The sequence below is a fragment of the Brevibacillus sp. FSL L8-0520 genome (genome assembly GCF_037963895.1).
GTDB classification, from domain to species: domain Bacteria; phylum Bacillota; class Bacilli; order Brevibacillales; family Brevibacillaceae; genus Brevibacillus; species Brevibacillus borstelensis.
This window is the reverse complement of record NZ_CP150171.1, coordinates 3,123,208-3,353,893: the sequence shown is the minus strand read 5'-3', so window position 1 is coordinate 3,353,893 and position 230,686 is coordinate 3,123,208. Positions and strand designations below refer to the sequence as shown.

At 51.9% G+C, this 230,686-nt stretch carries 236 protein-coding genes, 1 other RNA gene and 2 riboswitches (2 of these 239 running past the window's edge); of the genes, 199 read left to right on the top strand and 38 right to left on the bottom strand.

The annotated features are described in order from the left end of the window. The 5 genes from pyrF to NSQ24_RS16710 all read left to right on the top strand — a co-directional run. A protein-coding gene (gene pyrF, locus NSQ24_RS16730; RefSeq protein WP_031932966.1) for an orotidine-5'-phosphate decarboxylase crosses the window boundary here: on the top strand, nt 1-527 show its 3' portion. It extends 178 nt beyond the left edge of the window; 527 of the gene's 705 nt are visible here — the last part of the coding sequence; its start codon lies off the left edge, out of view; it ends in the stop codon at nt 525-527. 25 nt (nt 528-552) lie between these two features. Beyond that, on the top strand, nt 553-1,197 hold the full coding sequence (gene pyrE / locus NSQ24_RS16725) for an orotate phosphoribosyltransferase (protein WP_003386189.1): 645 nt from the start codon (nt 553-555) through the stop codon (nt 1,195-1,197). Between the two features lie 211 nt (nt 1,198-1,408). After that, nucleotides 1,409-2,149 carry an oxygen-insensitive NADPH nitroreductase gene (nfsA, locus tag NSQ24_RS16720; protein ID WP_339166256.1) on the top strand — a complete coding sequence of 247 codons (741 nt, stop codon included), beginning with the start codon at nt 1,409-1,411 and terminating at the stop codon, nt 2,147-2,149. A gap of 150 nt (nt 2,150-2,299) precedes the next feature. Next, nucleotides 2,300-2,752, top strand: coding sequence for a hypothetical protein (locus tag NSQ24_RS16715; protein WP_141334163.1), 453 nt, complete (start codon nt 2,300-2,302; stop codon nt 2,750-2,752). Continuing rightward, nucleotides 2,733-3,620, top strand: coding sequence for a tetratricopeptide repeat protein (locus NSQ24_RS16710; RefSeq protein ID WP_122958675.1), 888 nt, complete (start codon nt 2,733-2,735; stop codon nt 3,618-3,620). The genes NSQ24_RS16715 and NSQ24_RS16710 overlap by 20 nt, the downstream gene beginning before the upstream one ends. Here NSQ24_RS16710 and NSQ24_RS16705 read toward each other — a convergent pair. Next, nucleotides 3,611-4,231 (bottom strand): YdcF family protein, encoded by a 621-nt coding sequence (locus NSQ24_RS16705; RefSeq protein WP_031932965.1) that lies wholly within the window; start codon nt 4,229-4,231, stop codon nt 3,611-3,613. The genes NSQ24_RS16710 and NSQ24_RS16705 overlap by 10 nt on opposite strands. Nucleotides 4,232-4,344: 113 nt before the next feature. After that, a complete protein-coding gene (locus tag NSQ24_RS16700) occupies nt 4,345-4,962 on the bottom strand; it encodes a TetR/AcrR family transcriptional regulator (RefSeq protein ID WP_003386184.1) in 618 nt (205 codons plus the stop codon). Nucleotides 4,963-5,111: 149 nt separating this feature from the next. Here NSQ24_RS16700 and kynU point away from each other — a divergent pair, with 149 nt between their 5' ends. The 5 genes from kynU to dapF all read left to right on the top strand — a co-directional run bounded on the left by kynU (nt 5,112) and on the right by dapF (nt 10,162). Continuing rightward, nucleotides 5,112-6,398 carry a kynureninase gene (gene kynU, locus NSQ24_RS16695; protein ID WP_024982935.1) on the top strand — a complete coding sequence of 429 codons (1,287 nt, stop codon included), beginning with the start codon at nt 5,112-5,114 and terminating at the stop codon, nt 6,396-6,398. A gap of 46 nt (nt 6,399-6,444) precedes the next feature. After that, complete coding sequence (gene kynB / locus NSQ24_RS16690) at nt 6,445-7,080, top strand: arylformamidase (protein ID WP_003386182.1); 636 nt, start codon at nt 6,445-6,447, stop codon at nt 7,078-7,080. A gap of 68 nt (nt 7,081-7,148) precedes the next feature. After that, nucleotides 7,149-7,844 carry a tryptophan 2,3-dioxygenase family protein gene (locus NSQ24_RS16685; RefSeq protein WP_003386180.1) on the top strand — a complete coding sequence of 232 codons (696 nt, stop codon included), beginning with the start codon at nt 7,149-7,151 and terminating at the stop codon, nt 7,842-7,844. Nucleotides 7,845-8,063: 219 nt separating this feature from the next. Further along, nucleotides 8,064-9,299, top strand: a complete 1,236-nt coding sequence (locus NSQ24_RS16680) for a dicarboxylate/amino acid:cation symporter (RefSeq protein ID WP_003386179.1) — start codon at nt 8,064-8,066, stop codon at nt 9,297-9,299. Continuing rightward, nucleotides 9,296-10,162, top strand: coding sequence for a diaminopimelate epimerase (dapF, locus tag NSQ24_RS16675; RefSeq protein WP_003386178.1), 867 nt, complete (start codon nt 9,296-9,298; stop codon nt 10,160-10,162). Before NSQ24_RS16680 ends, dapF begins: the two co-directional genes overlap by 4 nt. 203 nt (nt 10,163-10,365) lie before the next feature. On the opposite strand, the gene NSQ24_RS16670 is transcribed toward dapF, so the two are convergent. From NSQ24_RS16670 to NSQ24_RS16660, 3 genes are all read right to left on the bottom strand, one after another. Further along, on the bottom strand, nt 10,366-12,102 hold the full coding sequence (locus NSQ24_RS16670) for an amidohydrolase (protein WP_339166252.1): 1,737 nt from the start codon (nt 12,100-12,102) through the stop codon (nt 10,366-10,368). A 15-nt stretch (nt 12,103-12,117) separates the two neighbouring features. Further along, nucleotides 12,118-13,263: a spermidine/putrescine ABC transporter substrate-binding protein gene (locus NSQ24_RS16665; protein ID WP_003386176.1), complete on the bottom strand. Its 1,146-nt coding sequence runs from the start codon at nt 13,261-13,263 to the stop codon at nt 12,118-12,120. A gap of 130 nt (nt 13,264-13,393) precedes the next feature. Beyond that, on the bottom strand, nt 13,394-14,596 hold the full coding sequence (locus tag NSQ24_RS16660; RefSeq protein WP_003386175.1) for a saccharopine dehydrogenase C-terminal domain-containing protein: 1,203 nt from the start codon (nt 14,594-14,596) through the stop codon (nt 13,394-13,396). A 628-nt stretch (nt 14,597-15,224) separates the two neighbouring features. Continuing rightward, a riboswitch (SAM riboswitch) is annotated at nt 15,225-15,336 on the top strand. A gap of 103 nt (nt 15,337-15,439) precedes the next feature. Further along, nucleotides 15,440-15,554: riboswitch (SAM riboswitch) on the top strand. Between the two features lie 85 nt (nt 15,555-15,639). On the opposite strand from NSQ24_RS16660, the gene NSQ24_RS16655 reads away from it, so the two are divergent. From NSQ24_RS16655 to NSQ24_RS16615, 9 genes are all read left to right on the top strand, one after another. After that, nucleotides 15,640-16,890, top strand: a complete 1,251-nt coding sequence (locus NSQ24_RS16655; protein WP_031932960.1) for a homoserine dehydrogenase — start codon at nt 15,640-15,642, stop codon at nt 16,888-16,890. A 101-nt stretch (nt 16,891-16,991) separates the two neighbouring features. Further along, the gene (gene glpK, locus NSQ24_RS16650) at nt 16,992-18,485 is read left to right on the top strand and encodes a glycerol kinase GlpK (RefSeq protein ID WP_339166250.1); all 1,494 of its coding nucleotides are present in this window, start codon (nt 16,992-16,994) and stop codon (nt 18,483-18,485) included. 239 nt (nt 18,486-18,724) lie between these two features. Next, the gene (locus tag NSQ24_RS16645) at nt 18,725-19,801 is read left to right on the top strand and encodes an extracellular solute-binding protein (RefSeq protein ID WP_003386172.1); all 1,077 of its coding nucleotides are present in this window, start codon (nt 18,725-18,727) and stop codon (nt 19,799-19,801) included. A gap of 12 nt (nt 19,802-19,813) precedes the next feature. After that, a complete protein-coding gene (locus NSQ24_RS16640; RefSeq protein WP_339166248.1) occupies nt 19,814-20,941 on the top strand; it encodes an ABC transporter ATP-binding protein in 1,128 nt (375 codons plus the stop codon). Then, nucleotides 20,938-22,644 (top strand): iron ABC transporter permease, encoded by a 1,707-nt coding sequence (locus tag NSQ24_RS16635; RefSeq protein ID WP_003386169.1) that lies wholly within the window; start codon nt 20,938-20,940, stop codon nt 22,642-22,644. Before NSQ24_RS16640 ends, NSQ24_RS16635 begins: the two co-directional genes overlap by 4 nt. Before the next feature lie 12 nt (nt 22,645-22,656). After that, entirely contained in the window at nt 22,657-23,427 is a 771-nt protein-coding gene (locus NSQ24_RS16630; RefSeq protein ID WP_003386167.1) for an HAD-IIA family hydrolase, read from the top strand. Nucleotides 23,428-23,476: 49 nt separating this feature from the next. Further along, complete coding sequence (locus NSQ24_RS16625) at nt 23,477-24,043, top strand: glycerol-3-phosphate responsive antiterminator (RefSeq protein ID WP_003386166.1); 567 nt, start codon at nt 23,477-23,479, stop codon at nt 24,041-24,043. A gap of 128 nt (nt 24,044-24,171) precedes the next feature. Continuing rightward, entirely contained in the window at nt 24,172-25,887 is a 1,716-nt protein-coding gene (locus NSQ24_RS16620; protein WP_339166246.1) for a glycerol-3-phosphate dehydrogenase/oxidase, read from the top strand. Between the two features lie 42 nt (nt 25,888-25,929). Further along, entirely contained in the window at nt 25,930-26,745 is an 816-nt protein-coding gene (locus tag NSQ24_RS16615) for a VOC family protein (protein WP_339166244.1), read from the top strand. A 69-nt stretch (nt 26,746-26,814) separates the two neighbouring features. Here NSQ24_RS16615 and NSQ24_RS16610 read toward each other — a convergent pair whose 3' ends face one another. Next, complete coding sequence (locus tag NSQ24_RS16610) at nt 26,815-27,297, bottom strand: cytochrome c biogenesis protein CcdC (RefSeq protein ID WP_003386163.1); 483 nt, start codon at nt 27,295-27,297, stop codon at nt 26,815-26,817. A 105-nt stretch (nt 27,298-27,402) separates the two neighbouring features. Then, nucleotides 27,403-28,605 (bottom strand): MFS transporter, encoded by a 1,203-nt coding sequence (locus NSQ24_RS16605; protein WP_003386162.1) that lies wholly within the window; start codon nt 28,603-28,605, stop codon nt 27,403-27,405. A gap of 157 nt (nt 28,606-28,762) precedes the next feature. On the opposite strand from NSQ24_RS16605, the gene NSQ24_RS16600 reads away from it, so the two are divergent. After that, complete coding sequence (locus NSQ24_RS16600) at nt 28,763-29,446, top strand: type II CAAX endopeptidase family protein (protein WP_339166242.1); 684 nt, start codon at nt 28,763-28,765, stop codon at nt 29,444-29,446. Nucleotides 29,447-29,468: 22 nt separating this feature from the next. Then, complete coding sequence (locus tag NSQ24_RS16595; protein ID WP_024982924.1) at nt 29,469-30,029, top strand: RNA 2'-phosphotransferase; 561 nt, start codon at nt 29,469-29,471, stop codon at nt 30,027-30,029. On the opposite strand, the gene NSQ24_RS16590 is transcribed toward NSQ24_RS16595, so the two are convergent. Beyond that, nucleotides 29,993-30,538 carry a DUF309 domain-containing protein gene (locus NSQ24_RS16590; protein ID WP_003386159.1) on the bottom strand — a complete coding sequence of 182 codons (546 nt, stop codon included), beginning with the start codon at nt 30,536-30,538 and terminating at the stop codon, nt 29,993-29,995. The two genes, NSQ24_RS16595 and NSQ24_RS16590, sit on opposite strands and share 37 nt — an antisense overlap. Before the next feature lie 88 nt (nt 30,539-30,626). Between NSQ24_RS16590 and NSQ24_RS16585 the strand changes: the two genes are divergently transcribed. Next, entirely contained in the window at nt 30,627-30,866 is a 240-nt protein-coding gene (locus NSQ24_RS16585) for a hypothetical protein (RefSeq protein ID WP_003386158.1), read from the top strand. 52 nt (nt 30,867-30,918) lie between these two features. Here NSQ24_RS16585 and NSQ24_RS16580 read toward each other — a convergent pair whose 3' ends face one another. Continuing rightward, nucleotides 30,919-31,089 (bottom strand): YjzC family protein, encoded by a 171-nt coding sequence (locus NSQ24_RS16580; protein WP_003386157.1) that lies wholly within the window; start codon nt 31,087-31,089, stop codon nt 30,919-30,921. Nucleotides 31,090-31,232: 143 nt separating this feature from the next. Here NSQ24_RS16580 and NSQ24_RS16575 point away from each other — a divergent pair, with 143 nt between their 5' ends. The 5 genes from NSQ24_RS16575 (at nt 31,233) to ssrS (ending at nt 35,939) form a co-directional block, all read left to right on the top strand. Continuing rightward, nucleotides 31,233-32,177, top strand: coding sequence for a GntR family transcriptional regulator (locus NSQ24_RS16575; RefSeq protein WP_024982922.1), 945 nt, complete (start codon nt 31,233-31,235; stop codon nt 32,175-32,177). A gap of 23 nt (nt 32,178-32,200) precedes the next feature. After that, nucleotides 32,201-33,136, top strand: coding sequence for an EamA family transporter (locus tag NSQ24_RS16570; RefSeq protein WP_003386153.1), 936 nt, complete (start codon nt 32,201-32,203; stop codon nt 33,134-33,136). Between the two features lie 546 nt (nt 33,137-33,682). After that, complete coding sequence (locus NSQ24_RS16565) at nt 33,683-34,855, top strand: CoA transferase (protein ID WP_339166239.1); 1,173 nt, start codon at nt 33,683-33,685, stop codon at nt 34,853-34,855. 27 nt (nt 34,856-34,882) lie between these two features. Next, entirely contained in the window at nt 34,883-35,653 is a 771-nt protein-coding gene (locus NSQ24_RS16560; protein WP_024982920.1) for an enoyl-CoA hydratase-related protein, read from the top strand. A gap of 92 nt (nt 35,654-35,745) precedes the next feature. Then, a non-coding RNA gene (gene ssrS / locus NSQ24_RS16555) (6S RNA) lies at nt 35,746-35,939 on the top strand. Nucleotides 35,940-36,048: 109 nt separating this feature from the next. On the opposite strand, the gene NSQ24_RS16550 is transcribed toward ssrS, so the two are convergent. The 3 genes from NSQ24_RS16550 to NSQ24_RS16540 are packed head-to-tail and all read right to left on the bottom strand — an operon-like array spanning nt 36,049 to nt 38,673. Continuing rightward, on the bottom strand, nt 36,049-36,522 hold the full coding sequence (locus NSQ24_RS16550) for a hypothetical protein (protein WP_003386150.1): 474 nt from the start codon (nt 36,520-36,522) through the stop codon (nt 36,049-36,051). Nucleotides 36,523-36,553: 31 nt separating this feature from the next. Further along, complete coding sequence (locus NSQ24_RS16545; protein ID WP_003386149.1) at nt 36,554-36,898, bottom strand: DUF2512 family protein; 345 nt, start codon at nt 36,896-36,898, stop codon at nt 36,554-36,556. Nucleotides 36,899-36,933: 35 nt separating this feature from the next. Continuing rightward, complete coding sequence (locus NSQ24_RS16540) at nt 36,934-38,673, bottom strand: NFACT RNA binding domain-containing protein (protein ID WP_279041955.1); 1,740 nt, start codon at nt 38,671-38,673, stop codon at nt 36,934-36,936. 214 nt (nt 38,674-38,887) lie between these two features. On the opposite strand from NSQ24_RS16540, the gene NSQ24_RS16535 reads away from it, so the two are divergent. The 14 genes from NSQ24_RS16535 (at nt 38,888) to rpe (ending at nt 53,010) form a co-directional block, all read left to right on the top strand. After that, a complete protein-coding gene (locus NSQ24_RS16535; protein WP_243014279.1) occupies nt 38,888-39,775 on the top strand; it encodes a YicC/YloC family endoribonuclease in 888 nt (295 codons plus the stop codon). A 25-nt stretch (nt 39,776-39,800) separates the two neighbouring features. Further along, a complete protein-coding gene (locus NSQ24_RS16530; RefSeq protein ID WP_003386147.1) occupies nt 39,801-40,061 on the top strand; it encodes a DUF370 domain-containing protein in 261 nt (86 codons plus the stop codon). A gap of 20 nt (nt 40,062-40,081) precedes the next feature. Further along, the gene (gene gmk, locus NSQ24_RS16525; protein WP_003386146.1) at nt 40,082-40,696 is read left to right on the top strand and encodes a guanylate kinase; all 615 of its coding nucleotides are present in this window, start codon (nt 40,082-40,084) and stop codon (nt 40,694-40,696) included. A gap of 3 nt (nt 40,697-40,699) precedes the next feature. Then, entirely contained in the window at nt 40,700-40,906 is a 207-nt protein-coding gene (gene rpoZ / locus NSQ24_RS16520) for a DNA-directed RNA polymerase subunit omega (RefSeq protein WP_003386145.1), read from the top strand. Nucleotides 40,907-41,000: 94 nt separating this feature from the next. After that, nucleotides 41,001-42,236, top strand: a complete 1,236-nt coding sequence (gene coaBC / locus NSQ24_RS16515) for a bifunctional phosphopantothenoylcysteine decarboxylase/phosphopantothenate--cysteine ligase CoaBC (RefSeq protein ID WP_339166236.1) — start codon at nt 41,001-41,003, stop codon at nt 42,234-42,236. After that, nucleotides 42,233-44,665 carry a primosomal protein N' gene (gene priA / locus NSQ24_RS16510; protein ID WP_031932953.1) on the top strand — a complete coding sequence of 811 codons (2,433 nt, stop codon included), beginning with the start codon at nt 42,233-42,235 and terminating at the stop codon, nt 44,663-44,665. The genes coaBC and priA overlap by 4 nt, the downstream gene beginning before the upstream one ends. A gap of 16 nt (nt 44,666-44,681) precedes the next feature. Beyond that, nucleotides 44,682-45,158, top strand: a complete 477-nt coding sequence (gene def / locus NSQ24_RS16505; protein WP_003386140.1) for a peptide deformylase — start codon at nt 44,682-44,684, stop codon at nt 45,156-45,158. A gap of 30 nt (nt 45,159-45,188) precedes the next feature. After that, nucleotides 45,189-46,115 (top strand): methionyl-tRNA formyltransferase, encoded by a 927-nt coding sequence (gene fmt, locus NSQ24_RS16500; protein WP_172921162.1) that lies wholly within the window; start codon nt 45,189-45,191, stop codon nt 46,113-46,115. Between the two features lie 3 nt (nt 46,116-46,118). Then, on the top strand, nt 46,119-47,465 hold the full coding sequence (rsmB, locus tag NSQ24_RS16495; RefSeq protein WP_024982917.1) for a 16S rRNA (cytosine(967)-C(5))-methyltransferase RsmB: 1,347 nt from the start codon (nt 46,119-46,121) through the stop codon (nt 47,463-47,465). A gap of 200 nt (nt 47,466-47,665) precedes the next feature. Further along, on the top strand, nt 47,666-48,736 hold the full coding sequence (gene rlmN / locus NSQ24_RS16490) for a 23S rRNA (adenine(2503)-C(2))-methyltransferase RlmN (RefSeq protein ID WP_024982916.1): 1,071 nt from the start codon (nt 47,666-47,668) through the stop codon (nt 48,734-48,736). Between the two features lie 4 nt (nt 48,737-48,740). Next, nucleotides 48,741-49,502, top strand: coding sequence for a Stp1/IreP family PP2C-type Ser/Thr phosphatase (locus tag NSQ24_RS16485; RefSeq protein WP_251237718.1), 762 nt, complete (start codon nt 48,741-48,743; stop codon nt 49,500-49,502). A gap of 5 nt (nt 49,503-49,507) precedes the next feature. Then, nucleotides 49,508-51,460, top strand: a complete 1,953-nt coding sequence (gene pknB / locus NSQ24_RS16480) for a Stk1 family PASTA domain-containing Ser/Thr kinase (RefSeq protein WP_339166233.1) — start codon at nt 49,508-49,510, stop codon at nt 51,458-51,460. An 18-nt stretch (nt 51,461-51,478) separates the two neighbouring features. Beyond that, nucleotides 51,479-52,369, top strand: coding sequence for a ribosome small subunit-dependent GTPase A (gene rsgA / locus NSQ24_RS16475; RefSeq protein ID WP_003386133.1), 891 nt, complete (start codon nt 51,479-51,481; stop codon nt 52,367-52,369). Continuing rightward, the gene (gene rpe / locus NSQ24_RS16470; protein ID WP_003386132.1) at nt 52,363-53,010 is read left to right on the top strand and encodes a ribulose-phosphate 3-epimerase; all 648 of its coding nucleotides are present in this window, start codon (nt 52,363-52,365) and stop codon (nt 53,008-53,010) included. The genes rsgA and rpe overlap by 7 nt, the downstream gene beginning before the upstream one ends. 65 nt (nt 53,011-53,075) lie before the next feature. Here rpe and NSQ24_RS16465 read toward each other — a convergent pair whose 3' ends face one another. Together NSQ24_RS16465 and NSQ24_RS16460 are read right to left on the bottom strand one after the other, a co-directional pair. Beyond that, entirely contained in the window at nt 53,076-53,501 is a 426-nt protein-coding gene (locus NSQ24_RS16465) for an RDD family protein (RefSeq protein WP_003386131.1), read from the bottom strand. A gap of 50 nt (nt 53,502-53,551) precedes the next feature. After that, nucleotides 53,552-54,682 (bottom strand): M20 family metallopeptidase, encoded by a 1,131-nt coding sequence (locus NSQ24_RS16460; protein WP_338463417.1) that lies wholly within the window; start codon nt 54,680-54,682, stop codon nt 53,552-53,554. A gap of 392 nt (nt 54,683-55,074) precedes the next feature. On the opposite strand from NSQ24_RS16460, the gene NSQ24_RS16455 reads away from it, so the two are divergent. The 6 genes from NSQ24_RS16455 (at nt 55,075) to spoVM (ending at nt 58,530) form a co-directional block, all read left to right on the top strand. After that, nucleotides 55,075-55,896 carry a transporter substrate-binding domain-containing protein gene (locus tag NSQ24_RS16455; RefSeq protein WP_003386129.1) on the top strand — a complete coding sequence of 274 codons (822 nt, stop codon included), beginning with the start codon at nt 55,075-55,077 and terminating at the stop codon, nt 55,894-55,896. 69 nt (nt 55,897-55,965) lie between these two features. Beyond that, nucleotides 55,966-56,625, top strand: a complete 660-nt coding sequence (locus NSQ24_RS16450; RefSeq protein ID WP_003386128.1) for an amino acid ABC transporter permease — start codon at nt 55,966-55,968, stop codon at nt 56,623-56,625. Beyond that, complete coding sequence (locus NSQ24_RS16445) at nt 56,618-57,340, top strand: amino acid ABC transporter ATP-binding protein (RefSeq protein WP_172921146.1); 723 nt, start codon at nt 56,618-56,620, stop codon at nt 57,338-57,340. Before NSQ24_RS16450 ends, NSQ24_RS16445 begins: the two co-directional genes overlap by 8 nt. 168 nt (nt 57,341-57,508) lie before the next feature. Beyond that, nucleotides 57,509-58,069 carry an energy-coupled thiamine transporter ThiT gene (gene thiT, locus NSQ24_RS16440; protein WP_171505986.1) on the top strand — a complete coding sequence of 187 codons (561 nt, stop codon included), beginning with the start codon at nt 57,509-57,511 and terminating at the stop codon, nt 58,067-58,069. A gap of 179 nt (nt 58,070-58,248) precedes the next feature. Next, nucleotides 58,249-58,425: a hypothetical protein gene (locus tag NSQ24_RS16435; protein WP_024982910.1), complete on the top strand. Its 177-nt coding sequence runs from the start codon at nt 58,249-58,251 to the stop codon at nt 58,423-58,425. Nucleotides 58,426-58,446: 21 nt separating this feature from the next. After that, a complete protein-coding gene (spoVM, locus tag NSQ24_RS16430) occupies nt 58,447-58,530 on the top strand; it encodes a stage V sporulation protein SpoVM (RefSeq protein WP_003386125.1) in 84 nt (27 codons plus the stop codon). Nucleotides 58,531-58,629: 99 nt separating this feature from the next. On the opposite strand, the gene rpmB is transcribed toward spoVM, so the two are convergent. Further along, nucleotides 58,630-58,818: a 50S ribosomal protein L28 gene (rpmB, locus tag NSQ24_RS16425; RefSeq protein WP_003386124.1), complete on the bottom strand. Its 189-nt coding sequence runs from the start codon at nt 58,816-58,818 to the stop codon at nt 58,630-58,632. A 401-nt stretch (nt 58,819-59,219) separates the two neighbouring features. On the opposite strand from rpmB, the gene NSQ24_RS16420 reads away from it, so the two are divergent. From NSQ24_RS16420 to NSQ24_RS16405, 4 genes are all read left to right on the top strand, one after another. Beyond that, a complete protein-coding gene (locus NSQ24_RS16420) occupies nt 59,220-59,585 on the top strand; it encodes an Asp23/Gls24 family envelope stress response protein (protein WP_003386122.1) in 366 nt (121 codons plus the stop codon). Between the two features lie 13 nt (nt 59,586-59,598). Then, a complete protein-coding gene (locus NSQ24_RS16415) occupies nt 59,599-61,302 on the top strand; it encodes a DAK2 domain-containing protein (RefSeq protein ID WP_339166228.1) in 1,704 nt (567 codons plus the stop codon). 50 nt (nt 61,303-61,352) lie between these two features. Beyond that, nucleotides 61,353-62,207, top strand: a complete 855-nt coding sequence (locus tag NSQ24_RS16410; RefSeq protein ID WP_003386119.1) for a DegV family protein — start codon at nt 61,353-61,355, stop codon at nt 62,205-62,207. 179 nt (nt 62,208-62,386) lie between these two features. Beyond that, nucleotides 62,387-62,896, top strand: coding sequence for a GNAT family N-acetyltransferase (locus NSQ24_RS16405; protein WP_339166225.1), 510 nt, complete (start codon nt 62,387-62,389; stop codon nt 62,894-62,896). A gap of 25 nt (nt 62,897-62,921) precedes the next feature. Here the strand turns inward: NSQ24_RS16405 and NSQ24_RS16400 are convergent, their stop codons facing one another. The 3 genes from NSQ24_RS16400 to NSQ24_RS16390 all read right to left on the bottom strand — a co-directional run bounded on the left by NSQ24_RS16400 (nt 62,922) and on the right by NSQ24_RS16390 (nt 65,441). Then, nucleotides 62,922-63,050, bottom strand: coding sequence for a hypothetical protein (locus tag NSQ24_RS16400; protein WP_255320315.1), 129 nt, complete (start codon nt 63,048-63,050; stop codon nt 62,922-62,924). 76 nt (nt 63,051-63,126) lie between these two features. Beyond that, the gene (locus NSQ24_RS16395; RefSeq protein WP_339166223.1) at nt 63,127-64,362 is read right to left on the bottom strand and encodes an amidohydrolase family protein; all 1,236 of its coding nucleotides are present in this window, start codon (nt 64,360-64,362) and stop codon (nt 63,127-63,129) included. Nucleotides 64,363-64,364: 2 nt separating this feature from the next. Then, nucleotides 64,365-65,441, bottom strand: coding sequence for a hypothetical protein (locus tag NSQ24_RS16390; RefSeq protein WP_327985783.1), 1,077 nt, complete (start codon nt 65,439-65,441; stop codon nt 64,365-64,367). A 193-nt stretch (nt 65,442-65,634) separates the two neighbouring features. Here NSQ24_RS16390 and sdaAB point away from each other — a divergent pair, with 193 nt between their 5' ends. From sdaAB to NSQ24_RS16370, 4 genes are all read left to right on the top strand, one after another. Next, nucleotides 65,635-66,300: an L-serine ammonia-lyase, iron-sulfur-dependent subunit beta gene (gene sdaAB, locus NSQ24_RS16385; protein ID WP_024982905.1), complete on the top strand. Its 666-nt coding sequence runs from the start codon at nt 65,635-65,637 to the stop codon at nt 66,298-66,300. A gap of 26 nt (nt 66,301-66,326) precedes the next feature. Then, nucleotides 66,327-67,214 carry an L-serine ammonia-lyase, iron-sulfur-dependent, subunit alpha gene (gene sdaAA / locus NSQ24_RS16380; protein ID WP_122958697.1) on the top strand — a complete coding sequence of 296 codons (888 nt, stop codon included), beginning with the start codon at nt 66,327-66,329 and terminating at the stop codon, nt 67,212-67,214. Beyond that, complete coding sequence (recG, locus tag NSQ24_RS16375; protein ID WP_339166219.1) at nt 67,215-69,269, top strand: ATP-dependent DNA helicase RecG; 2,055 nt, start codon at nt 67,215-67,217, stop codon at nt 69,267-69,269. A gap of 284 nt (nt 69,270-69,553) precedes the next feature. After that, nucleotides 69,554-71,149 (top strand): hypothetical protein, encoded by a 1,596-nt coding sequence (locus NSQ24_RS16370; protein ID WP_003386112.1) that lies wholly within the window; start codon nt 69,554-69,556, stop codon nt 71,147-71,149. Nucleotides 71,150-71,407: 258 nt separating this feature from the next. Here NSQ24_RS16370 and NSQ24_RS16365 read toward each other — a convergent pair whose 3' ends face one another. Then, on the bottom strand, nt 71,408-71,905 hold the full coding sequence (locus NSQ24_RS16365; protein WP_024982903.1) for a GNAT family protein: 498 nt from the start codon (nt 71,903-71,905) through the stop codon (nt 71,408-71,410). Between the two features lie 241 nt (nt 71,906-72,146). Here NSQ24_RS16365 and NSQ24_RS16360 point away from each other — a divergent pair, with 241 nt between their 5' ends. The 14 genes from NSQ24_RS16360 to NSQ24_RS16295 all read left to right on the top strand — a co-directional run bounded on the left by NSQ24_RS16360 (nt 72,147) and on the right by NSQ24_RS16295 (nt 84,341). Then, a complete protein-coding gene (locus NSQ24_RS16360; protein WP_122958698.1) occupies nt 72,147-73,388 on the top strand; it encodes a DNA polymerase IV in 1,242 nt (413 codons plus the stop codon). Then, nucleotides 73,385-73,825 carry a hypothetical protein gene (locus NSQ24_RS16355; protein ID WP_003386107.1) on the top strand — a complete coding sequence of 147 codons (441 nt, stop codon included), beginning with the start codon at nt 73,385-73,387 and terminating at the stop codon, nt 73,823-73,825. Before NSQ24_RS16360 ends, NSQ24_RS16355 begins: the two co-directional genes overlap by 4 nt. After that, the gene (locus NSQ24_RS16350) at nt 73,822-74,172 is read left to right on the top strand and encodes a YolD-like family protein (protein WP_003386106.1); all 351 of its coding nucleotides are present in this window, start codon (nt 73,822-73,824) and stop codon (nt 74,170-74,172) included. The genes NSQ24_RS16355 and NSQ24_RS16350 overlap by 4 nt, the downstream gene beginning before the upstream one ends. A gap of 67 nt (nt 74,173-74,239) precedes the next feature. Continuing rightward, nucleotides 74,240-75,022: a C39 family peptidase gene (locus tag NSQ24_RS16345; RefSeq protein ID WP_227277745.1), complete on the top strand. Its 783-nt coding sequence runs from the start codon at nt 74,240-74,242 to the stop codon at nt 75,020-75,022. A gap of 217 nt (nt 75,023-75,239) precedes the next feature. Continuing rightward, nucleotides 75,240-75,524, top strand: coding sequence for a hypothetical protein (locus NSQ24_RS16340; protein ID WP_003386104.1), 285 nt, complete (start codon nt 75,240-75,242; stop codon nt 75,522-75,524). A 346-nt stretch (nt 75,525-75,870) separates the two neighbouring features. Beyond that, nucleotides 75,871-76,599, top strand: a complete 729-nt coding sequence (locus tag NSQ24_RS16335) for an EAL domain-containing protein (RefSeq protein ID WP_251246859.1) — start codon at nt 75,871-75,873, stop codon at nt 76,597-76,599. Nucleotides 76,600-76,627: 28 nt separating this feature from the next. Beyond that, nucleotides 76,628-76,981: a hypothetical protein gene (locus NSQ24_RS16330; RefSeq protein ID WP_003386102.1), complete on the top strand. Its 354-nt coding sequence runs from the start codon at nt 76,628-76,630 to the stop codon at nt 76,979-76,981. After that, a complete protein-coding gene (locus tag NSQ24_RS16325) occupies nt 76,978-77,796 on the top strand; it encodes a GGDEF domain-containing protein (RefSeq protein ID WP_003386101.1) in 819 nt (272 codons plus the stop codon). The genes NSQ24_RS16330 and NSQ24_RS16325 overlap by 4 nt, the downstream gene beginning before the upstream one ends. Nucleotides 77,797-78,107: 311 nt before the next feature. Next, nucleotides 78,108-79,184 carry a hypothetical protein gene (locus NSQ24_RS16320; protein WP_031932941.1) on the top strand — a complete coding sequence of 359 codons (1,077 nt, stop codon included), beginning with the start codon at nt 78,108-78,110 and terminating at the stop codon, nt 79,182-79,184. A gap of 171 nt (nt 79,185-79,355) precedes the next feature. Next, entirely contained in the window at nt 79,356-80,348 is a 993-nt protein-coding gene (locus tag NSQ24_RS16315; protein WP_003386097.1) for a hypothetical protein, read from the top strand. Continuing rightward, nucleotides 80,345-80,980: a DUF4129 domain-containing protein gene (locus NSQ24_RS16310; protein ID WP_003386095.1), complete on the top strand. Its 636-nt coding sequence runs from the start codon at nt 80,345-80,347 to the stop codon at nt 80,978-80,980. The genes NSQ24_RS16315 and NSQ24_RS16310 overlap by 4 nt, the downstream gene beginning before the upstream one ends. Further along, complete coding sequence (locus tag NSQ24_RS16305) at nt 80,964-82,091, top strand: DUF4350 domain-containing protein (protein ID WP_003386094.1); 1,128 nt, start codon at nt 80,964-80,966, stop codon at nt 82,089-82,091. The genes NSQ24_RS16310 and NSQ24_RS16305 overlap by 17 nt, the downstream gene beginning before the upstream one ends. Nucleotides 82,092-82,099: 8 nt before the next feature. Beyond that, on the top strand, nt 82,100-83,020 hold the full coding sequence (locus NSQ24_RS16300; RefSeq protein WP_003386093.1) for a MoxR family ATPase: 921 nt from the start codon (nt 82,100-82,102) through the stop codon (nt 83,018-83,020). Further along, nucleotides 82,971-84,341 carry a DUF58 domain-containing protein gene (locus tag NSQ24_RS16295; RefSeq protein WP_024982964.1) on the top strand — a complete coding sequence of 457 codons (1,371 nt, stop codon included), beginning with the start codon at nt 82,971-82,973 and terminating at the stop codon, nt 84,339-84,341. Before NSQ24_RS16300 ends, NSQ24_RS16295 begins: the two co-directional genes overlap by 50 nt. Here the strand turns inward: NSQ24_RS16295 and NSQ24_RS16290 are convergent. Further along, entirely contained in the window at nt 84,308-85,300 is a 993-nt protein-coding gene (locus NSQ24_RS16290) for a stage II sporulation protein M (RefSeq protein WP_031932938.1), read from the bottom strand. The genes NSQ24_RS16295 and NSQ24_RS16290 overlap by 34 nt on opposite strands. A 64-nt stretch (nt 85,301-85,364) precedes the next feature. Between NSQ24_RS16290 and NSQ24_RS16285 the strand changes: the two genes are divergently transcribed. The 7 genes from NSQ24_RS16285 to ltrA (NSQ24_RS16255) all read left to right on the top strand — a co-directional run bounded on the left by NSQ24_RS16285 (nt 85,365) and on the right by ltrA (NSQ24_RS16255) (nt 94,197). Next, a complete protein-coding gene (locus NSQ24_RS16285) occupies nt 85,365-86,189 on the top strand; it encodes an RDD family protein (protein ID WP_003386090.1) in 825 nt (274 codons plus the stop codon). 103 nt (nt 86,190-86,292) lie between these two features. Further along, nucleotides 86,293-86,805: a hypothetical protein gene (locus NSQ24_RS16280; RefSeq protein ID WP_003386089.1), complete on the top strand. Its 513-nt coding sequence runs from the start codon at nt 86,293-86,295 to the stop codon at nt 86,803-86,805. Next, nucleotides 86,786-87,862: a phosphodiester glycosidase family protein gene (locus NSQ24_RS16275; protein ID WP_122958701.1), complete on the top strand. Its 1,077-nt coding sequence runs from the start codon at nt 86,786-86,788 to the stop codon at nt 87,860-87,862. Before NSQ24_RS16280 ends, NSQ24_RS16275 begins: the two co-directional genes overlap by 20 nt. A 281-nt stretch (nt 87,863-88,143) precedes the next feature. Then, a complete protein-coding gene (gene ggt / locus NSQ24_RS16270; protein ID WP_152562243.1) occupies nt 88,144-90,111 on the top strand; it encodes a gamma-glutamyltransferase in 1,968 nt (655 codons plus the stop codon). A 159-nt stretch (nt 90,112-90,270) separates the two neighbouring features. Next, complete coding sequence (locus NSQ24_RS16265) at nt 90,271-91,146, top strand: NAD-dependent epimerase/dehydratase family protein (RefSeq protein WP_243014285.1); 876 nt, start codon at nt 90,271-90,273, stop codon at nt 91,144-91,146. Between the two features lie 123 nt (nt 91,147-91,269). Further along, on the top strand, nt 91,270-92,310 hold the full coding sequence (locus NSQ24_RS16260; protein ID WP_024982968.1) for a M15 family metallopeptidase: 1,041 nt from the start codon (nt 91,270-91,272) through the stop codon (nt 92,308-92,310). Between the two features lie 621 nt (nt 92,311-92,931). Beyond that, complete coding sequence (gene ltrA, locus NSQ24_RS16255; protein WP_024985202.1) at nt 92,932-94,197, top strand: group II intron reverse transcriptase/maturase; 1,266 nt, start codon at nt 92,932-92,934, stop codon at nt 94,195-94,197. 205 nt (nt 94,198-94,402) lie between these two features. On the opposite strand, the gene NSQ24_RS16250 is transcribed toward ltrA (NSQ24_RS16255), so the two are convergent. Both NSQ24_RS16250 and lepB (NSQ24_RS16245) read right to left on the bottom strand, forming a co-directional pair. Continuing rightward, nucleotides 94,403-94,738, bottom strand: a complete 336-nt coding sequence (locus tag NSQ24_RS16250; RefSeq protein WP_003386081.1) for a hypothetical protein — start codon at nt 94,736-94,738, stop codon at nt 94,403-94,405. A 79-nt stretch (nt 94,739-94,817) separates the two neighbouring features. Then, nucleotides 94,818-95,378 (bottom strand): signal peptidase I, encoded by a 561-nt coding sequence (gene lepB, locus NSQ24_RS16245; RefSeq protein ID WP_003386080.1) that lies wholly within the window; start codon nt 95,376-95,378, stop codon nt 94,818-94,820. 411 nt (nt 95,379-95,789) lie between these two features. Here lepB (NSQ24_RS16245) and NSQ24_RS16240 point away from each other — a divergent pair, with 411 nt between their 5' ends. From NSQ24_RS16240 to NSQ24_RS16230, 3 genes are all read left to right on the top strand, one after another. Continuing rightward, complete coding sequence (locus NSQ24_RS16240) at nt 95,790-96,218, top strand: MarR family transcriptional regulator (RefSeq protein WP_003386079.1); 429 nt, start codon at nt 95,790-95,792, stop codon at nt 96,216-96,218. Between the two features lie 92 nt (nt 96,219-96,310). After that, on the top strand, nt 96,311-96,856 hold the full coding sequence (locus tag NSQ24_RS16235; RefSeq protein ID WP_024982970.1) for a hypothetical protein: 546 nt from the start codon (nt 96,311-96,313) through the stop codon (nt 96,854-96,856). Between the two features lie 183 nt (nt 96,857-97,039). After that, a complete protein-coding gene (locus tag NSQ24_RS16230) occupies nt 97,040-98,155 on the top strand; it encodes an aminopeptidase (RefSeq protein ID WP_251237483.1) in 1,116 nt (371 codons plus the stop codon). A gap of 10 nt (nt 98,156-98,165) precedes the next feature. Here NSQ24_RS16230 and NSQ24_RS16225 read toward each other — a convergent pair whose 3' ends face one another. The 4 genes from NSQ24_RS16225 to NSQ24_RS16210 all read right to left on the bottom strand — a co-directional run bounded on the left by NSQ24_RS16225 (nt 98,166) and on the right by NSQ24_RS16210 (nt 101,649). After that, nucleotides 98,166-98,486, bottom strand: coding sequence for a hypothetical protein (locus tag NSQ24_RS16225; RefSeq protein WP_003386074.1), 321 nt, complete (start codon nt 98,484-98,486; stop codon nt 98,166-98,168). 125 nt (nt 98,487-98,611) lie between these two features. After that, a complete protein-coding gene (locus NSQ24_RS16220; protein WP_003386073.1) occupies nt 98,612-99,121 on the bottom strand; it encodes an isoprenylcysteine carboxylmethyltransferase family protein in 510 nt (169 codons plus the stop codon). Nucleotides 99,122-99,125: 4 nt separating this feature from the next. Next, on the bottom strand, nt 99,126-100,196 hold the full coding sequence (locus NSQ24_RS16215) for a 3-oxoacyl-[acyl-carrier-protein] synthase III C-terminal domain-containing protein (RefSeq protein ID WP_024982973.1): 1,071 nt from the start codon (nt 100,194-100,196) through the stop codon (nt 99,126-99,128). A gap of 193 nt (nt 100,197-100,389) precedes the next feature. Beyond that, entirely contained in the window at nt 100,390-101,649 is a 1,260-nt protein-coding gene (locus tag NSQ24_RS16210; protein ID WP_003386071.1) for an MFS transporter, read from the bottom strand. A gap of 223 nt (nt 101,650-101,872) precedes the next feature. Here NSQ24_RS16210 and NSQ24_RS16205 point away from each other — a divergent pair, with 223 nt between their 5' ends. The 4 genes from NSQ24_RS16205 (at nt 101,873) to NSQ24_RS16190 (ending at nt 104,888) form a co-directional block, all read left to right on the top strand. Further along, nucleotides 101,873-102,304, top strand: a complete 432-nt coding sequence (locus tag NSQ24_RS16205) for a MarR family transcriptional regulator (protein ID WP_031932932.1) — start codon at nt 101,873-101,875, stop codon at nt 102,302-102,304. Nucleotides 102,305-102,371: 67 nt separating this feature from the next. After that, nucleotides 102,372-102,938, top strand: coding sequence for a DUF167 family protein (locus NSQ24_RS16200; RefSeq protein WP_024982974.1), 567 nt, complete (start codon nt 102,372-102,374; stop codon nt 102,936-102,938). Between the two features lie 320 nt (nt 102,939-103,258). Beyond that, nucleotides 103,259-103,876, top strand: coding sequence for a DUF47 domain-containing protein (locus tag NSQ24_RS16195; protein WP_003386068.1), 618 nt, complete (start codon nt 103,259-103,261; stop codon nt 103,874-103,876). Further along, nucleotides 103,869-104,888: an inorganic phosphate transporter gene (locus tag NSQ24_RS16190; protein WP_003386067.1), complete on the top strand. Its 1,020-nt coding sequence runs from the start codon at nt 103,869-103,871 to the stop codon at nt 104,886-104,888. The genes NSQ24_RS16195 and NSQ24_RS16190 overlap by 8 nt, the downstream gene beginning before the upstream one ends. A gap of 86 nt (nt 104,889-104,974) precedes the next feature. Here NSQ24_RS16190 and NSQ24_RS16185 read toward each other — a convergent pair whose 3' ends face one another. From NSQ24_RS16185 to ligD, 3 genes are all read right to left on the bottom strand, one after another. Continuing rightward, the gene (locus NSQ24_RS16185; protein WP_003386066.1) at nt 104,975-105,214 is read right to left on the bottom strand and encodes a hypothetical protein; all 240 of its coding nucleotides are present in this window, start codon (nt 105,212-105,214) and stop codon (nt 104,975-104,977) included. A 116-nt stretch (nt 105,215-105,330) separates the two neighbouring features. Then, nucleotides 105,331-106,128, bottom strand: a complete 798-nt coding sequence (gene lgt / locus NSQ24_RS16180; protein ID WP_003386064.1) for a prolipoprotein diacylglyceryl transferase — start codon at nt 106,126-106,128, stop codon at nt 105,331-105,333. 108 nt (nt 106,129-106,236) lie between these two features. Next, nucleotides 106,237-107,139 (bottom strand): non-homologous end-joining DNA ligase, encoded by a 903-nt coding sequence (gene ligD / locus NSQ24_RS16175; RefSeq protein WP_003386062.1) that lies wholly within the window; start codon nt 107,137-107,139, stop codon nt 106,237-106,239. 136 nt (nt 107,140-107,275) lie between these two features. Between ligD and NSQ24_RS16170 the strand changes: the two genes are divergently transcribed. The 7 genes from NSQ24_RS16170 (at nt 107,276) to NSQ24_RS16140 (ending at nt 115,963) form a co-directional block, all read left to right on the top strand. Then, nucleotides 107,276-108,832, top strand: a complete 1,557-nt coding sequence (locus tag NSQ24_RS16170) for a spore germination protein (RefSeq protein ID WP_172921135.1) — start codon at nt 107,276-107,278, stop codon at nt 108,830-108,832. Nucleotides 108,833-108,872: 40 nt separating this feature from the next. Next, nucleotides 108,873-110,048 (top strand): Ger(x)C family spore germination protein, encoded by a 1,176-nt coding sequence (locus NSQ24_RS16165; RefSeq protein WP_003386059.1) that lies wholly within the window; start codon nt 108,873-108,875, stop codon nt 110,046-110,048. 1 nt (nt 110,049) lies between these two features. Then, nucleotides 110,050-110,286 (top strand): hypothetical protein, encoded by a 237-nt coding sequence (locus NSQ24_RS16160; RefSeq protein WP_003386058.1) that lies wholly within the window; start codon nt 110,050-110,052, stop codon nt 110,284-110,286. 14 nt (nt 110,287-110,300) lie between these two features. Then, entirely contained in the window at nt 110,301-111,644 is a 1,344-nt protein-coding gene (locus NSQ24_RS16155; protein ID WP_003386057.1) for an endospore germination permease, read from the top strand. A gap of 372 nt (nt 111,645-112,016) precedes the next feature. Continuing rightward, nucleotides 112,017-113,264, top strand: coding sequence for an MFS transporter (locus NSQ24_RS16150; RefSeq protein WP_194247226.1), 1,248 nt, complete (start codon nt 112,017-112,019; stop codon nt 113,262-113,264). Between the two features lie 746 nt (nt 113,265-114,010). Beyond that, nucleotides 114,011-114,949: an RNA ligase family protein gene (locus NSQ24_RS16145; RefSeq protein WP_003386055.1), complete on the top strand. Its 939-nt coding sequence runs from the start codon at nt 114,011-114,013 to the stop codon at nt 114,947-114,949. Nucleotides 114,950-115,084: 135 nt separating this feature from the next. Next, on the top strand, nt 115,085-115,963 hold the full coding sequence (locus tag NSQ24_RS16140) for a cation diffusion facilitator family transporter (RefSeq protein WP_024982980.1): 879 nt from the start codon (nt 115,085-115,087) through the stop codon (nt 115,961-115,963). Between the two features lie 17 nt (nt 115,964-115,980). On the opposite strand, the gene NSQ24_RS16135 is transcribed toward NSQ24_RS16140, so the two are convergent. Next, entirely contained in the window at nt 115,981-116,913 is a 933-nt protein-coding gene (locus tag NSQ24_RS16135) for a Ku protein (RefSeq protein WP_003386053.1), read from the bottom strand. A 149-nt stretch (nt 116,914-117,062) separates the two neighbouring features. Beyond that, nucleotides 117,063-117,206, bottom strand: a complete 144-nt coding sequence (locus NSQ24_RS16130; protein ID WP_170208356.1) for a hypothetical protein — start codon at nt 117,204-117,206, stop codon at nt 117,063-117,065. Between the two features lie 402 nt (nt 117,207-117,608). On the opposite strand from NSQ24_RS16130, the gene rsmD reads away from it, so the two are divergent. Both rsmD and coaD read left to right on the top strand, forming a co-directional pair. Then, a complete protein-coding gene (gene rsmD, locus NSQ24_RS16125; protein WP_024982981.1) occupies nt 117,609-118,250 on the top strand; it encodes a 16S rRNA (guanine(966)-N(2))-methyltransferase RsmD in 642 nt (213 codons plus the stop codon). Between the two features lie 31 nt (nt 118,251-118,281). Beyond that, complete coding sequence (gene coaD, locus NSQ24_RS16120) at nt 118,282-118,764, top strand: pantetheine-phosphate adenylyltransferase (protein ID WP_003386050.1); 483 nt, start codon at nt 118,282-118,284, stop codon at nt 118,762-118,764. Nucleotides 118,765-118,794: 30 nt separating this feature from the next. Here coaD and ylbJ read toward each other — a convergent pair whose 3' ends face one another. Beyond that, nucleotides 118,795-120,027: a sporulation integral membrane protein YlbJ gene (ylbJ, locus tag NSQ24_RS16115; RefSeq protein WP_003386048.1), complete on the bottom strand. Its 1,233-nt coding sequence runs from the start codon at nt 120,025-120,027 to the stop codon at nt 118,795-118,797. Between the two features lie 126 nt (nt 120,028-120,153). Between ylbJ and NSQ24_RS16110 the strand changes: the two genes are divergently transcribed. From NSQ24_RS16110 to NSQ24_RS15970, 29 genes are all read left to right on the top strand, one after another. Continuing rightward, nucleotides 120,154-120,951, top strand: a complete 798-nt coding sequence (locus NSQ24_RS16110; RefSeq protein WP_003386047.1) for a patatin-like phospholipase family protein — start codon at nt 120,154-120,156, stop codon at nt 120,949-120,951. Continuing rightward, nucleotides 120,944-122,011, top strand: coding sequence for a SepM family pheromone-processing serine protease (locus tag NSQ24_RS16105; protein WP_003386045.1), 1,068 nt, complete (start codon nt 120,944-120,946; stop codon nt 122,009-122,011). The genes NSQ24_RS16110 and NSQ24_RS16105 overlap by 8 nt, the downstream gene beginning before the upstream one ends. 84 nt (nt 122,012-122,095) lie before the next feature. Continuing rightward, the gene (locus NSQ24_RS16100; protein ID WP_003386043.1) at nt 122,096-122,611 is read left to right on the top strand and encodes a YceD family protein; all 516 of its coding nucleotides are present in this window, start codon (nt 122,096-122,098) and stop codon (nt 122,609-122,611) included. Between the two features lie 138 nt (nt 122,612-122,749). Further along, nucleotides 122,750-122,920 carry a 50S ribosomal protein L32 gene (gene rpmF, locus NSQ24_RS16095; RefSeq protein ID WP_003386041.1) on the top strand — a complete coding sequence of 57 codons (171 nt, stop codon included), beginning with the start codon at nt 122,750-122,752 and terminating at the stop codon, nt 122,918-122,920. A gap of 218 nt (nt 122,921-123,138) precedes the next feature. Next, complete coding sequence (locus NSQ24_RS16090; RefSeq protein WP_031932925.1) at nt 123,139-123,927, top strand: DeoR/GlpR family DNA-binding transcription regulator; 789 nt, start codon at nt 123,139-123,141, stop codon at nt 123,925-123,927. Nucleotides 123,928-124,269: 342 nt separating this feature from the next. Further along, nucleotides 124,270-124,854: a transcription factor FapR gene (gene fapR / locus NSQ24_RS16085; protein ID WP_024982983.1), complete on the top strand. Its 585-nt coding sequence runs from the start codon at nt 124,270-124,272 to the stop codon at nt 124,852-124,854. After that, nucleotides 124,755-125,882, top strand: coding sequence for a phosphate acyltransferase PlsX (plsX, locus tag NSQ24_RS16080; protein ID WP_322630262.1), 1,128 nt, complete (start codon nt 124,755-124,757; stop codon nt 125,880-125,882). The genes fapR and plsX overlap by 100 nt, the downstream gene beginning before the upstream one ends. 6 nt (nt 125,883-125,888) lie before the next feature. Further along, nucleotides 125,889-126,908, top strand: a complete 1,020-nt coding sequence (locus NSQ24_RS16075) for a beta-ketoacyl-ACP synthase III (protein WP_003386037.1) — start codon at nt 125,889-125,891, stop codon at nt 126,906-126,908. Further along, nucleotides 126,908-127,855, top strand: a complete 948-nt coding sequence (fabD, locus tag NSQ24_RS16070; RefSeq protein WP_003386036.1) for an ACP S-malonyltransferase — start codon at nt 126,908-126,910, stop codon at nt 127,853-127,855. The genes NSQ24_RS16075 and fabD overlap by 1 nt, the downstream gene beginning before the upstream one ends. Next, the gene (gene fabG, locus NSQ24_RS16065; RefSeq protein ID WP_003386035.1) at nt 127,852-128,592 is read left to right on the top strand and encodes a 3-oxoacyl-[acyl-carrier-protein] reductase; all 741 of its coding nucleotides are present in this window, start codon (nt 127,852-127,854) and stop codon (nt 128,590-128,592) included. The genes fabD and fabG overlap by 4 nt, the downstream gene beginning before the upstream one ends. 65 nt (nt 128,593-128,657) lie before the next feature. Then, on the top strand, nt 128,658-128,891 hold the full coding sequence (gene acpP / locus NSQ24_RS16060; protein WP_003386034.1) for an acyl carrier protein: 234 nt from the start codon (nt 128,658-128,660) through the stop codon (nt 128,889-128,891). Between the two features lie 126 nt (nt 128,892-129,017). Further along, entirely contained in the window at nt 129,018-130,259 is a 1,242-nt protein-coding gene (gene fabF / locus NSQ24_RS16055; RefSeq protein WP_003386033.1) for a beta-ketoacyl-ACP synthase II, read from the top strand. Nucleotides 130,260-130,313: 54 nt separating this feature from the next. Then, a complete protein-coding gene (rnc, locus tag NSQ24_RS16050; RefSeq protein WP_277614074.1) occupies nt 130,314-131,000 on the top strand; it encodes a ribonuclease III in 687 nt (228 codons plus the stop codon). Nucleotides 131,001-131,279: 279 nt separating this feature from the next. After that, entirely contained in the window at nt 131,280-134,849 is a 3,570-nt protein-coding gene (gene smc / locus NSQ24_RS16045; RefSeq protein ID WP_339166207.1) for a chromosome segregation protein SMC, read from the top strand. 66 nt (nt 134,850-134,915) lie between these two features. Next, a complete protein-coding gene (gene ftsY, locus NSQ24_RS16040; protein WP_003386029.1) occupies nt 134,916-135,926 on the top strand; it encodes a signal recognition particle-docking protein FtsY in 1,011 nt (336 codons plus the stop codon). A 155-nt stretch (nt 135,927-136,081) separates the two neighbouring features. Then, nucleotides 136,082-136,420, top strand: a complete 339-nt coding sequence (locus NSQ24_RS16035; protein WP_003386028.1) for a putative DNA-binding protein — start codon at nt 136,082-136,084, stop codon at nt 136,418-136,420. A 10-nt stretch (nt 136,421-136,430) separates the two neighbouring features. Continuing rightward, the gene (gene ffh, locus NSQ24_RS16030; RefSeq protein ID WP_122958709.1) at nt 136,431-137,837 is read left to right on the top strand and encodes a signal recognition particle protein; all 1,407 of its coding nucleotides are present in this window, start codon (nt 136,431-136,433) and stop codon (nt 137,835-137,837) included. 108 nt (nt 137,838-137,945) lie between these two features. Continuing rightward, nucleotides 137,946-138,218 carry a 30S ribosomal protein S16 gene (gene rpsP / locus NSQ24_RS16025; protein ID WP_003386026.1) on the top strand — a complete coding sequence of 91 codons (273 nt, stop codon included), beginning with the start codon at nt 137,946-137,948 and terminating at the stop codon, nt 138,216-138,218. A 23-nt stretch (nt 138,219-138,241) separates the two neighbouring features. Then, nucleotides 138,242-138,469 (top strand): KH domain-containing protein, encoded by a 228-nt coding sequence (locus NSQ24_RS16020; RefSeq protein WP_003386025.1) that lies wholly within the window; start codon nt 138,242-138,244, stop codon nt 138,467-138,469. A 68-nt stretch (nt 138,470-138,537) separates the two neighbouring features. Continuing rightward, the gene (locus NSQ24_RS16015; protein ID WP_003386024.1) at nt 138,538-138,969 is read left to right on the top strand and encodes a YlqD family protein; all 432 of its coding nucleotides are present in this window, start codon (nt 138,538-138,540) and stop codon (nt 138,967-138,969) included. Between the two features lie 66 nt (nt 138,970-139,035). Continuing rightward, complete coding sequence (gene rimM, locus NSQ24_RS16010) at nt 139,036-139,554, top strand: ribosome maturation factor RimM (protein ID WP_024982988.1); 519 nt, start codon at nt 139,036-139,038, stop codon at nt 139,552-139,554. A gap of 13 nt (nt 139,555-139,567) precedes the next feature. Beyond that, nucleotides 139,568-140,320: a tRNA (guanosine(37)-N1)-methyltransferase TrmD gene (gene trmD / locus NSQ24_RS16005; RefSeq protein WP_003386022.1), complete on the top strand. Its 753-nt coding sequence runs from the start codon at nt 139,568-139,570 to the stop codon at nt 140,318-140,320. Nucleotides 140,321-140,467: 147 nt separating this feature from the next. Then, complete coding sequence (gene rplS, locus NSQ24_RS16000; protein ID WP_003386021.1) at nt 140,468-140,815, top strand: 50S ribosomal protein L19; 348 nt, start codon at nt 140,468-140,470, stop codon at nt 140,813-140,815. A gap of 118 nt (nt 140,816-140,933) precedes the next feature. Then, complete coding sequence (lepB, locus tag NSQ24_RS15995; protein ID WP_243014895.1) at nt 140,934-141,491, top strand: signal peptidase I; 558 nt, start codon at nt 140,934-140,936, stop codon at nt 141,489-141,491. A gap of 39 nt (nt 141,492-141,530) precedes the next feature. Beyond that, a complete protein-coding gene (ylqF, locus tag NSQ24_RS15990; protein WP_339166204.1) occupies nt 141,531-142,421 on the top strand; it encodes a ribosome biogenesis GTPase YlqF in 891 nt (296 codons plus the stop codon). Nucleotides 142,422-142,501: 80 nt separating this feature from the next. Then, a complete protein-coding gene (locus NSQ24_RS15985) occupies nt 142,502-143,278 on the top strand; it encodes a ribonuclease HII (protein ID WP_339166202.1) in 777 nt (258 codons plus the stop codon). A gap of 37 nt (nt 143,279-143,315) precedes the next feature. Continuing rightward, nucleotides 143,316-144,980 carry a hypothetical protein gene (locus NSQ24_RS15980; RefSeq protein WP_339166201.1) on the top strand — a complete coding sequence of 555 codons (1,665 nt, stop codon included), beginning with the start codon at nt 143,316-143,318 and terminating at the stop codon, nt 144,978-144,980. After that, entirely contained in the window at nt 144,977-145,270 is a 294-nt protein-coding gene (locus NSQ24_RS15975) for an EscU/YscU/HrcU family type III secretion system export apparatus switch protein (protein WP_024982994.1), read from the top strand. The genes NSQ24_RS15980 and NSQ24_RS15975 overlap by 4 nt, the downstream gene beginning before the upstream one ends. Next, complete coding sequence (locus NSQ24_RS15970; protein WP_003386015.1) at nt 145,267-145,662, top strand: YraN family protein; 396 nt, start codon at nt 145,267-145,269, stop codon at nt 145,660-145,662. The genes NSQ24_RS15975 and NSQ24_RS15970 overlap by 4 nt, the downstream gene beginning before the upstream one ends. Nucleotides 145,663-145,947: 285 nt before the next feature. Here NSQ24_RS15970 and NSQ24_RS15965 read toward each other — a convergent pair whose 3' ends face one another. Beyond that, nucleotides 145,948-146,763, bottom strand: coding sequence for a hypothetical protein (locus NSQ24_RS15965; protein ID WP_031932920.1), 816 nt, complete (start codon nt 146,761-146,763; stop codon nt 145,948-145,950). A 367-nt stretch (nt 146,764-147,130) separates the two neighbouring features. Here NSQ24_RS15965 and NSQ24_RS15960 point away from each other — a divergent pair, with 367 nt between their 5' ends. Together NSQ24_RS15960 and NSQ24_RS15955 are read left to right on the top strand one after the other, a co-directional pair. Beyond that, nucleotides 147,131-147,901: a nucleotidyltransferase domain-containing protein gene (locus NSQ24_RS15960; protein WP_243014897.1), complete on the top strand. Its 771-nt coding sequence runs from the start codon at nt 147,131-147,133 to the stop codon at nt 147,899-147,901. A 70-nt stretch (nt 147,902-147,971) separates the two neighbouring features. Continuing rightward, the gene (locus tag NSQ24_RS15955; RefSeq protein WP_327927363.1) at nt 147,972-148,664 is read left to right on the top strand and encodes a 3'-5' exonuclease; all 693 of its coding nucleotides are present in this window, start codon (nt 147,972-147,974) and stop codon (nt 148,662-148,664) included. A gap of 215 nt (nt 148,665-148,879) precedes the next feature. Here NSQ24_RS15955 and NSQ24_RS15950 read toward each other — a convergent pair whose 3' ends face one another. Both NSQ24_RS15950 and NSQ24_RS15945 read right to left on the bottom strand, forming a co-directional pair. Further along, on the bottom strand, nt 148,880-149,608 hold the full coding sequence (locus tag NSQ24_RS15950) for a polysaccharide deacetylase family protein (RefSeq protein ID WP_339166199.1): 729 nt from the start codon (nt 149,606-149,608) through the stop codon (nt 148,880-148,882). Nucleotides 149,609-149,646: 38 nt separating this feature from the next. Beyond that, nucleotides 149,647-149,958: a hypothetical protein gene (locus NSQ24_RS15945; protein WP_003386010.1), complete on the bottom strand. Its 312-nt coding sequence runs from the start codon at nt 149,956-149,958 to the stop codon at nt 149,647-149,649. Between the two features lie 123 nt (nt 149,959-150,081). On the opposite strand from NSQ24_RS15945, the gene NSQ24_RS15940 reads away from it, so the two are divergent. Next, nucleotides 150,082-151,614: a YifB family Mg chelatase-like AAA ATPase gene (locus tag NSQ24_RS15940; RefSeq protein ID WP_339166198.1), complete on the top strand. Its 1,533-nt coding sequence runs from the start codon at nt 150,082-150,084 to the stop codon at nt 151,612-151,614. 138 nt (nt 151,615-151,752) lie between these two features. Here the strand turns inward: NSQ24_RS15940 and NSQ24_RS15935 are convergent, their stop codons facing one another. The 3 genes from NSQ24_RS15935 to NSQ24_RS15925 form a co-directional block, all read right to left on the bottom strand. Further along, nucleotides 151,753-153,132, bottom strand: a complete 1,380-nt coding sequence (locus NSQ24_RS15935) for a TrkH family potassium uptake protein (RefSeq protein WP_051567323.1) — start codon at nt 153,130-153,132, stop codon at nt 151,753-151,755. 45 nt (nt 153,133-153,177) lie between these two features. Beyond that, nucleotides 153,178-155,382: a YhgE/Pip domain-containing protein gene (locus tag NSQ24_RS15930; RefSeq protein ID WP_122958711.1), complete on the bottom strand. Its 2,205-nt coding sequence runs from the start codon at nt 155,380-155,382 to the stop codon at nt 153,178-153,180. A gap of 126 nt (nt 155,383-155,508) precedes the next feature. Further along, nucleotides 155,509-155,685, bottom strand: coding sequence for a hypothetical protein (locus NSQ24_RS15925; RefSeq protein WP_170208357.1), 177 nt, complete (start codon nt 155,683-155,685; stop codon nt 155,509-155,511). Between the two features lie 367 nt (nt 155,686-156,052). Here NSQ24_RS15925 and NSQ24_RS15920 point away from each other — a divergent pair, with 367 nt between their 5' ends. The 75 genes from NSQ24_RS15920 to NSQ24_RS15550 form a co-directional block, all read left to right on the top strand. Next, nucleotides 156,053-156,367, top strand: a complete 315-nt coding sequence (locus NSQ24_RS15920; protein WP_003385915.1) for a YbjQ family protein — start codon at nt 156,053-156,055, stop codon at nt 156,365-156,367. Between the two features lie 199 nt (nt 156,368-156,566). Next, complete coding sequence (locus NSQ24_RS15915) at nt 156,567-156,890, top strand: SCP2 sterol-binding domain-containing protein (protein WP_003385914.1); 324 nt, start codon at nt 156,567-156,569, stop codon at nt 156,888-156,890. Between the two features lie 163 nt (nt 156,891-157,053). Then, complete coding sequence (locus tag NSQ24_RS15910) at nt 157,054-157,947, top strand: ATP-binding protein (protein ID WP_024983000.1); 894 nt, start codon at nt 157,054-157,056, stop codon at nt 157,945-157,947. 41 nt (nt 157,948-157,988) lie between these two features. Next, the gene (locus NSQ24_RS15905; RefSeq protein WP_024983001.1) at nt 157,989-159,044 is read left to right on the top strand and encodes a hypothetical protein; all 1,056 of its coding nucleotides are present in this window, start codon (nt 157,989-157,991) and stop codon (nt 159,042-159,044) included. A 190-nt stretch (nt 159,045-159,234) separates the two neighbouring features. Further along, nucleotides 159,235-160,395: an ADP-forming succinate--CoA ligase subunit beta gene (gene sucC / locus NSQ24_RS15900; RefSeq protein ID WP_003385911.1), complete on the top strand. Its 1,161-nt coding sequence runs from the start codon at nt 159,235-159,237 to the stop codon at nt 160,393-160,395. Nucleotides 160,396-160,479: 84 nt separating this feature from the next. Continuing rightward, nucleotides 160,480-161,382 carry a succinate--CoA ligase subunit alpha gene (sucD, locus tag NSQ24_RS15895; RefSeq protein WP_003385910.1) on the top strand — a complete coding sequence of 301 codons (903 nt, stop codon included), beginning with the start codon at nt 160,480-160,482 and terminating at the stop codon, nt 161,380-161,382. A gap of 615 nt (nt 161,383-161,997) precedes the next feature. Further along, nucleotides 161,998-163,263 (top strand): group II intron reverse transcriptase/maturase, encoded by a 1,266-nt coding sequence (ltrA, locus tag NSQ24_RS15890; RefSeq protein WP_024985202.1) that lies wholly within the window; start codon nt 161,998-162,000, stop codon nt 163,261-163,263. A 227-nt stretch (nt 163,264-163,490) separates the two neighbouring features. Beyond that, entirely contained in the window at nt 163,491-164,615 is a 1,125-nt protein-coding gene (gene dprA, locus NSQ24_RS15885; RefSeq protein WP_122957625.1) for a DNA-processing protein DprA, read from the top strand. Between the two features lie 118 nt (nt 164,616-164,733). After that, nucleotides 164,734-166,812 carry a type I DNA topoisomerase gene (topA, locus tag NSQ24_RS15880; RefSeq protein ID WP_003385908.1) on the top strand — a complete coding sequence of 693 codons (2,079 nt, stop codon included), beginning with the start codon at nt 164,734-164,736 and terminating at the stop codon, nt 166,810-166,812. Between the two features lie 33 nt (nt 166,813-166,845). Further along, the gene (gene trmFO / locus NSQ24_RS15875; RefSeq protein ID WP_003385907.1) at nt 166,846-168,168 is read left to right on the top strand and encodes an FADH(2)-oxidizing methylenetetrahydrofolate--tRNA-(uracil(54)-C(5))-methyltransferase TrmFO; all 1,323 of its coding nucleotides are present in this window, start codon (nt 166,846-166,848) and stop codon (nt 168,166-168,168) included. Between the two features lie 55 nt (nt 168,169-168,223). Beyond that, nucleotides 168,224-169,165: a tyrosine recombinase XerC gene (gene xerC / locus NSQ24_RS15870; RefSeq protein ID WP_003385906.1), complete on the top strand. Its 942-nt coding sequence runs from the start codon at nt 168,224-168,226 to the stop codon at nt 169,163-169,165. A 16-nt stretch (nt 169,166-169,181) separates the two neighbouring features. Further along, complete coding sequence (gene hslV, locus NSQ24_RS15865; protein WP_003385905.1) at nt 169,182-169,724, top strand: ATP-dependent protease subunit HslV; 543 nt, start codon at nt 169,182-169,184, stop codon at nt 169,722-169,724. Between the two features lie 19 nt (nt 169,725-169,743). Continuing rightward, complete coding sequence (gene hslU, locus NSQ24_RS15860; protein WP_003385904.1) at nt 169,744-171,138, top strand: ATP-dependent protease ATPase subunit HslU; 1,395 nt, start codon at nt 169,744-169,746, stop codon at nt 171,136-171,138. Nucleotides 171,139-171,177: 39 nt separating this feature from the next. Further along, the gene (codY, locus tag NSQ24_RS15855; RefSeq protein ID WP_003385901.1) at nt 171,178-171,957 is read left to right on the top strand and encodes a GTP-sensing pleiotropic transcriptional regulator CodY; all 780 of its coding nucleotides are present in this window, start codon (nt 171,178-171,180) and stop codon (nt 171,955-171,957) included. A 416-nt stretch (nt 171,958-172,373) separates the two neighbouring features. Next, the gene (flgB, locus tag NSQ24_RS15850; protein ID WP_003385900.1) at nt 172,374-172,787 is read left to right on the top strand and encodes a flagellar basal body rod protein FlgB; all 414 of its coding nucleotides are present in this window, start codon (nt 172,374-172,376) and stop codon (nt 172,785-172,787) included. Nucleotides 172,788-172,789: 2 nt separating this feature from the next. Further along, a complete protein-coding gene (gene flgC, locus NSQ24_RS15845; RefSeq protein ID WP_003385899.1) occupies nt 172,790-173,248 on the top strand; it encodes a flagellar basal body rod protein FlgC in 459 nt (152 codons plus the stop codon). Between the two features lie 18 nt (nt 173,249-173,266). Next, nucleotides 173,267-173,566: a flagellar hook-basal body complex protein FliE gene (gene fliE / locus NSQ24_RS15840; protein ID WP_039070085.1), complete on the top strand. Its 300-nt coding sequence runs from the start codon at nt 173,267-173,269 to the stop codon at nt 173,564-173,566. Nucleotides 173,567-173,597: 31 nt separating this feature from the next. Beyond that, complete coding sequence (fliF, locus tag NSQ24_RS15835; protein WP_339166192.1) at nt 173,598-175,178, top strand: flagellar basal-body MS-ring/collar protein FliF; 1,581 nt, start codon at nt 173,598-173,600, stop codon at nt 175,176-175,178. Between the two features lie 13 nt (nt 175,179-175,191). Continuing rightward, nucleotides 175,192-176,205 carry a flagellar motor switch protein FliG gene (fliG, locus tag NSQ24_RS15830; RefSeq protein ID WP_003385895.1) on the top strand — a complete coding sequence of 338 codons (1,014 nt, stop codon included), beginning with the start codon at nt 175,192-175,194 and terminating at the stop codon, nt 176,203-176,205. Then, nucleotides 176,189-177,007: a flagellar assembly protein FliH gene (fliH, locus tag NSQ24_RS15825; RefSeq protein ID WP_031932912.1), complete on the top strand. Its 819-nt coding sequence runs from the start codon at nt 176,189-176,191 to the stop codon at nt 177,005-177,007. The genes fliG and fliH overlap by 17 nt, the downstream gene beginning before the upstream one ends. Then, complete coding sequence (gene fliI / locus NSQ24_RS15820; RefSeq protein WP_003385893.1) at nt 177,004-178,323, top strand: flagellar protein export ATPase FliI; 1,320 nt, start codon at nt 177,004-177,006, stop codon at nt 178,321-178,323. The genes fliH and fliI overlap by 4 nt, the downstream gene beginning before the upstream one ends. A 1-nt stretch (nt 178,324) precedes the next feature. After that, the gene (gene fliJ / locus NSQ24_RS15815) at nt 178,325-178,771 is read left to right on the top strand and encodes a flagellar export protein FliJ (protein WP_003385892.1); all 447 of its coding nucleotides are present in this window, start codon (nt 178,325-178,327) and stop codon (nt 178,769-178,771) included. A 12-nt stretch (nt 178,772-178,783) separates the two neighbouring features. After that, the gene (locus tag NSQ24_RS15810; RefSeq protein WP_003385891.1) at nt 178,784-179,683 is read left to right on the top strand and encodes a hypothetical protein; all 900 of its coding nucleotides are present in this window, start codon (nt 178,784-178,786) and stop codon (nt 179,681-179,683) included. 72 nt (nt 179,684-179,755) lie between these two features. After that, complete coding sequence (locus tag NSQ24_RS15805; protein WP_003385890.1) at nt 179,756-180,958, top strand: flagellar hook-length control protein FliK; 1,203 nt, start codon at nt 179,756-179,758, stop codon at nt 180,956-180,958. 24 nt (nt 180,959-180,982) lie between these two features. Beyond that, the gene (locus tag NSQ24_RS15800) at nt 180,983-181,378 is read left to right on the top strand and encodes a TIGR02530 family flagellar biosynthesis protein (protein ID WP_003385889.1); all 396 of its coding nucleotides are present in this window, start codon (nt 180,983-180,985) and stop codon (nt 181,376-181,378) included. A 93-nt stretch (nt 181,379-181,471) separates the two neighbouring features. Further along, complete coding sequence (gene flgG / locus NSQ24_RS15795) at nt 181,472-182,290, top strand: flagellar basal body rod protein FlgG (protein ID WP_003385887.1); 819 nt, start codon at nt 181,472-181,474, stop codon at nt 182,288-182,290. Nucleotides 182,291-182,357: 67 nt separating this feature from the next. Then, nucleotides 182,358-182,582, top strand: a complete 225-nt coding sequence (locus tag NSQ24_RS15790) for a flagellar FlbD family protein (protein WP_003385886.1) — start codon at nt 182,358-182,360, stop codon at nt 182,580-182,582. Nucleotides 182,583-182,597: 15 nt separating this feature from the next. After that, a complete protein-coding gene (locus tag NSQ24_RS15785) occupies nt 182,598-183,056 on the top strand; it encodes a flagellar basal body-associated FliL family protein (RefSeq protein WP_003385884.1) in 459 nt (152 codons plus the stop codon). A gap of 39 nt (nt 183,057-183,095) precedes the next feature. Continuing rightward, on the top strand, nt 183,096-184,091 hold the full coding sequence (gene fliM / locus NSQ24_RS15780; protein ID WP_003385883.1) for a flagellar motor switch protein FliM: 996 nt from the start codon (nt 183,096-183,098) through the stop codon (nt 184,089-184,091). Beyond that, nucleotides 184,084-185,433, top strand: a complete 1,350-nt coding sequence (gene fliY / locus NSQ24_RS15775; RefSeq protein WP_003385882.1) for a flagellar motor switch phosphatase FliY — start codon at nt 184,084-184,086, stop codon at nt 185,431-185,433. Before fliM ends, fliY begins: the two co-directional genes overlap by 8 nt. A 29-nt stretch (nt 185,434-185,462) precedes the next feature. After that, complete coding sequence (locus NSQ24_RS15770; protein ID WP_003385881.1) at nt 185,463-185,825, top strand: response regulator; 363 nt, start codon at nt 185,463-185,465, stop codon at nt 185,823-185,825. Further along, nucleotides 185,825-186,499: a flagellar biosynthetic protein FliO gene (locus tag NSQ24_RS15765; protein WP_024983837.1), complete on the top strand. Its 675-nt coding sequence runs from the start codon at nt 185,825-185,827 to the stop codon at nt 186,497-186,499. The genes NSQ24_RS15770 and NSQ24_RS15765 overlap by 1 nt, the downstream gene beginning before the upstream one ends. Then, nucleotides 186,496-187,257: a flagellar type III secretion system pore protein FliP gene (gene fliP, locus NSQ24_RS15760; RefSeq protein WP_003385879.1), complete on the top strand. Its 762-nt coding sequence runs from the start codon at nt 186,496-186,498 to the stop codon at nt 187,255-187,257. Before NSQ24_RS15765 ends, fliP begins: the two co-directional genes overlap by 4 nt. A 34-nt stretch (nt 187,258-187,291) precedes the next feature. Continuing rightward, entirely contained in the window at nt 187,292-187,561 is a 270-nt protein-coding gene (gene fliQ, locus NSQ24_RS15755; RefSeq protein ID WP_003385878.1) for a flagellar biosynthesis protein FliQ, read from the top strand. 3 nt (nt 187,562-187,564) lie between these two features. Then, entirely contained in the window at nt 187,565-188,347 is a 783-nt protein-coding gene (gene fliR / locus NSQ24_RS15750) for a flagellar biosynthetic protein FliR (protein WP_003385877.1), read from the top strand. Further along, nucleotides 188,344-189,441 carry a flagellar biosynthesis protein FlhB gene (gene flhB / locus NSQ24_RS15745; protein ID WP_003385876.1) on the top strand — a complete coding sequence of 366 codons (1,098 nt, stop codon included), beginning with the start codon at nt 188,344-188,346 and terminating at the stop codon, nt 189,439-189,441. Before fliR ends, flhB begins: the two co-directional genes overlap by 4 nt. A 25-nt stretch (nt 189,442-189,466) precedes the next feature. Next, nucleotides 189,467-191,509 carry a flagellar biosynthesis protein FlhA gene (flhA, locus tag NSQ24_RS15740; RefSeq protein WP_003385875.1) on the top strand — a complete coding sequence of 681 codons (2,043 nt, stop codon included), beginning with the start codon at nt 189,467-189,469 and terminating at the stop codon, nt 191,507-191,509. Beyond that, nucleotides 191,506-192,930 carry a flagellar biosynthesis protein FlhF gene (gene flhF, locus NSQ24_RS15735; protein ID WP_339166185.1) on the top strand — a complete coding sequence of 475 codons (1,425 nt, stop codon included), beginning with the start codon at nt 191,506-191,508 and terminating at the stop codon, nt 192,928-192,930. The genes flhA and flhF overlap by 4 nt, the downstream gene beginning before the upstream one ends. Nucleotides 192,931-192,935: 5 nt before the next feature. Then, on the top strand, nt 192,936-193,802 hold the full coding sequence (locus tag NSQ24_RS15730; RefSeq protein WP_003385872.1) for a MinD/ParA family protein: 867 nt from the start codon (nt 192,936-192,938) through the stop codon (nt 193,800-193,802). Nucleotides 193,803-193,834: 32 nt separating this feature from the next. Then, nucleotides 193,835-194,947 (top strand): chemotaxis response regulator protein-glutamate methylesterase, encoded by a 1,113-nt coding sequence (locus NSQ24_RS15725; RefSeq protein WP_003385871.1) that lies wholly within the window; start codon nt 193,835-193,837, stop codon nt 194,945-194,947. Between the two features lie 20 nt (nt 194,948-194,967). Continuing rightward, nucleotides 194,968-197,028, top strand: a complete 2,061-nt coding sequence (locus NSQ24_RS15720) for a chemotaxis protein CheA (protein WP_003385870.1) — start codon at nt 194,968-194,970, stop codon at nt 197,026-197,028. Between the two features lie 15 nt (nt 197,029-197,043). After that, entirely contained in the window at nt 197,044-197,520 is a 477-nt protein-coding gene (locus NSQ24_RS15715; protein WP_003385869.1) for a chemotaxis protein CheW, read from the top strand. Nucleotides 197,521-197,523: 3 nt separating this feature from the next. Beyond that, nucleotides 197,524-198,150, top strand: coding sequence for a chemotaxis protein CheC (locus NSQ24_RS15710; protein ID WP_003385868.1), 627 nt, complete (start codon nt 197,524-197,526; stop codon nt 198,148-198,150). Further along, nucleotides 198,137-198,622: a chemotaxis protein CheD gene (locus tag NSQ24_RS15705; RefSeq protein ID WP_003385867.1), complete on the top strand. Its 486-nt coding sequence runs from the start codon at nt 198,137-198,139 to the stop codon at nt 198,620-198,622. Before NSQ24_RS15710 ends, NSQ24_RS15705 begins: the two co-directional genes overlap by 14 nt. Before the next feature lie 2 nt (nt 198,623-198,624). Then, nucleotides 198,625-198,996 (top strand): hypothetical protein, encoded by a 372-nt coding sequence (locus NSQ24_RS15700; protein WP_003385866.1) that lies wholly within the window; start codon nt 198,625-198,627, stop codon nt 198,994-198,996. 17 nt (nt 198,997-199,013) lie between these two features. Continuing rightward, nucleotides 199,014-199,802 carry a FliA/WhiG family RNA polymerase sigma factor gene (locus NSQ24_RS15695; RefSeq protein ID WP_003385865.1) on the top strand — a complete coding sequence of 263 codons (789 nt, stop codon included), beginning with the start codon at nt 199,014-199,016 and terminating at the stop codon, nt 199,800-199,802. Between the two features lie 72 nt (nt 199,803-199,874). Further along, complete coding sequence (locus tag NSQ24_RS15690; protein WP_003385864.1) at nt 199,875-201,293, top strand: FapA family protein; 1,419 nt, start codon at nt 199,875-199,877, stop codon at nt 201,291-201,293. Nucleotides 201,294-201,325: 32 nt separating this feature from the next. Further along, the gene (locus NSQ24_RS15685) at nt 201,326-201,670 is read left to right on the top strand and encodes a hypothetical protein (protein ID WP_003385863.1); all 345 of its coding nucleotides are present in this window, start codon (nt 201,326-201,328) and stop codon (nt 201,668-201,670) included. 43 nt (nt 201,671-201,713) lie between these two features. Beyond that, nucleotides 201,714-202,214 carry a hypothetical protein gene (locus tag NSQ24_RS15680; protein WP_003385861.1) on the top strand — a complete coding sequence of 167 codons (501 nt, stop codon included), beginning with the start codon at nt 201,714-201,716 and terminating at the stop codon, nt 202,212-202,214. Further along, a complete protein-coding gene (locus NSQ24_RS15675; protein ID WP_024983831.1) occupies nt 202,207-202,872 on the top strand; it encodes a hypothetical protein in 666 nt (221 codons plus the stop codon). Before NSQ24_RS15680 ends, NSQ24_RS15675 begins: the two co-directional genes overlap by 8 nt. 193 nt (nt 202,873-203,065) lie before the next feature. After that, the gene (gene rpsB / locus NSQ24_RS15670) at nt 203,066-203,773 is read left to right on the top strand and encodes a 30S ribosomal protein S2 (protein ID WP_003385859.1); all 708 of its coding nucleotides are present in this window, start codon (nt 203,066-203,068) and stop codon (nt 203,771-203,773) included. Between the two features lie 95 nt (nt 203,774-203,868). Then, entirely contained in the window at nt 203,869-204,756 is an 888-nt protein-coding gene (gene tsf, locus NSQ24_RS15665) for a translation elongation factor Ts (protein WP_003385858.1), read from the top strand. 159 nt (nt 204,757-204,915) lie between these two features. Further along, nucleotides 204,916-205,638, top strand: a complete 723-nt coding sequence (gene pyrH / locus NSQ24_RS15660; RefSeq protein ID WP_003385857.1) for a UMP kinase — start codon at nt 204,916-204,918, stop codon at nt 205,636-205,638. A 3-nt stretch (nt 205,639-205,641) separates the two neighbouring features. Continuing rightward, nucleotides 205,642-206,199 (top strand): ribosome recycling factor, encoded by a 558-nt coding sequence (gene frr / locus NSQ24_RS15655; RefSeq protein ID WP_003385856.1) that lies wholly within the window; start codon nt 205,642-205,644, stop codon nt 206,197-206,199. A 63-nt stretch (nt 206,200-206,262) separates the two neighbouring features. Further along, a complete protein-coding gene (locus NSQ24_RS15650) occupies nt 206,263-207,033 on the top strand; it encodes an isoprenyl transferase (RefSeq protein WP_339166180.1) in 771 nt (256 codons plus the stop codon). Nucleotides 207,034-207,051: 18 nt separating this feature from the next. Further along, the gene (locus NSQ24_RS15645; RefSeq protein ID WP_003385854.1) at nt 207,052-207,840 is read left to right on the top strand and encodes a phosphatidate cytidylyltransferase; all 789 of its coding nucleotides are present in this window, start codon (nt 207,052-207,054) and stop codon (nt 207,838-207,840) included. A gap of 40 nt (nt 207,841-207,880) precedes the next feature. Continuing rightward, nucleotides 207,881-209,041: a 1-deoxy-D-xylulose-5-phosphate reductoisomerase gene (locus NSQ24_RS15640; RefSeq protein WP_122957627.1), complete on the top strand. Its 1,161-nt coding sequence runs from the start codon at nt 207,881-207,883 to the stop codon at nt 209,039-209,041. Nucleotides 209,042-209,067: 26 nt separating this feature from the next. After that, entirely contained in the window at nt 209,068-210,336 is a 1,269-nt protein-coding gene (rseP, locus tag NSQ24_RS15635) for an RIP metalloprotease RseP (protein WP_039071274.1), read from the top strand. 45 nt (nt 210,337-210,381) lie between these two features. Continuing rightward, a complete protein-coding gene (gene ispG, locus NSQ24_RS15630) occupies nt 210,382-211,464 on the top strand; it encodes a flavodoxin-dependent (E)-4-hydroxy-3-methylbut-2-enyl-diphosphate synthase (protein WP_003385851.1) in 1,083 nt (360 codons plus the stop codon). Between the two features lie 30 nt (nt 211,465-211,494). Further along, nucleotides 211,495-213,237, top strand: a complete 1,743-nt coding sequence (locus NSQ24_RS15625; RefSeq protein WP_024983829.1) for a proline--tRNA ligase — start codon at nt 211,495-211,497, stop codon at nt 213,235-213,237. Nucleotides 213,238-213,396: 159 nt separating this feature from the next. Continuing rightward, a complete protein-coding gene (locus NSQ24_RS15620) occupies nt 213,397-217,707 on the top strand; it encodes a PolC-type DNA polymerase III (protein WP_031932904.1) in 4,311 nt (1,436 codons plus the stop codon). 192 nt (nt 217,708-217,899) lie between these two features. Beyond that, nucleotides 217,900-218,358, top strand: a complete 459-nt coding sequence (gene rimP, locus NSQ24_RS15615) for a ribosome maturation factor RimP (protein WP_003385847.1) — start codon at nt 217,900-217,902, stop codon at nt 218,356-218,358. A 39-nt stretch (nt 218,359-218,397) separates the two neighbouring features. After that, nucleotides 218,398-219,489, top strand: coding sequence for a transcription termination factor NusA (gene nusA / locus NSQ24_RS15610; RefSeq protein ID WP_003385846.1), 1,092 nt, complete (start codon nt 218,398-218,400; stop codon nt 219,487-219,489). Between the two features lie 2 nt (nt 219,490-219,491). Next, nucleotides 219,492-219,782 (top strand): YlxR family protein, encoded by a 291-nt coding sequence (locus tag NSQ24_RS15605; protein ID WP_003385845.1) that lies wholly within the window; start codon nt 219,492-219,494, stop codon nt 219,780-219,782. Beyond that, nucleotides 219,779-220,078, top strand: a complete 300-nt coding sequence (locus NSQ24_RS15600) for a YlxQ family RNA-binding protein (RefSeq protein WP_003385844.1) — start codon at nt 219,779-219,781, stop codon at nt 220,076-220,078. The genes NSQ24_RS15605 and NSQ24_RS15600 overlap by 4 nt, the downstream gene beginning before the upstream one ends. 18 nt (nt 220,079-220,096) lie before the next feature. Further along, nucleotides 220,097-222,559 carry a translation initiation factor IF-2 gene (gene infB / locus NSQ24_RS15595; RefSeq protein WP_003385843.1) on the top strand — a complete coding sequence of 821 codons (2,463 nt, stop codon included), beginning with the start codon at nt 220,097-220,099 and terminating at the stop codon, nt 222,557-222,559. Beyond that, on the top strand, nt 222,559-222,840 hold the full coding sequence (locus tag NSQ24_RS15590; protein ID WP_003385842.1) for a DUF503 domain-containing protein: 282 nt from the start codon (nt 222,559-222,561) through the stop codon (nt 222,838-222,840). Before infB ends, NSQ24_RS15590 begins: the two co-directional genes overlap by 1 nt. A gap of 22 nt (nt 222,841-222,862) precedes the next feature. Continuing rightward, nucleotides 222,863-223,234: a 30S ribosome-binding factor RbfA gene (gene rbfA / locus NSQ24_RS15585; RefSeq protein WP_003385841.1), complete on the top strand. Its 372-nt coding sequence runs from the start codon at nt 222,863-222,865 to the stop codon at nt 223,232-223,234. Further along, the gene (locus NSQ24_RS15580; RefSeq protein WP_031932903.1) at nt 223,227-224,222 is read left to right on the top strand and encodes a bifunctional oligoribonuclease/PAP phosphatase NrnA; all 996 of its coding nucleotides are present in this window, start codon (nt 223,227-223,229) and stop codon (nt 224,220-224,222) included. Before rbfA ends, NSQ24_RS15580 begins: the two co-directional genes overlap by 8 nt. Next, nucleotides 224,215-225,141 carry a tRNA pseudouridine(55) synthase TruB gene (truB, locus tag NSQ24_RS15575; RefSeq protein ID WP_003385838.1) on the top strand — a complete coding sequence of 309 codons (927 nt, stop codon included), beginning with the start codon at nt 224,215-224,217 and terminating at the stop codon, nt 225,139-225,141. Before NSQ24_RS15580 ends, truB begins: the two co-directional genes overlap by 8 nt. Nucleotides 225,142-225,143: 2 nt before the next feature. Then, nucleotides 225,144-226,085, top strand: coding sequence for a bifunctional riboflavin kinase/FAD synthetase (locus tag NSQ24_RS15570; RefSeq protein WP_339166172.1), 942 nt, complete (start codon nt 225,144-225,146; stop codon nt 226,083-226,085). Between the two features lie 129 nt (nt 226,086-226,214). Then, nucleotides 226,215-226,484: a 30S ribosomal protein S15 gene (gene rpsO / locus NSQ24_RS15565; protein ID WP_003385834.1), complete on the top strand. Its 270-nt coding sequence runs from the start codon at nt 226,215-226,217 to the stop codon at nt 226,482-226,484. 161 nt (nt 226,485-226,645) lie between these two features. After that, the gene (gene pnp / locus NSQ24_RS15560; protein ID WP_339166170.1) at nt 226,646-228,781 is read left to right on the top strand and encodes a polyribonucleotide nucleotidyltransferase; all 2,136 of its coding nucleotides are present in this window, start codon (nt 226,646-226,648) and stop codon (nt 228,779-228,781) included. Nucleotides 228,782-228,955: 174 nt separating this feature from the next. Then, nucleotides 228,956-229,933, top strand: coding sequence for a polysaccharide deacetylase family protein (locus NSQ24_RS15555; protein WP_338463430.1), 978 nt, complete (start codon nt 228,956-228,958; stop codon nt 229,931-229,933). Between the two features lie 101 nt (nt 229,934-230,034). Continuing rightward, nucleotides 230,035-230,686, top strand: partial view of a pitrilysin family protein gene (locus tag NSQ24_RS15550; protein ID WP_251255738.1) — the 5' portion only. It continues 602 nt past the right edge of the window; 652 of the gene's 1,254 nt are visible here — the first part of the coding sequence; the start codon lies at nt 230,035-230,037; its stop codon lies off the right edge, out of view.

The following is a 230,686-nucleotide window of genomic DNA, read 5'->3' as shown; positions in this document are numbered from 1 at the left end:
ACATTCCCAACACGGCCAAAGGAGCGATGCGAAGCCTGGCCCGCCACGGGGTAGACATGGTCAACGTCCACGCAGCAGGCGGCACACAGATGATGGCCGCTGCACGGGAAGGCCTGGAGCAAGGAACGCCGGCGGGCGCTGCACGCCCGCTCCTGATCGCAGTCACGATGCTGACATCTACGGGGAAAACGACGATGAACCAGGAGCTGGCTATTCCCGGGAATGTCGAGGATGTAGTCGTACACTACACGATGATGACGAAGCAAGCGGGCCTCGATGGGGTCGTTGCCTCTCCTCTGGAGGTCCCCGTGATCAAACAGGCAGCGGGCAGCTCGTTTATTACCGTGACTCCGGGGATACGGCCGCTCGGTTCGGACAAGGGAGACCAGACCCGTATCACGACACCGGAGAAGGCTTTTCAGCTAGGCAGCGATTATCTGGTCATCGGCCGGGCGATCACGGGTGCGCCGGACCCGGCGGAAGCATGGGAAAAAATCGTGCAAGAGGCAGAAGCGGCACGCATCTAGCGCGCATGGGGGAGGAAAAGCAATGATGACAAATACAAAAACTACTGCCAAGGAAATCGCGGGCAAATTGCTGGAGATCGGGGCCGTGCATCTGCGGCCGGATCAACCGTTCACCTGGACGTCGGGGATCAAGTCTCCGATTTATTGCGACAACCGGATCACGATGTCCTACCCGACTGTTCGCCGCCAGATCGCGCAAGCATTTGCGAAAGCGATCCGCGAAAAGTACCCGCAAGCGGAAGTGATCGCGGGCACGGCGACAGCTGGCATTCCGCATGCGGCTTGGGTGGCGGAAATTCTCGATTTGCCGATGATCTATGTTCGTGACAAGGCAAAAGGCCACGGGCGTCAAAATCAAATTGAAGGCGCCCTCCACAAAGGCCAAAAAGTAGTCGTCATCGAAGACTTGATCTCGACAGGCGGAAGCTCGCTGAAGGCGGCCCAGGCTGTAGCGGAGGAAGGAGCCGAAGTGCTTGGCGTGATCGCGATCTTCAGCTACCAATTCCCCGACGCTTCGGGGCTGTTCGCGGAAGCCGGCATTGAGGCAAGCACCTTGTCCAACTATACGGCATTGCTGGAAGCTGCCAAAGAGAACGGAGTTATCACTGCTGATCAGGAATCCATTCTCGCCGACTGGCGCAAATCGCCCAGAACCTTTTTTTCTTCCTGATCGCGTGTAGCACGAAGCAGAGGGACAACAGATCATCACGCTTGTGCAAAAAGCTGCGGATTTTCCCGCAGCTTTTTGCTGTTCAGACGAAAGAGGGGCAGACAAGCTATAATAGTGGTATCAGGCTTACGGGGGAAAAACCGAATCGGCAAACCATAAGGAAGAATAAGCTTGATCAAATATTCGTTCAGTTACCGACAGGAGGCATACGATGCAGACAGATGTAACCAGGTTGATCCAATCGCACCGCTCCATCCGCAAGTACACGGACAGACCGATCCCGGACGACGTGCTTGCGGATATTTTGGCAAGCGCCCAGTGGGCTCCTTCCTCGCACAACGTTCAAGCCTACAGCATTGTCGTCGTGCGTTCAGCGGAAAAGAAAAAACAGCTGGCCCAGCTATGCGGGGGACAGAAATGGGTGGAGACATGTCCCGTCTTTCTTGTGTTTTGCGCTGATTTCTACAAGTTGAAGCTGGCGAGCGACATGCACGGAAGCGAATTTTTGGCTGACGAGGTGGAAAATATGCTGGTGGCCGCCGTAGATACGGCATTGGCAGCGGAAAACGCGCTAGTCGCCGCTCGTTCTCACGGTCTGGGCGGAGTAATGATCGGCGGAATACGCAATCAGCCGGAGGATGTCGCCCGCCTGCTTAAGCTTCCTGTGCTAACCGCTCCGATCATGGGCATGTGCCTGGGCTATCCCGATCAAGACATGGAGCAAAAGCCAAGACTGCACAAGCGTGCGGTCATCCATGAAGAGGAATACCGGACGGAGCATTTGCCGGAAGCGCTGGAGGAGTACGAAGCGGTTTCCGCCGAATATTATGCCCGCAGAACAAGGAAAGATCATGCGGAAGGCTGGACCAAACAGATGGCCGATTATTTGCAAAAACCAAGGCGTCCGCATCTTGGCGACTTTTTAAGGAAGCAGGGATTTCCTTTGAAGTAGGAGCCGAGATCAGCCAGGGGGAACGGAAAAAAGTGCCCAAAGTTTCGCAGTAGGAAACCGGGCACTTTTTGTTTGTCAATTCTTGACAATGCTTGGTATGCTAGTAAGATTAATGGTGTTTGCATTATCGGGATTGGAGATGACAGTTTGTTGAACCGGGAGCTTTTACAGCCTTCTTTGGCGAATGGAGAGATACGTGTAACCAAATCTTACGACATTGATCGTTTTTTTTATCTCGGCTTTTTCGGCGGCGTGCTGCCGGTCATGATTTTGGGTACGAGAAATGCGATATGGCTGCGGTGCAGCAAGAAGATGATCGCGATGCTGCTTGGAACCAGCTTGCTTCTTTGCGGATTGAAGCTCGCTTACGTCGCCTGGACGGGAGCCGACAGCGTAGCGCTTCTGTCACGGATCATGGGCGTCGCCCTGGCAGTTGTCTATCGATACGCCCAACGAAAGCGCTACAAGCTGCATTCCGTCATCATCGGTGAGGATCAGCCGATTTTTTGGTGGGGACTGCTTGCCGTGGTGGCCGGAATCGTATTCGACAGTTGGCTGGTGACGATGGGGAAGGGGATTCACGATGTATTTGATCAGGGATGACAATAACGTAGCCTGGCAGGAAGCCATGCATTTGTACCACATGGGGCGCTATGAACAGGCAAAAGAAAAATTCATGCCGTTTTTGGCAACCAGTCAGGAGGACGGTCAGCTGCTGTTCTTCGTAGCCTATTGCTCTTTCAAGCTGGACCAGCTGGACGAAGCCGAGACGTTTGCCCGCGAAGCTTTGCGCGTCGGCTACTTCGGGGAAGAGGTATACTCGCTGCTTGGTATTATTTGCAAGGCAAAGGGCGCTTACGCTGAGGCGGAAGAATTTTTTTTGGCCGGCCTTGCCAAAAATCCGCAGGACGGCGATTTGCTCGCCCAATACGGGTATTTGATGCTGGTCACCGGTTACGAGGAAAAGGCGAAGCTGTTGATGGCTGAAGCGATGCGAGTCGACCCGGAAAGCGAAGTCGTCCTGCACTACCATTACCATTTTTTGCGGGCGTACGATGAGGTCGAAGCCCAGCAGGAAACGATCCGAAAATACAACGAAATCGCCGGAAGTGATGTTGACAAGCTGCTGAAAATGGGGCTGGCCGCACTGGATCGGGGAAATTATCGGGAAGCCCGGGAGTGTTACCGGCAGGCCTATTTGCTGGATCCCGGCAATGAACCGCTCTTGTATGCGATCGAAGAAATCGACGAGATCATCCATCCGGTCTTTTTCCCGAATCGCTTGATGCAGAAAACGGGCGGGCCGGTCGTCTGGTGGATTTGTTTTATCGGGGCCGTTTTTCTTTTCGGCAAGCTAGACTGGGAGGGGGCTGCGGGAGTCCTCGCCATGGTCTACGTCCCTTTCTGCATATATACATGGATCTCCCCTTTCATTTACCGGGCAGTGCGAAAATGGGGGCGCTATCGGTAAAGGCCCAGCCACCTGAGCGGCTTGCTGGCTTGATAGCCGAGGTAATAGAACAGCTCGCGAAGAAAAAAAGGAGCTTTTGTCTTCAGGCTTTGATAGGCTGAGGTGGGCGTCGGCGAGGAGTATGCCTCCATCCCCAGGTCGTGGGCCATGGCCAGAGAGCGTTTCATGTGCAGCGGATCGCTGACAATCGTAAAGCTGCGCCAGTTTGCGGTACGGGCAACCTCGAGTGCGAATGAAAGGTTTTCTTCCGTAATAGTAGAGCGGTTTTCCAACAAAATATCGGCAGGGTGCACCCCATGCTTGATGGCGTAATCGCGAGCCACCTCGGATTCGGCTTCGGCGCTGTCTGCGCTTTTGCCGCCTGTAAACAGGATTCCTTGGACATACCCGTTCTGGTACAGCCAGATAGCGTGGTCGATCCGTTCCCGAAACACCGGGGAAGGCTGCGAATCCCAGACGGCTGCTCCGAGGACGATGGCCGCATCTGTCTTTCCCCAATAGCGGACGGAGGCAAAGGACCAAATGCTGTAGGCTGCGTGAGACACCGTCAGTAGAACAAGCAGCGACAACAGCAATAAAACGCGGGTAGATCGCTTTTTTTTCATTTTCATGAAGAACCCCCAAGTGGAAACCGAAATTCCGTGAAAAGGAATGAAATTGTACAAATGCCGGAAAAAAGAGACTTGTCCGTCAACAAGCGGGCTGCAAGTCTCTTTTTTGCTGCTTATGAATACAATCCACCCGTATAGATGGCTGCCAATGTTTTCGCGATCTCGTCCAGTTGAGCTTGATGTTCTCCCCGAACGATTTCCCAGAGGTACATTTCATGCGAGTAAAACCAGCCGCGTGCGACCAGCTCCGGATCAAGTCCGGTCCGTGCCAAGCCGTTCTGCTGGGAATAGGCGATGTCCTGGGCAATTCTGTTGATGAAGCGCTCGCGGATCTCGGCCCATTTTTGCGAAGCAGAGGCCGAGACGCCAATCGCCTCTCCAAATACCTGCAGCATCTTGCGCTCAGACTCAGCCATTCGTAAAAAGGCAGTCGTCTGGTACAGAATAAGCTCTTCAGCTTCGGCGCGGGAAGCGGGTGTAAAGGGAAGCTCTGCAATACTGTAGAATGCCGTCATGACATCTTCCATCAAAACGATCAGGAGGTCATCCTTGCCTGTAAAGTGGACATAGGCGGTACCGTATCCTGTTTTTGCCCGCTTGATGATCTGGGAGATCGTCGCTTTGTGGAAGCCTTCCTCGCGAAATACTTCTTTGGCTGCTTCCAACAGCTTGTGCCGGGTGTGCAGCGAACGCAAATGGCGTCCATCCGTTACGCTCTTTGTCTCTTCCACAGCACCGCCCTCCTTTACCAACTAGAATACAGGGAAATAAGGGAAAAAGGAAGAGAGGCGGACTCCAAAGCAAACTAATTCAAAATATTGACACTATGTCAACTTTTCTGTAATCTTGTGCTAACAACCGATACGAAGGAGGTTTTCCCTTGAAGGAATCTGCGTTTTCGCCCACGGAAGAATTTGCTCTGGAGCAGGACAATCGCGATGCTCTGGGTCCTTTTCGCGAAGAGTACTACCTTCCGCAAGGTATTGTCTACCTGGATGGAAACTCGCTTGGGATGTTGTCAAAAAGGGCCGAGCGTACCCTCATGGACTCGCTGAACGATTGGAAACGGATGGGGATTGATGGGTGGACACAAGGGGAGCGACCGTGGTTTTACCAGGCGGAGAGGCTGGGGGCTTGTCTGGCGCCGCTTGTCGGAGCGGATCCCGATGAAGTGATTGCAAGCGGTTCCACAACGGTCAATCTCCACCAGTTGGCGTCCACCTTTTATCAGCCTGAGGGGAAACGGACCAAAATTCTCGCCGATGAGCTTACCTTTCCCTCGGATATTTATGCCTTGCAAAGCCAGATCAGGCTGCGTGGACTCGATCCGCATGAGCATCTGGTCTTGGCAGCCAGCCGCGATGGCCGCTTTCTGGAGGAGGACGACATCATCGCTTGCATGACTGAAGAGATCGCCCTGATCGTCCTCCCCACTGTTTTGTATCGAAGCGGACAGCTCCTCGATATCCCGCGATTGACGGAGGAAGCGCACAAGCGGGGAATCATGATCGGCTTTGACGGCTGTCATTCGGTCGGTGCGATTCCGCATCGATTCAGCGAATGGGATGTCGACTTTGCCTACTGGTGCAACTACAAGTACCTCAATGGCGGGCCTGGCAGTGTTGGCGCGCTGTACGTAAACCGGAAGCACTTCGGGCGGTTGCCAGGACTGGCCGGTTGGTTCGGATCGGACAAAGAGAAACAGTTTGATATGGAGCTGAGCTTTTCGCCCGCGCAGACGGCTGGAGCGTACCAGATCGGGACGCCGCATATTTTGAGCATGGCCCCCTTATTCGGAGCGCTGTCCATGTTCGAGGAGGCGGGAATAGACCAGATTCGCCAGAAGTCCTTGCAGCAGACTGCCTATTTGATGGATCTGCTTGATGAGGAGCTTGCGGATCACGGCTTTGTCATCGGAAATCCGCGAGAGGATGCGAGGAGAGGGGGACATGTCAGCCTGGAGCATCCGGAAGCGGCCCGCATCTGCAAGGCTTTGAAAGATAGCGGGGTGATTCCGGATTTTCGGGCGCCAAACGTGATACGCCTGGCACCAGTAGCCCTGTATACCTCATACCATGATGTATGGCGTGCCGTCCAAATCCTGAAGCGGATTATGGAGGAGCGGACGTATGAACGTTACGAGAACAAACGCGGCGTGGTCGCTTGAAGCACAATAAATCTGCCGGAAACGCAGGAGAGGAGCTGCCAGGAATATGAACTGGATTGACATATCGCGTCCGCTCGCGCCCGGTGCCCCTACATGGCCTGGCGATACGCCGTTTCACTACGAGGTGAGCTGGCCGAAATCCGAGAGCGGCTCTGTCAATGTAGGCAAGCTGACGATGAGCCTGCATACGGGTACACATGTAGACGCTCCTTATCACTTTGACGATGACGGGAATAAAATTCTTGATTTGCCGATCGAGATTTACATCGGTCCGGCTATAGTTCTGGATGTGTCCGGGAAACAGAGCGTCGGAGCCGCCGATCTGGACGGTATCGATCTGACAGGGGTGGAACGGCTTTTGCTCCGTACCGGCTCGTGGCCCGATCCTGGGCGTTTTCCTTCTGATATCTGTTATCTCCGCTCTGATCTGGCTCCTTTTTTAGCGGAGCAGGGCATTCGCCTGATCGGTGTCGACGTCCCGTCGGTCGATCCGCTGGACAGCAAGGAGCTGCCGGCTCATCACAGTCTGCACGCCTGCCATATTCACATTTTGGAGGGGCTGCTGCTGGATCATGTAGAGCCGGGACAGTACGAGCTGATAGCCCTGCCGCTGCCGCTCGTCCAGGCGGACGGAAGTCCTGTTCGTGCCGTATTGCGCCGTTTAGCACAGGGAAATGAATAAGACATCGCGGAGCCGGATGCTTTCGGCCATGCTGCTCGCTGTTACTTGAAAAAGGGGAGGAAAAGCCGTTGACCAGAGAGCTGTCGGATTACGAGAAATACATTCGGACAGAGGAACTGCTCGGGTTGCAAAAGCGTGAGGATGAGTTGGCGTGCGCGGATGAACTGACCTTTCAGGTGATTCATCAGATCGCGGAGCTGCATTTCAAACTCGTCATGCAATATCTGCAAATGGCCAAATCGGCGATGGTCGCAGGGGAGCCTGACAAGGCAAAGGAACATCTGCACCGCGTCAATCTCCACATGAAGCATCTGCCGGAAGTATTTACGATGGTCAAAGTGATCAGTCCGTTGGATTACCATACCATACGGCTCGCGCTCGGGAGGGGCAGCGGACAGGATTCGCCGGGGTTCAATCAGATCCTCCAGTTTGGCCCGACCCTTTGGGAGCCATTTGAAAAGCTCCTGGGCGAAAAGGGACTGTCTCCTCTCGACGTGCACAAAGAGCCCACGGCACATCTCGCCTTGTATCAGCTGATGCAGGAGCTGATCCAGTTTGACGAGGGCTTCCAAAGCTTTCGCTATCAGCATCTGCAGCTAGTGCGCCGGATGATCGGCCTGGAGACAAACAGCCTCAAGGGGATACCGGCCCAAGCGCTGCAGAAAGGGGTCCGACACGAGTTTTATCCGGTGTTATGGAAGGCGATCAGCGAGTTGACCGACTGGACCGGCTCCAGCTACAATCCGCGGCCGCTCGGCGAGTAATCAGCTTCTCTCGAATGGAAAAATGTCTCCATTCGAGAGAAGTTTTTTTGTCAGTGGAGAAGCTTCAAGTCTTAAAGCGGGTGATAGTGCTACACTTTCCCCTGTTCTCGTACTTTGAACCAACAGGCATTATTTTAGTGAATTTTCAGAAATGTATCGAGCGTTCCTCCATATATTTAAGTAGACAACTCCACACAAGTCCAAAAAGGGGTGAAAATAATGGGGGAATCCGGGAAAAGCCGGGCATGGGAAGCGTATCGGTATCCCATCCTTTTGTTGGTTGCGATCCTCATCGGCGGCGTGATAGGGTGGGTGGCCGGACCGAAGGCAGATGTGCTCAAACCGTTTGGCGACATTTTTATCAATCTGATGTTCACCATTGTCGTGCCGCTGGTCTTTGTCAACATCAGCAGCGCGGTAGCCAGCATCGCAAACTTGAAGCGGCTGGGAAAAATCCTGGGCGTGATGCTGGCAGTCTTTGTCGCTACGGGTATCGTTTCATCTGTGCTGATGATCGTCGGAGTTTCGCTTGTTCCGCCGGCTGATGGTGTTCAAATCGAACTCAAAGCACCGGACGAGCTGAAGCCGCTGCAAACGGGAGAGCAGTTCGTAAACGCCTTTACCGTGCCCAATTTTAGCGATCTGCTGTCGCGGAAAAACATGCTGGCACTCATTGTCTTTTCGATCTTGTTCGGCCTTGCGGTAAGTCTTACCGGAGAAAAAGGGAGGAGGGTAGCAGACGGCCTCTCTCTTTTGTCCGAGGTAATGATCAAGCTGATCAAGCTGCTGATGTACTATGCTCCGATTGGGCTGGGTGCCTACTTTGCCACGCTCGTCGGGGTATTCGGGCCGGAGCTGTTAGGTTCGTACGCCCGGGCGATGTCGGTGTACTATCCGATTGCAATTTTGTATTTCTTCCTGTTCTTCACGTTGTATGCGTATATGGCAGCAGGCAGGGGAGGTCCGGGAAAGTTTTGGCGGGCAGCCGTCTCTCCTGCCGTCACTTCGCTTGCGACATCGAGCAGCGTAGCGACCATTCCAGTCAATCTGGAAGCGACGGCCCGGCTCGGTGTGCCAAAGGACATCCGCGAGATCGTCATCCCGCTCGGAGCCACTGCCCATATGGATGGTTCCTGTCTGAGCGCCATTCTGAAAATTTCATTTCTGTTTGGCTTGTTTCAAATGCCGTTTCACGGGTTTGAGACATACGTGACAGCCATTGTCATCGCTGTTCTGAGCGGTGTGGTCATGTCTGGCGTCCCGGGCGGCGGCTTTATCGGGGAAATGCTGATCGTTACGATGTACGGTTTTCCGCCGGAAGCACTGCCGATCGTCGCGATGATCGGAACGCTGGTCGATCCCCCTGCGACGATGGTGAACGCTACCGGGGATACTGCCGCCAGCATGCTCGTTTCTCGCATCCTCGAGGGCAAAGGGTGGATGAACAAAGCATGAATCCCGGAAATTCCATTGAGATCATGAAAAGGTGCATCCCTTTTGCGAAGATGCATGGCTGCGGCAACGACTTTTTGATTATGGACAATCGGCAGGAAGAATGGGAGGGCAAGGAGCTCGGAGCAATCGCCCGTCGGCTGTGCAATCGGGAAACGGCATTGGGAGCTGACGGATGCATGTGGGTGGAGAAGTCCGACGTTGCCGATTTTTCCATGCGTTACTTCAACGCAGATGGCAGCGAAGGGGAAATGTGCGGGAACGGGGCCAGATGTATTGCCCGTTACGCCTTTGAAAAAGGGATTGCGCCTGCAGCGATGCGGTTTGCTGCCAAAGACGGCCTGTATCATTCTCTTGTGGAAGGTCGATGGGTAGACGTGTACTTTCCGGCAATGGACAGGGCTGACTTTTTCCTGAATCGCCGTTATGAAGCCATGGATGGAGCTCGTCAATACCATTTTGCCGTGGTCGGTGTGCCGCATACGGTCTGGTTTGTCGCGGATACAGAAGAGATGAGTGACGAGCAGGTATCAGCCTGGGGAAAAGCGATCCGGTACGATCACTCGATCTTTCCTGACGGCGTCAATGTGAACTTTGTGCAAATAGCTGACGAAAACAAGCTCAAGATCCGGACGTATGAGAGGGGAGTAGAGCGAGAGACGCTCGCCTGCGGCTCGGGTGCGACGGCCAGCGCAATCACGTCGTCGTTGCTCGGTCTGGTCGCGTCGCCGGTAACAGTCTTGACCAGGGGAGGAGAGCTTAGGGTTTCCTTTCGCCTTGAAAACAATCTGGTCAGAGACATCGTTCTCGGAGGACCGACGAGGTGGGTAGCTTCCGGGTACCTCTTGCCGGAAATGTGGATGTAAGAGGAAGAGCGGTTTATAGATCGAGTTGGGATAACGAACAGGCTGTGACGGTTAAAAAGTTGTTAGAATGACAAACAGACTGCGAAGGTGAAACGAAAAGAAGCATGCTTTCCACCAAGCCGCCAAGCTCTGCTCAGGAAAGAATTTTGCAGAGCGCTCCCGGTCGGCTGCCTGAGGAAAACATGCTTCTTGTTTATCAAACGCTATTTGCCTGCCGGTCCAAATGAGCTGTCGCGATAAACCGGCTTGCCTTCAAATAAGGTGAGCAGAACCTTTGTCTCATTGATCTGGGTCGCCGGGATCTCAAACAGATTTTTCTCCAGGACGACCAGGTCGGCCTTTTTGCCGATCTCGATGGAGCCAGTCTCGTTTTCGAGGAAATTGGCATACGCTCCTTCGATCGTAAAGCTGGCGATCATGTCAGCCAGCGTGGCTCTCTCCTCCGGCCAGAGAATGTCGCCGGGATCGGTAGAACCGTGCTCCGCCCGAGTGACGCCGCGCTCGATGCCATCCAGGGGAGAGAACTCCTGCGTCACCGGATAGTCGCTCGAGGAGGCCATGTGTACCCCGGCGGCAATAAAGCTCTTCATCGGGTATTCGCGGTCAGCCCGTTCCTGACCGAGGTACGGTACCTGGATGTCTTCGTAATAGCCCGGTTCTTTAAAGAACCAGAACGGCTGAGGAACTCCGATCACTCCCAGAGCCTTGAAGCGGCTGATATCCTCCGGCTTGACAAGCTGGAGATGGGTGATGAGATGGCGGGAGTCGCGTTTGCCGTTGCTTTTTTGCACCGCTTCCAGTCCGTCCAGCGCAATCGAAGTGGCCGCATCTCCGATGGAGTGAACATGAACCTGAAAGCCTGATTTGTCGATGGCCGCTGCCATTTGCTTGTAGCTGTCCGGCCTCCAGACAAGCTCGCCAAGTGAATCAATATGTTCGTAAGGCTCGGACAAATAACCTGTGCTGCCTTCGATTACGCCATCCATAAAGATTTTGACACTGTTTGTCTGGTAGAGCGGTCCTTTGTTTTTCTCCCGTTCCTTAATGAACTCCTGGAGCTGTTCCGGCCCTTTTCCGGGATCAGCCAGGAAGGAATTGCGGAAACGCATGGTCAGCTTGTTGTTTTCCTCGGCTTTTTTGTAGGCGGCCAGAACGTTGGGACCGCCGATCATTGGCTCGTGGGCTGTCGTGACACCGCGTTCTGCTGCCATTTCCTGATAGGCCAGGATGCCATCCATATACTGGTCGACAGTAAATTCGGGAACCACGTCGGCGATCAGATCAACGGCTTTTTCGCGGAGCGTCCCCCATGGTTCGCCCGTGGCGTCATCCCGTTCGATTACGCCGCCCTCGGGATTTTTCGTATCCTTGGTAATGCCGGCGAGCTCGAGTGCTTTTGAATTTGCCCATACAGAGTGAACGTCTTCCGAAGTGAGCACGACGGGAATGTCCGAAATGACATCATCGAGCATTTTTTTGCTCGGCCCTTTGCCCGGGATCAGCGGGTTGCTCCAGCCCATACCGGTAATGACTTTGGCATCGGGATGCTTTTTGGCGAATTCGCGCACGGCCTGCAAATATTCATCCACCGATTGCTTGCCGTACAGATCGACAGAATGAATTTGCTTGACCGTTTCGCTGGCGTGAGTGTGACTGTCGAAGAAGCCGGGCAGCACCATTTTTCCTTTCAAATCGACGACTTCGGTCTTGGGGCCGGCATATTTTTTCGCATCGGCATCGGTTCCGACAAAAAGGATGCGCCCGTCTTTGACCGCGACGGCTTCCGCCCAGTTGCGGTTTTTGTCCACCGTGTAAACGGCTCCATTTTGCAAAATCAGATCGGCCTGCTTGTCCGCAGGCAGAGGTGCAGCATTTGCGCCATAGCTGACCAGGGAACCGAGCAGCAGCAGGCTTGCCAGAAAACAGGTTGTCCGTTTCACGCGTCATCCACCTTTTTACTCAAGTTTAATTTCCGACCAAATCCGGTCATACTGCTTGGCGGCATCCCCGATGTCCACCATGTATTCCCCTTTTGCCAAGTCCTCCTTCGGCGGATAGACGGCGGGGTCTTCCAAAACGGCCTTGTCGATCAGCTCGTGGGCGGCCAGGTTCGGATTCGCATACGGGTAATGTTTGGAGATTTCGGCGCTGATGTCCGGGCGAAGAATGAAGTTGATGAATGTCTCTGCCGTTTTTTTGTTTGGACTGCCCTTGGGAATGACGAAATTATCCTGCCAAAGCTCCATGCCTTCCTGGGGCAGTATCGTTTTGATCGCCGGATTTTCCTGACGGGCTAGCGAAGCCTCGGCACCGTAGACGATGCCGGCCGCCACCTCGCCGGATACGAGCAGCGTCTTCGGGCTGTCGCTGTCAAAAGCCTTTACGTTGGGCATCAATTGGCTGAGCAGCTCTTTCGATTTTTCCAGTACGGCGGGGTCCGTCTCATTCAGTGACTTGCCCTGCATTTGATTGGCGATGCCGATCATCGAGCGGGCGTCATCGAGTACGACCAGCGATCCCTTCAACTTTGGGTTAAGCAGATCCCGGTAACCGGAAATGGGGATGGAAACCTTGTCCGCATTGACCGCAATCACGACATTTCCCCACATGTACGGCACAGAGAAAGCCCCCTCGGGATCAGAGGAGCGTTTCAAAAACTCCGGACCGACGTTTTTGATGTTGCTGATGCTGGAGTAGTCCAACTTTTCCATCAATTGCTGTTTGCGCATCAAGTCTACCATGTAGTCGCTCGCGACGGCAAGATCATAGCCCGAAGAATTGACAGACAGTTTGGCGAACATTTCCTCGTTCGAGGAGTAGGTACTGATATTCACCTTTACGCCGTACTCTTTTTCAAATGCCTCCAGAACACTTGGCGGGATGTACTCCGACCAGATAAAGAGGTTGAGCGATTTGGACAATCCTGCCTGGCTGTCTCCGCCCGCTTTGGCAGCTTCATTTCCCGACGAGGGAGCGCCATTCCCCTGGACCTGCTGACCCGGCTGGACAGAGCTGCTTCCGCAACCAGTCAATCCGGTCAACAGAACCAGAGCAGCGACTAAGATGAGCATGAACAGGCTTGTCCGCTTTTTCTCCATCATGAGAGGTTTCACCTTCGTTTCATGTAGGATTGATGAATCGGAAGAAACGTACCCGATCTGTATTTAACAAAGATCGGGACAGCGGCAACAGCTGCCAATCCCGATCTTTTTCTATATCTCAAGTTACGTACTACGATATTTGCCTGAGAGGGGCAGTCTTCTCAATCACATCCCAAGTCATGCCGCGAGCCTTTAACCGCTCTAAAAAGGGGAGCGGGTCGATCAGCTCGGGCGGAATGCAGCCGGTCGTGGTCAACAATCCTTCAGCGATCATGTCGACAGCGACGACCGGCGGGATGCCTGTCTGCCAGATCGTTGCTTGAAATTCCGTCTTGTAGTAAACCTCATCGTGATTGGCGATCGTGTAGACGTAAACTTCTTTTCGCTTGTTGTTCTTCTTGCCTTTGACGAGTGCGCCGACGGAGGAGTATCCGTGGATTTTTCCGGCGAGATCGGCCGGTTTCGGCATGGTCGTCACGACTACATCGCGCGGCGCTACCTTGACGCCTTTGACCTCGATCTCTTCGTCGCTGTCCAGTCCCAGATAGCTCAGCACCTTGAGGGTATTCACAAAGTCGGGATGGAGGGCGTACTTGAAGTCCACGTATTTGCACCCTTTTGCGCGGCCAATCGTCTCGCCAAGAGTGGTCGCTTCTTCGTGCTCCACGTTGTAGCAGTCCAGCCAGCCGATCGGCTCGGGGAATTCGAACTCCTCTTTGTTGGCAAAGGGAGTAGGCAAGTATTGTTCACCCTTGTCAGCCGTCCAGAAGTTCGGTTTGGCCAAACACTCCTGAATGGCTGTCTGCGGACTGAAGAAGGAGCAGAAGCCGTCGTAGTCGACGACGGAATTGTCGCCGTCGCGAATCAAAATCTCATCGACTTCGTCCAACTGATCCACAGCGTACCGCGCCGCGATGTTGGAGAAGCCGGGATCGCACCCAAGCCCCATGATTCCGAGAATGCCTGCCGCTTTGAATTTATCGGTCCAGGCTAGCTGCTTGCGGAGCCATTGCGGGCCGCTGGAAGCCGTGTCGATATAATGGGTTTTCGTGTTCAGGCACGCTTTCATCACTTCAAAGTTGTTTTCCGGCAAGCCGATATGCAGCAGTACGTCAATGTCAGTCAAAATAGATTGGACGCTCGATACATCGCGTGCGTCGACACGTTTTACCTGGATTTCCACATCCGTCTCCCGGCGCAGCTCGGCAGCCAGCTCTTCAGCCGGGCCGATCGATATATCTGCCAGCACCAGTTTTTGCAAATACTTCGATTTCACGATTTCACACGCGCTTACTTGTCCTACACCGCCAACTCCTAAAATAGCGACTCGCATAGAGTCCTCCTTCCATTTTTGGAAAACGTTCTATCTTCGCATTCGAAACAGCCATTTTTGCAAATGCAGATCGATCGTAGCAGGAAATACCGCGACTTGTGTCGCAACATCGATTGGTTCACGCGGACGAAGTCTCATCCAAACACCCTCCTTCTGCACACGGGCAGATCATAGTAGAAACCGAAGCTAAGTGGGACGATCGTGGATCAAAACAGGCAGCAGCCTACTCAAAAAAAAGCACCTCCTTCCTGCTGAAAAAGTCAGAGTGGAGCGTCTTTTATTCATGTATATTCGACGCACCCGACGTCCCATGCGAATGGAAAAAGGGAATTATACTCTGACTTTTCTGAAAATATATGCAAGAATGATACCAAATGACCGGCTGCTTCCTGTGCAGTATGAAGGAGCATCGGCAGTACCATTATTCTCACTATTGAGAAAGCAAAAACCAAAACAAAGTGCTGGAAATGTCTGTTGGTGCGCCATCACCTGCATGAGAACACCTTATTAAAAATGAGAAACCTTTCTTTTCAAAAATGAAAGGAATTGTCCGAAGATGAAATGTCGGAAATATCTGGTTGACGGCTCAAACCGAATTCCTTACAATGTTGCCAACAGGAAAATACTGTTCTTATCCAGAGAGGCGGAGGGACTGGCCCGATGAAGCCCGGCAACCGTCACGCAGTTTGTGACAAGGTGCCAATTCCTGCAGGACTGATGACAGTCTTGACAGATAAGAAGCGGGAGTACGTCCATTCCGGATGCCAACCTTCTTCTTAACGGGAGAAGGTTTTTTATTTGTATGATCAAATGTTTTTGAGTTATCGCAACTTCATAACTTCTTTCTTATCCAGAGAGGTGGAGGGACTGGCCCGATGAAGCCCGGCAACCGTCACGCAGTTTGTGGCAAGGTGCCAATTCCTGCAAGACAGCAGCAGTATGTCTTGGCAGATGAGAAGGAGGCCCCCTGTAGCTCGCGAGCCTTCTTCTTAAACGGAAGAAGGCCTTTTTTATGTTTGAAATGAGAAAAAGAGGTGGAGTACATGAGTGCAAGTGTGGTAAAAGTAGGATTGCTTGGCGTAGGGACGGTGGGGGGCGGCGTCTTGAAAACGATCCGCTCTCAGCAGCAAAAGCTGTCGGACAGGTTGGGCAGACGTGTCGAGGTGGTCAAGGCGCTGGTCCGCAATGCGGAAAAGCAGCGGTCTGTACCGATTGAGAACAATCTGATCACGACCCGGTTTGAAGAAGTGCTGGCGTCGGACGTGGACATCGTCGTCGAGGTGATGGGCGGCGTCGAGCCGACATACGGCTATGTCCGTGCACTGATTGAAAAGGGCTGTCACATCGTCACCGCGAACAAGGAGCTGCTTGCCAAGCACGGAACGGAGCTGGTGCGGCTAGCCAATCGGCACGGCGTTCAGCTCGCGTACGAGGCCAGCGTAGCCGGAGGGATTCCGATTCTCGGCGTGCTGCGCCAGTTTCTCCGGACTAATGACATCGTATCGGTCAGCGGCATTTTAAACGGGACGACGAATTACATCCTGACGCGGATGGAACAGGAAAAGCTTCCCTACGCCGAAGTGCTGAAGCAGGCGCAGGAGCTGGGCTACGCCGAAGCGGACCCCGCCTCGGACGTAGAGGGCTGGGATGCCTTGTACAAAACGTACATCCTCGCCCAGCTCGTATTTGGTGAATCGCTGCCGCTGCATGCAGCCGAGAGGCAGGGGATTGAAAAGCTGCATCTCGGACAGATCGGCCTCGCCCGCGAATTGGGGTACCGGATCAAGCTGCTGGCCAAGGCTTCCAAGGCCGGGGGCGGTCTACAGCTTTCCGTCCGTCCAACGCTTCTGCCGCTGGATCACCCACTCGCGCAGGTGCAGGATGCCTACAACGCCGTGCAGGTGTCGGGCAATATCGTCGGCGACCTTTTGTTCATGGGCAAAGGGGCAGGCGAGCTTCCGACAGCAAGCGCTGTGGTGGAGGATCTGGCCTATTTGCTGACCCAGCGCTTCACTCCTCAGCCGGTCTGGCAGGAAAGCGAGCCGGCAGGCAATCGGGAAGCCGGGGAGAAGCGGTGCTTTTGCTATCTGGAAAGTAAAGCGTTGCGGGGAACGCCTGATCAAGTCACGCATTTTTTGGATCGGGCAGGAGTTCTCGTGGAAAAACAGCGAATACAATATGACTGGGCGAGCGTCTTGCGCATCGGCATGATTGCCAGCGGTTTTGCAGAGGAGCACAAGAAGGCGCTGCACCGCGATTTCGGCATCAGGGCGGAAGAGTTTCCCGTGTTGTGAGCGGAGACGGCCCAATGCTTCGGGATATAGACCGCATCCGGTTTCACCCCTAATAGAGGAGAAAAAGGGTGCCCGTATCCCGCGGTAGAAGGAGGAAGCTCATGGATACAAAGTATGTGCTCGCAATCGATCAGGGGACGACCAGTTCCCGGGCCATCTTGTTCGACAAGCAAGGAAGCATCGTCGGGATGGCCCAGAAAGAATTTCCCCAGCTCTTTCCCCAGCCAGGATGGGTAGAGCACAATGCCCTGGACATCTGGTCATCGGTCGTCGGCGTAATCGGCGAGGTTTTGGCCAGCCACAATGTTTCGGCGCAGGAAGTGGCAGCCATCGGGATCACCAATCAACGCGAGACGACCGTGGTGTGGAACAAGCATACCGGAGTGCCCATCTATCACGCAATTGTCTGGCAGTCGAGACAGACAGCGGGAATTTGCGAAGAGCTCAAAAGCAAGGGATACGACCCATTGTTTCGGGATACGACCGGTCTGCTGATCGATGCTTACTTTTCGGGCACAAAAGTAAAATGGATTCTCGACCATGTGGAAGGCGCCCGCGCTTTGGCGGAGCAGGGCGACCTCCTGTTCGGAACGATTGACACGTGGCTGATCTGGAAGCTGTCCGGCGGCCGGGCGCATGTGACCGACTATACCAACGCGTCGCGCACACTCATGTACAATATTTTTGATTTGAAGTGGGACGATGAGCTGCTGGCTCTGCTCGATGTCCCGCGTGCGATGCTGCCTGAGGTGAGAAGCAGCTCGGAGGTGTATGCGGTAACCGACAAGGATTTGTTCTTTGGCGTCGAGGTTCCGATCTCGGGGGCGGCAGGAGACCAGCAGGCCGCTTTGTTCGGGCAAGCCTGCTTCGAGCGGGGCATGGCCAAAAATACATACGGCACCGGCTGTTTTTTGCTGATGAACACCGGAGAACAAGCCGTTCGCTCCGAGCATGGCTTGCTGACGACGATCGCCTGGGGCCTTGGCGGAAAAGTGGAGTACGCGCTGGAAGGGAGCATTTTTGTCGCAGGCTCTGCGATCCAATGGCTGCGGGATGGCCTGCGCATGCTCAAAACCTCGGCAGACAGCGAACGCTACGCAACGGCTGTGTCATCCACCGAAGGCGTCTATGTCGTCCCGGCTTTTGTGGGCTTGGGCACTCCTTACTGGAACAGCGAGGTCCGCGGCGCGATTTTTGGACTGACCCGGGGAACCAAAAAAGAGCATTTCATCCGGGCCACACTGGAGTCGCTGGCGTACCAAACCAGAGACGTGGTGGCAGCCATGGAAGCAGATGCCGGCATTCCGCTGAGCAAGCTTCGCGTAGACGGCGGTGCCGTAGCGAATCAGTTCCTGATGCAATTTCAAAGCGATATTCTCGGTGTCACCGTCGAGCGTCCGCGCGTACATGAAACGACGGCGCTCGGTGCCGCCTATTTGGCCGGGTTGGGCATCGGTTTTTGGAAAAGCAAAGAGGAGATTTCGCACAATTGGCAGGTTGAGCGCTCATTCGAGGCGAGACTGGAAGAGACGGAGCGCAGCAGGCTATATGCCGGTTGGCAAAAGGCTGTCCGGGCTGCGGCAGCATTTGTGTAAGCATTTTCATTGACAGTTATTGAAAACTATGGTTATACTTTAGAAAAGTTGATCGTGCAGCACGAAAACATACGGAAATACGGTTAGGCGGAGAAAACGGAGAAAACCCTTACCCGTAAACACATTCCTTTTAAGGGGAGGAGTGTGTTTATATACGTAAGGGTTTTCTTTTTATTCATTATCGTCAAACTATTCGATCAACAGAAAAATGAACACGAATAGAAAGAGGGGTCTGACAAATGGTGAAAAAGTGGCTGAATGTCGTAGCGACCGCGGCGTTGTTGTCGACGGTGGCAGTAGCGGGGTGTTCCTCGGGGGATACGGGCTCATCCAGTACGGGCCAAGGAGAAGCTGGCGGGGGTTCGGGTGCCGCAAAAGAACTGGGTCAAATTGCACTCTACTCGCCTGAGACACCTGATATGACCAAAGAAATTGGTCAGAATTTTGAAAAGGCTTTCAAGGGCTCGACCGTTAACATTCAGTACGCCGGCACCAACGTTCTGGTGAACAAGATGATTGCCGAAAAGGACAATCCGATGGGGGATGTCTGGTATGGCGGAGGCGGTTTCCTGCCGTTTGAGTCGGCGAAGGACAAGGATATTATTACGGCCTATACGCCTGAAGCGATCAAGGATTGGCCGGAAGTGCGCGACGGGATCAAAATCCGCGACAAGGATTGGAAATGGATCGGAGCAGAGGTGTTCGTCCTCGGCTTTGTTTACAATACCGACCTGGTAAAACCGGAAGAAGCGCCGAAAACATGGGACGACCTCTTGGACCCGAAATGGAAAGGCAAGCTCCAAATGCCGAACCCGGCAGCATCCGGAACAGCCACGCTTACGGTTCTGAGCCAACTGATGGAGCGCGGGGAGGAACCAGGCTGGGAGTACTTCAAAAAATTGGTCGATCAGATGAGCGCGATGCCTGACTCCGGCTCGGCGCCCGGAAAAGCGGTAGCCAAAGGCGAAGCCCATGTCGCGATCGCATTTGACTTCATGGCATACGAAATGAAGGCAAAGGGGGAAAAGGTGGACTTTATCGTTCCTGAGAAAACTCCTGTCATCGTCAACCCGGTATCTCTTGTCCAGGATGGACCGAACCCTGACGGCGGCAAAGCGCTGATCGACTACCTGTTGTCCAAGGAAGGACAGCAAACGCTTGCCAACTGGTACCATATCCCGATTTCCAAAGAGGTTGAATCGAAAACGCCGCTCACGCTGGAAAAGGTCATCCCGCATGCACAGGAGCTCGACGTAGATTGGGTCGTGCAAAACTACGACCGCGTACGCAACGAATGGCGGCAAAAATTCCAATAAGGAGGTTCTTCCATGGGGTCGGTCAGAATTGAGAACTTGCACAAATCGTTTAACGGAATCGCCGCATTGGAAGACGTCAGTCTGGACATTCGGGAGGGCGAGTTCTTCGCCCTTCTCGGCCCGTCCGGCTGCGGAAAAACGACGACTATGCGCTGCGTGGCCGGGTTTGAAAGTCCCACATCCGGCAAAATTTTTATCGGGGACCGCGATGTCAGCAACGTCCCCGCCAACCAGCGCAATTGCGGAATGGTTTTTCAAAGCTATGCGCTGTTCCCTCATTTGAATGTATTTGAAAATGTCGCCTACAGCCTGCAGGTGCGCCGTTTCTACCAAGGCGGCTTCGGCACCAAGCTCGCAGTCCTCGGCAATATGCTCAATCGGAAATTGGGCAGGGTGGACAAAGAGACAGAAAAAAAGGTGAGAGATGCACTGGATTTCGTAGAGTTGGGTCATTTGGCCGACAGGCTGCCAGGACAGCTTTCCGGCGGCCAGCAGCAGCGGGTGGCGCTGGCTCGGGCCTTGATCATGGAGCCGGCTGTGCTGTTGATGGATGAACCGCTCTCCAACCTGGACAAAAAGCTGCGCAACAGCATGCGGGTCACGATCCGCCGGATTCAGCAAAAAGTAGGAATTACGACGATCTTTGTCACACACGATCAGGAAGAGGCCATGAGCATGGCTGACCGGGTCGCAGTTATGCAGGGAGGCAAGCTGGTGCAGGTGGACATGCCCACCGCGCTGTACAGCAATCCGGGCTCCACTTTTGTAGCGGATTTCGTAGGCTCGTCCAATATTTTCAAGGGCAAGGTAAAAGGAACGGAGGCAAGCGGTACAGTCATTCAGCTTGAAGGTGGGCAACTGCTCACATCGGCTTTTTCCGCGAAACGTGAAGATGTAGAGGTAATCATTCGCCCTGAAAGCATTCGCCTGGCTGCCGGAGAACCGGTCGATGCAGGTGATAAATCGATAGAGGGTACCATCACCATGTCTACCTACCTTGGACCCAGCATTCGCTATGACGTACAGGTCGGAAACATGCAGATCGAAGTGGACAAGACGTTTGAAGCAGGAACGCCGCTGCTTCCGCCAGGCACAAAGGTCTATCTTTCCATCGATCCTCATCTAGTGGTGATCCTATGAAAAAGCGATTTCTCGAATCATTGAGCGGGTTTACGGTCCTGAAATGGTTTATCTACTTGTTCTTCTTCCTGTTTCTCCTGGTTCCGTTGTTCTCGATTTTGCTCGTCAGCTTTACCGGCCAGCCGATCAACCTGTTCGGCAGCCTGGTCAGCCAAAAAACGCTGGCAAAGACAATCGAGAAGCTGTCCAATGTGTCTCTGGAGGCCTACTCCTCGCTGTTTGAGGGCAAGGGCTACTTTGATGCCCTCCTGAACAGCCTGAAGCTGAGTACCGGAGTAGCACTGCTTGTGACCATCGTTGTCATTCCGATTGCGTACGCCTTTGCGCGGACGAAAATGCCGTTCAAAGGACTTTTTGCCACACTGTGTACAATTCCTCTGGTCGTACCCACGTTTATTTCGTCCTATGCTTTCATGCTGATGTTCGGAAAAACGGGGTGGGTCAATCACATCTACCAAGCATTGGGCGGGGAAGGCGTGCTTTTTGACATCCAGTCGATGCTCGGGATTGTGCTCGTACAGGTCTTCTACTTCTTTCCGTACGCCCTGTGGCCGATGGTGGCAGCCTTCAAGATCAGCGACCTGACCTTGGAAGAAGCGTCGCAAAACCTCGGTGCCCATAGTTGGTACACGTTTATGCGAGTGACCTTGCCGCTGGCGATGCCGGGGATCGTTTCGAGCATGCTGCTGATTTTTACCGTCAGCTTTTCCGACTTCGGGACACCGATTATTTTGGCGCCAAAAGATCTCAACCTGATCGTGGTCGAAGCGTATCGGGAGATGGCCGGCTTCTTCAACTGGGCAGGTTCCGCGGTATTGACCGTCATCATGCTCCTGGTCGCAGCCTTCTTCTTCTGGCTCCAGCGCCTCGTGATCAAGGGAAAGGAATACGGCACGATCTCGGGAAAACCGACTCGCCAAAAAATGAACGATCACAAGGGCGTAGTCTCCGTACTGACCACCTACTCCTTTTTGGTCGTACTGATTCCCGTACTCGGTGTCGCATCCATCTTCCTGTCGTCGCTCGCGACTACATGGGGACGTCACGCATTGCCGGACGGCTATACGCTCAGCCACTATCTGACGATTTTCAGCACGTCGCATAAAAATATTCTAAACAGTCTGGTTCTTGCCGGCGGAGCGCTGGTCCTGAGCGTGGTGATTGCCACCTTCGTCTCCTACTTTGTCGTGCGTCGCAACTCCGGGGGACTTGATTTTATCTCGTCCATTCCGCTGATCGTACCGGGCATCTCGCTGGGAATCGCGCTTATCCAAACGTTTAATACCGCTCCGTTGAAGCTTACGGGAACAGCGATCTTGCTCATCATCGCCTATACGATCAGGCGAATGCCGTACATGATCCGCTCGACGATGAGCTCGATGATGGCGATTCGCAAGGATATCGAAGAGGCAGCGGTAAATATGGGGGCATCCAACCTGCTCGCCGCCGTGACCGTGATCGGACCGCTGATGCTGCCCGGCATTGCAGCGGGTGCTATCCTCGTATTCGTAACGGTGATCAAGGAAACGAGCATTTCCCTGCTTCTGGCCCCGACAGATTGGGCGCCGATGAGCCTGGCGGTATTCCAAAACCTGCTGCGGGGTGAATACTACACCGCGTCAGCGATGGCGATTCTGATCATTGCGATCGTCATTGTCCTGCAGTACCTGGCGAAAAAATTGACCAAGGATCAACTGTACTAAGGAGGAAAGGCAGTGAAGGGGTTTATCTTCGACCTCGACGGTACGGTGTATCTCGGAGACCGCCTGATCGAGGGAGCAGCAGAAGCGATTCAGGAACTAAGGAACCGCGGGGACAAGGTCGTGTTTCTGTCCAACAAACCGATCGCGACCCGTCAATCCTACGCGGAAAAGCTGACCAAAATGGGAATTCCCACCACAGTGGAGGATGTGCTGAACTCATCCTTGATCGCAGCCAGATACCTTCAGCAAGTGATGACTCCGACAGATAAAGTACTGGTGATCGGCGAGCAGCCGATTCGAGACGAGCTGCGCGCGCACGGCATACAGATGAGCGAAGACCCGAATGAAGTGTCTTATGTCGTTCTCTCTTGGGATCGACAGTTCACGTATGACGGATTAAACGACTTGTATCAAGCCGCCATTCGCGGGGCCAAGGTGATCGCGTCCAACCCGGATCGCACCTGCCCGCTGGAGGATGGCCAAATACCCGATACCGGGGCCTTCATCGGGGCACTGGAAGGCGCGACGGGAAGACCGATTGATCTGGTGGTCGGGAAGCCTTCTCCGATAGCAGCCGAAGCGGCCGTACGTCACCTCGGTCTGGACTACCATGCTTGCTACATGGTAGGGGATCGGCTGGAAACGGACATCAAAATGGGGAACGATACAGGCATGAACTCCGTTTTGGTCTTGACCGGAATTTCGACCAGGGAAATGGCCGAGCAAAGCGAATACAATCCGCGGTACATTTTAAATAGTATTAAAGAAATTGTGAATCTTTAGACATGCGATGCTATAATGGGAGCAACCAAGCACCATATGGAGGTAGCGGATGTATCCTATTGTAGATCTGGTCGAGTATGAAACCATTGCTGCCGTCCAATCCGAAGCCGATTTGGATGACGCACTCAGAAGCAATGTCAATATCATCTTTCTGTTGACCGGTTCCATTTTTAACATTCAGGAGCTTGTCGACAGAAGCAAAGCAGCAGGCAAACAGGTGTTTCTGCATATGGAATTTATCGAGGGGATCGCACCGGACAAGAGCGGGGTTGCCTATGTGGCAAGAAACATCGCCCCTACCGGTATTATTTCCACGCGAAGCAACCTGATCCGAGTTGCCAAGGAAATGGATCTGATGGCGATTCAGCGGATATTTTTAATTGACCGAAATGCGGTAGTCAAAGGAATCAGGGTAGTTGAGCAGAGCGCCCCCGATGCTGTCGAGATCATGCCGGGTGTGATGCCCAGAGTCATCCGGGAAATGACCGAGCTCACTCCGCTGCCGATCATCGCGGGCGGCCTGATCGGAACCAGGCAGGAAATCGACGAGGCACTGGCGGCTGGCGCCCTGGCCGTGTCGGTCGGAACAAAAGAATTTTGGTTTTCACCTGAATAGGAAAAAGGGAAGAGATGAGGAGATACCCCTTTGGAAAGAAGGCATGTCTGCATGGCAGGCCGATCTTTTCATGGGGGTTTTTTCGTTGATCAAAAACATCCGGCACGAAGCCGGAGAGGAGGCAACCAGTGGGTAACCGATTTTCAGCACGGACCAGACAGGAACTTCTGCAGCAAATGTCCACAGATACGCTTGACCTGCTCGTCATCGGTGGAGGTATTACCGGTGCCGGCATTGCGCTTGATGCGAGCAAACGCGGACTGAAGGTAGGCTTGTTGGAAATGAACGATTTTGGTTCCGGCACGAGCAGCCGGTCGACCAAGCTGATTCACGGAGGTCTGCGGTATTTAAAGCAAGGGGAAGTGCGGCTGGTTCAGGAGGTGGGACGAGAGCGGGCCATTCTGTACAAAAATGCCCCTCATCTGGTGATCCCTGCACCGATGCTTTTGCCGATCTACAAGGGAGGGACCTACGGCTACCTGGCTTCGTCTGTCGGCTTGTACGTGTACGACTGGCTCGCCGGAGTGGCGCGGAAGGAACGGCGCAAGATGCTGGGGAGAAAGGAAACACTCTCGCGGGAGCCGCTGCTCAAAACGGAAGGGTTAAAAGGTGCGGGCCTGTACTTTGAGTACCGGACGGATGACGCCCGCCTGACGCTTGACATCATGAAAACAGCCGTTGGATTGGGCGCTACGGCCGTTAACTACGCGAAGGCTGAACAATTTTTGTACGACAACGGCATGTTGAAGGGGGCGCTCGTCACAGACCGGTTAACAGGCAAGAGCTACCCGATTCATGCCAAATATGTCGTCAATGCGACTGGGCCATGGGTAGATGGCGTACGGCAAGTGGACGGCTCCCTGCAAGGCAAACGGCTCTATTTGACAAAAGGTGTTCACCTGGTCGTATCGGCGGACAGATTGCCGGTCAAGCAGGCCGCCTATTTTGATACGCCGGATGGACGGATGGTTTTTGTCATTCCCAGAGGAAGGATCACGTACATCGGCACAACGGATACGGCCTACGAGCATTCCATTGACCATCCGCGCACGACAGAAGAGGACCGGGATTATTTGCTCCGTGCCGTAAACAGCATGTTCCCGTCCGTCAGGCTGGAGCCGGCAGATGTCCACTCCAATTGGGCCGGGCTTCGTCCGCTCATTTACGAGGAAGGAAAGGGACCGTCGGAATTATCCCGCAAGGATGAAATTTTTCACTCGCCTACCGGATTGATCACCATCGCTGGCGGCAAGCTGACGGGCTTTCGCAAGATGGCGGAAAAAGTGGTCGACACGATCGCCCACAAGCTGAAGGAGAATGAAGGCAAGGAGTACCCGGCTTGCTCCACCGACCGCATTGTCATCAGCGGAGGGGAACACCATGGATATGAAAAGTACGGGGATTGGAAAAAAGAGATTCTTCGACAGGGAATCGAGCTGGGAGTAGAAACGGAGATAGCGCAGGAGTGGATCGATACTTTCGGTAGCAACACATTGAGCATTTACAAGCGGATTTCCGAGGGCTCACCCACCCGGGAACAATTGCTGGCGGCACAGATCAAGTATGCAATCGAGGAAGAAATGACCGTCCAGGCCGTTGATTTCCTCCGACTGCGTACGGGATGGACCTATTTTCAACTGCACAAGGCCGAGGAGCTAAGAGAGCTTGTCGTCCGGCTGATGGCACAGGAGCTGGGCTGGAGCGCTGCAGAGGCAGCTCGCCAGAATGCCGAAGCGCAAAACTACCTGCATTCGCTGAAAAATCTCCCGCGAAATGAGCAGGACCTATCCGATCATGTTGGGGAATCAATTGACTTTTCCCAAAAATCAGGTACTATTTTTTGAAACGATCATTATGAGGACGTTCAAGAAAAGAGGGCGGATAGGATGAAACTTTCGTTTGATCACCTCGTTCACTTTCTTTACAGACCACCCCTGGAGGCTTCTGATCGGCTGAAAAAGGCGGGCTTTCATACAGTAGCGGGGGGACGGCATGAATCGTGGGGGACTTACAACAGCCTCAGCTATTTCGGCTTATCCTACGTGGAGTTTCTCGCCGTAGAATTTCCCGATATTGCCGCGAGTGCAGAGAATCCGCTCGTCCGGCAATTGGTTGCCGAGGCGACAGTCGGCGAAGGAATGGGGCAGCTTGCCTTTCGCGCAGATGAGATCGAGCGGTGGGCAGAGCGCTTTGAACAGCGCGGATACCAGGTGACAGGGCCGTTGCCTGGCAGCAGAAAGCGGGAGGACGGCACGTTCATTCAGTGGAAAATGCTTTTTGCCGAGGGGGCCGAAAAGCAGCGCCGCATTCCCTTTCTGATCCAATGGGATGAGTCAGATGAAGCCAGAGTGAATGACTTGACCAGACGAGGGATGATCGCCCCGCATGAAAACGGCTCACAAGAAATCGCATACATTGCGCTTGCTACCGGCAATTTGGACGAAGCGGCCCGCGACTGGCAGGAGTGGCTCGGTCTTGTGGCAGGCGAAGAATTTGCGGACGAACGGCTGCAAGCCAAATGCCGGCGCATCCAATGCGACGGGGCCGATCTGCTGCTCTGTCAACCGATGGGAGCCGGTGTCACCAGGGATGCGTTGTCCACCAGAGGGGAACGTCCCTTTCTCATCCGTTTTGCAGGTCCCGGCTCCAGCGTGCACAGCGCAGGAATTTTCGGCGGCAACTACGAGTGGTCGTCCATTTGATGCGAAAAAGAGCAGTTCCCTGGTTTTCCGCAGGGGACTGCTCTTGTTTTTTTGGAAGCACGTGTTTTGTTACGATTCCCGGACAGGATTTTTGGTAAATTGGCGATACATGTAGAGCATCGCCAGTCGCCACGGAACGATCATGCCATACGCCAAGACGAAGAACAGGCCGGCTGTCTGCATGACTGAAAACGAGTCGTTGACCCACAGCTTGATCACGGTCCGGATAACGAGCAACGCCAAAAGAATCATAAAAAACGCTTTGGATCGTTTCAAATATACGTCCTGCCCGACAATTTCAAAACGGGACGTCATAATCAACGGAATGGAAAGAATCATCCCTGCACCAAATGCAATCACGTGGTAGATCAGCGGTGTTGCCGTTTCCGGAAAATGAAACATGGCAAAACCGGTTGACATGAACAATGGCGGCAGGATTATCCGGCGTGCGGAGACCGGCTTTTTCTGTCCGCGGAGTCGCAGAAAGATAACCGCGGTAGCCATGAGTAACGGGATAAGCATCCCGAGAGCGGTCGTTGACAGGATGTGCATGGAAATGCTCCTCCTTACTCCATGATGGTACTAGTTTACACCATTTTTTAAAAAAGAGGAAAGCGCTCTTTTCCATTTCTGCAAGCAATCGCAGTCAGACGGGTGTCAGGCGACTGCAGGCTCATCCGTCTCGCGGACGTCGAGTTTGTGCTTCTTGCTATACACCATCGTCAGCGCGGCCATCAGCAGCGTAACGGAGCCGATCCCGAGCATGTAACCGGAGACGCCGAACAGATCGAGGCAAATCCCGGTCGTTCCCAAAGCGACGAGAAAGAACCCGCGGTCAAGCATCCCTTTGAAGGAGAAGAACCGGCCTTGCTGGTGCTCTGGCAGCCGGCGCTGAAAAATCGTCGTGGTCACGGGGAAAAAGAAAGCGACGGTAAAGCCAAAGACGCCAAATGAAGCCAAGACCATGAACCGGCTGTCTGCAAACGACATGCCGTACTGCGAAAGGGCAAAAAAGAACAGCAAAACAGTGGATGCGGCGATCAGGTTGCGTCCGCCAATCCAACGCTTGGCAAGGAGTCCGCCCGCCAAAATGCTCATGCCCTCTACCGTATAAATCCAGCCCATCAGCTCGGGACTTTGCTGGATTTCGCTGAAATTGAGCACGAGCAGGTTAAAGCCGCCGAGAAACAGCGTAATCAGGCCTGTGTTGAGCAAGGCAACCATCAGCGCAGGGTCTTTCTTCGTCACGGTCAGCACCTCGCGGAATTCCACCTTTTCCTGTCGCTTGCGGGAATCGACTGCGGGGATACGCAAAAATCTGGTGACAAAGGCCAGAGCCAGATAAGCCGCGAGCGAAAACAGGTAGAGCTGGGATAAATCCATGTTCGCGACGAGTATGCCGCCTACGGCTGTTCCGCCAATCCGTGACAATGTCGAGAGGTTGAGGTAGACGCTGTTTGCCTTCAACAAGTCAGCCGGACTGAGGATGGCTGGCAGGGAAGACTGCACGGTCGGAAAATAAAAAGCGGCAGAGACCTGCATGATGACCAGGGAGACGACCATCCATGAAAGGGAGCCGTAGTAGATCGCAGGGAGCATGCATATCGGACTGAGACAACGCACGAGGCTCGCATAAAGCATGATCTTTCCTTTGTCGTAACGGTCGATCATGACGCCGGCTTTTGGTGACAAGAGAATGCTGACGATCAGTCCGCTCATCAGAATCAATCCCTTGACCGTGTCGGAAGGGATCATGTGCTGCATGAACTGGAGGTTGGCGATAATGGAAATCCACATACCGGCACCAGCGATCACTTCTCCGGTCATTAGGAGGAGAAAGGTACGATTGCGCCACAACATCTAAGCCACTCCTTCTGCCTATTCAAAATTTTTTTATTAATTGGATTCACACAGTATAGCATTTGCCCAAAATTTTGTATATTGATTCCCGGCTGTCGTATGCGCGACGGAAAATGGGGAACCCTATATTTGTCAAAAGGGAAAAGGGTGTTCCTCTGTGAAACGAAAGCGAGCTTTGCTCTTATTGGTGGCTTACGGTTTTTCAGCTACCTTGGCGATATTTTACGGATTGGTGGAAAAACGCAGCCTGTTTGCCACCTTTCTCTTGTTTCACTTGCTCGTTTGTCTGTTGGTGCCGCTGTTTCACGGCATGTGGGAAGAAAAGCTGTCCGCACAGTGGAAGCGGGCATGGGTGCCCTTTGATCAAAAAGGAATGCTATACGGTCTGGGCCTAGGAGCGATGCTCATGACGGGAGTGATGGCGGGGACCTGGCTCTTGATCAGCGGGGGAATAGTGAACGCCAGTCACGTCAAATACACGCTAAATGATTGGGGAGTGACACCTGACTGGCTTCTCCCGTTTTCCCTGTATTTGGTCGTTGTCAATTCCTTGTTGGAGGAGCTGCTCTGGCGCGGCTTTGTTCTGGAGCGTCTGCTGGATGCGCTGGCCCGGCCTGTCGCTGTGCTGATAAGCGGTTTTTTTTACTGCTTGTATCATCTCGTCGTCGGAGTCATTTTGTTTGGATTGTTATGGGGAGTGCTGATCACGGGACTTGTGTTTGGAACGGGCCTTTTGTGGGGCTGGCTGAGAGGATTGTTCCCGACCGTTTACGCGACCTGGCTGAGCCACCTCATGGCCGATTTGGGGATCATTCTCGCACTGCACATCTGGGTTTACTGAATTGACCATAGGAGGGTGCCGAATGCTCAAGGATTATGAAGAACAACGGCTGCGGAAAAGGCTGCTCTCGGCTCTCAGACAAAACGGAGAACAGCCTTTGCTTTATTTTGATACATATGGATATACGCCTGTGAATGCCTTGCTGGCCTACATCCGCACGTTAAAAGGCTGCAGCGGTGTCACCCTGAACGACATCCGGCAAGTGGTCGATCACGATCCGGAGCACCGGATCGACTGGGATGGCGGAGCGTTGATCCGCGCTACGTACGGGTTTTTGCCAGGTCCGAAAAAATGGGGCGAGGAGGTGGAGCCGCCGCCGCAGCTGTTTTATGGTACGCATCGAAAGCTGATCCCGCAAATAGCCGAGGGAGGACTCCTGCCAATTGCAAACGAACATGTGCAGTTGGCTGCAAGCCCGGCCGATATCGGTGAGGAGCAAGGTACACTGGTCTTGCTTGCAGTCAGTGCCCACGATGCATGGCAGCAAAAGATACGCTTTTATCAAGGCTCGGAACGTTATTTTTTTGCCGAGGCCATTCCTGCTGCTTACTTATCCGCATCGGTGCTGCCTGAGCGCCGCTGACTGCGCTCATCGAGCCGGCGAAGCCTTTCGGCGATTACATCCGACCGGTCCCGCTGTGTATGTTTATGTAACAAAAATGTATTGAACAGATCGCTTTCGCTGTCAAAATGAAGGCCTCGTTCTTCGCAACGCTTCCGGCAATCGGCCAGCAAGGCCGGGTCGGCAATAGGCAATCGGATGCTGTGATAGGGACTGTTTTGCTTCATCTCAGCAAGGAGCTGGCTGAGCGTTTGGATGGTTGCATCCGGGTCCAGGCCAAGCGACTGGACGTCGGTCCTCTCTCTATTGAGGATCTTGATCGCGCTGTCCATCATTTTGATGGCTCCGGCAAAATTCCCTCTGCGCTGGTGGTAGAGCGACACGGCTACTTGAATCAAGCCGACCCAAACCGCCCTTCTTTCTCCGGGAGGGCTTTCTTTCCAATATTCCTCCAGAATTTCGTGGCATTCAAAATAATCCCGTTCGGCATGGAACTGTATCAGGTATTCCAGATAGGGTTGGGGGTACATAACGATGACCTCACTCTTTTGTTTTCCGTTTTCACTATGTACTATTATAGAGGAGGATACATACAGAAAACGAGGTGCAGGAAAGAAAATGACCAAAGAAGAAATTCTTGCCATTCTGGAAGAGAAGCAATTGACAGATGTGATTGAACTGATACAAGATGCGGAAACGGGTGATCTGGAGGAGCTGGAGCTGGTTGAGAGTCTGGGGCTTCTCTGGGACGAGACGCTGAACCGGGAAGTGCTCCAGCTGCTTGAGAGCATGGGGGTTTCGATTATTTACGTGACCGATGATGACGAAGAAGGCGAGGAAGACGAAGGCGCTGATTGATACATGAAGAAGAACCAACCTTCCGGTGGGGGTTGGTTCTTCTCTTTATTCTTTACTTTTGAGTCCAAACCCGATTCTTGTTCCGGGTGGGAGGAAATTTGTCGCCTTTCCCCAGTTCGATGATCATCGGGTCCTGGACACTCGCTCCAGTCTCCCCGATTTCCATGTATACGGCGTTTTTCGGAGACTTGTCTCCCTCGTGAAAACGGCTGCGCTCGCCCATCTATATTCCCCTCTTTCCATGCGATGTAATCGTCACGCTTAGTATTTCATACGGCAGCGTGGTTCATCCTGATTGTTCATGTTGACGATACATTCAGAATTGATTTACGATTGAAATTAAATGATATACGGGGAGGTTGCCACGTGCTTCGCCTGTCTTTGCAAAAGGATTCCAATGTTTCGTATCACGAACAATTGTACCAGCAGATCGCAGCGGCCATACGCAGCGGTGAATTGCCGCCTCATGCACAGCTCCCCACGGTTAGAGAACTGGCGGCACAGCTCAAGGTAAACTACAACACGATTCGCAGCGTGTACTTGCGGCTTCAACAGGAGGGCCTGGTCGACTCCAGGCAAGGAAGAGGAACGATTGTCAGCAATGTTGTCAATGATCCCCTGCTGACCCGCAACCCCGCCCATCTAGCTTTGCTGGCCAAAGAGACGATTCACAAAGTAAAGGCTATGGGGTATTCGATGGAGGAATTCACGCGGGTGCTTTCCGTAGTGATGCATGAGATCAATCAGTTTCCCGTCCTCTTCATCCGTTTTACAGAGCTGGAGCTGGCCGAATATTTGCGTTTGGTCCAATATCACTTGCCCAGTGCGATGGTGGAAGGGCGAACACTGGATGACTTTTGGGATTGGCTGGAGAAAGAAGGAGGACTATTGTGTCAGTATAAAGCAATTGTCACGCATCCTTCGGTCAGCGCCAGAGTGAAGCAGGCGTTGCCGCGCGAATCACCGCCGATTGTCAGTCTCGATTTCATTCCGGACCCGACTACCGTGATTCCTGCCATGGAGGCGTACCCGCGGCAAACCAAGGTAGGTCTCATTTGCGCAACCCTCCGTGGAGCCGAAGGAATGATCGCCGATCTGCATAATGCCGGTATTACCCACTTGGATTTGCGAACGATAGAAGCCAATTCCCCGGACGTATTCGAGCTGATAGCCCATTGCGACGTCGTTTACATCTCCAAACCGGGCTACATGACCCGGCCGCATCTCCTGACGCTGCCCAAGGTGAAGGAATTTCAGGAAATTCCTGACCACCACGGGATCAATGAGCTAAGGAAAATCGTCACCCAGTAAAAGCCAACGGAGATGAAAATTTCATGAAACAAGCGAGCTGGATGCTGCTGGGAGCCGTTTTTTTATGGGGCCTGACGGTCGTCCCGGTAAAATGGGCCATGGAAACATTGCACCCTTTTTCCCTGATGTGCATGAGACTTCTTACAGCCGGACTCATTCTTTTTTTCTTTGCCAAACGAAACGCCAAAGCAAGGCGTCATGCTGGCGCCCAGCAAGAAGGACTTATCATTCCCTGGAAGCGAATGGCCATGCTTTCATTTACCGGTGTCGCGGGATACTTTCTCTGCAATTTTTCCGGGATGTCTCTTACCAGCGGGGTGCACGCCAGCATGATCGCTGCGATGCTGCCGCTCTTTACACTCTCGCTCGCGGCTCTTTATTTAAAAGAGCGCGTTACAATCTCCCAGTGGCTCGGCCTGCTGATCGGAATGGCAGGCGTACTCATGATCACACTGCAATCTCAAAGCAAAGCCAGCTTCTCGGTTTTGGGGGATTTGCTCGTTTTGGCTGGCGAATTTGTTTTCGCGATCTATGTGATTCAACAAAAACGGCCCGCAGGGGAAGAGAAGATGCCGAGCGAATGGTTTACCTGCCTGACGCTTTTGATCGGAGGAATCATGGTGATTCCGTTCGCCCTGGCGGAGGTCTGGATGTACGGGCCCCCTGTTTTTAACGGAAAGACCTTTGCCTGCTTTCTCTTCCTGACGCTCGGCTGCACGGTTTGTGCCTATAGTTTGTGGAATCAGGCATTGAAGACAGTGTCCGCAGCCCGGGCAGGCATCTACCTGAATGCAACACCATTGATCAATGTGGCGACGGCTATTCTGTTTCTTCACGAACCTTTGACCGCAATGACTGTGCTGGGAGGTTTTCTCGTTCTCATCGGTGTGGCCTGGGCGGAGCGAAATAAACAAAGGAATTCCCCGGCGGAACCGTTTCTCGAGTCAAAAAGCCTCTAGCGCAGCGCGTAGGGCGGATGCTCATTTTCCCATTGAATAGATACATGTACCGTGCCGAAGCACTCCCCTCGACATATTTTGTAACTGTACCAAGTGAAGAGGGGGTGAAGCGAGTGAGCTGCGGATGCAAAAAGTCTTACGGCCATTGCTATCACAAACAATGCTGCAAAAAGAAATACTACAAGAAAAAATGCTATTACAAACCTGTTTATAAGTACGACTGCCATAGCTATAAAAAAGGGTATGGTGGCGGCTACGGTCACGACTCCTCTTCCTCCAGCGGTGGTTACGACAGCCGCTATTAACAGAAATAACATGCTTCCCATTTAAGCGGGAGCATGTGCTGACCGCCAGCGGTCATACCTCCAAATGTGAAAGAATGCGATCCGTCTTTCACCAAAAGCGCCGACAGAAGCTGTGTGTACACAGGTTTTCTGTCGGGCGCTTTTTTTGTTGTCAGACTGTTTTATTTTTTGAAAAAAAGAGGATTGAAGGCATTCAAAACGAAATGAACATGGAAAGGGTTGGAAAGGAGCGGTCAAAGCCATGTTGACAGGGATTACGGTAGTCGATTTTTCGCGCCATCTTCCCGGACCGTTTTGCACCATGAGACTGGCTGACCTGGGAGCAGAAGTGATCAAGGTGGAGACGCATCCGTCCGGAGACCCTGGACGGGCAATGGGACCGAGAATCGGGGAGGCAAGAGCAATCTTTCTTTCTACCAACCGAAATAAACAAAGCGTGGCACTCAATCTTCGTACGGGGAAAGGCAAAGAGCTGGCGTATGAGTTGGCCAGGCAGGCCGATGTAGTTGTCGAAAGCTTTCGGCCCGGAGTAATGAAGCTCTTGGGCCTTGACTACGAAAGACTTTCCAAAAGCCATCCCTCCATCATTTACTGCTCCCTTACCGGGTATGGACAGAGCGGCCCGATGCATCAGCTAGGCGGGCATGATCTCAACTTCCAGGCCGCAAGCGGACTCCTTGCTGCGATCCGCGGCGAGGACGGAAAACCGGTGGCTGCAGAGGTCCCGATTGCCGATTATGCGGGCGGCATGTACGCATCCGAGCAAATCTGCGCGGCATTGATCAGGCGGTACCAAACAGGCCAGGGAGCGTATCTGGACATTTCGTTGGTTGACGCATTGTCCTCCTGGATGGGCATGCACGTCCTTTGCGCCCAACATGCACGGGAAGAAGAGATGGCCCGGTTTTTTAAAGGTCGCCTTGCCTACCAGATCTTTGAAACAGCGGAAGGAAAGTACGTCGTTCTCGCGGCCCTCGAGGAAAAGTTCTGGCTCAATTTCTGCAGGGCAGTCGGCCGCGAGGATTGGGAAGACCTGTACGGGGCGGGGCTCGACGAACACCCGCATGTGTACGAAGAAATGAAAAAGCTTTTTCTATCAAGGACACAGCCCGAGTGGGGGAAACTGGGAAGCGAGGTGGACTGCTGCCTGACTCCCGTAGAGGAGATAGATACTTGGCTGGATAGCGCTTTTATAAAAAACAGACAACTGACGTTTACGCTTGAAGCAGGAGAATACGGGGAGAGACTGCAGGTTCGCACCCGAGCCAGTCTTTCTGACAGGGACGAGCCGGTCCGGGACCTATCGCCTCCGCCAGGTTATGGAGCGAATACCCGCCAGGTACTGACGCAGAAGCTGGGGCTGTCGCTTGAAGAGTTGGCCCAATTGGGAAGGGACGGAGTCATTTTCGTTTGAATACTAGCATAAACGGAGGTTTTGTGAATGAATGACCAACAGACACTTCCTCTCTATACCGAGCTTCATGAGGGGGTTCTGACTATTGTGCTGAATCGTCCGCGCGTATTGAACGCGATGACGATCGAGATGTTTTCTCTCCTGAAAGATGCGATTTCCTTTGCGGCTACCAAGGAAGAAGTAAGAGTGGTGATCTTTCGGGGAGCAGGCGGAAATTTTTGTTCCGGCGCCGATTTAAGCGTGCTCAGCATGCTGAGTGAATCAGATCAAGCCCATCAGGCGCTGACCATCATCAACGACTTTCTGCTGCAATTGCATCATATGCCCAAACCTGTGATTGCTGTTGTGGAAGGCGCGGCGGTAGGAGCAGGACTAAACCTTGCTCTCCATGCGGATTTTGTCCTGGCTGCAAAGGAGGCCGTGCTTCAGGAACCGTTTGTCCATATCGGATTGACTACCGACTTTGGCGGCACGTATTTGTTGCCAAGGCTGGTCGGTATGGCCCAGGCAAAACGACTGGCCTTGCTGGGAGAAAAAATCAGCGGAAGCGAAGCCGAGAAGATAGGGTTGATCTACAAGGCAGTCGATGCAGCGGCTCTTGAACAAGAAGCAAACCAGCTTGCGAAAGTCCTGCTGCGGATGCCGAAGCTGGCGTGGGAGACCACCAAAATGGGATTGACAGCATGTCTGGAGCTCAACATGGAGGAGGCTCTAGCCTGGGAAAAACAGCAGCAGCCCAAACTGATCGCCCATCCAGAGTTTCAGACGGTCATCCGCCAGCGGCTGAAAAAAGAGTAAAGCGCCAAGAGAGTTTTTCATCAAAGAACGGGCCTTTCAGGGGAAATTATCCATTGAGAACAGGGCATACCTATGGTAAAGTAAATAACAACAAGATCCTGCGATGTTCGTTAGGCTGTATATGTTTCTAACCTTATACGTATTTTCTGGGAGACAGAACTTCACGCGGATGTCAGGCCCACCTCCCTGTATGGGACGCATGGGAAGGCAAAAACGTGGACGGGTCGCCCACCTGTGTGAGCACAGGTTACAGAAACATTAGGTCGGACGGCAGAGCGGGGGATTTTTTTGTCCAAGCCTGGAAAGCAATTTCCATTCCTATGTGGCAAAAATTGTACATAAAAAACCTGAGGCCTCGTCGCTTCAGGTTTTTTTGTTATTCGTGATGTGGGACGCTATTGGTTTTTGGAGGAATTGGAGCCTCCTGAAAAGCTGCTGCCGCCGCCTCCGTTATTCCCGCCGGCCATGTTATGGCCTGCGCCTTGATTTTGCTGATCGCCATTGTTCACGATGGTCAGCGTCTGCTCCAGGTCCTTGCTGTCCTTTGCATCCTGGATGATTTGGTACATTTGCAGGAAGTTTGCTTTCTGGCCCTCGGGAATGCCTTTGATCCGAACAGTCAGCTCTTGGGGACCATTCTGCTGCTGATTGCCGCTGTTTCCCCCTTGGTCTTGACCGCCGCTGCTGTCGCCGGTTTGGTCCTCCAAAAAGCTGAGGAACATGGAGTCGTCCTGATCTCCGCCACCCTGCTGCTGTGATTGCTGTCCTTGTCCCTGCCCCTGTCCGCCTTGCTGCTGTCCACCTTGCTCAGGCTCGAACAGGACGCTAAATTCATTCAAGTCCGTCTGGATGATCCCGATGACGTTCATCCCGATCCTCCTTAGCTGTCAAAGTCGTGTATCAACCCGGGTGTCTGGAATGGTGGACACCGCGGTGCTGCAAGTAATTATGGTAGAAATACTCCACGATGGAGATGGCAAAAGCGGTTAAAAATATTCCCGAAAGACGGTAGGGCACTGCAAATAGGGCACAGCTCAGCCAGAGAAGGGCAAAGGCGAGCCCAAAATCGGCCGTACTGGCGAATGTGTTGTTTGTACGCGGAAGGATAAACAGATCCCCGGCCACATAAGAGATAAGACTGATGACTACGCTGGTGACGAGCGCAAATGAGAGTGACGTTCCCGACCACATTAGCCCCGGAACGGCAATAATCCCGTTTGAGAGGAGCTTTATCAAGATGCTCAAGAACGAACACCTCCTTTCATGCTCTTAGTATGATCCTAGGTAGTCTTGCTATTCGTATCGCGGAAATTCGATTTCAACCGGCGCACGCTGTTCTCGTCAGGTGTGACATAAAGAGTGCGCTGCTGCTCGTAGATGACGAATCCGGGCTTGGCTCCGCTAGGTTTTTTCACATGCTTCACCAGTGTGTAATCGACCGGAACCTGACTGCCGTTTTGGGCTTTGCTGTAATAGGCAGCGAGCAGTGCCGCTTCTTTCAGTGTTTGTTCCGAGAAATCTCGCCCGCGGATCACGACGTGGGACCCGGGGATATCCTTGGTATGAAGCCATGTATCACCCGAGGACGCCAGCTTGTTGGTCAAGTATTCATTTTGCTTGTTGTTTTTGCCTACCAGGATTTCCACACCCTCTGAGGACGTATACGTATCCAGCTCGGGGCGGTGGTCTTTTTTCTTTTTGGCCTGACGCTTTTGCCTGTTGCGGATGTAGCCCTGCTCCGCCAGCTCTTCTCTGATCTCTTCCGTATCCTGTACAGTCGCATGCTCCAACTGAACGAGCAGGCCGTCGAGATAAACAATTTCTTCTTCAGCCTGCGCGATCTGTTCCGCTACAATGCCAAGACTGTTTTTGGCCTTGTTGTATCGTTTATAGTACGCCTGCAAGTTTTCCGAAGGCGTTTTTAGGGGATCGAGCGGGATGCGGACGACACCGCCATCCTCGTCGTACCAATTGACTGTTTCCAGCACGGTATCTCCGCGTTTCAGCAGATGCATATTGGCCGTGATCAATTCGCCGTAAAGGCGGTATTGCTCCGCTTCCTGGGCATCCACCAGGGTTTGCTCCAGCTTCTCGATTTTTTTGACGTTTTTGTTCCGTTCATTGGTTACGAAGCGGATCAGATCGTGAACCTTTTGCTTGACCGTATCCCGCTGTGCCTTTCCTTCAAAATAACCCTGCAGGCATTGGCTGACGGTGGGAAAGGAAGTGATGGCAGCATCTTGAAGATGTGTCAGGGAAACGACGTGAAAGTATGTTTTGTCTTTGGCCACGGCCAAATGAGGGACGTAGTCGTGTCGGGCAATGTCTTGCATCACTTGCGAAAACGCTTGCCACAATGCTTCGCGGGTCGGCAGGCCGGAGCGGTGAACGATTTCTTTTGCGAGCAGGGGACTCATCCCCGTAAATGTATCGACCAATTGCTTATCGAAACGGCCGCCGTTCCAGTTAAACAGCGAGATAAACTCCTGCTGGGATACAAGCAGGGGATTTTTTTTGTCCTGACCGGGCGGAGCGACATACGTTTTGCCTGGAAGCACCTGCCGATACTGGCTGATGGCAAGAGTCACATGCAGCGCACTGTCCAGGATTACACCGGTCGCCGGGTCGAGCAGGATGATGTTGCTGTGTTTTCCCATGATCTCCATTACGATCCGCCTGCGCGTCGTATCGCCCAGCTCGTCGCGGGTACGGATATCCATATGGACGATCCGTTCCATATCGACCTGCTCAATCGATTCGATCAATCCGCCTTCGCAATGCTTTCGAAGGAGCATGCAAAACATCGGGGCCTCCATCGGATTGGTAAAATCCTCGGTAGTCAGATGGAGGCGGGGGTAGGTCGGGTTGGCAGAGAGCAGCAGCTTGCCCGTTTCCCCCTGCATTCGCAATTGCATGACAATATCGCTGTAATGGGGCTGGTGGATTTTGGCAATCCGTGCGCCCTCCCATCGTTTTAATTCTTGTACAACGGCACGAGTCACAACACCGTCAAAAGCCATTTTCTTCACCTCTAGCTCTTAAAAAATACAAAATACGCTGTGAACGGTTCATGACCTCTTCTCATAAATAAGGATGATTGTCGCCTAGCGTCAGACACAGTGTAACATATTACCCCCTTGGACGGTATTGGAAGCGTGGGCGGCTTTGGTTGACACTGCAAAGAGTTGTCTCCTATAATGAATTAACGATTTTACGACAGTGGAAGTGATATCCATGGTCCGAAGCATGACTGGTTATGGCCGAAAGGAAACCATGTACGGGGCTTTCAGGTTGTCCGTGGAGATGCGGGCTGTCAATCATCGTTATGCGGAAATCATCGTTCGACTGCCGAAAGCCTACGGTGTACTGGAAGATCCGGTTCGCAAGCTGGTGGCCGAATACGTCCGCCGCGGGCGAGTAGAAGTGATGATTTCGATCGATGAGGCGGCATCCAGCGAGGCAGAGTTTCAAGTAAACTGGGACGCCGCAGAAAAGTACGTCAGGGCGTTGCGTGAAATGAACGATCGGTTTTCTCTCAGCGAACCGTTGGCAGCAAAAGATTTGCTGCAACTGCCGATGGTGATTTCCGAAAAGGAGACAGTAGCGGTAGAGCCCCAATCGTTCTGTGAGCCGCTTCTGGAAGTGACGAGAGAAGCCGCGAAAGACCTTCTTTCGATGAAACAAAAAGAAGGACAAAAGCTGGCGGAAGATATCAACAGTCGGCTTGCCGACATTGTCTCCTGGACCAGAGAAATCGCCCAGAGCGCTCCTGTCGTAGTGGAGGAGTACCGAGCCCGGTTGCAGCAGCGTGTCAGTGAATGGATGCAAGGCGCACCGTTTGAGCTTGACATGCAGCGGCTGGCGCAAGAGGTTGCCTTTTTCGCAGATCGAAGCGATATCAGCGAAGAGATCACGCGTCTGGAAAGTCACTGCACGCAGTTTTCAGAGCTGCTGAAACAGCCGGAAGCAGTTGGGCGGAAGCTCGACTTTTTGCTGCAGGAGATGAATCGGGAAGCCAATACAATAGCTTCCAAGGCCAACAACCTTTCCATTCAACGGTTGGCCATCGAGATCAAGACAGAATTGGAAAAGATGAGAGAGCAGGTTCAAAACATCGAGTAGCGATGAAGGGGTGGACGGTGCCGTCATGGCCATTAAGCTTATTAATATCGGATTTGGCAATATCGTCAACGCCAACCGTATTATTTCCATTGTCAGTCCGGAGTCCGCGCCGATCAAGCGGATCATCCAGGAAGCGCGAGACCGCAACATGCTGGTGGATGCTACATACGGCAGAAGAACAAGGGCAGTGATCATCACCGACAGTGATCATGTCATTTTGTCTGCTGTCCAGCCGGAAACGGTCGCGCAGCGGCTGACGAATAAAGACGATGAATCGGACGAATAAAGCAGGAGTTGAATTCATTCATGAGCGATAGGGGTCTCCTTCTGGTTCTCTCTGGACCGTCAGGCGTAGGGAAAGGAACGGTTTGCAAAGCTCTTCGGGAGCGCATGCCGGACCTGGTCTACTCTGTTTCTGCCACGACGCGTTCGCCGCGTGCGGGTGAAGTAGAGGGAGTGAACTACTTTTTTACGAGCAAGGAAGAATTTCGCCGGATGATCGAGCAGGACCAGCTGCTCGAATGGGCAGAGTACGTAGGAAACTACTATGGAACGCCGCGCAGGTTCGTGGAAGAGACCTTGGACAGCGGGCGTGACGTGATCCTGGAAATTGAAGTGCAGGGAGCTTTGCAGGTTAAGCAAAAGTTCCCGCAGGGGACGTTTTTGTTCCTGGCTCCGCCGGATTTGGCCGAACTGGAAAATCGGATCGTGGGCAGAGGCACGGAGTCAGAGGAAACCATCCGTCACCGCATGGAAATGGCTCGCACCGAGATCGAACTGATGGATCAGTACGACTACGTAGTAGTAAATGATCAGATTGAATGTGCCTGCGAACGTATTCAATCGATCATTACAGCCGAACATTTAAAGAAAGAACGTCAAATCCACAAGTTTCGCAAATGGTTGAAGGAGGCTGAATGAATCATGTTGTACCCCTCGATTGACAAGCTGACCGCAAAGGCTGAAAGCAAATATACGCTGGTGACGATCGCTTCCAAGCGCGCCCGCCAAATCCGCGAGAACAGCGCTGTGCAGGTGGATAAGCCAAAGTCCAAGAAGTTTGTTGGCCAAGCGCTGGAAGAGCTGATCGAAGACAAGCTGATCCACGATACGATTGATTCTCGGAAATAAGCGGACCGTTAACCGCGTACCTCGTTACGAAACAACCTCGCGCAGGTTGTTTTTTTTCGGACTGGAGATACCCACCTAGAGAGGAGAGATATGGATGCTTCCTTTGACAGGCAAACAAATCGTATTGGGTGTTTCAGGGGGAATAGCCGCTTACAAAGCTGCAGCGCTAACCAGCAAGCTGACCCAGGCTGGGGCTTTGGTGCGTGTCATCATGACCCAGAACGCCGCAAAATTTGTACAGCCGCTCACCTTTCAAGCGCTGTCCCATGGGCCGGTGTATACAGATATATTTGAGGAGCCGGAACCAAGCGTGATCAGTCATATCGATCTGGCGGACAAGGCGGATTTGGTGCTGATCGCCCCGGCTACAGCCAATGTGATCGGAAAAATGGCCAACGGGATCGCCGACGACATGCTGACAACCACTGTGCTCGCCACGAAAGCGCCGGTCATGCTGGCACCTGCGATGAATGTAAATATGTATCATCATCCGGCAGTTGCACAAAACCTGCAAAAACTGACCGATTTCGGCTATCGCTTCATCGAACCGGGCGAAGGGCTGCTTGCCTGTGGTTGGGTCGGGAAGGGCAGGCTGGCCGAGCCGGAGGAGATCGTAGAAGCGGTTATTCGCTTTTTTGCTGAGCAAACACGGGAAAAGCAGGATTTGAAAGGGAAAAGGGTGCTCGTAACCGCCGGCCCGACGCGAGAAAAGATCGATCCGGTCCGTTACATCACCAATCATGCTTCGGGCAAAATGGGCTATGCGATCGCCGAAGCCGCTCAGGCACGGGGAGCAGATGTCGTTTTGGTCAGCGGTCCGACACATTTGCCTCCGCCCGCCAGAGTAAAGCTCGTACCGGTAGAATCGGTGCAGGAAATGTACGATGCGGTCATGGCTGAACTGCCGATCAGCGACATTGTCATCAAATCAGCCGCAGTCTCCGACTATCGGCCAAAAGTGGTGCACGAGCATAAAATGAAAAAAGGAGAGGGGCCACTCGTCCTGGAGCTGGACAAGGCACCCGATATCCTCAAAGAGGTAGGGCAGAGAAAGGAAAAGCAGTTTGTCGTCGGTTTTGCCGCAGAGACGCAGGATCTGCTGCAGCATGCAAAGGGGAAACTGGACAGAAAAAATTTGGATATGATTGTAGCAAACGATGTCTCGCTGGAAGGCGCCGGAATGGGCAGCGACACCAATATCGTCACCCTGTTGACAAGGGAGGGAGAGCAGGTGGCGCTGGACAAATTGAGCAAGCGGGAAGTAGCGGATAAATTGCTTGATGCGATCTTGCTCAAGCTGGACCATCAGCCTCTGCCCGAAAAGCTATGATCGCCCGTGTCATTGTAGATGTTCCCGTAAACCGGACGAACCGGCCGTTCGATTACCGCGTTCCTGAGTGGCTCGTGCCGCTGATGAAAACGGGCAGCAGAGTCATCGTTCCATTTGGCCCCCGCAAGCTGCAGGGATATGTCATCGGCTTGGAGGAAGCGGCCGAACAGGGAGCAGCTGACAAGCTGCGGGACGTCGAACAGGTTCTCGATGATCAACCGCCGCTCTCAGACGAGCTGATCAGACTGGGGGAATGGATGTCGAAGCAGTACCTTTGTCCATGGGTAACTGCTTTGCAGGCGATGATTCCGGCGGTATTGAAGGGGAAGTCGGAGAAATGGCTGCTCGCCTCAGACCAGTTGGAGGAAGAGATGTGCGGCCGCTCTCCGCTGCTGTGGGAGCTGTTCAGACGAAAGCAGCTGCCGCTTGCCGAGGTGGAAAAGCACTTTCCCGAAGAAGCCATGCTCGTGCCGGGGTGGATTTCGAGCGGACTTCTCTCCACAGGCTATCAAGTAACCGATCGGGTGACCCGCAAACAGCAATCGTTTGTCCGCAGTTTGCTGACTCGCGAGGAGCTTGCGGCAGCGGCCGAGAGCCTGCCGGCCCGGGCGGAGCAGATGCGGCGGGTTCTTCAGCTGTTGATCGAGCAGGAAGGCCAGTCCTTCTCCGTAAAAATGCTGCAGGAAGAGCTCGGGATTACCCGCTCTCCATTGAAAAGCCTGGAGAGCCGAGGCTGGATCGCGATCGAACAACTGGAGGTATACAGAGACCCGTATGCGCACAGGCGTTTTGCGGCAGCCCAAAAGCCCGTCTTTACCGACCAACAGGAGCATGTCCTGCAAGCCGTGCAGCTGTCGATCAAAAAAAACGAGTACGGCGCCTTTCTTTTGCATGGAGTGACCGGAAGCGGCAAAACAGAAGTGTATCTCGAAGCGATCGAAGAGACGTTGGCCAGAGGGCGGGAAGCGATTTTTCTGGTGCCGGAAATCTCGCTGACTCCGCAAATGGTGGAGAAATTCAAGGCCCGATTCGGCAATGAGGTAGCGGTCCTGCACAGCGCCCTGTCCCAGGGAGAGCGGTATGACGAGTGGCGCAAGATCATCCGCAAAGAGGTAAGCGTCGTCGTGGGGGCCCGCTCCGCTGTTTTTGCCCCGTTCCAAAACGTCGGGCTGATCGTCATCGACGAAGAGCATGAAAGCTCGTACAAGCAGGAGGAGACGCCGCGCTATCATGCGAGGGAGGTCGCCATCTGGCGGGCCAAGGAAAACAACGCCGTTCTTCTCATGGGCAGCGCGACACCTGCCCTGGAGACCTATGCGCTGGCCGAACGGGGCCGCTATACGCTGCTTTCGATGCCTGACCGCGTCGGAAACCGCCCGCTTCCCCGCGTTCACGTCGTCGATATGAGAGAAGAGCTGCGTTCCGAAAACCGCTCGATGTTCAGCCGTCAGCTGCATGAGATGATCGGAGAGCGGCTTGCGCGTCAGGAGCAGATGGTGCTGTTTTTGAACCGCAGGGGTTTTTCCACATTCGTCATGTGCCGCTCCTGCGGCTATACGCTTCGTTGTGTCCACTGCGATATTTCGCTTACCTACCATCGGACCAATCACACGGCTCGCTGCCACTACTGCGGGTATACGATCAAGCAGCCGAGCCACTGCCCGGAGTGCCAGAGCGAGCATATCCGCTTTTTTGGAACGGGAACGCAAAAGGTCGAGGAGGAGCTGGCTCGCCTGTTTCCCGGGATCCGGGTGATCCGCATGGACGTGGATACCACCTCGCGAAAAGGGGCGCATGAAGAGCTGCTCCGCAAGTTTCGCACCGGTCAGGGAGATGTGCTGCTCGGTACGCAAATGATTGCCAAAGGGCTTGATTTTCCCCGCGTCACACTGGTCGGCGTCATTGCCGCTGATACGTCGCTCTTTTTACCCGATTTTCGCGCCGCCGAGAAGACCTTTCAGCTGCTTACCCAGGTAGGCGGACGCGCCGGACGCCACGAATTGGAAGGGGATGTGGTGATTCAGACCTATACCCCGGAGCATTACAGCATCATGCACGCGACAAGGCATGACTACCCTTCTTTTTATCGGGAAGAGATGCTGCAGCGCAGGCGCACTGGCTATCCGCCGTATTTCCGGCTCGTGCTGATCACGTTTTCCCATGAGGAAGTACCGGTCGTCATCAAAGCAGCACATCTGGTCGCCGATTATCTACGTCCCCGGTTGGCGGAGACGACGATTTTGCTGGGCCCTGTCGCTTCGCCCATTGCACGCGTGAAAGATAGATTTCGGTTCCAAATCATGTTAAAATATCGTGATGAATCGCGGCTGCCGGACCTTTTGGCCCAAGCGACATCCGCATTTGAAGAATGGAACAAACAGCAGAAGGTACTGATGACGATTGACGTCGATCCGTACGTACTGCTTTAGGGAGGATAAACAACAAATGGCTATTCGCACAATTGTCAAACACCCAGATCCAATCCTGCGGGAAAAAGCAATCCAGGTAAGAAATTTTAACGCCAACCTGCACAAGCTGCTCGATGATATGGCGGAAACGATGTACGATGCTGACGGAGTAGGCCTGGCGGCGCCGCAGGTAGGCATTTCCAAACGCGTCATCGTCATGGACTGCGGCGACGGTCTGATCGAAGTGGTCAATCCGGAAATTATTGACCACAAAGGAGAGCAGTTTGACTATCCGGAAGGCTGCCTCAGCATCCCGGGACTGCGCGGGGATGTCCGCCGCCACAAATGGATCAAGCTGCGCGGACAAGACCGCAACGGCAATGTCTTTGAAATGGAAGCGGACGACCTTCTGTCCCGTTGTGCCCAGCACGAGATTGACCATCTGAACGGCGTTCTGTTTATTGACGTGGCAGACCGGGTTTATACGGTAAATCCGGACGAGGAAGGGGAATAAATCGAATTGAAAGACGTGCGCATACTCTTTATGGGAACGCCCGACTTTGCCGTTCCCTGCCTGGAGGCACTGATCGCAGACGGGTATACGGTTGTTGCGGCCGTCACCCAGCCTGATCGGCCTGTCGGACGCAAACAAGTGATGACGCCGCCTCCGGTGAAGGAGGCGGCTTTGCGGCATGGCATTCCCGTGCTGCAGCCGGAGAAGATCAAAGCGCCGGAAGCGCTGGAGGAAGTGCTTTCGCTTCGCCCTGATCTGATCGTCACGGCTGCATACGGGCAAATCCTGCCCAAGCAATTGCTCGAAGCACCGGGATTTGGCTGCATAAATGTCCATGCGTCGCTGCTCCCGAAATACCGGGGCGGCGCTCCCATCCACAAGGCGATCATCGCCGGGGAAAAGGAATCGGGCGTAACGATCATGTACATGGTGGAAGCGTTGGACGCAGGCGACATGCTCTCCAAAGTCACCGTCCCCATCGAAGAGCGGGATACAGCAGGCACACTGTTTGACAAGCTGTCGGCAGAAGGCGCCAAGCTGCTGGTGAAAACACTTCCGGGACTTCTGGCCGGAGAAATCGTGCCTGAGCCGCAGGATCACGAGCAAGCGACGTTTGCTCCGACGATCAAGCGGTCCGAGGAGAAGGTCGACTGGACCAAAACAGCGGAGGAAGTGTACAACCAGGTCAGAGGATTAAACCCATGGCCAGTTGCTTTTACAACGTATCAAGGAAAAAACTGGAAAATATGGTGGGTAGAAAAGCATTCTGCGACCAGCCAAGGCGCCGAGCCGGGCACGATCATCGCCCTCGAGCAGGACGGCTTGGTAATCGCTTGCGGCAGCGGGGCGGTCAAGCTCACCGAATTGCAGCCGGAAGGGAAAAAACGGATGAGCGCTCTCGACTTTTTGCGGGGAGCGGGCGGCAGCTTGGAAATCGGCACAAAGGTAGGAGAATGACAAGTGGCAAAAAAAGGTGCGCGTGACATTGCCCTCGATGTCTTGAACCGGGTGGAAGAACATCAGTCTTACAGCAATTTGGAGCTTAAACACGTCCTGAACCGAGAGGAGTTGCGCGCTCCCGATGCCGGGCTGGTGACGGAGCTGGTGTATGGCACGATCCAGCGCCGACTGACGCTGGATACGGCGCTGGATCGTTTCATACGGGGCAAGAAGGTGCAGACATGGGTGAAGAATTTGCTTCGCCTCAGTCTATACCAGATTCGCTTTCTCGACCGGATTCCCGATCGGGCGGTCGTCCATGAAGCGGTAGAAATCGCCAAGCGGAGAGGACATCAGGGCATCGCCTCAATGGTAAACGGCGTTTTGCGCAACGCTCTTCGCAGTCCCGATCTGTGGGACAAGCTGGGCAGCGGTGATGACGCTGCACGGCTTTCGATTGAACAATCCCATCCGGAATGGCTTGTGCGCAGATGGGCGGGGCAATACGGAATAGAAGAGACGAGGCGGATTCTCGAAAGCAACAACCGCCCGCCGCGCACTTCCATTCGGGTCAATACACTGAAGTCCACGAGAGATGAGCTGCTGGGCAAGCTGAGGGAGCAGTTTTCAGCAGTCGAGCCTTCCGTCGTCAGTCCAGACGGCCTTGTCATGGAAGGCGGCCATGCAGCCGGGACAGAATGGTTCCGCCAGGGATTGTTCACTGTTCAGGACGAAAGCTCTATGCTTGTGGCCCCTGCGCTCGCTGCCGATCCGGGCATGCGGGTGCTTGACGCCTGTGCGGCGCCGGGAGGGAAAACGACCCATATCGCTGCGCTGATGCAGAACCGCGGAGAAATCATCGCAAGTGATGTGCATCCCCACAAGCGCGATCTGATTGCCCAAAATGCAAAGCGACTGGGGATCACCATTATCGAACCGATTGTTTCAGACGCCTTGCATCTAGGCGAGAAAAACCTGGGTACATTTGATCGAATCCTGCTGGATGCCCCTTGTACAGGCTTTGGCGTGATTCGGAGAAAGCCGGATCTCAAGTGGAACAAGACGCCGGATGACGTCAAAGCAATCGCGGAGCTTCAGTACAAGCTGCTGGAAAGCGTAGCTGCGCTGCTGGCTCCGGGAGGTTTGCTCGTATACAGCACGTGTACGATTGAACCGGAGGAAAATCAGCTAATCGTTCAGCGATTTGTGAAAAATCACCCGGCTTTTGAGCTTGATCGAACGCTTGCAGACGACCTGCCAGCGTCGGTTCGCGATAAAATCGACACTACTGAGGGCTTTGTTCAAGTATTGCCGCACCACTTTGAAAGTGACGGCTTTTTCATCGCCCGATTGAAACGAAAAGCGTAGCAAACAAGGGGGTGGCATGCCGTTTTCCGGATAAGCCGCTCCCTTGCCGTTTGTACTCGGATGGAATGGTTTACACTAGGAGAAGCGATGCATTTTGCGTTGTGCCACCGATTTCTTGTTTGATGCGACAGACAATGCAGGGTACAATGATAAGATGACGATTTGCACCAAGCTAATGACTTGAGGATGTGAAAAGAAGAATGCCACTGACTTCCTATACGAGCGAAAAGCCGCTCATTTACAGTTTGACACCGGACGAGATGAAAGAATGGCTCGTCGAAATCGGAGACAAGGCGTTTCGTGCCCAGCAAATTTTTGACTGGCTGTACGTCAAGCGCGTCCGTTCCTTTGAAGAGATGACCAACCTCTCCAAAGACCTTCGCCAAAAGCTGTCCGAGACTTTCCGGATCGAAGCGATGGAAGAGATCACCCACCAGACCTCTCAGGACGGAACCGTCAAGTTTTTGTTCAAGCTTGTCGACGGTCACGCCATCGAGACCGTAATCATGCGTCACAGCTACGGCAACAGTATCTGCGTGACGACCCAGGTGGGCTGCCGGATCGGCTGCACGTTCTGCGCATCCACGCTGGGCGGATTGAAGCGCAACCTGGACGCCGGCGAGATCGTCGCCCAGGTGCTGATGGCGCAGCGAAAGCTCGATGAGGAGGGCGCACGCGTCAGCCACGTCGTCGTTATGGGGATTGGCGAGCCGTTCGAAAACTTCGAGAACCTGATCGCCTTTCTGCGAATCATTAACGACAATCGCGGCCTGAACATCGGGGCCCGCCATATTACGGTATCCACAAGCGGAATCGTACCGAAAATTTACGAGTTTGCCGATCGCGGCGGACAGGTCAATCTGGCAATTTCGCTGCACGCCCCGAATACGGAGCTGCGGACCAAGCTGATGCCGATCAACCGCGGCTTCCCGTTGGAGAAGCTGCTGGAGGCATGCCGTTACTATATCGCCAAGACGGGCCGCCGCATCAGCTTTGAGTACGGCCTGTTCGGCGGGACAAACGATCAGCCCGAACATGCCGAGGAGTTGGCCGATCTGATCGGCGACATGCTGTGCCACGTCAATCTGATTCCGGTAAACTATGTGCCGGAGCGGGATTACGTACGGACTCCGCGAAATGAAATCTTCCAGTTCAAAAACATCCTGGAGGACAGGGGCATCAACGTCACGATCCGGCGCGAGCAGGGAAGCGATATTGCTGCTGCCTGCGGACAGTTAAGAGCCCAATATGCGAAAGAAACCGTGGGGTGATTCCATGGAAATGGCAATGAAATCTCATGTCGGCTGCGTACGCCAGGTCAATGAGGATTTTTACGCGTGCATAGCCGATGTGAGCGGACGTGTGTTAGCAGTCGTAGCAGATGGAATGGGCGGGCATCAGGCTGGCGATGTTGCCAGCCGCCTTGCCGTTGAGCGAATAGTAAAAGAACTGCGTCATCTGGAAACAGGGCTGGATCGGGAGGACGAACGGGAGAAGCTGATGAACGCTCTTCTGCTCGCCAACGACGAAGTCTATCGATACGCGCAGGAGCACCCGGAATGCAATGGCATGGGAACGACCGTCGTGGCCGCTTTGCTCGGGCCGACAGGGGTCGTAACCGCCCACATCGGGGACAGCCGTCTGTACCATTTTCAAAACGAAGAGCTGGTGCAGAAGACAGAGGATCACACCCTCGTTCACGAGCTGTTGAAAAGCGGCCAGATCACTGCGCAGGAAGCATCTGTTCACCCGCAGCGCAACGTAATTATGAGAGCGCTTGGCACGGAGCCGGACGTACGCATCGACCTTGGCCAGTTTGAGTGGTCGGAGGGCGATGTCGTTCTGCTGTGCTCAGATGGTTTGACAAATAAGGTGCAGTACGCATCTTTAATCGATTGGCTGAAAAAGCCGGTATCCTTGCAGGATCAGGTGGACGGTTTGGTTCATCAGGCCCTGGAGGCAGGCGGCGAGGATAATATCACGTTGGTGGCCGTTCGCAATCAGGCAAAGGTTGACACCGTTCAGAAAGAGGGGTGAGAGAGATGGAAGGTCAACGACTGGGGGGACGCTACCAGCTTGAAGCCCGCGTCGGTGGAGGCGGGATGGCGATCGTGTACAGGGCCAAAGACTTGGTTTTGAATCGACCGGTAGCTGTGAAAGTGCTCCGTTCGCAATTTGGGACGGACGAAGATTTCGTCACCCGTTTCCGCAGGGAAGCTCAGGCGGTGGCAAGCCTGTCTCATCCCAATGTAGTCGGTGTCTACGATGTGGGACAGGATGGCGATACCCATTACATGGTCATGGAATACGTGGAAGGGTATACGCTGAAAGAATTAATAAATCGCAACGGGGCTATTCCGGTTGAGGATGCCGTGGAGATCGCAGCGGAAATCTGTGATGCATTGGACCATGCGCATGCCAACCAGATTATTCACCGCGACATTAAGCCGCACAACATTTTGATCGGGAAAAACGGCCGTATCAAGGTAACGGACTTCGGCATTGCGAGAGCCGTTACTTCAACGACGATCACCCATACAAATTCGGTGCTCGGTTCCGTTCATTACTTTTCGCCTGAACAGGCGCGTGGCGGCATTACGGCTGAAAAATCGGACATCTACTCGCTCGGCATTGTGCTGTATGAAATGGTGACCGGCAAGCTGCCTTTTTCCGGTGAGTCACCGATCTCCGTCGCCCTGAAGCACCTGCAGGAGCCTCTGCCGGAGCCGCGTCAGGTTAATCCAGCCATCCCGCAAAGCGTGGAGAACGTCATTTTGAAGGCATTGGTCAAAGACCCGACCTTGCGTTACGGGTCGGCTCGCGAAATGCTGGACGATTTGGAAACGTGCCTGTTGCCAGAGCGGCTGAATGAAGAAAAAATCCAGTTCCCTGTTGACGATGAAGCGACCAAAGCCTATCCCGTCATTACGCAGGAAATGCTGGAGGGACAAGGACGGACAGGAACGCCATCTCGCCAGGAGGCCGAAGAGGAGAAAGCCAAACGCCCATGGTGGATGAAAACGGCCCTGTGGACGGGAGCGGTCGGATTGTTCTTCGTTCTCGCCTTCCTTGGCTTCAATCTGGTCATGGAGCTGTTTCCTTCTGTACCGGAAGTAGACGTGCCGCTAGTCCAAGGGAGCGAACGGACGGCTGCGGAACAGGCGATCCGGGCGGCCAAGCTCGTCCCCCACGTTGTGGAGGAAGCCAGTGATACGGTAGAGAAGGGAATGGTCATCAGCCAGGACCCGTCACCGCCGATGAAGCTGAAGGAAAATGCCGTCGTCACGCTGTATGTCAGCACTGGACAAGAAGCGATCAAAATGCCGAATCTGGTCGGGACGGTTCGGACAGTCGCAGAAAATGAACTGAAGTCAAAAGGATTCAAAATAACCGACAAGACGTTCACGGAAAAAGAGTCGGATGACGTCCCTGCCGGTGAGGTCATCAATCAATTCCCGCCGGCTGATCAGGAGGTCGTGCCCGGCAAGACGGAAGTCCTCGTGGAAGTGAGCAAAGGAAAGGCACAGGTAACCATGCCCGATGTTCGCGGGTATACGCTGGAGCAAGCGCGGATAGAGCTGTTCAAGCAAGGTCTTTTGATCGATGAAACAGCGATCAAAGCAGAGTCGTCATACCTGTATGGCGAGCCCAACAGAGTGATTCACACCCTGCCGTACGATCCGGGGATGAAGGTTGAGAAGGGCACAGCCATCCCGGTTACAGTCAGCAACGGGCAATACCCGGCAGATGCCAAGATCACCAGCACCCCGGTTTACGTAGAAGTGTATCCGGGTGAGGGAGAAATCCCGGTGAAAATCACTGTCAGTGACGCCCGGGGAGACAATCAGGTTGTCGTAGACGAGAAAATCACGGAAAGCAGGACCTTCGATGTTCCCATTGTCCTGTCTCCGAAGAAAAAGGCAACGATCAAGGTCATCCGCGCCGGTGTGGAATTATCTAACGAAGAAATCAGTTACGACAGTATTATGTACTAAGCAGTTGGGGGGACATGAATGCCAGAAGGACGGATCGTCAAAGCGTTAAGCGGGTTCTACTATGTGGACGACGGCAACCGGGTTTACCAATGCCGGGCGCGAGGGTTGTTCAAGAAAAAAGGAGCCAAAGTAAATCCGCTGGTCGGGGATTGGGTCGTGTACGACCCGACCAGTGAGACGGAAGGATATGTCATGGAAGTGGGGGAACGGACTAGTGAGCTGGTTCGTCCTCCCATCTCCAACGTGGATCAGGCAGTCCTTGTTTTTTCCATGGTCGAGCCTGCTTTCACCTCCTTTTTGCTGGACAAGTTTCTCGTGCATACGGAGAATGCAGGCATCGATTCCGTAATCGTACTTTCCAAGGCAGACAAGGCTTCGGAAAGCGATGTGGAGGCGATCGTTCGCAAGTACGAAGCGATCGGCTACCGCGTCATCCCTACCTCGACGAAGCAGGAGCGCGGGATTGATTCGGTGCGGGAGGTGCTTCGTGATCGTATCTCTGTTTTTGCCGGTCAGTCCGGTGTGGGGAAATCGTCCCTGATCAATGCCTTGTTCCCTGGCACGAGTCTGCAGACAGGCGATATCAGCCAAAAGCTGGGGAGGGGACGCCACACAACCCGCCACGTAGAACTGATTCCGCTGGAGGGCGGCGGTTATGTAGCGGATACGCCGGGATTCAGCTCGCTTGAATTCATCGGAATCGACGAGCTCGATCTGGCTGAGGCCTTCCGTGATTTTGCCGCTCTCAGCAGCGAGTGCAAGTTCCGCGGCTGCCTTCATGTCAGCGAACCCTCCTGTGCCGTCCAAAGCGCTTTGGAGGAAGGCAAAATCGACCTGGAGCGTTACGAGCACTACAAGCAATTTCGGGAAGAACTGAAAGAATACCAACGGAGGAACAAACCATGGTAAAAATCGCCCCCTCAATCTTGTCCGCAGACTTTGCCCGTCTGGGCGAGGAAATCCGCGATGTTGAACGCGGAGGCGCGGATTGGATTCACGTAGATGTAATGGATGGACACTTTGTTCCCAACATTACGATTGGACCTTTGATCGTCGATGCGATTCGTCCGGTGACGACGCTGCCTCTGGACGTCCACTTGATGATCGAAGAGCCAGACCGCTACATCCCGCAATTCGCCAAGAGCGGAGCAGACTGGATCACTGTCCATCAGGAGGCTTGCCGTCACCTGCATCGAACGATCCATCTGATCAAGGAGCAGGGAGTAAAAGCAGGCGTTGTCCTGAATCCGGCTACACCGGTCTCGACCATTGAACCGATGCTTGGCGACCTGGACATCGTTCTGCTCATGACGGTCAACCCGGGGTTCGGCGGCCAAAAGTTCATCCACAGCGTCGTGCCGAAAATCAGAGAGCTGCGCAGGATGCTGGACGAGCGCGGTTTGGGGCACGTCGAGATCGAAATTGACGGCGGGGTAAACCCCGAGACAGCCAGGCTGTGCGAAGAAGCGGGGGCGACAGTCCTCGTGGCTGGCAGCGCGGTGTTCAATCAGGCGGATCGGGCAGCGGCCATTGCTGCGATTCGCGGGTAAAAAAGTGCACGAAAAAGACCGGGACATCAGCTCCCGGTCTTTTTGCATACTTGATGATAAGAGTATTATGGCTGGTTCGAAGTCACATACGTACCTGCAATCAAATCGTGAATGGCGCGTTTGTCTTCGCGAACGCCCACCATGATGGCGCTGACGATGGCCGCAATGCCAAAAGTAAGACCGTATACGAGTCCCATGCCGACAATCAGGCGAAGCAGCATCGTGCCGATGCCGACCGGGCTGCCGTCTACTTTCACAATGCGAACCCCGACGATTTTCTTCCCAACCGTATAGCCATACCAAAATACTGGCAGCAGCAGGGAGTAAAGGGTAGAGATCAGATTGGAGACGAGATTGTCCTCCAAGCCTCCTGTGATCAACCAGGTGAGAAGGATCAATGGAACACCAATAATAATTCCATCAAGCAAGTTTGCACCTAGGCGTCGCCAAAAACCGACAGGGTTAATTGGCAATGGTTTTGCTGTTTCCATGTTGTCACACTCCTATATTTTTATCCTATTATATGCACAAAAAGGAAAAATTACAAGGTTGTGAACAATCTTGCCAGGAGAGCGATTTTTTGTGGAATGCTGTCGATTTCGACGTGCTCATGGGATGCGTGGGCACCATCGCCATTCGGTCCCAGACCATCGAGTGTGGGCGTCCCGACTGAAGCGGCAAAATTTCCGTCGCTGGTGCCCCCTACGCCTGTTTCCGTCAAATCGAAGCCTTCCAAACGCGCTTGTTCGCGGGCATGGAAAAACAAATGTTCCGTCCCGGCTGTCCGCTCCATCGGCGGTTTCGGGATGCCTCCTTCGACGATCAGCTCGGCACCAGGCAGGACAGGCTGCAGCTGGTGCATCAAGCGGGTAATCCGTACCGCTTCCTCTGCTGTAGACACCCTTACATCAATGACCGCTTCTGCATAATCCGGCACGACGTTGCTCACGCTGCCCCCTTGGATGGTTCCGACGGAAAGGGTGGTACCAGCCTCGTAATTCGTCCAGGATTGAATCGTCAGCACGTGATGGGCCAATTCTTCAATCGCATTGATTCCTTTGGCATGGTCATTCCCAGCATGTGCGGCCCGGCCCTTGACCTTCAGCAAAAATTCTCCGCCGCCTTTTCGGCTTGTCTTGAGGGAACCGTCACCGGCTGCCGGTTCGATTACTAGCGCGCACCGGCTCCGTTTGGCCTCTTCCTTGATCAGCTCCTCTGAAGACAGGCTGCCTGTCTCTTCGTCCGTATTCCAGAAGAAAACGAGCTTGCGGGAGAGGGGCAGCTTTTGCTCGATGATGGCCTGCAATGCGTAGTAGCAAAAGACAATTCCCGCTTTCATATCGTATGTTCCCGGCCCGTAAACCTTGCCGTCCTCGATCCGCCACGGCTCGCGGCTCAAGCTGCCAATCTCTTTGACCGTATCGAAGTGACCGAGAACAAGAATTTGCTCCTCGCCCTCACCGTATTCCACGCGCAGCTGGTCTCCGTACTCATGTTGCGGATATGTATCCACCCGGCAGCCGAGGGCCCGGAAACGGTCGGCAATGAATGCGCCTACCCGATCTACGGCCTCCTTGTTGTGTGTAGGCGACTCCATTTCCACATAACGGCGAAGCTCCTCCAGGATGTCTGGCAGCTGATCGCGGAAGTATGCTGTCCAGTTCGCAGTCATATTCCATCCTCCTGTGATTGTATGTTTGTTTTTGATCCTATTCATTATGCCAGAAAGCGCTGACGAATGATTCTTTTTTTCTGTAAATTTGTTCATTATCTATCATCTTTTTCATTTCGCTTTAAAGTGAAATGGAGAAAAAGAGACAAGCTCGTACCGAAACAACAAGAACCAGCTGTCATGAATCGCGGATCAGAAATGATGTCCATATTTCTATGTGAATTTTATAAATATTCAGCGAAATAATTTTAGTATTGATTAAAATACTCATTTCATTGTATAAATATTAGTTGTTGGGCAAAGTTCTTTTTATTCCTTGTTACAAACAGTTTTGCACTTATGTTTTTTGTAAAACGATTCAACAGATACAAGATGACGAAGGGGGATTCATCATGAAAAAATCTGCACTCGCTTCACTTGCACTTTCTTCTCTTTTGGCTGTAGCCGTACTGGCTGGCTGCGGCACAGGAAATCAGCCGGGCACTGCACAGCAGCCTGCAGGCCAGGATTCTGCCGGACAAGCCGCAGGAGGCGGAAAGAAGCTGGTCATGGCTACATCTGCTGACTACAAACCGTATGAATTTCACGATTTGTCCAGCGGGAAGGACGAGATCGTCGGATTTGACATCGACATTGCCAAGTACATTGGAAAAGAGCTCGGCTATGAAATCGAAGTGGTCGACATGAACTTTGACGGACTGGTACCGGCGCTTCAGACCAAGCGCGCCGATTTCGTCATGGCAGGCATGACCCCAACGCCTGAGCGTCTGCAGAACGCCGACTTCTCGACGATCTACTATGATGCGAAAAATACGATTGTCGCCAAAAAGGAGAGCAATCTGACCAAGCCGGAGCAGCTTGCGGGCAAAAAGATCACCGTACAAACCGGCTCCATTCAGGAAGGTGCGGCCAAGGAACTGCAAAAGACCATCCAAGGTCTGGAGATCGTTTCGCTGAACAAAACCGGTGAGATCGTGGAAGAAGTCAAAACAGGCCGTGTGGATGCAGCGATCCTGGAGGATACTGTAGCCAAGGGTTATGTGGAAGCGAATCCGGAACTGCAGTTCACCACCATCCAAAGCGATGAGGTTAACGGCTCCGCTATCGCATTCCCGAAGGGTTCTCCGCATGTGGAAGAGTTCAACAAGGTGATCAAGACCATGCAGGAAAACGGCGAGATGGACAAGCTGATCAACAAATGGTTCGGCCAATAATCAGCTGACAGAAGGGCCTTGTTCCCGGTCTAGACAGCGCAGTTTTATTCGAAAAGGAGTCGAAAGGGCATGAGTTTGGATTTTGCACAAATTGTGCCCTATATCCCCTTTATAGTAAACGGGATAAAGGTCACATTACAGGTAACACTTCTGTCGGTCGTGTTCGGTTTTATCTGGGGCTCCTTGCTGGCACTCATCAAAATTTCCAACATTCGTCTGCTGAAAGGATTTGCGGTCGCATATACGTCTGTCTTTCGCGGCACGCCGCTCATCCTGCAGCTGACGTTCGTCTACTTTGCCACGCCGCAGATTACAGGCTACAACATTTCAGCGTTTGAAGCCGCCGTTTTGACTTTTACGCTCAACTCCGGGGCGTACATCTCCGAGACGATCCGCGGCGGAATTATGGCCGTAGACAAGGGGCAATGGGAAGCTGCCAAAGCTCTCGGCGTTCCGTACCGCAAAATGATGACGGATATCATTTTGCCGCAAGCAGTGAAAAACATCCTGCCTGCATTGGTAAACGAAACGATCGCGCTCTTGAAGGAATCGGCACTTGTATCTACGATCGGCCTTGCGGACATCATGCAGAACGCCAATATCGTCAAAGGGACGATCTTCCGCTACTTTGAGCCGTACCTTCTGGCGGGCTTGCTCTATTACGTCATGGTCATGCTGCTCACTTGGGTGGCGCGTGTGCTGGAGAGGAGGATGAGACGCAGTGATTAAGATTCAGAATGTGAGCAAGTCTTTCGGCTCGCTCGATGTTTTGCACGACATCTCCACTGAGATCGGCCGCGGTGACGTGGTGGCGATCATCGGTCCATCCGGCTCCGGCAAATCGACGCTCTTGCGCTGCATGAACCTGCTGGAGACCCCGACAAAGGGAACGATCGTCATCGACGGGCAAGCCATTACGGATCCGAAAGCGGATGTGATGCGCATACGCCAAAAGATCGGCATGGTGTTTCAGCATTTTCACCTGTTTCCGCACATGAGCGTGCTGGACAATCTCACGTACGCTCCTGTCAAGGTCAAGGGACTCTCCAAAGCGGCGGCGGAAGCCAAGGCAAGGGAGCTGCTCGCTCGTATCGGGCTGTCCAACAAGGCGGATGTCTTCCCGAATCGTCTTTCCGGCGGACAGAAGCAGCGGGTTGCGATCGCCCGTTCCTTGGCGATGGAACCGCAAATCATGCTGTTTGACGAGCCGACATCGGCGCTCGACCCGGAAATGGTCAAAGAGGTATTGGATGTCATGAAGGGACTTGCCGATACGGGGATGACAATGGCGATCGTGACGCACGAGATGAATTTTGCCCGCGAGGTCGCCGACCGCATCTGTTTTCTTGACGGAGGAAGATTGGTGGAGGATGCGCCGCCGAGCGAGTTCTTTTCGAATCCCAAAAGCGAGCGGGCCAAGCAGTTTTTGGAAAAAATGCTGTAACAACGAGTGGTTTTTACGCTTCGGAGCCTTGGGGCTGCGAAGCGTTTTCTTTTTTGACAGACATTCGGCCTTGGGCTAGAATCAGGTTGAGCCGAGTAATTATTGGTGTATTCTGCTATTTATATTCGGTATTGCCTTTTTACAAATGAAAAGGGAGTGTAGAAACAAATGTCTAGGCAACGATTGCTTATCTTGCTGGAAATGGCGATGATGACAGCGCTCGCTCTTGTATTCAGCGAGATCAAGGTATTTCAAATGCCGCAAGGGGGATCTGTGTCCCTCGTGATGGTGCCGATCGCGCTGCTCGCGGTGCGTCGCGGCCTTTTGCCGGGAGTGACATGCGGTATCCTGGTTGGTGTACTGCAAACCTTCTTTGGCAGCGGTTACGTTCATCCGGTCCAGCTGCTGCTCGATTATCCGGTCGCATTCGGCGCTCTGGGACTGGCAGGGCTTGTCCGCCTGTCTGCGATCGAGAAGCGTACGAACAAGGTTATGGCTCTGTGGAGCGTCCTGTTCGTCGGCGTGATCGGACGGTTTGTCTGTCACTTTCTCTCCGGGGTGATCTGGTTCGGCGAATATGCGCCAGAGGGCATGCCGGCTGCGCTGTACTCCTTCGTCTACAACATCACCTATCTGCTCCCGGAAATGATCATCACAGGGATTGTTTTGACCGTCGTCATGTCGGGTGCGCCTCAGCTTTTGTTCCCGGTGCGAAACAGACTGGCGTAACGAAGCTTTTACCAAAGAAACACGCATATTGGCGGCTGGTGCCGCATAGAGTATTCAGGCAGCGAAATGTTGCCTGAATTTTTTTTGTTTCGACAAGGTGAGACACATGTTTATCCCAGAGCGGAATAAGATGTAATATGCACGTTTCGAAAGAACGCCCGAAGGAGGTGCGGCATGAAATGGGATTGCGCTCCTTTCGCCTGCGACAGGGGGGCGCCTTGCGACGTGTTCTCGGGGTGGCATTGGCTGTCGGAGGTATTACCATTCTATTGTACTCGGCACCTCCATGGGTTTGGTATAGCCTGTTGGCGGTAGGACTCATCGGGGCCGGCTGGTATTTGTATCACAAGAAGTAATTTCGGTAAGGAGGGGTAGTCATGCGGTTTTACACCATCAAGTTGCCGAAGTTTATAGGTGGCATGATTCGCGCTGTCATCGAGGCATTTAATAAGAAGAAATGAAGGCAGCGGTCTCCTTCAGTCGAAGCAGGGGAAGCAGCAGAAAAGCAAAAAAGCACCTCGTGGGTGCTTTTTTTACTGATGTTCGGTTGAAACGCGAAACTATACGCGAGTTACCAGACCGGATTTCAGCGCTCGAGTGCTTACATAAACGCGCTTCGGTTTACCATCTACGAGAATGCGCACTTTTTGTACGTTAACACCCCATTTGCGGCGATTTGCGCGCATGGAGTGGGAGCGAGCGTTACCAGTTTTGCCAGAACGGCCAGTTACAAAGCAGCGACGTGCCATTACGATCCACCTCCCTCAGATGCATATAAACGGGATACTTTGTTTTGTTTAGATAATACAAACACTTGCTTATCTTAGCATACGCCCCTGTCAATTGCAATACTTGACATGAGGAAAAGCCATTCTCCTTCTGTTTTGGGGGTCATTCGACAAAACGCTTCATTTCTACCTATTGATAGTGTAAAATTGGGAGAAGCATGGAAATGCATTGGGTTGCTGCTTCTTCAATCGAAGAAGTTCTTTTGACAAGCGGCATTTTTTGTACACGCACTTTGCAATAGGTGAGTGGATATCGGAGCAGATCTATGCGGTATGGATGGTGGCAATGTCGTACATGCTTACTGGTACGGTTACTGTTACAATAGACGGCGATGCCGTTTGAAAAAAGGAGGAGTCCTTGCATGACAGTGGAAATGAGCACACCTCTTGGTAAAATCGATGTGACAGAAGATGTGATCGCGCGGATCGCTGGAGGCGCCGCCATGGAAGTGTTCGGCCTGGTCGGCATGGCTTCACGCAAAGCGCTCAAAGACGGAATTGCCGAGATGCTGGGCAGAGACAACCTCAGCAAAGGGGTAGTCGTCCATAACCAGAACGGTGAAGTCATTCTGGACATGCATATTATCGTCACTTACGGCGTGAAAATTTCTGAGGTTGCCGGCAATGTTCAAAGACGCGTTCGCTACACCTTGGAGCAGATGGTAGGCATTGATGTGACAGCAGTTAATATTTTTGTACAGGGAGTCCGTACAGACAGGGATACGTAAGGAGGAACATCAGTTGGTACATACGCGTCTTGACGGCGTGCTGTTTAGCCGGATGGTTTATCTGGGGGCGAGGCTCCTGTCCAGCAACGCCAAAGTGGTGGATGGATTAAACGTCTTTCCCGTTCCAGATGGTGACACGGGGACAAACATGAATTTGACGCTCACATCGGGAGCAGAGGAACTTGCACGAAAGGAATCTCCCAAGATCGGAGAGTCTGCGGCCGCTCTTGCCAGAGGTCTGCTGATGGGAGCGAGGGGGAATTCCGGCGTGATTCTCTCCCAGTTGTTTCGCGGATTCAGCAAAGCGGTAAACGGAAAAGACGAGATTAACGCCCGCCAGTTTGCCGAAGCGTTAAAGGCCGGAGTAGATTCCGCCTACCAGGCAGTGATGAAGCCGGTTGAGGGCACGATTCTCACTGTAGCCCGAGAAGCGGCCGAAACAGCTGTACGGACGGCACGCACGACAGACGATGTTCTCTTCGTCATGGAAAGAACCTATGAGCAGGCCCAGGAGACGCTGCTGCGCACACCCGACATGCTGCCCGTCCTAAAGGAAGTAGGCGTGGTGGATTCGGGCGGACAGGGACTACTCTTTGTATACGAGGGCTTCATCCGTGCGCTTCGCGGTGAAACGGCGGATCAGGTCAAGGAAGCGAAGCCATCGATTGCTTCGCTCGATATGGAAGAACTGGTTCACGAGCACCACAATGCACAAGTCCATATGAAAACAGAGGACATTCATTTTGGCTACTGTACAGAGTTTATGGTTTGGCTGACGCATAGCACGGAAGCCAACAAAAAGCCGTTTTCAGAAGCGGCATTCCGTACCCAGCTCGATCAGATGGGGGATTCTCTGTTAGTCATCTCTGACGATGATATGGTCAAAGTACATATACATGCCGAGCACCCCGGCAGCGTGCTCCAATACGCACAGCAGTTTGGCAGCCTGCATCGGATCAAGATCGAAAACATGCGGGAACAGCACGGCAACATCCTTCGCGAGGAGGAGCGGAAAGCGGCCGCACAGGTGCCTGCTGAAACTGCTCCGGCAGCAGCCGCTCAGCCCTATGGATTGATTGCTGTTGCGGCTGGTCCTGGACTGGCCGATATTTTCCGCAGCATGGGTGTTCACGTAGTCGTGGAAGGCGGCCAAACGATGAATCCGAGTACGGAAGACTTCCTTTCCGCGATTGACGGGCTGCATGCAGACGAGATTATTATTTTGCCGAACAACAGCAATATTGTGATGGCGGCGAAGCAGGCGGCCGAGCTGACGGACAAGTCCGTTACGGTTGTTCCGTCCAAGAGCATTCCGCAGGGGATGGCTGCGCTGATTGCTTTTAACGCAGGCGCGTCTCCGGAGGCCAATCAGCAGGCAATGACTGCTTCTATCGAACAAGTGAAAACAGGCATGGTAACCCATGCGGTTCGCGATACGAAAATGGGCGATGTCGAGATCAAGCAGGGAGACTTTATCGGCATTGCTGAAAAAGAGATCGTCTCATCCGGCCCGGATATGATGGCGATCGCAAAGGAACTGCTGTTCCAGCTTGTCGATGACGAGACTGGCATCGTGACGATTTTTATCGGGGAAGGCGCTGAAGAGAATCAAGCGGACGAACTCGCACAGGCGTTGGATGAAGCTTTCCCGGACGTGGACGTGGAAATCCACGAGGGCGGACAGCCGCTTTATCCGTTTATTTTCGCTGTAGAGTAGTCATAGAGGGCTGCGCTTTTGACTCGCTTCCCTGGAGAGGAGTTGTGTAGATGTCCATTGTGATCGTAACGGACAGTGCGGCTGACATCGATTCCGAGCTGCGGGAGTCGCTCGGAATCGTAGCAGTTCCGCTGAAGGTGATGTTTGGAGAAGAAACGTATTTGGACGGGGTCTCCATTACATCTGCCATGTTTTTTGAAAAATTGAAGCATACGGATGTGATGCCGACCACATCTCAACCATCCCCGCTCGACTTTGCTGAAACGTACAAACAAATTCGGGAGCAGCACGGCAAAGATGTCCAAATCATCGCCATCATGCTCTCCGGTTCGCTCTCAGGTACGTATCAGTCTGCCGTCATCGCACAATCGATGATGGAAGAACAGCTTGATATCACCGTCATTGATTCGCGTAAAGCTTCATTTGTTTACGGCATGCTCTGTGTCGAAGCGGCCAAAGCAGCGCGCGAAGGGAAGAGCAAGCAGCAGATACTCGACATGATCGATCGTTTTCTCGATGAAGTGCAGGTCTATTTCATCGTTGACACGCTGGAGTTTCTGCAAAAGGGTGGCCGCATTGGCAAGGCTTCTGCGGTCATCGGCTCCTTGCTTAACATTAAACCGATTCTGACCTTGGACCCTGCGGGGTACGTAGCTGCTTTTGACAAAGTAAGAGGGACCAAAAAAGCGATCGCCCGTGTGAAGGAAGCATTGAAGGAATACGCCTCAGACCAGCCGGTGAAGGTAGCGATGCTGCACAGCGCCGTACCTGATCAAGCGGCGGAGCATTTGGCGGCGATCAAGCAGGAGTTTCAGGTGACCGAGTCTTTCTTGCTGGAGATCGGCCCGGTAATCGGTACCCATGTAGGCCCGGGATTGCTCGGATTTGTGATGGTAAAAGAATAGACGTCCTTTTCGAAAGAAAAACCTCCTCGTGTGCTTCGAGGAGGTTTTTATACGGTCCTGTGCTCTCCCGGTACATGTTGCGGCGCTGCATGGCAGTTGCGGACCATATGCTCTGGAAAACAGGGGGACTGTCATTTACACGATGAGCATGTTTGAAAAAACAAGGAGGGTGTATTTGCATGCTGGCGACAGAGCGTCTTGTATTTCGTCCGTATACAGCAGAGGACCTGGATTTTTTGATGTCGATGACAGGTGATCCGGAGGTGATGCGGTATATCGGTCAAGGGAATGTCTGGACCAGAGAACAGACCGCCGAACGGCTGCGCATGTGGATGAACCGCTATGAAGAGGAGCAGGGGCTTGGACTGATGGTCGTGGCAAGGAAGTCTGATGGTGAACTGATTGGGTACGCAGGACTTGTTCCCCAGCTCGTCGATGAGCGCAAAGAGACAGAGGTTGGGTATTGGATCTCGAGAAGGCATTGGGGACAAGGCTATGCGTCCGAAGCTGCCCTGGCCTTGCGGAATTTCGGCCTGTCTCATCTGGGAAAAAAGCGGCTGATCTCGCTCATCCAATTTGACAATCATAGCTCAGTGAAGGTAGCGCGGAAAATAGGCATGAACTTTGAACGTGAAATCGTGTTCAACGGGAAAAGCATTGCGCTGTATTCTCTAACGCGGCAAGGCTGAAAGTGCCTAGCCTCCCCATCAGTTTCTATACCAAGTGATTCGCTTTATAAATGTCTGCCCGACGGCTCTCCATGTAGATAAACGGGTACTGCTCTTTAATCCGCTTGACTTCTGACAGATCCAGCGTGACGATTCCCAATTCTGGGTGTCTCAAGCAGACGCCACCCGAACTGTCTCTTCTGCCTGTTTCCCTTCCCATACCGGGATGAGGTTCTGCGCTACCAGCTCAATCAGCCTTCTCCGATACGATCAATTACCTTCACCCCGCGATAGTACACCTGCCTGATGTCCTCTTCGGAGGTTATCTCCAGTCCAGGCACACCTGCTGTCACCAGAAAATTCGCTTCCAGTCCCTTTCCCAAACTGCCGTAACGCTTTTCCTTCCCAAGGACCATTGCTGGATTGCGGGTGATGAGCGAGAGGATCTCGTTTTCCCCATACCCTTGCTTTTGCAAAAGCTTCATCGCAGGCTGGGCGATGGCCATCAGCGTCTCCGGCCCCTTTAATTCCCGATCCGGAAAAGAAAGCCAGGAGGCCTGCTCGTGTGGAGGCAAGTAGGCATCGGTAGAAATGGCGGTGGTCACCCCGGCCTGAACCAAGCGGCTGATTTGCTCCGGGGAATTCGGCAGTTCATGTGTGCCGCCCAGCGGAGTCGCGACTATTTTTATGTTCTTTTGGGCAGCTTCGATAATTTGCTGCTCGGTAATCCCGTGAGCGTGATGAAGCACATCCACTCCTGCAGCAAGGGCCATACGGATCGCTTCTTCGCCGCCGACATGAACGCCAATCGATTTGCCCGATCGGTGGAAAGCATCGACGACCCGGGTCAATTCGCTCTGTTCATAAATGATCTCGCCCGCCCGAGGGACCTCCTCCGGCTTGAAATTGGCCGGTGTGGCGTTGAGAAACAGATTCTCTCCCGGGTATTCGCTCTCGCCCGCCAGCACTTGTACGATCTCAGGGGCAGCTAAGCGCTCCCTCTCGACCGGATGGGGGCCGGTAGCCGCAGTAAAATGAGCAAGCTGCGAAAATCCAATCGAGATACTGGACAGAGAAAAGCAGACATCGATGGGCACAAAGGAAGCGAGACGACGATAAAAAGCGAGGTCGAAGCCGCACTTTGGATGCCCGCAAATTTGTTCCCCAAGGGCCGTAATCCCGCAGGACAGTGCCTTGAGCAGAAGCGACATGCCGGCGGCTCCATGTGTTTCTTCCGTTACCGGAAACAGTGATCCGGGAGCGAACTCCAAAAGGTGGGTATGGCAGTCCGCCAGCGAAGGGGCAATGACCCAGTCCCGGCAGTCGAGCAAAGCCACTCCATTCGCCCGATGCTCTACCCAAAGCTTCTCCCAGGGGCCAATGTCAGCGATCAGCCCGTTTTTCACAAGCATGGCTCCGTCGTTGATACTGCCTTTTTCGGTTACGGTCACCAGCTTCTTGGCCCTGATCATATACGTTCCGCTCATGTTTACACCACCCAAGGCGTCACAAAGTATCCGATCACAAAAGCAGTGACGAGCCGCATGAGCATGCCGATGACAGCGGCTGCCATCGCTTCACGCTCCGTCAAGTCGGAATGGGCCGCCCATGTCGCAGGAACCTGTCCGAAGATCACTGACAAGGGCAGTCCCGAGGAGGCGAGGACAAAGGAACCGACAGCAAGGCGCGGGTCGATGCTCGCGGCGATTTTTTGCAGCTCAGCCATCGCCAGCGTGGGACTGGCCAAAAGGGACAGCATGCCTGTCGCAGGCTCGATGCTCAAAGCGGAGAGCAGCAGGGTAAAAGCGTTCTCGATCGGTTGCCAAACGCCAATGTATTCCAACAGGCCGATGACCCCAAATACGACAGCAACCGCGGGGATAATGACCAGCAAGAGCAGTTCCGTTCCCTCTTTGGCAGCGTCAAAGACCGTTTTGAGGTAAGCGGTGCCGGGAGTAAAACGCGGAAGCTCCTCCAGCTCTACTGTCCGGGTATCCCGGTAGATTGTCTTCGACAGAAGCCAGGGAACGAGGATCAGCGGGACAAAGATCGAGAGCAGTACGACCGGAAAAACAGCGGCTCCGGTGGCGGCGAGAGCGATCAGTCCGATCATGAACGTGGCGAATGATTGCTGGGACTGAATCATCGTGGCGACAGCGATTTTCTGTTCCGCTTTTGTCGCTTTTGCCCGCATCAGGATCGGACCGGCGATCCGCCCGGCGGCATTGATATCACCGAGAATATTGTAGACACTCGGGATAATGACGGCAGGATTTATGGACAGCCATTTCATGACAGGAGCAAATACGCGGAACAGCGCATCTGTAAACCCGAGCCGTTCCAGCATCCTTCCGACGATGACGCTGACAATGACGGCAATTCCCACTTCCCCCGTGAGGAAAATGTCGACAACAATCGGAAATACTTTTTTGATAATGGCATCGAACAGGCCGGCCAGCGCATGCGGCCAGAACAACAGGGAAGCCAGAGACGACAAAACAAGGAAAATGCCGAGATATTCCACGCCTGTCCATTTTCTTCTTCCGGAGTCCTTCCGTTCGCTCATCTTGCTCGCTCCTTTCCTGGTCAAATCGCGCTTGCACAATCATGCTCCGTGCTGCAGTATATGAGCTGCCGCAGGAATGGGTGATGGCCCAGTTTCAATGAGAGGAACCTGTAGCGCTTTCAGAGGCGGTAAGATAAAATGAGAGTGAACCTTTCAAGGTGGAGAACCCCTTTGCATTCAGGAGGAGAACCGGGTGAAATATAAAAGTGTATTTGACATTATCGGTCCAGTCATGGTCGGACCTTCAAGCTCCCATACAGCCGGTGCTGCCCGGATCGGGCGGATAGCCCGCAAGCTCTTTGGCAGACAGCCGAAAAAAGCGGAGATCACGTTTTACGGTTCCTTTGCCAAAACGTATAAAGGGCATGGCTCCGATGTCGCGACAGTCGCGGGCATTCTTGATTTTGATACGTTTGATCTGCGGCTGAAGGACTCCCTGCAGATTGCCAAAGACCTGGGTATCGATATTGTGATCAACACTTCCGAAGAATTGACCGGTCACCCGAACACTTCGCGGATTCGCTTGAGCGACGATGAGAAGGATGTGGAGGTAGTCGGTGTTTCCATCGGGGGCGGCAAGATCGAGGTAACCAAGCTCAACGGCTTTGCCTTCCAGCTTGGCTTCGATACGCCGACACTGATGGTTTTGCACGAAGACCGCTTCGGAATGATCGCCGGCGTAGCCAAGGTGCTCACGCAGCATAAAATCAACGTGGGACTGATGGAAGTCTCCCGGCACGACCGCGGGTCACGCGCGCTGATGGCGATCGAGACGGATTCTGTCGTCCTGCCAGAGGTGCTGGAGGAAATCGGGAACATCCCGTATATTTTTGATGTCTCACTGCTTTCTTTACAGTAAAGCGGGAGGAGAGGAGTGAACAGGACATGTTTCGCAACGTAGCAGAATTGGTAGAACTGGCTGAGTCCCAAGGGAAAAAAATTTCGCAGGTGATGATTGAGGCGGAGATGGAGGTTTCCCAGCGGACTCGCGAGACCATTTTAACGGATATGTACACGAATCTGGACGTGATGGAAAAAGCCGTCCGGCGCGGACTGACGGAAGACATCCGTTCGCACAGCGGACTGACTGGCGGCGATGCGAAAAAACTGCAGGAGTACATGCGCACAAAGCCGTTTCTGTCTGGCCCCACCCTGCTCAATGCCGTCTCCATGTCGGTCGCTGTTAACGAGGTAAACGCGGCGATGGGCACGATTGTGGCTACGCCGACGGCAGGTGCTTGCGGAATTGTGCCAGGTACCTTGTTTGCCGTATCAGACAAGCTGAAGCCGACGCGCGAGGAGATGGTCAACTACCTCTTTACTGCCGGAGCGATTGGCTACTGCATTGCCAATAACGCGTTTATTTCCGGTGCTGCCGGCGGCTGCCAGGCGGAAGTGGGCTCGGCGACCTCGATGGCTGCCGCTGCGATTGTCGAGATGGCAGGCGGTACGCCGGAACAGTCGGCTCAGGCTGTCGCCATCGCCCTGAAGAACATGCTCGGTCTCGTTTGCGACCCCGTGGCCGGACTTGTAGAGGTTCCCTGTGTCAAACGGAACGCGATGGGGGCCGCGATCGCAACCGTAGCTGCCGATATGGCGCTTGCAGGGATCAAGAGTGTGGTGCCGACTGACGAAGTGATTGAAGCGATGTACCGGATTGGCTGCTCCATGCCGACTACCCTCAAGGAAACAGCACAGGGAGGTTTGGCCGCGACGCAGACCGGACGCCAGATCGAGGCCAAAATCTTCGGTGTGCAGCTGGAGAAAAAGTAAATGAACGAATGGTACGACGCGCCCGTCTCGCTCTTGCATGGGGTAGGCGAGGAGAGGGCCAAAGCTTTCGCAGGTTTGGGCATTGAGACTGTGGGGGAGCTGCTGGAGTATTTCCCGAGCCGCTATGAGGACTACCGCGTCCGCGATTTGACAGAGGTGAAGGACGGAGAGAGGGTAACGCTGGCAGGCACGGTCTACGGCGAACCCTCTGTTCGCTTTTACGGCAAGCGAAAATCGCGTATCTCCGTCAAGCTGGTCATGGACAGAGTGGTGGTGACGGCGGTCTGGTTCAACCAGACATTCGTGAAAAGCAGGCTCTCTCCGGGAAAAGAAATTCTCGTGACCGGAAAGTGGGACAAGCACAAGCTGCAAATCACCGTCAGTGAAATGACCGAAACCGACTCCGACCGGGCACAAAAGAGAGGGGAACTGGCACCCATTTATCCGCTCGGCGGAGATGTGACCCATACGCTTTTGCGAAAAACGATCCAGCAGGCGCTTCGCCAGTACGGCGAGCAAATCCCGGAGATTCTGCCGACCGATATCGTCAGTCGCTACCGGCTCATGCCCCGGCCTGACGCGATTCGGTCGATCCATTTTCCGCAGGATGCCGAGAACGGACGCCAGGCGCGGCGGCGGATCATGTTTGAAGAGCTTTTTTTATTCCAATTGAAAATGCAGGCGCTCCGCCGGATTGCCCGGGAGCAGACCGAAGGGACGGCTCTGCAAATTCCGATGGAGGAATTGCGCACCTTTGTGAAGTTGTTGCCGTTCCCGCTGACGGATGCACAAAAGCGGGTAATCAAGGAGATTCTCACCGATATGCGTTCGCCGTACGCAATGAACAGGCTGCTTCAAGGGGACGTCGGCTCGGGAAAAACCGTAGTCGCGGCCATCGCTTTGTTTGCGGCAGTCAAAGCGGGTTTTCAGGGCGCTTTGATGGTGCCGACAGAGATTTTGGCTGAGCAGCACGTCCAGTCGCTGACAGGGCTTCTTTCCCCGCACGGCATCCAGGTGGCGCTGCTGTCCGGCTCGCTTACAGCCAAACGGCGTCGCGAGGTGATCGGAGCCTTGCAGATGGGCTTGATTGACGTCGTTGTCGGGACTCATGCCCTGATTCAGGAGGATGTGTTTTTCTCAAAGCTCGGCCTGGTAATCACGGACGAGCAGCATCGCTTCGGGGTGGAGCAGCGGCGCATTTTGAGAAACAAAGGCCTTACTCCCGACGTGTTGTTCATGACGGCCACACCGATCCCGCGCACGCTGGCGATTTCCGCCTTCGGTGACATGGATGTCTCCACGATCGACCAGATGCCGGCGGGGCGCAAGCCGATCGAGACTACGTGGAAAAAGCATGAGCAGTTTCACCAGGTGCTGGAGCAAATGCGAGAGGAACTCGTGAAAGGCAGGCAGGCGTATGTCATCTGCCCGTTGATCGAGGAGTCGGAAAAGCTGGACGTGCAAAATGCGATTGACGTTCATGCTCAGCTCTCGCAGGTATTTCCTGAGTACGGGGTCGGTCTTATGCACGGGCGCCTGCCAGCAAAGGAAAAGGATGCGGTGATGCAGGCCTTTCTTTCCGGGGAGTATGCGGTGCTGGTTTCGACGACCGTGGTAGAGGTAGGGGTAAACGTCCCAAACGCGACATTCATGATCATTTATGATGCGGAGCGGTTTGGGCTTGCCCAACTGCATCAGCTCAGAGGCCGTGTTGGCCGCGGCTCGGAGCAATCGTACTGCGTGCTGATCGCCGATCCCAAATCGGAGATCGGAAAAGAGCGGATGCGCGTTATGTGCGAAACGACAGACGGTTTCGAACTGTCGCGCCGCGATTTGGAACTGCGCGGTCCCGGCGACTTTTTCGGGACAAAGCAAAGCGGCTTGCCTGAATTTAAGGTGGCCGATCTGATGAGCGATTTCAAGGCATTGGAAGTGGCTCGCCAGGAGACGGCTGCTTTGGTAGAGAAGGAAGAGTTTTGGAAAAACAAGGAATACGTCTGGCTTCGCAGTTATCTGAAGCGGGAAGGTGTTTTGGACGGGATCGTCTTTGATTGATCGTCGTCAGCCAAAACGTCCCGGACAGAAGGCAGCTAGACGACTGCGCCTTTTCGAGTGAATGGACTCGGAAGGGCGTTTTTTGTTGGAATGAACTTTGTTTATCGAAGGATCAAACAAGCGGGACAGCATAAGATGAGTTGTGATGCTAGATGAGTTGTGATGCTGCCAACTCAAGCCAATTCCGCTGTAATTCCCACCAGTCCCGGCCGTATGGCTGAAACGAAACACGCTTTCCTACGTCTTACAGGGAAATATTGTTAAGAAGTCAAAGGAGCGAAATCATGGTTCAGATGAAACGCTTACAGGCATTCGCGCTGCTTCTCGCAGGCACATTGCTTTTAACCGGATGTGTTCCTGCCGCAAGCACAGGCACACCGCCATCCGGCAGCGGCGGAAATCAACAGCCGGAATCACAAGCGCCACCTGGGAGTACAACTCCGGGGACAACCCCGAATTCCTCCTCCGGGCATCCGCCAACGCCTTCCTCCGCCGAGTGGAATCCAGCAGAGATTCCGTTTGACTATGCATCGATGAAAGCAGATGTTGTGATCCGACTGGATGAGGAGCCGGTACTGCAATCTCCGATCAGGACTCCGGTTGGTAGTGGACCGCAGACATTTACGTTGTTCTTTCGTCAGGCGATGGACCGAAGCAGTGTGGTAGAAGCGATTGAATCGCGGATAAAAGAGAAGGCGTCTGCCGAGGAATGGTTTATCGAGCCCGACCTGGAGTTCCGTTGGGTCCATGATAAACAGCTTCACCTCCGGGCGACACCCAGGACGAGAGTACAGCCGGAAGACGGAATAAAGGAGTATGTATTGGATGTAAAAGGCGCACGCACCGCCAGCGGCCATGTTCTGTCGGAACCCCCTGGCTTCCTGGCTGTTGTTCTTGCTCCCAACCAATTGTGGAAGGTGAGCCTGGATGGAAAGGTGCGGGAGCAGATCAGCGGGTATCCCGGCTCGTATCATAGCGACTCTTTTCTCGACCCTGAGCAGCGATATCTGCTCTTGAGGCGGTATACGGAATATTGCGAATGCGACGCGCGGCATCCCCTCCTGTACGGGATCTATGACAGGCAGACGAACGAGCTGACTCGCTATCCAGTGGAGCTGACCACCAGTTACCGGGGGGAAGGCGCATTTGTTGCCGACCGGCGCGGCTTTTTTTATGCGGCACCGCAAGAGGGGCAAAACATGCCTGTCAGTGAAACTGCGGTTCCCGTCGAGATAGGGGAATTCGTTCACGGAGCCGACTTTAGCCATGACCGAAAAAAGCTGATCATGGCTGTTGGGCCCAAAGACCAGGAGCAAAATCTGGACCTGCTGCTGCTGAATCTGGAAACCGGAGAAAAGCAGCGGTTGACCGGTGCGCTGAAAGGCTTTGTGCCTATCGATGAAATGTACGGAGATGTCATCCCCATTTCCTTTGATGATGACGGGCGGCAGTTCACTTTTGCGATGCGGCAGAGCCGTAGTTCCTTCGACCAATTGCGTTACCGCTATGACTGGAAGACGGAAAAGGTCAGCGCGTGGAACCCGCCTGTTCCGAGAGATGCTTGGGCTGGCTATACGCAAACCGATGACGGGATGTATCAGATGTATTGGAATGCGGGGCTGTTTAAAGGAAAGGAGCACCTGATGGATTTCCAGGGAGAAGGGTTGTGGCTCCCAAACAGTCACCGGTATTTGTTTGCGAGACATAAAGAGAACGCGGAAGGGCACGCGGTCGCGATGGACATTATGGCTTTTGACGCTGACCAGCGAAAGACGGACACGTTGATCACAGACCTCTCCTTCGGAATCAGCTTTATCGGTGCAAGCGCTGACGGTCAGTGGCTGTACTTGCTGAGCAGCGGCGACCTTCAGCCGCACTGAGCAGGAAAGCCTTTCCCAGATGGAGACAGTTTGGTAGACAGCGCACCTCTTATGTGAAGACCAGCTTGAATTCTGCAAGACGAGAAAAACGGTCGGCAAGTGGAATTAGCGGATGGTGCTATATTCGCTAATTCCACCACCCGGCAAGCATTTTGCAAGCACGAGAGTCTCCACTTTCCTTTTCTTCCCGGCTTGCGTTTCCTTGCACCTTCATCTTTTGCACCATTATCTTTGCTTTTGGCGTATAACTCCGTTCAGTCAAGTTTGCGTCCAGCTTTTGTACTCGCGTGCCAGCATGGAGAGGACAATCAGCGATTCGTACCGATCGTTCGTTTTGAGACACTCCCGCAATTTTCCCTCCATGATAAAGCCTTCCGACAGGTAGAGCTGAAGCGCTCGTCGATTTTCCTCCTTGACGTCCAGCCAGAGGCGGTTGGCCCCCCACTCGTCAAAAGCCAGCCTTTTGATCTCCTGCAGCACCTTGCGCCCGTATCCTTTTCTTTTTTCGGAGATGGTAATCCGCATGAATTCGATACTCGCGTGCGGATTGGCCAGTCCGGCCAGGATCACGTATCCCACGCTGTTCCCCTTCTTCGCATCTTCTACAATCAAATGGCGGATATCCGGGTTTGCGAGAGACTGCTCATGCCGCGTGCTCTCCCACGGCAGGATGTAAGCGCGGTTTTCCTCCATCTGTTCGGTTTCGTATACATACGGTATATCTGCCAATGCAGTGGGACGCAGACGAATGTCCATCCTTTTCTCCTTTCTGCTCGTGAAGCTCCTGATCCGGCTTGCTGCTCGTTACGGGATGTCCATCCGGGCGCTCCACCGGTTCCTTCGCTTTTGATGCTTACTAATTTCTCTCCTGTCAGGCGACTTCCTTCAATTTCCAGCCCTTTTTTAAAAGTACATGGTATAAAAGCGAACATCTGTTTGCTATAATAAGAACAGAAATGAAACGGGAACATTTGTTCCTATTCAGGGGATGGTTGTAATGGCTCATGACAACAAACGGATTATTTTTCTCGCTGACATGCAGAGCTTTTATGCCAGTATCGAAAAAGCGGCTCAGCCGAAGCTGCGCGACAAACCGATCGTCGTAGCAGGCGATCCCGAACGAAGAAGCGGGGTGGTCCTCGCTGCTTGCCCGATTGCCAAGTCGTACGGCGTCACCACGGCAGAAGCCTTGTGGCAGGCTCAGCAAAAGTGCCGCCATCTGGTCGTGGTTCGCCCGAGGATGGAGACCTATATCCGTGTGGCTGTACAAATTACTCGCATATTCGAGTCGTTTACCGATCTGGTGGAGCCGTATTCCATCGACGAGCAGTTTTTGGATGTGACGGGAAGTGTCCGGCTGTTTGGAGGTCCGTGGAAAATCGCAGAGGAGATCCAGCGGCGCATCCGCTTGGAAACAGGAGTACATTCACGGGTCGGTATTGGAGAAAACAAGGTGCTGGCCAAAATGGCGTGCGACAATTTCGCCAAGAAGCGGGAGGAAGGCATTTTCTGGCTGAAGCGGGAGGAGCTTGCAGAGACGCTCTGGAAGCTGCCGATTGAAAAATTGTTTGGAGTAGGCTCGCGGATGAAACGGCATTTTCATCGCATGGGCGTATACCAGATCGGGCAGCTGGCGCAGCTCTCGCCCGCTGTGTTGACCCGGCGCTGGGGCGTCAATGGGGAGGTGCTGTGGCGTACGGCGCACGGCATGGATGACTCGCCCGTTTCGCCTCGTACGCATGATACCCAGAAGGGGATCGGTCACCACATGACGCTGCCGCGCGACTACCATACAGCTGCTGACATCAAGGTGGTGCTGCTTGAGCTGTGTGAAGAGGTATGCCGCAGGGCCCGCAGCAAAGAGCTGATGGGCTGGGTGGTATCGGTTGGATGCCGGGGAGCCGACTTTGACGTGCCGACAGGATTTGGACGTCAGCTCAAGCTGCCGGAGCCGACCAATGACGCGATGACGCTTTACGAAGCTGTCTGCCGCCTGTTTGACCGGCACTGGCAGGAAACCCCTGTTCGCAGCGTCGGCGTCAGTCTGGAGCAGCTGGTGCCTGACAACGTGGTTCAGCTCAACCTCTTTACCGATACTCAGAAGCAGCGTTCACTTGCCCGAGCTGTAGACGATATCCGCAATCGCTACGGAGCGGATGCGATTTTGCGTGCCGCTTCCATGTCGGGAGCCGGGCAGGCTCGTGAGCGTGCTCGCAAGATCGGGGGGCACTATAAATGACGGAGAGGCAGGACGCTGAGGAAGAGCAAGAACTGGTCCGCTTGTACGTGTTGTTTGGCCTGTTGTTTCGGGTTGCGATGGTCGATATGGGAAAGGGGCGGACCGTTCCCTTCAAAATTTCGTACGACTGGTTTTTTCAGGAGCTGTCCCGCTGGGCAGAGCGGGAGCATCATCAGTTGCGGCGCCGGCTTCGGCAGATGGGCTGCATTTTGCTGACGGCGACCCGGCAGGATGGCACCTATGTGGTACAGTACCGACATCGCGGATATGTCAGGGAAGCGGTCTATTCCATCGAAGTGCTTCGCTCCGAGTGTCAGGAATTGGCCCGCTCCTGGATGACGGCAAGGCCGAAATCCTTTGCGGATGAACCGCGAGCAATGTTTCAGAGGCGAGAGGAAGAACAAGGCGCAGTCAGCAAAGAGGAGAGAAGGACATGAGGGAAAAGCGCGTTTCCAAACGGGATAATTTGTTTGTGGCAAGCCGTTTTGTGCTGCCGGAGCACCGTGAGATGTACATCAGGATCAAAGCGGAAGAGCTTCGTTATGTGCCGCCTGGGCTCGACGAGGAGCAGATGGCTGAAATAAGCGGGCGTATCTGGGAGGCACTGCAAACAGGTCAGGGTGTCGTGCTGACGTATTACGATGGAAAAAGTGCTTGCGGTTTGGCGGGGAAAATCGCCCACGTCGATCAGGCATTAAAAAAGATAAAGCTGCACACGGATAAGAAGACCGTCTGGATTCCCTTTTCCAGCCTGCTTGCGGTAGAGTTGGAAGCGATCTCCTGAGAGAGTCTGTACATGGACTGCACGACTCCAGGGCATCCTGTGGATAAAATCGAAGGGGATCAATTCCGTGAGACAAACGGCCATTGCCACTCTGACGGCATGGGGAGTTTTGCTGACGGGATGCGGTGCAGCAGCGCCGCAAACCGAACAATCCCAGCCTGTTCCAAGCAGCGAGCGACTAAGCAGCAAGCACCCAAGCAGCGAACAATCAGCGATTCCGGCACCGCTGGCCTTGCATACAAATACAGCCAGACCCGCTCAAGCGATGCTGGATATTCCCGTTATCGCGCAAAATCCGGAATTAAAGAACGGCTGCGAGGTGACGAGCTTGGCGATGCTGCTGCAGCATGCCGGTCATTCCGTAGATAAAATGACACTGGCCCGGCAAGTTAAAAAGGAGCCGGAACCGATCGTTCAGCAAAATGGCGATATCAAAAAATGGGGGGATCCGGCTGAAGGCTTTGTCGGGGATATGACAGGAAAGAAAAAAGGCTTTGCCGTCTACAATAAACCGCTGGAGGAACTGCTTCGGCATTATATGGGGGAGCGGACGGTCAATCTGACTGGAGAAAGCTACGAAACGCTGCTGGACAGTGTAGCCGCAGGGTATCCCGTAGTCATATGGGCGACCGGAGACTTTACGCCGCCGACTGAGTGGGAGTACTGGGACAGCGACGGCAAACAGATCGTGGTTCCTTTTGACGAGCATGCCGTACTGCTGGTCGGATACGATGAGACTTACGCCTATGTCAACGATCCGCTGACAGTAAAAAAACAGCGGAGAGTAGCTCACCAGGCGCTGAAGAACAGTTGGGAAGCATTGGGAAAACAAGCGGTCACCTATCGGTAAAAATAGGGAGGACAAGGACAAACAGCGAAAAACAGCGGCCCGCGGTGAAAAGTTGTGTGCGGTGACGAGGGAAGGGTCTTAAAAACGATAAGCGGGGAAAAACCGGATTTTTTCGCAGATTATTGTTCAAAACGCATTTTGCCAGAAGGGAATGTTTCCTTGTATCGTTAGAATGTCTTAACTGATCAAACTTGATGGGAACCAAAGGGGATTGTACATGTTAGCACAAGAAATGGGTGTCATTTTCACGAAGCACGTGGGGCACATGACCGCCAAGCGCTGGACTGACTTTATCCAGCAGTTGGAGAGCAAGGGGCTGTACGTCGTGATCGAGACAGACACAAACGGGCGAGTGATGAGCCCTCTCGGCGGCCTGATGCCAATGCCATGCAAAAGTGAGACGCTCCAAATTTTCACGTCCGACGAGCTGCAGCAGCGGGGGTTGCCCGTCGGCCATCACATCGTCACAAAGAGCAAGGCAAGCGGAAACCTGACGACATAAAACCGCAAGCCAAACAAAATCGACAAGAACGAACCTTTCTTCACCGAGAGTCGGCTGGGGAAAGGTTTTTTTGCGCTCAAAAGAAAGCGTTTACTCCATAAAAATATCCTTGCCAACAGAAAAAAATAATCAGGTAGTTCAAATTACATAAAAAAGAAAAGGAATTAGGTAAAAATTAGCGAATAATTAGGGATAATGGAGCTATTTGTCAAAAGGACTCTTTGTGAATAGTGAGTCTATTTACCTAAATAGATGATCGGGCTGGTTGTACAACCAGCTGGCGTGTCCGTTTGAAGAGGGTGCAGGGTACGATCATTTTAATCAAACATGTAAGGAAGGTAAGACGATGGAGAGCATAGCAGAATTTATTGAAAATCGACGATTCTACCACGTATTCCAGCCGATTTGTCACCTTCCGGAAAAAAAGGTTATAGGATATGAAGCGCTGATTCGCAGCGTATCCCCTATCGGCCCTGAAGCATTGTTCCAAAAGGCGACTGAACAGAATAAGTTATTTGAATTGGATACCCTGTCTATTTCACAGGCATTGACTGTTTTTTTCATGCCCCAGCAGAGGCAGGAAAAAAGAGAGTTTCTCTTTGTCAACATTTATCCGTCTACGATCGTGGAGGATCAGTTTCCGGCATTTATTGATGGCATCATGAGCAGGTTTCGTCCCAATCTGAGCAAAATTGTTCTGGAAATCAACGAATCCATCGTAGAGCGAAAAATATGGCTGAACCCGCTGTTTACGAGAAGAATCGCCATGCTTAGAAAGATCGGCTTCAAGATCGCGCTGGATGACGTCGGAGAAGGAGCGACAACCTTTCGCAAGATTGTCGAGATCTCCCCTGATTTTATTAAAATGGACAAGTTCTTTTCAGATGGCTTGGCCCATTCAGGAAAGAAACAAAAAATCGTACAGCTTTTGGTTGAGTACTGCCGGGATGAAGCTGAGCTTATTTTGGAAGGGATTGAGCGCGAGGAGGATTTTTGCTGCGCCGCGAGCCTCGGCGTAAAAACCGGTCAGGGCTACTACCTCGGGAAACCGGGACGACTGAATCAATATTCATGAAAAGTGTACATACTGGAGGAAATATGTGATGAGTGACAGAAACGTGTATTCCCGGAAAGCGACGCTTTCTCTACGAATCTCGGAATTCGAGGTTCCGCCGATGCAGGATCTCTTAATCGTAGGAAGAAAAGCCCCCATTGGGCCAGAGGCCGTCAGGCGGATGGCAGAGGCGCTTTCGCCGGAGCAATTTACTTTGGTGAAGATAGATCATCCGAGAATTGAGGCTGTCCTCATCCGAAATTCGCTGATGCAGATGCTGGATAGAGATGTGTTGATGAACATTATTCTGGAGGAAGCAGAAAACATGATCAGCGATTCGATGGTTCTTCGCTCTGAGTTGAAAATCGCTGTTTCTGTTCAGCGCGAGGTGGATCTGTCATGAAGGTCTCCGAAATCATGACTACTTCCGTTCACACCATTACGTCGGGAAGAAGTGTTTCCTATGCGGCGGAGCAAATGAATGAATGGAAGATCGGGTCGCTGATTGTAGTCGATCACGACCAGGTACAGGGAATCATCACTTCCCGGGATGTCCGATCATCCCATCCCAATCGGATCGTAGCAGATGCCATGACTCCCAATCCCGTCACGATCAGTCCCGATCACGACATTTGGGACGCCTATCGCATGCTCACGGAGAATCAGATTGAACGGATTCTCGTCATGGACAAGACAGAGATGAAGGGGCTGGTGACTCGCGAAGAAGTGATGCGAAAGCTGGCTGAGTTCATGGATTCGCATACAGGCTTGTACCGGGCTCCCTATATACAGTACATTGGAGAGGAGTTCCTCAAACAGCGTCAGCCGTTCCACCTGATTTTTGTGGACATAAACGATTTCGGTCGAATCAATAAAGAATACGGCCATCCATTTGGCGATGACGTGATTCGGACTTTATCTCAACGGCTTTCCGCGCTCGCCAAGGAGAAATACGACTATTTGTGCCGGTATGCTGGCGATGAATTTGTGCTGATATCGTTAGCGGATCAAGAGCAAGTAGAGGAATATCTCGAGGAGATCGGACGGCCAATGGTGCTTGAAGGAGTATCCATATCGGTTGCTGTCGGACATGTGGACGGATGCAAGGAGCCGGATTTTTTCAGCCATAGCTTAAAGGAGCTGCTGCGAAAGGTGAGTCTGATCTCGTCGTACAATAAACAGTTCAAGGAAGAATATGCGGCAAGTATAAACCGGTAGGGGCGGGGAGAGGAAGAGGGGATTCGATCTTTTTCAAGAAAATGGGCCTGTTTCTTTACATAGAAAACACCAATCCAAGGCAATGTTGCCTGACTTGCCAGCAACCTACGAAGGAAATTCCCGAGCCTTTTTCATATAATAGAACCATTCACGTACTATGCCTCCGGCTATTGATTCAATGGCTGGAGGATTTTTTTTGCTCGTGTGAACTCTGTATATTTACATAACTGGAAAATGGATGAAAAGTCGATTTGTTTCGCTATAATAAAAGAAAATGACCTAAGCCATATGGCCGAGGAGGATTGTAAGGTATGAAGCGCTTCAGATGGTTTCCGGGAAGCAACAAAGCCAGTTGGTCAATGTTTGTTTGGACCGCCGTGTTGGCTGTTGGACTTGGCTTCTTTTGCGTTCAACCAGCAACTGCGGAAGAAACAGCGAGTGAACTGGAGAGTCAGCTTCGTTTAACACCAGACTACAAGCAATATAATTACGAACAAGAGATTACAGCCATAGCCATGACGGAGAAAAAGGGCGATTTGGTCCAGGTCGAGATGTCCATCGACAATTACGGTGAGAAAGGAGAACGACTGGATATTCCTGTGAAAACCGAAGAGGTCGACGGCCAGTATGTCTCAAAGGGTGTCTTTTCGACGGGAAGTCGAATCACTTCTTATAAGCTCGTGTACAAAATCGTTATGGATGACGGAGAGCAAAAGTGGTTCGGACATGCGAGCAAAATGATCCAAGTTGACAATATGCCGCCCATGAATCCTTCTGTAGAGTCCATCTTTAAAATTGAGCAGAAGGAATATTATAAGGTAGGCGAGCCGATCAAGTTTACTGTCTATACACCCAATAAAGGTAAACTCGTATCCGAGCCGAAGTTTATGTTTTTCTTTAATTCTGTTGATCAATCACAGCCTGTAGAGGAATTGGAGACTGAGTTGGATCAAAAAAACAACCAGTACGTGACGACGGGGACGTTTACTCCAAAAATACCGGGAGTTTACAAGCCATTTTTCTTTGCGGGTATGGAGGACGAAGAGACAGGCGAGACAATTGAGGCAAGCGCCGTCACCGAGTTTACCGTCGAGGACCATGACAAGATACTTGTCTCTCTCAGTCCGGGCACAGCGACCATGAAAGCGGGAGACGAAATTTACCTGGTAGCCTACTACAAGATCGGCAAATGGGAGGATCATAAAATCTCCTGGAATTACAAGGCAGAGGAAATTACGCGGCAATACGACAAAAAGCGGGGAATCCAGAAGGTTGTGATCCGCTTTGTCCCCAAACGAAAAGGGACGTTTACGTTTGAAGTGAAGGTAGAACAAGAGGACGGCGAAAAGCGGGGAGCGGCGAGTGCGGTGATCCGCGTCACGGAATAGAAAAATGGAGTCGAAAAAGCACTGCACATCAAAAGGAGCAGTGCTTTCTTTTTGCAAGGGCTTCGTGTTCCGACATGTTGTGTCAAATAGAGAGGAATTTTTTCAAAAAAGAGGAAAATCGTGTATAATGGTCGGGTAATCCCAAATACAGAGATGGTGGAGGTTTCACGAATGGATCGAAAGCGGCTTGAACCCATGGGAGTGGGGGGCTTATTGGACCGGAGCTTTTCGGTGTACCGCCAACATTTTACCACGTTTTTTCTGTTGGCACTAATCCTGTTTGCTCCGCTGCTGTTGCTGCAGGAGGTACTGCTCAATGACGTAGGCAGCATGCCGCTGTTGGTATCGGACGATGATTCGAGCAGTTTTGAAGAGTTTTTGCAAAACCGTTTTATCCAATCGGATGAGGCAATGACGGACGACATCGGGAAATTGCTGGTGTATTTGCTGTTGTGGCTGCCGCTGAGTATCCTGCTGGTCTATCCGCAGCTGCAGGGAGCGACGCTGCTTGTTACTCAGGCTGCTGTGTACGGGGAATCGATCTCGCTGAAGGCTTCTTTGAAGCAATCATTTGGAAGGTTCTGGCCGATGGCAGGAAGCACGGTCGTCTATATGTTGATTGCAATTGGCATTATGCTCGCGTTTGGCGTGGCTATTTTTCTATTGTCGATGCTGGGGATTGGCATTGGCAGCTTGTTTGAGTTTGACGACCCGAATCCGGTTGTCATCGTCATCTTCGCCATCTTGGCCTATCTGCTGTTTTTGGTCCTGATGATTCTGGTTCCCGGGTATTTTCTCCTGCGCTGGGCGTTTTTTCTGCCGGTTGTCCTGGTGGAACGCGACGGGATCGGGATCGGACGGAGCTGGAGGCTGACGAAGGGGAACTTCTGGCGGTTAGTCGGGCTGTACCTGGTGCTCATGGTCATTTATTCGATTTTTTCAGGGGGCATTCAGGCCCTTCTCATGGGTATATTCGGCATATCCGTTTTGGGACAGCTGTTGATGGTTCTGTTCACATGTCTGTTGACTCCGTGGATGATGATCGTTTACTCGCTTGCCTATCTCGATCTGAAAGTACGCCACGACGGAACGGATGTCGAAGCGCTGCTTCAGGAACAGACAGAACCGGCATTTACTGCCCCGGGGGCGGAAGATAGGCCATGATCGATTCGGAAATGCTTACCCAAGACAAGGAAAGGCTTGCGGACATTCTGGCCAGAGACGAATTTGGGGAAGTAAAAAAGCAGGGGAAGAGCTGGCTGGATGCCCTCTTCGAGGAAATCCTCGATACGATTGCCCGCATGCTGCAGTCGGCTGATGTCAGTCCGGGGACGGCAAGCGTGTTGTCAAAGGTTATCGTTGCCGCGGCTGTGATTGGCGTCATCGTTTTTCTTTTGATCTGGTGGCGGAGAATGGTCCGCAGGGGCCCGGCGGAGAACCAGTTGCTCGCCCGAGAAGAACGGATCCGCACGTATGCCGATTACTTGCGCGAGGCAAAAGAACGGGGACAAAAAGAAGACTGGCGCGAAGGTGTGCGCTATTCTTTTTTGGCTCTGCTCAGTTTTATGCAGGAGCGCTCTTGGGTTCGGATTGAGAGCTGGAAGACAAATTGGGAGTACCTCGATGAATTGCAGGCAAGGCAACCCGAGTGGGAAACGTTCTTCCGCACACATGCCCGTCTTTTTGAACAGGTTTGGTATGGAAGGGCCGAGCTTGCTCCGGCTGCTTTCTGGGAATCGCTGAGCGAATTGGAGAGGAGATTGCACGGGGAGGGAAAACATGACGAACGCCGCTAAATCAAGACTGGTTCTGGGAGCGGCGATCCTGCTTTTCTTAGTGGCGGGAATCATGCTGCTCAAACCGTCGAGCCAATCGTATTCTGCCTATGTCTCCTTTTCTCCCAACCCCAATGGAACGAAGGCAGTAATGGAGCTGCTGGGACAAAAACGTGAGGCAATCAAGGAATGGAGAAAACCGACGGGATTCCTTCCGGAAGGAACAAGCCAGGCCATGCTGCTTGTAGAACCATATAGCTTGCAGGAGGAAGAACAGGAAGAGCTCCTGCAATGGGTGGAAAAAGGGAATGACTTGCTCATCTTTCAAAGGGAGCCGGAAGGATGGGAGGATGCCGACCTAAGCGTCAGTCTGGTTGGAGGCTACGAGTCGGAACAACGGCGAGTAGAAAGCTCGCTGCTGAACAATCCCGGCTTCGGACAGGCAGATACGGAGTGGAGAATCGATCCTGCGGATGGAATGGAGCCGCTGCTCTCTGACCAGGAGGGGATTCTGGCGGGGCGGAGCCGGGTGGGAGAAGGGACAGTAAGCTTGTTTCTCGTCCCGGAGTGGCTCACGAACGGCAAGATAATGGAACATAACCACTTTGAATTGATCTGGCCGTACCTCCAGGGAGACTGGAGCGTTTTTTGGATAGATGAGTACCATCACGGCTATCAGCAGAGACCGGGAATCCTGGCGATCTATCCGGACTGGCTGATTGCCAGCCTGGCACAGCTCGCCATCGCTCTGCTGCTCTTTATCTGGTGGAAGGGGAAACGCTTTGGCCCCGTCTATACGCTTAGAGAATGGACAGTTCGTCGTGGAGATGAAACGCTTCTGGCGATTTCGAGCTGGTACGAACGGCGACGGCTGGCCAAGGACGCTCTGCAGATTCGGGAGGCGTACCTGCGTCAGTTGCTTGCGGACCGATGGGGATTGCACAAAGGCACGACCGATTACGAAATCGTCCGGGTAGCTGAAAGCCACTGGACAGCGCAAGAGGCCGGCAAGCTGAGCCACGCTCTCGCCCGGCTGGATGACGCAAAGAAAGACCGGCACTACACGGCGAAACGGCTGGTAGCCGACAGCCGGCTTTTAGATGATGTGACCAAGCGATTGGAAAAGGAGTGAAGCAAAACGTGCAGCAATTGCTACAGGAAATGGAGAAGCACGTATTCGGACAACGGCAAAATATCCGCCTGCTGATTACCGCCATGCTGGCTGGAGGCCATGTTCTGCTGGAGGGGGTGCCCGGCATCGGGAAAACCAAAATGGTCCGGACCCTTTCACGGCTGATTGGCGGTGAATACAGAAGGATTCAATTTACGCCTGACCTGATGCCGAGCGACATTGTCGGAAACGTCGTTTTCAATATGCAGCAAAACTCGTTCGAAACCCTTAAAGGACCGATTTTTTCCAATCTGCTGCTGGCGGACGAGATCAACCGTACCCCGCCAAAGACACAGGCAGCGCTGCTGGAAGCAATGGAAGAGCGCCAGGTGACGATACACGGGGTCACTTACGAGCTGCCGAATCCGTTTTTTGTCATGGCTACCCAAAACCCGGTTGAGTACGAGGGGACCTATGTATTGCCGGAAGCACAGTTGGACCGGTTTTTGTTCAAGCTGCAGGTAGATTATCCGTCACAGGAGCAGGAACTGGAGATATTGAAGCAGCATGTTCCGTTCTTTGCCGAAAAGAAGGAGAGCGAAACGGTCGTATGCGGAATCGAGGAGATTGTTTTGCAGCGGCAAAAGCTGGAGGACGTAGTGGTGGAGGAGCAAATTCTCGCCTACATCACGACGATCATCCGCAAGACGCGGGAGACAAAGAGACTATTGCTGGGAGCCAGTTCGCGTGCAGGCATCGCCGTACTCATGGCAAGCAAGGCATGGGCTTTGCTCGATAACCGGATGTATGTCACACCAGACGATGTCAAGGCTGTCGCCCGTCCAGCCCTCCGTCACCGGCTGATTGTGGCTCCACAAGTGGAATTGGAGGGGGGAAACAGTGACCACATCATCGACGAAACGCTCGCGGCCATTCCGGTCCCTCGTTAACAGGCTGCTGGAAAATGGCGTGCTGCCCACCAAGAGAATGATCATCCTGCTCGGGTGTGGTGCTGCAGTCGCTGCGGCAGGCTCGCTGGCCGGACTCGGTTATGCGCTTTTTTGGATGTACAACGCTTTGCTGCTGTTGGCGAGCATCGCCGACTGGTATACGATGCCCCGAGCAAAGAAGATCGCAGCGGTTCGCAGGCTGCCTGAGCAGACCGACATCGGCCAGGAACTGACGGTGTCAATCGAGCTGGAGAACCACAGCGGTCAACCGATCCTGTTCCGATTGCGAGACGATCTGCCCATCTCCTTTGACCGCCCGGAAGCGGTAGAGGGCATTCTGAAACAAAAGTATGAAACGGTATCGTACACAACGCGAGGAAACGAGCGGGGATTGTTTACGCTGTCCTATTTGTATTTGCGCTATCAGGGAAAAATCCGGCTGTGGGAAAAGCAGGCGAAAATCCCCTGTGAACAAAAGATCAAGGTGTATCCGGATCTCACCGCCGTCCGGGGCTATCTGCAGTCCCTTCAGGACAGCTTGATTGTGGACGGGAAAAAAATTCTCTTGCGTACGAGAAGCGGTACAGAATTTCATGCGATCCGCGAATATGTGCAGGATGATGATCCACGCTACATAAACTGGTCTGCCTCAGCGCGGAGCAGGCGTCTGATGACAAACCAATACCGTCCGGAACAAGGCAAAGTGCTGACGATTCTCCTGGACTGCGGGCGGATGATGGGCGTCGAGCTGGAAGGGAAGACGAAGCTGGATTTGACCATCGAATCGGCGCTCACCTTGGCTGCCGTTGCGTTGAAGCAGGGAGATCAAGTAGCGTTGCTCGCTTTTTCCCACGAAATCAAAACGTATGTGCCGCCTGGCCGCGGGCTCGCCCACCTGCATACGCTCGTCGAAGCGGTGTACGATCTGCAAAGCGATTTTGTCGAATCCAATCCTCTGCAGGCACTGGAGTACCTGCATCGGCAGCAGAAGCGGCGGAGTCTGATCGTCCTCTTCTCCGACATGGAGAATTACTTGCTGGAGGATCAATTGGGAGCATACCTGTGGAGACTGCGGCGAAGTCATTTGCTGCTGCTGCTCTCGCTGGCTGATCCGCTGCTGCATGAGTGGAGCAGGACGGAGACCAAAGACAGCCGTCTGGCGTACATCAAGGCGCTGGCGCAGCGCTTCTGGCTGGACCGCAAAGCGTTTCAACAAAAAATGATCGGCGCGGGCATCCAGGTACTGGACATTCCGGCCGATCAATTGACGCTGACTGTTGTAAACTCTTATTTGGACATCAAGTCGAGAGAAGCGCTCTGACCGCTGCTGCGGCGATGGCGGTACAATCCGTAGAGGTACCAGCCGGCCAAGGCGAGGAGCGTCAGCACGGCCACACTGTACTTCGCCTCCAAAGAGAGCGAAGACGGAGTAATGTACCCTTCGATGATCCCGGCGATGACAAACAGCGGCATCGTGCCCAGCAGCAACTGTGCGGATTCCTTCGCTGCCTGCAAAAACTGAAATTTGCGATGGTAAATGCCGGGTACAAGGAGCCGATAGCCCATGTGGAGTCCGGCTCCTCCGGCAATAAAGATGGCCGTCAGCTCGATCACGCCATGAGGCAGGATGTAAGCCCAGAAGGCATAGCTGCTGTCAGCCTGGCTGTAGACAGATGCCAACGCTCCGACCAACAGGCCGTTGAAAAGCAGCAGGTAAACGGGGAACACGCCGAGCGTAATGCCGCTGATAAAGGCCAGAAATGCCACCTTGATGTTATTCAGCATGATCGCGGTGGACATAAGCGGACTGTTGATGGCATCATGGCCTTCTCCCAGTCGGCTGGGATCGATTTGGGCAGCCATTCCCTCCGGCAGCACGTAATACAGATTCAATGGATCGACCATGACTGCTGCAAAGCCGGAAATTCCGCCAATGGCAAACAGGAGCCCGGCCAGGCCGATGAACCAGATCCGCTTGTGCACCAGCGAAAACAGATGGACCCAAAAAAAGCGGGACAGCTGCCCGAGACTGCTGGACTGCTGTTGATAAGCGATGTTGTGGGCCCGTGCTACCAGTTGGTTTAAATAGCGGGTCACCTCATCGTTTGGATGGTAGGTTCGGATATAAGCCAAATGGGCGGAAGCTTTTTTGTACAGAAGCGTCAGACGGTCTATTTCCACCGCCCCGATAGAACGGGGGCGCTTTTGAAAGTGCTCCAGCAAGCGGTCGAGCTCAGCCCAGGTTGCTTTGTGCGCCTGCCAAAATGATGTCAGATTCACGAAAAGGGCCTCCTTTCAATTTTTTCATAAAGAGTGTAGTGTACAGGAAGGGTGAAGCACCGGCATGAATGAACAACACATACCAAACCAGGCGGGACGAGAAGTTGCCATCGTCACACCGGAGCACGTCCAGCTAAGGTTTCAGACAGCCGGTCTCGGTAGCAGGGCGGCTGCTCATCTGATCGATACAGGGCTGCTTCTCTTGGTTAATATTACTGTATTTATTTTGTTTGGCATAGTTGTTTTTGGAAATGGAGAGGATATTTTCCTGGAGTCGGAGAGCTATGCGATTGCCATTATAATGATCGCGCTGTTCCTGTTCAACTTTGGCTACTTCTTTGTCTGGGAATACTTTCGAGCCGGTCAGACGCCTGGCAAAAAATGGATGAAAATCCGTGTGATTCAGGAGAATGGTCAATCACTAACGTTTTTGTCAGCGGTGATCCGCAATCTGTTTCGGATTATTGACAGCCTGCCGACCGGCTACTTGCTGGGAAGCATCGTTTCGTTTTTTCATCCGCGAGACAAGCGGATCGGCGACCTGGTGGCAGGGACGATCGTTGTGGTCGAGGAAGGCGCGGCCCGTACCCGTTTTCGCGGACGATGGGGCAGACAGGTGGAGAGATGGAAGGCGGAAGCCCCGCCGGTACTGCTCGACGAGCGGCAAAAGCGGGCCATTACACGTGAGGACTGGAACCTGCTGGCAACCTTCGTAGACAGACTTCCCTCTTTGTCTGAGGGGAAACGGATTGAACTGGCCATGCAGATTGTTCGCCGCATCTGCACGCGGATCGATTGGCCGGATGGACAGGCGGCGGAAGCGCATCCGGTCGGGTTTGTCCTGCGGCTTCATGAGCAGCTCAAGCATGAATGGATGATCGGAAGATAAAGATCAGGACGATGGTCCTGATCTTTTGCGCAAAGAGGTGTCGAAAATTGTTTTATGATATAATAAAACCTCATTCTTTGTCACACGAAAGGAGGGGGAACTGATGAGCGACAAAATTTTGTCCGCATCGTCGTCACCATCCACAACGTTACATGCTCCCGATCAAAGCAAGCAGGGAAGACGGAAGCGCAACGGTTTGTTTAAAAGCTTGTTTCAAACGCTAGCGCCCCGCTCGGAGGAGAAACGCTCAGCCGTTCCAATCGTCCTGGCTGTTGTGCTGTGGGGAGGGCTGGCTTGGGCCGGGTACGCTTTTGCCGTACATACATTGGACAAGCAGCAGCAGCTGGTCAGCCAGCAAATTCAGGCGATACAGACGCAGAACGCTCAGCAAATGAAGGCGATGGAGGAGCAGATCGCACTGGTTCAAGATGAGATGAAGCAGGTCCAAAGCGGGCTTTCCAACATCGAGGAGGAGCTGCAGCTCACTGGAGAGACGCTCGGCGGAAGCAATAAGACGAAGCAGGCCCTGCAGGATCGGATCGATCAATTGAACAAACAACTGGTCGATTTGAAAGCTTCGCTGAAAAAACTGGAGGATGCGGCTCGTGCTTGGTAAGATCCATCGCTTCTTTGCGTTTCTGCTCGCTCCAGCTGTCGGCTTTTTGCTGGCGTTCTCCCAGGCCAATCCGGTAGACAAGCTGCCTTACGAAGGGTTGGCATTATCAGCAAAGGCCGCGAACGAGCAGGTGGCCATGCTGCAGGAGCAAATGAACGAGACGAAAGATCTGCTTCGCAATACGGAACTCCTGATCGAAGACATCCGCGAGCAAGCCACCAAGGAAAAAGAAGAGTACGAGAAGCAGAACCAATCGATCCACAACCTTCTGGAGGCCAGCAAGTCGCAAACGCAAAAATCGGCGGACGTCTTGGACAAGCTCCTGGCCAACATGCTCGGCAACCCGATTGGCCAAACCTTTGGCAAAAATGCAACGGTCAAGGTCTACTCCCTGGAGGAAGCAGGCTATCGGGGGTACATGGCCAAAGTCCGCTTAAACAATCCAAATGCCCTCAAGATGGTGCTCGCGGGCGATTCGGTCAAAAGTCGCGGAGAGACGACGAGTCACGCAGCCCGACGGACTGGCGCCATACTGGCGATCAATGCAGGGGGCTTTATGAGCAAAGGCGGATATTTGACGCCGATTGGCACAACGGTCGTTGACGGCAAGATTCGCACGTTTTCCAATAATACGGATTTGAGCTTCGTCGGCTTTAACAAAAACGGGCGACTGGTGGGAGGAAAGATTTCCTCTCAGGCTGAAATTACCAAGAAGGGCATTTTGCAAGGGGCCAGCTTCCTGCCGACCCTGCTCCAAAACGGCAAGCGGATGACGATACCGAAGCAATGGGCGAATACACGTCAGCCGCGGACACTGATTGGTCACTTTGACAATGGCGACTTGCTGCTGATCGTCATCGACGGCCGGCGCAAGGGGTGGAGCAACGGCGTAACCTTGGAAGAGGCTCAGCGGAAGCTGCAGGAGTTTCACGTCGTGGATGCCTATAATCTGGACGGCGGCGGCTCCAGTGCCTTCTTCTACAACGGCAAGCTGCTGAACCGTCCATCCGGAGGCAAAGAGCGGCCGGTATCTAGCAATTTGGTCATCTTGCCGTAACAGTGATGGGAAGACAGACGAAATCCCTTTCTCGCAAGCAGGAAAAGAAGGCTTTTTCTGCAAACGAGAAAGGGTTTTTTTCGTTCTGACGTCGTTCCGGCTGTCCTCTCCGGGTGGATAAGACTTTCTCCACGTTGACTGGTCGGAATATTCAAAATTATAATGAAGCTAGGCAATACATAGACGGGAAGGAAAGGATGAGGAAGGTGAAAGCGACGACGAAGACAAAGCTTCAAGCAATCGTCTCTTCGGCAGCTTCTTTTTTGCTGCTGGCTGTCCCCATGCAAGCCAAGGTCCCGGGCATTCCCGAGGGAACGACGGGCGCGACGAAAGGAATCGTGGCGGTATCCCATCCTGCAGCCGCACAGGTGGGCAAGGATATCCTGCAGCAGGGAGGCAATGCGGTGGATGCCGCTGCCGGTATTCAATTGGCGCTAAATGTCGTCGAACCGCAAATGTCCGGCATTGGCGGCGGCGGCTTCATGATGATCTACCTGAAAAAGGAAGGAAAAATCACAGTCATAGACAGTCGGGAAATGGCGCCGAAAGCAGTTGATCCGAAGCTGTTTTTGGATAAGGACGGGAAGCCGGTACCTTTTGAAGAGCGTCATACCAACGGAAAGGCAGTGGGGGTTCCGGGTACCCTGCTTGGACTGGATACTGCTTTGAAAAAGTACGGAACAATGAAGCTGGGAGAAGTGATCGATCCAGCCATCGCGTTGGCCGAAAAAGGAGTGCCGGTGAACTGGATCACCGCCCAGCATATTGCGGACTCTGCGGAGAAGCTCCAAAAACACGGTACGGCTGGCCGGGTGTTTGTTCCGGATGGCAAGGCGCTGAAGCCGGGAGAGCTTCTGATTCAGCCGGAGCTGGCCAAAACGTTTAAGCTGATCAAGGAAAAAGGGACCGATGCACTTTACAAGGGCGAGATCGGCGAGGCTTTGGTCAAGGAGGTCCAGCGCACAGGCGGAGCCATGACGATGCAGGATCTGAAAAATTATGTGGTAAAAGAACGGGAGCCGGTGAAGGGCACTTTCCGCGGGTACGAGGTAGTCTCGATGGCTCCGCCCAGCTCTGGCGGTTTGACTCTGATCCAGATTTTGAAGCTGATGGAGGGCTTCGACAACAAGAAGGACGGCCCTCTTTCTGCCGCGTATCTCCATCGGCTGATCGAAGCGAATCATTTGGCGTATGCCGACCGGGCTGCTTATATGGCGGATGAGGACTTTTACCCGGTGCCGAAAAAGGGGTTGATCCATGATGAGTATATCAGTGAGCGGAGAAAGCTGATCAACCCGGAAAAGGCAAGCAGTGATGTGAAGGCGGGAGACCCATGGCGGTACGAGGGCAAAAAAGCGGTGAAGGCCATGTCTCAGGTCGAGGTGTCTCCGGTAAAACAGACTACGCATTTTGCGGTCATGGATAAGTGGGGCAATCTCGTTTCCTATACGACTACGATCGAGGACGTGTTTGGCAGCGGCATCATGGTCCCGGGCTACGGCTTCATGCTGAACAATGAACTGACTGACTTCGATGCTGTTCCCGGAGGGGTAAACCAGGTAGAGCCGGGGAAACGGCCTCGTTCCAGCATGACGCCGACGATTGTGCTCAAGGACGGCAAGCCGTTTATGGCGGTCGGATCGCCAGGCGGCTCGACGATCATCGCCTCCGTCTCCCAGACGATTTTGAATGTGCTGGAACACGATATGCCGATCCAGGAAGCGATCCTCTCTCCACGGATTTTCTCCAGCAGCTATCCGACGGTCAGTTGGGAGGCAGGCATTGATCAGGATGTGATCCTTCAATTGATGGGGATGGGGCATGCGTTCAAGGCACAGCCGGAAAACATCGGAAACGTGCAGGCGATCATCTACGACCTGGAAAACGGCAGGATGTACGGCGGAGCCGACAATACCCGTGAGGGAACGGTGCTGGGCGTAGACGCGGTCGCGTATACGTCTGCCGAGCCGCCCGCCCCGAAGGAATCGCCAAAAGCAGCCTTCCAGATAAAGGTAAACGGAAACCTGTATCCGTATACGGCAGATCAACTGGCTTGGTACAAAGGCGAGCCTTACGTCCAGGCCGATAAACTGCTGCTCGGCTTGCACGCAAAACCAGGTTCCTTCCAGAGCGAGCAGGCCTTCATCGACGGACGCGCTTTTCTGCCCGTCAAAAAAGTAGCAGAGGGGCTAGGATTTACGGTGACGTGGGATGCCAAGGAAAAAGTTGTCTCCTTGCAAAAGCAATAGGAGATAGAGACTGGATTCCGACAGGACCAAGCAAAATGAAAAGCCAATGGGGAGCTCCAAGACTGGGCTCCCTTTCTTCATGCAAAGAGAGCAGGGGATGCGTGCGAAATAGGAGAAGTAGTTTACCGACAACCAAAAAAAAAGAAAGAGGAGTGCGAGATGAAAAAAGTTCTGGTATTGGGTGGGACGCGATTTTTTGGAAAAAGGCTGGTAAAAGGTCTCGTTGATAGCGGTTATGACGTCACGATCGCCACCAGGGGAAGGCAAGCCGACCCGTTTGGAAACGAGATTGCCCGTATGCAGGTAGACCGGAATGATCTGGATTCCTTGAAACGCATCGGAAGCTCTGAATGGGAGCTGGTCTTTGACAGTCTCTGCTACACGGGAGCAAATGCGAGCCACATTGTGCAAGTATTGGAGGGGAAAGTAAAGAGACTCGTCGTCACTTCCTCAAGAGCTGTGTACGAACACTCTCCGCTGATCAGGAGGGAAGCTGATTTTGACCCGTATTCATATCCGATCACAGCCGGTACGAGAGAAGAGGTCTCCTATGAAGAGGGAAAACGGCAAGCGGAGGCCGCCTTGTTTCAAAAAGCCGGCTTTCCGGTGATTGCCGTCAGATTTCCCATCGTTTTGGGTGTGGAGGATTATACCAAGAGGCTGCATTTTTATGTGGACCAGATACGAGCTCAAAAAGAGATCTATGTCGGAAACCCGCATGCGAGGCAATCCTATATAGACGCGGACGAAGCGGCCCGGTTTCTGCAGTGGGCTGGCGAATCCGCTCAGGCTTGCGGGCCCTACAACGCTTGTTCTGACGACGCATGGACACTTCCCCAACTGCTCGGTGCAGTCGAAGACGCAATCGGCAAACCGGCCCGAATCTTGACCGGCGGTACGGCCGAACAGCTGTCTCCGTTTGCGATCCCGGATTCCTATGTTCTGGATACGGGCAAAGCCCGGAGGGAAGGCTATGCGTTTCGGTCGCTCTCTGATTGGCTTGTGCCTTTGATTCAGCGCTTGGCGGCAGAATAAAATGAGTCGCGGCAGCCAATTGGCCCGTTACGTTCCATTCTTTTCATACGTCTTCATACATGGTAAGGTAGTAAAGACACTGAAGACTGTATTTGTCTTGATGGAAACCAGGAGGCATAACCGATGAAAAAGCAACCAACAGTCATTCTCGCTGTCGCAGCCGCACTTTCCGGCGCGCTTCTGGGAGGATGTGAAGCTCCGGATGTCAGCACGTGGATCTCTGGATCAGGCGGACAATCGACTACGGCACCGGAAGGACAAGCGACAGGAGAAGAGACGACGATTCCAGAAGCGCCATCTATCGACTGGAATGCCATTCCTGAGACATTTGTCCTCGCTCCGGGAAGCGAGAAAGCACTGCCTCATGGAGAAGGAGTCACGTACCACATTTCTGCGCCAGATGTGGCAACGGTATCGCCGGATGGCAAGCTGGCCATTTCCGAGCACGCAGCGATCGGCTCCAAGGCAGAGGTAACCGTAGAATATCAGGGGCAAACCAAAACGGCTCAAATTACGGTGAAATCGTCGCTTGCTGAAACCATTATGATGGTAAACAGTGTTCCGACTGTAACCAATCCTACTGATCTTGCAGTTGTTGTGAACAAGCAGCGCTCGCTGCCTGTCGATTATATCCCGCCAGGATTAACGGAACCAAACGTCCCCTTCCCGTTTTCCGGCAAGGCTGAGAAAAAGCTTCTCCGCGAGCCCGCCGCTCGTGCTCTCGAATCGCTGTTTGCCGCCGCGGAGAAAGACGGAATCCAGTTGTACGGCGTGTCGGGATATCGTTCCTACCGGACGCAAAAATCGCTCTTTGACGGCTACGTAAAGACGCAGGGAGCAGAGCACGCTGCCCGTTACAGTGCCAATCCCGGCAAAAGCGAACACCAGACCGGGCTTGCCATGGACGTTTCCGGTGCCGATTCCCGGACCAGACTGGAAGAGCCGTTTGCCGATACGCCGGAAGGAAAGTGGCTCGCCGCTCACTGTGCAGAGCACGGCTTTATCATCCGCTATCCAAAGGGCAAGGAAGAGATCACGGGCTATGCGTATGAACCGTGGCATTTGCGGTATGTAGGAACGACGATGGCCAAAGAAATCATGGAAAAGGGCATCACGCTGGAGGAATACTTCCAGGATGCTGTTGCTGTGCAAAGCCAATCGTAAACAAACAGGACCAAATCGCTTCAAGGAAACCATCCGCCAGGTAGCTGCTATCTGGCGGTATTTTTTGTGCGCCCAGCATGGGCGATAGCTATAGGGTGAAAGTCCCGAACGGGGGTTGGCTGTACCAACCGTTAGCTCAAGGCAAGGGTGTCGACCGCGAGGTCGAATCTGAAGGAAGCCGGCGGCAAAATCCCGACCTGAGGTACACGAACCCAATTTGAGGCTGTTGTATCCGGGCGAGTCTGCCAAACAAGACAAAGCCCCATACAGCCAAGGGATACAGTAGTAAACTTGGGCAGGTACATGGGATGAAAGTTATCGTTCTTACCTGGGGAGGTCTGCATGAAACGCCTTCAACTGTTGGTAACCGTCTCCGTAAGGAGACGCTGAACATGCAGAAGTCAGCAGAGGCCATAGTACCCGAGTAGAGGACGCTTGAATGGGGAAGGGCCGAACATCAAGTCAGCATGCGATCCATGTCTTTTGATACGGTACGTCGAAGCAGAATTCTGTCAAGGAACTACTTTTGAAGAGCAGGGGTGAAGCCCCGAGGGTACAAAAGAGGGCTGAGTATCGTACAGCAAGCACGGAGTCCGCATGTGCGAAGGAAGGAACATCATTATGGATTTGCTGGAAAAAGTCTTATCACGGGAAAACTTACGGATGGCACTCCAACGAGTGGAGGAAAACAAAGGTGTCGGTGGAGTCGATGGTGTTTCAACCGAACAACTACGCGATTATCTACGTGAACACTGGCAAGCCATCCGCGAGAAGATGGAAAGGGGAACCTATAGACCTTCACCTGTTCGCAGAGTCGAAATCCCGAAACCTGACGGTGGTGTAAGGTTATTAGGCATTCCCACCGTGGTAGACCGCTTTATTCAGCAGGCCATCCTCCAAGTGTTAACGCCGATCTTCGACCCCACCTTCTCGGAATCTAGCTATGGGTTCCGTCCAAAACGTAGCGCTCACATGGCAGTAAGGAAAGCGCAAGCGTATATCTCCGAAGGATATCGTTTCGTGGTGGACATCGATCTAGAGAAATTCTTTGATCGCGTAAATCATGATATTCTAATGAGCCGTGTGGCTCGAAAAGTTCAGGACAAGAGAATTTTAAGACTGATTCGTTCCTACTTGAATGCGGGGATCATGATAAATGGCGTCTGTACAACATCAAGTGAAGGAACACCGCAAGGTGGGCCGTTAAGCCCACTTTTGGCAAATATCCTACTTGATGATTTGGACAAGGAACTCGAAAAGAGAGGCCACCGTTTCTGCCGCTACGCAGACGATTGTAATATCTACGTGAAAACAAAACGGGCAGGGGAACGAGTAAAGAAGAGTATTCAAAACCACTTGGAGAAGGTACTAAGGCTAAAAGTAAATGAGGAGAAAAGCGCGATAGACCGACCATGGAAACGAAAATTCTTGGGCTTTAGTTTTACCTTTGCAAAACAGACAAGGATTCGCATCCACCCCAAATCCCTCCTCAAGCTAAAAGAGAAAATCCGCACGATCACGAATCCGGTGTGGAGCATCTCGATGGAGAAGCGGATTGAAAGAATAAATCAGTACCTCATGGGCTGGATTGGATATTTCGCCCTTGCAGACGCGAAGGGCATTCTACAATCCATTGAGGAATGGACAAGGCGCAGGCTCCGTCTTTGTTTGTGGATGCAGTGGAAACGCGTGAGAACCAGATATCGAGAACTTCGTTCTCTTGGCATATCTCACGTAAAAGCCATTGAAATTGCAAATACCCGCAAGGGTGCATGGCGTACCACAAAATCTCCGCATATACACAAAGCCCTCGGCATTGCCTACTGGCAACAACAAGGGCTGAAAAGCTTAGTGCAACGATATTCTCAAATTCGTCAAGCTTGGTGAACCGCCGTATACCGAACGGTACGTACGGTGGTGTGAGAGGACGGGGGTTAGTCGCCCCCTCCTACTCGATTGTCATTGCACAGAGAACTGCTCCCAAACAAAAAGACGCGGGAAGGACGGACAATCCCCCGCGTCATGCTCTTTGCATGTTTTTTGAATGGTTTCCCGGATAAATCCAGGCAGCCAGGACTCCCGGTAATAACAGCTACTGTCTTCCCGTAACTGCGGTCAAAGACGGCTGAGAGAAAGCGGTCTGCTGCTGGTACGATCTTTGAAGCAGCTCGCGTTCCATTTGATCGCAGTAAGAGATGACCTGCTGCAGCTGCCGGATAGCCGTATCATGTCCTTGCAAAGCCTGTTGAATCATCCGAACGGCCTCAAATTCACGCGCAGCAAGCTGTTGCAGAGTGGCTGCGTTTTGCTGTTCCTGTTGGAGCATTTGCCGATACGTATTGCTCGCTTGCATCGTTTGCTGAATCATTTGCTGAGCGATTTGCTTGCACTGAGCGATTTCCTGCTGAGTATGTTGCAAATTGTGCATCTTCCCAACCTCCTGATGATCGTTATGCCGTACCATCATAGGATGAGCGAAAGGAAGAGGATTCATTACTCGCTTGCAATTACTTGGGCAGACGGATGCTTCCCAGCGGCCAGTAGACAAGCTCGGCCCGTCCCACGACATGATCAAGGCTGACAGGCCCGATTGCACGGCTGTCCATGCTGTTGTTACGGTTGTCACCCATCACGAAGATATGTCCTTCCGGAACTGTGATCGGTCCAAAATCTTCCGTCAGCGTGACACCTTCAGCAGCAGCTTTTAATTTGTTGGCTGTCAGGAACGGCTCGTTGACAGGCTGGCCGTTTACGTACAATTGGTCGTTTTTCGCTTCTACCGTATCGCCGGCCAGGGCGACGACCCGCTTGATCCAATTTTCCCCCGAAGCATCCGGGTGAATGATGACGATATCACCGATTTGCGGGTTCTTCAAATAGAAGATGGCCTTGTTGACGATGACGCGTTCACGGTCGTGCAGTGTGCTTTCCATGGAGCGGCCTTGTACAACATAAGGCGCCATGACAAAGACATAGATAAAAGCGGTGAGTCCGCCAATCAAGACAAACGATTTTACCCAATCAAGCAATTCTGTTTTCCACTTGGCAGCACGTTCAATTTGTTCCATAAGCAATCTCCCATGTACAAGTTTCTCCGTCGGCATATCTTTGTATGTAGCGGGTCTTCTCACGTTTTGGGGAAAAACCGACAGATGTTCTTATTATACATGCTTTCAAAGCGAAGAAGAAGCCGGATTCATGGAAATCGGTGGGAAATGGGACTTGCCTCCTGTTCACAAATTCGTCACCATTAAACATCTTGCCATGTTTTTCATTATGAAGTAATATGACATTGCAAATTAGTTTTACAGTAAAAATATTAAATCATAAACGCATTGTCCACTCTCGTATCAACCTATTTTCAGGCGGGTACATAAATGCGCAGAAACTATCGAAATACTTGCACTATAAAACCAAACGCTATATAGTTTTATAGTAAAAGTATTTACTTTCTGAAAATGGGTGATGATGTGAGCGAAATGTCTCGCGCTGTTCAAATCGAGGAACTGGATCAAGCCTTTATCGAGATGGCCCGTTACTTTATCAGTCACTGGCTATTGGATGAAGATGAGGTTATCAGTCCAAAACAATTCATACTGCTCCGTGTCCTCTACGACAAGCAGCGCAGTACCGTCTCGGATCTCGCAACTGTGTTACGGCAATCCAACAGTGCAACGACGATTGCTTTGAATCGTCTGGTGAAAGCCGGATACGTCAACAGAATTCGCGATGAACAGGACCGGCGGGTTGTTTGGGTAACCGTATCCGATAAAGCGATCCCCTTGATCGAACGGTTGCTATGCAAGCGAAGGAACCTGATGAAGGGCTTGTTGAAGAGCTTGAGCGACGAAGAGCTTGAGCAGTTTGCAACCTATTTGCGAAAAATGAAACAAGGCCTCGAGGAATGAAGGATCGCGTTTGCCTGTTGGGCAACCGGTATCGCGTAGCATAGCGGCTAAGAGATATTTCATGGACAGCGTGAAAAGACAGGAGTGTATGAATGATGAAAAAAATGACAACTCTCATGCTCGGAACCATGGTGCTGGGCGCAACGCTGTTTACGAACGCTGCATTTGCTAAAGAAGTAGCGACTCAACCTGAAAAACCTGTATTTGGAAACGGCCAAGGCGGCTGGATTAACATGCCATTGGAAGATCAAACGATCACCATTACCAATAAAATTGACAGCAATGCTGCGGCTAAAGGCTGGGTAAATGCCCCTCTGGAAGATCAAACAATCGTAGTCAGCGACCGGGGTGCCTTCGTAGCACCAACACAAGGCTGGGTAAACATGCCGGTAGAAGACCAGTATGTCATTTTGGAGCGCGGTCAGGCGCAAAATGTTCAGCCGACAGGTTGGATTCAAATGCCGAAGGAAGACGAAACAATCGTCATCTCTCCAGTTGTTAGCCAAGAAGCTGCACGCACTGGTTGGGTAGCTGCTCCGACAGAGGACAATACCATCGTCATTTCCAGCAAAGGTGCTGACACTGGAACTCGTTCCGGCTGGGTATGGTCCGCTCCTGAATCCGATAGCGATAAATAAGGAACAGTCCAATAAATGAACGCGAAAAAGCAGTCTCTTTCCACCGGGAAGAGGCTGCTTTTTTGTTTAGGTATGTGTAATCGGTCCGAGCTGCCGGTCTTTAATAAAAAAATTTTTATTGACTTGCAAGGGTTGATTGCGAACAATAGAAGGGAGTCAGAAAATTGAAAAAGGGGTGAACGTATGAGAGATCCGCGTTTGGAGGAATTGGCGCGCAATCTTGTTTCTTATTCTGTCCGTGTTCAGCCGGGAGAAAATGTACTGATACATGCGGTAGGCCATACGCCTGAGCTGGTTCAGGCGATCATTCGGGAGGTGTATCTGGCAAAAGGAAACCCGTTTGTTCAACTGGTCGATCCGAAGATCAAACGGGAGCTCGCCAAAGAGTGTACAGAGCAACAGCTGACGCTGCTGGCGGAGCATGAGACAGCCTTGATGAAACAGATGGACTGTTATATCGGGATACGCGCAGGCGACAACATCAATGAGATGGCAGATGTGCCGGCTGATCGGATGAGTATGTACTCGCGTCTTTACGAGCTGCCTGTCATGGATGTCCGGGTGCCTGAGACAAAATGGGTGGTGTTGCGCTATCCGAATCCGTCCATGGCGCAATTGGCGAACATGAGTACCGATGCTTTCGAACAGTTTTACTTCCAGGTGTGCAACCTTGATTACAGTAAAATGAACGAAGCGATGGATAGCCTTGTTGCGTTGATGAACCGGACAGATCGCGTTCGAATCGTAGGACCAGGCACTGATTTGCGTTTTTCCATCAAGGACATCCCGGCTGTCAAATGTGCCGGATTGCGCAATATTCCCGATGGAGAAGTGTACACAGCGCCGGTACGGGATTCCGTAGAGGGAGTGATTACGCATAATGCGCCGACTCCGTACAACGGATTTACTTTCGAACAGGTCTGCCTGCATTTTGAGCAGGGCAAAATCGTGAAGGCGACAGCCAACGATACGGAGCGCTTGAACGCTATCCTGGATACAGACGAGGGTGCGCGCTATATCGGAGAGTTTGCGATCGGCGTAAATCCGCTGATCCGAAATCCGATGAAGGACATTCTGTTTGACGAAAAGATTGACGGAAGCTTCCACTTCACGCCGGGCCAGTGCTATGACGAGGCGTACAACGGAAACAAATCCTCTGTCCACTGGGACATGGTATCGATCCAACGACCGGATTGGGGCGGAGGGGAGATCTGGTTTGACGATGTTCTGATCCGAAAGGACGGCCGGTTTGTCATTCCGGAATTAGAATGTCTCAACCCAGAAAACCTCAGCTCCTGATCGGCAACCGTTATTTTATAAAATCGCGCATGCGCTGTTCAGCAAGCACAGGGTCCATGTCAACCTGAAACAGCATATGCAGATTGCTGGTGGCAGCCACCGTTCTGCGTGTGGCACTGTACAAGGTCGGTTTTGCCTTCTTGATCAAGGTCATGATCTCTACGACGGGCGGGATTACCTGCTTGATGCGCAGCAGCCCTTGCAAGTAACGGACTAGTTTTTGAATCGTGGCGGTTTGATCGTTATCAGGCAAGTGCTCAATCATGCTGTAAAATTCACGGATGATGATGTGTTTTACTTCATGGGGGCCTTCCATGCTGGTCGTTTTCAAAACAGGTCACCTCGTGTCAGTAATGGAAAATGGGAAGGTACTTAAAAAAATCGTACTTTCTATCTACCCGCTGATCATGTGAAATAAACACGCGGAAGAACCCGATTTGAAGCGTCGGGTTCTTTTTATCGATGCTTGTATACGGCTCGTTCTTCGGCTGGGATACGGACCCGCAGCAGCAGCCAGAGATTGCAGATGGTAAAGAACATGGCTGTAACATAGGCGGAAAAGGTCAGCGGCAGTGTGAAAAGCTCGATCGTCACGATCCAGTAGTTGGGATGCCGGATGTAACGGTAAGGGCCGCGTGTAATCGGGGGAGCGCCGGGAAGGATGATGATCCGCGTATTCCAACGTTTTCCGAGAGTCAGGATACACCAGTAGCGAAGAGTCTGCGCGAATAGAAAGAGCGAAAAAGACAGGGGCCACCAAGGGGCAGGCATGCCTTTTCGCCAGATGCCCTCGGCCAGCAGCGCGGCAAAAAAACCGACATGTAGAAATACGATGTACTTGTAATGGTCAGCACCGACTTCATACCCGCCAATCGAACGCAAATACCGGGCATTTCGCGAGGCGAGCCTGAGCTCCAGAAGGCGCTGGAGGACAACAGCCATATAGACAATCAGGAAAAAGGACACGGCCTCACCTCGCTTCCAGCAGGATGAATTCCGAGCTGAAGCCGGGACCAAGGGCAGCTAGCAGGCCTTGTTCTCCCTTCGACCACGGCTTCTGCAAGCTTTTTTCCAGCACAAAGAGGACGGTAGGGGACGACATGTTTCCGTAATCCCGCAGAACCTCTTCTGAAAACCTGATCGAGTCAGCGGGGAGCTGCAATGCTTGTTGGTAGGCGTTCAGCACCTTTGCGCCGCCCGGGTGGAAAATAAAGTGCCTCAGCTTCTCCACGGTTGTGCCGAGGGGCGCAAGAAAGCTCTCCAGCTCTTCTCGCATGGATTTGTGAATCAGGGTGGGAATATCTCTGGAAAAGACAACTTTCAGTCCCGGGTCGGTCACTTCCCAGCCCATGACATCGAGCGAATCGGACCACGTCCTGGAGCGGGCAGCGCAAAAATGGAGCTGCGGCTGATCAGAGACGCCTGTATGTACCACTTCATCCCCTTCGATGAGCACAGCTGCAGCGCCGTCCCCGAACAGGCAGGTGGCGACCAGATTGCTTTTGGAAACGTCCTGGCGAATAAATGTCAGGCCGCACAACTCCACACTGAGCAACAGGACCCGGCGCTTGGGGTAGGCGTTGACATATTCGCAGGAGCGGGCGAGTCCCATCGCTCCGCCCGCACAGCCCAACCCCCACAGAGGAATGCGGGTGATGTCAGAGCGCAGTCCCAGGCGGTTCAGCAGGTGGGCATCGATACTGGGTGTGGCTATACCCGTACTGGATACGAATACAAGGCAATCAATATCGTCTATTCTGCAATTGCTGTTCTCAAGGCAGCGTTTCGCCGCCTCGGCACCGAGAGCTACAGCGTGTTGTATGTACAACCGGTTTTTTTCGGCAAAGCTGTGGTCTTGTCCGAACCATTCCAGCGGCATGCAAAAGTGCCGCTTGCGAATCCGGCTGTGGGAAAAAATGCTGATCAGCCGGTCGATGTCCGGAAAAGCATCCTGGAACAACAGGCGGGCAAAGGCCATCGAAGCCTCTTGCGTCACTTCATAAGCAGGAACAGCGGTAGCAGCAGCAGTAATCCGCGCCAGCGAGCTCACCTCCTCTAAAAGGTAAGTAGTTCCATTTTTCCCTACCGCAAGGAATACATTCGTGACAGGAAGCAAGCAAAACAAAAACAAGCCAAAGCCTGGCAACGACCAGACATTAGCTTGTTTTGCAATCCGCAGCCAAGATTCCGCCAGCAGGTATGTTCCTATTTGTTCCAGCAACAATAATTGCGGATCATGATGCGGACATATTCACAGAAGTTTCTGCCGGTGCGGAAGACGACTTTCTGACAGCCTTTTTCACCAAACCGTATTGAAACACTCCGGCGATCAGCAAGAGCAGACCGACGATGGAAAACCAGTACGCGCCGCCGATATTGCGAAACGCGACGGCTCCGGTGGACGGACCTATCGTACCGGTGATTCCCCAGTTCGCGCCGAAAATGGAAAAGTATCTCCCTCGGAGCTCCGCTGGTGCCAGTACGGAGATCGCCTTTTGGATCTGCGGGCCATAGAGCATCTCGCCAATCGTAAAAATGGCTTCGGCCACTACGAGCAGCCAGAATACTGGGGCCCAACCGTAACCGAATCCGACGCATCCGAGCAGCAGGTAAGCGGCGAGAATAATTCGCTCGGGCGGGAACCGATCGGCAAACCTGGCAATGGCGATTTGACAGCAGACGACCAGTACTCCATTGATTGTCATCAAGGTGGCAAATACCGTCAGGAAGTCGTCAAAGCGAGTGCGCAAGTGCTGCGGCAGGATAATTTCCACCTGCGAGTACAACAGTGAGACGGGGATTGCGGCCAATGTCATCCACAGCAGGGTGGTATGCTCCCGCAAGCGGAGCTTCGGCGCTTTTGACACGTCCTCTGGCTGCCCCCCTTTCTGTTTGCCGGATTCCCTTCTTTCCTTGGGGAGTGTCTCCGGGATTTTCCACATGATCAACAGACAATAGATCATGAGCGTCGCCGAGCAAATTCCGAAGGCGATAGCCGGGTTGATCTTGTAAAGCGTGACCCCGATAAGAGGGCCTGCGGCTGCTCCGAGGTTTAAAGCGGTATGGAGCAGGGCGAACACCTCGCTGCGCTTTTCTTCCGGGACGACGTCTGTCACCTGGGCGCTGGCAGCAGGCCAGAACAAAGCGGCTCCAATTCCATTCAGGATGGTTAGAGAAGCAAAGGCGATCAGGGATTCGGCCCAAATATAGCCCGCCATCGAAATCGACTCGATGACCAGAGCGGCCACCATCAAAGGCTTGCGTCCATAGCGGTCGGCAAGTCCACCGGCGTATACGCTGGCCACGATGCTGGTGAGAGGCTGAAGGCTTGTAACCATTGCTGCTACCAGAAGATTCCCATCCATCCGATCGTACAAATAGAAAGCGAGAAAAGGGCGAAGCATAAAACCGGCAAACGTTGTCAGGATGGTTCCGATCACGCGTATCCAAATCGTGGTATCATAGCGTGAGATGATGTTCTGCAGCCAAGCCATGCGACAAATTCCTCTCTTCCGATAAAAGGTTATTTAGTAAGACATAAGTATAAGGGAGCGTCTATTGAAAAGAAAGGAAATTGTTTCTGTTGGCAACTTTCAGAGATTTAAAAGCTATAAAAGAGCTTTGACGGATGCTTACTCCTGTGTTTCTATAGGAAGTAACTGCATTATCGCAGGAAGACCAGATCCCCCAAGGGTAGAATAAAAGGAGACAGGGTACATGACAGATCGCTTTCGAGACAGCCTCGGCCACAACCTTCATCGCGTAGGCCAACTGATCAGGGAAGAGACAGCCAAAGCGCTTGGGCCGTTTGGCATAACTCCCGAGCAGTGGCAACTGTTGGTTGCGACCGCACAGACGGACGGGCTCACTCCCTCGGAATTGGGAAAGCGGACTTTGCGTGACAAGACGACGATATCGCGCATTTTGCCCGGTTTGCTGAAAAAAGGCTGGCTGAAAACGGAGCCCCATTCCCAGGACGCCCGAAGCTACATCGTAAAAATGGAGCCTGATAAAGTGAAGGTCATAGAAGAAACATTGGAGGCAGTACGGGACCATTTCACGCAAAGCGTATTTGCGCCATTTTCGAAAGCTGAACAAGACATGTTTCTAAGCATGGTGGTAAGGCTGAGGGACCACCTGGAGAAATGATGGTTGCATATGCAATATCCTTTTGTTACCCTAATGGTTGTATATACAATTAGTTGGGGTGAGAAGGATGAAATTGACCGTACGAAAGGCAGACGGACCGGGCTGGCTGATGATCGCCGAAATGGTGGAAAACGGGCTTTACAAAGTCGTCACGGAGCGTTGCGGCGAAGACCCTCCTTACGCTACAATCCTGCAGTTCTTGCACCGCCTGCCAAGGCTTCTCGACCGGATATGCGGAGTCGAGGCGCTCGAAATTCAGCCGAGCCGCGTCGTTTCTGCCAAGCGTGCAGCACGAGCGGCCAGCAGGGAGATGGAGGCGGCGAGGAGAAAGCAGTTACCCGGGAAGTCTTTTCAGATCATCAGCCAGGAGCTGGAGAAGGCGGCGGAATGGAAGCGGGAGGTCACAGAGCTGACTCTCTGGGTCAAACCGGGCAAAAAGAGAACGGCCATAACGGGGGAGACACTCAAGGGAATGCTTGTCGTCGAGGTGACAGGATCTCCAAGGGACAGCCAGACACACGATGAACTCCGTGCCTTGTTAAAGAAGAGGTTTCACGCATATGACAACGATATTGAATTGGTCGAAGGCTACGCCAGCCAGCGCAAGCTTTACCGGATCACGCACCGCCGCTGATTCCTGCTGCCGAGTCCAGGCAGCAAAGGGGGAAGTCAAAGAAAAAAACGGCATGCTGGCAGCCGGGAAATAAAAAGTGAACAACTGGCAACACTAACACTCGTACCCTAGGCGGACGGGTATTTTTTTATCCTTTCAGAAAATAAGGATCGGGGCCGTTTTAACGCATCATTTTTCATTTGTCATCTGTCTTTACAAAAACTTAACAATTTCTTAAAGAAAAAAATACACATTTGTCCTTGTTTTTAAATTTACCTTCACAAAGTTGTTCGATATAATCGGTGAGGCGTTAGTTATTCAAAGGAGTGACGACTGATCTTATGTTAAAAAGCAAAAAGCACATCTTCTTTGACTTGTTCGAGCAGCAAATTGCCAATGTCCACAAGGGAACCCATCTGTTTTATGAAATGATCGGGAACTACCAGGACTTGGAATCCAAAGTAAAAGAAATCAAGTCGGTGGAAAAAGAAGGGGACGAGATCGTTCGCCGGATTATGAATGAATTGAACTCTACCTTTATCACTCCGCTGGAGAGGGAAGATATTCACCAGTTGGCCCATACGATGGACTCAATGATCGACTACATCGACGGCGTAGCAGACCGGATGTACTTGTACCAGGTGCGCCAGCCAGATCCGCGCGTGCTTGCACAGGCCAACATTTTGGTGAAATGCTCGGCGAAGCTGATCGAATTGATCCGTACGCTGCGCAAACTGGATCATCAGGTCGTATCCAAATACGCTGCCGAAATCAAGGAATTGGAACATGAATCCGACTCCAACTACCGTAAAATGGTTTCTGATTTGCTCAACGCTCCTAACGCTGATCCGATCGAAGCGATCAAGCTCAAGGAAATTTACGACAAACTGGAAGACTGTGCCGACTTTGCCGAGGACGTATCCAACCTGGTAGAAGGGATCGTGCTGAAGAATGCCTAGTCTTTCCCCGGATATGATTATCCTGATCCTCGTTGTGATCATGGCGCTTAGCTTCGACTTTATCAATGGATTTCACGATACCGCTAACGCCATCGCGACTTCAGTGTCTACCCGAGCGTTAAGCCCGCGCACGGCTATCATTATCGCGTCGTTCTTAAATCTGATCGGGGCGCTCACGTACACAGGGGTAGCGAAAACGATCGGAGGATCGATTGCCGACCCGTTCCAGTTGGAAAACGGATTGGTCGTCGTGCTTGCTGCATTGACGTCAGCCATCCTGTGGAACCTGATCACCTGGTGGTTCGGAATTCCCAGCTCCTCCTCGCATGCGCTGATTGGCGGGATCGCTGGGGCAGTCGTAGGTGCTGCTGGCGTCGGTTCCATTAACATGGCAGGCTTTATCAGCATTGTACAAGCCTTGATTTTTTCTCCATTGATCGCATTTGTCGTTGGTTTTACCGTAATCAAGATCATTTCGGCGATCGTAGCCAATATGGCGTATCATCCGACGAACAAAGGTTTTCGGATGCTGCAGGTCGTAGCTGCCTCCTGGCAATCCTTTAGCCATGGAGCCAACGATGCGCAAAAAACGATGGGGATTATTACCTTCGCATTGATTTCCGGTGGATTTATGACGCCGGAAAACGGTGACTTCTCCATTCCTCTCTGGGTCAAAATCTCCGCTGCGGTGGCGATGGCACTAGGGACATCTGTCGGCGGCTGGCGGATTATCAAGACGATGGGCGGCAAGATCATGAAAATCAAGCCGATCAGCGGCTTCTCTGCAGACCTTTCGTCGGCGATGATCATCACCATTTTTACGGCGTTCAAGCTGCCGGTCAGTACAACGCACGTAATTACTTCCTCGATTCTTGGCGTAGGTGCCTCCCAAAAGTTTTCAGCTGTTAAATGGGGGCTTGCCGGAAGGATTTTGGTCACATGGGTAATCACGTTGCCGGCTACAGGTTTACTGGCTGCTGCCTGTTACGTGGTGTACGATGTGTTCCTGTAAAAGGAATTCGTTTATAGCGTTCATAAATAAAATGCCAGCGTCCTTTCCTGCCGTACGGGGAAGGACGCTTTTTGCTGCCAGCAAAGTTATGACGGACGCGTCAGACGCGCCCAAAAGCCTTGTTTCGGTTTGATGGTGACCATGCGTATGGATGAGATGGGAATATACGCGAGAGACCCGTCCGTCATCTCCAGAAGAATGCCGTCTTCGCTGTAATCGTAGAGCCGCCCCTCTTCAAAGGAGGATGTACCAGCGGAAATCATCGCCGGTGCGAAGTGAACCCGGACATCCCTGTCGAGGTAGTCCTCCAACATACCCTCATTCATATCAAAACACCCGCCTTGTTTTTTCCTCAGTATGCCCATCTTTTCGACAATTCAGACGCAGGTGCCCCGAAAGAAAAGCCACCGCTCGTTGGAGGGTGGCTCTGTCATTCTGTTTCTTATTCTGAAGTATTGTGGGACTGGATGGACTGTCTGCTTTTTCTCGCAAACACGATCAGCAAGATAATGCCCACCGCGATTAGAGAAAGGCTGACCAATTGGGCAACGCGCAATGTTCCGCCGATCAGGAGAGAGTCTGTACGCATGCCCTCGATAAAAAAGCGGCCGATTGAATACAGGACCAGATAGCTGAACAATACTTGTCCGTCAAAGCGTTTGAAGCGGTACAGCATTGCCATCAGGATGGCGAAGACGAGCAGGTTCCACATCGACTCGTAGAAGAACGTTGGGTGGTAATACTGCCCCCCGATGTACATCTGGTCGCGGATAAACGCAGGAAAATGAGCCATGTACTCCGCAGTTGCCGGTCCGCCGTGCGCTTCCTGGTTAATAAAGTTGCCCCAGCGGCCGATCGCTTGCCCCAGAATGACACTGGGAATCATCGCATCCCCCAGCAGCAAAAACGGCAGGTTGTGCTTGCGGACATACCAGGCACCGGCGAGAACGCCGCCGATCAAGCCGCCGTGAATCGCCAGCCCTCCTTCCCAAACGTAGAAAACGGAGAGGAGATTGTCTTTGTACTGGTCCCACTCAAAAATGACGTAGTAAGCACGAGCGCAAATGATGGCAGCGGGAATGATGAGTACGACCATGTTCAGGACGTGATCAGGATCTATGCCCGAACGCTTGGCATTGTAGCGGGCGAGATACGTGCCCAGAAAAAACGCAAACCCCATAATGATTCCGTACCAGTGAATATTGATGGGGCCAAGTGATAATGCTATCGGATCAATCATGTTGTATTCCTCCTTGCCTCCAAACATCTCTGCACAGTATAGCACAAATCGCATGCGCAGTTCCAATTGTGCAGATGGCAACAGCAGGCAGCCTGTGGACCGCCGCACTTATGGCTTTTGTTTCAGAAAGGCCAGGATCGAATCAAGGGAAGCACGCTTCTGGTCATGGACGGCAGCGAACAAATCGCCGAACTTTTGCAACCGTTCGGGAACCGTATGGACGGTGAAATCAGTCGGGTGGATATGGGGAACCTCTTCCCAGCGAAGCGGTGTGGAAACGGTCGCTTCCTTGCGGGCCCGCGTCGAATAGGGGGCGGTCAAGGTCTTTCCCCGCCAGGGCTGCAAGTAATCGATGTAGAGCTTCGTGCCCCTGTTCTTGACCAGGCGCTCCAATGTGATCAGATCAGGCCGCTTTTCCGCCAGGTAGGTCGCCAAGAAATGCCCGACCTGTCTCGTTTGTTCAAATGTATAACGACGTTCGATCGGAATGTAAATTTGCAAGCCCGATGCGCCAGAAGTCTTGACGACAGAGGGGAGCTGCAAATCGTCCAACAGCTCCTTCAAAAGCATGGCCGTTTCGGCGACGGGAGCGAATTCCGGTGTAGACGGGTCAAGGTCGAAAACGAGCTCAGTCGGTATCTCGTCTCCCGCCAGGTGAAACGAGACGTGCCATTCCAGTGCCGCCTGATTCGCCAACCAAACAAGAGTCGCCGCATCATTTAAGAGGGGATAAGCGGTATTTTCCCATACGCTGGAAGCGATCCAGTCCGGAGCGTACTCAGGAATGTTCTTTTGATAAAAATGCTTGTCGTGGATGCCGTGGGGATAACGGATAACAGTTAAAAGGCGGTCTTTCGTATAAGCCAGAAACGGAGAGGCGACCTCCATTAAATAACCGATGTAATCCCATTTGGTGACGTTTGCTTCCGGCCAAAGCGGTTTGGTTGGATTCGTAATCGTCAATTCCTTGCCCGCAACGGCAACGGTAATGTCAGCAGCTTCAGTAGGCAAGACAAATCCCTCCCTCTGGGACTAGTGCTGCCCCTACTTTTCCCGCATTGGCCAAACATATGCAAGCGAGGCACCTGCATATTTTGGAAACCCGAGTAACATAATACGGGTAGCTTACCAACAGTTGGTGAATCGTATGAAGCATACTCGTCAGTCAAAGAAGGAACAAAATATTGCCCAGTTAAACGAAAAAAGTCTGAGCGAGCTGGAGTCTTTTCCCGTTCGTTCTTCTTTGGAAGAGAACATTGAGATTCTTGAACATCTGTTTCAGGATTGCTCGGATTTTGTTCTGCGTGAGTTTCAACTGAAAGACAGTGTTCAAGCTTGTGCGGTCTTTGTAGATGGCTTGATTGATACGCAATCCGTTAATGAAGCACTGAGGGCGCTGATGATCCTGAAGGGTGGCCGGGAGAGCATCAGGAGCATCGAGCATGAAGTTCTCCCCGTCTCGCAAATTTCCGAGGTCACGAGCTACAAGGATTTTCTGTCGGCTGTGCTTGGGGGAGATACGGGAATTCTCGTAGACGGCAACGACATTGCTCTCACGCTCGGGATTCGCGGAGCCGAAAAACGTTCCGTAAACGAACCGGAAGGGGAAGTTGTCGTACGGGGGCCGCGGGAGGGATTCATTGAAAATATCCGGACGAATACGTCCCTTCTCCGGCGGAAGCTGAAAACGCCCCGATTGAAAATGAAATCAATCGTCGTTGGCAAGGAGAGCAATACGAACCTCGTCGTTTCCTATCTGGAAGGAATAGTAGACCCTGCTTTACGGGACGAGGTTATTTCGAGAATCGAGCACATCGAGATCGACGCGGTTCTGGAATCGGGTTATATCGAAGAGATGATCCAGGATAATGCTTTGTCGCCATTTCCGCAGGTCCAATATTCGGAAAGGCCTGATACGGTTGCAGCCGCTTTGCTGGAAGGGCGGATTGCTATTTTTGTCGACGGGACACCAATGGTCCTGATCGTTCCGACTACGTTCTGGATGATGATGCAAGCCAACGAGGATTACTATGAACGCTTTCAGATGGCCACACTCGTCCGCTGGCTGCGCTATTTGTTTTTGGCTATTTCTCTTGTTACACCGGCAGGCTATGTAGCGATTTCGACCTTCCATCAGGAGATGCTCCCAACCACTTTATTGCTGAGCATCGCGGCAGCGCGGGAATCCATTCCGTTTCCGGCGATTGTCGAGGCGCTGATCATGGAGATTTCGTTCGAGGCCCTGCGCGAAGCGGGGATTCGATTGCCGAAAACAGTAGGGCAGGCAGTCAGCATTCTGGGGGCGCTTGTCGTAGGACAGGCTGCCGTCCAGGCGGGAATCGTTTCGGCACCGATGGTAATTGTCGTTTCGATCACGGGAATCGCTTCCTTCACCGTGCCGCATTACAATGCATCGATCGCTTTGCGGATGCTTCGTTTCCCATTGATGTTTGCCGCCTCCTTTTTGGGAATATACGGCATTCTGGTCGGCATTCTTCTGATTATGGGACACATGGCAAACCTTCGCTCGTTTGGGGTGCCGTACCTTTCCCCGCTGGCGCCGATGTCGATAGGCGACTTCAAGGATGTGCTGATTCGTGCTCCTTGGACAATAATGGAGAAACGCCCAAGCTTTACGGGGGTAGAGGACGAAAAACGCTTGAACACAGCCTCGATCAATAAGTCCAGACAAACGAGCGATTGAGGAGGCTAAAATAAACAGAAATAACCGGGGGAGTGGTACTGTGAAAAGGAGTTCCCGCTTCAAAATTGCTAGTATCATCGTCATCCTGATTCATTCACTGCTGCTTACGGGATGCTGGGATCGGGTAGAAGTGAACGATCTGGCGCTCATCCTTGCTTTCGCGGTGGATAAGGAAGAGGACGGCTTGTACCGGATGTCTGTACAACTCCCCCTGGTCAGCAGTCTCGGAGGTCCTTCCGGCGGTGGTGGAGGGACCAGTGGAGACAAGAGCTATTATGTGGATTCGGCTACCGGAAAAACACTCCGGGAAGCGAACAACGTTTTGCAGTCAAGGATGAGTCGAAAGCTTTTTTACGCCCATCATCGGGTGATTGTCATTGGCGAGGAGACAGCCAAATCAGGGCTGAGAGAAATACTTGATGTCATCGCCCGTTTCCCGGAAAACCGCCTGACAGCATACATGGTCGTGGCGAAAGGGAAAGGCTTCGATCTTCTCAAAGCCCAGCCTCAGTTCGAGAGATTTTCTGCGGAAGCGATGAGAGAATTGATCAAAATGGTGGGTGTTACCGTTACGGTAAAAGACATTGCGCAGATGTTGAATACACCTGGTGTCGATGCGTATCTGCCAGTATTGGCAAGCGTTGATTCCAGACCAAAAGGGAAATCAAAGGAAATCGAGCTGATCGGTTTTTCCATGTTTCGCGATGATCGGTTCGCTCATTTTTTAACTTTGGAGCATGCCAAAGGGATTCGATGGTTCCAACCGACTTTCTATTCGTACGCTACGGATTTTGATATCCGAAAAAACAGGGAGATCAGTGTTCAAGTAAATCAAGGTAGGATGGAAATTACACCGATCGTCCGTAATGGAAAGGTTCATTTTCAAATAAACGTCCACGCGAGAGCGGCAATCATTGAAGATCACAGCGGTACCGATTGGGGAAACTCGAAGAATTTGCGCATGCTGGAAAACAAGCTGGCTGCCAACATAAGCGAAGGCATACGAACAACCCTTCAGGAAATGGTGAAAAACCAGAGCGACATAGCGGGGTTGGGACTGGTGCTCGCAAGAAAATATCCTCAGCTATGGAAAACATCGTTTCGCGAAAACTGGGACAAGCATTTGAAAGCAGTGACATTTGAGATTCGTACCAGAGCGACTGTTCCAAACATCGGACAAACCACAGAGAACCTAACCAAGGAGGAGATGAGATAAAATGAACCTGATTTTTGCAGGGATTTTTCTCCTTTCCTTCTCTTTGATGGCAATCCGTGACATCATGTTACAGCATCACCGTTCTTCAAAAATGAGAGTGGTCATCTATCTGCTCTATATCGCAACGCTGTGCCTGTTCGTCGCTGCGTTTTACCAGGTTGATATCTTCAAGCCCTTTCAAAACACGATCAGTGCTTTCGAGTCAAGGGTTAAAGCATGGATGATGAGCCTTTACTAAGGGGGCAGGAAAATTTGCAAGTCAAACAAGTGATCAACCATCGCCAGATCGCCTGGCTGACGAGCGGTGTGATTATGACAGGGGCCGTTGTCAGCCTTCCGCAGCAACTGGCGGTCGTGGCCAAAAACGATGCCTGGCTGTCCCAATTGCTGCCTGTCATGTATACGGTTCTTGTCGCCTATGTGTTTGAAAGGCTCATTCGGGCTTATCCGGGGAAGAACATATTTGAAATCTTGATAGAGACCAGAGGGCGTGTTGCCGGCAGCCTGTTTAATGGAATACTGCTGCTTTTTTTCTTGCTCATCCTTTTGCGCGATATAAAAGGAGTCGGTCATTTTCTGCATCTCAGTTTGCTGAGCGAGACCCCGCTGGAGATTATTCTTCTCGTCTTTGTCGTGGTTCTCCAGTATTTCGGGCGGTCCAGCATGGAAGTGGCGGCTCGGGTAAATGAGATGTATTTCCCGATGTTTTTTATACTCTCTTTCTCGATGTATTTTATCTTGTCCAACGAATATGATCTTCGACGACTCGAGCCGATTATGGACAGCAAGTTTGTCGCGTTGCTGCTGAGCAATTGGATGTCAGGGGGGTTGTACGGGGATATCTTTGTTTTTGGCGCTTTTTTGCATGCCATTTCCCAATCCCGGTTGTTTTTTTCGGCGGTTAAGCACGGGGCGACGATGGCCGGCTTCGGAATAATGCTGATCCTGATTATTCAACTGGGTGTCATGGGATACCTGATCACAAGCCGCTTGAATTATCCCGTATATGTTCTCGTTGAGCAGATCCACTTGACTGACTTCCTCGACCGGGTCGAGGTGATGCTGTTCAGCATCTGGTTTCCCGCTTTCGCGATTAAAGTGGTCATCACCTACTTGACCCTACTGATCGGGATCGGGACGTTGACCAGAAGGGAGGACTATACGTATTGCAACGGGCCGTTTGGCTGGTTTGTCCTGATCCTCAGCATTACTACCTTTCAGCACATAAACGACGTGAATAACTTCATCGGCTTTGTATTGCCTGTACTTGTTCCGTTGATCCAATGGCCAATGTTGCTATTGCTGTTCTTGTCCGCACGGCAAAAGGCAGGAAAGAGAGCAGGCTCGGATCAAGGCAGCCACCCTCTCCTAAAGAAATATCGCAGATACACACGATTGTGGTGGATATGTTTTGCCATATGCACGATTTCTCTTTTGATCGGTTCATTTATAGAGCCCTTTTATGGGGGATGGGGAAGAGTTTTCGGTGCCGTTTACTTTTTTGGATTTTTGGCGGCGTTTATCTTCTCTTATTTGGAACTGCAGTCCCTGAATCATATCATGGAGCGAGCAAAATCAATCGCGAGAAGGGCTTAGAGAAACAGAGCTTGAGCTGTCGGAAAGAGCCGGTTTTCACCAGGGCAAGGGTGGAACCGGCTTTACACTTGTACGACCTTTGCAATCCTGGGATTGCTCAAAATGATTTGACTTTTCCATGAAGTGGATTTACAATCTTCGCCAATACTTGTTTGCTCGTAAGTATGCAGCCAGCCTCTTCTTGCCTGATGATCTCGCAACGGTTTGATTGCCTGATTCATGCGAAACGGGAACATGAAACCGATCAATATGCAAGGCTGCCCAAAATTTAGACTGGAAAGGTGGTTCCCGTTCGTGTCAAAAGAACCCTGTGACGCAAGCGCAAACCAAAATCAAAAATCGAGCTTCCACCATTACATTCAATCCCCGGAAATGCAGGGGAAGCTGTACAAGCGAACGTTGCTTATCGTTGTCATTTCACAAATTTTCGGAGGAGCCGGCCTTGCAGCCGGGGTAACGGTCGGAGCGCTGCTCGCCCAGGATATGCTCGGAACGGACAGCTTTGCGGGGATTCCTGCCGCGCTGCTCACCCTTGGTTCTGCAGTAGCCGCGATGCTGGTCGGGCGGCTCTCTCAGCGTTTCGGACGTCGTTTTGGACTCGCAGCAGGATTCTTGACTGGTGGCGTAGGTGCGGTTGGGGTAGTGCTTGCGGCTGTTGGTCACAATATATGGCTTCTTTTCGCTTCACTGCTGCTCTATGGTGCAGGCACGGCTTCAAACCTGCAAGCACGCTATGCAGGGACGGACTTGGCTAAGCCGCAACAGCGGGCAACAGCAGTCAGTATTGCAATGGTGTCCACTACTTTCGGTGCGGTTGCTGGTCCAAATCTGGTGGAGGTAATGGGGCGATTCGCCGCCTCGATCGGAGTTCCGGCTCTGGCAGGTCCTTTCATTCTAGGTGCCGCCGCGTTTATTCTGGCAGGGCTTGTATTTCTGACCTTCCTCCGTCCGGACCCATTCGTTGTAGCCAAGGCAATCGCTGATGCACACAAAAAGGATCAAAGCCCGGCTGCGAAAGAAAGCTCGCTCGTATCCGCAAACACCCGGGGCATTATTGTCGGGGCGACTGTCATGATTTTAACCCAAATCGTTATGGTCGCGATCATGACGATGACACCTGTTCACATGAAACACCACGGGCATGGGCTCAGTGAGGTAGGGTTGGTCATCGGCGTTCATATTGGCGCCATGTACCTGCCGTCTCTTGTGACCGGTATTCTCGTTGACAAGGTGGGACGAGTGGCGATGTCATTTGCGTCTGGGGCGATTCTGCTTGCAGCCGGGGTCCTGTCGGCTGTCGCACCTGCAGATTCCATGCTGCTGCTCACGATTGCTCTCGCTCTGCTCGGGCTTGGCTGGAACTTCGGATTGATCAGCGGCACAGCGCTTATCGTAGATGCAACCAACCCGTCTACTCGGGCAAAAACGCAAGGTACCATTGATGTCCTGGTTGCTTTGGCGGGGGCTTCGGGCGGAGCATTATCCGGCATGGTCGTAGCGTATTCCAGCTACGCGGCCCTTTCGCTTGGCGGCGGCGTTCTTTCACTGCTGCTGATACCAGTTGGCATTTGGTACCATAGCAAACATAAAGCGGCCAAATCTGAGAGCATGTCGCTATAAAGCGGAGTGGATTCATCCCCGGCTATTTCCTGCAGCTTGCGGAACATACCAGAAAAAATGGAATTGGCCGACTGGACAAGCTGCCTTTTTTCCTCGACGCTTTGCTTTTCCCGTTAAAATGAGTTCCGCAATGATCAAAGGTACAGAGCGGCCCGTATGCCCGATCATCAGGTATTCAGGTAACAAAGTTTGAGGCCGGTTTTGCGGAAGCGGTGCCGGATGTTCAAAATCATATGGTAAATGCATAGGGAACCGTACATGGTGCAGTTATCTATGCGTTGGTTGACCACGCATTTTCGGTTGCCTGTAACGCGTACGGAAATACATCCTTGAGGCATCTCCACCACTATTCAGTTTATGGAATCAGCAAAGCCGGAGACAGAATCGTTGCCCGTGCGACGGAGGTTAAACGAAACGTTCGTACAGGATTCTATCGGATCGATAAATGTCACGAGGAAAATCTGATAGCTACGATGGAGGCAGTGTCATATCGGAAGGACCACTACTTTGTAGAACTTGATGAACAGAAATAAATAAAGGCAGTGCAAAGTCTGAGGCTATCCTTTCTGTCTTGGGCTAGCACTGCTTTTTTTCGCAGCAGCCAAAAACGAGTGATTCAAAGCTGTCTCCGTTTCTAAGAAAAGAACCGCTTTTTTGTGTTCTGCCCGCATCATGCATTTGAATGGCCGAATGTGGAGATGTTGATGGTAAGAGGTACGAATTAATCCTTTTCATGAGGTGAAAGGATGCATCCAATCATTCCGATGGAACCGATCAGCTGCGAAACAATCCCCGAAGGGCCGAACTGGATAGCCCAGGTTAAATGGGATGGGGTCCGAATTGTTACCTACTTTGACGGACAGGAAACGCGTTTGTTCAACCGGAGAAAAAATGAGCGGACAATCCAATTTCCGGAGCTTGCTGACATACAAACATACTGCAAAGCTCGCTCCGTAATCCTGGATGGAGAAGTCATCGCATTAGGGTCTGACGGAAAACCGTCATTTCATGAAGTGATGCGGCGGGATGGCATTCGGCGACCGGAAAAAGTCAGTCAGGCACAAAAAGCGGTTCCGATTACCTACATGATCTTTGATGTGATTTTCCTGGATGGCGAGTGGATTATCAATCGTTCGTTGCGTGAACGCATGAGCCTGCTGTCGGAAATCATCATGCCGAATGAGCACGTCCAATTGGTTCCTGGCAATGACAATGGCCAGGCTTTGTATGATGTTATCCAGCAGCATGGGATGGAAGGCATAGTCATGAAAGATCTGAACAGCAAATATGTCATTGGCGGCAAAGAGAAGCAGTGGCAAAAGAAAAAATATTACCGGGACACCATCGCAGTTGTTGGGGGAGTGACACTCCGCGATAACATCGTAAATGCCCTTCTTTTGGGGTTGTATGATCAAGAGGGGCATTTATTTTACATTGGCCATGCGGGAACAGGCAGATTCACTCAAAGCGACTGGAGGGCCCTTACAGAAAGGATAGCGCCTTTGACGCAACAGAATTCACCCTTTGCCAACAAACCATCGAGAGTCAAAGGAGCTGTCTGGTTGACGCCAAAGATCACGGTGAAGGTCCAATTTGCCGAGTGGACAGAGGGATACACACTGCGACAGCCCAGTATTCAAGCGGTTGTTGATGTACCTGCTGATCACTGTGTTTTGGAGAGTTGAAAAATTGACCAAGGCCAACATAGTTTCCCCCCCTCTACGATCATGGGTCAGACTAAAACTGTTTCTGTAGACCCACACGAACCGGGTCTGATACGATGAAGATCGCTTGAAATGGATTGTATTGGAGTGGTTCGGATGGATGTTTACGCAAATTTAAAGCAGGGAGAACGCGGGGTGTGGATCAGTATCGCCGCGTACATTTTCTGTTCGATCATAAAAGTTGTCGTTGCCTTGTTTGCCGACTCGGAGGCGCTTCTGGCTGACGGATTGAACAACACGACGGATGTGATAGCATCCATTGCTGTTTTGATTGGACTTCGAATCGCCCGCAAGCCGCCGGATAAAGATCATCCCTACGGGCATTTCCGGGCAGAGACGATCTCTTCGATGGTCGCTTCCTTCATTATGTTTGCGGTCGGAATTGAAGTGTTGACGAGGGCCGTGCCATCCCTGTTCAATCCGGAGGTGCAGGCGCCCGATATGGTGGCTGCATGGGTGGCGCTGGGCTCTGCTGTGGTGATGCTGGCTGTTTACCGTTACAACATCCGTTTGGCCAAATTGATTGACAGTCAAGCTGTAGCTGCTGCTGCGCAGGACAACCGCTCCGACGCATGGGTGAGCATCGGTACTTTTGTGGGGATTGCCGGGGCCCAGTTCCAACTCCATTGGCTGGACCCGCTGGCAGCGCTTGTAGTCGGCGTGATCATCCTGAAAACTGCGTGGGAGATTTTCAGAGAAGCCGCCCACCGTCTCACCGATGGATTTGACTACGGTGAATTGGAGGTCCTGCGTAACACGATTTCACAAATACCCGGTGTCGCCGAGATCAAAGACATCAAAGCCCGATACCTGGGAAGCAGTGTAATCGTCGACGCCGTTATTCATGTCGATCCGGACCTGAATGTGTTGGAGAGCCATGTCATTACAGAAGAGATTGAGAAACACATGAAGGAAAAACACAAGATCGGGACCGTGCACATTCATATTGAGCCGGATGAACGGCTGGCCAGATAAACAAGGGCAGAGACGGGTCAGGACGTTTCTGCTTTTTTTCTGCGCAGTTTTTTTGTTGTCGTTGTCGCGGCGGTCGGCTTTTCGGGGCTTTTGCGTTCGGGCTTGATTCCAGGCTGCTTCTTGACTCCTGCTGGAGGGGCTGGCGTTGGATGCGGCTCCAATTTTGCCGGAGTGGCCTGATCTCCAGTCGCCGCCAAGCTTTCTCGGAGCGCCTGCATCAGATCGACGACGTTGGCGCGCGGCGCAGCGGGAGCCACGGCAATTTCTTTTCCTTCCTTTTTCTTTTCGATCAGCGCCTGCAGGCTGCTTCGATACTCATCTTTGTACTTGCCCGGCTCAAAAGCTGTCGTCATATTATTGATCAGCTCGGCAGCCATCCTCAGTTCATTTTCCGCCAGCGCCACATCAGCTTCTGGAAGCGCAGGCACCTGAGCTACCGGGCGCACCTCATCAGGATAAAAGATCGTTTCCATCATGATGCAGTGCTCATAGAGGCGAATGACAGCGAGACTTTCCTTGTTTCTCATGGTCACCCGGGCTATCGCGATTTTTCCCGTTTCCTTCATCGCTGCCCGCAACAGGGAGTAAGCCTTGTCCCCGGTTTCTTGTGGCGAAAGGAAGTAGCTTTTGTCAAAATAAACCGGATCAATCTCGGTCAAGTCGACAAAATCTACAATTTCGATGGCTCTGCGCGTTTCGGGAGTAATGGCTTCCAGATCCTCGTCTTGAATAATGACGTAATTTCCTTTTTCATACTCAAAACCGCGAACGATGTCTTCGGCACCCACTTCTTTTTCGCAATGCGGACACATTTTCGTATACCGGATCGGTGTATGGCATTCCTTGTGAAGCTGGCGAAAACGGACATCCCTTTCTTCAGTTGCAGTAAACATTCGCACAGGTATGTTGACCAGTCCGAAGCTGATCGACCCCTTCCAGACGGTATGCACGAAAATCCCCCTTTTTTGCTCTTGTTACGTTAGTATCCGCATGTTTTGATCGGATCGGGTAGGGAAAAGAAGGCGATTTGCGCCGTTGTGGGAGCAGCGCTTTTTTCCATAGAAAAAGCCAGCCTTCGCTTTCAGGCTGGCCTGTTTGCTTATTGTCCGTGCTTGACGATGTCCGATTGATCTGCTGCGGACTGCATGAGGCGAGCTTCTTCCTTGCCTGTTCCTGTCCGGTCAGCGCGTGACTGAGCCGCTGCAGCCTCCTGCTTTTGCTTCGATGGAAGTTTTTCAGCCATGTTTCATCCCTCCAGTACACGAAACTGGCGTTAGTGTGCCCTGCAGACAGAAAAAAAAACCTCACCGCAAATGCAGTGAGGCAGCAGTCCATCTCTCCCTGTTCGGGAGCGGTGGCACGGAATGCTCCTATCAGACACGCCGTGCGCGAGTAGGAACTGCTTTTCAATTATGGGAGAGGAGAAACCGGAGGAAGAGCTTATGGGGAAACGTAAGTCTTCTCCGCGGTTGTCAGCGACACCGTTGCGTCGCTATCCATATTCTTTTCCAGTGGAGGTGCGTTTTATTCAGCATCTGCGAAAAAATTTTCCATCTGAATAATTTTACCGGCCTAGGCCGTTGTGATAGTATGAAATCATTCTCAACCAAGAGGAATAAAACCAGACTGCAAAGGTGAATGGCTTATGCGCGTAATTTCAGGTGAACACAGGGGACGAAAGCTGGTGGCGGTGCCCGGAAAAGGGACCCGTCCGACTACTGACAAGATAAAAGAGTCCATCTTCAATATGATTGGTCCTTATTTCTCGGGCGGAATTGCTCTTGATTTGTACGCAGGTACAGGCGGTTTGGGGATTGAGGCGTTAAGCCGGGGAATCGAGCGATGCGTATTTGTGGAAAGGGATCCCAAGGCCTTTTCCGTCGTCAAACAGAACGTAGCCGCCTGCCGGCTGGAGGAGAGGGCCGAGCTGTACCGTAACGATGCGGGCAGAGCATTAAAGCAGCTCTTTAAAAGGAAGATCGCCTTCGATGTTGTTTTTCTCGATCCACCTTATGCCCATCAGCATATCGCCGAGGAGATCATGCAGATGCAGGAGGGAGGACTGCTCGCGGAAGGAGCCTGGATCGTCGCCGAACACGACAGCGCCATCCGCTTGCCCGACGTGATTGGCGAATGCTGTCTTGACCGCACGTCTACATATGGTGAAACGACGATTACCATCTACCGCTTCGAACCGGGCGGCCCGACGGATCAAAAGCAGGAGCAAGAGCAAACGGACGAACTTGAACCAAAAGCTGCATCGGAAAGTGACCAGCAGCCGGAATGATTCTACAACTACGCAAAGGGGCAGGAAATCTATGAGGATTGCCGTATGTTCGGGAAGCTTCGATCCAGTAACGAACGGACACCTCGACATCATAGCGCGAGGTGCCCGGATATTCGACAAAGTAATCGTTGCTGTACTGAATAACTCGCAAAAGCAGTCGTTGTTTACCGTAGAGGAACGGGTAGAAATGCTGGAGCTGTCGACCGCACACCTGCCTAATGTCGAAGTCGATTCCTTCAGTGGACTTTTGATGGACTACATGCGCAAACAGAAGGCAAGCGTTATCCTCCGCGGTCTGCGCTCAAATGCGGATTTTGACTATGAAATGCCAATCGCGGCGGCCAACAAAACGCTTGGCGAGGATGTAGAGACGATGTTTCTTTTGACCAACCCGCAGTATGCCTACCTGAGCTCCAGCATCGTCAGGGAATTGGCCAAATACCGCGCAAGCGTTAAAGGGCTGGTGCCGCCCCCGGTAGAGGATGCGCTGGCGAAAAAATTTGCCGGCAAGTGACACCTTCTCCGTTGATTTCTTGCCTCCGGTTTATTGCGGCTTGTGGCCTTTCGTGCCGCGCAACAAAAAGCTGAGCAGCAGCAGAACACACAGGAGAGCTCCTGCTGCGAGGCCGGAATGAAGCAAGGAATCCCACCAGCTCACGACAGGCACGCCGGAGGTCGTCGGCATAAACACCGGGACGTCTCTTTCGGAAAACCAGGTAGAAGCAGCCGTTAACGGTTTCCAGCAGAAAAAGGCCAGTAAAGCGGAGAGGCCGGCGTGAATGACCCGAGCGATCAGATACGGAGCAACGCGGATGTCCGTTTCGCTGAGGATGCTTGCCACTTGAGCGTGCACGCTGAGCCCACCCCACGAAATAATGGCGCTGGCAACGACCGCTTTCCAGATCATAGGTACGGAAGAGCTGACGACGCTCACTCCTTGAGCACCCAGCGTGACCTCAAACAAACCGGCAATAATTCCGGAGGAGAAGGCCGAAGGGACGCCCAGAGGACCGAGAAACACGGCGAGCAGACTGCTTAAAAATCGGGTCAGCTCAATCGTGGCGAACAACTGAATCAGGACGGAAAAGACGATGATAAACCCGCCGATCATCAGCAAAGTATGGAGGGCTGATTGAACCGCCTCTCCCATTAGCCGCCCGAATGGCCGACGGTCCCGAATACGGGCCCGGTGCATCGCCTGCAAGGCTCGAAGCGGCAGGGGCAGGCGATTTTTTTCCAAAGGTCTGCTGGATGGGGCAAAAGGCGAGTAAAACCGGTATATCACCCCCAACAGCAAAGCGGACGCGTAATGGCTGAAGGCGAGGACAAAACCGAACTGTTCACTGTGGAAAAAGCCTATGGAGACTGCCCCGATGACAAACAGGGGGTCGCCTGTCGTCGTGAACGAGACCAGTCTTTCTCCTTCTGCCTGCGTTATGCTTCCTTGTTCCCGCAGTCTGGTTGTCAGCTTGGCTGCGACCGGATACCCGGAAGCGAATCCCATCGTAAGCACAAAGCCGCCCGTCCCCGGAACGTTAAAGAGGGGGCGCATCAAAGGCTCTAACAAAACGCCTGCGAAGTGGACGACACCTACGCCCATCAGAATTTCAGACAATACGATAAATGGCAAAGTGGATGGGAAGACAATCTCCCACCATACTTTCAAGCCCCGGATCGCCGCCTCGAAGGACGTCTGCGGATGGGAGACCAGAATGATGACCAGAGCGATCGCTGAACAAGCGTATAACAATGTGAGAATGGGAGAGCGGCGTGTCATGGCTACCTCCTGTCCTGCAGCTAGATAGTACATGTCTACGTGAGGAAGGACAAAACTATTCGCCTGCGTTGTTTGCATGAAAAGTTTGGCGATCGGCCACATACGCTTGAAAAGGGGGATGTGGACATGGAAAAGAGAAGGAAACCAAAGATAGGGCTTGCCCTGGGATCGGGGGGCGCGCGGGGATTTGCCCATATCGGCGTCCTCAAGGTATTTGAAGCCCATGGCATCAAGATCGATATGCTGGCGGGAAGCAGTATGGGCAGTCTGATTGCGGCAGTTTACGCCAACGGCATTGAGCCGCATATGATGGAAAAGCTGGCCCTCAACCTGAAGCGCAAGCATTGGCTCGATCTGACGGTACCGAGCCTTGGCTTTGTGACGGGCGAGAAAATCAAGCAATTAATTCGGTTGCTGACACACGGGAAAAGAATTGAGGAACTGCAAAGGGAGCTTGCCATCGTGGCGACAGACATCGAGACGGGAGAGCGGGTCGTGTTTCAGGAAGGCCCGGTCGATCAGGCTGTCCGTGCCAGCATCTCCATTCCGGGCATTTTTGTACCGGAGCGGGTGGACGGAAGGCTGCTGGTGGACGGCGGGGTCATCGACCGTGTCCCCATCACGGTCATCCGCGACATGGGAGCTGATCTGGTCATCGCCGTTGATGTCGCGCTGTTTGATACGCCGATGAAAGTAACGACCATTTTTGATGTCATCGCCCAGACAATCGACGTGATGGAGCGGGAGATTTTGCGCCATCGAATCCTCTCAGCCGATCTCGTAATTCGCCCCGATGTTGGACACTATAGCAGTATCGCGTATACAGGAATAGAAGAGATTATTGCGCTCGGAGAACAGGCGGCACTGGAATACGTAGACAAAATTCAGGAAATGATCGCGAACTGGGGGCAGGAGAATGAGTGAAGAAAGAATAACGACACACCGGAGTGCCAGTGGGCGAAACGGCTTTGCCCGCTGGCTGATGGTTGTAATCCCGGTTGCCCTGGGGTTGTTATTTTTTGTACCTACGCCGTATTATGTTACAAGACCTGGCTCTGCCATTGAGCTGGCCCCGATGATCGATGTCGAAGGCGGGGAAAAAGACGAGACCGGTGCCTTTATGCTGACGACCGTGCGGATGGGAGAGGCCAATCTTGCCTGGTATTTGTACGCGCAGCTCTCCCCGGATGCCGAGCTGATGGAAAAAGAGCTGGTTGTCGGCAAAGGGGAAAGCAACGAGGACTTTACCAGACGCGAGCTTGCGGTCATGGACAACTCGCAAAAAATTGCGGAGGCTGTCGCTTTCCGGATGGCGGGATACGACGTGAAGGTGGAAAATCAGGGCGTCTGGGTGATGGGCACGGTTGACAACATGCCGGCCAAAAATGTGCTGAAAATAGGGGATGTTATCACCTCAGTAGACGGGAAGAAAATGTCCCGAAAAGAGGACTTGCTCGGGTATTTGTCAGAAAAACGCAAGGGGGATTCCGTCGAGATCGAGTTTACGCGGGACGGCAAGAAGCAAAAGCAGACACTGGTTCTCGATCAATTGCCCCAATCGAAAAATGCCGGGATCGGCATCCGGCCCGAAGACAAGCAGGAAATTATCGTGCCCAATCGGGTGACGATCTCTTCCGAGGGCATTGGAGGCCCTTCCGCCGGGTTGATGATGACGCTGGAGATATATGATCAGCTCAATACGGAAATGGATCTGACCCGCGGCTATCAAATAGCAGGGACGGGGACGATTTCGCTCGACGGCACTGTGGGACGAATCGGAGGAATCAACCACAAAATTGTCGCTGCAGACAAGGCAGGAGCAGAGATCTTTTTTGCACCGCAGGATGATCAGGGACCGATCTCCAATTACGAGGAAGCGCTGGCTACGGCAAAACGAATCGGAACCTCGATGAAAGTAGTGCCAGTCCGTACAGTGGAGGATGCACTTGTTTACCTTCGTTCTCAGCCTCTGAAAAAATCTTGAGCGGACTTGCTGTCAAGGAAAAATGGTTGACAAAGAAAAACCCAGATTATATAATCATCCTTGTTGTGCATGAGGTGAAAAGCCGTGAATATTAAAATTGTAGACTTGGATCATCGCAAAGGGGAGCCGCTGCCATTTCGACTTACGTTGGATGCGGACGAGCTGAAGCGCCGTCATCACGAAATTCGCAATCTGACGCCGGTAGAAGTGTCGGGCGAAGCGACCAAGCTCGGTGACCTGTACTACGTCAATGGAAACATGAAAGCCGATGTCGATTACGTTTGCGCCAGATGTTTGAGGCCGTTTCGTCAGCATACGGAGGTTCCGTTTTCCGAAACCTTCGCCTCTGAGGAATCACTGCTCGCAGATGAGGAAGACAGTGATATCATCCCGCTCGAAGGCGATGAAATCGAACTGATTCCTTTGCTGCAAGAGGATTTTTTGTTGGACATACCCGCTTTTCCTCTCTGTGAGGATGATTGCAAGGGCTTGTGCCCGACCTGCGGCGTCAATCGGAACGAGCAAGCGTGCGGCTGCAAAAACGAGCGGATCGACCCTCGTTTGGCCGGATTGGCTGACTTTTTCAAGGACGGAAAGTAAACTTGTTTTCAAGATGTGACGACAGATCTGATGGTCTGCGCGTCTCATTTTTGAACGGATGGCAAAAAGCGTTTCGCCTATTCCATCCACCCTATAGAGCTTCTTGAGCATTTACCAGTTGAAGGAGGTGTAAGGAAGATGGCAGTACCTCAACGGAGAACTTCCAAAACCCGTAAAAGAATGCGTCGTACGCACTTCAAATTAGAGATTCCTGGCATGATCAAATGCGATAATTGTGGCGAATACAAGCTCGCGCATCGCGTTTGCCCGAGCTGCGGACACTACAAAGGTGTGAAAGTGTCGAAGTAAGAAGAGCAAGGTGAGAAATCACCTTGCTTTTTTTATTTTGTTTGGCTGTTGGAGTGGGGAGTATTGCATAGAATGAAGCTTGTATAAGTCATTGTAAGTGTTTAAAAGGAAAAATGAAATAAAACGCACCTAAATGACTTGATTTCACTTGAAATTGCTGAAAATAATGCATACAATGAAGCAAGGAACGATGCAAATCCATTACGGAGTTGACTTGTGTGTACCAGGAAGAACGATTGATGGCGATTCTTCGCTATCTGGAGCAGCATGAGCGTATCGGCGTCCAGGATATCGTAGAGCAATTCAAGGTTTCACGCGATACGGCGCGCAGAGACATCCTCAAGCTGGAGGAGCAGGGGTCAATCGTCCGCACCCGTGGAGGGGCGATCCTGCCCGGCTCAGCAAGACAAATCCGCTCCTATCAGGAACGGCTTCAGCTGGAGTCTGAGGGGAAACGGGCGATAGGCATGCTTGGAGCGCGTTTTATCCAGGACCGCGAATCGGTGATGATGGATGCCTCCACTACGGTTCGCTTCGCAGCGGAGAAGATGGAATCCAAGGATAACGTGGTCATTACGAACTCGATTGATATTGCCGCGGTTCTCGCCGACAAGGGCAATGTCTCTGTCAAGTTGCTCGGAGGCGATCTGGATCTCGAGAACCGGTATGTGTACGGTCCCCGAGCGGTGCAAATGCTCTCCGATTTTCACGTCAACAAGCTGTTCATCGGGGCTTGCGGAATCACAGTGCATGGCTTGTTCTCGTGGTCTGAGGAGGATGGCTTGATCCTCCGGGAGATGATGCGCCGCGCGGACGCGATCTACGTGCTTGCCGACCACTCCAAATTCGGCGTCCAGCTGCTGTATCGGGTAGCGGGACTGGAGCGCATCGATGTCGTCATTACGGACGAAGAACCTGCCGAAGAGATTCAGGATGCCTTGCGGGCCAACAATGTGGACTGGATTCAGGCGACCAAGCACTTGGCTAAAGAGGATGCAACCGAATAGTGAAACGGGATAAACTTTGCCGGGCCGGCGTTATGGCAACAGCGTGACGGCAGGCAAATTTATCAAAGGGGAGCTCCTGATGGTCGGGGCTCCTTTTTAGTTTTTGTATTTACATTGCTCGACCGGCGATGGAAGCCGGATTTTCTTTCAGGCGAAGGTCTTTGCTTCAAAATGGACCTTGGGGAACCATTCCCCTTCAAAAATCACAGGTCTATGGTCGTTTTTTTGCCGCAACCCCTGATCTTTACTTGTAATTGCAAGCATCCTCCCTTATACTTTGGTTGGTACCTGGTATTAAAAACAGCTCGTAAACATATGGATGCGAATAAAGACGCACTGGGGGTGTTGAGCATCGCCCGCTTGCCAAAAAAAGACCGCCAGAATCGTCTGGTGCAGTTTCTGCAGGAGAATCCTTTTGCCACTGACGAGGATCTGGCTGAGTTATTTCAGGTCAGTATTCAAACAATACGGTTAGACCGTTTGGAACTTGGAATACCGGAGCTGCGCGAGCGTATCAAGTCCGTTGCCGAAAAAAATCTCGACCCGGTAAAATCGCTTGGGATCGATGAAGTGATTGGCGACGTGGTTGACCTTCAACTGGACGTACAGGCAATCTCTGTACTTGAAATTAAAGAAGAGCATGTTTTTGCTCGGACACAAATCGCTCGAGGCCACTACATATTTGCGCAAGCCAATTCACTGGCAGTCGCTGTCATCGATGCCGATGTGGCTTTGACCGCGACTGCACGCATTCGCTTTGTCCGCCCGGTCAGACTGGGCGAAAAGCTGGTAGCCAAAGCGGTCGTACGAAATCGCGATGGCGATGAATGCAAGGTTCGCGTCGAAACAAAGGTGCAGGGAGAGCTCGTTTTTACAGCGACATTCCGAGTCGTCGGGATGTCAAATGTCAGCACGAGAAATATATGAGCAAACAAGGAGGGACACGGATGCGAATCGCATTGGATGCGATGGGAGGAGACAACGCTCCGCGAAGCGCTGTACTGGGCGCATGGGAGGCAGTCAAAGAGAATCCGGCTTTAACGGTGGTGCTGGTGGGAGACGAGGAAGCCATACGGCGTGAACTGCCTGGAGAGCTTCCGTCCGGTTTGGAAATCCACCATACGTCGGAAATCATTGAGGCTGATGATGAACCGGTGCGGGCCGTCCGGCGAAAAAAGGATTCGTCTCTCGTCGTAACGGTGCAGCTTGCCAAGGAAGGCAAGGTAGATGCTGCGATTTCGGCAGGAAATACGGGTGCGCTTATGACAGCCGGACTTCTGCTGTGCGGAAGAATGGAAGGAATCGAACGGCCTGCGCTTGCTGCCTTTATCCCCAACATCAAAGGAAGGGTCACGTTGGCGCTTGATGTTGGAGCCAATATGGACGCCAAGCCGCAGCATCTCTATCAATACGCAATCATGGGAAGCCTGTACGCGGAAAAGGTGCTTGGCTTTGAACGTCCCCGCGTGGGGCTGTTGAACGTCGGGACGGAAGAAGGCAAGGGAAACGAGCTGACAAAAGCCGTTTACGGAATGCTCGTGGATGCCGATTTGCATTTCATCGGAAATGTGGAGTCCCGCGATGTCATGCAGGGCGAGTGCGACGTGCTTGTTTCTGACGGCTTTGTTGGAAACGTGCTGTTAAAAGCAATGGAAGGCACGGCAGCGACAATCTTTTCTGTCTTGAAGCAGGAATTTACTTCCAGTTTGATTAATAAAGTAGGGGCGGCTATTCTAAAACCGGGTCTGGTCCGGTTCCGCAAACGGATGGATTACGCGGAATACGGAGGAGCACCGCTTTTGGGATTGCGGCGACCAGTCATCAAGGCGCACGGCTCGTCAGACGAACGAGCGGTCAAAAATGCGATAGCCAGTGGCGTACGTTTCGTTTCACAGGATGTGAACGGGTACATTCAGGACGCCTTGCAGAAAAATACACCGGGAGAAAGTGAGTGAGAACAGATGAAAGGAACGCGTTCGGTTGGAATTTTGGCGACAGGCTCCTATACACCTGAGAGAGTGCTGACCAACTTTGATCTGGAAAAAATGGTGGAAACCTCGGATGAATGGATCGTGAGCCGCACGGGTATCCGGGAACGCCGCATTTGCGGACCGGAGCAGGCTTCTTCCGATTTGGCCCTGGAAGCCGCGAAAAAAGCGCTGGCCAAAGCGAATATCAGTCCGGAACAGCTTGACATGATTATTGTGGCTACGGTTACGCCTGACACGATGTTCCCATCGACAGCCTGCATCTTGCAAGAAAAGCTGGGGGCGAAAAAAGCGGCGGCACTGGATGTTTCGGCTGCGTGTACCGGATTTTTGTACGGGATTGCAACGGGAAGCCAGTTCATCGCCAACGGACTGTACCGTTATATCCTCGTCGTAGGGGTGGAGACGCTCTCCAAAATCACCAACTACAAGGACCGCAATACATGCGTTTTGTTCGGAGACGGTGCAGGGGCTGCGGTACTCGGACCGGTCAAGGATGGTCTCGGGTTCCAGGCATTTGAGCTGGGGGCAGACGGATCGGGCGGCGCACTTCTGTCTCAACCGGCTGGCGGTTCCCGAATCCCGGCTTCCGCCGAATCCATTGAAAACAATCTCCACTACATTTCGATGGCTGGCGGAGAAGTGTTCAAGTTTGCGGTGCGTGTCATGAACTCCGCAACGGAAGCCGTGCTGGAAAAATCGGGTGCCTCCAAGGAAGACATCGACCTGCTGGTGCCGCATCAGGCAAACAAGCGCATCATTGACTCGGCGATTCAACGCTTCGGCCTCTCCGAAGATAAAGTGGCCATTAACCTGGACCGCTACGGAAACATGTCTTCCGCATCGATCCCTGTTGCGCTGGACGAAGCGATCCAGGAAGGGCGGCTGAAGGAAGGAGACAACGTGATTCTCGTCGGCTTTGGCGGCGGACTCACCTGGGGTGCGACTTTGCTTAAATGGTCGACCCAAGAAGCGGAAGGAGGAGAAAAGTAATGGGTAAGGTGGCATTTGTGTTCCCGGGACAGGGGTCTCAATTTGTCGGGATGGGCCAGGCGCTGTCGCAACAGTCAGATGCCGCACGGCGCATTTTTGAACAAGCCGATGAAGCGCTCGGTTTTTCCCTCTCTCGTCTTTGCTTTGAAGGTCCGGAAGAAGAGCTTCGCCTGACGGCCAATACACAGCCGGCCATTTTGACGGCAAGTGTAGCCGTACTGGAGGCGCTTCGGGAAAAGAAAGCGGATATGAAGGTTGATTTTTATGCGGGTCATAGCTTGGGCGAATATTCTGCGCTGGTGGCGGCAGGAGCCCTGTCCTTCACGGACGCGGTGAAAGTCGTACGGGCACGCGGCCAGTTCATGGAGGAAGCCGTTCCAGCAGGCCAGGGCGCCATGGCAGCCGTTCTCGGGATGGAGCGCGGAGCCCTGCATGCTGTTTGCGAGGAAGTCAGCGGTGCCGGGAACCCTGTCCAACTAGCCAATATGAACTGCCCTGGACAGATCGTTATTTCCGGATCGGCTGAGGGCGTAAAGCTGGCAGGCGAAAAGGCCAAAGCAGCCGGAGCCAAGCGGGTACTGCCGCTTAACGTAAGCGGACCGTTTCACTCCAGTCTGATGCAGCCTGCGGCCGATAAGCTTCAGTCTGTGCTCGCAGAAGTCAGCGTACAGGCTGCTTCTGTGCCGGTAGTGGCGAACGTCTCGGCTCGTCCTGTTTCGGATGCGGGAACCATTGTGGACAGCTTGATCCAACAGGTAGCGGCCCCTGTATTGTGGGAAGATACCATTCAATGGATGGTCGAGCAGGGGGTCACAACCTTCGTTGAGGTAGGTCCAGGAAAAGTTTTGGCAGGCTTGATCAAAAAAATCGCCCCGGCCGAGACGAAAATCGTCTCCGTACAGGATATGGAATCGCTGACGGAGCTGTTGAACGGAGGTATCCTATGATCACAGGAAAAACGGCGCTCGTTACGGGTGCTTCCCGGGGAATTGGGCGTGCGATCGCCTTGACTCTGGCTGAAGCGGGAGCCAATATCGTGGTGAACTACTCAGGCAGTGAAGCGGCTGCGGCCGAAACCGTTGCCAAGGTGAAAGAGCTGGGCCGCGACGCGATTATGGTACGGGCGAATGTAGCCGATGCCGAAGAAGTAAACAATATGTTTAAAGAGGCTTTGGATCACTTTGGAACCATTGACATCCTCGTCAACAATGCGGGAATTACCCGCGACAATTTGCTGATGCGGATGAAAGAAGAGGAATGGGACGATGTGATCGCGATCAATCTCAAAGGCGTGTTCAACTGTATCAAGGCAGCGACCCGCCCGATGATGAAGCAGCGATCCGGCCGGATTATCAACATCACGTCCGTTGTCGGTGTGATGGGCAATCCGGGCCAGGCCAACTACGTGGCCGCAAAAGCGGGCGTGATCGGACTGACGAAGACCTCTGCGCGTGAGCTTTCCTCCCGCGGTATCACGGTAAATGCGGTCGCTCCCGGTTTTATCGATACCGATATGACCGCCGCTTTGCCGGAAGACGTGAAATCGTCGATGCTGGGTCAAATCCCGTTGGGCCGTTTCGGACAGGCCGAGGACATCGCCCGCGTCGTTCTGTTCCTGGCTTCAGATGCTGCTGGCTATATGACCGGACAGACGCTTCACGTTGACGGCGGTATGTACATGTAACAAAGAGCCTGCTAGTTTTTCATAGGCTCATCCACTATAATTACGGGGAGAGGGGGTGAAGCAAAATGGCAGATACATTTGATCGTGTGAAAAAAATCATCGTAGATCGTCTGGGTGTAGATGAGTCCAAAATCACTTTGGAGGCTTCTTTCAAAGAAGATCTTGGTGCTGACTCCCTGGATGTTGTTGAACTGGTAATGGAACTGGAAGACGAATTCGATCTGGAAATTTCCGACGAAGACGCTGAAAAGATCACTACTGTTGGTGAGGTTGTTTCCTACATAACAGCTAACAAGTAGTTCCATTCAGTGGAAGTCCCGCATGGTCGGGGCTTCCCCCTTCCTTTCTCCATTTCCGATCGCAGTTCAACCCCTAAAAAGCAACAAGGAAGCGTATGGCTGACTTCATTATAGAGGTGATACCTTATGAAACGCAGAGTGGTGATTACCGGCGTTGGCGTTGTTTCGCCGCTTGGCAATGACGCGACGACATTCTGGAATAGCTTGCTGGAAGGAAAGTCGGGCATTTCACCGATTACTTCTTTCGATGCCTCTGACTACCCGACGCAAATTGCAGGGGAAGTCAAAGATTTCAATCCAGAAGACTATATGGATAAAAAAGATATTCGACGTACAGACCGATTCGTTCAGTTTGGACTGGCTGCTGCCAAGATGGCTGTGGAGGACGCCAAGCTGGAAATCACAGCTGAAAATGCCGAACGTGTTGGTGTATACATCGGATCAGGCATCGGGGGGCTCAGCACTTGGGAGGAGCAGCATCAGGTGCTGCTGGAAAAAGGGCCGCGCCGCGTCAGCCCGTTCTTTATCCCGATGCTTATCGCGAATATGGCTTCTGGAGCCGTGTCCATTCAATACGGAGCCAAAGGGCCTACTTCCAGTGCGATTACCGCATGTGCGACTGGAACGAACGCGATTGGCGACGCGCTTCGCCTGATCCAATACGATCAAGCGGATGTCATGATCACCGGGGGCGCAGAAGCGACGATCCGTCCGATGGCGTTTGCCGGCTTTTGTTCTGCCAAGGCTATGTCTACGCGAAATGACGAACCGACGAAGGCCAGCAGGCCGTTTGACCGCGACCGCGACGGATTTGTCATGGGCGAGGGTGCGGGCGTGCTTATTCTCGAAGAGCTTGAGCACGCGAAAAAACGCGGGGCTACCATTCTCGCAGAGGTGATCGGCTACGGCATGAGCGCGGACGCCCATCACATCACCGCTCCATCACCGGGAGGCGAGGGTGCTGCCCGCTGCATGAAGAACGCACTGAGAGACGCAGGTATCGAACCTTCCGAAGTGGAGTACATTAATGCACACGGTACTTCCACGGGTCAAGGGGACATTGCGGAAACGATGGCGATCAAGGAAGTGTTTGGCGAGCATGCATACAAGCTTGCAGTCAGCTCGACCAAATCGATGACGGGGCACCTGCTCGGTGCAACAGGCGGGGTAGAAGCGATTGCAACGGCGTTCGCGCTCCGTGATCAAATCTTGCCGCCGACGATTAATCTGGAGAACCCCGATCCAGAGTGCGATCTGGATTATGTACCGAATGAAGCACGCAAGGCGAAGGTGAATGTGGCCCTTTCCAATACGTTTGGATTTGGCGGTCACAACGCAACCATTATTTTAAAGCGTTACGAGGCATAAATGGTCCCTGCTCACAAGAAGAGTAGGAAGTCTTCGGGGATGGTGGTGAGGGTGATGAATTTCGCCGAGCTGCAAGAAACCATTGGCATCCGGTTTCGCGACGAGAGTGTTTTGCGGCAAGCGTTCACCCATTCTTCTTACGTCAACGAGCAACGCGGCAAGCGTATACAGGATAACGAGCGGCTGGAGTTTCTCGGCGACGCTGTCCTGGAGCTTACCGTTTCCCAGTTCCTGTATAAAACTTTTCCCAAGATGAGCGAGGGCGAAATGACCAAGCTTCGAGCAGCGATCGTCTGCGAGCCCTCACTCGTAAAGTTTGCTGAGCTGCTTCGCTTTGGTGAGCTCGTTCTCTTGGGAAAAGGGGAAGAATTGACGGGTGGCCGGCAGCGGCCCGCTCTGTTGGCAGATGTGTTTGAAGCATTTATCGGAGCGCTTTACCTGGACCAAGGTCTGGATGCGGTTTTCACCTTTATGGAAAAATACGTTTATCCGCGCGTGGATAAAGGGGAGTTTACCAACCTGACGGACTTCAAGAGCCAGCTCCAGGAATTTGTTCAGCAGGATAACCTGGGTGAAATCAACTACCGCATATTGGAAGAAAAAGGCCCTGCTCACAACCGTGAGTTTGTGTCCGAAGTGCTTTTGAACAATCGGTCGCTGGGTGTTGGCACAGGCCGTTCCAAGAAAGAAGCGGAACAACAGGCAGCCGCAAAAGCATTGATTCTACTCGGTGCCAAGTAATACGGAAAATGAGTATGAAGGAGAGTGAGGAAGCGCCTGTGCTTGTCTCGCTCTTTTTTCATATGGTTTGTAGAAGCGTACAGCAAAGGCTCCATCTGTCAGGACGGAGAAAGATACCGCTCGATTGCAGTTATATGGTACACTATAAAGGGAATGTCCTAGAAAAAATCTTGCGCTCCTGTCCCAGGCAGGAGCTTTCTTTTAGAACGCTATTCAAGTAGTGACAGTTTCTTTGTAGAGCTTCAAAACAGGAGCTTTTTTGGTAGGAGGACCATTCGTATGTATTTGAAACGCCTGGAACTGGCAGGGTTCAAATCGTTTGCAGACCGGACAGAGCTTGAATTTGTCCCTGGTGTCACCGCTGTAGTCGGACCAAACGGCAGCGGCAAAAGCAACGTCTCGGACTCGATCCGCTGGGTGCTCGGCGAACAGAGCGCCAAGTCTCTTCGCGGAGCCAAGATGGAAGACATCATTTTTGCCGGCAGCGACTCGCGAAAACCGGTAAATTATGCAGAAGTGACCTTAACGCTGGACAATACCGACAGGTCTCTCGACGTGGAGTATTCGGAAGTATCCGTGACCCGTCGGGTGTATCGTTCGGGCGATAGCGAATATTACATAAATAAACGAGCGTGCCGGCTCAAGGACATTATGGAGCTGTTCATGGATACCGGGCTCGGAAAAGAAGCATACTCGATCATCGGACAAGGAAAGATCGAGGAAATCCTCAGCACGAAATCCGAAGACCGCCGCGGCATTTTCGAAGAGGCGGCAGGGATCGTCAAATACAAGAGCCGCAAGCGGGAAGCAGAGAAAAAGCTGGATGAAACGGAACAAAATCTCGTTCGTATTCATGATATTGTCAGCGAGATAAACGAGCAGGTCGGCCCTTTGAAAGAACAGGCCGAAACCGCACGTACCTATAAGCAATTGCATCAGACACTGGTTGAGCATGAAATCTCCCTTTACGTACAGCAGATCGAAGCCGCCCATGCGAAGTGGGAGGAAGCGGGAAGACGCGTCCAGGAGCTTCAGGAAGAGCTGGCCGGACAGTCGGCGCAGGCAGCCTCCAGAGAAGCCGATCTGGAGAAGGCGAAGTTTCACGTCAGCCAGATAGATGAATCGATTGAGGAGTTGCAGCAGGTTCTCTTGACCGTCAGTGAGGAGACGGAAAAAGTAGAGGGGCAGCGGGAAGTGTTGAAAGAAAGGCTGCGCAACCTGGCAGCCAATCGCTCGCAAACAATCGAGCAGCTTCACCGCATTACGGAAAAGCAGCACGCCGTGGAAGCGGAACTAGAGGGAGAGCTGGCCCGCAAGGAAGAGACAAGCAAGCGGCTCTCGGAAGCCCAAGCTGCCCTGCGCGAGGCGGAGAACCAGTTTTACGCCATGGTCCAATCGCTGACCGACGACGTAGAGCGGCTAAAGGGCGACTACTTTGAAAAAGTAAACGATCTGGCCAATTTGCGAAATGAGATTCGCCATCAGCAGCAGCTACTGCAGACAGGCCTTGCCCGTGCAGAAAGACTTTCGAGCGAGAAAGAGCGGCTTGACCAGGAGGAAGCGACCCGGATCGGAAAAATCGAAGAGCTTCGGGGGCAGCTTCGGGAGATCGAAGCGGCACTTGAGGAGACGCTGGCCCGCTACAAGGAATCGCTCGAACGGATTCGCGAGGGACAAGCCCGGTTGGAGACGGCCCGGCGCGAGCTGAGGCAGGCGGAGCAGCGCAAAGAAGCGATCCGTTCCCGCTTGGATATGCTCAAGGAAATGCAGGCTGACTTTGCCGGCTTCCAGCAAGGGGTAAAGGAAATATTGAAGGCCCGGGAACGCGGATTTCAAGGCATTCACGGCGCCGTGGCGGAGCTGGTTGTCGTACCGGAGAAATACGAGACAGCGATGGAAGTGGCCCTTGGCGGAGCGCTGCAAAACGTCGTGGTGGAAAATGAGGCTGCCGGCCGGGCTGCCATCGCTTATTTGAAGCAGCACAACGCGGGACGAGCTACCTTTCTCCCGCTGGATGTCATCCGTCCGCGCAGTCTGCAGCCGGAGGACAAGCGCCTTCTCGGCAAGGAGGCGGGCGTCGTCGGCATTGCCAGCGAACTGGTTTCCTATGATGCTGCGTATCGGACCATCGTAGAGTCACTGCTGGGAAATGTGATCGTGACAGAGTCTCTTGAACAGGCGAATCGCGTAGCCCGCACGATCGGGTACCGCTACCGGGTCGTGACTTTGGAAGGGGACATCGTCAACGCCGGGGGTTCCATGACGGGTGGCGCCTTGAAGAAAAACTCGACGAACCTGCTGGGGAGAAACCGTCAGGCTGAAGAGCTGGAAGCGCAAATGACCCAGATCGAAGAGGCCATTATTGGGCATACTACACTGGTGGAAAATGTAACCAAAGAGCTGCTTCAGATCGAGCAGGAGCAGGAGCAGCTGCGCAATCAGGGAGAACAGCTTCGCCTCAAGGAGCAGGAAGTGAAGGTCATCCTGCAACAGACAGAGGGAGAAGGGAAAAATCTCTCCGACCGGCTGCTCGTGGTCGATCAGGACATTGCCGGTTACGAACGGGAAATGAATGAAGCCCGCAAAAAGCTGGAGGAGCTGGAAGCAGCTCTCGCCCTGATGACGGAGGAAGAAAAAGCGCTGTCGGACCAGATTGCCGCTGCGGAAGCAAAGCGTCAGGAGCAACTGGAATCAAAAGAAGAGATGAATCAACGGATCACCAGCTTGAAGGTGCTGGATGCGCAGGTGAGCTCTGAGCATCAATCCCGCGTCGAGCAGGTAGAGAGATTGGAAGAGCAAAAGAAGACCCTGCAGCGCGAATGGGAAGAGCTGAATAAGACACTTGCTTCCTACGACGAGCTGGAGGCGACGAACGAAACAAGCAGTGCCGAGCTCGACCAGAAGATCGCCGAGCTGCGCCAGGATAAAGAGCGAGTCGCTTCGCTGATCCAGGAACGCCGCAGCGAACGCGCGACTCTGTACCATCGCCAGGAGCAGGTGGAGCTGGAGGTAAAAGAGATCCGCAAGCGGCTCAAAGCATTGGAAGACAGCCTGCATCAGGAGGAGGTCAAGGTCAACCGCTTTGACGTCGAACTGGATCACTTGTTGAATAAACTCTCCCAAGAGTACGAAATGAGCTATGATCTGGCCAAGCAAAAATATCCGCCGCGCGGCGAGATTGAAAGCGAGCAGCAAATCGTCAACCGCTTGAAGAAAGAAATTGCTGCGCTCGGTACAGTAAACCTCGGCGCGATTGAAGAATACGAACGCCTTTCGGAGCGACAGCAATTCCTCAGTGCCCAGGAAGAGGATTTGAATGAAGCCAAAGCGATGCTCTACCAGGTGATCGAAGAAATGGACCAGGAGATGTCCCGCAGGTTCAAGGAGACCTTTGACGCGATCCAGGAGCAGTTCCGGGACGTATTTGTCCAGTTGTTTGGCGGAGGCCGGGCCGATCTGGTATTATCCAATCCAGACAGTCTGCTCGATACGGGCATTGACATCGTCGCCCAGCCACCCGGCAAAAAGCTGCAAAATCTCGCCCTCCTCTCAGGGGGAGAACGCGCACTGACAGCGATGGCCCTGCTGTTTGCCATACTCAAGGTCAAGCCGGTGCCGTTCTGCGTGCTCGACGAGGTAGAGGCTGCGCTGGACGAGGCCAATGTCAACCGCTTTGCCGAATACATGCATCAATTCAGCGGTCAGACACAGTTTATTTGCGTGACTCACAGGAAAGGCACCATGGAGAGCGCCGATGTGCTGTACGGTGTCACGATGCAGGAGGGCGGCGTTTCCAAGATCGTTTCCGTCAAGCTGGAGGACACGCGCAAATATATCGAGTCGGCTTGAGAAGCCCGATAAAGCCAGTCATGTAAAGGCATGGCGCTTTTACTCAGACAGAAAAGGAAGATGAAGATGAGCTTTTTTAAACGCTTGCGGGATGCGATTGTACAAAAATCGGAAGCAGTCACGCAGAAGTTTACAGACGGATTGGCCAAGACCCGAGACCTCTTGGTGGAAAAGGTGGAGGATCTCGTCCGTCGCTACAAAAAAATCGATGAGAACTTCTTTGAAGAGCTGGAAGAAATTTTGATCACCGCCGATGTCGGGGTCAATACCGTCATGGAGCTGATCGACGAGCTCCGCTCCGAGGTTCGCAAGCAAAAGATCGAAGACGCGATGGACTTGCAGCCGATCTTGTCCGAGAAGCTGGTTGCCCTGCTGAAAAATGACGATTCCATGGACGCGGGCCTGAACATCGAGGACGGCCGCTTGAACGTCATCCTGTTTGTCGGCGTCAACGGCGTCGGAAAGACGACGACGATCGGGAAGATGGCGCATATGTTCAAGCAGCAAGGCAAAAAAGTGCTGCTGGCAGCCGGCGATACATTTCGCGCAGCCGCCATCGAACAGTTGGAAGTGTGGGGAGACCGCGTAGGCGTGGACGTGATCAAGCACCAGCAGGGAGCCGATCCCGCGGCCGTGATCTACGATGCAGTGCAGGCGGCAAAATCGCGGGGAGTGGACATCCTCCTGTGCGATACGGCGGGACGTTTGCAAAACAAAGTAAACCTGATGGAAGAGCTGAGCAAGGTCCACCGCGTCCTGCAGCGGGAATTGCCAGGAGCGCCGCATGAAGTGCTCCTCGTGCTCGATGCCACGACGGGACAAAATGCGCTCTCGCAAGCGAAAACGTTCGGAAAGTCTGCCGGCGTGACAGGGATTGTCCTCACAAAGCTGGACGGTACGGCAAAAGGCGGCATCGTCATCGCGATTCGCAACGAATTGAACATCCCGGTGAAATACGTGGGACTTGGCGAGAGGATGGACGACTTGCAGCCGTTTGACCCGGAACAGTTTGTCCACGCCTTGTTCGCCGGACTGATCGCGCAGGAGACAGAGGGCGAGCAGCAGCCGGAGGCTTGATCTTTCGCGTACAGGAACCGTAATTGTTGTTCCAAAAATCTTGTCAATAAAAAAGCTTGACAGTACATGGGGAATTAGGTAGTATAGGTATCGTGCTGTAAAGGAAAAAGTCTTTACAGGATGATTCGAGTACCTCTCAGCAAAGGATTGGTTACATGCTCGAAAAAACCAATCAAGTTAATCTCTTGTTTGACTTTTACGCACCGCTCCTCAAGGGCAAGCAGCGCGAATATCTGGAATTGTATTATCTGGACGATTTGTCGCTGGGCGAAATTGCCGAGATGCACGAGGTCAGCAGACAGGCTGTGTACGATCACATCAAGCGGGCAGAGAAACAGCTCTTCGAATACGAAGACAAGCTGCGTTTGTCGGCCCGGCATGAACAGCGGCAGGCTTTGCTGAACCGGATGGAGAGCATCGTCGAGGGACTTGCGGACAGCGGAGCGAGAGATGACTTGATGACTTTGCTCCACCAACTGTCAGAGATGGATTAGGAGGGCTCGTATGGCGTTTGAAAGCTTAGCCAGCCGGCTGCAGAGCGCATTTGACAAACTGCGCGGCAGAGGCAAGATCGACGAGGCCGTCGTCAGTGAGGCGATGCGCGAAGTCCGTCTGGCCCTGCTGGAAGCCGACGTCAACTTCAAGGTCGTAAAGGATTTCGTTGCTCGCGTAAAAGAGCGGGCAGTCGGGCAAGAGGTGCTCAAGAGCCTCACTCCCGGCCAGATGGTCATCAAGATCGTCAACGAAGAGCTGATCGAATTAATGGGCGGAAACGTCGCCCAATTGGCCGCGTCTCACCGACCGCCAACAGTCGTCATGATGGCTGGTCTGCAAGGAGCCGGTAAGACGACGACGACTGGCAAGCTGGCCAAGTACTTGCAAAAGCAAAATCGCAAACCGCTATTGGTTGCAGCCGACATTTACCGTCCGGCAGCCATCAAGCAGCTGCAGGTTTTGGGGGATCAACTGAACGTTCCCGTTTTCTCTCTGGGTGATCAGGTAAGTCCGGTCGAGATCGCCAAACAAGCGATCGACCATGCGAAAGCCAATCACCTCGACTATGTGATTATCGATACGGCGGGCCGGCTGCATATTGACGAAGCGCTGATGGAAGAGCTGAAGCAAGTGCGCGAAGTAGCCAGGCCGGACGAAATTTTGCTCGTAGTCGACGCGATGACAGGTCAAGATGCCGTCAACGTGGCAGAGAGCTTCAACAGCCAGTTGGAGCTGACGGGCGTGATTCTGACCAAGCTTGACGGCGATACGCGCGGCGGTGCAGCCTTGTCCGTAAAAGCAGTGACAGGCAAGCCGATTAAATTTGCCGCGATGGGCGAAAAGCTGGATGCTCTGGAGCCGTTTCACCCGGATCGCATGGCCTCCCGGATTCTCGGGATGGGCGATGTGCTCAGCCTGATCGAAAAGGCGCAGGAAGCCGTCGATGAAGAGAAGGCCAAAGAGATGGAACGCCAGATGCGCCAAGGGGAATTTACGTTTGACATGTTCCTCGACGCCATGCAGCAAATGCGCAACCTCGGACCTTTTGAGGACCTTCTCGGCATGATGCCGGGAATGAACAAGATGAAGGGCTCCGTAAAGGTGGATGAAAAACAGATTGCCCGTGTCGAGGCGATCGCCAAATCGATGACCAAAGAAGAGCGCTCCAACCCTGAGCTGCTCAACGCCAGCCGCCGAAAACGCATCGCGGCAGGCAGCGGGACAACGATTCAGGAAGTAAACCGGTTCATCAAGCAGTTTGACGAGATGAAAAAAATGATGAAGCAGTTTACCGGCGTCGCGGACAAGATGAAAAAGAAGGCGAAGAAAAAAGGCTTCGGACTTCCGTTCATGGGCAAAGGCGGCAATCAGGGAGGAAACAACTTCCCGTTCAATTTCAAGCCGCCATTTAAATAAGTGGGATGATCTCTTCGCCTCTTTTTGCAAAAGCAAGGGCGGCGATGGTTCAGATAAGCATTGCCAACGCATAGTTGATTGCGTTGATCCATATAGGAGGTGAACAACATGGCAGTTAAAATCCGTCTGAAGCGTATGGGTTCCAAGAAAGCTCCATTCTACCGTGTAGTTGTTGCTGACTCCCGTTCTCCGCGTGATGGCCGTTTCATCGAGGAAATCGGTTACTACAACCCGGTTGCTCAACCGGCTGTTGTGAACATTGACACTGAGAAAGCGGTGCAATGGATCCTGAACGGTGCAGCTCCGACTGATACCGTTCGCAACCTGCTCTCCAAAGCAGGCGTTATGGCGAAAGTACACGAAACGAAATACGGCAAGTAAGCCGTTCATCTGGAGGTCCGATGATGAAAGCACTGGTCGAAACGATCGCAAAGGCTCTCGTCGATCATCCTGATGAAGTTCGTGTCAATGCGGTGGAGAAAGAGCGCACGCTCGTCTACGAACTGTCGGTGCATCCCGATGATATGGGGAAGATCATCGGCAAGCAGGGGCGAATAGCGAAGGCTCTTCGCACTGTCGTGACCGCCGCATCTGTGCAAACGGACAAGCGGGTCACGGTTGAGATTGTCTAGGAAAGGCTGGGAGGTGTCCCAGTCTTTTTTCTATAGGTCCAGATGTCGACTAGTCCTTACGGGAGGAAATGGCAGACGTGCTCACGATCTTACGTACGGTCCAGGTGAAAATCGTTTTGACCGAAGCGTCTCGTGCCGCGCTAACCGAGCAGTACCAAAGGCAGCTTCGCCAACAGCAGGACGAATGGCAGCAGTGGGAGTTTCAGGCGAAAAAGCTTTTGGCTGATGCCCGCAAACGATCGGCAGACATGCTGCAGCAGGTACAGGAAAAAATTTCGCAGGAAGAGCGCCGCCGCCAGGAAAAGCAGGAGCATTTGCATGTACAGATGAGGCTGGTGGAAACCTTGCCTGCGGGTGCGGAATTGGACTATATGACGGTACAAAGCCCGGTTCAAATTGAAATTGGCGACGTTTGGGAAGAAAAAATGTCAGGAACGGTAATCCTGATAAAAGACGGTGTCGTTAACGAGATTAGAAACGGACCGCCGACTAACGGGTAAACAGCCGTGCTTCGTCACTGCTTGTACTCGAAACACAGGTTTTCGCGAACCGAAAGGAGGAACCGCATGAGTGAAAAGCGTTTCTATACCGTGGGAAAGCTGGTAAATACGCAAGGGCTGCGGGGAGAAGTCAGGGTCATTTCCACGACTGATTTCCCTGACGAGCGGTTTAAAAAAGGCAGCGAGCTGTATTTGTTCCACCCTTCCTTGGACAAGCCGATCACGCTTAAAGTAGCGACCCGCCGTTCCCACAAGGATTTTGAAATCCTTAGTTTTGAAGGGTACTCGTCTATCAACGACGTGGAGAAATACAAGGGCGGCGAACTGAAAATCCCGGACGATGCCCTGCTGGAGCTGGAGGAAGACGAATTTTACATACACCAGCTGGTAGGCTGTCTGGTGGTGACAGATACGGGAGAAGAGCTGGGAAAAATCGTCGATGTCCTCCAGCCCGGTGCCAATGACGTATGGGTCGTAAAAGGGAAGCGCGGAGAAATCCTTTTGCCGTATATTGACGATTGCATCAAGGAAGTCGATATTGCCGGCAAACGCGTTGTCTGCCACCTGATGGAAGGCTTGCTGTAGAGGAGGACAATGGGTGCGAATTGACATATTGACACTGTTTCCCGAAATGTTCGAAGGAGTCTTGGGGAGCAGCATTCTCGGCAAGGCCAAGGAAAAGGGAATCGTGGACTTTCACGTGACAAACTTTCGGGAGTTTTCCGAGAGCAAGCACGGTACCGTGGACGATACGCCATACGGCGGCGGCGGGGGCATGGTTCTCAAGCCGGAACCGTTGTTTCGGGCTGTCGAGGCAGTAACCGCTGAGGCGAAGCCTCGGGTTATCCTCATGTGTCCGCAAGGCAAGCCGTATCGACAAAAGCTGGCGGAGGAGCTGGCCCGTGAAGAGCACCTGGTGTTTATATGCGGGCACTACGAAGGCTATGACGAACGCATCCGCCAATATCTCGTGACCGATGAAATATCGATCGGCGACTACGTGCTGACAGGTGGCGAGCTGGCTGCCATGGTCGTCATCGACAGTGTCGTCCGCCTCCAACCCGGGGCTTTGGGCAATGAGAGCTCGGCTGTGGAGGATTCCTTCACCACCGGATTGCTGGAGCATCCTCACTATACGCGCCCGGCTGAGTTCCGCGGGTGGAAGGTGCCTGATATTTTGCTCTCGGGCCACCATGCCAATATTGTTCGCTGGCGGATGAAGGAATCCCTGAGGAGAACAAAAGAGCGCAGGCCCGACCTGCTGGCTGCTATGGAAATGACCGAGGACATGCAGAAGCTGCTGCGCGAGCTGGAACAAGAGGAAAAAAATTCGGGCTTGTCTAAGGAATAAACCTTGTAGTTTGCAGATCAATATGCTAATATACTTCTTGTGGCAATTTTGCCCGCTGACTAAGGCGGTCCGCTACTCGTATCCCGGTTTTCATGCCGGCTATTGATAGACGAGTAAGAACGTCTGATCGGAAGGAGGGAATTGAGGATGAACCAAGTAATTCGTGAATTGGAAAAAGAGCAACTGAAACAGGACATTCCTGCGTTCCGACCTGGTGACACTGTTCGTGTTCACGTTAAGGTTATCGAGGGTCAGCGCGAGCGTATCCAGCTGTTTGAAGGCGTTGTGATCCGCCGCCGTGGTACAGGTGTCAGCGAAACCTTCACTGTTCGTAAGATTTCTTACGGCGTAGGTGTTGAGCGTACGTTCCCGGTACACACTCCAAAGATCGACAAGATCGAGGTTGTGCGCCACGGTAAAGTTCGCCGTGCGAAACTGTACTATCTGCGCGATCGCGTTGGTAAGGCAGCCCGCATCAAGGAAATTCGTCGATAATAGCAAGTGTTCGATAGAAAAGGGGTCTGGCCTGCTAGCCGGGCCTCTTTTTCCATTGCAGAAGAATGGAGAAACCCTATTTCGGGGAACATACCGGCAGAAGCGGAGGGATCGAAATATGAGCGAAGAAGTCGCCTCCAGCCGAGCCAAAAACGAGACATGGGAATGGCTCAAGGCACTAGGCATAGCGATCATTTTGGCGTTTATCATCCGAACGTTTCTGTTCGCCCCCTTCATCGTAGACGGTGAATCGATGGAGCACACTTTACATAACAACGAAAAATTGGTGGTCAACAAAGCTATCTACTATTTCTCCGAGCCGAAGCGCGGCGATATTATCGTTTTCCACGCTGAGGAAAAACGGGATTATATCAAGCGGGTTGTCGCGGTAGCGGGAGATACGGTCGAAGCGAAAGATGACCAGTTATTGATAAACGGGAAAGTCGTAGACGAGCCCTACTTGGCCCAAAATCGCAAGGAAGCGGCGGAGAGGAAGATTCCGCTGACTGAGGATTTCGGCCCCTTCCAGATCGGCGAAGGACAAATTTTTGTGCTTGGCGATAATCGCCTGAACAGTCACGATAGCCGCGCCATCGGCCCAGTTGGGCTGGATCGCGTGGTGGGACGTGCCGAGTTTGTATTTTGGCCCTTCTCCGACATACGGGTAACCCGTTGATCGGACGAATATGTATGACAAAAAGGCAGGTGAGACGTCATGGCCATTCAGTGGTTTCCCGGACATATGGCAAAGGCCCGCAGACAGGTTACGGAGAAGCTGAAGCAGATTGACGTAGTAATCGAACTGCTTGACTCCAGGCTGCCGCTATCCAGCCGCAATCCGATGATCGACGAGATCGTGAGCGATAAACCGCGGCTGCTGCTGCTGAACAAAGCCGATTTGGCAGATGAGAAGGTAACGGAAGAGTGGGTTCGATACTTCCGGGAGCAAAACCTCCGCACCCTACCGATCGATGCACTGAGCGGGAAGGGTGTAAACAAGCTGCCCGAAGTCTGCAAGGAGCTGGCAGCAGATATGCTGGCCAAGCGAGCGGAGCGCGGCATGCAGGCCCGAGCGATCCGGATTATGATTCTCGGGATTCCAAACGTGGGGAAATCCTCGCTGATCAACCGACTGGCCAAGCGTGCCGTGGCGCAAACGGGTGACAGACCGGCTGTTACCAAGGCGCAGCAATGGGTAAAAATGGGCGACACCTTGGAGCTGCTCGATACGCCAGGGATTCTGTGGCCGAAGTTTGAGGATCAGATGGTCGGTCTTCGGCTGGCAGCGAGCGGCGCCATCAAGGATGAATTGATCGATTTTACGGAAGTGGCGCTCTTTGCGATCAGCTACATGATGCACTATTACCCGGAACGCTTGACAGAGCGGTTCAAGCTGAAGGAATTGCCCCAAGACCGGGTCACCATGCTCGAGGAAATCGGCAAAAAGCGCGGCTGCCTCATATCAGGCGGAGAAATCGACTATGACAAGGCAGCCGAATTGTTTTTGCGCGACCTGCGGTCAGGCAAATTGGGGACCGTTACGCTGGAGCGCCCCATCGATTGGGAAATGGAAGAACCGATCGGCAAGCCGCAAGCCCTCATTTAGGAGGCTTACAGATACACACCTGTCTATCCAATGGGTAGACGGGTTTTTTCGTAAATACATAGCGTAAGGTGATGGAATCAATGAATCTGGCCGAAATGTCGATAAAAGAAATACGGGATCTGCTAGAAAAAATGGACGAGGTCCCGAAAGATTTTTTACAATTGCTGAAAGAAGATAAACGAAAAGGCGTGCATGACCTTGTGCGCCACATGGAGCAAGCCAAGGCCAGACAGGAGAAGCTTGCCTGCCAGTGGGAGGAGATGACCACGTTTGAACGGTCGCTCCGGGCTGAGGGATATGAGCATCTTCTCGGCATCGACGAAGTAGGGCGAGGACCTCTGGCGGGGCCCGTAGTGGCTGCGGCTGTCTGTTTGCCGCCAGATTTTTACCTGCCTGGTTTGAATGATTCGAAAAAGTTGCCGGCTGCGACGAGAGAAGCATTTTACGAAGTCATTGCATCCAAAGCGGTTGCGGTCGGGATTGGCATCGTATCCGCCGAACGCATCGATGAGATCAATATTTTGGAAGCGACGAAAGAAGCGATGAAGCTGGCTATCGCAGATGCTTCGCTTGCCCCGGACGCTTGCCTGATCGACGCTGTTCAGTTGAAGGATCTGCCCTACAGGCAATTGCCGATCATCGGCGGAGACGGCAAAAGCGTCTCCATCGCGGCGGCCTCGGTCGTCGCAAAGGTGACACGAGACCGAATCATGGCAAAATACGCAGAAATCTATCCGCAATATGGCTTTGAAAAAAACGCTGGCTACGGTACGGCGGAGCATCTGGCGGCTCTGGAGCGCTGCGGTTCGACCCCGATCCATCGGAGGACGTTTACCGGGGTAAAGGCGCAGGCCTGACGCTCCGGCACCGGGCTTGCGATATAGGAGGCATGACATGTTTTCCCCTGCGCAAATGGTACAATCACTCATGCAGCGCACCGGCGCTGCGGCTCCCAAACCGATTGAGTTTACACCTGGCCAAGTATTTACAGGAGCGGTAGTGAGGACATATCCAGAAAATATGGCATTGGTCCAGATCGGGGGGATGCAGGTCCAGGCAAAGCTGGAAGCGAATCTGGAAGCAGGCCAGCGAGCCTGGCTTCAAGTCCAGCCGACCAGCGGTGTCATCACACTGAAGGTGCTGAACTCTCCGCAGGGTGGAACGGTCGCAGATGCATCCCTCGAAGGCTTGATGAGGTCTCTGGGCTTCGCGGAAACAAAAGAGAACCGAGCGATCGTCCAAGCACTGGTTTCGTCAAACCTTCCTGTAAATCGGGATGCTGTACAAAGCTATGCTGCCGTGACACAGCAGTTGGGAGCGGATCAGGGGACACTGGATGCGTTCCTGCTTGCCTTGAAGCGCAATCTACCGGTGACGCCCGACTCAATTGCAGGCTTGAAAGCATTTCTGTCAGAAAAGCCGCTCGCTCAAGTGATACAACATTTTTTGAACCAAGCCGACAGCTTTTTGCAATCTGAGGAACAAGGGGCGAATCGCTTCTCGCAAGACGGAAGCCAAGCAAGGCCTTCAGGCGGCAGTGGAGCGGGAAATGCGGCTGCCGATCTTCTGAACGCCCAGCTTCGGATGATTGTCGGACAGCTCCGCGATAAAGTCGCCAAACTGCCAGTCGCTTTGCCACATGGCGATGTGTCCGAATCACCGCAGCCAGCGTCAAATTCTGCAGCTATGGCCGGCCATGCAAAAGGAGCGGCGACTGGGCAGTTCGGCGAGCAGCAGTTGAGGACGCTGACAGAGCAGGTCTCGAGGTCTGGGAATCAGCCATTCAGCCAGCCACGAGCCGGAGGTCTGACCACTGCCGCCGACCAGCCTGCGGGCATATGGCAAGCGGAATCGAGCGGTACAGATACCGACAGAGCAGCATCCCTCCAGTCCTCGCAAACTCCGCGAAATGACCACCCGATTTTGGAGATGTTTCGTCAGTTGGGGCTTTCCCACGAGCGCGATGCGTTGGGACATGCGATGAAGGGTGCACAAGAAGCTCAGAGGCAACTGGAGTCTGTAAAGTCCCTGTTATTGCAGCTTGCCTCCAGTTCGCAAAACGGCATGCCTGCAGGTCTGCGCGATGCGGCAGACACTCTGCTGCAGCAAGTCACCGGACAGCAGCTCATGCTCGCACAGCCCTCCAATCAGCCGTTTGCACAAGTGGTCATGCAAATCCCTATCCGGACAAACGATGGCGAGGACACGGCCTATGTACAAATCGAGTCCAAGAAAAAAGGCGGAGGAGAGCTGGACCCGGAAAACTGCCGCCTGTTTTTCCATCTCGATCTAAATGCGATGGGCACGACCATGCTGGATGTCGGGATCGTCAACCGAATTGTGAATATCCAGGTGTTCAACAACAATGATTGGGTAGAACCGCTCGTCCAGAACATGCGAGAGGGTCTGGCTGACCAATTGCAAGGCATTGGCTATCAGCTCTCCTCCATGAGGGTACAGAGCATCCCGGACGCGGACGCGAAACGGACGGCCCCCCGGCTGGGCGGTAATAGTGGATACATGCTTGCAGACTACAAGGGGGTAGATTTTCGCGTATGAGCACCCCTCCCTTTGAAAGAGAAAAGCGAAAGCAAGCCGTTGCATTGCGTTATCAGGCTGGCGTGATGGAGGCGCCAACCGTTGTGGCCAAGGGCAAGGGCTACGTGGCGGAAAACCTGCTGAAGGCTGCCAAAGACAGCAATATTCCGATTCAGGAAGATCCATCACTGGTAGAAGTGCTGGGCAAACTCGATCTGAACCAGCAAATCCCTCCCGAGCTGTACCAGGTAGTAGCGGAAGTCCTCGCTTTCGTCTACCGTCTGGACAAAGGAGGGAAAAAGTTGGGGTGAATGATGCACGCCGTGAACTGGGCCATCGAGGCGAGCGCATGGCGGAAGCGTATTTGCAGCAAAAAGGGCTTCGGATCGTAGAACGGAATTACCGGACAGCGAGGGGAGAAATCGACCTGGTTGCTTGGGACGGGGATGTTCTTGTGTTCGTCGAGGTTCGTACTCGAAGCGGCCTGAGATACGGCTCTGCTTTAGAGTCAATTACATGGCAGAAGCAAAAAAAGCTAAGGGAGATGGCGCTCACGTACATGCAAGCGAAGATGATTTCGGTGAGACAGTTTCGCTTTGATGTAGTGGGGATCCAGTATCATACGGGCAAAGCGAACGATAGGGCCAATATGGACATTACGGTCCAAGCACCAGTCATTACCCATGTCGAGTATGCCTTTTAAAACCGAAAAACGGGCGCCAAATAGGCCGCCTACTGGGGATGCGTCTAAAGCAGAGGGCCGTTTGATCGCGTACTATGTACTGTACTCGACGCGATGAAACTCCTCCAAGCACCATCTCTTGACCTTCCGGCTTCGCCGGGGGGTATTTTTTTGTTCCCCTGAGCAGAGCATTCATTCCGCAACGGTCACTCCCTGTCCTTTGGAAAGGCATAATTCTGCTGTTCATAGCTTCCCAATCATTTCTCCAGTCATGGTCCTGGTAGAGAAATCACATCACGATCTGAATTACACCGGCAATTTATGCTCCGCGTAATAATTCTCGGCAATGGAGCGGCATTTGGCAAAATATTCCCCAGCGACATCCTCATCTTCGATCAAATCGGCAAGAATATCGGAAACAAAATCAAGGCAGTATGACAATGGCCAATGAAAATGACGGTTGTTCTTCATGATCTCTCCGTAATGCTTGAGGTAATTCTCCAGGAATACCGCAAAGACAAAATGATCCAGCAAATTGTTTTCCAGCAAGTATTCCCTTAACCCCATTTCTTTCACAAAGCTGTCAAACTGCCAGAGCCCCTCTTGGCCACATCCGATGCCGCCGCGAACGGCTGCGAGCTCCAAAGTTTCAGGACACCAACCGTACATTTTAATCAGTTCCTCGATATCCTGATATTCTGACACTTCGTGATCCATGTCGTGCCATTTTATGTACTCAGTGTAATAGGGGAGGTTAGCGACTGATAGCTTGGACAGATAAAAGGCTGCACTTCGTCCAGCAGGATTTTCTTCATCGAGCCAAACAGGTTTTGAGGATTTAACAAGATGTATCAATGCTTTGTGATAACGGATTGCCAAGTCCTCCAAACGAAAATCAAGAATCGCCTTTTCCCAAAACGCCGGTTCGCTGATTTCCTCCCCGGCCACGATGATTTCAAGGGAATACATATCATTTTGCGTCTTCCCGATATAGGGGATAAAGTCATGAATAAGTTTTTCAATGGCATGCGAGTATGTATCGGGAGTAGAGGTTTCTTCTACGTTCAGTGTAACAGTATGCGAACGGTATTTTTCCTCATAAGCGAAATTGAGCGAAATCAATGGGAACAACTCCTACTGGTAAGAATCGTACTAAGAAGTGGAGAGAGTTATCTGTAAAAAGGAAGACGAGCTTCAGTCGGTTTGCATACTTTAGTAGCTTCATTAAGCATATTCCATTATATTGGTTTTGAGGAAGCGTTATGAGGTTCATGAATGGAAGAGGCGGTGGAGATAGTCATTTTGATTGCTAGGAAGCAAATTACGGTATGCCATCTCAATCGAAAACAGTGTGTCCGGTTGGGAATGAAAATGGGCTCAATTCCAATATTATCACCAAATTGATCAAAATGAGAAAATCATTGAACTGCTTACGAAAAAAGCAAAAATGGCAAGGAATGACGTGGATCAGAAGGACGAGGGACGAAAAATGATCGAAACCATTCAAAAAGCGCTCAAAAGAATAGAAGAAGAGCATCAGGTACGCATTTTATTGGCTGTGGAATCAGGGAGCAGGGCATGGGGGTTTCCGTCTCAAGACAGTGACTACGACGTGAGGTTTGTGTATATCAAACCCCTTGAGTGGTATCTGTCTATCGACGACAAAAGGGATGTCATCGAGGAACCGATCAATGATGTCCTTGATAGTAGCGGTTGGGATATCAGAAAGGCTTTAAAGCTGTTTCGAAAATCGAATCCGCCGCTCTTGGAATGGCTGAATTCCGATATTGTCTATCACGATGCGTACGGTTTTAAAGAGGAGATGCTGAATATTAGGCATCAAGTATTCTCTCCAAAGTCGTCCCTCCACCATTATCTCAGCATGGCCAAAGGCAATTATCGGGATTATTTGCAAGGCGAACAGGTCCGGATAAAGAAATACTTTTACGTGCTTCGCCCTCTGCTGGCATGCATGTGGATCGAGAAATACAACACGAATCCGCCCATATTGTTTCAGGAATTGCTCGATGATTTGCTCGATGATTCACAGATAAAACACATAATCGAGGAATTGCTGAAAAGAAAGATAGCGGGAGAGGAGCTGCATCTGGAAAAGCGGATCGATGAATTACATCTGTTCATCGAAGAGCAAATGACACATTATACGGATTACGCAGCTTTGCAAAGGAGCGTCATTGCCGATCCAACACAGCAGCTTGATGAACTCTATCGCAAATATTTGAAAATCGTATGGCAGTAGGGCCTGCTGAGTTATAATAAACTGATTGACTACATGATGGTGCACTTGAGGTGAAGATATGGATGCAGTTGTGTTTGATCTGGAGACTACATTTACATACGAAAAGGGGCAAACTCCCGAAATTATCGAGATTGGTGCAAGAAAAATAAACTTATCTGATCCTCAGTCGGCACAGATGCAAACATTTCAGTGCTATACACATCCAGAGATAAGAGGAAAGATCGGCCTGAGAACAAGAAAGTTCATAGGGATGAAAGAAGCGGATTTGCAGCGAGTAGTACCGTTTCAGCAAGGCATTCGGCAGTTCATCGATTGGCTCGGTGATGACTATTATTTATGTTCGTGGGGAGGGGATGACAGACTACTATTCGTTGAGCATTGCGCGAGATACGGGATTAGCTTGAACTGGTTGAAAAATTATAATGATATTCAACCGGCGATCAGCCAGTACTTGAGCGGGCGCACACAAATGAAGCTGAAGGACGCTGTCCTGCAATCGGGACTGGAGGTTCAGGGAAGGCTTCACTCCGCTCGTTCCGACGCGATCAACACGGCAAATTTGTTACTGAAACATCGCTCTTACGTGCAGCTTGACAGGAATACGCCGGAGGAGAACTATTCGATGTCGTGTGCTCTTTACTGGAAATGCAGAAGATGCTCTAAAGAAAAATACTACACAGCTTTTTCCGGTTCGAAACGCTTTTGTCTGGATTGTACAGCCAGCAGGCAAGAAGTGCATAGCTCTTCGCTGACAAGGGAATAGTCGTAAAAAGAAGGCTCGATCGTTCATCTGAAAAGCATATAGTGTTGAAACAACTTGCAAGGGAAGTCGGTTTCAAGTTTTTCTTTCATCCCAAACAACCGAAACCGGATGGAACTCAAACGAAGAAAAGGATTGCTGAGAGTTTAACAGCAATCCTTTGTCAATATGTTTTAACCGATATAAAGCTGAGTGTGCCGCAAAAAGGAGCAATTCACTCAACGAAGGAAAATCAGAGGATCCTTGGTCGTCGAGATACGACGCACAGCAAACATGCCTTGCCTCTCCCCAGCCAGACCAGGATACGTAGATAACGCCATTTCATAACCGGCCTTTTTTAACATGGGAAACATGTAAGGGCGGTGATAGCCGTATGGATAGGCGAGGATTCGTACAGGTTTGTTCAGGTGCTGCTCCAGCATTCGCTTTGACTCGATAAACTCATTCCGTACCTCTTCCGCCTTCAATTTCAACAGATTTGGGTGGCTAATCGTGTGCGACTGAAAATCTATCAAACCGCTTTCCTGCATTTCCTTAATCTCATCCCATGACAAAAAATTCGGTTTCCCGATGGAGGAAGTGACGAGGAACACGGTAGCTTTTATTTGATATTTTTTCAAAATGGGAAAAGCAGTGGTGTAATTGTCTTTATAACCATCGTCAAATGTTAACAAAATAGGCTTGGAGACCGTCTTTTTCTTGTCTTTCCACATTTCGAGCAATTCTGATGCCGTAATTGGCTGATAGCCCATTTGCAAGATTGTTTTTACTTGTTCCTCAAAAGTAACGGGGTCGACACAATACATGTTGTCTTTATTATCCACGATGGAATGGTATTCCAAAATGGGGGTGGAAGCAGAATCCGTTTCCGCAGGAGAAGGTGAAAAAGCACATGCAAATTGAAGAGCGACTAATGAGACAATGAGGAGCCATTTCTTTTTCATCATATTTTTTCCTTTGTTTCTATCAATTTTTATGCTGATCCTTAGTCGTACCTCTCGTCTTCCTCTCTTGTTTCCCCTTCGACGATCAATTCCAACTCAGTCTCAAAATTTAAGACGAGTTCGCCAGGCAATCGTTTCAAAATCTGTTCCATCTCGGGGAGCCGAACAGCTTCGTCAAGCGACTTGGGCGCCTCTTCCAGGCCTGCGAACCAGTCCCGAATCTCATCTATCAAAGCGTAGAAGGAGGCCTCAAATTGATTTGCATCTTCCTCTGCGTCATCCTCCTGACTTTTCTTTAACCGGTCCCAGTTTTCCAGCATCACGCCGAGTGCCCTTTCAATCGTCGTATCCATTTGTTCAACTCCTTTCACTTTAATTTCCAGCTATTATTGTACCATCGCTTATGGCTGCTGGAAACTTATTTGCCAGCCCCCTCTTACTTTTTCTACAGTGGAAGCAAGAGGTGATGCTTGTCTATGTACGCACGCAGTTTTTGCGGAACTGTTTACGGGATCAACGGCATGCTGGTCGCTGTTGAAACCGATATAGCTAATGGTTTGCCCCAGTTTGATCTGGTCGGCTTAGGGGGATCAGCTGTAAAAGAATCGCGCGATCGCGTCAGGGCAGCGCTTCGCAACTCCGGCTTCGAGTACCCGATGCAGCGAATTACAGTCAACCTTGCTCCCGCTGATCTGAGAAAGGAAGGCTCCGGATTTGATTTGTCTATCGCAATGGGAATCCTGCTGGCGTCCAAACAGATTCCACAGAGAAGAGAAGCAATTTTGCTGCTGGGGGAGCTGGCATTGGACGGCTCATTGCGGCCGGTCAGCGGTGTTTTGCCCATTTTGCTGCAGGCACAGGCGGAAGGCTTTACACATGTGATCCTGCCTGAGCAAAATGCAGCCGAGGCGAAATTGGCCGAATTGACCGTTCTGCCGGCTGCGAGTTTAAGCGCTGCTGTAAAGTATTGGTCAACGACCCTCGAAGCGCCGGAGGGAGTTGAAGAGAGGTCAGATGACAACTCTGCCCGGCAGTCTTTACCCGACTTCTCCTCGGTTTACGGTCAAACTTTTGTAAAGAGGGGACTTGAAGTGGCTGCCGCCGGCTTTCACAATGTGATGCTCATGGGCCCTCCAGGCTCCGGAAAGACAATGCTGGCAACATGCTTGCCGTCCATCATGCCAAAAATGAATCTGGATGAATCGTATGATGTTACAAAAATTTACAGTATCGCCGGGCAATTGACGGATAAAAGAGGACTCATCCAGGAGCGGCCATTTCGCTCTCCGCATCACACAGTGACGACGGCAGCGCTTGTCGGCGGAGGAGGCCATAGCCCGAGACCGGGGGAATGCAGTCTGGCTCATGGCGGCATCTTGTTTCTCGATGAAATGCCCGAGTTTTCACGGCACGTATTGGAAGCGCTTCGGCAACCGTTGGAAGCGGGAGTTGTGACTATCGCCAGATCGCGGCACGTTTTTACGTTTCCAGCAAGGTTTTTGCTGATATCGTCGTTAAATCCTTGTCCGTGCGGCTTCTACGGCTCAAAAGACCAGCGTGAATGCACGTGCACACCGCAGCAAATTTACAGATATCGCGCCAAGCTCTCCGGCCCTTTGCTCGATCGTATCGATCTTCACCTAGAAGTGCCAAGAGTCCCGGTACAGTTGCTGAACGAAAGGAACGCAGCTGAAAGCTCCGCTGAAATTCGCCTTCGAGTAGAAGCAGCCAGAGCGATCCAGAGCAAGAGGTTTGCAAATCGCCCTGCAGCACCGTTCAATAGCGCAATGAATGGAGAAGAACTGCGTCGTTACTGCAAACTGGACAAGGAGGGACAGGAGCTGCTCCAGATGGCTTTCGACACGCTGGGGCTGAGCGCCCGAGCCTACGACAGGATCGTAAAACTGGCCCGGACAATAGCGGATTTGGCGGGAGCGGTAGATATTGGGTCCGCGCACGTGGCGGAAGCAATCCGCTACAGGGCGCTAGATCGCAATATCGCTGTTTAACGAGAGTTTTGCGGATGGGAAAGCATCATTGATTTCTCCTGCTACATAAAAATAACCCTCTTCAGATGAAGAGGGTCGAGGGAAAGAAACGGACTGCAAACTCGTACAAAAAGCTGCATTCTCGTCCGGCCCCAATATTTACTGGCCGATGATAATGCGTTCCTTTGGATAGTGATACGTAATAATGCGATCGTCTTTTTTGAGGAAGAGCAACAGGTTGATGATCCCGATCCGGCCGATGACCATCATGACAATCAATATCATTTTTCCGGCACCGCTCAGCTCGGGGGTGATTCCCATAGACAGTCCTGTCGTTCCAAAGGCGGAACACACCTCAAACAGAACCTGCGGAAGCGGGAGCTGCTCAATCCACATCAGCGACACAACCGCTGCGATGACAAGTATGACGGCAACGAAGAAGACGATGAACGAACGAATGATGTCTTCTTCGACCAGTTCCCGGCGGAAGACCTTTACGTCTTTATGGCCTCTCATATATGCGACCACTGTAGCGACGAGAACAAAGAAGGTGGTCGTCCGAATCCCGCCCCCTACACTGCTTGGAGAAGCCCCGATAAACATCAGGCCAGCCAGGACTACTATCGTAGGGGTGGAAAGGAGGCTGCTATCCATTGTGGATAGCCCGGCACTTCTCGTTGTCACCGACTGAAACAAGGAGTAAAACAGTGATTCATGCCAGCTCTTTCCTTGCAAGAAGAAGTCCTTTTCAAACAGGAAAAAGAGCAATGTCCCAACAACAATCAAAGAAAAAAAAGTAACAGTCGTAATTTTTGTAAATAGAGAAAAGGCAAATCGTTGCCCTACTCGTCGATGGGCAAAGTAGTTTCTCAGCTCGATCAGAACGGGAAAGCCAACAGCACCACAGATGATCAGGCCCATTGTGATGGATTGCAGGATATAGTCGTGGGAAAAGTCCTGCAGGGAGTTTCCGTAGATGTCAAAACCTGCATTGGTAAAAGCGCTGACGGCGGCAAAAAATCCGTAGTAGTAAGCCTCGTACCAATCTTGGTGATAGCCTGCGATCAGGAAATAGCTGCCGAGCAAAATGGTCCCTACAAGCTCGATTACTACGGCGAGTACGATGATGTTGCGCATCAATTCAACCAGGCCGGCCAAGGTTGGGCGATTGTGGTCGGTTGCGATCCACTTGCGGTACTCCAAGCCAATTCGTTGCCCCAGCATCATCCAAAAAAAGGTTCCCAATGTCATAATCCCGATTCCGCCAACTTGAAAGAGCAGCGTAAGCAGAATAATCCCCTTTTGATTAAAGACCTCATGAATCGTAATTACGTTCAGTCCGGTTACGCTAATGGCGCTGGCTGCAGTAAACATGGCATCGATGAAGGAGAGCCTCACACCTGGAAGGTGGAAAAACGGCAGCCATAGCAAAATAGAAGCTACCAGCACACTGCATAAGTACAAAAATACGATGATTTGAACGGAACTAAATCTTTTTTTGTTATAGGTGAGTGTCAAAAAAAACTGCCTCCTGACCATGATTCATACCGGTAATCATACCGGAATCACAGACAACTTGCAAAGCTAAACAGATTGGCTGATCTCCTCAAAAATACTGCGGCGTTTGGTGACGTAAAGCAGAACCAATGCTCCCAGTCCAAACAAGAAGAGAGCCAGGGCGTCGATCTGCAGAATTCCCGTGTTGCCGACAGAGATGAGTTGGCGCAGTCCCTCCACTGCATAGGTCATCGGCAAAAACGGCTGGATAAAGGAAAAGAGGCCAGGCTCCAGTTCGACCGGATAGGACCCGCTGCTAGAGGTGAGCTGCAGCATTAATACGAGAACAGCAGCAAATCTTCCCACATCATTGCCGAGTACAGACAACAGCATAAACAAAATGGCAGTAAAGCACAGTCCGATCAGAATAGCAAAACCGTAAAGCAGGAGAGGGGGGAGCTCCGTATGGACACCCAGTCCGGCATGCAGGATGAACACCGAAATGATCGCCTGCAGGATGCTGACCGAAGCCAAAGCAAAATATTTGTTTGTGATATAAGAAAGCGGTCGTTTCGGCATCGCATATACCTTCTTGATATCGATCACAAAGAACAATACCAATGAGCCTACCCAGAGCGAGAGCGCGAGGAAGTATGGAGCAAAGCCGGTGCCGTTATTCGGCACGGGATGCAGATTTTGCTCAACAGCGACGACTGGGTCGGCAATAACCTGAACTCGCTGATCGGCCTTCCCGTCCTGCTTGGCCATGCCTGCTGCTTCTTGGAGCTTTTGGGTCAGCTCATGCTGCCCGCGGGAGATTTCTCCCAGACCGCTGCTTAGTTTGTCGGCTCCATCCATGAGTCTGGAATTCCCCTCCTGCAAACGGGAGAAGCCTTGGCCAAAGGTCTGTAAACCATTTACCAGGGCCGTACTGCCCTCCTGCAGCTTGTGGATATTTTCAGACAAGCTTCGCAGTTGCTCTGGCAGTGAAGCGAGGGCGGCATCGTTTCTCAGTTTGCTCGTAAGGCCGTTTATGCCGCTATGAATACGGTTCAGCGCCGCCTGTAATTGATCGGTTTGTTTTTGAATACTCTGGTCAGCCTCATTCAGTCTGGAATGGGCACTAGCCATATCGGCTCTAAGCTGGTCGACCGAATTCTTAGCCTGCTCCATATCATCCCGTACGGTTTGTCGGTAGCGTGAGGCATTTTCCAGCGCATTCAAGGCCCTTTTTCCCGCTTCAGAATTCTTCAGCTCGGGATGCGAATCGAATAAGCTGACAAGAGAATGATTGAGTTCGTCCATAGCTGCCTGCTGCTTATCCAGTGCTGTATTGACTGGAGCCAGTGCATCATCGCGCAATTTGGCTGCAGATTGAGCGCTGGTATTGATAGAGTCAGCGACAGCTGCTATCGCCTGGCGACCGTTGCGCAGCTCGCGGATTGACGCTTGTGCTCCTTCAGAAATCACATCCAAATCACTTGACAGTTTTTCAGATGACGAGACAAGGGACTGCAAGCGCTCCGCTGTTTTTCCGATTGCGGCAGATGACAGTCCGGCCACTGTGTCCAACCGTATGATTCCGTTTTCCAGTTGATTGGCACCTGTCGACAAATCAGCAAGTCCAGAGGACAATTTTGCCATCCCTGAATGAGTTTCCTTTAATCCGGCTGCCAACGCATTTGCCCCGTTTAGGGCCTGGTCGGTTCCAGCGGCAAGTGCAGCCGATCCATCAGCCGCTTTTTGGAGGCCTTCTCCGCCTTCCATCAAGTTGTCAAATACCACTTGAAGATATCGTGTGGTCAGCTCATGCTGGAGCTGTTTTTCTACAGTTTCTGCGATGGTTCTGGAAATTTTTGCTCCCAGCATGTTTGCACCTTCGTTAATGCGGTACTGAAGCTGAGTCTGTTCTGGAGCAGAAGTACCTGCACTATACGCTTTTGCAGTAAAATCCTCAGGGATCACCAACAAGATAAAATAGTCAAGCTTGTTGATCCCTTCCTCACCTTCGGCCAAGGAAACTTCCTGCCAATTGGTTTTCTCATCGGCAATCAGTTTATTCGTCAAATCTTGTCCGAGGGTAACCTTTTTGGCGCCTTGGACCATCCCTTGATCCAGATTGACGACGGCCAAGGGAAGCTTGTTGACAAGCTCGGTCGGATTCCAAAAAGCCCAGAGATAGAGAAAACTGTACAACAAGGGCAGAATCATCAAGCCAAGTACGGACCTTCTCAGTAGGTGTGAGGACCACATCTCTTTAATGTCCTGTAAAGCAAGCCGAATTCCATTCATGTCCAAATCCTCCGCATCAATTCCTTCGCAATTACAAATACAATACGAATAATGTATCACCAAAACAGGTGAGGGAAAACCAAAAAAGAGTGCCCCTCTTCATGAAGGATACTCTTTTTTTGAATGTCAGGGCTTGAGCCGATCTGATTCGGCATCGGATTGACTTCCGATGGATTCATCTTCCGACAGAATCTCGTTAAGCTCGCCGGTGTCTCCCTTGGCGTTGATGACCTCGACCAATTGCTGCAAGCCATCTGCGTCATCCGCGTAATCATGCCGCTTTGTCCAAAAAGGCTCTTTCATCTTTGGCCTCCTGTCGTTTCCATTTCCAATAGAATGCACCGTGTCCTCTGATAATATGAGGAGATGCTCCGGGCATACTGTAGAAAAACACTGTAGCAGGAGGATTGCATGTCCAAGAACAAAAACATCGATTTGCATAAGCAGAGCAGCAAGGGCAAGGCGGCCGAAGTGGCTCCGCAGACCGAGCCCACATCCAGGGAGCACCAGCAAAACAAACGTTAATAAACGAAGGATTAGGCACCGCAACATGTGAAACGTGAACGAGTGAAGCGACAGTATGTAAAACAGCGACATGTGAAACTTGGAGTGACATCATAACGTATTAGTAGAAAGACGACTTAGTTTAAACAAGCGGGAGGGTGCGAGGATGATCGTTACAACAACGAGTACATTGCAAGGGAAAGAAATCGAGGAGTATCTCGATATAGTCAGTGGGGAAATTATTTTAGGCGCCAATGTTGTCCGTGACTTCTTGGCAGGGATTACGGATATTATTGGCGGCCGAAGCGGGGCATATGAAAGCAAGCTTGCAGAAGGAAGAGAGATGGCACTGCGTGAAATGAAAGACAGGGCACGTGCTCTCGGCGCGAATGCTGTCATCGGTGTCGATCTCGACTTCGAAACCCTCAGAGAAGGCATGATGATGGTAATCGCCACCGGAACAGCGGTCAGAGTCAGATAAGCCTTACTCTCAGTGCAGGAATCGACGCATCATAAACGCCAGCAGTAACCCCCAAAAAGAAGAGGAAGCCGGACAGCAGGAAGGTCCGGCTTCTTTTTTGCTTTACTCTGCACATTGAATCGGACTATGCTAATGAATAGAAGGAATATTTGGACAGAATGGACCAAAAACTGAAAAAGAGAATTGAGGAGTGATCCGTATGACAGTACAAGAGACAATGGCGGCATTAGCAGACAAAATAAACGCGAATCCGGCCGGTTTGGAAGGACTGCGGGCAGTCTTCCATTTTCAGCTCAAGGACAGCGGTCTTTTCCAGATAACCTTTAGCGAGAACGCCGTAAGTGTGGTCGAAGGTGGTCCGGACGAAGCCGCTTGCATATTGGAGATGTCTGATTCAAATTTCATCAAGCTGGTCCGGGGGGAATTAAATCCAACGATGGCCTTCATGATGGGAAAGCTAAAAGTGAAGGGTGATTTGGGGTTGTCTCTCAAGCTGCAGTCGATCCTGCAAAAGTATCAATAACCTCAAAAAAATAGGCAATCAAACACCTTGAAAACGGGAAAACATCCAAGTCAAATTTCTGGAAAACCGGATTCATTTCCGCAATTGACAGAAAAATACTGGTCAATCGCTGAAGGGCTGATATAGAATAAGACAAATGAACCAGGAGCCAAAAGAGGGAATTATGCGCCATACGTGTACATTTTTAGCGATCATCAAGGAAACGGATGAAAAAAGCGTTCACTTTGACTTTTATCACGTCACGAAACGACCGCCGACATCCAGAGAGCTGCTGAAGAATGCTGTCACACTGCCTCGCCATTACTTCGATTATCTCTTGTACAACGGGGTACTGGAAGTGGAGAGCAGCGTCCTTTATCAACCGCTGGAAGCCCAGCCGGCAGCCATCGGGATGAACATTCGTTCTCTGGGAAGCTCCGTTTTATTTGACATGTGTTTCTCGCCGCAAACCTACAAGCTCTGGCAAAATGCAGATATGATTCTAACCGATATTTCACTGCCGGCCGATATTTTTGAGGAGTACGTATACCGCTTGGGCGCGATAAGCCGTTTTCGCTATTTGGGACGGGTGGATGACCCTGTCGTTGCTACACAGCTCGGCGAAAATGACATGATTGAGTTTAAGCGGGATTTTCTCCTTTCCAAAAGCGGCATTATTAAAACGGTAGTAGCCTTTGCCAATTCCAATAACGGCAATCTGTTTTTGGGCATATCCGATGAGGGGGAAATCATCGGAGTAAACCATGAAGTGGAACAATATGGGGACCCAGACAAGTACGTTCTGGCCATTACACAGTACATCCAGGACAAGACGGTTCCGTTTTTGACTCCGTTTCCCAAGATTACAGTAAGAAAAGTGCAGGACAAATATGTGGTCGCCATTTTCGTGGAAGTGGGCTCAGAATTGGTATGCGGCTTGGATAAGAACAACGAAAAATTCGTAGCCATCCGAACGAACAATCGCTCTGTCGCAGTCAAAGATCCACACCAGATTGGGGAAATCTACGTGAAGCGTAAATTGGGCAGCGAAATCAGCCGTCGATTGGGGCTTCTGTGAGTGTGTTGACAGAAAAGCGAACACGATGGGGAGGTACCTGCATGAAGGGGAATTTGCGTACGTATCTGTTCCCGGTACTAATGGCCGGGTTACTCTTGGCTGGGTGCGCAGAAAACACGAATGGACAACCAGCTGACATGAAAAAACAGATGGATAACGAACTTGGGTCGGTTGAAAAGGTTACCGTACTGTCTACGGATGGTGTAGAAGTTCCGCTGGAATTGCAAAAGTTTCTCAAGGAATTGCCCGAGCAGGGAGGAGACCTGCACAAGTCTGATCAAGTACTGACCCGCGATGAAATCAGATATACCCTTGTTTTGTACCGGTCAAAGCAGGCTCCGTTGGTTGTCGAAGTGGGAGAGCAGGCCAGTCAATATGGAGAAAATACATACCGGGGACAGGGTGCCGTGAAGCTGTACCAATGGATTTACCGTCAGGCTGGAGTCGGCTTGCTGTCGGGCACATACAAGAATGCAGTGCTTTCTGCTGTCGATCTGAACCAAACAATGTCCTTGGATAATGGACAGACAGAAATGGTCCAGCAGACGTTTTTAGCGGCAGAACCACTCATAGAGAAGGAAAAACGGCAGTATCCGCTACATCCGTACTATCAACTGAGGGTAGACTCCGGGGAGAGAATGCTGGACGCGACTTTGCTTACACCAACGATGATTGCCATTCCGTTCGGACGGGAGACCCAATATTACCGGATTCAAGGTTCGCTGTTTTCCAAGCTGACCCAATGGATGCCTCCCCGGAAAACGACCGATGATTCTTTTCAGCAGCTTTATCAAGCCACTTCGATACGCTTGATCGCCACTGGGGACGAGAAAGTGCCAGCGTTGGAAAAAAAGCCGACAGAGACTACAGTTGAGCAAGGAATGGCTCATCAATGTATCCGCCTGTTAAAAAACAGCGTCGCCCTGACAAAAGTACCTCAAAATGTAGGGAAAGAAAGGTTTCAGTTAACGTTTTTGGTAGGAGAGAAAAATCATACCATACATTTTTTTGACGACTATTTCCGTTACGAAGGGAAATGGTACTCCCAAAACAAGCTTGATGAAGAAATGATCCGGCTCCTCGGAGCAAAAAAGTAAGAGCCGAATTTCATGAAGTTCACCTCATATGGTCAGGATAAAAGAGAAGAAACCGATCATGACACTACCACTTTTGCGAATTTTGTCGTAGAATAGTCATGTTGCACTGATAGTGGCAGTTTTTATCATGCGCAAAAAGCGTTTGGCACGGTTGGACTGCCGATCTTTATCTGCCATAGGAGGATGGAGAATGAACATTCATGAGTATCAAGGCAAACAGATACTTAAGCAGTACGGTGTAAAAGTTCCTGAGGGAAAAGTTGCTTTCACTGTCGATGAAGCGGTTGAAGCGGCAAAAGAGCTGGGCACAGCGGTTGTTGTGGTGAAAGCGCAAATCCATGCAGGTGGCCGTGGTAAGGCTGGCGGCGTGAAAGTTGCGAAAAACCTCGACGAGGTTCGTACATACGCCCAAGAGATCCTCGGCAAAGTTCTGGTGACTCACCAAACCGGTCCAGAAGGAAAAGAAGTAAAACGCCTCTTGATCGAACAAGGCTGCGACATCAAGAAAGAATACTACGTGGGTGTGGTAGTTGACCGTGCAACGGGTCGTGTCGTTATGATGGCATCCGAAGAGGGCGGTACTGAAATCGAAGAGGTTGCAGAGCGCTCCCCTGAGAAAATCATCAAAGAAGTAATCGATCCGGTAACTGGTCTGACTGCTTTCCAAGCACGCAAACTGGCTTATGCCATCAACATTCCAAATGAACTCGTTAACAAGGCTGTCAAGTTCATGATGAGCTTGTATCAAGCATTTGTTGACAAAGATTGCTCCATCGCTGAAATCAACCCGCTTGTTGTTACCGGCGACGGCGAAGTTATGGCACTGGATGCCAAGCTGAACTTCGACAGCAACGCTCTGTTCCGCCACCCTGACATCCAAGAGCTGCGCGATCTGGACGAAGAAGATGAGAAAGAAATCGAAGCTTCCAAATACGACCTGTCCTACATCGCACTCGATGGAAACATCGGCTGCATGGTAAATGGTGCGGGTCTTGCCATGGCAACCATGGATATCGTGAAATTCTACGGTGGCGACCCTGCCAACTTCCTCGATGTAGGCGGCGGCGCAACGGAAGAAAAAGTAACGGAAGCATTCAAGATCATCTTGAAAGACCCGAAAGTAAAAGGGATCTTCGTCAACATTTTTGGCGGTATCATGAAGTGCGATGTCATCGCAAATGGTGTCGTGGCCGCTGCCAAACAAGTGAAACTGGATCGTCCGTTGGTTGTGCGTCTGGAAGGTACCAACGTCGATTTGGGTAAAAAGATTCTTAACGAATCCGGTCTGAACATCGTGGCTGCCGAGTCCATGGCAGATGGCGCTGAAAAGATCGTAGCGTTGGTAAAATAACAAACATTCCCTGACGTACAGGTTCGAAAGGCCATATTTTCGAGCGGTATCTACACGTGATGAAAAAGGTGGGAAATATACGCGATGAGTATTCTTGTTAATAAAGACACGAAAGTCATTACCGTAAATATTACTGGTGCAACGGGTCGTTTCCATGCACAAGGTGCAGTCGAGTACGGAACAAAAATGGTCGGCGGCGTAAACCCTGGCAAAGGCGGCATGGAAGTCGATGGCATTCCTGTATTCAACACTGTGCAAGAAGCAGTGGAAAAGACAGGCGCGACCGTTTCTGTGATTTACGTTCCGGCTGCTTTCGCTGCTGACTCCATCATGGAGTCTGTAGATGCAGGTCTTGATCTGGTAATCTGCATCACCGAAGGCATCCCTGTTCTGGACATGGTGAAAGTAAAACGCTATATGGAAGGCAAAAAGACAAAACTGATCGGACCAAACTGCCCTGGCGTTATCACTCCGGGCGAGTGCAAGATCGGTATCATGCCAGGCTACATCCATAAGCCAGGTAAAGTGGGTATCGTTTCCCGTTCTGGTACCTTGACTTATGAAGCGGTCCACCAAACCTCTACCCGCGGCATCGGTCAATCTACCGCTGTAGGTATCGGTGGAGACCCTGTAAAAGGCATGGAGTTCATTGACGTTCTGGAAATGTTCAATGAAGATCCGGATACCGAAGCAGTAATCATGATCGGTGAAATCGGTGGTACAGCCGAAGAGGAAGCAGCAGAATGGATCAAAGCCAACATGAAAAAACCGGTTATCGGTTTCATTGGAGGTCAAACAGCGCCTCCAGGAAAGCGCATGGGCCACGCTGGTGCGATCATTTCCGGCGGTAAAGGAACAGCTGCTGAAAAAATTGCCAAACTGGAAGAGTGCGGTGTTCGCGTAGCGAAAACCCCTGCAGTAATTGGCGAAACGCTGGTTGAAGTACTGAAAGAACGCGGACTTCTCGAAAAAGTAATGAGCAACTAAGCAGGATTCCTGCTTTAGCCATAGAAAGGACAGGCCTTGTGCCTGCCCTTTCTTTTTTTGGTGCGCCCAGCATGGGCGATAGCTATAGGGTGAAAGTCCCGAACGGGGGTTGGCTGTACCAACCGTTAGCTCAAGGCAAGGGTGTCGACCGCGAGGTCGAATCTGAAGGAAGCCGGCGGCAAAATCCCGACCTGAGGTACACGAACCCAATTTGAGGCTGTTGTATCCGGGCGAGTCTGCCAAACAAGACAAAGCCCCATACAGCCAAGGGATACAGTAGTAAACTTGGGCAGGTACATGGGATGAAAGTTATCGTTCTTACCTGGGGAGGTCTGCATGAAACGCCTTCAACTGTTGGTAACCGTCTCCGTAAGGAGACGCTGAACATGCAGAAGTCAGCAGAGGCCATAGTACCCGAGTAGAGGACGCTTGAATGGGGAAGGGCCGAACATCAAGTCAGCATGCGATCCATGTCTTTTGATACGGTACGTCGAAGCAGAATTCTGTCAAGGAACTACTTTTGAAGAGCAGGGGTGAAGCCCCGAGGGTACAAAAGAGGGCTGAGTATCGTACAGCAAGCACGGAGTCCGCATGTGCGAAGGAAGGAACATCATTATGGATTTGCTGGAAAAAGTCTTATCACGGGAAAACTTACGGATGGCACTCCAACGAGTGGAGGAAAACAAAGGTGTCGGTGGAGTCGATGGTGTTTCAACCGAACAACTACGCGATTATCTACGTGAACACTGGCAAGCCATCCGCGAGAAGATGGAAAGGGGAACCTATAGACCTTCACCTGTTCGCAGAGTCGAAATCCCGAAACCTGACGGTGGTGTAAGGTTATTAGGCATTCCCACCGTGGTAGACCGCTTTATTCAGCAGGCCATCCTCCAAGTGTTAACGCCGATCTTCGACCCCACCTTCTCGGAATCTAGCTATGGGTTCCGTCCAAAACGTAGCGCTCACATGGCAGTAAGGAAAGCGCAAGCGTATATCTCCGAAGGATATCGTTTCGTGGTGGACATCGATCTAGAGAAATTCTTTGATCGCGTAAATCATGATATTCTAATGAGCCGTGTGGCTCGAAAAGTTCAGGACAAGAGAATTTTAAGACTGATTCGTTCCTACTTGAATGCGGGGATCATGATAAATGGCGTCTGTACAACATCAAGTGAAGGAACACCGCAAGGTGGGCCGTTAAGCCCACTTTTGGCAAATATCCTACTTGATGATTTGGACAAGGAACTCGAAAAGAGAGGCCACCGTTTCTGCCGCTACGCAGACGATTGTAATATCTACGTGAAAACAAAACGGGCAGGGGAACGAGTAAAGAAGAGTATTCAAAACCACTTGGAGAAGGTACTAAGGCTAAAAGTAAATGAGGAGAAAAGCGCGATAGACCGACCATGGAAACGAAAATTCTTGGGCTTTAGTTTTACCTTTGCAAAACAGACAAGGATTCGCATCCACCCCAAATCCCTCCTCAAGCTAAAAGAGAAAATCCGCACGATCACGAATCCGGTGTGGAGCATCTCGATGGAGAAGCGGATTGAAAGAATAAATCAGTACCTCATGGGCTGGATTGGATATTTCGCCCTTGCAGACGCGAAGGGCATTCTACAATCCATTGAGGAATGGACAAGGCGCAGGCTCCGTCTTTGTTTGTGGATGCAGTGGAAACGCGTGAGAACCAGATATCGAGAACTTCGTTCTCTTGGCATATCTCACGTAAAAGCCATTGAAATTGCAAATACCCGCAAGGGTGCATGGCGTACCACAAAATCTCCGCATATACACAAAGCCCTCGGCATTGCCTACTGGCAACAACAAGGGCTGAAAAGCTTAGTGCAACGATATTCTCAAATTCGTCAAGCTTGGTGAACCGCCGTATACCGAACGGTACGTACGGTGGTGTGAGAGGACGGGGGTTAGTCGCCCCCTCCTACTCGATTCCCGGGTCCAATGTTGTCAAATCAGCTCATGTTTTGTTATAAAAGCTCCGACAAACGTCGACTACTAGAAAAAACGCATATCCAGGTTTTCTAGAGTGACTCTCTGTCTCTTTGTAAAATTAATGAAAAAGGGGCTCAAGGGAGAGTGGAGAAGGGATGACACCTGTCGGAAACGAAGAAGAGATTGCCTGGTATTGCGGGCTTGTGGGCATTCCGGGGCTGGGAAGAAAAAGGCTTCGAGAGTTATATGAGAAGCATGGGTCATTTACGGCAGTGGGCAAAGGGTGGCGTCAGGTTGCGGCAGAAGCCGGATTCCCCGTCAAGCTGATCGGAGCGGGAGTAGAACGGCTGAGCGGAGTGCATTCAGAAAGACGTCTGACTTTTTTAAGACAAAACGGTATCGGTGTGATCGGATGCTGGGAAGAGGTGTTTCCTCCTCTGCTGCGAAACATTTCCGATCCCCCGCTTGCACTCTTTTACAAAGGAAATATCGAATTGATCGTCGGGCCTGCGATTGGCATTGTCGGGTCCAGAAAGCCAACGCCCTACGGCCGGGCCGCTTGCGCACAACTGGTCAAGGAGCTTTGTGGCGAAGGTCTGGTTATCGTCTCCGGTCTTGCTCACGGGATTGATGCAGAGGCGCATCGGACTGCCCTGCGGATGAAAGGAGCGACAATCGGCGTATTGGGATGCGGCATCGACGTCGTTTACCCTGCCGCCCACCGTCCCTTGTTCCGAGAGGTTGAATCCGCAGGCCTGCTTGTCTCCGAGTATCCGCCGGGTGTGCCGCCGGTACCTGGCCTGTTTCCCGAGCGCAACCGGATTATCAGCGGTTTAAGTGTAGGGACAGTGGTCGTTGAGGCGGCGGAGAGGAGCGGGTCGTTGGTTACAGCGGATTGTGCGCTCGAGCAGGGGCGAGAGGTTTTTGCTGTGCCCGGACCCATATTTTCTGAGGTAAGCGCTGGGCCGAATAACTTGGTGAAACAAGGTGCAAAGCTAGTAACAGGCATTGAAGATGTTCTCGATGAGCTGCCACCTTATTGGAAAGCGGTCATTGCGAGCAAGAAAAAGGGTTCGGGTGCTTTCGCGGACGAGAAAGTCGCACTGGATGACGAGGAACAACGGCTTTTTCAGCATATCCGCCACGAACCGATCCATATGGATGAAGTAGGCCGACGTCTTTCCGGGGCTGATCAGGCCTGCTTGTTTCGGACATTACTAAAGCTGGAAAGTAAAAATGTGATTGCCAGCCTACCGGGAGGATATTATGTGAGACGATAGTCACTTTCTCCCGGAATCGCTGGAATCCTCCCGAAGCCTTCATGCTTCAAGTGTTTGACAAATCGGATAAGCATATTTAATAATAGGGGAGATTCCTTACAGAAAGGGGAGGAAAAAGATGGCTGACACGCTAGTGATTGTCGAATCCCCGGCGAAAGCAAAAACAATTGGAAAATATTTGGGAAGCAAATATATAGTGAAAGCGTCCATGGGCCATGTACGCGACCTCCCAAAAAGCCAAATGGGCGTTGATGTTAATCAGCAGTTTCAACCGAAATACATAACCATTCGCGGCAAAGGCGACGTTTTGAAAACCTTGAAGGACGCTGCGAAAAAAGTGAAAAAAGTCTATCTCGCAGCCGACCCGGACCGCGAAGGGGAGGCCATCGCCTGGCACCTGGCTCAATATCTTGGCCTTGATATGAACCAGCCTCTGCGGGTTGTTTTCAATGAAATCACGAAAGACGCCATCAAGGAGGCTTTCAAGCATCCTCGCCATATCAATATGGACCTGGTGAATGCCCAGCAGGCGAGACGAATTCTGGACCGTCTCGTCGGCTACAATATCAGCCCGATACTTTGGAAAAAGATCCGCAAAGGATTGAGCGCAGGGCGGGTTCAAACTGTCACTGTCAAGATGATTGTGGATCGGGAAAGAGAAATTCAACAGTTTATTCCCGAAGAGTATTGGACGATCAGCAGCATGTTAATCAGCAAAGGAAAAGTTTTTGAAGCCAAATTTTACGGGATTGGCGACGAAAAAACAGAGTTGAAGTCCGAAGCCGACGTCAAACAGGTGATCGAGCAGATCGGCAATCATCCTTACCTGGTGAAAAAGGTGACCAAGCGGGAAAGAAAGCGAAATCCGGCTCCGCCTTTTATTACCAGCTCGCTTCAGCAGGAAGCGGCTCGGAAGCTGAATTTCCGAACAGCCAAAACGATGAGGATTGCCCAAGAGCTATACGAAGGGATTGACCTGGGCAACAAAGAGGGAGCGGTAGGTCTAATTACCTACATGCGTACGGATTCCACGCGAATTTCCGTGACTGCTCAAAATGAAGCAAAAGAGTACATCCTGGAGAATTTCGGTGCAGACTACATATTGACGGAACAGAGAACACAAGCGAAAAACGAGAACGCTCAGGATGCTCACGAAGCGATTCGCCCGACTTCCGTGCTGCGGACGCCCGACCAGTTGAAAGAGGTCCTCAGTCGGGATCAGCTCCGCTTGTACCGCTTGATCTGGGAGCGCTTCCTGGCGAGCCAGATGGCTTCCGCCGTTTTGGATACGATGAGTGTGGATATTGATGTAAACGGGGTGACCTTCCGCGCCACCGGCTCCAAGGTAAAATTCCCCGGATTCATGAAGGTATATATAGAAGGAAGCGACGACAATAAAGAGGAAGAATCATTCCTGCCTCCAATTGAAGAAGGAGAATCCCTTGAATTGAAGGAGATCGAGCCCACCCAGCACTTCACCCAGCCTCCTCCGCGCTATTCGGAAGCAAGGCTGATCAAGACGCTGGAGGAGCAAGGAATCGGACGTCCTTCCACTTATGCTCCAACACTCGAAACCATTCAAAAGCGTGGCTACGTTGCCTTAGAGGAGAAACGCTTTCTGCCGACAGAACTCGGAGAGCTCGTCGTTACCATGATCGAGGAGTTCTTTCCGGAGATTGTCGATGTTGAATTTACGGCAAATATGGAATCGGATCTGGACGGAGTCGAAGAAGGTATTGCAGATTGGGTAAAGGTGCTGGACCAGTTTTATCAAGACTTTGCAAAACGGTTGTCAGTCGCTGAAGAACAGATGGAAGAAGTCGAGATCAAAGATGAAGAATCAGACGAGTTCTGTGAGCTGTGCGGAAGCGTCATGGTTTACAAGCTCGGACGTTTCGGGAAGTTTCTCGCTTGCTCCGGGTTCCCGGACTGCAGGAATACCAAGCCGATTGTCAAAGAAATCGGCGTAAAGTGCCCAAACTGTGAAACCGGATCGATTATCGAACGTAAATCCAAGAAGAACCGTATTTTCTATGGATGCAACCGATATCCAGACTGTGATTTCGTCTCTTGGGATAAACCGATTGCACGTCCTTGCCCGAAATGCAGCAGCCTGCTGGTCGAAAAGAAACGCAAGAAGCAGGGCGTCAGCGTGGTGTGCACCAATTGCGATTACCAGGAAGAAGCAGATTCCTAAGCGGATTCCTGAGAACGTATGGAGGATAACAGCATGACAAAACAACCGTATGTAACTGTGGTCGGCGCCGGGCTTGCAGGAAGTGAAGCAGCCTGGCAGATCGCCGAATCGGGTGTACACGTCAAACTGTACGAAATGCGCCCGACAAAGCAGACGCCGGCCCATCATACCGATAAATTTGCCGAACTCGTTTGCAGCAACTCTTTGCGTGCCAACTCGCTGACCAATGCAGTAGGCGTGTTAAAGGAAGAAATGCGCCGATTCGAATCTGTCATCATTGGCGCTGCGGATAAATGTGCCGTACCTGCTGGCGGGGCGCTGGCAGTCGATCGGCATGAATTTGCCCAGTATGTGACCGACGCTGTGCGGAACCATCCGCTGATTGAAGTAATGACAGAAGAAGTTTCAGAGATCCCGGACGGTATCGTCGTAATTGCGACGGGACCGCTTACCTCGCCCGCTTTGTCTGAAAGGCTCAAGTCTTTGACAGGAGAGGAGTACCTGTACTTTTACGATGCAGCTGCTCCCATTATTGAGAAAGATTCCATCGACATGGAGAAGGTCTTTGTGGCTTCGCGCTATGACAAAGGCGAAGCCGCGTACCTCAACTGCCCGATGTCGGAGGAGGAATTCAACCGCTTCTACGATGCCCTGATCGAAGCCGAGGCTGTTCCGCTCAAGGATTTTGAGAAGGAAATTTTCTTTGAGGGCTGCATGCCGATCGAGGTTATGGCAAAAAGAGGCCGTCAAACGATGCTGTTTGGCCCGTTAAAGCCTGTCGGACTGATCGATCCGCGCACCGGAAAACAGCCGTATGCGGTAGTGCAGCTTCGTCAGGACAACAGTGCGGCAACCCTTTACAACATCGTCGGATTCCAGACGCATCTGAAATGGCCGGAACAAAAACGCGTCTTTTCGATGATTCCAGGTCTAGAGAACTGCGAGATCATCCGCTACGGCGTCATGCATCGGAATACGTTTATCAATTCCCCTAAGCTGTTGAAGCCGACCTATCAGTACAAGGACCGGGATACACTGTTTTTTGCGGGACAGATGACTGGTGTGGAAGGTTACGTAGAATCGGCCGCGTCGGGCTTGCTTGCTGGACTGAATGCTGCCAGACTGGCAAAAGGCGAGGAATTGCTCGTACTGCCTCCGGAAACGATCATGGGCAGCATGGCACGCTACATCACGACAACCGATCCAAACAATTTCCAACCGATGAATGCCAACTTCGGGCTGGTGCCGGAACTCGAGAAGCGCATTCGCAATAAACGGGAGAAAAACGAAAAGCTCGCTGAGCGGGCGCTAGACACAATTCAGAATTTTACACAAAAACGACACAAATTAGGTTGATATCAGATTTTTGGCTATGTTACTATATAGGTGCCTTTGAGGAGGTGCGCGTCAGATGGACAATTCACAGCAAATATCCACGGAAATTGATATGTTTGTGGACTATTTGCGTGTCGAAAAAAACGCCTCTACTCATACGGTGAAGCATTACGTGGCAGATATCAGCGAATTCGTCGCCTTTATGGAACAGCACCAAATCCCTGTATTTGCTGCTGTTTCTTATTTGCACGGCCGCTCCTTTCTCGCTCATTTGGCTAAAAAGGGTCTATCGCGGCGCAGCATCGCCCGCAAGCTGTCCAGTTTGCGAAGTCTGTACCGTTTTTTGTTAAGGGAAGGTCAACTGGCGCAAAATCCGTTTCAATTGGTATCGACACCAAAAGTGGAGAAGAAACTGCCATCCTTCCTGTATCCGAACGAAATCCAATCGTTTTTTGACCTGCCTGACACTTCGACCCCACTTGGCATGCGGGATCGGCTCATTTTCGAGCTGTTGTATGCAAGTGGGATTCGCGTGTCGGAGCTGGTAACACTAACATTGGAAGCGGTAAACCCAAGCATGGGGATTGCTCTTGTTTACGGGAAGGGTGCGAAGGAGAGATATGTTCCAATCGGCAGTTATGCGTGCGACATTCTTCGGCAATACCTAGATAATGGAAGGAAGAAGCTTCTTGCCGGCAAGGCTGACCACGGGTACCTTCTTCTCAATTATCGCGGGGAGCCGCTCTCCGACCGCAGTGTCCGCCGTATCGTCGACAAGCATGTGGAGGCCCACGCGCTCAATCTGCGCGTATCGCCGCATACGTTTCGCCACACATTTGCTACCCATCTCCTGAATGGAGGTGCGGATTTGCGTACGGTGCAGGAACTGCTTGGTCACGTCAATATTTCGACAACCCAGGTGTACACGCATGTGACCAAGGAACGGTTGCGCCACGTTTACGACGCAGCCCATCCACGTGCGGGTCATTCCCGTCCAGGATCGGCCGGAAGTACATAAGCGGGAGGAATCTGCAATGGAACAGTTTCATGCTACTACAATTTTTGCCATACACCATAACGGAGAAGCGGCCATGGCTGGCGACGGTCAAGTCACGTTCGGCAACAGCATGGTAATGAAGCACGGCGCTAAAAAAGTAAGACGGTTGTATCGCGGTGAGGTGCTGGCCGGTTTTGCCGGCTCGGTAGCAGACGCGATCACCCTGTTTGAAAAGTTTGAAGCAAAGCTGGAGGAGTACCACGGCAATCTGCAAAGAGCTGCTGTGGAACTGGCAAAGGAATGGCGAATGGACAAAGTCCTCAGGAGATTGGAAGCGATGATGATCGTTTGCAACAAAAATAATCTGCTTTTGATCTCTGGAAACGGCGAAATCATCGAGCCGGACGACGGTATTCTAGCCATTGGGTCAGGAGGAAGCTTTGCGCTTGCTGCAGGCAGGGCGTTGAAACGGTATGCGCCGCATCTGAGTGCGAGAGAGATTGCCGAAGCTTCTTTGCGGACAGCTGCTGAGATTTGCGTATTCACCAACGACAATCTCGTTGTCGACGAGATGAAGTGAAAGGAAGGGAGGACTCCTGGTGCTGAGCCTTGAACAATTAACCCCGCGTAAGATTGTAGAGCATCTGGACAAATACATCGTCGGACAAGGTCAAGCCAAAAAAGCGATAGCCGTGGCCTTGCGCAACCGATATCGCCGGAACATGCTTCCTGAGCATATGAGGGATGAAGTCATACCGAAAAACATCCTGATGATCGGGCCGACAGGTGTGGGGAAGACAGAAATCGCTCGCAGGATTGCCAAATTGACGGGCGCGCCTTTTATCAAGGTCGAGGCCACCAAATTTACGGAAGTCGGATACGTAGGCCGTGACGTAGAGTCGATGGTTCGGGATTTGATAGAGGCAGCAATCCGCACTGTAAAACAGGAGAAGATGGAATCCGTAAAGGAAAAGGCCGAGAAACTGGCCAACGAGGCCATCGTAAATATCCTCGTTCCAACGCGAAAGCAGCAGCAGTCATTTAAAAACCCGCTGGAAATGTTGTTCGGAGGCGGACAACAGCAACAGCAATCATCTGAACCCGAGGACGTTTCCATTGAACAGCAGCGACGTCAGGTTAAGTGGCAGCTGGAGGCTGGACAACTGGAAGATCAGATGATTGAGATCGATGTGGAGGACCAATCCCCCTCCATGTTTGATATGTTCCAGGTTCCGGGTACAGAACAAATGGGGATGCAAATGCAGGATATGTTGGGCAATCTTTTGCCGAAGCGGACGAAGAAGAGAAAATTGCGAATTAAAGATGCACGAAAGGTATTAATTCAGCAAGAAGCGCAAAAACTGGTGGATATGGATGAAGTCACGCAGGAGTCGATTCGGCGTGCCGAGAACCACGGCATCATCTTTATTGATGAAATCGACAAGATCGCCGGCAAGGATGGGAGAGGCCCCGACGTATCGCGTGAAGGTGTGCAGCGAGACATCCTGCCCATCGTGGAAGGCTCTACCGTGATGACAAAATACGGTCCCGTAAAGACTGACTTTGTTTTGTTTATCGCAGCTGGCGCTTTCCACATCGCCAAACCGTCCGATTTGATTCCGGAGCTGCAGGGACGTTTTCCGATCCGGGTCGAGCTCACCAGCTTGCGGGTGGAGGATTTCGTCAGGATTTTGACGGAACCGAAAAATGCGCTGTTGAAGCAATACATCGCTCTTCTCGAAACAGAAGGGATTCGGGTCGATTTTACCCCGGATGCCATTTCGGAGATTGCCCGATTGGCCGCAGAAGTGAATCAGTCAACCGACAACATCGGTGCGAGACGGCTTCACACCCTGTTGGAAAAGCTTTTGGAAGACCTTTCTTTTGAGGCCCCTGACATTCATCTGGATGTGGTGCAGATCACGCCTGAGTATGTGCGTGAAAAGCTTGGCTCTATCGTTGGCAACAAGGACTTGAGCCAATACATCCTATAAAACATACGATGGTCAATTATTGACTGGGAGGAAACCATAATGGATCTGTTGTCAAAAACAAGAAGAATTAACCGTCTGCTGCAAAAGTCAGCGGGACACGCGGTCAATTTTAGTGAAATGGCCCAAGTATTAAGCGATGTAATTGAAGCAAATATTTTCGTGGTCAGCCGCAAGGGAAAACTGCTCGGTTTCTCGATCCACCAAGAAGTGGACAACGAGCGCATCCGTAAAATGCTCGAAGAACGCCGCTTCCCTGAAGAGTACAGCCTTGGCTTGCTCAAAGTGGAAGAGACGTCCGCAAACCTGGATGTGGACAGCCCGTACACCATTTTCCCAGTGGAGATGAAAGAAGTATTCCGCACAGGCTGGACGACATTGGTTCCGGTAATGGGCGGCGGTGATCGACTCGGTACCCTGATCCTTGGACGCGTCAACAACCCGTTTGTCGACGATGACCTGATTCTCGCAGAGGTAGGGGCAACTGTCGTCGGTATGGAAATTTTGCGTGAACGTTCCGAGGCAATTGAGGAAGAAGCACGCAGCAAAGCAGTTGTGCAAATGGCGATCGGTTCCCTGTCTTACAGTGAACTGGAGGCTGTTGAACATATTTTTGAGGAGCTGGAAGGAAAAGAAGGTCTTCTTGTCGCTTCGAAAATTGCAGACCGCGTGGGCATTACCCGTTCTGTCATTGTAAATGCACTGCGGAAGCTGGAGAGTGCTGGCGTGATCGAATCCCGTTCCTTGGGTATGAAAGGGACCTTCATTAAGGTTCTGAATGAGAAGCTGCTTCCAGAACTGGAAAAGCTGAAAACTTCATGACATTTTTTTGGCTCCAGGTAAGCGGGCTATGCAAATAAATAGGTTTCAAATGAATATATAACGGGAATAGGTAAGGTGTAGCTAAACGTGCTACACCTTTTTTCTAGGTATTTGTACCTAGGTATTTGTCGAAATTGGGGGAATTAAATCGAAACGGTCAAAAATTATTAACTAAAAAAGCTAGTTTATTCAAATATATGTAAGGTTCTTTTACAATTTTCCATCACACTAACAAAAATAGGGAGCATCAGGGATTTAGTCCCATTGAATCATTTTGTCACAACTTGTGAGAATAGGGCTTTTTTCGCCATAGCAGTTTTGCTATGATTGAGTCGTATTCTTGTGTCGAATTAACAGGAAAAAATGGAATATTTGTGGGAATGGAGCGAAAGCCAGATTGGGGGAGTTTGGAAAAAATGCTAGTCAGTAACCATTTAGGAATCTTGGAGCGATCTTTGGACGCCGCTATGCTTCGACAAAGAACGATAGCCAACAACGTCGCTAACATTGACACCCCGCAATTTAAGAGCAAGCAGGTTGTGTTCGAAGACCTACTGAAACAAGAGATGAATGGGGCTTCAGGACAACAAAAACTGCAGGCGTATCGTACTAATGCCCGGCATATCCCGTTTGCCGACAGCGGTTTGAATGTGGTGCCGAGAATTGTCTCCAACCCAGAGAACTTCGTTCAAAACAATGGCAATGACGTGGATCTTGAGTTTGAGATGAGCGAGTACGCCAAAAACCAGATCTGGTACAATGGGTTAACCCAATTGACTGCAGGGCATTTTCAAAAATTGCGCAGCGTAATTGAAGGCGGAGGTAGATAAGAATGAGTTTGTTCCAAGGGCTTGATACAAGCGCTTCCGCTCTGACTGCAAACCGGCTCAGACTGGATACAATTGCAGCGAACGTGGCCAACGCAAATACGACCCGCGCTACATTTGTAAACGGGGCTTGGCAGCCTTACAAAAGAAAAATGGTTGAGCTGTCCCCGAAAGCGCCCAGCCAGTCCTTCGACAGTGTACTGCAAGGAGCGATTGGCATGGTGTCCGGCAGAACGGAGCAGGGAGTGAGGGTAACGTCCATTCGCGAAGACAATACCCCATTTAAGCGGGTATACGATCCGACACATCCGGATGCGGATGCGGACGGATATGTTCTGATGCCGAATGTGGACATGATGAAGGAAATGGTCGATATGATTTCCGCATCGAGAGCTTATGAAGCGAACGTTACCATACTGAACGGTGCGAAGAGCATGATGATGAAAGCACTGGAAATCAAGTAGGGAAAGGAGTAAGAACGGATGGATATTAACGCGCTTTCCCGGATTGGCGGAGTGCAGCCTCAAATCCAGACCAAGACCTATACGCCGGATGAGGTAAGCAAATCATTCTCAGCGTATCTTTCCGATGCACTGAACCAAGTCAACCAGGCCCAGGTAGAATCGGCAAATTTGGCAGACAAGTTTGCGATGGGACAAGTTCAGGATGTCCATCAGGTCATGATTGCAGGGCAGAAGGCCTCTGTCATGCTGCAAATGACCATGCAAGTTCGTAACAAAGTCATAGAATCCTATCAGGAAATCATGCGCATGCCACTTTAATGTTTTGGCGGTATCATTGGTGAGGTGAACCATGAACGAGCGTCTAGCACTATATAAAGATCAAGCTTTGGCGAAATGGAACCAGCTGCCTGCTAAACAGAAATGGATGATTTCCGGTATCGCGCTGTTTTTGCTCATATCACTTGGCCTATACATATACATCGCTTCTCAGCCGGTGTACAAGCCGTTATACGACCAGCGGTTAAGTGAACAGGAAATCGGGATCATCAAGCAGGAACTGGAAGGAAAGAAAGTTCCATTTCGAATTACAGACAACGGCACAAGTATAGAAGTGCCAGAAAAAATGGCTCAGGATGTCATAGTTGACTTGGCTGCACAAGGGATCCCCAGCGAAGCAGGCATCAACTCAGAAATATTTTCTAACACCCTGGGAGTAACAGACCGTCAGTTTGACGTGATGAAAAAAGAAGCTTTGCAGCAAGAACTGAGAAAAATGCTGGAACGGGTAAAAGGTGTTCGCACCGCGCAGGTAATGATTACTCTGCCGCAGGAAAGCGTTTGGGTGACGGAGACACCTGATAGCGCGACAGCTTCGGTCATCGTTGATGTCGAGCCCGGAACCAGACTGGATCAAAAACAGATCAACTCCTTGTATCTGCTTGTTTCCCGCAGCGTACCCAAGCTGTCGCCTGAAAACATTACCATTTCCGACCAGTACTCCAATCTGCTGGAGCGAACTGACGGCAGTGAACCAGAAGGAAACCTGACAGCTTACGAGCAGCAAGAGAAGATCAAAGCAGATGTGGAAAGAAAGATCCAGCAAAATTTGTACACGCTCTTGGGCACGATTATGGGCAGAGACAAAGTCATTGTTCATACCTTTATCAGCATGAACTTTGACAAGGAAAACCGTGTTGAGAATCTGGTTGAAGCGCCAGACAAGGAAAACAACGAAGGACTTATCATCTCATCGCAAAAATTATCGAAAACCTTTAGCGGCCAGGGCGCCCCTCCCGGAGGAATCGCGGGAACGGGAGCGAACGACACGCCAGGCTACCCGGGCAGTACGCCGCAGGGCAACAACAGTCAGTATGAAGAACTGAATGACACGATCAATCGGGAAGTCAACCGGATCACCCGCAATATTTCAATGAGTCCCTATAAAATCGATGACATCACGATCAACGTTGGGGTAGAACCACCCGAAGGCGGACAGCTCGACGAACAAACTATCGACAGTATCAAGCAAGTCCTTCGCAATGTGGTTCGCGTTACGTTAAGCGACAAAGGCATAGATTTGACACAAGAAGAACTGGACAAGCACATCTCTGTTCTGCCGCGTCCATTCTCCGGAAAAGTCGCAGTTGATGGTTCCGGAAGTCTGACTCCTGCCCTCTTGTATGGTACGGGTGCTGTAGCCTTGCTGGCTCTCGGAGCGGTTGCCTACCTGATCTACCGCAGACGCCGCCAGGCCAAACAGCAAGAAGAGGAAGTCGCAGATGTCATGTCGATGCAACCGACGGAGGTACCCGATTTAACCTATCAAGACGATACAGATCAGGCAGTGGTGCGGAAACAACTGGAAAAATTGGCGCGCAGCAAGCCGGACGAATTCGTTGTTTTGCTTCGTACTTGGTTAGCTGAAGATTAAGGAGTGAAAGCAAATGGCTCGCGGCGCAAAAGAATTGTCAGGAAGACAGAAGGCTGCGATCCTGCTCATCTCTCTCGGGCCGGAAATCTCCGCCCAGGTGTTCAAGCACCTCAGAGAGGACGAGATCGAGCAGCTCACGTTGGAAATTGCCAACGTTCGTAAGGTAGACGCGGATGAAAAGGACAAGATCTTGGCAGAATTCCATCAGATAGCGGTCGCTCAGGAAGTCATCTCTCAAGGCGGAATTACGTACGCCAAGGAGATCCTGCAAAAAGCACTTGGCGAGACCAAGGCAATGGACATCATTAACCGCTTGACAGCAAATCTTCAGGTTCGTCCATTCGACTTTGCAAGAAAAGCGGACCCAGGCCAGATCCTGAACTTTATCCAAAATGAGCATCCGCAAACAATTGCGTTAGTTCTTTCTTATCTGGAACCTCAACAGGCAGCGATGATTCTCTCCGCGCTTCCTCAAGAGAGACAAGCGGAGGTAGCAAAGCGCATCGCCTTGATGGACAGCACGTCACCGGAGGTTATCACGCAAGTGGAGCAGGTTCTGGAACAAAAACTGTCAGCCACCGTTACTCAGGATTATACCCAGGCTGGTGGTATCGAAGCGATTGTCGCTGTTCTTAATGGTGTAGACAGAGGTACAGAGCGGACGATTCTGGATTCTTTGGAAATACAAGACCCAGAGCTGGCAGAAGAGATCAAAAAGCGTATGTTTGTCTTCGAGGATATCGCTACTTTGGACAACCGCTCCATTCAGAGGGTTATCCGCGATGTGGAAAATGCAGATCTCCAGCTTGCGCTTAAAGTTGCCAGCGAAGAAGTCCGTGAAGTTATCTTCCGGAACATGTCCAAACGGATGGCAGATACATTCAAAGAAGAAATGGAATTCATGGGACCTGTCCGTCTGCGTGATGTAGAGGAAGCGCAGTCCCGTATCGTCGCGATCATTCGCCGCCTGGAAGAAGCGGGTGAGATCATCATCGCTCGCGGCGGAGGAGATGATATCATTGTCTAGGATTATCAAGCTGTCTCACTATCAGACATCGGACGAATCTTTTCTTCTCTCCGTGAAGTCTACACACATACAGACGGTTGAATCGGATGAAAGGTTGCAAGAAAATCTACAAATTGTAAAAAATGCAGAAGAAGAAGCCGGAATGATTCTCCAGGATGCGGAAGAAACCGCGCAGGGACAGCTTCGCGAAGCGATGGAGCAGGCTGAAAAAATTCGGCAGGATGCCCTTGCGGAGATTGAACAGTGGTGGGAAAACAAACGGCAGGAAGCAGCTGTGCTTTTTTCCGAAACCGAAGCACAAGCCCGAGAACAAGGGTTTCAAGCCGGTCTTCAGGATGGCAAGCAGCTGGCATGGGAGGAAGAGCGTGAAAAGGTAGAAGAAGCTCGGAATCTGTTGGAGTTTGCCCACCGGGAGAAAGAGCGAATCATCTCTGAAGCTGAACCGTTCCTGGTGGAGTTAAGCCTGGAAATTGCAAAAAAAATTATCGGCAATGAGTTGAGCGCATCTCCGGAAGCTGTCCTTGAGATCGTAAAAAATACGCTTCAGCGTTCGCGGGTGCACGGTGAAATAACTGTCTGCGTCAATCAGCGTCACTTTGACTTTGTTCAGCAGCACCGCCCGCAGCTGCTTGCGCTTTTGGATGGACAAGCAGAGATTGCGATTTACCCTGACCACACGGTAGATGAGGGCGGCTGTGTCATCCGCACCCCGCTGGGCAGCGTGGATGCCCGGATTGATACGCAATTGACAGAAATCAGACAAGCGCTGCTGGATATTGCCAAGGGAAGTGACGAGGCATGACTGTTCTTGATGTAGGCAAGTACAGACATATCCTGCAAGGAATAGATCCGGTACGCGTCAATGGAAAGGTTACCCAGGTAGTAGGGTTGACGATCGAATCGCAGGGACCGGAGGTTAAGCTCGGAGAAATTTGCCATATCTATGCAAGTCAAAGCGAGGAACCGATTGCAGCAGAAGTTGTCGGCTTTCGAGACAATAAAGTGCTGATGATGCCGCTCGGAGAACTGACCGCAATCGGGCCGGGCAGTGATGTTGTTGCGACTGGCCGCTCTCTCCACGTCAAAGTAGGCCCGGAAATTCTCGGCCGAATTCTCGATGGGCTCGGCCGTCCGCTCCAGGGCAGCCTTCCGCTGGGCCTTGCTTCATATCCTACATCGAACATGCCGCCAAATCCGTTGTTGCGGCCGCGTATTCAGGAGCCGCTTAGTGTCGGAGTGCGGGCGATTGATGGATTGTTGACAGTCGGAAAAGGTCAGCGCGTAGGGATTTTCGCCGGGTCTGGTGTCGGTAAGAGTACATTGATGGGCATGATCGCCCGCAATACGACAGCCGACATTAACGTGATCGGATTGATCGGGGAGCGCGGGCGCGAGGTCATGGAGTTTATCGAACGCGACCTCGGTGAAGAGGGGTTGAAAAGATCGGTCGTCGTAGTCGCGACTTCGGATCAACCCGCTATGATACGGATCAAGGGTGCCATGATCGCGACCTCGATCGCCGAGTATTTCCGGGATCGCGGGCTCAATGTCATGATGATGATGGATTCAGTGACTCGCTTTGCTATGGCGCAGCGCGAGATTGGGCTGGCCATCGGGGAGCCACCTGCGACTCGCGGTTATACGCCTTCCGTCTTTGCCATGCTGCCAAAGCTGCTGGAACGTGCGGGTACAGCAGACAAGGGAAGTATTACAGCCTTTTATACTGTACTCGTTGATTCTGATGATATGAACGATCCGATTGCCGATGCTGTTCGCGGAATTTTGGACGGGCATATCGTCCTTGACCGGAAAATCGCCCACAAAGGCCACTTTCCGGCGATCGATGTGATGGCAAGCGTCAGCCGGGTGATGAACGAAATTTGTACAGACGATCATCTGGAGGCAGCCCGTCAGTTGAAGCGGTATTTGGCTACCTATAAGGAAGCAGAGGATTTGATCAATATTGGAGCATACAAGCCGGGCACGAACAGGGAGATTGACCAGGCGATTCGTTACCGAGATGTGATCAGAGATTTTACGATGCAGGGCACCCATGAGCCTTCGGATCTCCAAAGTGCCATTAAGGCGCTGACAGCTCATTTCGGGGGAGTGAACTAGTGTGAAGGTGTTCCAGTTTCATCTCCAGAAGGTTTTGGATGTGAAAGAAAAAGAGAAGGAACAGGCTGAATGGGACTTCGGCAAGTCAATCCAAAGAAAGAATGAAGAAGAGTGGAAGCTGGGGCAGCTGCATGAGCTCCATGAAGAAGCGACAGGGATGCTGCACTCCGTTCAAGCCGAGCCTGTCAGTGTTGCACACCTTATGGAGATTACGCGGTATCGCCAGTCAGTCGAGCGTTCTATCCACAACCAGAAGCAAATGGTGTATGGATGCGTACGCGAAATGGAACGGTGTCAAATGCTCTTGACAGAGCGCATGAAAGAAACGCAATTGTGGCATAAGCTCCGGGAGAGGGCCCATGGGCAGTATCTCGAGGCTGAAAAACAACGGGAACAAAAAGAGATGGACGAAATTGGCACGCAGCTCTATCTTCGCAAAAGCAACTGATGGAGGTTCACTATGGAAGAGATCCAAGAAGAACGGGAATACAGCAGGTGGGAATGGTTCTTTTACATGATTGTCATCCCTGCTCTGTTTGCCACACTCCTTGGGGGGGTCTTTCTCAGCTTTCTGGGTGTCAACGTCTTGGGACAAGTGCTTACATGGGCAAACAGCATTCCCTACGTGGAAAAATTAGTTCCCGACGATTATGCGGCAGGCGATGGAGAAGCACCAATGGTAGATAAGGGAAAACAGGTACAAAGCCTGCAGGAAGAACAAGCAAAAAGCCAGCAAACCATCGCCAGCTTGCAAGGAGAAGCAGAGAAGAAGGACGCCACCATTCAAGCGCTGGAGAAACAAGTTCAGGATTTGCAAAAAATGATCGAGGACAAGCGGACGACAGAGGAAGAACGCCAAAAGCAGTACCAGGATTTGGCGAAGCTGTATTCTACGATGTCGCCGAAAAACGCGGCTGCCATCGTAGAGAATTTAAGTCTGGAAGAAGCCGTTACGGTGATGAAGAAGATGAAGGCGGATCAGCAGGCGAACATTTTGGCCAAAATGGACCCGAAAAAAGCTGCTGATATCTCGATCCTGCTGAAGGACTCGGTTGTAAACAAAGACGACGACATCGCAGCCTTGCAGGAGAGAGTTCAAGTGCTGACAAAAGCGCTGAGCGAAACGAGGAAAGATACGACCAGCTTGGACGCGCTTGTTCAGACATTTTCACAGATGCCCGCCGAGGATGCGGCCTCCATTATCCGCTCGCTCATGGGGACCAATAAGAACCGTGCAATCTCGATTTTGGCGGGCATGTCCAATGACAAACGGGCGTCTATCCTGGCGGCCGTAGCCAAGGAAGACAGCAAAAAGAAAGAAGATGTAGCAGCCCGAATTACCAGCGAGTTGCTTCGATAAGCGGAGAAGAGCCTAAAGCTTGTTCGCTTGTCGTTTTCCATAAGCAACAAAAAACAAGAGGAGGTGACAGAGATGAATGTAGCCAATGTCGCTGCGCCAGCAGTACCCGCTTCGGTAGGAACATCTGCAAACGGTTCAGCCATTCTGACGGGGACGGCTGGTCAGCAACTGCCTGGGACTCTGGAGAATTTGTTTGCCATGCAGATGATGTCAGCTCTCGAACAATTAGAGGGAATGGAGGATGCTGTCATTCAGGTTGAAGCGGACGGAATGGACACAGAAGACCAGGAAGAAATTGCTGAATTGCTAGCCATGCTCCAACAGTTGTTTGCAACGTCGCAGTCCCAGAGCCATGACATCGTCAATTCGTTGGAAGCAAAGACAAAAGAGCTGGCTGACATGATGAACAAGCTTCCGAAGACAGCGGTCTTGTCTGACAGTCAAGTTCAGAACTTGCTAGCTACGTTCACTCAACGGGGACTTTCCCAAGCAACAGCAGAAAAGCTGGCCAATTTTATGGCGGCGCTCAACCAATCCAATGAGACTATGCCCCAAGGCCTTGTGCCTGCTCGTTCAAAGGAACAGTCGACTGCGGCGTATATGTCACAGCGGACAAACCTGATGTCGACGATGCAGCCGGTGCGCGTGTCACACGCATTGTCCAGCTACCAGGCCGAGGCCGGTGTGCAGGCGAAAACAGCCGCTCCAACCAGCCAGCAGCAAACGGCAGATTTCATGATGGAGCCAGACGCCAATCCTTTGACTGCACAACAGAACAATCCGAATGTGCAAACGTTTGGGCAAAAAGGAAATGTTCCGACTGGCGGCCATCCAATCCACGCGAATCAGTTCAGCCAGCAGGTGACACAGTTGTTTGTGAAGCAAATGAAGCTGACGCAAGTGGACGGGGTGCACGAGGCAAGGCTGATCTTGTATCCGCAGTCTCTCGGACAGGTTGACGTCAAAATCACTTCCCATAACGGGATGATTACCGCTCATTTTTCCGCGGAAACAACCGCCGGAAAAGAATTGCTGGACAACCAGCTGCCTCAGCTGCGCGCTGCATTGACGCAGCAAGGACTGCAAGTCGACCGTCTGGAGGTAAATCAGCAGCAACAGGCTGGAAGCTTGCCATTTCAGCAGCAGCAACGCGAACGCCAGCAGCAGCAAAACAATGAAAATCAGCAAAGCGACAGGCAGGACAAAGCTGAATTCTCGCTCGATGCTCTTGTAGAAGGCAGCGATGAGATCAGTAAAATCGGTTATTCCGGCTAAGGAATAGGACAAGGAGGAACCGCCATGCACTCGTTTAACGTCGGGCAGACCTACTTTCCTGTCAAACCAAGCCATACCGTACCTGCACGTTCAGGCAGTTCTGCGACAAACGGGAAAGCCTTTCGCGACTACCTGACGGAATCTGTTGAGAAAGCCAAGAGGTCTCAGGAGATCACTTTCAGTCAGCATGCGTTGAACCGTTTGAATGAAAGAGGAATCAGCCTGGATGAGACCAAGATGGACCGTCTGGCTGGCGGCGTCAAAAAGGCTGCCGACAAAGGCGCAAGGGAATCTCTGATCATGATGGACAATGTAGCGTTCGTGGTCAGCATCCAGAATCGGAAAGTGATTACTGCCGTAGATGACGGACGAATGAAGGATAGCGTTTTTACCAATATAGACAGTGCTGTGTTTGTGTAACGAACGAGGGCTGGACCTCTTCGGAGGAAGCCTGCGGACTGCCGACTGACTGAAGCAGTCAATTACTGAATATTATCGAGGAGGAATCGCATTATGCTGCGTTCTATGTATTCGGGCATCTCAGGTTTGCGCGGATTTCAGACAAAACTAGATGTGATCGGCAACAACATCGCCAACGTGAATACCGTAGGCTTCAAAAAAGGACGCGTCATGTTCCAGGACATTCTCAGCCAGAACATCGCGGGAGCGACAGCGCCAGCAGATCAGGGAGGGAAAGGCGGTACAAACCCGATTCAAATCGGTTTGGGGTCGCAAATGGCTTCAATTGATACTGTCTTCTCTGCCGGCAGCCCTATGCAAACGAACCTGCCAACCGATTTGTCCATTGAAGGCGACGGCTTCTTCATGGTAACGCCCGACGATGGCACTACTTTCTACTATACGCGGGCAGGGAACTTTACCCGGGATTCGCAAGGATACTTGGTGAACTCCCAGGGTCTCAAGCTCGTAGACAGCGGTGGAGGAACCATTCAAATCCCGCAGGACACCTACGTTTCCTATTCGATTGGAAAAGATGGGGTGGTCACTACGGTTGACGCGCAAGGTGCTTTGGACACGCCGTTCACTATTGGCGTCATGAAATTCAACAATCCGGGCGGGCTCAAAAAAATCGGCAATTCCTTGTATGAAAATACGAACAATGCTGGCCCATTCGATGGTGCTCCTGATACGCCGATCACAGCTGCTCAGGCTCAAGTAAGCATCATCTCCGGACAGCTGGAAATGTCCAACGTTGACCTGTCCGAGGAATTCACCGAGATGATCGTTGCTCAGCGCGGATTCCAGGCAAACTCCCGGATCATTACGACATCTGATACGGTACTGGAAGAACTGGTGAATCTGAAACGATAATGTGTAAAGGGGACCGGGGAGTGAAGCTGCTTGCTTCCTCCCCCCTACAACCCGAAAGGAGCGGCAGATGATCCAACTAACCCGATTCAACGGCGCACAGTTTTACTTGAACGCGACGCACATAGAGACGGTGGAGTCCACTCCCGATACGGTTATCACCTTGCTTACGGGGAAAAAGCACATCGTGAAAGAAACGGCAGAGGAAGTGATCGCGCGGATCCTGCGTTTCTACCAGCACGCGTTCCCGGCGTTTACACCGCCGCGCATGCCGGAAGACGATTCCATTGAATAGCGGGAGGCGCAAAAAATGTTTCAAAATCGCTTGTTTAACATGGCCCTTATCATCATTATTGCGATATCGCTTCTAGGAGTCATATCGTTCGTGCTCTGGCAAACCTATCTCTCCCCTGCAGCACAATCAGCAAGTCATGACGAATCCAAAGAGGTAAAGGCTCTTTCGGCCAAGGAAATGCAAGAGTACTCGGTTGACACTGGCGAGATTACCACAAACCTGCTCTCCAAAAACTACATCATCGTTCGTTTCACCATCACTGCGGACAGCAGCAGTTCCAAGGAAGAGCTGGAGCAACGCCTGCCTCAGGTGAACCAGATTATCATCAAGACACTAGCAGGTCTGGAACCCGATGACATCAAGGGAACAGAGGGAATCAACAAGCTGGAAGCCAAAATCATGAACGAGATTAGCGCATTGATGCAGGAAGGCAAAATCGTTCAGGTAATCACAACGAAACAGCTCCTATCTTAACAAATGATGAATGAATACATAGCAAGGGGGTGACGACAGATGGCCGAGGTTCTCTCACAAAGTGAGATTGACGCGTTGTTGGCAGCACTTTCTTCCGGAGAGATGGATGCCAACGAGCTGAAAAAAGAAGAGACTGAGCGGCGGGTTAAAGTATACGACTTCAAGCGGGCATTGCGATTTTCCAAAGATCAGATTCGCGGATTGACGCGTATCCACGAAAACTATGCACGGTTGTTGACGACATATTTTTCAGCTCAGCTTCGTACCTTCGTGCAAATAACAGTTGCCTCCGTCGACCAATTACCGTATGACGAGTTTATTCGCTCCATTCCGAAGATGACGATTCTCAATATTTTTGAGGCGCCACCACTTGAAGGCCGAATGGTTTTGGAAGTGAATCCAAACATCGCATACACGATGCTGGATCGACTCCTTGGCGGGCAAGGAATTATCCCCGACAAAATGGGGGCACTGACAGAAATCGAGACAACCGTGATGGAGCGCGTGTTTGGAAAGGCATTGGATACCTTCCATGAAGCGTGGAAACAAATTATCGAGTTGGACCCGTATTTGGAAGGGCTTGAAATGAATCCCCAATTCATGCAGATCGTTTCTCCGAACGAAATCGTGGCGGTTATCTCCTTTAGTACAAAAATTGGAGATACGACGGGGATGATCAACCTGTGTCTGCCACACGTCGTGTTGGAGCCAATCATGTCGAAGCTGTCCGGACAGTACTGGTTTTCCAAACAGAAGAAAACGAGGGATGAAGAGGAGCGATTGCGGGTTGAGGAGCGGGTGAAAGCAGCCAGCCTGCCGATTATCGCGGAGTTGGGTACCGCTACCATCACCGTAGGAGAGTTTTTGCAGCTTCAGGTCGGTGATGTGATCCAGCTCGATCATCTCGTCGATAACAAGTTGAGAATTAAAGTGGGAGATCAACTGAAGTTCCTGGGACAGCCCGGCACGCAAAAAGGTCGTGTTGCGGTGCAGATCGACGAAGTCCTTGAGGAAGGGGAGGAAATGAATGAGTAGAGACATGCTTTCTCAAGAAGAAATTGACGCGCTGCTGCGAGCAAACAATTTGGTAGAAGAGGAAACGGAACAACAGAGCGTGCCAGATGTGGCCGACTACCTGTCGGCGTTTGAGCAAGACGCACTTGGAGAGATTGGAAACATCTCTTTTGGCAGTGCAGCAACGGCTCTCTCTACCTTGTTAAGCCAAAAGGTGGATATTACGACGCCTACTGTTTCGATGGTTCAAGTCAGCGAGTTGGAAAAAGAGTTTCCCATGCCGCATGTCGCAGTTCACGTAGAGTATACAGATGGCTTTAAAGGCGTCAACCTGCTTGTCGTCCGGATGGAAGATGCGGCGGTTGTAGCCGATCTGATGATGGGCGGGGATGGTCGCCCGAGCACGACGGAAATGTCCGATCTGCATATAAGTGCAGTTCAAGAGGCCATGAATCAAATGATGGGGTCTGCAGCCACGTCGATGTCTACCATTTTTAATCAACTGGTAAACATCACACCGCCAGGGATTGATGTGATGGATCTTGCGCAGGGGAAGGGCGGAGACAGCTTCACGGAGGATGACACCCCGCTGGTCAAAGTCTCATTCCGTTTAAAGGTAGGGGAGCAAGGAGAGCTGATCGACTCCAATATCATGCAGCTCTTGCCGCTATCCTTTGCGAAGGATATGATCGGACGTCTGACTGGCGCATCAGATGCGGATGCCGCTGCTGCAAGTCCTGCTGAGGAAGCTCAAGCGCCCTCTGCTCCTAGTCAGCCGGCTGGCCACACCGAACCAACGATTCCGGCAAGTCCAGCCACTCAGCCGCCAGCAGCAGCTGCACAGACACCTTATCCAGAACAGCCGGCACAAGCGCCGCACCCTGGTTACGCACCACCGCCGATGGGTTATCAGGCTCCGCCGATGTACCAGGATCCATATGGTCAGCATCCTTATCCACCGGCTTATGCGTACCCGCCGCAATATGTCCAGCCGCCGGTTCCACACGCTCCCCAGCACTTTGGAGCACAGCCGATGAATGTTGCCAATGTGAAAGCAGCGCAATTTTCTCCGTTCGGTGGCGGTATGATGGCTGCACCTGACGAACAGAACCTGAATTTGCTATTGGACATTCCTCTGCAGGTGACAGTCGAGCTTGGCCGTACGAAGAAGCTGATCAAAGACATACTGGATCTTTCCGCCGGATCGATCATCCAACTGGACAAGCTGGCTGGTGAGCATGTAGACATTTTGGTAAACAACAAATTGATCGCCAAAGGCGAGGTTGTGGTCATCGACGAAAACTTCGGGGTTCGCGTAACCGACATTATCAGTCCGATTGACCGCGTTTCGAAATTGCAATAACAACGGTAAAAACGAGGAGGAGCTAATCCATGTCTAACAAAGTTCTCATTGTTGATGACGCAGCATTTATGCGCATGATGATTAAAGAAATTCTGTCTAAAAACGGGTACAGCGTCGTCGGAGAAGCAAGCGACGGAGCACAGGCAGTAGAAAAATACAAAGAACTCGGTCCTGACCTGGTCACCATGGATATTACCATGCCAGAGATGGATGGAATCTCGGCACTGAAAGAAATCAAAAAGATTGATCCGAATGCTCGTGTCATCATGTGTTCTGCGATGGGGCAGCAGGCAATGGTAATTGACGCCATTCAGGCTGGAGCAAAAGATTTTATCGTGAAGCCGTTCCAGGCAGATCGCGTATTGGAAGCGATCAAAAAGACGTTGAGCTAATGATGAAACTCCGGGACACAAGGGTGCGGCTCATCTGGATTTGTTGCCTGCTGTTGTTGTTCGTCGCTTCCCTTCCGGCTCAGGCTTTGGCGGAGAGCAGTTCTGTCGCCGATGCACTGAAAAAAGGCACGCTATCGACTGATGGGTCCGCCGGTCCACAGGAACCGGCACCCATTCCAGGAAGCGGGTCTGGCAGTATGTGGGGTTACCTGATACAGGTTATTTTCTCACTGGGCATCATTCTGGTTCTCATCTATTTGTTGCTGCGTTTTTTGTCAAAGCGTCAGGTTGGAATGGCACAAGGGCCGATTAAAGTCATCAGTATGGCACCGCTCGGGAATGGGAAGTCGGTCCAAGTGGTAATGATCGGAGAATCATTGTACGTGCTCGGTGTCGGTGAAAATGTTCAATTGCTTCATCACATACCGGCTGGAGAGGAAGCTGACCTGATTTTGGCAGATGCAGAAATAAAAGGCGCGCTGCCATCGCCGCTGAAATGGCTCCCATTTGGCGGCAATCGAAAGAACAGTGACGAATTTTTCCAGCCTTCCGATGGGCAAGGTCGTACGTTTGAAGAAATCCTACGAAACCAGTGGGGAACGGTAACAAAACGCTCGGAACAAAATGTCCGCTGGATGGATGAGCAAGGTAAGGACAGAGGAGATTTGGGATGAAACAAATACTGCAGCTGCTCGTGATTGTGCTCGCATTGCTGGTCATACCGGATATGGCGGCAGCAGCACCGGTTCAACCATCATTGGTCCCTACGATTGACTTGAAAATTGGGGGCGGAGCTGGTACGCCGCAGGAGACTTCGACAGCCATTCAATTGCTGTTGATCTTGACAGTTCTGTCCGTAGCGCCTGCCATTTTGCTGCTCATGACCAGCTTTACGCGAATTGTCGTCGTATTGTCGTTTGTCCGCAATGCATTGGCAACTCAGCAAATGCCACCAAACCAGGTATTGATCGCACTCGCTCTGTTCATGACCTTTTTTATCATGTCCCCGACATTGGCCAAGGTAAATGAGACGGCTGTCCAGCCTTTTATGCAGGGGCAATTATCGCAAGAACAGGCGTTTGCGGCTGCGGTCATCCCATTCAAGGAATTTATGGCCAAACAGACACGTGAAAAGGACCTGGCGCTGTTTCTGGAGTTTGCAAAGGCAGAGCGGCCGAAGACAGTACAAGATATTCCGCTTACTGCATTGGTTCCCGCTTATGCGATCAGTGAACTGAAAACAGCATTTCAAATCGGTTTTATGATTTTTATTCCGTTTCTTGTCATCGATATGATTATTGCAAGTATTCTGATGGGAATGGGGATGATGATGCTTCCCCCGGTGATGATCTCACTCCCGTTCAAAATTTTGCTGTTCATCATGGTCGATGGCTGGTACCTGGTAGTCAAATCTCTTCTGACCAGCTTTTAGCGTACGAGAGGAACCCGGCCAAGGAGGGTAGAGCATGACACAAGAGTTACTTATGAGAGTTGCCCAAAGCTCTGTCTATACGATTTTGCTGATCGCTGCTCCGGCGCTGGGCGTAGGTCTGCTGGTAGGGTTGATCGTCAGCATTTTTCAAGCAACGACACAAATTCAGGAGCAAACGCTCGCTTTTATTCCCAAAATCGTCGCCATCCTGGTCACCATCCTGGCTGTCGGCCCTTGGATGCTGCGAATCATGCTCGAGTTCACCATGGGGATATTTGGGAATCTCCACAAGTTTGTCGGGTAACCAATGACAGCCTTCTTGGTTCACCTACCTGTGTTGTTGCTTGTATTTGTCCGCCTGACCGCTTTCTTCGTATCGGCTCCGTTTTTCTCGATGAAAGGCGTGCCGAATCAGTTTAAGATCGGTTTGGCTTTGTTTATGGCGGTCATCAGTTTTGGTTCTGTCCCGGTTCAAGGGGCAATCCCGATGGATTTGACATTTATCCTTTACGTCATCAAAGAGGCATTGGTCGGCGTCATATTGGGCTATATTTGCGAGTTGATGTATGTCACTGTCCAGGTTGCGGGCGGGATCATGGATATGCAAATGGGGCTGGCTATGGCCAACGTCATCGATCCGCGGACCGGTGCGTACGTTCCGCTTACGGGCCAATTCAAAAACGTTTTGGCGATGCTATACTTTCTGAGCATGAATGGACATCATATGCTCATTCGCGGAATCATCAAAAGCTATCAAGCCATTCCAATCGATGCCGTATGGGCTGCTTTGGGCAGCGAACAGGTCATGTGGCTGGCGGTAAAAGTATTTCGGGAAATGTTTCTAAGCGCCTTTCTGATTGCTACGCCGATAATCGTTTCATTGTTTCTGGTAGACCTTTCTCTTGGTATTATCGCCAAATCAGTCCCGCAATTTAATATTTTTGTTGTTGGATTTCCGATCAAACTGCTGGCAGGCTTTCTTCTGTTAATCGTAGTGATGCCTGCATTTCTCCTGACGTTAAGCAGTTTGTTCGAAAAAATGTTTCGATCGTTAGCGGAGATGATGAAGCTGCTCGGAGGAACAGGATGAACCGAATAACTTTTTTGTACCCTGTCGACCTCCAATACTTCAGCGGAGAGAAGACAGAAAAGGCAACTCCCAAAAAGAAACAGGATGCCCGTAAAAAAGGGCAAGTGGTGAAAAGCGCCGACTTGTCTCCGGCGCTTAGCCTGATGGCAGCGTTTCTCATGCTCGTCGCTTTTGGTGCAACTATGTTTCATTCCTTTGAAAACCTGATGAGAGAGTCCCTGATCACCTTTGCGACGTGGCAAGTAAATGAAGAAAACCTGGCAATCATTATACGGAAGGTTGCCTGGGAAGCAGTCAAGATTGCCGGGCCAGTGCTCGCCGCTGTTTTTTTAGTTGCCCTCTTTGCAAACTACGCCCAGGTGGGGTGGCTGTTTACGACAGAGACGATTCAGTTCAAACTGGAAAAATTGGACCCTATCAAGGGGGCCAAACGAATGTTCAGCCTCCGTTCATTGGTGGAGCTGGCCAAATCGCTTTTAAAAATCAGTACAGGCATACTGGTTGCCTACATGATCTTGTGGGATGTGCGAGATGAATTAATCAAGCTCTCCATGCAACCGCTGGAAGCGACGCTCTCCTTTGCTGCAGCGGAAGCTTCCAAACTGGGACTGCTAATCGGGCTGTTGCTTCTCATCTTGGCTATTTTGGATTACTTGTATCAACGATATGAGTACGAAAAAAATCTGCGAATGTCCAAACAGGATATTAAAGACGAATACAAACAATCAGATGGTGATCCCCTCATTAGAGGGAAGATTCGTGAGCGTCAGCGCAGCATGGCAATGCGGCGCATGATGCAGGAGCTGCCGAAAGCCGATGTAGTGATTACCAACCCGACTCACTTTGCGGTTGCGATCCGCTACGACAGCAATGAGATGCACGCGCCGACAGTGATTGCCAAAGGGCAAGACTACATGGCATTGAAGATTAAGGAAATTGCAAAGAAACACCGTATTGTAACGATGGAAAACAAGCCTCTTGCCAGGGCTCTACATAGCCAGGTGGAGATTGGTCAGCCGATACCTGAAGAATTGTTTAAAGCGGTTGCCGAGGTTCTCGCCTATGTATACAAACTGCAAGGGAAAGTGAAGTAAAACAAAGAAGAGAGGAGGACTAACGGTGGGATTAAAGATGAAAGAGCTAGGTACGGTCTTGTTTGTCATTAGTATCGTTGTCATGATGGTGATCCCACTGCCTTCCGAGTTGTTGGATCTGCTTCTCATATTGAACATCTCCCTTGCCTTGACGATTTTGCTAGTGTCTATGTACACGCGGGAGACATTGCAGTTCTCCATCTTTCCTACAGTCCTGCTGATTACGACACTCTTTCGACTGGCTTTGAACGTCTCGACGACGCGAAACATTCTTTCGCATGCCGAGGGCGGAAAAGTTATTGAAGCGTTCGGCAGCTTCGTCGTAGGCGGCAATCAGGTCGTAGGTTTTGTTGTTTTCCTGATCCTTGTCATTATTCAGTTTATCGTGATTACAAAAGGCTCGGAGCGCGTTGCCGAGGTTGCAGCACGCTTTACCCTGGATGCAATGCCAGGGAAACAAATGAGTATTGATGCGGACTTGAATGCCGGGATGATTACCGATACAGAAGCTCGGGCCCGTCGGAAAAAAATCGAAGACGAGGCGGATTTCTACGGCGCGATGGATGGTGCCAGCAAGTTTGTGAAAGGGGACGCCATCGCCGGTATTATCATCTTTATCGTGAATATTATCGGCGGATTTATCATCGGCATGGTGATTCATGACATGAGCTTTGCCGAGTCCGCTTCTAAATTTACAACGATGTCCGTAGGTGACGCGCTTGTCAGCCAAATCCCGGCGCTGCTCATTTCGACTGCGACCGGTATCATCGTAACGCGCGCAACGTCTGGAGACGGACTGGGCGAAGATATCGCCAATCAGCTATTCAGCTACCCGCGCCTGCTGTTTATCGTGGCCGGTGGAATATTCCTGCTTGGCTTGCTCACGCCCATTGGTCTGGTGCCTGTTGTTCCGATTTCCGGCTTGCTCGCTTTTGCCGGATGGAAAATGACGCGGAAGCAAAAGGTGGCCTGGGAAGAGACGGCTCAACAAGAAGAAGATCAGCAGCTGGAAGAAGTGCGCAGTCCAGAAAGCGTCGTCAACCTGCTTCAGGTCGATCCGATCGAATTTGAATTTGGCTATGGACTCATTCCGCTTGCGGACAGCAAGCAGGGTGGTGATCTGCTCGATCGCGTCATTATGATTCGACGCCAGGTTGCCTTGGAACTTGGCATTGTCGTGCCGGTCATCCGCATCCGGGATAACATCCAGCTTCGCCCGAATGAATATGTGATCAAAATCAAGGGGAATCAGATTGCGACGGGAGAAATCCTGCTCGATCATTATCTCGCCATGAGCCCGGGCTTTGACGATGATTCGGTCGTCGGGATCGAAACCGTTGAACCTGCGTTTGGTCTTCCCGCTTTATGGGTAACAGAAGAAAATAAGGAGATTGCTGAACTTTCCGGATATACGGTTGTGGACCCTCCATCTGTTGTCGCCACTCATTTGACCGAAGTGATCAAGCGTCATGCTCATGAATTGCTTGGACGTCAAGAGACGCGGGCACTGATTGACAATGTTAGAGAGGTGGCACCGGTTCTCGTCGATGAGCTGATTCCAGGCTCTCTGTCGATCGGCGAAGTGCAGAAGGTGCTGCAAAAGCTTCTGCGTGAAAAAGTCTCGATTCGCAACCTGACAGTCATTTTGGAAGCATTGGCTGATCATGCGATGTACACAAAAGATCCGGAAGTGTTGACCGAATACGTGCGTCAGGCGATGTCGCGCCAGATCACCCTGCAATATACGGAGCCGGGACAGCCGCTCCGCGTCATCACCGCCGGACCAGGATTAGAAAAGACGATTTCCGAGCACGTAGAGCAGACTGAGCAGGGCAGCTACCTGGCTATCGATCCGGAAACATCACAGCGCATTTATCAGAATATGTCAGCGGAGGTTAGCAGAATGGTCAATTCGGGACAGCAGCCGATCATTCTCTCATCGCCTGCCGTCCGCATGTATCTGCGTCAGCTCATGGAGCGGATGATGCCGGATGTTCCTGTTCTGTCGTACAGCGAGCTGGAGCCACATGTTGAAGTGCAAAGTGTAGGGATGGTGAACATTTCGTGAGAGTAAAACGATACATAGTCGATTCCATGCCGGAAGCACTTGACAAAATTCGTGTTGATCTAGGGTCCGAAGCCATCATTCTCAATTCCAAAGCAATCAAGACGGGAGGCTTTCTCGGTTTTTTTGGAAAGCAGCAAATTGAGGTGGTCGCGGCTGTCGACGACAAAGAATCCGAAAAGCAAAAAAGCTCGGCTGCGGCCAGACAGCGGACCGTTCCCGCCAGACCTGTAACGACCGGCACGAGCACTGCCCAGCGAGCCTATCAGTCTATTGCGGCAAGCTCCCAGACCAAAAGCCAGGGCATTGGGAGCCAGCCGCTGTCGGAAGACGCTGCACCAGTCCTCTTCGGCAAGCAGGATACACGTGAGCAGAGGGTGGAGGCGGAACGTCACGGATCAGACAATCTTCTGAAAGAGCACCACCCAGAAAAAGAACCGATAAAAGAATTGATGAAAGAACCAATGAAAGAACCAATGAAAGAACCAATGAAAGAACCAATGAAAGAACCGATCCAACCCCGGAACTCGAAAACCGACTCGCCCCCGTCGGCGAGTGAGCAGAGCGATCAGATCGCACTTGAGGTCCGCAGCATGCGGCAGATGTTTGAAAAGCTGTTGACCAATGATATGACACAGCAATTGCCCCAGCCGGTTCAAGCGGTGAGAAGCCGATTGAGGCAGCAAGAGGTAACTGAGGAGGCTGCAGCGCAGGTTATTCAGCAAGTCATTCTGGAGTGCGAGACTGATTGGGATGATGCCAAGGCCTCGCAGGTAGCGGAGGAATTGATCGCCAAGCGTCTCGAAAAAGCCGTAAAACGACCTGCGTGCATTGAGAAAGACGTGCGGTATGCTTTCTTCTTTGGACCGACTGGCGTGGGAAAGACGACGACCATCGCAAAATTGGCGGCAGCCTGCATGTTAAAGGAAAAGCGGAAAGTCGGCTTTATTACGGCAGACACATATCGGATTGCGGCCGTTGAACAACTGAAGACGTACGCAAACATATTGAATGTACCGTTTGAAGTGGTTTTTTCTCCGAAAGAGATTCCGCAAGCGATGGAGCGATTAAGCGGGTGTGATCTGATCTTTGTCGACACAGCGGGAAGAAACTACCGAAATGACGAGTATGTGCAAGGGATTCGCGATTTGGTGGTGGCAGATCAAAACAGTCTAAACTTTTTGGTACTGAGTCTCACGTCCAAATACAGCGACATGAAGACGATCATCCGCAATTTTGACGATGTTCCGGTTTCCCGGGTCATTTTTACAAAGGCGGACGAAACGGATGCCTATGGGGCCATGCTAAACGTAGCGTTTGAGACGGAGCTCTCGATTTCTTATGTGACTACGGGCCAAAATGTCCCGGACGATATTATCGTGGCGACCCCCCGACTGATAGCTAACATGATAATGGGGGAATGAATCGTATGCATGACCAAGCAAAACGACTTCGTGAGCGAATGCAGCAGAATTCGTCCTCCCGGCAGACGCGGTTGGTTACGGTGACGAGCGGCAAAGGGGGAGTAGGGAAATCCAACTTCAGCCTGAATTTCGCACTTGGCTTGCGCGAAAAAGGGCACAAGGCTATCCTGTTTGATGTCGATTTGGGACTTGCAAACCTGGATGTACTGATGGGAATTACGCCAAAGCGTCACCTGCTGCATTTGATCGATCAAGAGGCAACAGTCTGGGACATCATGGAGACAGGACCCGGAAATTTGGAATTTATCGCGGGAGGTTCAGGGTTTACCCAAATTCTTCAGCTCGACAACCACAAGCTGGATATCCTGTTTCAAAAGCTGGAACCGCTTCACGGCTACGCCGATACGATTATTTTTGACACCGGGGCGGGCATCTCTCAGGAGTCTTTGCGATTCATGCTGTCTTCGGATGAAGTGATTTTGGTCACGACGCCAGAGCCGCCGGCTATTACGGATGCGTATGCTGTAATTAAAATGATTCACTCCCGCAATCCTCAGACGAAGGTACGCCTTGTCATTAACCGGGCAACGTCGGATCGTGAAGGACAAGCCACTGCGGACAAATTGAGCATGGTAGCCAAACGATTTCTGGATATGGAGATAAGCAAGCTCGGCTATGTCATGGATGACGATCATGTCACAAAGGCTGTAAAACAGCAGCGTCCGTATTTCCTTGCCTTTCCGCAATCGCAAGCTTCCAAAAGCATCAGAAATCTGGTAGCTGCATATCTCGGGAGCGCTGGAGCAGCGGGTTCCGGTTCACCAGGAGGTTTAAAAGGTTTCTTTAAGAAGCTGAAGGGCTTCATCCCATAATACAACTAGACTTCGGAAGGGAGCGATGGCGGATGAGTACTATTCGTGTTCTCGTCACAGATGATTCGGCATTCATGCGTAAGGTTATTTCTGACATCCTGCAAAGCGACCCTGAAATCGAAGTAATTGATCGTGCGAAGAACGGACTTGAATGCGTGGAGAAGGCTGCCAAGCTGAAGCCTGATGTAATCACGCTGGATATCGAAATGCCGATCATGAATGGCTTGGAAGCTTTGGAACAGCTAATGAAGCAAAGTCCTGTTCCTGTAGTGATGTTGAGCAGCTTGACCAGAGAGGGCGCAGAAGCAACGATTCGAGCGCTTGAGCTCGGAGCCATCGATTTTGTTGCAAAGCCATCCGGGCCGATTTCACTTGATATTCACAAAGTCGGCGATCGTCTGATCGAGAGAGTGAAAGCTGCCTCTCAAGCCAAGAAAAGAACGAATAAGTTTAAGCTTCATGCAGAGAGTACTGCTTCCCCGTTCCTGTTCGCAGCCAAGGCCACGGAAGACATTGTGCTTGCACCCCGGCAGGCATCGACTGAAATGCCTGTAAACAGAGCTGCATCCGGTTCGGCCAAGCTTGTGGTGCTGGGAACTTCAACCGGAGGCCCCAAAGCACTGCAAACTGTTCTGACAGCATTGCCCAGTCAGCTCCCTGCTCCGATAGCAATCGTGCAGCATATGCCAGCCGGTTTTACAAAATCGCTGGCACAGCGTCTGGACTCTCTCTGTGCGATCCGCGTAACAGAGGTAACAGACGGAGAATGGTTGGAGCCCGGAACCGCGTACATCGCACCTGGCGGCTATCATTTTGAAGTTGTACAAACGAACGGAAGACTGCAGGCCAAACTGCATCAGGAAGAGCCCCGAGGTGGTCACCGTCCTTCTGTCGACATCCTTTTTGAGTCTGTCAGCCGATTGACAAAAGTAGACAAATGGGCAATTATCATGACAGGCATGGGAAATGATGGGACGAAGGGCCTGATCAAAATGAAGGAAATAGGTCCTGTAACGAGTATTATCGAGGATGAATCGACATGTGTCGTGTTCGGGATGCCGCGTGCGGCCATCCAGGCAGGCCTCGCTGATCATGTCGTGCCATTACACAAAATTGCAGAAACACTCTGCAAGCTGCTGCACTGATTTTGGGAGGTGGAACACCCATGGACATGAATCAATATTTGGACATGTTTATTGAAGAGTCAAAGGAGCACCTGCAAGCGATCAATGCGAACTTGCTCGTTTTGGAGAATGATCCGGAAAGCACTCAGATCGTCAACGAAATATTCCGTTCCGCGCATACGCTAAAAGGTATGTCGGCGACAATGGGTTTTGAGGATATGGCGAGTCTGACCCATGAAGCGGAAAATGTGCTGGATTTAATCCGAAATGACAAGCTGAAAATCAACAGCGATATTATGGATGTGATTTTCCAAAGCGTTGACCTGATTGAAGGCATGGTCATGAATATTATGGAAGGCGGAGATGGCTCGGCAGACGTGTCACAGCCAGTTGCTAAACTGCGGGCAATCGTATCGGGGGATTTTTCTGCCATTGCGAATGTGGCAGCCCAGGAAGCAACTGCGTCAGTCGAGCAAGTCGCTGCTGGCGGCTCCGAAGACGGCAACCGCGAGTACGATCTGGACGAGTTTTCTCTTACGGTTTTGAAGCAATCGAAGGAAGCGGGCAACAACCTGTTCTGGATCAAAGTAACCTTGCAGGAGAACTGCCTGTTGAAAGCAGCCCGTGCGTATATGGTTTTTGACCAGCTGGAGTCGATGGGGGAAGTGATCAAATCGACACCTGCGGTAGAGGATTTGGAAAACGAGCGCTTTGATCTTTCCTTCGAAGTAGTCTTTGTCACGATGGAACCTTTGGAGAAAGTGAAAAAAGCAATCAGTAATATTTCGGAAATTGAGGAAGTGCTCGTAGAACCAGTTGAAATGAAGGAAGCAGGAAAGCAAGCCAAGCAAGCAGAGCAGCAGGTAGCTGCTGCAGCCGCTGCGCCTGCAGAAGTCAAAAAAGCCGAAGGACCCGCACAGAACAACACGGCCGTGAAAAAAGTGACGGCGGGCGGAAAAACGATCCGCGTAGACATCGAGAGATTGGACGTCCTGATGAACCTGTTTAGTGAGCTGGTTATCGACCGTGGGCGTTTGGAGCAGCTGGCCCGCGAACTCGGCAAGAGCGAGTTGCAGGAAACCGTTGAGCATATGAGCCGCATCAGTGGCGATTTGCAAAACATCATTCTGACGATGCGCATGGTTCCGGTCGAGCAAGTATTCAACCGTTTCCCTCGGATGATTCGCGACCTGGCAAAAGATTTAAACAAAAAAGTAAATCTGGAGATATATGGCGCGGAAACAGAGCTTGATCGGACGGTCATCGATGAAATTGGCGATCCGCTTGTTCACCTCCTGCGAAATTCGCTCGATCACGGTGTGGAATCTCCAGCCCAACGAAAGCAGGCTGGCAAGCCGGAGGAAGGAACGATTCAGCTTCGTGCCTTCCATAGCGGAAACCATGTGTTTATCGAAGTAAAAGATGACGGTGCCGGCATTAACAAAGATAAAGTTCTGAAGAAAGCGATTGAACGGGGCATCGTAAATCCGGCTAACGCAGATTCCTTGAGCGACAGGCAAATCTTTGAACTGCTGTTCTCGTCAGGCTTTAGTACCGCTGAGGTCATTTCGGACATCTCGGGACGAGGAGTCGGGCTCGACGTAGTGAAAACGAAGATTGAGTCCCTGGGCGGAAACGTAAGCGTCGACTCTGTTCGTGGACAGGGAACGACATTCCTGATCCAGCTTCCGCTCACGCTCTCGATCATCTCGGCCATGCTCGTTCAGGTTCAAAACGAGAAATACGCTGTTCCACTCAGTTCTATCATTGAAACAGCGGTATTCCGCAAAGATCAAATCATGATGGCGCATCGCCAGAAAGTCATTGATTTCCGCGGAAGAGTGGTTCCTCTCGTTTCGTTGCAGGAAATCTTCCAGATTCCGGATAACGGAGCGGACAAAGATGACGAAGTAGCAGTCGTAATCGTCCGCAAGGGTGAAAAAATGGCCGGACTTGTCGTCGATTCATTTATTGGCCAGCAAGAAATCGTCCTGAAGTCACTCGGCAAGTACCTGGTAAACGTGTTCGCCATTTCTGGGGCAACGATCCTGGGAGACGGACAAGTAGCGCTGATTATCGACTGCAACGCACTGATTAAGTAAGAGGAGGGCAGCCGTATGCTCGAGCAAAAGGAAATCATCGGAGAAGTAAAAGTCATCGTATTTCGCTTGAAAGACGAAGAATACGGAGTTGATGTAAATCAGGTCAAATCGATTGAGAAATTGGAGCATATTACCCGCGTTCCGCGAACTCCGGCATTTGTCAAAGGGGTAATCAACCTGCGCGGAGTTGTAACGCCGATTATCGACCTGCGCAATCGCTTCAGTCTGGAAGAGACAGCGTATACCGAATCGACGCGGATTATTATTGTGGCGGTTGGTGAACTGGAAGTAGGCCTGATCGTAGACGCGGCTAATGATGTGATCGATATACCGGTGAACGCGATCGAACCGCCGCCGGAGGTTGTCGGAGGAGTGGAGGCCGCCTACCTGCGCGGAGTGGCCAAGCTGGAAAAACGCCTGCTGATCCTGTTGAATCTGGATAAGGTGTTGAGCAACGAGGAAATCAAACAACTTGACTCCTTTGAGGGATAAGGGATGGAATACTTTACAAAGTTTGGCGATTTTCAATTTGACGTACTTCGGGAAGTAGGGAACATTGGCGCTGGCAACGCGGCTACTGCACTTTCCAAACTGATACAAAAAGAAATCGACATGAAGGTGCCGCAGGTAAAAATTATTCCCTTTGACGAAGTAGCGGACTGCGTCGGAGGTCCAGAGGCGGTCGTTGTTACTGTCTTTCTTCGGGTTGAGGGAGATTGTCCGGGCAACATGTTTTTCATCCTGGATATGGCTTCCGCTCGGCACGTTCTGCAGCAGATTATCGGCGAAGTGAAGGATGTAGAAGAATGGACAGAGTACGAGGCTTCCGCTCTTCATGAAATCGGCAACATCCTCACCGGTTCCTACTTGTCTTCGCTGGCTGATTTTACGAATTTGAATCTGCAGCCATCCGTACCGGCTCTGGCGATCGATATGGCGGGGGCCATTCTCAGCTACGGACTTTTGGAGCTGGGACAAGCAGGGGACTTCGCGCTCACTATCGATACGGCTTTCTTTGAAGGCAATGAACAAGTCCAAGGTCACTTTTTTCTGATCCCTGATCCCGAATCCTTAAAGACATTATTTCGATCATTAGGAGTACCGTTCGATGGAGATTATTAAAATTGGGATGGCGGACCTCGGAGTTGCAAAATCTCCTGACCGATTACGGACTACAGGGTTAGGTTCATGTGTGGGAGTCGTCCTGTATGATTCTGTACATAAAGTTGCCGGGATGGCCCATGTCATGCTGCCTGAGTCCTCTCTCGGAAAAGGCGGGGAGATCGCGATCGGGAAATACGCCGATACCGCTATCCCCCGTCTCATTCAGGACATGAAGCTGGCTGGAGCATCGACGACCAACATGGTGGCAAAGCTGGCCGGCGGAGCTCAGATGTTTGCATTCCTCGGAAAGAGTGACTCGATGAGGATCGGACCGCGAAATGTAGAGGCGTGCAAAATGGCACTGCAGCAGGCAAAGATAAAAGTAGTTGCCGAGGATACAGGAGGAAATTGCGGGAGGACCATCGAGTTTGATGCGGCTACGGGTCTTCTGCAAATTCGAACCGTCAATCAAGGTGTGAAGGAAGTATAGGTATGCTGGGTACGATGTGGGTGAATACAGGGTTCGGAGCACTTGCTTCTGTCATTACGTTTTTTACGGCTTTGGCCGGAAACGTCTGGCTGGTTTCTTTGGAACGCGCCGGTTATGCATTTATCCTTTTTTTTCTTGCAGCTTTCCCGATACGTTGGCTCGTTGCTAAAATCATGGGCTCTTTCCAAGCCCCTGAGACCATGGTTCCGGCAGAAGCTGCCGAGGGGGGCGTCCCCTCGGCTTCCGGAGAGCCGGATGATCCCCAGGGAGACGGTGAATTTATACCGCTGTCTCTGGACCAAATGGGGAGCGCTCCTCTGGCGCATGATCCCACCACCGTTGCAGATGTTGTGAGGCGTTTAACTGATGAGTAAAGGTTGGTGACGAAATCGTGGCACGGCTAACCAATCAAGAAAAAGCAAGGCAGTTTGACAAATGGGTATTGTGGAAAGAAGAAGGCAGCCGGGACGCGGAGGTGGATCTGGTCACACAGTATCTCCCGTTAGTGGACAAGGTAGCCAACAGGCTTGCGATCAACCTTCCGAATAATGTGGACAAAGATGATCTGATCAGCTATGGCCGCTTTGGTTTGTTGGACGCGTTGGCCAAGTTTGATCATACCCGCGGGCTTCAGTTTGAGACGTATGCGATGTGGCGGATTCGCGGTGCCATGATCGATGGTTTGAGGGAGAACGATTGGATCCCCAGGACGGTTCGAGACAAGGCAAAGAAGATCGAAGAGGCGTATACGCTCTTGGAGCAAAAGCAACTGCGAGCGCCGACTGACTCCGAGGTTTCTTCTTACCTCGGCATTTCGGAGAAAGACTTGCAGCAGGTCTTTTATGAAACTTCACTCGCCACGATGATTTCTATAGATGAAGCTGTGGGGGAAGAAGAGGAGCAAAAGACAGCAAGGCATTCCTACATCGTCGATGAAGTGACACCGCGTCCCGATCAGGTGGCTGAATTGGCAGGCCTGAAAGAAGTGTTGACCGCCGTCATCGACAAGCTGCCGGAAAAAGAGCGTCTTGTCGTTTCCTTGTTTTACTTTGAGGAGCTGACCTTGTCGGAAATTGCAGATGTGATGAGCTTGTCACCCTCGCGTATCTCGCAGCTTCATTCCAAGGCGATATTTCGTTTGCGTTCCGCACTTGCCAGATGGAAGTCTCAGCTTGTCTAAAAGATAAATAGCTACAAATAGAAGATACAGAAAATGGGAGAAGAGGGCCCATGGTTTGAGAGGGGTAGAAAGATGGAAGCGATAGGAAACTACAAGCTCGAAGTCAAAATCTCTCAGGACAAACTGGAAGCCGGGATCATGTTGGTGATTGCCGACCAGGAGCTAGGATCGCAGCTTCGCATAACGGAGACAGAAGTGCGTGAAGTATTGCGACAACAAAAAATTACACATGGAATTCTTGATCAGGTCGTCCAAGAACTGTGCAGCAACCCGGCAAAATTTGTGAACACGTACGTTACGATCGCGAACGGAACTGCTCCTGTTGCCGGGAAGGATGGCGAGATCGAGTACACCTTTCTTGAAAAAAATCAAGACGAAAAACGGCCAAAAGAGCTGGAAGACGGACGGGTTGACTATTACAGCATTACGAACATTCCCAATGTGGCTAAAGGGCAGCTGTTGGCGCGGAAAACACCCCCAGTGCCCGGAATAGCGGGTATTGCGGTTACCGGAGAGCCCATCGTTCCTAAAGCCGGCAAGGAAGCTGTGCTGAAGCTCGGCAAAAATGTGGTGTTGAATGCAGAGAAAACGATGCTGTATTCAGCGATAGACGGTCAGGTTTCCTTTACGGACAATCATAAAGTGAATGTATTTCCTGTGTTCGAAGTCAATGGTGATGTCGATTTTAGCGTCGGGAACATCGATTTTGTGGGAACGGTGGTCATTCGCGGTAACATTCCGACTGGCTTTCGGGTGAAGGCATCAGGGGATATTCGCGTCCTCGGAAGTGTCGAGGGCGCCGAATTGGAAGCCGGAGGTTCGGTTGAGATCAAGAGTGGTATTGTCGCTCAAGACAAAGGACAAGTAATCGCCGGCAACAACGTGAAGACGTCATTTATTCAAAATGCAAATGTCACGGCAGGCAATCAAGTCCTGGTTTCGCAGAGCATCATGTTCTCCCAGGTGCGGGCGGGAAAGCAAATTATTTGTAATGGTCCAAAAGGAATCATTATTGGCGGCACGCTTCAAGCTGGAGAAAAAATAACGGCTCGTGTGATAGGCAATACGAGTGCAACGCCTACGGTTCTGGAGGTTGGCGTCAAGCCGGAGCTGCGTCTGGAATTGGCATCGATCAATAAAGAACTGCAAATTGTGTATGAAAATTTGCGCAAAACGGATCAAGGGCTGGGCGTACTAAACCAGCTCCTGCAGGTAAATGGCGAGCTTTCTCCGGAAAAGAAGACCATGCAAATCAAGCTGGCCAATACAAGGCTGATTCTGGAGAAAGAAGGAAAACAGCTCGAAGCTCGCAAAAAAGAAGTGGAAGCGGAGCTGGAGGGAGATTCACCAGCCGCCATTGATGTGTATTACACGATGTATCCTGGCATTAAAATGGTATTTGGCAAACTGGTCCGGTTTATCAAGCAGGAGTTTGCACGTACCCGCTTTCTCGTCGTTAACGGAGAGATCACGACTTCCACTCTCGTCTGAGCATAGCGATACGGAAAAAGGAGATGGCCCTGATGAGTCTCAAAACGGTTGAGTTACAGGTGGCACTGCCGCGAACCACTGAGGTTGGGCGCATTCAGGAACAATACCAGCATCGGCTAACCAACGAGCAGCATCTCCTGCAACAAGAGCAGAAAGGGATAGACCAACAAAAAAGTCAGCGTGCAGCAGAGGTCAACGAGACAGATAAAAACCAGCTGAGGGATAAAGAGCGACAAGACCAGCAGGGCAGCAAGGAGTCGGCGTTGGAAGCCTCTACAAAACAGGCGGCACAATCTCCCGGAAATGGCGGCACCGCATCTGGGGAAGTGGCGATGCGCGACCCTCTTCGCGGACGTTACATCGACATATCCTTGTAACCTTACCATCAAGAAGAAAATGAAGGAAGTATAGGTGACTACAATGAATGGGTCTTATTATATTTTGGCAGGGGCAGGGGTGGCAATCATGGTGCTGGCCCTGCTGTTTTCTTCCAGACGTTCAAAAAGGGATCGCATGCCAGCCGCTCCACAACTGAATATAGAGGAAGTGGAGGCAACGCTCCAGCGTTTTGTCCTGCAAATCAAGCAAGAGAAAGAAGCTGAGAGTGAAGCGTTCTACAAGTCGAATGCACAACTCAAGAAAGAACTGGCTGATGCGAAAGGGCGACTGGACAAAGTGGAGCGGGAATTGGCTGAACTGCGTACCGCCCGTCGGCAGCCGGCAAGTCCAGACCAGCAGGAGTCCTCCGGAGAGGCGGCGGATGTGCTTTCCATGCGTGAGCGCTATCGGCGCGTATTCGAATTGATGCAAGAAGGACTGGGGCCTGACGAGATTGCAAAAAGGCTGGGGGCAGGCAGAGGAGAGATCGATTTGATCTTGTCATTGGCCAAGCCGCGGGAGGCAGGAGCGGCCAATGAATAAGCGCGATATCTTTTTTGGATTCGGGGCCGGTCTCCTCGTGGCAGCATCGATTTTGGGAATTACAACACAAAAGGAAGCCCCGGGAACCCACCAGTCCTTGACGAAGGAACAGCTGGAGACAGCTGCAGAAGAGCTGCAACTGGTCGTTCTTTCTAAGGAAGAGTTCAATCAGCTGCAACAAGAAAAAAAGATTGAGCTCCAACCGCTGCCAACCCCGCCAAAGAAGCCTTCTGCCCCTGTTTCATCGACACCGGATCAGCCGCAAGCGGGAAAGCCTGAGAAACCCGAAGCAGCACTGCCGCAAGCGCCGGTGAGAGCAAAGGAACCAAAAAGCGAGACCTCGGTCATGCCCACTGCCGAAACCGCTGATCCAAGCAAGCCGCAGCAGCCTGTTCCGGCGGATAGTTCTCAGGTGTCCGTGCCGACAGAGCCCTTGCCAAAAGAGACGAAGACGATCCAGATTCCATATAAAGCGACGGCGGAAAGTGTCGAGCGCACATTGGTGGACGCAGGGATTTTGGAACCCGACAACCAGTTTGTAGAAACGTTGAAAAAGCAGAACAAACTCAATCGCATACGTGTCGGCACGTATCAGATTCCCCTCGGGGCAAGCGAAGCTGACATCGTGTCCATCATCGCGACGCCTCCGAAAAAGTGAGGCGATTTTTTTTGCGGGAAATGGGATTGGTTTCTTGCAATCGTTTAGGTCATATGATATATTCATTAACGGTGTTGAATTCGCACGTCCACCAATTCCGGCAATGGTGCTGCCAGATTGGCAGTTTTGTTTGGAAAATGCGGTGAGGCGGAGGTAAGCACAAAAAAACCATTTTTTAAGGAGGTGTGAAAATATGGCAGTGATTTCGATGAAACAGCTCCTCGAGGCTGGTGTACACTTCGGTCACCAAACTCGCCGCTGGAACCCGAAAATGGCACGCTATATCTTCACCGAACGTAACGGCATCTACATTATTGACCTGCAAAAAACCGTGAAAAAAGTTGAGGAAGCGTACAACTTTGTACGTGAACTCGCTCAAAACGGCGGAAAAGTGCTCTTCGTTGGAACGAAGAAACAAGCACAAGAATCCGTAAAAGAAGAAGCAATCCGTACAGGCCACTACTACATCAACCAACGCTGGCTGGGTGGTACGCTGACGAACTTCTCTACGATTAAAAAACGTACTGCTCGCCTTGCTGAGCTGAACCGTATGGAAGAAGACGGTACTTTCGCAGTTCTGCCGAAGAAAGAAGTTATCGTTCTTCGCAAGGAAAAAGAGCGTTTGGAAAAATTCCTGGGCGGTATCGCTCACATGGAAGAACTGCCAGACGCGCTGTTCGTAATCGATCCGCGCAAAGAGCGCATCGCAGTAGCAGAAGCTCGCAAATTGGGTATCCCAATCGTTGCGATTGTAGATACTAACTGCGATCCGGATGAAATCGACTACGTGATCCCAGGTAACGACGATGCCATCCGCGCTGTTAAGCTGCTGACTTCCAAAATGGCTGACGCTCTGGTTGAAGGCAACCAAGGCGGCGAACAAGCTACAACAACTGCGTAAGCAAGTGTATGAGGGTGGACTGAGGGTTTCAGAACCCCGTCCACCCTTTTTAACACCTATACTTAGATTCGACTTTCCCAAGGAGGTTCTACGATATGGCAATCAGTGCACAAGCGGTGAAAGAACTGCGCGAGCGTACAGGCGCAGGGATGATGGACTGCAAACGCGCTCTCGAAGAAACGAACGGTGACATGGAAAAAGCGATTGACCTTCTCCGTGAACGCGGAATCGCGAAGGCTGCGAAAAAAGCGGGCCGCATCGCAGCAGAAGGCTTGACTTCCTGCGCTGTAGCCGGCAACGTTGCGGCAATCGTGGAAGTAAACTGTGAAACAGACTTCGTAGCGAAAAACCCTGAGTTCCAAGAGCTGGTGAAGGACATCGCTGAGCACGTTGTATCCCAACGTCCTGCGAGCGTAGAAGCTGCTCTGGAGCAGCCGTTCAAAGGCCAAGGAGAAACTCTCGGCCACATGATCAACGAAAAAATCTCCACCATCGGAGAAAACATTTCCTTCCGTCGCTTCTCCATCCTGGAGAAATCCGATAACGGCGTGTTCGGTAGCTACCTGCACATGGGCGGCCGCATCGGTGTTGTAGTCGTCCTCGAAGGAACTACAGACGAAACGCTGGCAAAAGACCTGGGTATGCACGCAGCTGCATCCAACCCGCGTTTTGCCAACCGTGAGGAAGTATCTCAAGACGAGATCGAGCGCGAGCGCGAAGTACTGAAAAACCAAGCTCTGGCTGAGGGCAAACCGGCAAATATCGTAGAAAAAATGGTAGAAGGCCGCCTCTCCAAATACTTTGAAGAGTACGTAATGGTTGAGCAGCCATTCGTTAAAGATCCAGACAAAAAAGTTGCCGCTCTGCTGAAAGAAAAAGGCGCTACTTTGAAGGGCTTTGTCCGTTATCAAGTGGGCGAAGGCATCGAGAAAAAACAAGAAGACTTTGCCGCTGAAGTAATGGCGCAAGTTAATAAACAGTAATGACCGTAAAAATAGGGAACACCTGCGTGTTCCCTATTTTATAAGAGCAGGCGGATCGCCGCTAGGCACGTATTGCCCGGTGATCGGAAAAGTCGCTCGGCTAGCTGGGAGGATTCCGGTAAAGCACAGAGAATGTTTCATGAATGGAGGCCGTTTCACATGCCACTTCCTGCCTATAAACGGGTTGTGTTAAAGTTGAGTGGGGAAGCTCTGGCGGGAGACATCGGGTACGGGATTGACCCGAAGGTGATTTTCTCCATCGCCAACCAGATTAAGGAAATTGTAGAATTGGGAGTACAAGTTGCAGTTGTTGTCGGTGGTGGAAATATCTGGCGCGGACTCTCAGGCAGCTCCAAAGGCATGGATCGGGCCACAGCCGATTACATGGGGATGCTTGCAACCATTATGAACTCGCTCGCTCTGCAGGATGGATTAGAAAAAGTGAACGTCCCGACTCGTGTACAAACGTCCATCGAAATGAGGCAAGTAGCCGAACCATACATACGCCGCAGGGCAATACGCCATCTGGAGAAACAACGAGTGGTCATATTTGCCGCAGGTACGGGGAATCCCTATTTTTCCACAGATACGACGGCTGCGTTGCGGGCCGCCGAAATCGAAGCTGAAGTCATTCTGATGGCTAAAAACAAAGTAGACGGTGTCTATTCCGCTGATCCGAGCATTGACCCAACAGCAGTGAAGTACGACAAGCTCACGTTCCTCGAAGTGTTAAGCAAGGGTCTGGGCGTAATGGATTCCACGGCATCGAGCCTCTGCATGGATAATGACATTACATTGATTGTCTTTAATATTTCTGAAGAAGGCAATATTCGTCGCGCCGTTATGGGTGAAAAGATCGGAACATTGGTTAAGGGGGAATAATACATGCCGCAAACCGTATTGAAAGATATGGAAGAACGTATGAGCAAAGCCATCAGCACACTAAAAAAAGATCTTGCCAGCCTGCGTGCGGGTCGTGCAAACCCGGCCATTTTGGATAAGATTGTGGTGGATTACTACGGAACACCGACACCGATCAGCCAATTGGCTAATATCAGTGTGCCGGAACCGCGCATGCTGACCATCCAGCCATGGGATAAGTCTTCCTTAAAGGAAATTGACAGAGCGATTCAGCAATCCGACCTCGGTTTGACTCCTTCCAACGACGGGACAATCATTCGCATTGTGATCCCGCCGCTTACAGAAGAGCGCCGCAAGGAATTGGTCAAGGTAGCGAACAAGAGCGGGGAAGAAGCGAAAGTAGCGATTCGGAACATCCGCCGCGATGCCAACGATGACATCAAAAAGCTGGAAAAGGGCGGAACGATATCCGAAGATGAGTCCCGCCGCCATCAGGAGACGATTCAAAAGGCGACTGACAAGTACATCGCTGAAGTCGATAAGATCGTCAAGGAAAAGGAAAAGGACATTCTGGAAGTTTAATGCATGATCCCCCTCATCTGAGGGGGATGAATGTCTATATCTCTCATTTTGGGGGAACACTTTATGTTAGAACAACTCGCGCGCAAGTTGACTCGAAAAGAAAAACAGGGGTCATCCGTAGAGTTTGACAGCTCCGGACCAGTCCCGAACCACTTGGCCGTAATTATGGACGGGAACGGACGCTGGGCCAAAATGCGGAATCTTCCCAGGATTGCCGGACACAGGGCAGGGATGAAGACGGTAAAAGAGATCGTCAAAGCATCCGATGAAATTGGCGTCAAGTATTTAACCATGTATGCATTTTCTACCGAGAACTGGAAGCGACCCAGAGAAGAAGTAGACTTTTTGATGAAACTGCCGCAGGAATTTTTGTCGACAGAATTGGAAGAATTGATCGAACGCAACGTTCAGATTCGAATGGTCGGCAGCAAAGACGAATTGCCTGCACATACGCTGAAAGCGCTGGAAACAGCGGAGGAGCGGACGAAGCAAAACACGGGGCTGCAGTTGATTTTTGCCCTTAATTACGGGGGACGAAAGGAAATTGCCTTAGCAGTAAAAGATATAGGTACCCGTTTGCAAGCGGGTGAGATCGACCTGGAACAATTGGACGAAGAGATGATTTCCCGACATTTGTACACGAGTGACATCCCAGATCCAGACCTGTTGATACGCACCAGTGGAGAACTTCGTTTGAGCAACTTTATGTTGTGGCAGCTGGCCTACACGGAATTGTGGTTCACCGATGTGCTTTGGCCCGATTTTACCAGGGAACATTTATATCAAGCGATTGCTGAATACCAGGGCAGAGCTCGTCGCTACGGAGCGGTATAAGCCGAGAGGTGGAATCAGTTGAAGCAGCGGATCATTACAGGCCTCATTGGTGGGGCAGGCTTTTTGTTATTGGTTTATTTAGGGGACCATTGGTTCTCGTTGCTCGTATTTTTCTTGGCCGTTATAGGCCTTTTTGAATTTTTGCGGATGGCAAAGGTTCAACCGCTGAGTGTGGCAGGGGTACTGGCGTATCTGCTCATGATCAGCCTGTTGTGGCCGTCTCTTTCCTTTACGAAAGAGACAGGAGTCATACTGCCTGATCTGGTACTGCCCGTAACCCTTCTTTTGCTTTTGTACGCGGTCTTTCGGAAAAATCAGTTTCACATTGAACACGCCGCCCTTGCATTGGTGGGGGCGTTATACATAGGCTATGGCTTTGCCTATATGGCTGCGCTGCGCAATTTGCCAGACACAGGGCTGATGCTTACAGTTCTCGTTATCCTGGGAATATGGGCAACAGATTCAGGAGCGTATTTCATGGGAAAAGCCATCGGCAAGCGGAAGCTTTGGCCTGCAATTAGTCCGAACAAAACGATTGAGGGAGCCGCAGGCGGCTTGCTTGCGGCTGTTCTTGTCGTTATGGCAGTAAACGTATGGATTGGCGGAATCTCTTTGGACAAGGCGCTGATCATTGCCCTCGTCAGTGGGATTGCGGGTCAGCTTGGCGATTTGGTTGAGTCCGCGATCAAACGTCATTTTGAAGTAAAAGATTCAGGACAAATCATCCCTGGACACGGGGGAGTTCTTGACCGTTTTGACAGCATGATTCTTGTCTTTCCGGTTTTGCATTTGCTGGGCATTGTCTAACGGGAAAAGCCATATAGAAAGTATATAGAGGGTGAAGCGTTTGAAACGAATATCGCTCTTGGGCTCAACAGGCTCCATCGGCAAAAGCACGCTCGACGTGGTGTCTCAACATCCGGAGGAGTTTAGCGTAGTCGCGATGGCAGCCGGGTCCAATATCGAACTGCTGGCTGAACAGATCGAACAGTTCAGGCCGGAACTGGTCTCTGTAGGAAACGCTCAAGCGGCCAAAGAATTGCAGGGACGTCTGGGGAACAGCCGGGTCGAGATTATGTACGGAGAAGCGGGATTGGAGGAGACGGCGAAGCATGCTGAGGCCAATTTCGTAATGACGGCAGTGGTCGGAAGCATCGGAGTTGCGCCTACACTCGCTGCCATAGAAGCTGGCAAGACCATCGGTTTGGCCAACAAGGAAACGCTTGTCAGCGCTGGCCATATCGTGATGAAAGCAGCCAGGGACAGAGGTGTGCAGATCATTCCGGTCGACAGCGAACACTCGGCAATCTTTCAGTGTTTGCAAGGGGAGCGTCGCGAGGATATCGCCCGCATCATTTTGACAGCTTCAGGCGGGTCATTTCGCCATTTGAGCCGGGAGGAGCTGGCCGATGTGTCTGTGGAGCAGGCTTTGCATCATCCGAACTGGAGCATGGGCTCCAAAATCACGATCGATTCGGCGACGATGATGAACAAGGGCTTTGAGGTCATCGAGGCTCATTGGCTCTTCGACCTTCCTTATGAACAGATCGAATGTGTTCTCCATTATGAGAGCATCATTCACTCTATGGTAGAATACAAAGACCGGGCTGTCATGGCACAACTGGGTACGCCCGATATGCGCGTGCCGATCCAGTATGCGCTGAGCTATCCGAAAAGAATGCCGCTTGGTACGGAACCGCTCGATCTGGTGAAGAGCGGCACGCTTCATTTTGCACCAATGGATTTTGACCGCTATCCTCTGTTACAATTGGCGTATGAGTGCGGAAGAGTAGGCGGGACTCACCCCACTGTATTGAACGCTGCAAATGAGGTGGCTGTAGACAGCTTTTTGCGAGGAAGCATCGCATTTCTGGAGATTGAAAAGATCGTTCGCCAAACGTGCGAAGCCCATCAGGGCACGAGTCATCCTTCTCTGGAAGAAATTTTGGCAGCCGACCAGTGGGCACGCGATCAGGCTGCGAGCTGTCTGGGCGTTAACAAGCGTTAAAAACGGAATGAAAGGTGGCTGTTCTCTTGCCTTTTCCCAACTTGGATTCAGTGGAATCAATTCTCGCGATAGTCATCGTGTTCGGTGTACTTGTCTTTGTGCACGAGCTTGGTCATTTTCTGTTGGCAAAACGGGCCGGCATTTTGTGCCGGGAGTTTGCACTTGGAATGGGACCAAAGATTTTTAGCGTAAAGCGAGGAGAAACAGAATACACACTGCGGCTGCTGCCGATTGGCGGGATGGTACGCATGGCGGGGGAGGACCCTGAGCTGGACGTTCTGAAGCCGCACATGGAAGTGACCTTGGAGCGAGATCCGGTGGGGAAGGTAACCCGCATCCTGCTGGATGGCCCAAATGGTGAAGGCAAAGGTGCGGTAACAGGTACAATTGTCGATTTCGACCTGGAGAAAGCATTGTCCATCGTTCTGGAAACAGACGGAGAACAACGCACTTTTTCGGTGCATCCGCAAGCCCAGCTCGTAAAAGACGGTCATGAGGTGCAAATCGCCCCGTTGGACCGCCAGTTTAAAGGAAAGACGGTTATGCAGCGCTTCTGGGCAATCTTTGCGGGCCCTGCTGCAAACTTTTTGCTCGCTTTCGTGTTGTTTATCGTCATCGGACTCGTTTATGGAGTACCTGTAAATGAGCCCGTGCTGGGCGAGATCATCCAGGGAGGACCGGCAGCACAGGCGGGATTGCAATCAGGAGACAAGGTTATTACGATTCAGGGACAGCCTGTATCGACATGGAGAGAAATGGTGGAGATCGTCAGCAAATCGCCGGACAAGCAACTGGAAATCGTTGTTGATCGGGGAGGACAGATGATCAATGCCATGGTCCATGTCAAGAACGAGGAGAATGTCGGGAAGATCATGGTGGGCAACGCTGTCACCTACGCTCCGGGGCAAGTGCTTCAGTATGGCGGAAAATCGACATACGAGTTTACCACGATGATTTTGACGAGTATCGGCATGCTCTTTACAGGTTCAGTGGGATTGAACGATCTTAGCGGACCAGTCGGAATCTTTAAGATGACCGGCGAATTTGCTCAGCAAGGCTTGGCGATCCTGATGAAATGGGCAGCTGTCCTGAGTATTAACCTGGGACTGATCAACCTGCTTCCTTTGCCTGCTTTGGACGGAGGCAGACTCGCCTTCCTGCTGATCGAAGCCCTGCGGGGAAGACCGCTTGATCCGCATAAGGAAGGGATGGTACACTTCCTTGGGTTTGCCTTTTTGATGTTGTTGATTTTGGTTGTGACATGGAACGATTTACACCGATTGTTTACAGAATAAAGCAGTGTTCACAGGCTGTTTGACAAACATAAAGGATGGTGCCCTATGTACAAGCGTGAGGAGACCAAACCGGTATTTGTGGGAGGCGTACAAATCGGCGGACAAAAAAGTGTTGTCATTCAATCGATGACAACCGCTGATACGCGGGACGTAGAAGGGACGCTGGCACAGATTCAGCGGCTCTATGACGCAGGCTGCCAAATTGTTCGTCTGGCGGTTATCAACGAGGATGCGGCCCGTTCCATCAAAGCGATTAAAGAACGTTCTCCACTCCCGCTAGTGGCAGATATTCACTTTGACTATAAACTGGCGCTGATCGCCCTGGAGAGCGGAATTGACAAAATCCGCATCAATCCGGGGAATATCGGTTCAAAAGAGAAGACGAAAGCGGTCGTGGAAGCATGCCGTGAGCGCAATGTTCCGATCCGGATCGGGGTGAACTCCGGTTCCGTGGAAAAACGGCTGTTGGAAAAATACGGCTACCCATCTCCGGAAGCAATCGTGGAGAGCGCAATGGATCACGTGCACATTCTGGAAGAGCTCAATTACGACAACATCGTCATTTCACTGAAGTCTTCCGATGTTCCGACCATGATCCAGACGTACTCTTTGATGGCGCAGAAGCGCAATTATCCGCTGCACGTCGGAGTGACCGAAGCCGGGACACAGTTCTCTGGTAGCATCAAATCCGCTGTCGGGATCGGTACAGTGCTGTCAATGGGTATCGGCGATACGATCCGGGTTTCGCTGACCGCTGATCCGGTTGAGGAAATCAAGGTAGCCAAGCAAATTTTGCGCAGCCTTGAGATTGTGAACAACGATCCGGTCGTAATCGCTTGCCCGTCTTGCGGACGTTGTGCGATCGATCTGATCGGACTTGCAACCAAGGTGGAGGATGCTGTTTCTACACTCAAAACACCTTTGAAAATCGCCGTAATGGGATGCGCGGTAAATGGTCCCGGCGAAGCGCGTGAAGCGGACGTAGGTGTTGCCGGCGGTAATGGCGAAGGCCTGATCTTCCGAAACGGCGAAATTGTACGGAAGGTAAAAGAAACGGAATTGTTCGAGGAATTGATGAAAGAAATCAATGAAATCGTGGAAGAGAAAAAGACCACCCAGGTCGGCTAGACCCTCTGCAACGTGAAGGAGGACACGTGTGTGTTAAAGCAAAGTCAGATGTTGATTCCTACTCTGCGGGAAGTCCCGTCGGATGCGGAAATTGCCAGTCATAAACTGCTGCTCCGTGCAGGCATGGCGCGGCAGTTAGCTTCAGGCATTTATACCTATCTGCCGCTTGCGCTCAGGACCCTGCAAAAAATTCAGGCAATCGTTCGCGAAGAAATGAACCGGGCAGGCGGACAGGAATTGCTTATGCCAGCCATGCAGCCGGCAGAGCTGTGGCACCAAACCGGCCGCTGGGATGTGTACGGGCCGGAGCTGGTACGCTTGAAAGACCGTCATGATCGATCTTTTGCACTCGGCCCCACTCACGAAGAAGTGATTACGAGCCTGGTCAGAGACGAGATCAACTCCTACAAAAAACTGCCGATCAATCTGTATCAGATTCAGACGAAGTTCCGCGACGAGGTCCGCCCTCGCTTTGGTCTGATCCGCAGCCGGGAGTTTATCATGAAGGATGCGTATTCATTCGACACGACGCAGGAAGGGCTGGATAAGAATTTCCAAGCGATGTACGATGCCTACACACGCATTTTCACGAGGGTAGGTCTGAACTTCCGTGCAGTGGAAGCTGACGCGGGAGCGATTGGCGGAAAAGGCACCTATGAATTTATGGCGCTTTGCGATATCGGTGAAGATACGATCGCCTATTCGGAAAATGGCGACTATGCAGCCAATCTGGAAAAAGCGGAAGTGGTGTACAAGCCTGCAGCGAAGCCGAAGGGAGATACGCCGGCGGTTGAGAAGGTGCACACGCCTGATGTAAAAACAATTGAACAGTTGACGCAAGCTCTCGATGTTGAGGCCAGCCGGATTATCAAAAGTCTCGTTTACCGAGTGGATGAGAAGCTGGTCATGGTCCTGGTACGCGGGGATCACGAGATCAACGAGGTGAAATTGAAAAATCTGTATGATGCTACCCATGTCGGCTTGGCTTCAGAGCAGGACATTTTGGCGGCGATTGGAACACCTGTTGGCTTTGTCGGGCCAGTCGGTGTAGACCAGGAGAAGCTGGAGATCATCGCCGACAACTTTGTTCAGGATGTTGCCGACGGCGTAGCTGGTGCCAACGAGAAGGACTACCATCTCGTTCATGTGCAGGCTGGCCGCGATTTTACCGTCTCCCGCTATGCTGACCTGCGGAACATTATGGAGGGAGATGAATGCCCGCGCGGCGGCGGCTTGATCAAGTTTGCCCGCGGCGTGGAAGTGGGGCACGTCTTTAAGCTCGGCACGAAATACTCTACAGCCATCGGCGCGACCTATCTGGATGAAAACGGCCGAAGCCAGCCGATGATCATGGGCTGCTACGGCATCGGCGTGTCTCGTACACTGGCAGCTGCGATCGAGCAAAACAATGATGAACACGGGATCATTTGGCCTGTGTCGATCGCGCCGTTCCACGTCCATGTCATTCCGGTAAACGCCAAAGTCGAAGCGCAGCGACTGATCAGCGAGGAGATTACCGAAGCACTGGAGGCAGCCGGTGTTGAAGTGCTGTATGATGATCGTCCGGAACGAGCCGGCGTCAAATTCAAAGATGCGGATTTGATCGGACTGCCGCTTCGCATTACCGTTTCAGACAAGGCCTCAGAAGAGGGGCTGGTGGAGGTGCGGGTGCGCCGGACAGGCGAAACGCATGAAGTGAAACGAACCGAACTGGTATCGTTTGTCAAATCGCTTCTCGCCCGTGTGGACAGTACAGGTGCGGAACTGTTTTAAGTCCTAAAATCAAGCAGGAACTTGCACGGATTTTGTCGAATTAGTCGGGGTACGCCCCCTTGTGATGGGGGAGTATCCCTTTTTTATTTCTTTTGTTCGCTCCTTGCGAAAAAGGGAGACATTTTCGGGTAAGATCGGGAGATTGAGGTGGAAGAGACCGTGAATCGGTTACAAGAACAAAAACATCGCTTCTCACTGTTGGTTAAGCAGATGGACCTGCCAACTGATTGGGTGGAGCGATTTTTTCTTGATGCACATATCGACAAATTGGAGCTGTATCGTCAAAACAAGGAATGGGTCTTTCATTTTACACTTCCTCGCTTGCTTCCGGCTGATGTTTTCAAGGCGTTTTCCGAGCGGCTCAAGCAAACGTTCTCGCATCTGGCTTCGGTGGACGCCCGTTTCCGTTATCACGAGCAGCCATCCGTAGAATTTGCCGTTCAGGAATATTGGGATGTACTGCTCGCAAATTTGGAGCAAAGCCTCAATTCGTTGGCAGTCACTCTGCGTACGGCGCGCAAGCAGGTAGAGCAGCAGGAAGTCAAAATTTACTTGCCGACGGAGATGGCCGTAGAGATGGCCAAACGCAAACGGGCCGATAGTGAATTGGCGTCGTCGTTTGAAAAAGCGACAAGCTGTGTTCCCCGTTTTGCCTTTATTGCAGAAGAAAGCGATGAGGCGTACAAGGCCTTTGTGGAACAGCGCGAAGAAGAAGAACGTGCGCTGGTCGAAGTGGTCATGAGTGCTGTCCAGCAGGAGAAGGACAGCAAGGGAAGCGACCAGACGGAAGCAATCACTACGTTGATGATCGGCTATGACATCAAGGATGCGCCGATTCCGATCTGCGAAATACAGGAAGAGGAACGCCGTGTCGTGATCCAAGGTACGGTGTTCAATGTTGAGGTCAAGGAGCTGCGTAGCGGCAGACATCTCCTGACGTTCAACGTAACAGACTACACAGACTCGTTGACAGTCAAAATCTTCTCGCGCGACAAAGAGGACGTCAAAATGCTGGAGGCGCTCAAGGACGGCATGTGGGTGAAGGTTCGCGGAAGCGTCCAGCACGATACGTTCCTGCGCGAATTGGTCATGATGGCCAATGACGTCAATCAAATCGAGCAGGTAAGCAGGAAAGATACTTCGCCGGAGAAAAGGGTGGAGCTGCACTGCCACACGCCGATGAGTGCGCTTGATGCCGTCGCATCGGTCAAATCTCTCATTTCAACTGCTGCCAAGTGGGGACACAAAGCGATTGCCGTAACGGATCACGGTGTTGTACAGTCCTTCCCGGAGGCATACAGCATTGCCAAAAAGAACAACATCAAATGCATTCTCGGCATGGAGGCGTATGTCGTAGAGGACGGTGTCGACATCATCTACAATTTGACGCCGGAGAGTGATTTGCCGATCGACGAAAAGACGGAGTATGTCGTATTTGATACCGAGACAACCGGGTTGAACGCAGCCGAACATACGATTATCGAGATCGCCGCCGTAAAAATGCGCGGTCTGGAAATTGTGGACAAATGGACAGAGCTGATTGATCCACAGTTGGAAATCGGGCCCAAAACGACAGAGATCACAGGGATTACCAACGAGATGCTGCGCGGAAAAGACACCCTGGAAGTTGTCCTTCCCCGCTTTAAAGAGTTTGCCGGCAATGCAGTGCTCGTCGCCCACAACGCGGAGTTTGACAAGAACTTTATCAATGCCTGCGCAAAGCGGATCGGCATGGAGCCGTGGAGCAATCCGTTTTTGGACACTCTGCCGCTGGCCCGCATGATGTATAAAGGGATGCGAAACTACCGCCTGGGTACGCTGGCAAAACGCTTCAACGTTGAATTGATCAACGCTCACCGCGCTTTGGACGATACTGTCGCATTGGCGCACGTGTTCCAGTATATGCTCAAAGATATGCGAGAAGCCGGGATTCAAAGCCTCATGGACCTCAACGAGCGGAGCAATGCCGAAGTCGATTACAAGAGCGGAAGACCGTTTCATGCAACCATTTTGGTCAAAAACAAAGCCGGGCTGAAAAACTTGTACAAGCTGGTCAGCAAATCCCATGTGGAAACCTTCTACCGGGTGCCGCGCATCCAGCGGAGCCAGCTCGTAAAATTCCGCGAAGGCTTGCTTATAGGGACCGCTTGCAAAGACGGCGAGCTGATGCAGTCGATTCTGCGCGGGAAATCGAGGGAAGAGTTGAAAGAAGTGGCAGCTTTTTACGATTACCTGGAACTGCAGCCCATCGCCCATTACGCGCCGCTGCTCAGAAATGAGGAAATTCCCTCGCTGGAAACGATGAAAGGCTATCACAAGATGATCGTGGAAATCGGGAAAGAGCTGGGAAAACCGGTGGTGGCGACCGGGGACGTTCATTTTCTCAACCCGCAGGATGATATTTTCCGGGATGTATTCTTGCTCTCGCAGGGCTCCCACGATGCCGGCAACCAGCCGCCGCTGTATTTGATGACGACCGATGAGATGCTGGAGGCTTTTCAATTCCTCGGGGAAGATATCGCCCGCGAAGTGGTCATCACCGCCCCGAATGAAATTGCCGACAGTATTGAAGAGGTCTCGCCGATCCCGGATTCGCTGTACACGCCGATCATCGAAGGGGCCGATGATGAGCTCCGTCAGATGTGCTATGACAAGGCCAAGAGACTGTACGGAGATCCGCTGCCTGAAATTGTTGAGAGTCGGCTGGAAAAAGAGCTGACGAGCATTATCAAGCACGGTTTTGGGGTCATTTACCTTATCTCGCAGCGACTCGTGACCAAATCGCTCTCTGACGGCTATCTCGTCGGATCACGTGGATCGGTCGGTTCATCCTTTGTTGCGACCATGTCCGACATTACCGAGGTAAATCCGCTGCCTCCGCATTACCGTTGCCCGGAGTGCAAGCACAGCGAGTTTATTACGGACGGTTCGATCGCTTCCGGTTTTGACCTGCCTGACAAGGAATGTCCCTCCTGCGGGCATAAGCTGGCAAAAGACGGACAGGACATCCCGTTTGAAACGTTTCTTGGCTTTAAGGGGGACAAGGTCCCCGATATTGACTTGAACTTTTCGGGCGAATACCAGCCGCGGGCGCACAAATACACGCAAGAGCTGTTCGGTGTGGACTATGTGTACCGTGCGGGTACGATCGGCACGGTTGCGGAAAAAACAGCGTACGGCTATGTCCGCAAATATGCGGACGAGCGAGGAATGACTCTCAGAAATGCAGAGATTGCGCGACTGGTAAACGGATGTACCGGGGTAAAACGGACGACCGGCCAGCACCCGGGAGGGATTATCGTCGTACCGTCCTATATGGAGATCGAGGATTTTTGCCCGATTCAGTTTCCGGCGGATGACAACGAGTCCGAGTGGAGAACGACGCATTTTGACTTCCACTCCATCCATGACAACCTGCTGAAGCTCGACATTCTTGGACACGATGACCCGACCGTTATTCGGATGCTTCAGGACTTGACCGGAATCGATCCAAAAACCATTCCGCTGGATGACAAAGCGACGATGTCGATTTTTAGCTCGACAGAAGCGTTGAATGTAACGCCGGAGCAGATTCGCACGAACATGGGGACACTCGGTATTCCGGAGTTCGGTACGAAGTTTGTGCGGCAGATGCTTGAGGATACGAAGCCGACGACCTTCGCCGAGCTTGTGCAGATTTCCGGTCTTTCACACGGAACCGACGTCTGGCTGAACAACGCCCAGGACCTGATTCGCAGCGGAACGTGCAGACTGCCGGAAGTTATTGGTTGCCGGGACGATATCATGGTTTATTTGATCTACAAAGGTCTTGAGCCATCCCGGGCCTTTAAAATCATGGAGTCGGTCCGTAAAGGAAAAGGGGTTCCCGAGGAAGATCAGGAAGAGATGCGCAAGAACAATGTGCCTGAATGGTATATTCAATCTTGTCAAAAGATCAAGTACATGTTCCCGAAAGCGCATGCGACCGCTTACGTCATGATGGCTGTCCGCATCGCCTATTTCAAGGTGCATCGCCCGCTTGAATTCTACGCGACGTACTTTACGGTACGCGCTGACGACTTCGACATTCCGTTGATGGTAAAAGGTTCCTCGGCGATTCGCCAAAAGATCGAAGAGATCGAGGGCAAAGGGCATGACGCACAGCCGAAAGAAAAGTCGCTCTTGACTGTTTTGGAGATGGCTCTCGAAATGGTAGAACGCGGTTTCAAATTTGCCAATGTGGACTTGTACCGCTCGGATGCCACCAAGTTCCTCATTGACGGCGACAAGCTGATCGCGCCTTTCAATGCCTTGCCTGGGCTTGGTACGAACGCCGCTATCGGGATCGTAAAAGCCAGAGAGGAAGGGGAGTTTCTGTCCAAAGAGGACCTGCTCACCCGCTCCCGCATTTCCAAAACCATTCTGGAATATTTGGAAGAACAAGGGGCGCTTCAGGGATTGCCAGAATCCAATCAGCTCTCCCTGTTCTAAAAAATAGGAGAGGGTTTGGCGACCTTCCCAAGCCGGTTCGGACAGGTTTCATAGCCGCGGTTGTCAACAAAGGGCTGTTATGCTATAATTTTTTTGGAAATACTGGTTATTACGAACGCAGATCGAGAGTGGGGAAACCCACTCTTTCTTTCTGGCTGAACTTAATGCTTCATTTGACAAGGAGGTACTTGCTTGAGCAAGGTAACAGACATCGTCACCGACCTGGTAACTCCCATTCTCGACGAGCTGGGTCTGGAACTGGTTGACATCGAGTACAAAAAAGAAGGCAGCAACTGGTTTCTGCGCGTGTTCATCGACAATGAAACAGGAAGCATCGACATCGATGACTGCGGCCTTGTCAGCGAGCGGCTAAGCCAGCGGCTGGACGAAGTGGACCCGATCCCGACCGCATACTTCCTGGAAGTATCTTCACCGGGAGCAGAGCGTCCTCTGCGAAAAGAAAGCGATTTTCGCAAAGCTGTTGGCAGGCACGTACATATCACGACAAAGGAGCCGATCGAAGGCGAAAGCACTTTCGAAGGCGAGCTGATTTCCTTTGAAGATGGTAAGCTGACAGTGAAAGAGCAGAAAAAAACGCAAGTCATTGCACTGGAGCAAATTGACACAGCCCGAATGGCGATTGTCTTTTAATACTGTGGTCTGTGGGTAAAGGAGGAGGCAACGAAAATCATGAACGCCGATTTTATCGAGGCATTGGAAGCCATTGAGAGAGAAAAGGGAATCTCCAAAGATATACTGATTGAGGCAATTGAAGCTGCTCTCATTTCGGGATACAAACGAAATTTTAATTCTGCCCAAAACGTACGTGTCGACGTCAATCGTCACTCGGGGCAGGTTCGGGTTTTTGCGCGCAAAACCGTTGTGGAGGAAGTGCTTGACCCGCGCTTGGAGATTTCCTTGGAGGCATCACAGGAGATCGACCCCAATTTCCGCCTGGATGACATCGTCGAAATCGAGGTAACCCCGCGGGATTTTGGACGCATCGCTGCGCAAACGGCGAAGCAGGTGGTTACCCAACGCATCCGCGAAGCAGAGCGCGGCTTGATTTACAGCGAGTTCATCGAACGCGAAGACGACATCGTGACTGGTGTTGTGCAGCGTATGGACCAACGCAACTACTACATTGACCTGGGAAAAGCGGAAGCGGTCATGCCGATTACGGAAAAAATGCCGACTGACGATTTTAAATCCCAGGATCGGGTAAAGGCATACATTATCAAGGTAGAAAAGACCACAAAAGGACCGCAAATCGTCGTGTCCCGTACACATCCAGGTCTGCTCAAGCGTCTGTTCGAGCTGGAAGTGCCGGAAATCTACGACGGTGTGGTTGAGATCAAGTCGGTTGCCCGCGAGGCGGGAGACCGTTCCAAAATTGCCGTTCATTCCATCAATCCTGACGTCGATCCGGTCGGCGCTTGCGTAGGCCCGAAAGGTCTTCGCGTTCAGACAATCGTGAACGAATTGAAGGGCGAAAAAATTGATATTGTCCGCTGGTCGGAGGACCCGGCTGAATACGTGGCCAACTCGCTGAGCCCGGCAAAGGTGCTCCATGTAGAAGTGAACGCGGCGGAAAAAGTAACACGGGTGATCGTTCCCGACTATCAGCTTTCGCTTGCCATCGGAAAGCGCGGACAAAACGCTCGTCTCGCCGCCAAACTGACTGGCTGGAAAATCGACATCAAGAGCGAATCTCAGGCAGACCAAGAAGGCATCGTCTATCCGAAAGCGGAGGAAGGCGATGAGGGGGCGGATTGGGTATAACCATGAAGCAAAAGAAAATCCCTTTGCGAAAGTGCATCGTTTGTCAGGAAATGTTTCCAAAAAAAGAACTGGTACGTGTCGTACGTACGCCGCAGGAAGAGATCATTATTGATCCGACCGGAAAGGCGGCAGGACGCGGGGCGTATGTTTGCCGTCAGGAGAGCTGCCTGAAGCCGGATACATTTGCAGCAGGTAAATGGAAAAAAGTGTTGGAACGAGCCCTCAACATGTCTGTCACCCAGGAACAGTACGATGCGTTTCGTGAAAAATGGCTGGAGATGATGGGACAATGATCCCCAAGGCAGCGCAAATGTTGGGATTGGCGATGCGGGCCCGCAAGGTCATTACCGGAGAAGGATTGGTCGTCGAGGCCGTTCGGAACGGAAAAGCCAAACTGGTGCTTCTCGCTGCCGATGCCTCTGCCAATACATCCAAAAAAGTGCAGGACAAGTGCGCCCATTATGGTGTGCCGTGTGTATCAGCAACAGACCGCTATGAGCTTGGCCGTGCAATCGGCAAGGATGAGCGTGTAACGATTGCCGTAACAGACGGAAAACTGGCGGAAAGTATACAGCGTCTGCTCACCTAATTCAGAAGGGGTGATCTCATGAAGACACGCGTGTATGAATATGCGAAGCAGCACAACATGAGCAGCAAGGAAATCCTCAATTTGCTAAAGAGATTAAATATAGAAGTTGCAAATCATATGAGTATCATGGACGAACCGATGGTCAAAAAGATTGAAGAGCATTTGGCCAAATTGCGTTCGGGAAGCGGGAAACAACAAGAGCAGCAACGTTCTTCCGGACAGCGGGAGGCAAAGCCCGCTAAGACGGAAGAGAAGAAACGGGATGAATCCAAAGGACAAACACAACGAACCGGACAGTCGAATCAACAGCAACAGCAGCATCGCCGCAATGACCGTCCGGGAAATCAAACTGGCAGCCGACCAGGTGGACAACGACCAGACCAATCACGTCCACAGCACGGAAAAAATCAGGGGAAGAATCAGGAGAGAAAACCAAACGATATGAGAAGTCAACCAGGGAAACCGCTTGATCGCAAACCAGTCAACCAGCAAGAGCCAACGGTGAACGAAAAAGATGATGTACGCACGGGCGAGGATTTTGAAGAAAAGGTAAATATCCCGAACAAGGTAAGCTTGGAAAAACGGGAAAAAATCAAAAAAGCCCCAGGACCAAAGAAAACCTTTGAAGACAACAAGAAGAGCCAGCCGTTCAAAGGCGGAAACAAACGCCAGGACAACCGCAGGCATGGCGGCCAGCGCGAACAGCAGCAACAGCGTCCTGTTCTCGAGCCACCTAGCAAAATTACGTTCACTGAATCTTTGACCGTAGGAGAGCTGGCGAAGAAGCTTCGCAAGGAACCGGCGGAAATCATCAAAAAGTTGTTTAATTTGGGCATCATGGCTACGATTAACCAGGATCTCGATCGCGATGCCATCGAATTGATCTGTTCGGAATACAATGTGGAAGTCGAAGAAAAAATCGTCATCGACGAAACCAACTTTGAAACGATCGAAGAAGTGGACAATCCGGCAGATATGGTGGAGCGTCCGCCGGTCGTTACGATCATGGGTCACGTTGACCACGGAAAAACGACACTGCTTGATGCCATCCGCTCCACGAACGTAGTGGCAGGCGAAGCAGGAGGCATCACGCAGCACATCGGTGCATATCAGGTCGAGATTAAAGGCAAGAAGATTACCTTCCTCGACACGCCTGGCCATGCAGCCTTTACGACCATGCGTGCGCGCGGTGCGCAAATTACGGACATTACCATTCTGGTAGTTGCTGCAGACGACGGCGTAAAACCGCAAACCATTGAAGCGATCAGTCATGCCAAGGCAGCAAAGGTTCCGATTATCGTCGCCGTGAACAAGGTCGACAAACCGGAAGCCAATATCGACCGAATCAAGCAAGAGCTGACCGAGTATGAGCTGGTAGCAGAAGAATGGGGCGGAGATACGATCTTTTCTCCAATTTCCGCTAAGCAGCGCCAAGGTATCGAAGAGCTGCTCGAGTACATTCTGCTCGTTTCCGAAGTGCAAGAGCTGAAGGCCAATCCAAACAAGCGGGCCCGCGGTACCGTCGTGGAAGCCGAGCTGGATAAGGGACGCGGACCTGTAGCGACTGTCCTCGTTCAACACGGTACCCTGAAAGTCGGAGATCCGATTGTCGTCGGTTCCGCCTTTGGACGCGTTCGTGCCATGGTAAATGACAAAGGACGCCGCATGAAGGAAGCTGGACCGAGCACGCCTGTAGAAATTACCGGTCTGAACGACGTGCCGCAAGCCGGGGACCAGTTCATGGTCTTTGAAGATGAGAAAAAAGCGCGTGCAATCGGGGAAGCCCGTGCTTCCAAACAGCGTGAATCCGAGCGCCGCGCAAACACTCGCGTATCTTTAGACGATCTGTTCCAGCACATTCAAGAGGGCGACATCAAGGAGCTCAACCTGATCGTCAAGGCTGACGTTCAAGGTTCTGTCGAGGCTCTTCGCGGCTCTCTGGAAAAAATCGATGTCAACGGAACGCGTGTAAAAATCATTCACACAGGCGTAGGTGCGATTACGGAATCCGATATTACGCTGGCAAATGCCTCCAATGCGATTGTGATCGGCTTCAACGTACGTCCGGAACCAAACGCGCGGAGCATGGCTGAGCAGGAGAGCATTGATATTCGACTGCATCGGGTTATTTACACCGTGATTGAAGAAATTGAACAAGCACTGAAAGGCATGCTGGACCCTGTCTATAAAGAGTCCATCATCGGCCAGGCAGAAATTCGCGAGGTATTTAAAGTGTCCAAAGTGGGCAACATCGCAGGCTGCTATGTTACAGAGGGCAAGCTGACCCGCGATGCCGGTGCTCGTCTGATCCGCGAAGGCGTCGTGATCTACGAAGGAAAGCTGGATACGCTGAAACGCTTCAAGGATGACGCCAAAGAAGTTGCCGCAGGCTACGAGTGCGGACTTACGCTGGAGCGCTACCATGACATCAAGGTTGGCGATGTGATCGAAGCCTTCGTCATGGAAGAAGTAAAACAATAATGATTGCGGGTGCGCGGATTCAATTGTTTCTGCCTGCCTGCCAAAATCTGAAAGAGAAAAGGGCCATTGTCAAAAGCGTTCTGGGAAAACTGCGGAGCAGATTCCATGTCTCCGCGGCAGAGCTGGCCTATCAGGAGCAGTGGCAGCGTGCCGAAATTGGTATCGCTGCCGTTGCCAATGAAATGTCCTTTTTGGCAAATCAGATGCAAGCGATGATACGGCTGGTGGAAAACCATCCCGGTGTGGAGTTGATCCAAGCCGATACGGAATACTACGAGTAGGAAGCCAGCGGAGGTGATAAATATGAACAAGACACGGATGAGCCGGGTTGGCGAAGAGATCAAAAAAGAGCTGAGCATCGTTTTGCAGCGCGGTTTGAAGGACCCTCGCATCGGGTTTGTGACCGTTACGGATGTAGAGGTGACAAGCGACCTGCAGCTTGCGAAAGTATACGTCAGCATTTTTGGCAGCGAAGAACAACGGAGAGACTCTCTGGCTGGGTTGCAAAAAGCGAAGGGCTACCTGCGCACAGAGATCGGAAGACGGGTAAAGCTCCGTCATATACCGGATTTTGTATTTAAATTGGATGAATCGATTGATTATGGCAGCAAAATTGAAACCATCCTGCGTGAAATCTCCACGGATGGAGAAAAAGGGGACAAACAGGATGAGTAATTACAACCGTTCCTTGGAGGAAGCGGTCAGCTTCATGAAGAAGCATGACCGTTTTCTGGTTCTTTCCCACGTCAATCCGGACGGGGACGCCACGGGCTCTGCGTTGGCCGTCGCCCAGATGCTGCGTGATCTCGGCAAAACCTTTGTAGTCATCAACGAAGGCGAGACACCGGCCAGATTTTCCTTTTTGCCCGGATTTGAACAGATTCGCAATGTATCGCAGTCACCGCTGGAGGAGTCTTTCTCGGCGGTGATTGCTGTCGATTGCGCGGACCGCTCTCGCATGGGCAATGTCGAGCATCTCTTTGCTCAGGATGTGCAACTGTTAAACATCGATCATCATCCGACCAACGACGAATTCGGCACATGCAATGTGATCCGGACCGATGCCGCTGCGACTGCGGAAATCCTGTACGATCTGGCTGTAGCCGGCCATTTGCCGTTTCAAGCGGATTTGGCGCTATGCCTCTATACCGGCCTCTTGACCGATACAGGGGGATTTCGCTATTCCAACACCACGCCGCATGTGATGGAGAGTGCCGCCAGTCTGCTCAAATATGGCGTTAATCCGGGCGAGGTCGCTGAGCGTTGCCTCGAAGTGATTACACTCGGGCATGTGAACATTTTGCGCCAAGCGTTGGGCAGTCTGAAACTGTCATTCCAGAACCAGGTTGCCTCTGTTTGCGTCAGCAGACAGGATCTGGCCGAGGCGAATGCCGACCGCGAAGACGCAGGCGGCCTTGTGAATTACTGCCGCAACATCGAGGGTGTCGAAGTCGGCATTTCCTTCGTGGAAGCGGAGCCGAATGTGGTCAAGGTGAGCTTGCGGGCGCGCAGCTACGTCAATGTAGCCGAGATAGCCAAGCAGCTCGGTGGAGGAGGCCACGCCAAAGCGGCGGGATGTACGCTTCACGGATCATTGGACGAGGTTCGCGATCGAGTCTTGGCCCTGCTGGGGGAAGTCATGGGAGTGAAGGACAATGAGTAAGGTCCACGGTGTCGTGGTGATCGATAAACCGGCTGGCATGACCTCCCATGACTGTGTGGCACGGGTACGCCGGATGTTTGGAACCAAGAAAGTCGGTCATACGGGTACACTGGACCCGGAAGTGACCGGTGTCTTGCCGATTTGTATCGGTAATGCGACGCGGCTGGTGGAGTATTTGCAGGAGCTGCCGAAACGCTATGACGTCATCATGCGGCTCGGCTCCTCGACAACGACCGAGGATGCTGGCGGTGAAATAGTCGAGCACAAGCAGGTCGACCCGCATGACGTTACACAGCAGAAAATCGAGGAAGCGTTCCGGCAGTTTTTGGGTGAAATCGAGCAGATCCCGCCGATGTACTCCGCTGTAAAGGTAAACGGGAAACGTCTGTACGACCTTGCACGCGAAGGAATTGTGATTGAACGGAACGCGAGGAAGGTAACCATTTACGAGCTGGATTTTCACCAGGTAAAAACGGACGGCGAGTTTGTGGACGTTTCCTTTTCCTGCACATGCTCAAAAGGAACGTATGTCCGCACTTTATGTGTTGACCTTGGGCGTGCTCTGGGGTATCCTGCCCATATGAAGCAGTTGCGGCGAGTCAAAAGCGGTCCGTTTTTGGAAAAGGAAGCGATACCGCTTGAGCGGCTGGAAGAAGCAGTCCAGACAGGTGAGGATATAACGAAGCACGTTATTCCGATCTCCCATGCGCTGTCGTTCCTACCGCGGTATGAAATCGCCCCCGACCGAAAAAAAGCGGTGCTGAACGGACTGTCGACCGCTCTCCCGGGTCTTGCGGCTAAAGAAGGTACGCTGATCTGTCTTTTTTCGGGAGAACAGCTTCTGGGAATCCATCGCGTCTGCCTTGGACCCAAGGGCCTTTTTGCAAAGGCTGAAAAAGTCTTTCCTCCTGAGGTGTAACCGTGAAAACGATATCCTTGACTTATCCTTTGCCAAAAGATTTGCTACCTGTCCCCTGCGCGGTCGCTCTGGGGTATTTTGACGGTGTACATATCGGTCACAGGCGGGTAATCCAGAAAGCGATTGACACAGCCAAGGCAAATGGATGGAAAAGCGCTGTGATGACATTCGATCCGCATCCGCGGGAAGTGCTGGGACAAACCGGGTACAGCCAGTATCTTACCCCCCTCCCGGAAAAGCTGGAGCAGCTCGAGAAGATGGGCGTCGACCTGGCGTACGTCATTCGCTTTGACATTTCCTTCGCGGCTGTCTATCCCGAGGACTTTATCGAAGAATGCTTGCTGCCATTGGGGTGCCGTCATGTCGTTGTCGGCTTTGACTACACATTCGGTCAGCGGGGGATGGGAACGGCCCAGACTCTGCAGGAGCTTGCCAGAGGCAGATACGGCGTAGACATCGTTGGCCCGGTCAACCGCCTAGGCGAAAAAGTTAGCAGTACGGTCATTCGCGAATACCTGCACCATGGAGATGTGGAACAGACCCGGCACTTGCTGGGACGTCCTTACAAAATCAGCGGTGAAGTGGTACACGGGGATAAACGCGGGCGTACCATCGGTTTTCCGACGGCGAACGTACGCGTCTCAAGTCCTTATCTGATCGGCAAGAACGGAGTGTACGGTGTCCGGTTTACCGTTGGCGGACAAGTATATCAAGGTGTCATGAATGTCGGGATCAAGCCGACATTTGAATTGGAGAAGAAAGAAAAATCGTTGGAAGTGCACATTTTTGACTTCAAACGCGAAATCTACGGGGAAAAAGTAGAAGTAGAATTTTTGTTCTTCATTCGGGATGAACAAAAATTCTCTGGGGTTGAAGCCCTGATCGCGCAAATCCAGCAGGATGTACAGGTCGCCAAGGAAAAATTCGCTGAGGGAAATGCATGATTCGTCTTTGCTTTTAGCGGGCCTGTATGCTATAATTCATAACGTTGCAGAAAAACCGCAGCTTGGTTGTCCGATTCTCACCGACGGCAAACTCGGCTGACGGGGATAAAATGTAGGAGGTGAGTCAAGATGGCTTTGTCTCAAGAACGTAAAGCACAGCTGATCCAAGAGTTCCGCACTCATGAAAATGACACCGGTTCTCCGGAAGTTCAGATCGCTATCCTGACAGAAAACATTAACAATCTGAACGAGCATTTGCGTACGCACAAAAAAGATCACCACAGCCGTCGTGGTCTTTTGAAAATGGTAGGTCAACGCCGCAACCTGTTGGGCTACCTGCGCGAGCTGGATGTTACACGTTATCGCGAACTGATCAATCGTCTTGGTCTGCGTCGCTAGTTCGTATCAGGAGAAAAAAGCGGGTTCATCCCGCTTTTTCTATTATCTAAAACCGCTGCCAAAGCTGCCCATTTAATTTTGATGGCGGCAGGAAATAATACATACAGGTAGAAAATGATTGTGTATCGTGCACAATGAGGTAAAGGAGGACTGCTAGCAACATGGAGCAACAATTCCGTACATACGAGTTTGAACTGGCAGGCCGCAAACTGACGCTGGAATTTGGCAAAATGGCAAAGCAGGCGCAAGGTTCGGTCTTGGTTCGATACGGCGATACGGCTATTCTTTCTGCCGTTACGGTTTCCAAAGAGCCGAAGCCGCTTGACTTCTTTCCATTGACTGTCAACTATGAGGAGCGTCTATACGCTGTCGGAAAAATCCCCGGAGGGTTTATTAAACGGGAAGGACGCCCGAGCGAGAAGGCTATTTTGGCCAGCCGTCTGATCGACCGTCCGATCCGTCCGCTGTTCCCTGAAGGATTCCGCAACGACGTCCAAGTGGTAAACACCGTACTGTCGGTGGATCAGGACTGCTCTCCTGAGATCGCAGCCATGATCGGAACGTCTGCCGCCCTCTGCGTTTCCGAGATTCCTTTCAACGGGCCGATTGCCGGCGTGATCGTAGGGCGTGTAGATGGTAAGCTCGTCGTTAACCCTACTGTTGAACAGATGGAGAAGAGCGACATTCACCTGGTGGTAGCAGGAACGTATGATGCGATCAACATGGTGGAAGCAGGAGCAGATCAGGTTCCTGAATCAGTCATGCTGGAAGCGATCATGACCGGTCACGATATGATCCGGAAGCTGGTAGAGTTCCAGAACAAGATCGTAACTGAGATCGGCAAGGAAAAAATGGTTGTGGTGCTTCATGAGGTAGACCCGCAGGTCAATCAGGCTGTTCGGGAATACGCTGAAGCGCGTCTGAAAGAAGCGATTCGCATTGAAGAGAAACAGGCTCGTTACGACGCCATCGATGCGATCAAAGCGGAGACCAAGCAGCATTTCGCCGAAGCAAATCCGGAGACTTATGCGGAGCAAGAGCGGGCCATCGACGAGGTTCTCTACAACATCGTCAAGGAAGAGGTACGCCGCTTGATCACTGAAGAAAAAATTCGCCCCGATGGACGAGCTCTGAACGAAATTCGTCCGCTGTCCAGCGAGACGAACATCTTGCCGCGTACACACGGTTCCGGACTGTTTACGCGCGGTCAAACCCAGGCTCTCAGTGTCTGCACCCTCGGCGCGTTGGGCGACGTGCAAATCCTGGATGGCCTTGGGCTGGAAGAGTCTAAACGCTTTATGCATCACTACAATTTCCCGCCGTACAGCGTAGGGGAAGCACGTCCGCTTCGTCCTCCAGGCCGCCGCGAGATTGGTCACGGTGCGTTGGGTGAACGCGCAATTGAGCCGATCATCCCATCCGAAACCGAGTTCCCGTATACAATCCGACTTGTATCGGAAGTAATTGAATCGAACGGTTCCACCTCGCAGGCCTCGATTTGCGCCAGCGTACTTGCTTTAATGGATGCCGGTGTGCCGATCAAGGCACCTGTAGCCGGAATTGCCATGGGTCTGATCATGGGCGAAGACGGAAAAACCTTCTCTATTCTGACAGACATCCAAGGGATGGAAGACCATCTGGGCGATATGGATTTCAAAGTCGCAGGTACCGAAACAGGGGTTACTGCGATTCAGATGGACATCAAGATCGCCGGCATCAACCGTGAAATTCTGGAGCAAGCGCTGGAACAGGCAAGAGAAGGCCGTTTGACCATTCTCAAGCATATGCTCAGCACGATTTCCGAGCCGCGCAAGACGCTGTCTCCCTATGCGCCTAAGATTCTCACGATGCAAATCAATCCGGACAAGATCCGCGATGTCATCGGACCTCAAGGCCGTATCATCAACAAGATCATCGATGAGACCGGGGTCAAAATCGATATTGAACAGGATGGCCGCATCTTTATTGCATCGGTGGACCACGACGCAAACCTGCGGGCAAAACAGATCATCGAAGATCTCGTGCGCGAGGTAGCCCTCGGACAAACATACCTGGGAACTGTGAAGCGCGTGGAAAAATACGGTGCATTCATCGAGCTGTTCGCTGGAAAAGAAGGGCTCTGCCACATTTCCCAGCTGGCTGAAGAGCGCGTAGCGAAGACAGAAGATGTCGTATCCGTTGGCGATAAAGTGATGGTAAAGGTCACCGAGATCGACGACCAAGGCCGTATCAACCTGTCCCGCAAAGCTGTTCTGAAAGAGCAAGCGGCGCAAAACGCACCAGTACAAGCAGAATAACGGGTTAACCGTTTCCCAGAAAAACGTCATGACGTTTTTCGCAGACAAAGGCTTCGTCACTCGAAGGACTCTTCGCGTACGGAAGCTTTTTCTTTTTCCTTCTATCTTCCCGGCTCTCCTCATACATTGGACAAAGAAGGACTTGTACGTGTGAAAGCCGGGAGGGGCATGTGGATGAACAAAGCAGTGACATTTCGGATCCTGTTTACGGTAGGCTGCGCCGTATTGCTCGCACTGACCCTGAATTACAGACCGATCGATCGCTATATAGAAACGGTAAAAATCAAATCGATAACGGCCGACAAGCCGATTGCGGGTGGGCAGGAGGATGAGCTTCGGAAGAAAATCGACGAGTGGAAGCAGGGGAGGGAGGAGGCGCCGATCAATGCGAAGGTCGACCGGGTGTGGCGTGCCATTCCGGGATATAACGGATTGGCTGTGAACGTGGAAGCCTCCCTCGAAAAGCTGAAGAACGCGCAGACAGCAGGCCCCGGAGCGCTTGTCTTCGAAGAAATCCCTCCCGCCATCTCGCTGGAACAGCTGGGAGCCCATCCGATTTATCGCGGAAATCCGCAAAAACCCGCTGTTTCTTTTATGATCAATGTTGCTTGGGGCAATGAATATTTGGATACGATTTTGGATACGTTGGACAAACACGGCGTGAAAACGACTTTTTTCCTGGATGGCTCCTGGGTGAAGCGGTACCCGGAGCTGGCCAAAAAAATTGCAGAGCGCGGCCACGAGATCGGTAACCACGCCTATTCTCATCCGGATATGGCAAAAATCGGCGTGGAGCGGATGAGGCAGGAAATCTCAAAAACCCAGGAAGTGATTCAAAAGACGCTGGGAATAAAACCGGTCTTGTTTGCACCTCCTTCCGGTTCCTTTAATCAATCGGTGGTCAACATTGCTCACAACGAGTTTCAGATGAAGACCATTTTGTGGACGGCAGATACGGTCGATTGGAGGAAGCCGCCAGTGGGCGAGATGGTCAGTCGCATCGAGGCCAAGCTGGGCAACGGTGTTCTGATTCTGATGCACCCAACGGCACCTACAGCTGCAGGATTGGATAAAATGATCCAGGACGCCAAGAAAAAAGGCCTGATGCCGATGCCGGTTTCAGAAGTAATTTCCAGTAAGCGGCTGCGATGACACCCCCTTTATTGTGAGAATAGGCGAATTTTGTTATAGTAAAACTTGTTTGCAAGCAATCAAACGAGCAAAGGATGGAATAGCAACCGAGGAGGGTTTATGTGATACAACGATATACATGTGAGAACGGGCTCCGCATCATTACGGAGAAAATCCCATCCGTACGTTCAGTGGCTTTGGGTGTATGGGTCGGAACCGGTTCCAAGTTTGAGACGGAACGGGATAACGGAATCTCGCATTTTCTTGAACATATGTTCTTCAAAGGAACGACGAACCGTTCAGCAAAGGAAATTGCGGAAACGTTTGATGAAATCGGAGGGAATGTAAACGCCTTCACCTCCAAGGAGTACACGTGTTACTATGCGCGCATCCTCGATCAGCATGCGCCGATCGCCCTGGATGTATTGACGGATATGTATTTTAACTCCGTATTTGATCCAGAAGAGCTGGAGAAGGAAAAAAATGTGGTCATCGAGGAAATCAGCATGTACGAGGATACTCCAGACGATCTGGTCCACGATTTGATTGCAAGGGCAAGCTACGGGGACCATTCGCTAGGATATTCGATTCTCGGGACGGAAGATGTGCTGCGCTCTTTGAAAAGAGAGAATTTGCTCGATTACATTGATGGTCATTACCTCCCTTCCAATACCGTCGTGACGGTGGCCGGAAATTTTGACGAAGCATTGATTGAGGATATCAAGCGCAGATTTTCTTCCCTGCAGCGAAATGCAAGGATGAAAGAGGTACGGA

Bases quoted from the DNA above. Each gene is read 5' to 3' on its own strand.
- pyrE (WP_003386189.1), top strand. From the start codon at position 553: ATGACAAATACAAAAACTACTGCCAAGGAAATCGCGGGCAAATTGCTG.
- nfsA (WP_339166256.1), top strand. From the start codon at position 1,409: ATGCAGACAGATGTAACCAGGTTGATCCAATCGCACCGCTCCATCCGC.
- NSQ24_RS16710 (WP_122958675.1), top strand. From the start codon at position 2,733: ATGTATTTGATCAGGGATGACAATAACGTAGCCTGGCAGGAAGCCATG.
- NSQ24_RS16705 (WP_031932965.1), bottom strand. From the start codon at position 4,231: ATGAAAATGAAAAAAAAGCGATCTACCCGCGTTTTATTGCTGTTGTCG.
- kynB (WP_003386182.1), top strand. From the start codon at position 6,445: ATGAACTGGATTGACATATCGCGTCCGCTCGCGCCCGGTGCCCCTACA.
- NSQ24_RS16680 (WP_003386179.1), top strand. From the start codon at position 8,064: ATGGGGGAATCCGGGAAAAGCCGGGCATGGGAAGCGTATCGGTATCCC.
- dapF (WP_003386178.1), top strand. From the start codon at position 9,296: ATGAATCCCGGAAATTCCATTGAGATCATGAAAAGGTGCATCCCTTTT.
- NSQ24_RS16665 (WP_003386176.1), bottom strand. From the start codon at position 13,263: ATGATGGAGAAAAAGCGGACAAGCCTGTTCATGCTCATCTTAGTCGCT.
- NSQ24_RS16660 (WP_003386175.1), bottom strand. From the start codon at position 14,596: ATGCGAGTCGCTATTTTAGGAGTTGGCGGTGTAGGACAAGTAAGCGCG.
- NSQ24_RS16655 (WP_031932960.1), top strand. From the start codon at position 15,640: ATGAGTGCAAGTGTGGTAAAAGTAGGATTGCTTGGCGTAGGGACGGTG.
- glpK (WP_339166250.1), top strand. From the start codon at position 16,992: ATGGATACAAAGTATGTGCTCGCAATCGATCAGGGGACGACCAGTTCC.
- NSQ24_RS16645 (WP_003386172.1), top strand. From the start codon at position 18,725: ATGGTGAAAAAGTGGCTGAATGTCGTAGCGACCGCGGCGTTGTTGTCG.
- NSQ24_RS16640 (WP_339166248.1), top strand. From the start codon at position 19,814: ATGGGGTCGGTCAGAATTGAGAACTTGCACAAATCGTTTAACGGAATC.
- NSQ24_RS16635 (WP_003386169.1), top strand. From the start codon at position 20,938: ATGAAAAAGCGATTTCTCGAATCATTGAGCGGGTTTACGGTCCTGAAA.
- NSQ24_RS16625 (WP_003386166.1), top strand. From the start codon at position 23,477: ATGTATCCTATTGTAGATCTGGTCGAGTATGAAACCATTGCTGCCGTC.
- NSQ24_RS16615 (WP_339166244.1), top strand. From the start codon at position 25,930: ATGAAACTTTCGTTTGATCACCTCGTTCACTTTCTTTACAGACCACCC.
- NSQ24_RS16610 (WP_003386163.1), bottom strand. From the start codon at position 27,297: ATGCACATCCTGTCAACGACCGCTCTCGGGATGCTTATCCCGTTACTC.
- NSQ24_RS16605 (WP_003386162.1), bottom strand. From the start codon at position 28,605: ATGTTGTGGCGCAATCGTACCTTTCTCCTCCTAATGACCGGAGAAGTG.
- NSQ24_RS16595 (WP_024982924.1), top strand. From the start codon at position 29,469: ATGCTCAAGGATTATGAAGAACAACGGCTGCGGAAAAGGCTGCTCTCG.
- NSQ24_RS16590 (WP_003386159.1), bottom strand. From the start codon at position 30,538: ATGTACCCCCAACCCTATCTGGAATACCTGATACAGTTCCATGCCGAA.
- NSQ24_RS16585 (WP_003386158.1), top strand. From the start codon at position 30,627: ATGACCAAAGAAGAAATTCTTGCCATTCTGGAAGAGAAGCAATTGACA.
- NSQ24_RS16580 (WP_003386157.1), bottom strand. From the start codon at position 31,089: ATGGGCGAGCGCAGCCGTTTTCACGAGGGAGACAAGTCTCCGAAAAAC.
- NSQ24_RS16570 (WP_003386153.1), top strand. From the start codon at position 32,201: ATGAAACAAGCGAGCTGGATGCTGCTGGGAGCCGTTTTTTTATGGGGC.
- NSQ24_RS16565 (WP_339166239.1), top strand. From the start codon at position 33,683: ATGTTGACAGGGATTACGGTAGTCGATTTTTCGCGCCATCTTCCCGGA.
- NSQ24_RS16560 (WP_024982920.1), top strand. From the start codon at position 34,883: ATGAATGACCAACAGACACTTCCTCTCTATACCGAGCTTCATGAGGGG.
- NSQ24_RS16550 (WP_003386150.1), bottom strand. From the start codon at position 36,522: ATGAACGTCATCGGGATCATCCAGACGGACTTGAATGAATTTAGCGTC.
- NSQ24_RS16540 (WP_279041955.1), bottom strand. From the start codon at position 38,673: ATGGCTTTTGACGGTGTTGTGACTCGTGCCGTTGTACAAGAATTAAAA.
- NSQ24_RS16535 (WP_243014279.1), top strand. From the start codon at position 38,888: ATGGTCCGAAGCATGACTGGTTATGGCCGAAAGGAAACCATGTACGGG.
- NSQ24_RS16530 (WP_003386147.1), top strand. From the start codon at position 39,801: ATGGCCATTAAGCTTATTAATATCGGATTTGGCAATATCGTCAACGCC.
- gmk (WP_003386146.1), top strand. From the start codon at position 40,082: ATGAGCGATAGGGGTCTCCTTCTGGTTCTCTCTGGACCGTCAGGCGTA.
- rpoZ (WP_003386145.1), top strand. From the start codon at position 40,700: ATGTTGTACCCCTCGATTGACAAGCTGACCGCAAAGGCTGAAAGCAAA.
- coaBC (WP_339166236.1), top strand. From the start codon at position 41,001: ATGCTTCCTTTGACAGGCAAACAAATCGTATTGGGTGTTTCAGGGGGA.
- priA (WP_031932953.1), top strand. From the start codon at position 42,233: ATGATCGCCCGTGTCATTGTAGATGTTCCCGTAAACCGGACGAACCGG.
- def (WP_003386140.1), top strand. From the start codon at position 44,682: ATGGCTATTCGCACAATTGTCAAACACCCAGATCCAATCCTGCGGGAA.
- fmt (WP_172921162.1), top strand. From the start codon at position 45,189: ATGGGAACGCCCGACTTTGCCGTTCCCTGCCTGGAGGCACTGATCGCA.
- rlmN (WP_024982916.1), top strand. From the start codon at position 47,666: ATGCCACTGACTTCCTATACGAGCGAAAAGCCGCTCATTTACAGTTTG.
- NSQ24_RS16485 (WP_251237718.1), top strand. From the start codon at position 48,741: ATGGAAATGGCAATGAAATCTCATGTCGGCTGCGTACGCCAGGTCAAT.
- pknB (WP_339166233.1), top strand. From the start codon at position 49,508: ATGGAAGGTCAACGACTGGGGGGACGCTACCAGCTTGAAGCCCGCGTC.
- rsgA (WP_003386133.1), top strand. From the start codon at position 51,479: ATGCCAGAAGGACGGATCGTCAAAGCGTTAAGCGGGTTCTACTATGTG.
- rpe (WP_003386132.1), top strand. From the start codon at position 52,363: ATGGTAAAAATCGCCCCCTCAATCTTGTCCGCAGACTTTGCCCGTCTG.
- NSQ24_RS16465 (WP_003386131.1), bottom strand. From the start codon at position 53,501: ATGGAAACAGCAAAACCATTGCCAATTAACCCTGTCGGTTTTTGGCGA.
- NSQ24_RS16460 (WP_338463417.1), bottom strand. From the start codon at position 54,682: ATGACTGCGAACTGGACAGCATACTTCCGCGATCAGCTGCCAGACATC.
- NSQ24_RS16455 (WP_003386129.1), top strand. From the start codon at position 55,075: ATGAAAAAATCTGCACTCGCTTCACTTGCACTTTCTTCTCTTTTGGCT.
- NSQ24_RS16450 (WP_003386128.1), top strand. From the start codon at position 55,966: ATGAGTTTGGATTTTGCACAAATTGTGCCCTATATCCCCTTTATAGTA.
- thiT (WP_171505986.1), top strand. From the start codon at position 57,509: ATGTCTAGGCAACGATTGCTTATCTTGCTGGAAATGGCGATGATGACA.
- NSQ24_RS16435 (WP_024982910.1), top strand. From the start codon at position 58,249: ATGGGATTGCGCTCCTTTCGCCTGCGACAGGGGGGCGCCTTGCGACGT.
- spoVM (WP_003386125.1), top strand. From the start codon at position 58,447: ATGCGGTTTTACACCATCAAGTTGCCGAAGTTTATAGGTGGCATGATT.
- rpmB (WP_003386124.1), bottom strand. From the start codon at position 58,818: ATGGCACGTCGCTGCTTTGTAACTGGCCGTTCTGGCAAAACTGGTAAC.
- NSQ24_RS16420 (WP_003386122.1), top strand. From the start codon at position 59,220: ATGACAGTGGAAATGAGCACACCTCTTGGTAAAATCGATGTGACAGAA.
- NSQ24_RS16410 (WP_003386119.1), top strand. From the start codon at position 61,353: ATGTCCATTGTGATCGTAACGGACAGTGCGGCTGACATCGATTCCGAG.
- NSQ24_RS16405 (WP_339166225.1), top strand. From the start codon at position 62,387: ATGCTGGCGACAGAGCGTCTTGTATTTCGTCCGTATACAGCAGAGGAC.
- NSQ24_RS16395 (WP_339166223.1), bottom strand. From the start codon at position 64,362: ATGAGCGGAACGTATATGATCAGGGCCAAGAAGCTGGTGACCGTAACC.
- NSQ24_RS16390 (WP_327985783.1), bottom strand. From the start codon at position 65,441: ATGAGCGAACGGAAGGACTCCGGAAGAAGAAAATGGACAGGCGTGGAA.
- sdaAA (WP_122958697.1), top strand. From the start codon at position 66,327: ATGTTTCGCAACGTAGCAGAATTGGTAGAACTGGCTGAGTCCCAAGGG.
- recG (WP_339166219.1), top strand. From the start codon at position 67,215: ATGAACGAATGGTACGACGCGCCCGTCTCGCTCTTGCATGGGGTAGGC.
- NSQ24_RS16370 (WP_003386112.1), top strand. From the start codon at position 69,554: ATGGTTCAGATGAAACGCTTACAGGCATTCGCGCTGCTTCTCGCAGGC.
- NSQ24_RS16365 (WP_024982903.1), bottom strand. From the start codon at position 71,905: ATGGACATTCGTCTGCGTCCCACTGCATTGGCAGATATACCGTATGTA.
- NSQ24_RS16360 (WP_122958698.1), top strand. From the start codon at position 72,147: ATGGCTCATGACAACAAACGGATTATTTTTCTCGCTGACATGCAGAGC.
- NSQ24_RS16355 (WP_003386107.1), top strand. From the start codon at position 73,385: ATGACGGAGAGGCAGGACGCTGAGGAAGAGCAAGAACTGGTCCGCTTG.
- NSQ24_RS16350 (WP_003386106.1), top strand. From the start codon at position 73,822: ATGAGGGAAAAGCGCGTTTCCAAACGGGATAATTTGTTTGTGGCAAGC.
- NSQ24_RS16340 (WP_003386104.1), top strand. From the start codon at position 75,240: ATGTTAGCACAAGAAATGGGTGTCATTTTCACGAAGCACGTGGGGCAC.
- NSQ24_RS16335 (WP_251246859.1), top strand. From the start codon at position 75,871: ATGGAGAGCATAGCAGAATTTATTGAAAATCGACGATTCTACCACGTA.
- NSQ24_RS16330 (WP_003386102.1), top strand. From the start codon at position 76,628: ATGAGTGACAGAAACGTGTATTCCCGGAAAGCGACGCTTTCTCTACGA.
- NSQ24_RS16325 (WP_003386101.1), top strand. From the start codon at position 76,978: ATGAAGGTCTCCGAAATCATGACTACTTCCGTTCACACCATTACGTCG.
- NSQ24_RS16320 (WP_031932941.1), top strand. From the start codon at position 78,108: ATGAAGCGCTTCAGATGGTTTCCGGGAAGCAACAAAGCCAGTTGGTCA.
- NSQ24_RS16315 (WP_003386097.1), top strand. From the start codon at position 79,356: ATGGATCGAAAGCGGCTTGAACCCATGGGAGTGGGGGGCTTATTGGAC.
- NSQ24_RS16310 (WP_003386095.1), top strand. From the start codon at position 80,345: ATGATCGATTCGGAAATGCTTACCCAAGACAAGGAAAGGCTTGCGGAC.
- NSQ24_RS16305 (WP_003386094.1), top strand. From the start codon at position 80,964: ATGACGAACGCCGCTAAATCAAGACTGGTTCTGGGAGCGGCGATCCTG.
- NSQ24_RS16285 (WP_003386090.1), top strand. From the start codon at position 85,365: ATGAATGAACAACACATACCAAACCAGGCGGGACGAGAAGTTGCCATC.
- NSQ24_RS16280 (WP_003386089.1), top strand. From the start codon at position 86,293: ATGAGCGACAAAATTTTGTCCGCATCGTCGTCACCATCCACAACGTTA.
- NSQ24_RS16275 (WP_122958701.1), top strand. From the start codon at position 86,786: ATGCGGCTCGTGCTTGGTAAGATCCATCGCTTCTTTGCGTTTCTGCTC.
- ggt (WP_152562243.1), top strand. From the start codon at position 88,144: ATGCAAGCCAAGGTCCCGGGCATTCCCGAGGGAACGACGGGCGCGACG.
- NSQ24_RS16265 (WP_243014285.1), top strand. From the start codon at position 90,271: ATGAAAAAAGTTCTGGTATTGGGTGGGACGCGATTTTTTGGAAAAAGG.
- NSQ24_RS16260 (WP_024982968.1), top strand. From the start codon at position 91,270: ATGAAAAAGCAACCAACAGTCATTCTCGCTGTCGCAGCCGCACTTTCC.
- ltrA (WP_024985202.1), top strand. From the start codon at position 92,932: ATGGATTTGCTGGAAAAAGTCTTATCACGGGAAAACTTACGGATGGCA.
- NSQ24_RS16250 (WP_003386081.1), bottom strand. From the start codon at position 94,738: ATGCACAATTTGCAACATACTCAGCAGGAAATCGCTCAGTGCAAGCAA.
- lepB (WP_003386080.1), bottom strand. From the start codon at position 95,378: ATGGAACAAATTGAACGTGCTGCCAAGTGGAAAACAGAATTGCTTGAT.
- NSQ24_RS16240 (WP_003386079.1), top strand. From the start codon at position 95,790: ATGTCTCGCGCTGTTCAAATCGAGGAACTGGATCAAGCCTTTATCGAG.
- NSQ24_RS16235 (WP_024982970.1), top strand. From the start codon at position 96,311: ATGATGAAAAAAATGACAACTCTCATGCTCGGAACCATGGTGCTGGGC.
- NSQ24_RS16230 (WP_251237483.1), top strand. From the start codon at position 97,040: ATGAGAGATCCGCGTTTGGAGGAATTGGCGCGCAATCTTGTTTCTTAT.
- NSQ24_RS16210 (WP_003386071.1), bottom strand. From the start codon at position 101,649: ATGGCTTGGCTGCAGAACATCATCTCACGCTATGATACCACGATTTGG.
- NSQ24_RS16205 (WP_031932932.1), top strand. From the start codon at position 101,873: ATGACAGATCGCTTTCGAGACAGCCTCGGCCACAACCTTCATCGCGTA.
- NSQ24_RS16200 (WP_024982974.1), top strand. From the start codon at position 102,372: ATGAAATTGACCGTACGAAAGGCAGACGGACCGGGCTGGCTGATGATC.
- NSQ24_RS16195 (WP_003386068.1), top strand. From the start codon at position 103,259: ATGTTAAAAAGCAAAAAGCACATCTTCTTTGACTTGTTCGAGCAGCAA.
- NSQ24_RS16190 (WP_003386067.1), top strand. From the start codon at position 103,869: ATGCCTAGTCTTTCCCCGGATATGATTATCCTGATCCTCGTTGTGATC.
- NSQ24_RS16185 (WP_003386066.1), bottom strand. From the start codon at position 105,214: ATGAATGAGGGTATGTTGGAGGACTACCTCGACAGGGATGTCCGGGTT.
- lgt (WP_003386064.1), bottom strand. From the start codon at position 106,128: ATGATTGATCCGATAGCATTATCACTTGGCCCCATCAATATTCACTGG.
- NSQ24_RS16170 (WP_172921135.1), top strand. From the start codon at position 107,276: ATGAAGCATACTCGTCAGTCAAAGAAGGAACAAAATATTGCCCAGTTA.
- NSQ24_RS16160 (WP_003386058.1), top strand. From the start codon at position 110,050: ATGAACCTGATTTTTGCAGGGATTTTTCTCCTTTCCTTCTCTTTGATG.
- NSQ24_RS16150 (WP_194247226.1), top strand. From the start codon at position 112,017: ATGCAGGGGAAGCTGTACAAGCGAACGTTGCTTATCGTTGTCATTTCA.
- NSQ24_RS16145 (WP_003386055.1), top strand. From the start codon at position 114,011: ATGCATCCAATCATTCCGATGGAACCGATCAGCTGCGAAACAATCCCC.
- NSQ24_RS16140 (WP_024982980.1), top strand. From the start codon at position 115,085: ATGGATGTTTACGCAAATTTAAAGCAGGGAGAACGCGGGGTGTGGATC.
- NSQ24_RS16130 (WP_170208356.1), bottom strand. From the start codon at position 117,206: ATGGCTGAAAAACTTCCATCGAAGCAAAAGCAGGAGGCTGCAGCGGCT.
- rsmD (WP_024982981.1), top strand. From the start codon at position 117,609: ATGCGCGTAATTTCAGGTGAACACAGGGGACGAAAGCTGGTGGCGGTG.
- coaD (WP_003386050.1), top strand. From the start codon at position 118,282: ATGAGGATTGCCGTATGTTCGGGAAGCTTCGATCCAGTAACGAACGGA.
- ylbJ (WP_003386048.1), bottom strand. From the start codon at position 120,027: ATGACACGCCGCTCTCCCATTCTCACATTGTTATACGCTTGTTCAGCG.
- NSQ24_RS16110 (WP_003386047.1), top strand. From the start codon at position 120,154: ATGGAAAAGAGAAGGAAACCAAAGATAGGGCTTGCCCTGGGATCGGGG.
- NSQ24_RS16105 (WP_003386045.1), top strand. From the start codon at position 120,944: ATGAGTGAAGAAAGAATAACGACACACCGGAGTGCCAGTGGGCGAAAC.
- rpmF (WP_003386041.1), top strand. From the start codon at position 122,750: ATGGCAGTACCTCAACGGAGAACTTCCAAAACCCGTAAAAGAATGCGT.
- plsX (WP_322630262.1), top strand. From the start codon at position 124,755: ATGCAAGGTTCGCGTCGAAACAAAGGTGCAGGGAGAGCTCGTTTTTAC.
- NSQ24_RS16075 (WP_003386037.1), top strand. From the start codon at position 125,889: ATGAAAGGAACGCGTTCGGTTGGAATTTTGGCGACAGGCTCCTATACA.
- fabD (WP_003386036.1), top strand. From the start codon at position 126,908: ATGGGTAAGGTGGCATTTGTGTTCCCGGGACAGGGGTCTCAATTTGTC.
- fabG (WP_003386035.1), top strand. From the start codon at position 127,852: ATGATCACAGGAAAAACGGCGCTCGTTACGGGTGCTTCCCGGGGAATT.
- acpP (WP_003386034.1), top strand. From the start codon at position 128,658: ATGGCAGATACATTTGATCGTGTGAAAAAAATCATCGTAGATCGTCTG.
- fabF (WP_003386033.1), top strand. From the start codon at position 129,018: ATGAAACGCAGAGTGGTGATTACCGGCGTTGGCGTTGTTTCGCCGCTT.
- rnc (WP_277614074.1), top strand. From the start codon at position 130,314: ATGAATTTCGCCGAGCTGCAAGAAACCATTGGCATCCGGTTTCGCGAC.
- smc (WP_339166207.1), top strand. From the start codon at position 131,280: ATGTATTTGAAACGCCTGGAACTGGCAGGGTTCAAATCGTTTGCAGAC.
- ftsY (WP_003386029.1), top strand. From the start codon at position 134,916: ATGAGCTTTTTTAAACGCTTGCGGGATGCGATTGTACAAAAATCGGAA.
- NSQ24_RS16035 (WP_003386028.1), top strand. From the start codon at position 136,082: ATGCTCGAAAAAACCAATCAAGTTAATCTCTTGTTTGACTTTTACGCA.
- ffh (WP_122958709.1), top strand. From the start codon at position 136,431: ATGGCGTTTGAAAGCTTAGCCAGCCGGCTGCAGAGCGCATTTGACAAA.
- rpsP (WP_003386026.1), top strand. From the start codon at position 137,946: ATGGCAGTTAAAATCCGTCTGAAGCGTATGGGTTCCAAGAAAGCTCCA.
- NSQ24_RS16020 (WP_003386025.1), top strand. From the start codon at position 138,242: ATGAAAGCACTGGTCGAAACGATCGCAAAGGCTCTCGTCGATCATCCT.
- NSQ24_RS16015 (WP_003386024.1), top strand. From the start codon at position 138,538: ATGGCAGACGTGCTCACGATCTTACGTACGGTCCAGGTGAAAATCGTT.
- rimM (WP_024982988.1), top strand. From the start codon at position 139,036: ATGAGTGAAAAGCGTTTCTATACCGTGGGAAAGCTGGTAAATACGCAA.
- rplS (WP_003386021.1), top strand. From the start codon at position 140,468: ATGAACCAAGTAATTCGTGAATTGGAAAAAGAGCAACTGAAACAGGAC.
- lepB (WP_243014895.1), top strand. From the start codon at position 140,934: ATGAGCGAAGAAGTCGCCTCCAGCCGAGCCAAAAACGAGACATGGGAA.
- ylqF (WP_339166204.1), top strand. From the start codon at position 141,531: ATGGCCATTCAGTGGTTTCCCGGACATATGGCAAAGGCCCGCAGACAG.
- NSQ24_RS15985 (WP_339166202.1), top strand. From the start codon at position 142,502: ATGAATCTGGCCGAAATGTCGATAAAAGAAATACGGGATCTGCTAGAA.
- NSQ24_RS15980 (WP_339166201.1), top strand. From the start codon at position 143,316: ATGTTTTCCCCTGCGCAAATGGTACAATCACTCATGCAGCGCACCGGC.
- NSQ24_RS15975 (WP_024982994.1), top strand. From the start codon at position 144,977: ATGAGCACCCCTCCCTTTGAAAGAGAAAAGCGAAAGCAAGCCGTTGCA.
- NSQ24_RS15960 (WP_243014897.1), top strand. From the start codon at position 147,131: ATGATCGAAACCATTCAAAAAGCGCTCAAAAGAATAGAAGAAGAGCAT.
- NSQ24_RS15950 (WP_339166199.1), bottom strand. From the start codon at position 149,608: ATGATGAAAAAGAAATGGCTCCTCATTGTCTCATTAGTCGCTCTTCAA.
- NSQ24_RS15945 (WP_003386010.1), bottom strand. From the start codon at position 149,958: ATGGATACGACGATTGAAAGGGCACTCGGCGTGATGCTGGAAAACTGG.
- NSQ24_RS15940 (WP_339166198.1), top strand. From the start codon at position 150,082: ATGTACGCACGCAGTTTTTGCGGAACTGTTTACGGGATCAACGGCATG.
- NSQ24_RS15935 (WP_051567323.1), bottom strand. From the start codon at position 153,132: ATGGTCAGGAGGCAGTTTTTTTTGACACTCACCTATAACAAAAAAAGA.
- NSQ24_RS15930 (WP_122958711.1), bottom strand. From the start codon at position 155,382: ATGAATGGAATTCGGCTTGCTTTACAGGACATTAAAGAGATGTGGTCC.
- NSQ24_RS15925 (WP_170208357.1), bottom strand. From the start codon at position 155,685: ATGAAAGAGCCTTTTTGGACAAAGCGGCATGATTACGCGGATGACGCA.
- NSQ24_RS15920 (WP_003385915.1), top strand. From the start codon at position 156,053: ATGATCGTTACAACAACGAGTACATTGCAAGGGAAAGAAATCGAGGAG.
- NSQ24_RS15915 (WP_003385914.1), top strand. From the start codon at position 156,567: ATGACAGTACAAGAGACAATGGCGGCATTAGCAGACAAAATAAACGCG.
- NSQ24_RS15910 (WP_024983000.1), top strand. From the start codon at position 157,054: ATGCGCCATACGTGTACATTTTTAGCGATCATCAAGGAAACGGATGAA.
- NSQ24_RS15905 (WP_024983001.1), top strand. From the start codon at position 157,989: ATGAAGGGGAATTTGCGTACGTATCTGTTCCCGGTACTAATGGCCGGG.
- sucC (WP_003385911.1), top strand. From the start codon at position 159,235: ATGAACATTCATGAGTATCAAGGCAAACAGATACTTAAGCAGTACGGT.
- sucD (WP_003385910.1), top strand. From the start codon at position 160,480: ATGAGTATTCTTGTTAATAAAGACACGAAAGTCATTACCGTAAATATT.
- ltrA (WP_024985202.1), top strand. From the start codon at position 161,998: ATGGATTTGCTGGAAAAAGTCTTATCACGGGAAAACTTACGGATGGCA.
- dprA (WP_122957625.1), top strand. From the start codon at position 163,491: ATGACACCTGTCGGAAACGAAGAAGAGATTGCCTGGTATTGCGGGCTT.
- topA (WP_003385908.1), top strand. From the start codon at position 164,734: ATGGCTGACACGCTAGTGATTGTCGAATCCCCGGCGAAAGCAAAAACA.
- trmFO (WP_003385907.1), top strand. From the start codon at position 166,846: ATGACAAAACAACCGTATGTAACTGTGGTCGGCGCCGGGCTTGCAGGA.
- xerC (WP_003385906.1), top strand. From the start codon at position 168,224: ATGGACAATTCACAGCAAATATCCACGGAAATTGATATGTTTGTGGAC.
- hslV (WP_003385905.1), top strand. From the start codon at position 169,182: ATGGAACAGTTTCATGCTACTACAATTTTTGCCATACACCATAACGGA.
- codY (WP_003385901.1), top strand. From the start codon at position 171,178: ATGGATCTGTTGTCAAAAACAAGAAGAATTAACCGTCTGCTGCAAAAG.
- flgB (WP_003385900.1), top strand. From the start codon at position 172,374: ATGCTAGTCAGTAACCATTTAGGAATCTTGGAGCGATCTTTGGACGCC.
- flgC (WP_003385899.1), top strand. From the start codon at position 172,790: ATGAGTTTGTTCCAAGGGCTTGATACAAGCGCTTCCGCTCTGACTGCA.
- fliE (WP_039070085.1), top strand. From the start codon at position 173,267: ATGGATATTAACGCGCTTTCCCGGATTGGCGGAGTGCAGCCTCAAATC.
- fliF (WP_339166192.1), top strand. From the start codon at position 173,598: ATGAACGAGCGTCTAGCACTATATAAAGATCAAGCTTTGGCGAAATGG.
- fliG (WP_003385895.1), top strand. From the start codon at position 175,192: ATGGCTCGCGGCGCAAAAGAATTGTCAGGAAGACAGAAGGCTGCGATC.
- fliH (WP_031932912.1), top strand. From the start codon at position 176,189: ATGATATCATTGTCTAGGATTATCAAGCTGTCTCACTATCAGACATCG.
- fliI (WP_003385893.1), top strand. From the start codon at position 177,004: ATGACTGTTCTTGATGTAGGCAAGTACAGACATATCCTGCAAGGAATA.
- NSQ24_RS15810 (WP_003385891.1), top strand. From the start codon at position 178,784: ATGGAAGAGATCCAAGAAGAACGGGAATACAGCAGGTGGGAATGGTTC.
- NSQ24_RS15805 (WP_003385890.1), top strand. From the start codon at position 179,756: ATGAATGTAGCCAATGTCGCTGCGCCAGCAGTACCCGCTTCGGTAGGA.
- NSQ24_RS15800 (WP_003385889.1), top strand. From the start codon at position 180,983: ATGCACTCGTTTAACGTCGGGCAGACCTACTTTCCTGTCAAACCAAGC.
- flgG (WP_003385887.1), top strand. From the start codon at position 181,472: ATGCTGCGTTCTATGTATTCGGGCATCTCAGGTTTGCGCGGATTTCAG.
- NSQ24_RS15790 (WP_003385886.1), top strand. From the start codon at position 182,358: ATGATCCAACTAACCCGATTCAACGGCGCACAGTTTTACTTGAACGCG.
- NSQ24_RS15785 (WP_003385884.1), top strand. From the start codon at position 182,598: ATGTTTCAAAATCGCTTGTTTAACATGGCCCTTATCATCATTATTGCG.
- fliM (WP_003385883.1), top strand. From the start codon at position 183,096: ATGGCCGAGGTTCTCTCACAAAGTGAGATTGACGCGTTGTTGGCAGCA.
- fliY (WP_003385882.1), top strand. From the start codon at position 184,084: ATGAGTAGAGACATGCTTTCTCAAGAAGAAATTGACGCGCTGCTGCGA.
- NSQ24_RS15770 (WP_003385881.1), top strand. From the start codon at position 185,463: ATGTCTAACAAAGTTCTCATTGTTGATGACGCAGCATTTATGCGCATG.
- NSQ24_RS15765 (WP_024983837.1), top strand. From the start codon at position 185,825: ATGATGAAACTCCGGGACACAAGGGTGCGGCTCATCTGGATTTGTTGC.
- fliP (WP_003385879.1), top strand. From the start codon at position 186,496: ATGAAACAAATACTGCAGCTGCTCGTGATTGTGCTCGCATTGCTGGTC.
- fliQ (WP_003385878.1), top strand. From the start codon at position 187,292: ATGACACAAGAGTTACTTATGAGAGTTGCCCAAAGCTCTGTCTATACG.
- fliR (WP_003385877.1), top strand. From the start codon at position 187,565: ATGACAGCCTTCTTGGTTCACCTACCTGTGTTGTTGCTTGTATTTGTC.
- flhB (WP_003385876.1), top strand. From the start codon at position 188,344: ATGAACCGAATAACTTTTTTGTACCCTGTCGACCTCCAATACTTCAGC.
- NSQ24_RS15730 (WP_003385872.1), top strand. From the start codon at position 192,936: ATGCATGACCAAGCAAAACGACTTCGTGAGCGAATGCAGCAGAATTCG.
- NSQ24_RS15725 (WP_003385871.1), top strand. From the start codon at position 193,835: ATGAGTACTATTCGTGTTCTCGTCACAGATGATTCGGCATTCATGCGT.
- NSQ24_RS15720 (WP_003385870.1), top strand. From the start codon at position 194,968: ATGGACATGAATCAATATTTGGACATGTTTATTGAAGAGTCAAAGGAG.
- NSQ24_RS15715 (WP_003385869.1), top strand. From the start codon at position 197,044: ATGCTCGAGCAAAAGGAAATCATCGGAGAAGTAAAAGTCATCGTATTT.
- NSQ24_RS15710 (WP_003385868.1), top strand. From the start codon at position 197,524: ATGGAATACTTTACAAAGTTTGGCGATTTTCAATTTGACGTACTTCGG.
- NSQ24_RS15705 (WP_003385867.1), top strand. From the start codon at position 198,137: ATGGAGATTATTAAAATTGGGATGGCGGACCTCGGAGTTGCAAAATCT.
- NSQ24_RS15700 (WP_003385866.1), top strand. From the start codon at position 198,625: ATGCTGGGTACGATGTGGGTGAATACAGGGTTCGGAGCACTTGCTTCT.
- NSQ24_RS15690 (WP_003385864.1), top strand. From the start codon at position 199,875: ATGGAAGCGATAGGAAACTACAAGCTCGAAGTCAAAATCTCTCAGGAC.
- NSQ24_RS15685 (WP_003385863.1), top strand. From the start codon at position 201,326: ATGAGTCTCAAAACGGTTGAGTTACAGGTGGCACTGCCGCGAACCACT.
- NSQ24_RS15680 (WP_003385861.1), top strand. From the start codon at position 201,714: ATGAATGGGTCTTATTATATTTTGGCAGGGGCAGGGGTGGCAATCATG.
- NSQ24_RS15675 (WP_024983831.1), top strand. From the start codon at position 202,207: ATGAATAAGCGCGATATCTTTTTTGGATTCGGGGCCGGTCTCCTCGTG.
- rpsB (WP_003385859.1), top strand. From the start codon at position 203,066: ATGGCAGTGATTTCGATGAAACAGCTCCTCGAGGCTGGTGTACACTTC.
- tsf (WP_003385858.1), top strand. From the start codon at position 203,869: ATGGCAATCAGTGCACAAGCGGTGAAAGAACTGCGCGAGCGTACAGGC.
- pyrH (WP_003385857.1), top strand. From the start codon at position 204,916: ATGCCACTTCCTGCCTATAAACGGGTTGTGTTAAAGTTGAGTGGGGAA.
- frr (WP_003385856.1), top strand. From the start codon at position 205,642: ATGCCGCAAACCGTATTGAAAGATATGGAAGAACGTATGAGCAAAGCC.
- NSQ24_RS15650 (WP_339166180.1), top strand. From the start codon at position 206,263: ATGTTAGAACAACTCGCGCGCAAGTTGACTCGAAAAGAAAAACAGGGG.
- ispG (WP_003385851.1), top strand. From the start codon at position 210,382: ATGTACAAGCGTGAGGAGACCAAACCGGTATTTGTGGGAGGCGTACAA.
- nusA (WP_003385846.1), top strand. From the start codon at position 218,398: ATGAACGCCGATTTTATCGAGGCATTGGAAGCCATTGAGAGAGAAAAG.
- NSQ24_RS15605 (WP_003385845.1), top strand. From the start codon at position 219,492: ATGAAGCAAAAGAAAATCCCTTTGCGAAAGTGCATCGTTTGTCAGGAA.
- NSQ24_RS15600 (WP_003385844.1), top strand. From the start codon at position 219,779: ATGATCCCCAAGGCAGCGCAAATGTTGGGATTGGCGATGCGGGCCCGC.
- infB (WP_003385843.1), top strand. From the start codon at position 220,097: ATGAAGACACGCGTGTATGAATATGCGAAGCAGCACAACATGAGCAGC.
- NSQ24_RS15590 (WP_003385842.1), top strand. From the start codon at position 222,559: ATGATTGCGGGTGCGCGGATTCAATTGTTTCTGCCTGCCTGCCAAAAT.
- rbfA (WP_003385841.1), top strand. From the start codon at position 222,863: ATGAACAAGACACGGATGAGCCGGGTTGGCGAAGAGATCAAAAAAGAG.
- NSQ24_RS15580 (WP_031932903.1), top strand. From the start codon at position 223,227: ATGAGTAATTACAACCGTTCCTTGGAGGAAGCGGTCAGCTTCATGAAG.
- truB (WP_003385838.1), top strand. From the start codon at position 224,215: ATGAGTAAGGTCCACGGTGTCGTGGTGATCGATAAACCGGCTGGCATG.
- rpsO (WP_003385834.1), top strand. From the start codon at position 226,215: ATGGCTTTGTCTCAAGAACGTAAAGCACAGCTGATCCAAGAGTTCCGC.
- pnp (WP_339166170.1), top strand. From the start codon at position 226,646: ATGGAGCAACAATTCCGTACATACGAGTTTGAACTGGCAGGCCGCAAA.
- NSQ24_RS15555 (WP_338463430.1), top strand. From the start codon at position 228,956: ATGAACAAAGCAGTGACATTTCGGATCCTGTTTACGGTAGGCTGCGCC.